Source organism: Blautia sp. AM42-2, assembly GCF_003480245.1.
Classification (GTDB): domain Bacteria; phylum Bacillota; class Clostridia; order Lachnospirales; family Lachnospiraceae; genus Fusicatenibacter; species Fusicatenibacter saccharivorans.
Genome location: NZ_QUIM01000001.1, coordinates 1 through 230,686 on the forward strand (window position 1 = coordinate 1; position 230,686 = coordinate 230,686).

Below are 230,686 nucleotides of genomic sequence, written 5' to 3' on the forward strand. Positions count from 1 at the left end.
TCCTGCAGAAACAGTCAACGATGCTGGTGTGTGAAAACCAAACCATCTGCATCGAAGACTTGCATGTAAAGGGAATGATCAGGAACCATAAACTGGCAAAGTCGATAGCCAGTGTTTCGTGGGCAAAGTTTTTCGAGATGCTGGAATATAAAGCTGTGTGGTATGGAAATGAAATCCGCAAAGTACCAACGATGTATCCGAGCAGCCAGACCTGCAGTTCCTGTGGCTATCGGAATCCGCTGGTGAAAAATCTGCGCATTCGTATCTGGGAGTGCCCCGGCTGTCATGCAGTTCATGACCGGGATACGAATGCAGGCATCAATATCTTGAAAAAAGGACTGCAGCTGCAGTCGGCATAAAGATAAGAAAACTGTACCGCAGGGCATGCGGGAACAGTATAAATATAGCCTGTGGACACCGTGTAAGACATTGCAGTACCGTAAGGTATTTGCCAATGCAATGGTGGAAGAAACAGGAATCCCTCTGCTTTAGCTGTGGGGAGTGTCAAGTCAGTAAAAGAAGCGTCTGAGCGGTGGAATATATCAGAACGCTGGATTCAGAAGCTCTGTGAAGAAGGGCAGATCGAAGGCGTGCAGAGATTTAGCCGGTCCTGGATGATTCCAAAGGAGGCGCAAAAGCCTGCTGATTTAAGAAAAAAACAGAAAAGGAAGGAGTGATATTTCCCATGTATAACCCTCAATTGGAAACCTTCCTGTGTGTAGCGGAATGCGGTAGCTTCAACAAAGCTGCGGAGAAATTGTTTATTTCCCCCCCGGCAGTCATCAAACAGATCAATCTGCTGGAGGAAAATCTGGATCTGCAGCTTTTTGTGCGCACCCATCGTGGCCTTCAGCTGACGGAGGCTGGTAAATCTTTGGCACAGGACGCAAAATACATCATCCAATATTGCAAAGATTCGGTGACCAGGGCAAAAAATGTCATGAAAAAGAGCGAAGACATCATCCGTATCGGTACATCATCCATGACACCAGCTCAGGTTTTGGTGGATCTGTGGCCAAAACTGCAGGAGGAGTGTCCAGGAGTTAAATTCCAACTGGTGCCATTCGACAATACACCCGAGAACGCCCGGGAGATTCTGGCCAATTTGGGACAGAACATTGATGTAATAGCGGGTATCTTTGATGAAACAATGTTGAACCTGCGCCGCTGTGCCGGGTTGGAAATTTCAAAGGAACCTATCTGCGCGGCGGTGTCCATTCATCACCGGCTGGCGGGAAAAGACAGGCTCACCGTTCAGGATCTGTATGGCGAAAAATTCATGATGATGCGTCGGGAATGGAGCCACTATGTAGATTTGCTACGAGATGATCTTTGGAAAAACCATCCGAAGATCCAAATTGTGGACTTTGATTTTTACGATGTGAATGCCTTTAACCAGTGCGAAAACAACGATTGTGTGCTGATGGCGGTGCCCAAGTGGCAGTACGTCCATCCGCTTTTGAAAATCCTACCCGTGGATTGGAGTTACACAATTCCCTATGGCCTGCTCCATTCACCAGATCCTTCCCCTGTAGTCAAGCAGTTTCTAAGGGCGGTGCAAAAAGAAACTGGACGGGATAAGTGATAACCAAAAGGTAAATACTACATAACGAAACGAGACTTCTGTGGAAGTCTCGTTTTTTTTATAATGAAATCAGAAAAGGAAGAGAGGCAGGTGACAAAATGAAGGTGCAAGGAATTCTGGTAGCTACGGTTTGTCTGTTGCTGTGCTTCGCAGGATGTGCGGTTCCTGGACAAACAGAGACAACTTCTTCCGGTGAATCTCACTCGGCAGAGAGCACCGCATCTTTGGATGATGCAGATTTTCAGCAGGAATCAGCCGGCTTTGCGCCTAAGGATCAAATGACAGAGCCATTTACTGTATCTACCCCCATTCAAGAAGTGATTGATGATCCCATTTTTGGAAGATACGGACGATTGCTTTTTCCAGTGGATGATTGGTATATGAGCGGCGATACATTGGGTGAACTGCAACTCACTTGGCACAACAACATCGACCCAAATGAAACCGTAGAGATTGCCAATACCCTGTGGCAGCGAGCCAACGCTGGTGAAACTGTTTTCTACGATATTTATACAGAAGAAGAAAAAGCGGAAGATCCGGATAAAGAGGATACGGGATTGTTTTTCTTCAAAGGCGATCCCGGAGCCAATTTCGCTGTATGTAATGCGGGAGGCGGTTTTGCCTATGTGGGCGCTATGCAGGACAGTTGCCCTCATGCGCTGGAAATTTCCAAACGAGGATATAATGCTTTTGCTCTCATCTATCGCCCTGGAGCCCAAACCGCCTGTGAGGATTTGGCAAGGGCAATCAGTTTTATCTTTGAACACGCAGAAGAACTGGAAGTTGATACGGAAGGATACTCTCTCTGGGGCGGTTCAGCCGGAGCCCGTATGGCAGCGTGGCTTGGGTCCTATGGCCCGGCGGCATTTGGAGGGGATGATCTTCCACAGCCGAGTGCAGTAATTATGCAGTACACGGGCCACAGTGATTATACGGAAAACGATCCACCAACTTTCGCCTGTGTGGGAGAAGGCGATGGCATTGCAAACTGGCGAACCATGGAACGTCGCCTAACCGCCATGAGTACCCTTGGTATTCCAACGGAGTTTCATCATTATCCAGGACTGCCCCACGGATTCGGATTGGGAACCGGTACTGTGGCGGAAGGATGGCTTGATGAGGCTGTTGCTTTTTGGAAAGCTCAAATGTAACCGATGATTCATGAAATTTTAAGAAAGGAAGTATGGATATGAACAACTTTATTTTTCAAAACAGCACGAAGGTCTATTTCGGCAAGGGCTGTGTGAAGGAATATCTGACCTGTCTGACAAAAAATGCGCAGACCATCCTGCTGGCCTATGGCGGCGGCAGCATCAAGCGCAATGGTGTCTACGATGAAATCACAGGCATTTTGAAAGGCGCTGGAAAGACCATCGTGGAGTTCTCCGGCATTATGTCCAACCCCACCTACGACAAAGTGCAGGAGGGTGCGAGGCTGGCACGGGACAATCAAGCGGATATGATTCTGGCCGTAGGCGGAGGCAGCACCATGGACTGCTGCAAAGCTGTCTCTCTGGCTGCCCGGTATGACGGGGACATCTGGGAGGATTTCTGGGCTCACCCCGGCGTCATCGACTTTGATCCGCTGCCTCTGGGTGTAGTAGTTACTGTGGCTGGTACTGGCAGCGAGTGCAACGGCGGCGCGGTAATCACCAATGAAGAGAGAAAGATAAAAACAGGGCGGGATTATCCGGCTCTCAATCCCCGATTTGCTCTGATGGACCCCACCTATACCTTTTCTGTACCAAAAAAACAGATGGCATCTGGTAGCTTTGACATCCTCAGCCACATCATGGAGACCTATTTCAGCCAGCCCAATGAGGACAATGTTTCCGATGACATCATGGAGGCACTGATGTGTAGTGTGATCCGAAATCTGCGTGTTGCCATGGACAACCCGGAGGATTACACGGCTCGGTCCAATCTGATGTGGGATTCCACCATGGCGGAAAACCGACTCATCAAGATGGGAAAAAAGTGCGACTTTGAATGTCACAACATGGAGCACCAGCTGGGCGCTTATACCAACTGCAACCACGGCTGTGGTCTGGCGGTGATCCATCCGGTGTATTACCGTCATGTGTATAAGGAAGGCTTAAGCAAGTTTGTCCGTTTTGCCGAAAATGTATGGGGAATTGAGCGGGATGGAAAATCCGATGAAGCGTTGGCTCTGGCCGGTATCGATGCCCTTTCCAGCTTCATTCAAGAGATTGGCTTGCCAACTACCCTCAAGGATCTGGGCGCACAAAAGGAGCAACTAAAAGAAATCGCTGATTCCTGTGGTATTTCCCAGGGCAGTTATAAGCCTATGACCCATGAAGAGATTCTGGAAATTTTCCATGAATGCTATGAATAAGAGCCCCGATTAATACAGGAAAGGAAGGATCATTATGAAAAAACTGACTGCAATTTTCTTGTGCTTTGCAATGGCGTTGAGCCTCGCTGCCTGTGGAAACACCACATCTTCCACAAATGAATCCAGTACGCCGGAATCTTCCGTTCCCCCTGCATCCAGTGAAGCAAGCGACACATCGTCCACCGCCGCCAGTCAGGAACCGACTTCCCAGGAGGAAACCGAAGTGGAGGCTGGTAACACACTGGTAGTCTACTTCTCTGCTACTGGCAATACCGAACAGGCAGCTACTTACATTGCAGATATTACCGGCGGCGACCTGTTTGAACTGGAACCTGCTGATCCTTATACGGACGAAGATTTGAACTACAACAATGAGGACAGCCGGGTTTCTCGGGAATATGCGGATGAGTCTTTGCGGGATGTGGAACTGGTGAGCGACACGGTGGAGAACTGGGACAGCTATGATACTGTGTTTATCGGTTATCCCATCTGGTGGGGAATTGCTGCATGGCCGGTGGATACGTTTGTGGAAGCGAATGACTTTACCGGCAAAACAGTGATTCCATTTGCCACTTCGGCAAGCTCCGGTTTGGGTGAAAGCGGACAACTGCTGGCAGAACTGGCCGGAACCGGAGACTGGCAGGAAGGAATGCGTTTCCGTTCCAGCGTTAGTGAGGGCGATGTGCAGGAATGGCTGGATAGCCTGAGCCTGTCATAACAATCAGAAAGGAGGACCCCCATGAAGCGTATTTTTTCCTTTTTTCTTGCAGGAATACTTCTTTTAAGCTTTTCCGCTTGCAGCAGCGAGACTTCGGGGTCCGACCAGGTTTCAAGTACAGAATCTTCCACAGTCCAGCCCCCGGAAACAGATTCGGATGCAACACAGTCCTCTTCCAATACCATGGAGCAGGAAACGGTCAGTCCCAACTCAGATAGCAATATTCTGATCGCCTATTTTACTATGCCGGAAGATGTAGATGATAACTAACAACACGGGTTGCCTCATGACTATCCGTATAGCAGGAGGTTCTTCCGCTTTCGGGGAGAGCCTGCTCTTTTCTGAAAATCTCAAGGAAATATACCGGAATCCGAAGAAGTTAAAACCTTTGACTTATCACTCCATAACCAATGGAGACTTCTGTTTTTTTCGCAATGGATTACAATAGAATCACAAAGGAGAGAAAGATGATGCAGATGAGAACACTTGGCACTGATTTGAACGTATCTGCTGTAGGCCTGGGGTGCATGGGCTTTTCTCATGCCTACGGTGCGCCTACGGAGGAAGCAGAGGCTGTCCGTCTAATCCGTCGCGCCTTTGACTTGGGCTATACTTTTTTTGATACCGCTGAGATGTACGGTACCGCCGCCGACCCCCATGTAAATGAAACGCTGGTGGGCAAGGCACTGGCAGATGTAAAGAATCATACGGTAATCGCCACGAAATTTGGCCTGCGGTTTGACCAGGAGAGCGGAAAGGTTCCATTGCCTCTGGTGGCGGATTCCCGCCCGGAGACCATCCGCAAATCTGTGGAAGGATCTTTGAAACGGCTCGGAACCGATCACATTGACCTGTATTTCCAGCACAGAATCGACCCCAACGTAGAGCCGGAAACTGTGGCGGAGGTGATGGCTGATCTGATCCAGGAAGGCAAAATTACTCACTGGGGCATCTCGGAGGCAAATGAAGACTACCTGCGGAGGGCTCATGCCGTGTGCCCGGTGACGGCGGTACAGAACCGATACTCTATGATGGCACGGCATTATGAACCGTTATTCCCCATTTTGGAAGAATTGGACGTGGGTCTGGTGGCTTTTTCCCCTATGGCCAATGGTTTCCTCACCGGGCAATATGGCAAGGGGCAGCGCTTTGATGCCGCCACCGACTACCGTGCTGCTATGCCCCAGTTCACTGACAAAGCTGTGGACCAAAATGCCGCACTTTTGAAACTGCTCGCAGATATGGCTGCGGAAAAAGGAGCAACCTCGGCCCAAATCTCCATGGCCTGGATGTTGTGTAAGCACCCGTGGATTGTACCCATCCCTGGCACTCGCAAGGAAGATCGCATGAAAGAAAATGCTGGGGCCGCATCTGTTTTTCTGACGCCCAATGAGGTGCGCGTTCTGGACGACGCCCTGGATCATATGGATATGTCTGCGGTATTCGGTGGAACGCCTTTAAAATAAACGGAAGGAGTATGCTCATGAACGAAACGCTACTTGATATATCTCGGCAGTTTTGGGAAGCTATGGAACACGCCGACGAAGTGGGGATGCGAGCCTGTGCTCATCCTGACTGCAACTTTGTCCATATTGGCATCACCTGCAAACTGGACAAGGAAATCGAATTTTACACCAGTGGGGCCTTTCAACCTACGAATATTACCTTCCACAGTCAGAAGGCTGAGTTGTTTGGAGATACCGGAGTGGTGCTTACTGACTGCGATTACAGTCTACTGCTGGACGGGAAGGAAACCACTCACCACTTTATGGTGACGGAAGTGTACACCCAGGATGAAAAACGGTGGAAGTTGGTCACTTTTTCCTTTACGGCATTGGTGTATTGAAACGCCAGCCACAAATTTTGGTAAACACTGTTTGTATCGGTACAAACAAGCAATCACTTTTTAGGAGGATTTATTTATGGAATACGCAACTTTGAACAACGGAATCAAAATGCCCATGGCAGGCATTGGCACCTTTTTGCTTACTCCGGATGAAGCGGAGGCATCCGTCCTCTCCGCTCTTCAGTGCGGATACCGCCTGATTGACACGGCCAATGCCTATGTGAACGAAAAAGCCGTTGGCCGGGCTATGAGGAAATCTGGGATTTCGAGAGATGAGATTTTTCTGGAAACCAAGCTGTGGCCCAGTTTTTATGAGCAGGAAGATGCGGTAGAAAAGACGCTCCAGCGCCTGGGAACAGACTACATTGACCTGCTGCTGATCCACCAGCCCGCAGGCAACTATGTCGCAGGTTACCGGCTTATGGAGAAAGCCTACAAAGAGGGCAAGGTGCGCGCCATTGGCCTTTCCAACTTTACCCCGGAGCAGGTGCAGGAGATTCTGGACATCTGCGAGGTAAAGCCTGCCGTGCTCCAAACAGAGGTGCACCCCTACTCGCAGGAGAAGGAACTGAAGGCATTTCTGGATAAAGAAGGCATCGTCATCCAGGCATGGTATCCTCTGGGTCATGGAGACAAGGCGCTGATCCAGGAACCGTTGTTCACGGAATTTGGCAAAAAGTATGGCAAGAGCAATGCCCAGATCATCCTGCGCTGGCACATTCAGGCCGGCAATATCGTGATCCCTGGTTCCAAGAACCCGGCCCATATCAAAGACAATTTCAACCTGTTTGACTTTGCGTTGACAGATGATGAAATGGCTAAAATCACTGCTTTGGACAAGCAGAAGCGATATTACACCAGTACACCGGAAATGCTGAAGAAGTATGCGGAAATGGTTCCGCCTGTAGACGAGCAGAAATAAGGAGGGATTCGCAATGCGTAAGAATTTTGGAACAAAATCCTGGTTTTATCCGCTGCCGGTGCTTGTGATCGGCACCTATGATGAAAACGGCAATCCTGATGCCATGAATGCCGCATGGGGCGGCCTGTACGATGCAGACAAGGTAGTACTGTGTCTGAGCGCTGGTCATAAGACCACCAGGAATATCCAGGCAAAGGGAGCGTTTACCGTCAGTTTTGCTGACGCTGCCCATGCGGTTTCTGCGGACTATGTTGGCATGGTGTCCGCAAATAATGAGCCGAAAAAGATGGAGAAGTCTGGCTTCCACTGCACCAAGAGCGAATCGGTGGATGCGCCCCTCATCGATGAGCTGCCGGTAGCTCTGGAGTGCAAACTCCTGAAAGTGAGCGAGGACGGCAACATCATCGGTCAGATTGTGAATGTGAGCATTGACGAAAGCGTACTGGACAGCGATGGGAAGCTGGATATGAGCAAATTCCAGCCCATCTCTTTTGAGCCAGCCAACAATGGGTACCATGTGCTGGGTGAGCGTGTGGGCAATGCGTTCAGCGATGGCGGCAAGTTGAAATAAGGGGGCGAATGATATGAATAAGGAATTTCACAATCTGTTCCCGCAGGGCAGTCCCAACACGGTGGCCGGGCAGTATTTCAGCGGGGCCAGTTATCTGTGCCCCCTGAGTGATATGGGCGTGCCTGTTTCCAACGTGACCTTTGAGCCCAGTTGCCGGAACAACTGGCACATCCACCATAACGGCGGTCAGATCCTTCTTTGTACGGCGGGTCGGGGTTATTATCAGGAGTGGGGCAAATCCGCTCAGGAATTGAACCCTGGAGATGTGGTTAACATTCCGCCCGAGGTAAAGCACTGGCATGGGGCGGCTCCTGACAGTTGGTTTGCCCATATAGCGATTTCCGTTCCAGGTTCCAAAGCCGAGTGGCTGGAGCCGGTAGATGAAGCAGAATATACTAAATTAAAATAAATCCGATAGAAAGGATGGGATTATCATGGATAAAGTAACAGCAGGCAGAGATGCCATGAGCAAATTTGCCCCTAAATTTGCGGAATTAAACGATGATGTCCTCTTTGGAGAGGTTTGGTCGCGAGAGGATAAGCTCTCGCCCCGTGACCGTAGCCTGATTACCGTCTCCGCCTTGATGGCCAGCGGAATTCTGGATACATCCCTTCTTCATCATATTGAGCGGGCCAAGGCCAACGGTGTAACCGCCACCGAGATGAGCGAGGCATTGACCCAGCTTGCTTTCTATGCTGGCTGGCCCAAGGCGTGGGCGGCTCTGCGGATGGCAAAAGATGTCTATGGAGAGGAATAAGATGGAACACCCTTTTGTTGTGTGCCATATGCTCACTTCTCTGGACGGAAAGATTGACGGTACGTTTTTCGGTGTGCCTGAAACAGTTCCGGCGATAAAAGCCTATGGGGAACTGCGAAGTTTTTACGGATGTCAGGCCACCTTATACGGCACAACTACCATGCTGGGGGGATATGCCGAGGGAAAGGTGGGGCAGCTACCCACTGTGATGTCCACTCCGCCCCGAGCGGATTGGGTAAACCCGACAGGCAAGGCCATGGGCAATTTCATTGTTGCAGTGGACCCACAGGGTCAGCTGGCCTATTCCGGATTGTCCATCGAAAAAAAAGGCCGCCCCGCCGCCCATGTGATCGAGGCGCTGACGGAGCAGGTGTCTCCAGAATACCTGTCTTATTTACAGAATCAAGGGGTTTCCTATCTGTTTGCCGGCGAGAAACGACTGAACTGCACTCTGCTTTTGGAGAAACTGCATCGACTGTTTGGCATCAACAAACTGATGCTGGCGGGCGGCGGGATCGTCAATGGATCGTTTTTGGCTGAAAATTTGGTGGACGAGTTGAGTCTAGTCATTGCCCCGGTAGCCGACGGCGGCAACGGTGTCAGTTCCTTTACCCAAGTTGATTTTCTGCCATCCTGGCCACCGACTGCATTTCATCTTAAAGAGGTGCAGACAGTTGTACCGAATGTGTTATGGGTGCGCTACACCCGGCCATAAACGGGCATATTCGTCTAATCAATAGAATGATTTTACAAGGCAAGGTATCTGTTTCAACAGGTACCTTGTTTTCGTATTAGTGGAAAGCTAAAGGTTAATACTTTATAACGAATCGAGACTTCTGTAATCTTACAGAAACCTTTACAATAAAATCAGAAACAAAAGATTATCCAGGCAATGCCTGGAGAGGTGTTGTGAAACCACAGAAAGGAAGTTATCCATGATGGAATATGTATTATTGAATAACAACGTTAAAATGCCAAAACTGGGATACGGCGTTTTCCAAGTCTCGAACGAAGAATGCGAGCGCTGTGTACTGGATGCAATCTCAGTGGGGTATCGCGCGATTGATACCGCTCAGTCCTACGGAAACGAGGAAGCGGTAGGCAATGCTATCCAGAAATGTGGCGTACCCAGAGAGGAATTGTTCCTCACCAGCAAGATCTGGATGTCCAATGCCAGTTATGAAAAGGCAAAGGCATCCATCGACAAATCCCTGCACAAGCTGAAAACCGACTACCTTGACCTGATGCTGATCCATCAGCCCTTTGGAGATTATTACGGCGAATACCGAGCCATGGAGGAAGCATACAAAGAGGGAAAGCTGCGGGCTATTGGCGTGTCCAACTTCTACCCGGACCGACTGATCGATCTGTGTCAGTTCGCAGAAATTGCACCCATGGTCAATCAGGTGGAAACCCATGTGTTTCAGCAACAGCGAACTGCGCACGAATACATGAAAAAGTACGGTGTGCAGCACGAGGCATGGGGCCCCTTTGCCGAAGGGAAGAAAAACTGTTTTACCAACCCTGTACTAGTTGAAATTGGCGAAAAGTACGGAAAAACGGCTGCACAGACTGCCCTGCGGTTTCTGATCCAGTCCGATGTAGTCGTGATCCCAAAATCCACTCACAAAGAGCGGATGGAACAGAACCTGGATGTATTTGACTTCTCCCTGAGTGAAGCAGATATGGAGGCCATCCGCACTCTGGATGAAGGAAAGAGTCTGTTCTTTGACCATTACGATCCTTCCACAGTGGAAATGCTCACCAATATGGGCAAAACGCGAATCGTATAAAGGGGGAAAGCCCAATGAGCAGGATACTGGTTGTTTACTACTCTGTCTCCAATGGGAATACCAGAGAAATCGCACACCAGATGGCGGAGTACATAAAGGCAGATTTGGCTGAAATTCAGACAGTACCGGATGTACGGCTTTCCCTTCAGCTGAAGTGCATCTGGAAGAAACAGTATCCTCTGAGCAATCGGAAACAATAAAACCGGAGACCGATGCAGCCAGTGCCATCTCCTCTGGCGAGGAAAAATCGTCCATGAAAACAGGGATTATTGCAGAACAGATTCTGGAGGGCGAAACGGGGACGATCCATTACAGCTATTATCTTCCGGAGGATTACGATACGCAAAAGAAATACCCGCTGATGATGGTCATGCCGGGCTATGACATGATGTGGTTTGGAGAAGAATCTTCCGGTTCGAACCTGGACTGGGATGGGTTCCTATGCTGGACGCAGCTTCAGGAGGATATGATCGTTGTGTCTGCTCAGCTGACGGATTGGCATGATACGTCGGCTCGGCAGGCCATTGAGCTGACGGAATATTTCCTTGCTAACTTTTCTGTGGATGTGTCTCGGGTGTATGCTGCGGGCTATTCCGCTGGCGGGGAAACCATGTCTCAGGCAGTATCTATGCGCCCGGACCTCTATGCAGCCTATCTCCACGGAGCATCTCAGTGGGATGGGGACTATGCGCCCATTGCGGAAAATGGCACGGCTGTCTATATTTTTATGGCAGAACATGATGAGTATTATGGTTCCCAGCGTGCATGGAGTGTTTACAACAGTCTCCATGATGCCTATGAGGAAGCTGGATGGAGCGAGGAGCAGATCAGCAATGTTCTTCAGATCCAGACACCAAATGACGAATGGTTCGCTCAGCGGGGCGTTACCAGCAATTATCATGGCGGCGGCAATGTGGTTTTTGGGGAATATGATGTTTTAAACTGGGTCTTGTCTCACACCAAGGAGGAGAATGAATCATGAAGGTATTGCTTGTAAATGGCAGCCCTCACCGGGAAGGCTGCACCTATACAGCACTGTGTGCGGTGTCGGAGGCACTCAATCAGAACGGGATTGATACCGATACGTTCTGGATTGGCAATAAGCCGATTTCCGGCTGTATCGCCTGTCACAAGTGCAATGACCGCAATCGCTGCGTGTTTGAGGATACGGTAAACGATTTTTTGGCATTGGCAGAGGATTATGATGGCTTTGTGTTCGGAACGCCGGTCCACTGGGCAGGAGCTGCCGGTGCAATCACTTCTTTTCTGGACCGTGCTTTTTATGCTGATTTGAACGGAGGCGGCAGACGATTCTATTTGAAACCTGCAGCGGCGATTATGTCGGCTAGACGAGCCGGAACGACGGCTACATGGGATCAGCTGAACAAGTATTTTGGTCTGATGCAGATGCCTATTATTACGTCTCGTTATTGGAACATGGTGCATGGAACAACACCGCAGGAAGTAATGCAGGACCGTGAGGGCCTTGCGACTCTTCGAACACTGGGCCATAATATGGCTTATTTTCTCAAGTGCAAAGAGGTAGGCAGCAAGCTGGTGCCTCTGCCCCCGGAAGAACCGTGGGAAATGACAAATTTCATTCGATAAGGAACCAATAAAGGATAGGAGGTCAACCCCAATGCAAAGCAAAATGATTGGAAAAATCATCGTGGATCTTGGCATGACCGTCCTTGCAAAAAAGAAGTGAGCATGATATAATATGGATAAGAAAGCAAAAGTCACCGCAATGGTGTGAAAATAGATTTTGGCTGTTTCCATAAGGAGTAGATCGAGAGGCGTTATCCTCAGTGGCTGAAAATACAGATGTGAGATGCTTGCAGCAAGCTATTTGTATAAGCCGAAAGGCCGCAGAAATGCGGCTTTTCCTAAATACATGAGTTAGCCGAACCTAACTTGTCGATGTGCACGTGCTGCTTAGACAAATCTAACTATAAAAGGAGAGACAGCAATGCGAGAACACAAGAATTTCTGGGACAGAAATGCAGGTCTGTATGACTGCTTTATGCGAAAAGACAGGGCAGTATACGAGAAAATGTATGAGCTGATCCGTCCGGTCGTGAAAGACAAAACAGTGCTGGAGGTGGCTACCGGAACGGGACTGATCGCCAAGCACATCGTAAAATCAGCGGCACACATCGAGGCGACGGATGCCTCTCCGGAAATGATTACAGAGGCCAAACGGGGGAATTACTCTGCGAAGCTGCGTTTTTCCGTGCAGGATATGTTTTCTCTGCCATACGCGAGCAAATCATTCGATGTGGTAATCGTATCAAACGCACTGCACATTGTGCCTCAGCCAGAAAAATCATTGCGAGAGATCAAACGGGTGCTGAAGGATGACGGTGTGCTGATCGCGCCTACCTTTACGCACGCAGAAAATTCATTTCCCGGCAAGGTCAAAGCCTTTTTCATGAATCTGGCAGGCTTTCCTCTCCACAGCAAGTGGACGAGTGAAGAATACCTAAAATTTCTGCAACAGAATGATTGGACAGTGCGAAAAAGTGTTGTTCTAAAGGCCTCTTTTCCACTGACCTATACGGAATGTGTGAAATCGGAGGTGTGATATGTCCTTCTTTGAAAACACCCGCAAGCCCGTAGGCTTTAGCGGGAAGATCATGGTTGCTATGATGAACTTTGGGCACAGCGCAATGGCAGCGTGGGGATTGCATTTTTTGCAGCCTGCCCCGGATGCCATGGTGCTGGACTGCGGCTGCGGCGGTGGAGCGAACATCAAAACGCTGCTGAAGCTGTGTCCCAAGGGCAAGGTGCAGGGCATCGACTATTCAGCAGTCAGTGTAGAAAAAGCGCGAAAGGTCAATGCAGGTGCCATTGCAGCAGGGCAGTGTACTGTGCAGCAGGCAAGTGTAGCAGAGTTGCCGTTTGAAGCGGAGCAGTTTGATGTAGTGACCGCATTTGAAACGGTCTATTTCTGGCCGGAACTTGCGCAGAATTTCAGAGAGGTCTATCGGGTGCTGAAGCCCGGCGGGACTTTTTTCATCTGTAACGAAGCAAACGGTGAAACAGCAAAAGACGACAAATGGACGCAAATCATTAACGGTATGACCATCTATACGGATGCTGATCTGAAAGTGTATCTGGAGCAAGCAGGCTTTGGCAGGGTTCAGAGTCACAAAAATAAAAAGGGCTGGCTGTGTGTCACAGCACAGAAATGAGGTGCGATCATGTCGAAAAAGGCAACGGAATTTCAAAGAAAAGCAATGAGCTGGATGTACCGGGGCAAGGAAATCTTCAAGCCTTTGAACACCGGCTGGATCGACGAGAATGTTGCCTGCGTGCGCGAATGGGTGGCGAACATCTTCTTCTACCACAAAGGCGATACGACCATTATGGTCGATGCGGGATATAACTACGACCGCCTTGCCGAAAAAATGAGCTGGCTTGGGATTGATCCGAAGTCGATACACCATATCCTTATCACCCATCAGGACACCGACCATGTGGGTGCGGTGGAAGCAGACAGTCCGGGGCTGTTCCGGAATGCGAATCTGTACATCGGCGAGATCGAGAACCGGTATCTGATCGGAGAAACACGCCGCAAGGTTATTTATCATCTCTATAAGCTGCCGCAAGTGACCATCTACAACGAAAAGCAGCTGCTTCACGATGGAGAGGTCTTTGATATTGACGGCGTCAGGATCGAGTGTTTTCTGGTTCCTGGTCATACATGGGGACATATGGTCTACCTCATTGACGATAAGTACCTTTTTACCGGCGACACGCTGTGGTTTGGCGCGGACGGCGGCTACAGCTTCATTTCCTCGCTGGCGGAGGACAATAAGCTGGCTGTGCAGTCACTGGCGGAGCTGGAGCGGAAACTGCGCGCACGTGGGCTGCATCCATATTTCATCACCGGTCACACGGGATGGACGGACAATTTTGCCTTTGTGTTTGCCCACAAAGACAAGCACTGTTCACCATTCAAAAAACGAGTACATGACCCATCGGCACCCTATGATGCCTACGACGAATCGGACGACACCGAAGAAAATGCAAAGAGCGGTTTTCTGAAAGGCGTGGGAAGATGAGGGACAGCGAATTACAAATTGACCGTAGCTGCCATGTGCTATATTCCAAACCCTGCAAAAAGGAAATTCTGGCGAAAATCACTCTGCACTATCCGGAGGTGGAGCGCGAGGCGGTCTGGGAGCAGGTGCAGCTGAGATACGCAGAGCTTCTTTCCAAGTGGCGCACCGACCTCGGCGGTAAAAAGAATTTTCACAACGGCGTAGGCGGCACCTACGACTGCATCGCCATCATGAGCTATTATGTGGTCTGCAAAGCAATTACTTCGTTCCGTGAAATTGAAGAGATGGAGGAAAATCTGATCCTGCCGACCTTCCGCAAGCTGAAATTCGTGGACTGCAACAAGCCGTTCTGGAGGAAGCTGATGTACAGGGCGTTTGTTCGTGCGAAAAGCGGCTGCGACAAATGGCACGATTACGAGATGTCGGTTGCGCCTTACGAAAACGGCAAGCCTATTTATTATGAGTTTACGTCGTGTCCGGCGGCGGAGTTCGCCATCCGGCACGGTCTTACGGACATCATGCCCGCCCTGTGCAATGTGGACTATGCGTCCATGGAACTGCTCCATGCCAAGCTGGTGCGAACGACCACCTGCGTGGACGGCTGCCGATGCGACTACACCATCTGCGGCGATAAAGACCCGTACTTGAAGGGACATCCCGAATACCGGGATGAGGCGGGCTTCAGGAGGAATCGGTAATGCTTTTACAGGTGATTTTGGAAGGCATCGGGCTGGGCGTTCTGCTCATTTTGGTTTGCGCCATCGGTATCTGCAAGGGCGCGGTGGGCATGGTGCATCTTTACAGCCAGGAGGTGCAGGAGCGGTGCGTAACGCTGGGACTTACAACACACGCGAAAATCAAGCGAAATGCTTTGGTTTTCAAAGCTGTCTGCGTCCCCGGATACATCGCCTATGTGCTGGTCTGCGTCTATGCGCTCAACGGCGCAAAGGGCTTCGTTCAGGGCTTCTGGCAGCTGCTGGTCATACTGTCCGTTATGAATCTCATAGACCGATTTTGGGTTGACGGCTATTGGGTAGGACATACGAACGCATGGGAAATTCCGGGAACGGAAGACCTGAAACCCTACATTACAGCCAAGGATAAGGGCAAAAAGTGGCTGTTCGGCACAATTGGTATGGCGGTCATTTCGGCAGTACTGGCGGCGATTATGATGCTTTTTATGAAAATATGAGGTGATAGAAATGCTGTTTCAAACATATGGCGACAGGAGGAATCCTGCCGTGCTGTTCTTTCATGCAATGGGTGTGACAGGAGCGAGCAGCGAACCGATTGCGAGGTATTTGCAGGATCGATATTTCTGCATCTTGCCCACCTCCACCGTTTACTGCGAGGGGCAGAAATATGTCAGCAAGCAGGACGAAATACGGCAGGTGGAGGACTTTCTGCATCGACAGGGCGTGGAGCGGCTGGCGATGGTGGTCGCTTCTTCCATCGGTGCAGACCTTGCCATGGCGTTTCTGACGCAGACGAAGCTGCCCGTGGAGCACGCTTTCTTTGACGGCGGGCAGTTCGCCCAAATCGGAAAGGGCACGCGCCGTATCATGACGCCGTTTCTGTATTTTGCCATCAAGAGCCTATATTGGTCGAAGGGCGGTACGCTGAAAAAGATACTGTGGTGTGACGACGATTCCATAAAGTCGTATTTTATAGACGCTGGGAAAAATCTGACCTACACAAATTTGCGGCGACAGATTCTGGACAGCCTGGAGGATAAACCCTTTCCAGCACTTTCCGAAGAACTGCAAAAGAATCTCTATTTCGAGTTTGGCAGCATAGAAGATCATTTCAAATACCGTCAAGCGGTGATAGAAGCCTATCCCTGCGGCAATTACCCCGTATTTGAGGGATACGATCACATGCAATATCAGATTCGTGATCCGAAGGGCTTTGCTGAAATGCTGGCATTTATCGCTGAACAGGACGGTATGCCGAAGCTGCCGTTTATCAGAAAGTGAGAGGACCCGATATGAAATACAAAATCGAGAAAAACACCGTGCAGGAGACGTTGATCCTCCCGCTGTATTCACGGAAGCTGTGTACGGAGTTGTATCCGAACCTTTACCGGGACGAAACGGCGGTGCGTCTGATCGACCAGATCGACTACGACTTTTCAGAGGCAGAGAAAAATTCCCGCAGCCTGATGCAGCGTTTCGGTGCGCTGGAGGTCGCCATGCGGCAGAATGACCTTGCCTTTGAAGTGCAGGCGTACCTGAAAAATCACCCCTGCGCGGCAGTGGTCAATCTGGGCTGCGGGCTGGATAACACCGGTAGAGCCTGCGACAATGGCAGATGCAAGATCTACAATCTGGATTTCCCGGATGTGATTGCCCTGCGGCAGCAGCTGCTGCCCGCCGGGGAGCGGGAGCAAAACATCCCCTGCAACCTGAAAGACCCCGCATGGTTTGACAAGATCGATGCCTCCGGCGGGGCGGTGTTCTTTGCCTCCGGGGTGTTCTATTACTTCCTGACGGAGCAGGTTCGGGAACTGGTGCAGGGGATGGCGGACGCTTTCCCCGGCGGAGTGCTGGTCTTTGATGCTGCCAACCGTACGGCGGTGAAGATGATCGCCAAAACGTGGCTCAGGACGGCGAAAATCAAGGATGTGGGAGCATATTTCGCGGTTTCGGATGCGAAAAGCGAGCTTTCCCCATGGGACAGCCGTTTGCAAGTATCCAGCAGGGGCTATATGATGGGCTACAACGACCTGAAAGACGCTTCCGTCAGCGGCTTTTTCCGATTTCTCGCCAAGGTCGGGGACAACGGGATGAAAATGCAGATCGTGAAGATCGGATTTGGAGGCAAGCTATGAAAATTCTGGTATATGGTGCAGGCGTTCTGGGGTGCAATCTGGCAAGAAATCTGCTGCGCGCCGGAAAGGATGTCACTCTGCTTGCGCGGGGAAACTGGGCTGCGGAGATCAAGCAGAATGGTCTGCGGATCAAGGACAAATTTTCGCTCCGCACCTCGGTCAGCCGCATTCCGGTGGTGACTGAACTTGCACCGGATGCAATGTACGATGTGATCTTTGTGGTCCTGCGCTATACACAGCTGGATTCCGCTCTGGACACGCTGCGGGCGAATCGGACGAAGAACATCGTTTTTGTGGGGAACAATGTGCAGGCGAGGGCGCTGGCGGCGGCACTGCCGGAAAAGAACGTCCTGTTTGCCTTTGCGCTTTCTGCCGGGCATCGGGAGGCTGACCGGGTGGTCTCCATCGACCTGAAAAAGATTACCATCGGGCAGCTGACGGGTGCAACCTCCAATAAACAGTTGATCGGGCGCATCTTCCACGGCACAAAATATAAGGTTGTTTACGAGCCGAACATGGAGGACTATCTGCTCTGCCATGCCGCGTTTGTGATGCCTGCGGCCTTCGCCTGCTATAAGACAGACGGCGACCTGAAAAAGCTCAGGGGAGATACCGCGTACCTGAACCGTGTGCTGGATGCCAACATCGAGGGATACCGCGCCATCCGAGATGCCGGGCACACCATTCTGCCCAAGGAGGATGCAGACTTTGAAGGGGAGAAATACCGCAAGACCTGCCTGCGCTTTTTCAAGCTGATGTGTATCACCTCGCTGGGCAAGCTCTGCGCCTCCGACCACGCAATGAACGCTATCGATGAAATGAGTGCGCTGAACCGGGATCTTAAGAAATTTTTCGATGCGAACGGCGCAGCCTACCCGGTATGGCAGACACTGGAAGCGGAAGCCGGGAGGTATCTGCGATGAAGTATGCCGGAATGCCCTTTGGAATGTGGGTGCTGTTTGCTGGCTCCTTTCAAAAGCAGCTGACCGCTGTGCTGAGCTATGATGCAGCCACCGCAAGAGCTATCACGAAAAAGGCAAAGCCGCAATACCGGCAGATCATCCGCAGGCTGCCGGAGTTCGAAAAGGCCGACCGCTTCAAAATGAATCTTGTCAACTGCGCTATGATCGGGGCGTTCATTCTCTCCATGCCGCAGCGCCCGGAGGTGGACAGGCTGACGGATTACTACGCAAAATCTATGATGACTGCGCCCATGCAGTGGTTCTGCCGCAAGAGCGGAAAAAGCAAGTTTACCCCAAAGGATATCGCCGCAATGAAAGCCACCGCCGCTCTGAAAGCTGCCGACCGCAACCCTTACTCGTGGAACATGGAATTTTACGAATACCCGGATGGCAGCGGCTACGAGGGACGCTTTACAAGGTGCGGCATCTGTGTGCTGATGAAGGAACTGGGGCTGTATGACCTGACCCCTGCCCTGTGCCGTCTGGACTACACCATGAGCGAAGCGGGCGGTGTGACCAAATTTGTGCGGCAGTACACCCTTGCCTCCGGCGGACCCTACTGCGACTGCGGGTACAAAAAGAAGAAAAACAAATAGGAGGAGCGCACGATGCTTGTCAAGTCGATAACAGAGAAAGAAATCTACGATATCGGCCACGCTTTTGGCTATTATGACTACGGACAGGAAACGGGAATGTCTGCTGCCTTTTCCGGGAAAGATGCCACGGCAAACTATATCTGCGCTTATGTGCGCGGAGTGCTGCGGAGCGGCTTTCTGCACACCACCAGCGAGCGGGGCGAGGGCTATATCGCCTACAAGCTGCCAAAGGAGAAGATGGGACTCAAGACGATGTGGCCCATCGCCTGCGGAATGCTGTACAACTCCACCATGAAGCGCCTTTTGCAATTTGGTATTGCCATCAAGCGGGGCGGGGCTTCCCTGCAAGACCGCATGGACAAGGAAAAGAAGCCAGACACACAGCTGATGCAAACCTTTAGAAAAGGAAGAAAAGCGAGCCTGCTTATACTCTGTACGATTATTGGAATCCGTGATACCGATACAGGCATAAATCCATGTTTTGTGGACATCAAGTCCACAGCAGTTAAATTTAAAAATTTTAAAAGACAAGTAACTACCTCCTGATAGCATAATGATAAAACGGACAGTGACTGGTCATCCGGCGAGATCGAGTCGACTTCGGAAGAGATAAGTTTCCGGGCTACAGTTATGCGCCACTCATTGATGTCTTAACGGATGACCGACAACATATAAATATGCGGGGTTGCCGCTATACAGCCCCGCCACTCACCTCCACGTGTTCTGTAGTGTGTCAGTCTTATGGAACCATCATATCAGAAGGGAACAAAAATAGAAAGTGAAGGTAACCAACACGTTTCATGGCGCATTGGTGGCTTTCGCAGAAAGACGGGAAATAAATATGAAACTCCAGACCTTGATGAAGTGGTTTATGCAATCGGACAGCAGGTGCGTACCCGCCGCTGGACTTGGAGGCAAAGCGAAAACGGAAAAATCACTTCCACTTCCACAGATATATTCTTTCCCATTGATGGTTTTACAGATTTCAATTGCGAGCGTGTACTTGCTGCGCAGGATGAACTCCAGATGCGAATAGCGCGGATTTGGGGTTGCAAAACAATTGTCGGACTTGTAGATTTTGAAAATCCGTATATGGAATTATAACAGAAATGAATTACCTATGAAAAATACCTGACGATTGATTGCTGTTATATTCTGTTGCAGCAATAAAACAAGAGTAAAAATTAGTAGTAATGCTATCCGAATAATTTCCGCTATTTTCCCCTAAATGTAAAAGTTCTAATCAATGTTGTCAAATTACATACAACTGTTGTCAAAGAGGCAGAGCCGGTAACCAGCCAGCTATGAGCTGCGATTACCCGACTAAGGGAATGCCGCAGGGCGGCATCCTATCCAATATCGTACTGAATGAATTGGACTGGTGGGTGGCCTCCCAATGGGAGAACATGCCCATTCACTACGAGTACAAAACCAGACAGAATTTCTCATGTGCCATAAAGTAACACAAAAACAACAGACAGCCGCCACAATTCCGTAATGATTGATGCTTGACAGACTCCTTCAAGTTCGCTATAATAATAAACGCAAAACTTTAGTGGACTTTTCCGGATTCGGTCATCTTTTTGCCACACAGCTATCTTGTGATAGTTGTGTGGCTTTTTTGTTGCCTGTATCTCGGAAGTATTAGCAGAATGGAGGACTATATCTGTATGGGAAAAAATTTTTTGTCTCTTATCAAGACGTGCCGTAGTGTACGGGCTTATAAATCGGAATCTGTCCCTTCAAAGGCTTTGGACGCTGTACTGGAAGCAGGGACTTATCCGGCCCAGGAAGCCGGTCAGACCGCAGCACGCAAACAAAACTATATTGTTCGGACAATTTGTGGAGAAGAGGGAAAGTATGCAGACCAATAACAAAATGGCGGTTGCGCCCGTTGGAAAACTCATCTGGCAAATGTCGATACCGCCGCTGATTTCCATGTTTCTGCAATATTCCTATAATCTGATAGACAGCGCGTTTGTAGCGCGGCTGAGTGAAAATGCTTTGACGGCGGTTTCCCTGTCGTTTCCCATTACAACTTTGATGAATGCGACATCTATCTGGATCGGCGTTGGCGTGAATGTACTGATTGCAGGGTATCTTGGACAGAGAAAGCAGAATGAGGCAAATACTACCGTCACACATGGATTGTTACTGGCCTTTGGAATTGGTGCTTTGCTCAATCTTCTGTCATTACTGATTATGAAACCCTACTTTGGGGCATTCACCAATAACGAAGAAATTTATCAGTTGAGTCTTGCCTATATGAGCGTATGTTCGTTCATGCAAATTCCAAACATGGTGCATATCGCAATCCAGAAGATGATACAGGCTACTGGGAACATGATTGCTCCTATGTGGTTCCAGATTGCAGGAGTGGTCGTTAATTTTGTATTTGACCCACTCCTGATTTTTGGTATTGGTGTTTTTCCAGCTATGGGAATCCGTGGCGCTGCGGTGGCTACTGTTGCGGGCTATTTGTTATCCATGATTTTGGCATTTGCCTTGCTGCTGGGCAAAAAGCAAAAAGTGCGGATAAAGATCAAAGAATTTCATATACAAAAGTGGATGATTGCCCGTATATTCGCCCTTGGCTTACCATCTTTCATTATGAATGCCCTCAGTTCGTTTATGGTGACATTCGTCAATCTGTTCCTGGTGGCGTATTCCGATACGGCGATTGCATTCTTCGGTGCGTATTTTAAGGTGCAGCAGCTGATCGTTATGACAGTAAACGGCTTGATTCAGGGCTGTTTGCCTATTATGCGGTTTAACTACGGTGCGCGAAACAGAGATAGGCTGCACTCCGCTTTTCGATACGGAACCGCTTTGGTCTCCGGTATGATGATACTGGGAACATTGACCGTCAACTTCTTTCCGGCGCAGCTTTTGGAATTATTTACAGCGTCGGAAGCCATGCGCTCCTTTGGAATATCCGCTATGCGAATTATGGCGGCAAGCTATCTGTTTTGCGGTCTCTCTACCATGATTTCCACCTATTTTCAGGCGACAGAAAAAGTAGGTTCCAGCATAGCGATTCAATTATGCAGACAACTGCTTTTCCTTGTTCCTGCCTTATGGTGTCTGAACAAATTATTCCAACTGAACGGAATCTGGCTTGCATTTCCTGTTGCGGAAACCGCCACTATGCTCATTGCTCTCATAATAATGGCATGGCATCGCCACAAAAATATCTTATAACATGTTCCAATGAGGAGAAATGATGAACGATACTTTTAACGGTGCAGATGTCCATGATGTCGGATATTTCCTCCGCCATGGCCGCCTCGTCCGTCTGCTTGTAGGTATTTGCCAATTTGTCCTTGATGATGTCCAGAGTAAAGAAAAGCTGGTTTTGCCGGATAAGTTCCTCGTATCGCTGGACATAGCCGGATTTGCGGACAACAACAGGCTGAGAGAATAGTTCTCCACCACGGGAGATGACCTTGCCCTCAGCGGCTTCCTCGTCCTTGCGGCGCAGGGTGTCTTTGGACGAAGTGAGAATATACTTGGTTTTCTTTAGAGCGGCAGCGGCCCTTGTGTTCCCTTCGGCAGCAAGCCTTCGCTGCTCGTCCTTGCGGATGGCACCAACAACCTTTTCGTTGAAGTTCTTGACGAGGTGGAAGTAGTCAAAAACAGGCTGGATATGAGGGCAGCGTTCCTCAAAGGCTTCCTGAAAGTCCGAGTTCATGTCACAGGCAACAGCCTTCACGCCGTCCATCCAAGCCTCGCCTACATGATCTATGAAGTCATAGACGGTACGCTTGCGCTTGCCGTGTGCGAGCCACAGAATATGTCCGCTCTCCATGTCGATGATGAGGGAGGCGTATTTGTAGCCGTTACTTCTGAAATATTTCTGGTTCAGGACCAGCGTCATGGGTGTAATCCAAGATACGGACACCATCACCTATCTCTTTCTGCACCAGCTCCCGCATACGTTTGGCAAAAGGACAGGGGTAACCAATGGGAGTCCCTTTGCTGATACAGGAAGCAAAAGCAATGGTGTCTGCGCCCTGTTCTACCAGAGAACGGGCCCGCAGCACCGCTTTTTTTCCGGGGCAGCCACCGCAGTTGATGAAGCCCACTAACTGAATATCATCCTCTCCCATAAAAGCGCCTTTTCTCTCTCGGATTGTCCGAAAATCCCGGCTTCCGGGGCAGTAATCCTCTGTCTGCATACAACGAATAATGCCAAGGTTCATATTGTTTTCCTCCTTGATTTATTTAGGGCCGATCATTCAAATTTGGCCGGTCCATTGTTTATTATTATGTAACCAGCTTTTCCAACAATTGGAGAGCTTCCTCCAGTTTTTGGTTGGGCTCGTCCGTATGCAGTCCCTCTCGGACACAGCCATGGATATGGGCCCGCAAAGTCTCTTGATTCACTCGCTTCAAAAAAGCCTGAGTTGCCAACAGCTGATTGGAAATGTCCACGCAGTAGCGATCCTCTTCAATCATTCGCAAAATGCTGTCCAGTTGTCCTCTGGCGATCTTAATGGAATGGGTTATGTGAACCTTATCAGCATTCATGGGGGATAATCTCCGTGACTTCGTAGCCCGCCTCGGTAACTGCCGCTTTCAGGGTTTCGTCAGTAACGGACTCCGGGACCTCAACAGTGGCCTTTTTGTCCTCCAGACTTACCTGGACATGGGACGCACCAGAGATACCCTCCAGGGAATTGGTGACATGCTTGACGCAGTTCTGGCACATCATTCCTTCGATCATCAGTTCTTTTTTCATAGCGCCTCCATTCAATTGCTTTATTGTTGTTTTCTTGACGGAAATCTTCTATACGGGGTATAGGTCTTTCTGATTCCCATTATAGTCCCGCAAGGAGGTTCTGTATTTCCCGTTCAGAAGAATTTTTGTCCCAAATGGAAGAGTTTCTGAAAATCAATCTGTCATAAACGCTGCAAGAGCATTCCTTCTAACTTCATGTGATATTGTTCCAGCACATCTTTCAACGTGATTCCTTGCATTCTTTGTTCCGCTGTTTTTTGAATGTCCAAGTAAAAATCCCGCAGCACCAGTTGAATATTTACACCCACGCCACAGGCAGGATTGGTGTGGATGTCCTGATGGAGCAGGGGCTTGTTGCCCTCTACTGCCCGATAGGCATCCAGCAGAGTGATTTTCTCCGGCTCACGAGCCAGAGCAGGTCGGGGATGTCCTTTCACGCTGACCAGCAGTCCTCCCTTCCGCAGGGCGGACATGAGCTGGCGCACATAGGCAGGATTCGTCTGAATGCTCTCTGCCAGCTTGTTACTGGTCAGGTCGCAGTCTGGGTACAGAGCGATAAAAGCCAGAATATGAACAGCATCGCTAAGTCGGGTAGAATATTTCATAGCCTGATCTCCTTTTTTGGTTTGATGTTATTTTTATTATAACAACATATTGACAGTGACGCAAGAGGATGCTAAAATAATTTGAAGTAAGAATAAAAATAACACCCACTTGAAAGGAATGGTGACAATGAACTTCTATGATGATCTGGTCATGCAGACCCAGATGAATTATTCCAGGCACTATCATATCTATGCTTCCGGCGGTACGCCTTATCAGCTGACTGACAAAAAGCCGCTGCCGTATAGCGAACAGATCCATCGTTTGGTACAGGAGGTAAAGGAAGCTGACTGTGTGGTAGTGGGCGGGGCCTCCGGCCTGTCCGCTGCCGGTGGTGGAGATTTTTACTACGAGGACAACGACTCCTACCGCAAATACTTCCGCCCTTTTGCCGAGAAGTACCACTTCAAAGGTGCTTTTGCAGGGATGATGCACCCCTGGAAGACAAGGGAAGAGTATTGGGGGTATCTCGCCACATTCCTTCACACTACCCAGACCGCACCTGTGCGTCATTCCTATTTGGATTTAGACGCTTTGCTGAAAGGCAAGGACTTCTTCATCCTCACCACGAACCAGGATACCCAGTTTGTCAAACTTTACCCGGAGGAGAAGGTGGCAGAGATTCAGGGGGATCACCGCTTCTTCCAGTGTGCCGCCTGTTGTACCGATGACACTTGGGATGCGGTAAAGCCGGTGGCTGATATGGTAGCCGCTATGGGGAGTGACACGAAGATTCCCACGGATCTCATTCCCCGATGCCCCCACTGCGGCGGCGAGGCATTCCCTTGGGTGCGAGGATATGGGAATTTTCTGCAAGGAAAGAAATACGAAGAACAGTACGAAAAAATTTCTCGCTATGTGCTGGAACACAAAGACAGCAAAATTCTGTTCCTGGAGCTGGGCGTGGGCCGAATGACTCCCATGTTTATCCAAGAACCTTTCTGGAACATGACCCTCAGCTTTCCCCATGCTCGATATATTGCTGTCAACAACAAGTATGACTTCCTGCCCAAGCAGTTGGAGGACAAGGGCATGACCATTGTGGCCGACATTGCTCAAGTGCTACGGGATGCACGGGATACCATGGACAGCGGAGATAACGATCGATGAGGGTTGCAAACCAAGCGACGCTTCAGGAACTTGCCGAGCGTATTGATCAAGCAGATGCTGTTGTGAGCGGAGGCGGCTCCGGCCTGTCAAGCGCGGCTGGATACGACCACTACCATTGGTCCCCGGCACTTTCGGAGGCATTGGCTCCCTTTCGCGAACAGTATGGCTGTTCCTCGTTGCCCGGATTGCGGGCGGGTGCTGGTGCCCTGGGTACGAGATGATACCTTTCTGGAGGGAACCTTCTGGCAGGATAGTCTGCATCGCTACCATAGATTCCTGCGACACTGGATAATGGATCAGTCCGACAAAAAAGTCCTGCTGTTGGAACTTGGCGTGGGTGAGATGACACCCAGTATCATCAAATTGCCCTTCTGGGAACTTACTGCCAAAAACGAAAACGTCTTTTATGCATGTCTTAATCGAGAGGCAGCTCATAGGCCAGAGCATCTGCGAGGACGCAGCCTGTATCTGCAAGGAGATTTGGCGGAAACTCTGGCTGCCCTCCGGCAGGAGCGATCCATCGCAGCAACCATAAAATAGAAAGGAGCGAACGAATATGATTGATTGGAACCCTATTGCGAAAAAATTCAGAGAAGCGGACGCTATCCTGATCGGAGCCAGTAACGGCCTGTCCATCACCGAAGGACTGCATTTGTTTGCGGACAATGCGACTTTTGAAAGACTGTTTGGGGATTTCAAACAAAAATACGGCTTACGTTGTATTTTGCAGGGCATGATGGCCGGATGGCCCAGCGAGGAGGAAAAATGGGCCTTCTGGGCCCGGCTCATCCATCGTTACTGTGGGCAGTACCAGCCTACGCCGGTGATGAACGATTTGAAGGCCATTGTAGGAGAAAAAGATTACTTTGTCGTCACATCAAACGGAGAAGGTCACTTTGAACTGTTTGGCTTCGATCCGACGAAAATCTATGAGATTGAGGGCAACTGGATTACTATGCAGTGTGCCCGCCCCTGCCACGATACCCTCTATTCAAGTTTAGAGGTGGCCGAAAAATTATCGGCTGCCGAACAGGGCGGCCATGTGCCTACAGAGTTGGTGCCGCGTTGTCCCAATTGCGGAGGTCCCATGGACATCCACATGGGCGCGGGTCAGAGAATGATCCCGGATGCCGCTGCCCAGGCACGGTTCCAAAACTTTCTGAAAACCTACCACGGAAAGAAACTGGTGGTTCTGGAGCTGGGCATTGGCTGGCGCAATCAGCTGATCAAGGCCCCGATGATGCGCCTGGTGGCCGGCGAGCCAAACGCCACTTATGTGACCATCAATCTGGGGGAGATCTACATTGCGGACAATATCAAAGAGAAGTCCTTCGGACTGGACGGGCGGCTGGATGAGCTGCTGCCTGCTCTCCGGGAGGCGTGTGAGGTATGACGATTTCGGAGCAGGTTCAAAATGACTATACAAATGCATAAACTCTCATGAATCAGGTTGCTTCCTGAATCCTTTGCAGCAGTAGAGAATGCATAAAAAGCCGGGAAGTTGACTCAAATTGTCAATGCCTCCCGGCTATTATCAGGCAGATATTAATATAGTTAGAATCATGGTATATATTTCATTCCCCATTGGGAAATGGCGTAAAAGACCGGCAGCAGGTCCCGCCCTTTTTCGGTGAGGGAGTACTCCACTCGCAGAGGCATTTCATTATATTGGATACGCTGAACCAATTCGTCCGCTTCCAGCTCTTTCAGCGCGTTGGTCAGAGCTGTGTTGGTAATGGGTTTGAGAACTTTTTTCAGTTCCCCAAACCGCATAGGACACTTGATGCACAGTTCATAGAGAATTTGGAGTTTCCATTTGCCCTGCAGCATTTGAACCACCGGCGTGACCGGGCAGTTTCCCTCGCCGGTTAGAATGACACTGCCAACCTTTTCTTTGAATTCTTCATAAGTCATAATTGGATCGTTCCTCGTCTTTTGCAGTATATTTTTTGATACCAGGTATAAATAATTTGCGTACTTGAACAAAAATTACTATCAGATATAATAAATATATCACTGGTTGGCCATACAGTCAACGACTCAAATCTCTTAGAAAGGTCTGAATTTTATGAAAGAACTGAACATTATGGAGGCTACTGTTCTGACCTCCCCCAATCCGCTGACACTGATCTGCTCTAAAAAGGAGGATGGTTCTACGAACCTGGCTCCCATTTGCTTTGTGTCTTACCTCTCCTTCAATCCGCCTATGGTGGGCTTCGCCACTGGCAAACAGTCCCACACCGGCAAGCGTGTGCGTGAGACCGGCAAAGTCGTCGTCACTGTTCCCGGCGAGAGTCTGGCTGGCGCAGTAATGGCCTGCGGAGCATCTACCGGAGCCGAGACCGACAAGGCGGCCGCCAACAACATCGAGATGATGGCTGTGGAGGGTAGCGACATCCAGATTCCGGCGGACACCCGGCTGGCGATGGTGGCTACCTTGCAGCAGTCGGTGGAGGTGGGCGACCATATCCTGCACATCTGTCAGGTGGACAAGTTCCTGGGCGATGAGGACAAGAAGGGCCTGTATGCCTGGAACGGCTTCGGGAAAGTTGCACCTGCGGCAGAAGGCTAAATCTTAAAACGGTAAGGAGGCATCAGCGGTGGCTGTTTGTATTAAATTGAGTGGATCGTCATTGGGACTGAGACCGGACATAGGAAGGGCAAAGCCGTATCGAAACCGGAATGGGTGTGGAACCTGACACATCAGGCCCATGCGCTTGGCATCCCTGTATTTATGAAAGAAGATCTGCTACCTATCATGGGAGAGGCACAGATGGTACAAGAATTTCCCACGGCTTTTTACCGGGTATTGGAGGAACAAAAGACATGGCAGAAGTAAAAGAGAGCGGCATTCTGATTCAGGATGTAGAAACCAAAAATATTATGACAAAATCCACCCTGCCGGTGGGAGGCTATTCCGTCAATCCTTATGTAGGCTGTACCCATGGCTGCAAATACTGCTACGCCTCGTTTATGAAGCGATTTACCGGGCACACCGAACCGTGGGGTACATTCCTGGATGTGAAACATTGGCCAGCAATCAAAAATCCGCAAAAATACAAAGGGCAGCGCGTAGTCATCGGTTCAGTGACCGATGGATATCTGCCCCAGGAGGCTCAGTTTCAGAACACCCGAAAGCTTCTTGAACAGCTCCGGGGCAGTGAGGCAGAAATTCTCATCTGTACCAAGTCAGACTTGGTAATCCGTGACATCGACCTCCTGAAAGAACTGGGAAAGGTCACGGTTTCCTGGTCGATCAATACGTTGGACGAGGATTTCAAAAACGATATGGACAATGCCGTCAGCATTAAGCGACGGCTGGATGCCATGAAGCAGGTTTATGACGCAGGTATCCGCACCGTATGCTTTATCGCTCCGGTTTTTCCCGGTATCACGGATTTTGAGGCTATCTTCCATCAGGTCAGAAATCAGTGCGACCTGGTGTGGCTGGAAAATCTAAACCTGCGAGGCGGATTCAAAAAAGACATCCTTGACTATATACGTAAAAAACATCCTGACTTGGTTCCGCTGTACAACGCTATCTACAACAAGAGAGACAGAAGCTACTTCCGTGGTTTGGAGGATCAAGCGGAACGGCTGGCGAAAGAAAACAGCTGTCCCTTCGTGGACAACGAGCTGCCCTACGGCCGGGCAGAGCCTGGGCACCCGGTCATTGTGGATTACTTTTACCATGAGGAAGTGCGTGGCTCGGAAAACACCGGGCGACGCAACCCCAAAAAATGATTTGTGAAATAAAAAGGTTCTGACATGGAGCTGTGCTTCAATGTCAGAACCTTTTTTCACACTGTTTACCCATTCAGAAGTTTTCTTATCCCTCTTGGAAGGATTTGTACTCCGTCCATTGCTTTTCGATTTTCCCCGCTCTACAATGTAGACAGAACGATTAAATGATAGGGGTTTATCAAGTTTTACATAAAATTATATTACCGGTAAGCATACGATGAGCAGATGTTTTTTATTGCCTTTCGAGTATAGATACGTTAAAATATACTTATTAAGCATGATGAATTTGGGAGGTATTTTTCGTGGAAATTAGAGTTCTTCGATATTTTCTGACTGTAGTAAGGGAAGAAAGTATCACAAAAGCCTCAGAAGTTTTACATATCACGCAGCCGACACTTTCACGTCAGCTTGCACAGATGGAGGAAGATATTGGTGTAAAGCTGTTTGATAGAGGGACACGGAAAATCAAATTGACAAATGAAGGAATACTTCTTCGCCGTCGTGCGGAAGAAATTTTGCAGCTTGTAGATAAGACAGAAAAAGAATTAGTGGAGCAAGAGGAACAGGTGGAAGGTAAAATTTCCATTGGGTGTGGAGAAATTGCTGCTGTACAACTTCTTCCTAAAATAATTGAGTCCTTTCGTCGGAAATATCCCCGTGTTACTTTTGACATTTTTACAGCCACAGCAGATTTGGTAAAGGAACAAATGGAGAAGGGACTACTGGATATTGGTTTGCTTCTTGAGCCGGTTGATATGGAAAAATATGAATTTATTCGCTTGAATATAAGGGAAAAATGGGTGGTTCTGATGAAATCGGATGATCCACTCTCCAAGAAAGAAACGGTAAGCGCAAAAGATTTGTCTGTACTGCCTTTGATTCTTCCTAGGCGTATGAATGTGCAGAGTGAGTTGGCAAGTTGGTTTGGCAACTACTATGAGAAACTGGATATTGTTTTTACCAGCAATTTAAGTACGAACAGCGCAATTATGGTGAATGGAGGCTTGGCATATTCATTGGTGATTGAAGGGGCTGTACCGTTCTGGAATCAATCAAAGGTTACATTCAGACCGCTTGATCCGCCACTTACAGCAACAAGTGTATTAGCATGGAAACGTGGTCAGCCGTTTAGCTTAGCAACCACAAAATTCATCAAACATATTCAATGCTTTTTAGGCATGGACAAACCATAAAAACTAAGTATTTGATATAATTCAATTAGAAAATTATAATATAGGTGTAGAGATAAAGCAAACAGCTTTAATTTCTGCACCTATATTTTTTATTGAGGAGGGAGTGCCATTTCATGAAACCGGATTATGATTCCCGTATAAACGCCGGATTAAGCAAAGAAGAAATCGCAAAAATTTCAGGATGCGAAGATCAAGAAATGCAGATAAGGATGTTGCGAAAATATCGGTACAAATTGCTTGATGAGGTACATGAAAAGCAGCAGTCACTTGATGCAATCGATTATATGATCTGTAAAACAAAAAAATAACAATAAGAGGAGGAAAAGGCGTGAATCAGCAAACAACTCTGTTTTCAAACGAGAAGTTGATGGCTATGATTATTCCCCTGTTTTTAGAGCAGCTGCTGATAATGCTTGTAGGGATGGCGGACACACTGGTGGTCAGCTACGCAGGAGAAGCGGCAGTATCCGGTGTTTCACTGGTAAATCAGTTCAATACTATTTTTATTTATCTGTTTACAGCATTGGCATCCGGAGGGGCGGTTGTGATCAGCCAGTATATTGGTAGAAAGAAAAATGATGACGCTGGAGAATCCGCCAGCCAGCTTCTATCATTCTCTACGATTTTTTCCATACTGATCGCAGTGATAGTTCTGATTGGAAATGAAGGGATGCTTCGTCTGATGTTCGGTAAAGTGGAAGATTCTGTGATGCGCTCCTGTATTACATACCTTAGGATTTCTGCATATTCCTATCCGGCATTGGCGGTTTACAATGCCGGGGCCGCCCTTTTTCGCAGTATTGGAAAAACCAGTGTGACCATGTATTTGTCAGTAATTTCCAATATCATCAATGTTATTGGAAATCTCATTGGTGTATTTGTTTTGCGTGCAGGTGTTGCAGGTGTTGCATACCCTTCACTGATCGCTCGGACATTTTCAGCCGTGATGATTACAGTACTTTGTTTTCAGAGAAAAAATGAAGTGTTCTATCGCTGCAAGTGGATTTTTCGGTGGAATGTGGATTTTATGAAACAAATTCTAAAAATCGCTATTCCAAATGGGATGGAAAACGGTGTATTCCAGTTAGTCAAAGTAGCATTAAGCGGTATCGTTGCACTTTTTGGAACATATCAGATTGCTGCAAATGGTGTTGCACAAAGTATCTGGTCGTTGGCTGCGCTGGCGGGAGTTGCTATGGGCCCCGTATTTATAACGGTCATTGGACAGTGTATGGGAAATGGGGATGCAGATGCTGCGGATCATTATTTTAAGAGATTGACAAGAATCACATTGCTGATTTCATCGGCATGGAATCTTTTGATTTTTCTTCTGACTCCATTCTTTATGAAATTTTATGCTTTGCAGCCGGAGACCAAACGGCTTGTAATCTGGCTGGTTTTAATCCATAACGTGTTTAATGCAGCAGCATATCCCTTTTCCGGTGCGCTTAGTAATGGGCTGCGTGCAGCGGGTGATGTGAAATTTACCATGTATGTTTCGGTTATCTCCACGATAGCGGTGCGTCTGCTTTTATCATGGCTCTTGGGAATTGTTTTGAAAATGGGCGTGATCGGGATTGCTATTGCAATGGTTTGTGACTGGAGCATTCGGGCGGTCATTTTCTTCTGGAGGCAGAAGTCCGGAAAATGGAAAACATTTCAGGTGATATAGATTCATTTATAATAAGTTCAATATCGGTATATTATGCCTTATGGTCTTAGCAAGTTTTGCCGTTTTGCTGTGAATGTGTGGGAGGTCAATCCTGCTGGAAAAGCTGATGAACAGGTTGCCAGAGAAGGGCTTTCCTGTATGGAAGTTTGGATGAAAGAACTGGGACTTACAATGAATCTCCATGAGTTGGGGGCAACAGAAGAAATGTTGCATGGTATTGCAAATGGAACCATCATCATGGAAGGTGGATATAAGGTGTTGAATCATGATGAGGTATTGGAGATTTTGAAGAACAGTTTGTAAGCATTCAAGTAGGAGCTTTTATAACGATAATATAATAGAAAAAGGCAAGTGCTGTGAAAGAAATTTTTCTTTGATGTTGCTTGTCTTTTTTTAATTCATCACTTGACATTGTGGCAAAGAAATCCTGAAAGGGGACGAGTAGAAAAAAGAGCAGCTGCATGAGCAGGAAGAAGAAAATAGACAGAGCAGTTGATGATGTGGAATGTCCGGTGCAGTGTGGGTGTAATGCTCATGCTACATCGGACTTTTTTCGAAAATGATTTTTAATAATGTTGATTTTCAACTACTTTTAACTCAAATATTGCATCTTAACTTAAAAAGAGTTAAGATTGCAAGTAATGACATGGAATATCTCGATAAAGTTCCTGGAGTCAAGAATCAAAGTGTTTTTAAAGAAGATTATGTTATGGGATATTCTATTTACTAATGTTGATTTTCAACTGCTGGACGAATGGGAGGGGTGCTTCATGCCGTTGCAAATGATCAGAAACGATATTACAAAAATGAACGTTGACGCAATCGTCAATGCTGCCAACACGTCCCTTTTGGGCGGCGGTGGTGTGGACGGTTGCATTCATCGTGCGGCCGGACCGGAACTGCTTGCAGAATGCAGTACGCTGCATGGCTGCGAAACCGGCAGTGCAAAAATTACAAAGGGATACCGCCTGCCCTGCAAATATGTGATCCATGCAGTCGGTCCGCGCTGGCGGGATGGCAGGCATCGGGAGCAGGAGCTTCTGGAATCCTGTTATCGGACATCTTTGAATCTGGCGAAAGAAAATGGCTGTCAGTCTGTAGCCTTTCCGCTGATTTCCTCCGGTGTTTACGGCTATCCAAAAGACCAGGCTCTGAAGGTTGCAGTCGATACCATCAGCGAATTTTTGCTGGAAAACGAGATGATGGTCTATATCGTTATTTTTGACCGAAAGACATATCAGATTAGCGGAAAGCTGTTTGATGACATCGCAGTGTACATAGATGACAGGTATGTGGAAGAACATACCGACAGGAGGGCAGAACAGAGTCGGTGGTCCGAAGCATGGCAAGAGGAATCCTGCTTTGAAGCTGCATCTGTCCCGCTGCCGCCCGAAGCAATCTGTAAATCCTGCAGCAGTCAGTCTCTGGAAGAGGCGCTGGGGCAGATGGATGAGAGCTTTTCAGAAATGCTGCTTCGAAAGATTGAGGAAAGCGGTATGACGGATGCACAGTGCTACAAGAAAGCAAATATTGACAGGAAGCTCTTCTCAAAAATTCGCTCGGATAGATTCTATAAGCCATCCAAACCTACGGTGCTGGCATTTGCCCTCGCTTTGGAGCTGCCGCTTGCCCAGATGCAGGAGATGCTCGGCAAGGCAGGATTCACATTGTCCCATTCGAGTAAATTCGACATCATTGTAGAATATTTTGTTGAACGGGGAAACTATAATGTGTATGAAATCAATGAAGCACTGTTTGCCTTTGACCAGAGTCTGATCGGTACATAAGGAAAAAGAAATGTCGCTTTCCATGCGACCACTCCGCAAAAGAAAATCGCTATACTATGGCTGTAAGGTACGAAATCGAGCAGTCATTTGCGTGAGGAATGAGCCAAAGCTCGAGCTTGCTCGAAACCTTGGCGAATACTGCGACAGCGAGCCCGTAAGGGCGAGATCTTTTAGGAGGATAAGCATATGAGAAAGAATTTAACAGAGATCGTTTTTATCTTAGACCGCAGCGGATCCATGAACGGACTGGAACGGGACACCATCGGCGGATTCAATTCCATGATTGAGCAGCAGAAAAAAACAGAGGGCGAAGCACTGATTTCAACGGTACTGTTTGACAATGTGAGTGAAGTCCTGCACGACCGTGTAGATGTAAAGGACATCCGACCAATGACTGACCGGGATTATACGGTTCGCGGATGTACGGCACTCTTAGATGCCATCGGCGGTGCGATTCATCACATTGGAAATATTCATAAGTACGCACGACCGGAAGATGTCCCGGAGCATACCATGTTTGTAATCACTACGGACGGAATGGAAAATGCCAGCCGCCGGTATGACAGCGAAAAAGTGAAGCAGATGATCGAGCGGCAGAAAGCGAAATACGGTTGGGAGTTTTTGTTCCTCGGTGCAAATATTGACGCGGTAGAGACCGCAAGCCAGTTCGGAATCGGTGCAGACCGTGCAGTCAACTATCAGTGCGACAGCGAAGGAACTGCGTTGAATTATGAAGTGGTCAGCGAAGCAATCAGCTCTGTCCGGTGCAGTGCCCCGTTGAACGCAGACTGGAAAAAACGTATAGACGAGGATTATAAAAAACGTGGAGGAAAATAGAAATATGCAGGCATATACCTACGTTTCAAAAGGAAAATTCGAATTAAGAGAGAAGCCAAAACCGACCCTGATGCAGGAGCGGGATGCTATTGTCAAAGTGACACTCGCCAGCATTTGCTCCAGCGATCTGCATATCAAGCATGGCAGCGTTCCGCGGGCAGTACCCGGGATCACGGTTGGCCATGAGATGGTGGGGATTGTGGAAGAGGTTGGAAAGGCAGTTACCAGGGTAAAACCGGGAGATCGGGTGACAGTAAACGTGGAGACCTTCTGCGGTGAATGCTTTTTCTGCAAGAAAGGGTATGTGAATAACTGCACAGATGAAAATGGCGGTTGGGCGCTGGGCTGCCGGATCGATGGCGGCCAGGCGGAATATGTGCGTGTACCCTTTGCAGATCAGGGACTGAATAAGATTCCGGATGGCGTTACGGATCGACAGGCATTGCTGGTGGGCGATGTTCTGGCTACCGGTTACTGGGCAGCGCGTATTTCAGAGATCTCAGAGCAGGACACGGTGCTGATCATCGGAGCCGGCCCCACCGGTATCTGTACCCTGCTTTCGGTAATGCTGAAAAAACCAAGACGGATTATTGTGTGTGAAAAGGATAAAAATCGTCTGCAGTTTATCCGACAGCATTATCCGGAGATTTTGTTGGTTTCTCCGGAGAAGTGTGACGCGTTTGTACGGGCAAACAGTGATCATGGGGGAGCTGACGTTGTGCTGGAGGTTGCGGGGGCGGAAGCTACCTTCCGTCTGGCCTGGGAATGCGCGAGACCCAATGGTCTGGTGACGGTGGTTGCTCTTTATGATCAGGCACAGATCCTGCCGCTTCCGGATATGTATGGAAAAAATCTTACCTTTAAAACCGGAGGAGTGGATGGCTGTGACTGTGAAGAAACATTACGGTTGATTGCAGAGGGAAAACTGAACACGGAGCCGCTTATCACCCACACCTATCCATTAGAAAGGATAGAGGAAGCCTATGAACTCTTTGAAGGTAAGAGAGATGGTGTAATTAAGGTAGCAGTAGAATGCTAAAAGAAGATATAGATAATTCCAATCATTAATGTACTATATATGGTATGATAATGATTGGAATTTTGTTATAACAGGGGGGATTTCCAACCATTAGTATATACGATTCATGAAAAATCAGGTAAAATTATGTATAGGTAATTAAGGGAGCGGTTTTATGAATCTGCTGGGTCCGGATGTGGCGACAATCCGTACTTCTGGCTGTATCGTCTTTTCGTATGGAGGCAATGGCTGCCGAAGGATTTGCCTCATGAGTCTCTGTCGCCGCTGATACTGCCGATCTGTCTTATAATTGGTCTGGTGGCAGCGCTGATCCTTTTTACGATATTCAGTAAGGGAAGAGAGGCCAGAGTCCGGAAAAAGATTTATAAAAGTATCAGAATCTTCCGGGGGAAAGCAGATGTGGGAGCTTATTATCTGTCCGAGGAGTTTATCGAACAGCTTATGCTGGGAAAAGAATACGAATTTGATGAGGAGACGCTATCGGAGGCAGGACTTACCATTCCCCCAGACCGGAAATACCGCGGAGAGAAATTCATCGGAATCTAGAGAATGGGCAGAGAAGATAGAAGCGTTCGGTGAAAATCAGTTCCCGAAAAATTGCCGCGATGTTTTCTCTGAACTAAATGATCTGACGGCCGAAGCGAGGAATAAATTTACGGAAGAGGAAAACGGTTAATGCAGTGCTTTTGAGGGACAAACTTTCGTGCATTCATAGCAGAGAATACACTCTGTTCCGTTTTTCCGCTTGCGGGTTTCCTTATTAACCTCCACGTTCATGGGGCAGACCTGTAGACACTTCCCGCAATGGACACACTTATCCTCATCACAGTGGACGCGCAGAAGAGAAAAATAGCTCATGGGTTTGAGAAAAACCGTAATGGGGCACAGATATTTGCAGAACGCCCGATTATCTTGAAACAGGAAGGCAAACACAATACCGACAAGGTAATAAAGCGCATTCCCGGCAAGAAAAAGCCAGAACATCATTTGTTCCAAATGTGCCACCTGCATCAGAAAGAGCCCGGACACCAACGCCAGAGACAGAAAAAACATCACATAGCGAAGGATGCCCAGCTTTTCTTTTCGTGGCTTCTGCGGCTGATTGTAGGGCAGAAAGTCCAGCACCATAGCTGTCCAGCAGGCGTAGCCGCACCAGCCACGCCCAAAAAGCAGCGGTCCGAAAATCTTTGCAACCGCGTAGTGGATAGTTGCTGCTTCGAAAACGCCGAGAAACAGGTAGTACCAGAACCCTTCGATCTGCATATTTTCACGGGAAATCACGCCAAGGTACAGCAACATATAGCTGCCCACCGCCAACTGGACGAAATGCCGGGCATACCGTTTCCCGGCGGTAAACAGTGCCGTTCCAAGCCCAAGGCAGGCTCCGATGTAGCTGAAATTCAGCAGATAGAAAAAATTGTCCTTTGTGAGCCACAGCGTAACTGCCACTGCTTCAAACAGCAGAAACAGCAGCATAGATGGCACGTATTTGTGAAGTCTGTTTGGGATTTTCGTCATCTCTTTGATCCTCTGCTTTCTTATTTTTTCTCAATGCACGGACTGCCAGGCCGGTGCAAGAGCGTGTCTGGTATCTTAGCATAAGTATAGCAGAGAAATAAAAAAATAGTAATCAGATTCTTGTAAAACATCTGCAAAAAAAGTGAAACGATTACAGGCGCAGACGGTTATGACCGCCTGCGCCTGTAGTCGTTTGGAGTCATGCCAAACTGTTTTTTAACCGAATCAAGCAAGTCCCCTGCTTCTATTGCGTGAAGCAATAAGCAGTGGGTTGGGACTTGCTTGTATCAGGAGTGGTACAAGCCACTCCTGATAAGCTGCGAAGCAGCTATTCGGTTATGAGCAAGTAGCGAAGCGGATTGCGAATATCCGCTTTGACAAGCTGTCTGGAAGTGGCCTGGACTGGAAAAGTTTGATGTATTCCTATGCATAGGGTATAATGTCTTTAGGGAAAAAGATATGATTACGAAAACAAAATATTCCGGAAACATGATAGAGAAAGCAGGTATGCTGTGAAAAGAAAAATTATGATTGCGGCAGTGGCAGCTGCTGTGATTTTTGCTGTGATTGCGATTCTTTCCGTTTTGGCGCAGACACCGGCATTAATCTGAGAAATCGAAATGATCTGCTGTGAAATTTCCGGCGGATCATGGAAGGATGGGAAAACTGGCGTTTTGCAAATGATTTTGCCTGTTTTCATACAAAAAATACTTTGACTATCAAGAAATCTATGCTACACTGATACTGCATGACAAAATAAAAGAAAGTGGGGATTGTAGTATGAGTGGTCTGTTTCGGGCTCTTCATCGGACAAAAGTGTTTCGAAATCTGACGGAGCAGGAGTTTGCATGGGTTTTATATGATGTGGGAAATTCGGCATTTATTATGCTTGCCTGTTCGCTGATTCCGATCTGGTTTAAGAGTCTGGCAATCGGTACAGGGCCGGGAAAAATCAGTTCGGATCAGGCGACGGCGTATTATTCGATTGCCATTTCCATTGTTACGGTGGTGGTGGCACTGATCGGTCCTGTCTGCGGTGTGCTGGCGGATCGTAAGGATAAGAAAAAGATCTTTTTTACCACAACGGCAGGTCTTGGCATCACAGGATGTGTGCTGAATGGCGTTGCAACGAGCTGGGTGCTGTTTCTGGTCATTTACATTGTGACAAGAGTCTGCTATAATGCATCGCTGACGATTTACGATTCCATGCTGAATGATGTGACAACGGAGGAACGTATGGATGAGGTATCCTCCTATGGCTATGCGTGGGGATATTTGGGATCCTGCATTCCGTTTCTTGTAGCACTGATTGCTTACGTGTTGGGGCCGGATATGGTCCGGGTGCTGCCGGATTTTGTCTCTAAGATGATTGGCTTTGGCGTGACGGCTCTTTGGTGGCTGGTGGTGACGCTGCCGTTGCTGAAGGAGTATCGGCAGAAGAATTACGTGGAAATGAGAACGGTTACCGTTGGTCAGACGTTTGGAAAAATTTTCGGGACACTGAAAAAAATCGCAGTTTCGGACCGGAAAGTATTTTTCTTTCTGATTGGATTCTTTCTCTATATTGATGGGGTCGGAACTATCATTGACAACTGCATCAACATCGGAACCGATCTGAACCTGAATACGGTCGGACAGGTTGTTTTCCTGCTTGCCACGCAGGTTGTCGCTTTTGGAGGATCTCTGTTTTTTGCAAAACTGTCGCGGAAAAAAGATACGGTATCCCTGATTCTGATCTGCATCGCAGGCTATTTTGTCATCTGCCTCTATGCGCTGACACTGCGGACGCTGGTGCACTTTGCGATTCTGGCATTTGGAGTGGGATGCTTTCAGGGATCAATTCAGTCGTTGTCGCGGTCGTATTATTCCAAAATTATTCCGGCGGAGAATTCGGGAGAATATTTTGGAATCTACGATATTTTTGCCAAGGGCGCTTCCTTCCTTGGATCTGTAGTCATTGCAGTTGTAAAGCTGGCGGGAGGAACGATCAACGTAGCGGTTGCATGTCTGGCGGTTTTCTTTGCACTTGGATTTGTTTTTCTGAAAATTGCAGACCATCAGCCGATGGCGGGTGAAAAATAAAAGATACACAGCATAAAAAAATCTCAAAACCAGGAGAACAAGAGCAACTGGTTTTGAGATTTTTTGCTTTTGACTCCGGGGTTTCATAAAGAGAGGTTACGTGTTACGATAATCAGTGAGTCGGGCTGCCGGGAATGTGGCTGCCTGAAAAAAGCACAGACAGGCCAGATCCGGAAAGCCGGAAGAGTCGATCACAAGGATGCGTTTCTGGACAACGAGGAGCTGCACATTGGTACCAGACCCCATTACACTTCTATCTGCAGACCCCGATTGCACAGATTCATGATTACAGCATGGCGCAGTTTGAGCATTGGACGAAAGAAACATTCTCTGCCAATTTTCGCAAAATGCTGACGCTGGAACAATACCGCGATCCAAAACTTGCGCAGCTTCATCATGATTATCTGGCGTGCGGACCATTGAAATATATGGCGGTGATTTTTCGTAAGCTGGCGGATTCTGATGAAACGGCCATGCAGCTGGCGTTGGAGTTTTATCTGTGAGAAGAACCCGGAAGCTTTTGAAAAATTTGAAGCCGCATTCCCCAAAAAGGAAAAGCTGAAATTGCCGGGGCAGCTGTTCTGATTCGAGCGATAAAGTTTGGCAGCAGAACGATGCTGAGGGGTAAGCAGGTGTGTGATAAAAGGAGAACAGGACAATGGGGGAATCCCGTGTCCTGTTTTTTTGCCCCTGAAAAGTGGAAATTTCCTATCCCCTCTGCATACAATACAGGTAGAGTATCTTTTCAAACCCGTTCAGAAAGGATGATCATTATGACGAAAGGCATTGTAAAAATAAAGAAAAACCGTGCATTTGTAGAGCAGCAGAACGGCGAGGTGGAAGTGGCTTCCGGGCAGTGTGTGTATCTGAAAGTGGAAAATTGCTGGATTCCGGTGGTGGTGCGGTATTCGGCGCGGAGGAAGAAGTGGTATTTTAAGTATCTCGAGGAAATCCCAGTCTGCGGGCAGAAGGTGCTGCTGAAGGCGTAGCCGGTAAAGGGCGTTTCATGTATGTTTAACATGTGTTTAATCTTTCTGAGTCAGAAATTCATTATGCAGCTCCTGGATTCTGCGCTGTTCGGCAGCTTCCTGTTTTTCACGCTCCGATCGATACGAAGATCCCGCAGGCAGAGCGCAGATCAGCGTCAGACCGAAAACAAGAAGAAAAGAATAAAGATATGGATGACCGGGATGATTTTCATGATTCATAGGAAGCCTGGCTTTCTGAATGTAAAATTCGTAGATAAGGATTTTCTGTGTCTAAAATTCAGTATAGCAAACGGAATTTTTCGCGTCAATGGAAAGGATTGGTTTCTCGATTTTCAAATTCATCATTTACGCCGTCCCCAAAGTCTGCTAAGATAAAGAAAACTTGTTATCAAACGAGAAAACAGGAGTGATTTACATTGAAAAAGATTTTATTTATCGCAACTGGTGGCACAATCGCTTCGAAGAAGACGGAAAATGGTTTGACTCCGCAGATTACGCCGGAGGAGTTATTGTCTTATATTCCGGAGGTGGAAGGCCTCTGTGAGATTACGGCGGTGAATCCGTTTAATCTGGACAGCTCGAATGTGGTTCCGGAGAACTGGAGCACGCTGGTGAAAGTGGTGAAGGAGCATTACGAGGATTACGACGGTTTCGTCATCGCGCACGGAACTGATACGATGGCGTACACTGCGGCGGCGCTTTCCTATATGATTCAGAATTCGGAAAAGCCGATCGTCATCACCGGAGCACAGCGGCCGATCAATTTGGATATCACGGATGCAAAGACAAACCTGTCCGACAGCTTTTATTACGCCTGTGATGATGCATCCCAGGGTGTACAGATTGTGTTCGACGGAAAAGTCATCGCGGGAACGCGCGCGAAGAAGGTGCGGACGAAGAGCTACAATGCCTTTTCCAGCATCGATTTCCCGTACCTTGCGGTAATACAGGACCGCCGGATTCTGCGGTATCTGCCGATGCTGCCGTATGAAAAGCCGGTTCGTTTTTATGAAAACTTAAGCGATAACGTTTTTCTCTTGAAACTGATCCCGGGAATCAGCCCGGTATTGCTTCCGGCGATTTTTGAGCACTACGATGCGATCATTGTGGAGAGCTTCGGTGTCGGCGGTATTCCGGCGAGCATCAAGGAGCCGTTTTACGAGCTCTGCCAGAAGTACCCGGAAAAACTCATCATCATGTGTACCCAGGTTTCTCACGAGGGAAGCGATATGACCGTCTATGAAGTCGGCCATGAGATGAAAACCCTGTGCAACATTCTCGAGTCATACGATATGACCCCGGAGGCAGTCGCAACTAAAACCATGTGGCTTCTCGGCAACCGTCCGGATGATCATGAGAGCCGGGAAAAAGCATTCTATAAACCGATCAACTACGATACGGTCTGGAAATAAGAAAAAGAAAGACGGCAAAGAGGCTGTCACGGTCCGCAGGAAAGAAATGTTTCTGCTGGCTGTGAACGCCTCTTTTTCTTTTTGAGGAAAAAGAAATTTTCCACAAAATTTTCAGACAGTACGGACGCAAAATTGGTTTTTATTGGAAGAATTGTGCAAATTTCATAGAAAAATCAGAAGCGGGTTGACATCTTTTGAACATTTTAGTAGAATTGAGTTCATGATGCAGTGCGGAAAACGGCGGATTTTGGATGACGAATCCAACCGCTGGTTACAGTTACAATATATGTGTGAACGATAACGATTTCGGAGGTGCATGCATGAAACGGTTAAGGTTTACAGCAGATATGACAAAAGAACAGAAGCGAAACACCGTTGAGGCGGCGCTGCTTCTTGGTTTCCAGGCAGAGACGGCAGTGTTTCCTGTTGCAGCCGCGGATGGAGAAATCCCGGTACCGGAAACAAAAGAAGAATTCCGGAAGCTGTGGAAGAAAACAGCAGATGCAGCCCCGGAGGGGTATGAGGCGGCTTCGGACCACATCGGGCCGGTTTACGACCTGGATTTCCGGGAAAAAACAGGATTGGAAAAAATGTTCCAAAAAGGTCCGTTTTTAAAAGATCAGAATCACGATTTCCTCCCGGATGCACTCGATGTAAAACTGGTGCTTCCAGAGGACGCAAGCGATGCTATGTTTCTTGCAGCGTGTGATCTGGCATACCGTTTCGGGATGGAGACGACAGGATACGAAGGAACCATTCTTGCCGGGGCGGGTTACAAGGGAAATCAGATTATTTTTGAAAAAGCAGATCAGACAGAACTGGTCCTTGGAGAGACAGACTGTGACGGCGTAAAAGTGTATCTGCACGGAGACGGCGAAGCACTGACCGCATTCACCGCCCGCCTCTGCAATACATTTCCAAAGATCTGCGGTGAGAGAAGCTGGAAAGATCTCCTGATGGACATGGTGGATGATTTTATCCTACGCGGAGAGGACGGCCAGCTTGCCGAACTGAAAGCTTTACAGGAAAAAGAAAGCGGCGCCTATGCGGTTTACGGATCGCCGCGCTGGAGCGAAGAGCAGAAAAAAGAGGCCGGAGATGCAGAAGTTTACAATTACAAATCCGGTCAGAAAATGTACGAGAAAGTATATGAATTCCCGTGGGAGGTCGAAGTATTTGAAGAACTTCTGGAAACGGAAGTCTATCCGAAACTCAAAGAGGGAAGCACCGTAAAAATCACCGGAGCAGTTAGCGAGACCGAGAGCGTGCGCCGGAAGATGTGCGAAGCGATCGATGCAAAAATCCGCGAAGCAGGCGCTGTGCCGGAACAGACAACGATTTACTGTGCCTACAAACAGGGCTATTCCTGGCTGGCAGAAGAGATGCTTCCGCGTCTGAAAGAGGCCGGAGCCGATACGGTTACCGTTTATTTCAAACCGTTTCTCCCAGAAGGCCAGACGGAATGGAATGATGAAAACGGAGCCATTCCGTCTTACCACAACCTGAGTGCCGAGACGCCGGACAAATGGTACGACTTACCGATCCGTTATCTGCAGGAGCTGTACCCGATCGAGGATCTTCTGGTAAAAGAGCTCGGTATCGAGAGAAAAAATGTCGTATTCAAAGCCTATGAGGGAGAAGATGACATCACATATCTCTGCCAGGGAAGCAAAGAAAACAGCGTCTGCTGTGAGGATGCGTACAAGGCCGCGTGGTCGGAGCGTCCGTATATGAATGAATACCCGCAGATGGGAAAAGTTCACCCGTCGACCGGTTATATAAAAGCAGAAGTAAATGGCAAGACCATTCTTGACAAAAAAGTCCGCACCGATCTGGAAGAAATCTGGGATGTCTACCAGAGCGAAGTCCTTCCGGACTGCCGCCGCTATATCGAGGAAAAAACGGGCGGAACCGTTGCGGAGGAGATGCAGCCGTTCTTCCACGAACTGAGAATGGACATTACGGTAAGCGAGCCGGACGAGCCGACCGGTTCCCGTGAGGATCTGATCTCATCGCTTGATGCACTCCATGAGGACATGTATTTTGTGGGCGGTGATTATTTTAAAAATTACGGCATTCAGAAAGCCGGCGTGATGCTGGATGCACCGGGCCTGATTCTGCCGGTGATCCATCAGAAAGAGGGCCGGCCGGTTTTTCGCGTTACGCTGACAGAGCCGTTAAAAGATGCGGCATGCATCACAAAAGACGGAGAGACCGCTGCCGCAGAGAGAAAACGAAGTGAAGTCGAAACCTGGATTTCCGCAGTTTCGTGGGAAAACGGAGAGCTGAATTTCCATATCACAGTGAAAGGCGCAGCAGAGGCTACCGTAAAAGCATACGCAGCGCTGTGGTCGAAAGGTGTTCTTGAAAAATGCAGCTGTGTTCCTGCGGAAACAGCGCTTGTCTTTGAAACAGAAAGCGGCGCATCGTATGCGGCACAGACTCCGGAGCGGGAAGAAAAGCCAAAGACGAAACGGATCGAGAACATCAACCTGCATGAGCACGAACTGATCGGATACGATACGTATCGGGAGATCATTGAGGAGCTGAAAGAAGTTCCGGGTATCGAGGTCTTCCGGATTGCTGTTTCCTATACAGGCCGCGAGCTCTATGCAGTCTGGCTGAAACCGGAGTACGAGGGATATCTGTCGCTGACAAAGCGTCTGGCGAGAGTGCCGAGCGAGGTGATCAATGCAAGACACCATGCAAACGAGGTTGCCTCAACGAATGCATCGTTTATGCTGCTGAAGAAACTTTTAACAGAAGATGTTTACAAAGAGCTGCCGGATAAGCTGAATCTGATCCTGATCCCGATGGAAAACGTGGACGGTGCAGCGATTCACTACGAACTGCAGAAGGAGCATCCGACGTGGAAATTCCATGTGGCGCGATTCAATTCTCTTGGAAAAGAGTTTTACCGTCATTATTTCCAGCAGGATACGATTCACAGCGAAGCGATGGGCATCAGCCGGATTTACGAGAAATATGCACCGGATATGATGGTGGATAACCACGGTGTGCCAAGCCACGAATGGGAGCAGCAGTTTTCTGGTTATACCTCCCCGTCCTACAAAGGTTTCTGGCTTCCGAGATCGCTCTTATATGGTTATTTCTGGTATGTAATGAATCCGGAATACAAAGGAAACTATGATGTGAATAAGGTCATGGAGGATGTGATCGCAGACAAGATTGCAGCGTATCCGGAGATGAAAGCACTGAACCAGGAGTGGAGTGCACAGTTTGAAAAATATGCCCATGCGTGGATGCCGAAACTGTTTCCGGCCAATTATTATAAAGAAATGATCAATTACTGGATTCCGTATGAATCGAATCCGGCGCATGGATATTCGTCGATCCGCTATCCGTGGATTACAACCGTCGCTTATACGAGCGAGGTTGCGGATGAAACGGCACAGGGAGAATACCTGAACCTGTGTGCGCGGGCTCATGTGGCGCACGACGAAGTGACAATACAGATGCTCATGGAGGCGCGGAACGTTATGGACTGCCGCTTTACCGAGCAGGATGGAACGATTTTGACCAGTTACATACGAAAGAGACCGATGATTGTCTCTAGGTAACTGGAAGAAATACAGGATACAGGGTTGTGAAAGCACGAGCGTGCGGAGCAGTCTGTATCCAAAAAAAACTACATTTTATTTAAGGAGGAGTTTAGGTATGGAACTCATCAAATTACTTGGCGTGTTAATCGTTATCGTCGGATTCGCGCTGAAACTGGATTCAATCCTCATCATTTTCCTGGCGCTGATTACGACAGGGATCGTTGGTGGCCTTGGCGTCGGCGGTCTTCTTGAGACCATCGGAACCAACTTCGTAGCGAACCGAAGCATGGCGATCTTCATGATGATCCTGCTCGTTACTGGTACGCTTGAAAGAAACGGTCTTCGTGAAGCAGCAGCAAACCTGATTAAGAAAGTTAAGAGTGCAACAGCCGGCAAGCTGATCGCTGTATACGGCGTATTAAATGGCCTGTTCGGTGCATTCAACGTAGGATTCGGCGGTGTTGCCGGATTCATCCGTCCGGTTCTTCTTCCGATGGCAGAAGGTGCGATCGAGAACAAAGAAGGTACCGTAAACGAAGAGCACTTAGAAGAAGTCAAAGGACTTGCAGCAGCAATGCAGAACTTCACCTGGTTCTTCTTCCAGGTTCTGTTTGTCGGCGGTGCCGGTGGAATTCTGGTACAGACGACACTTGCCGGTCTTGGCTATGAAGTAAGCCTGATTGACCTTGCGGCAGTTGAAATTCCGGTTGCATTATTCTCACTGGTTGTTTCCTGTGTCTATATCATTGTAAAAGACAATCGGATTTCGAAAAAATACTATGAAAAATCAGCCGGCAAAAAGGCACAGAAATAGGAGGAACACTAGATGAGCGCATTAAAAGTTATACAGGTTCCAGCCGCATTTAATACGGCCGGATTAAATATTGTATGGATTCTCGTTGGCCTGATTGCAATCTACGCGGGCATTAAAAACCTTCTGGATGAAGAAAATCCGTCCAGAATCGGAACAGCCATTTTCTGGTGTTCGTTCGGTATTGTTACAGCACTTGGCACCTGGCTTCCGGCCAAGGTTTCCGGTGTCCTTGTTATTATTATGTGTCTGCCGCCGATCTTCAAGAAAGTAAAGGTTGGAAAAACAAACGCACCGGAAAAAGCACACACCGAAGCACAGTTTAAGAAGATTGGAATGAAGATTTTCGTTCCGGCATTCTGTGTTGCTGTATTTTCCCTTGCTTTTTCACTGTTCTCCAATATGAGCTCCATGATCGCGATTACACTTGGTGTTCTCGTAGCCATTATTTTCCTGGTTGCATACGACTCGAAAGAGAACAAACCGCAGGTTTTCCTGAAAGATTCCGAGCGTTTCCTTTCCCTTACAGGACCGCTCAGTATGCTGCCGCAGCTGCTTGGCTGCCTGGGCGGTGTCTTTACTGCAGCCGGTGTTGGTGAGGTTATTGCACAGATCGTAGAGAAAGTTGTTCCGAAAGGAAATGTTAATATTGGTATCATCGTTTATGCCGTTGGTATGGTATTGTTCACCATGATCATGGGTAATGCATTTGCAGCCATCACCGTTATGACGGTTGGTATCGGTGCTCCGTTCGTACTGGCATACGGTGCAAATCCGGTAGTCATCGGTATGACCGCACTGACCTGCGGTTACTGCGGAACCTTAATGACTCCGATGGCAGCAAACTTCAATATCGTACCGGTTGCAATCCTGAATATGAAGGACCGCTGGGGCGTAATCAAAAATCAGGTGCTGGTTGGATTAATTATGCTTGTATTCCAGATCTGTTATATGATAGTATTAAAGTAAATCGTCAGGACAGACTAACTAAGGTCATCGTATTTTCCGAAAGGGAAGGGCGGTGGCCTTAACGTCCGTAAAATGGTCGACTAGATATGACAGGAGAAGGAAGAGAAACAAATGACACCGAACATGGAACGGGGGGCCCGGATCATCATCCACGAATGGGTAAGAGTAAAAGCGTGGGATAAAGTACTGATTGTGACATCAAAGGAGCATCAGGCGGAGGCGAAAGCGCTGGAAATGCAGGCGCGGAAAAAAGCGCGGTCCGTCAACACACTGATTGTTGAAAATAAAGGACGCCATGTGGGCATCTTTTTCGACGATAACGAGGCGGTCTTTGATCCCTACACTGCGATCATTGCAGCGACCGAGTATTCGCTTGTGACAACAAAAGCAGCGAAGCGTGCGATTCAGAAGCACAAAAAGTTTCTGTCGCTTCCGCTTTCGACGAACGACGGAAGAAGTCTTCTGGAGTTCGATTTCCTTTTGATGGACACGAAAAAGAGCCGCATGATGGCAAAGCTGTTTATGAAGTATCTCCGTTCATCCGGCAAAGTGCATGTGACGACACCGGCAGGAACGGATATGATGTTCTACAAAGAGAACCGCAATCCGGGATTTTTCAACGGCGTATTAAGAGACGGAAAAGGCTATTCGTCCTCAAGTATTGAGGTCTATGTGCCGATCGAGGAGACAAAGACAGAGGGCATTATGGTGCTCGACGGATCGCTGGGATACATCGGACGAGCCGATGAGCCGACGAGAATCATCTTCAAGGGCGGCAGAATCGTCGATATCGAGGAGACACAGACCGGCATCCGCTTAAAGAAGTACATGGAGGAATATTTCGATCCACGGATTTATATCGCAGGAGAGCTTGGCATCGGACTGAATTCGTGCTCGAACTGCCTCGGCAACTGCTACATTGAGGATGAATCCGCGTATGGAACTTTCCACGTAGGGCTTGGACGCAATATCGCGCTCGGCGGCGTGCAGAATGCGAAAGGCCACTTCGACCTGGTCTGCCGGGAACCCGATATTTTTACCGATAACCGTCAGATTATGGACCGGGGAAAGATTATTGCACCCGAGCCTGTGTTATACTAAAGGACAGAACCAGGAGACAAAAATTAAGAGACAAAAGGAGAAAAGACGATGAAAGTTTTATTAACAGGATTTGACCCATTTGGAGGAGAGAGCGTGAACCCGGCATTCGAGGCTATCAAACTTCTGCCGGATACCATCGCCGGAGCAGAGATCGTAAAAGTTGAGATCCCGACCGAGTTTACCAGAAGTATTTCCTGTGTGGAAGCAGCCATCAAAGAGCACAATCCGGACGTTGTCATCGATGTCGGACAGGCAGGCGGACGCGCATGCGTAACCGTAGAGAAAGTCGGCATCAACCTTGCAGACGCAAGAATCCCGGACAACGCCGGAGAGCAGCCGTCCGATGAACCGCTGCAGGCAGACGGCCCGACCGCATACTTTGCAACGATTCCGGTCAAAGCAATGGTTCAGAACGTCCGCGAACACGGCCTTCCGTGCCACGTATCCTTCACCGCAGGCACCTACGTATGCAACTGCGTCATGTACAATGTGCTTCACCTGTGCGCGACGAAATATCCGAACATCCGCGCAGGCTTCATCCACGTACCGTTCGCATGCGAGCAGGTAGTCGGAAAAGCAAGCACCATGGCAAGCATGCCGCTGGAAACGATTGCAAAATCTCTGGAATACTGCATCGAGGCAGTCGTAACCAACAAAGAAGAAGTAAAAGAAGCAATGGGAACTACCCACTAAAACAGACTTTCAGACCGTCGTACCGGAATTTTGGTGCGGCGGTCTGCTTTTTTTGCTATTTTCTCTTTTGCAAACCATATCTTTTGTGATACAATAAGATTCGTCAGAATTTTTATGCGAAAGGAACGAAAGAAAGAAAATGGAACAGGGTAAAATTTTTAAATTTCATAATGACCTTGATACAGACCAGATCATCGCATCCCAGTATCTGCTTCTGCCGAATCTGGATGAGATGAAAGGTCATGCGTTTGAATCGTTAGATCCGGACTTTGCAAAAAAAGTAAAACCGGGAGATTTTGTCGTAGGAGGAGAAAACTTCGGCTGCGGTTCTTCAAGAGAGCAGGCACCAGGCGTCTTAAAAGCACTCGGCGTGCAGGCCGTCATCGCAAAATCCTTCGCCAGAATATTTTTCCGCAATGCCATCAACATCGGTCTGCCGGCGATTGTCTGTAAAGACCTGCCGGATGCCGTAGAAGACGGGGACACCATGGTCCTCCATATGTCCGAGGGAACCGCAGAGGTGAACGGCAAAACGTACACCTGCACCAAACTGCCGGAATATATGCAGAACATACTGAATCAGGGAGGCTTGATTGCCTCTTTGAACCGCGAGGAGGAGTAAGAACCATGGGAATGACAATTGCAGAGAAAATTATCGCCGCTGCAGCCGGCGTTCCGGAAGTAAAGCCGGGAGATATCCACACCGTAACACTGGATCGTCTGATGAGCAACGACGGAACCACCCATCTGACGGTTGATATGTACCGCAACAAATTAAACCACCCGCACATTGCGGATCCGAAAAAGCTCGTTTTCATCGTCGACCACAACGTGCCGTCCGACAGCCCGAAAACAGCAGCATCCCAGAAAAAGATGCGTGATTTTGCAAGAGAGAACAACATTGACTTCTGGGAAGGAAAAGGTGTATGCCATCAGGTGATGATCGAGAACTATGTCCGCCCGGGCGAGCTGATCTTTGGGGCTGACAGCCATACCTGTTCCTACGGAGCACTCGGCGCATTCGGAACCGGTGTCGGCTGTACCGATTTCCTGTACGGCATGGTAACGGGAACTTCCTGGGTACTCGTACCGGAAAGCGTAAAATTCAATCTTGTAGGAAAACTGCCGGAGGGCGTTTATGCGAGAGACCTGATCCTCACCATCATCGGCGAGGTCGGCGCAAACGGATGCAACTACCAGGTGATGGAGTTTACCGGTGAGGGTGCAAAGACTTTAAGCATCAGCGACCGTATGGCACTTTGCAACATGGCAGTTGAGGCCGGCGCCAAGACCGGTATCTTTGAGGCAGATGAGAAAGCTATCGAGTACCTGAAAGAGCACGGAAGAGAGCCAAAAGAAATCTTCCACAGCGATCCGGACGCAAAATACGTCAGAGAGTACACCTTTGACCTTTCCAAAGTCCGTCCGGTTGTTGCAAAACCGGATTTCGTAGACCGCGTTGTTCCGGCAGAAGAGACCTGCGGAACGCCGATCAATGAAGCATTCCTTGGATCCTGCAACAACGGAAGAATCGAAGATCTCCGCGTCGGCGCAGAGATCATCCGCGGAAAGAAAGTCGCAGAGGGCGTCCGTTTCCTCGTTGTTCCGGCAAGCCAGACGATCTACCGCCAGGCATTAAAAGAAGGCATCATCGACACCTTCATGGAGGCCGGAGCCATCGTCATGAACCCGAACTGCAGCGTCTGCTGGGGAAGCTGCCAGGGTGTCATCGGCGAGAACGAAGTGCTGATCAGCACCGGAACCCGTAACTTCAAGGGCCGTGCCGGTCATCCAAGCTCCAAAGTATACTTGGGCTCTGCTGCAACCGTAACCGCATCTGCAATTGCCGGAAAGATTGCGACGGCAGATCAGATCTGACCATTTTCTTTGAGGGATATATAATATTTTTGGGAGAATAAACATATGGAAGCATTTACAGGAAAAGTATGGGTGCTTGGAGACGATATTGATACCGATATCATTATCCCGACCGAGTATCTTGCTTTAAAGACAATTGACGATATGAAACAGTACGGCTTTTCCCCGCTCCGCCCGGAACTGGCCGGACAGATTGAAAAGGGCGACATCATCGTGGCAGGAAAGAACTTCGGCTGCGGCTCCTCGAGAGAGCAGGCACCGGAGATCATCAAGGCGCTCGGCATTTCCTGCGTTATCGCGAAATCCTTTGCCCGGATCTTTTTCCGCAACTCCATCAATAACGGCCTTCTTCTGATCGAGCAGCCGGATCTGCACGACGATATCAAAGAGGGCGACACCATCACCGTCAAGATGAATGAGCATGTTGATTACAACGGAAAAACATACCCGATCGCAGCTCTGCCGGAGAACCTGATGGATATCATTCAGGCAGGCGGCCTGGTAAAGGCAATGCGCAAGCGCAACGGATTGGATTAAGAGCGGGAGGAAGAAACGATGGGCAATACAGTGATTGAAAAAATCATCCGCCACAACACCGGAAAAGACGTAAAACCGGGCGACATTGTGACGGTCAACGTGGACAGAGTCATGATTCATGATATCTTCATCCCGTTTGTCGGCGATAAATTCGAGGAGATGGGCTTTACCAAACTGTGGGACCCGGATAAAGTCGTTCTGATCTACGACCACCTCGTTCCGGCAAGCCAGGTGGACGATACGAGACATTTCCACAAAGGCGATGAATTTGCAAAGAAATACGGCATGAAAAACGTACACAGAAGCGACGGAATCTGCCATCAGTTAATGACAGAGGCAGGTTACGTAAAACCGGGCGACGTTGTTTTCGGAACCGACAGCCACACGACGACATACGGCTGTGTCGGTGCATTCTCTTCCGGAATCGGCTACACAGAGATGGCGAGCATCCTTGGAACGGGTACGATGTGGATCAAAGTGCCGGAGACGATCAAAGTTGTCATCGAAGGCGAGCTGCCGAAAAATGTGATGTCAAAAGACATTATCCTGCGTCTGATCGGTGACCTCGGTGCAGACGGCGCAACGTACCGCGCACTGGAGTTCTCAGGAAGCACCGTAGAAAATATGACCGTGGCAAGCCGTATGACGATTGCCAACATGGCGATCGAGGCAGGTGCCAAATGTGCACTTTTTACCCCGGATGAGAAGACCGCAGAATACTGCGAGATCGAACTCAATGACTATCAGAAGAGCTTAAAAGGCGATGAGGATGCAAAATATCTGTGCACCATCACCTACCGCGCCGAGGATTTTGTGCCGGTTATGGCATGCCCGTCCCAGGTAGACAAGATCCGTGATACCAGCGTTCTCGAGGGAACCCCGATCGATCAGGTCTTCATCGGTTCCTGTACGAACGGCCGTCTCGAGGATCTGCAGGCGGCAGCCGAGGTTTTAAAAGGCAAAAAAGTAGCCGACTACGTAAAATTGATCGTAACACCGGCAAGCCGCAAGATTTATCTGCAGGCAAGCAAAATGGGCATTCTCGATACACTGGCAGAGGCAGGCGCCATGATTACACATCCAGGCTGCGGTCTGTGCTGCGGAAGAGCGGGCGGAATCCTCTCTGACGGCGAGCGTGTTGTAGCAACGAACAACCGAAACTTTCTTGGAAGAATGGGTACTTCTAAAGTTGAAATTTATCTGGCATCTCCAAAGACAGCGGCAGCATGTGCAGTAGCTGGAAAAATTGTGACGCCGGAAGTGTAAACGAACTTAACAGCAGAAAGGGAAAACAGACGACATGAATGGTTCAATGTTTATCGGAACCTGGTGGGCACTCGTCCCGCCGCTGCTTGCAATTCTGCTTGCATTTGTAACAAAAGAAGTTTACAGTTCCCTGTTCATCGGATCGGCAGTCGGTGTCCTTTTGTACACCGGCTTCCATCCGTGGGATGCGTTCACAAGCTTCTTTGAAATTTTACGGAACAGCATGAACATCAACATTCTGATCTTCGATATCCTGCTTGGCATGGTTGTCGTGCTGATGGCGAAATCCGGCGGCTCGGCGGCGTATGGAAAATGGGCGGGGACGAAGATCAAAACGAAGCGGAGTGCGCTTCTGGCAACGATGGGGCTTGGTGTTCTGATTTTTGTGGATGACTATTTCAACTGTCTGACAGTCGGCTCTGTCATGCGCCCGGTCACAGACAGCCACAAGGTTTCCCGCGCGAAACTCGCATACATCATCGACTCCACCGCAGCGCCGGTCTGCATTATCGCGCCGATCTCAAGCTGGGCGGCAGCCGTCAACTCGTATGTGCCGGCGGATGCGGGAATCAGCGGATTCCAGCTGTTTCTGCGGACAATTCCGTATAACCTATATGCGATCCTTACAATTGCGATGGTCTTTTACATCTGCTACACCGGCTTTGATTTTGGTCAGATGAAGCTCCACGAGGATAATGCCGCCAAAGGTGATCTTTTCACGACCGGAGGCGAGGAGTTTGAGCAGGTTTCCGAGCAGGAGGTCAATCCGAACGGAAAAGTCATCGACCTCGTGCTCCCGGTTGCCGTACTGATTGTATCAGCGATCGGAGCAATGGTTTACACTGGCTTCCTCGGCGGCGCGGACAATGTGATTTCCGCGTTCGCAGGATGTGATGCAGAGACGAGTCTGATTTTTGCCTCCATCGTGACGATCCTGTTTATGATGGCACTGTATCTGCCGCGGAAGGTCATCACCTTCAAGAGCTTTATGGACAGCCTGTCCGAGGGCTTCAAGCTGATGGTTCCGGCGGTTACGATTCTCGTCTTTGCGTGGACCTTAAAAGGCGTCGGTGATGCGATGGGCCTGGCCCAGTTTGTCGGAAGCGTCGTGGGAGACCATGCATCCGCAAGTATTTTTATCCCGGTGGTGCTGTTCGCCGTGGCGGTGTTCCTTTCCTTTTCGACGGGAACCTCCTGGGGAACGTTCGCGATTCTTGTGCCGATTGCAACGGGCATGTTCGCAGCCGGAACAAATCTGGAGATGATGATTATCTCGGTATCCGCCGTCCTGGCAGGGGCGGTCTGCGGTGACCATATTTCGCCGATCTCGGATACGACGGTTATGTCAAGTGCGGGTGCGCAGAGCAACCATCTGAACCACGTATCGACGCAGATGCAGTATGCGGCCGTTACGGCGTGTGTCTGCCTGGTGGGATATCTGGTTGCAGCCGTGACCAGAACGTGGTGGATCACACTTGGCGTCAGCCTTCTTCTTCTTTTGGCTGTTTTAACCGGAATGCGCAGATTTTGCGCAAAAAAAGCGTAAAACGGCAAAAAATAAAAAAGAAAACAGAAAAACGCGTGAAATGCTTGACGGGAGAGAAAAAGAACCGTATACTAAAAAATAGAACAAACATTCACAGGACAACGGTGTCCTGCAAAGAAGAAGCGGAACGCTTTTGGAGCAGGAATGTGAATTGGAACAGAAGGAATTGGATTTTTTAAAGTCCAGTTCCTTCTGTTTATCTCTGTTAAAATTGCATCGGAGCTGTGAAATGCAGGAGAAGAAAGGAGGCATTCCGGGGCGAAAACGCTTTGGAAAAGGGAAGGACTGTTATGGTCAGAAAGATCATAGCAGACAATGGCAAAAACAAAAAGAGGGAGAAAATATATGATATTTGGAAAGTACATTAACAAATACTACCTGAAGAATGCGCCCATTCTGATTCTCGGTCTTGCAGCGCTGATTCTCGTAGATTATTTCCAGCTTTTCATACCGGAGCTGTACCGCATGGTCATCAACGGCATGAACGGCGACCCTGTTCTGGTCAACGGCCAGGCGGCGGTGTTTGATATGGAATTTCTGCTGGATCAGGTCTGCCGGCCCATGATTATTACCATTATCGTCATGGTAGTCGGCCGTTTCCTGTGGCGAGTCTGCTTTTTCGGCTCCGCGATCCGCGTGGTGACCGATCTTCGTACCTGCATGTTCGCGCACAGCAAGGAGCTGTCCCAGGAGTATTATCAGGTCAACAAAGTCGGAAACCTGATGAGTCTTTACACGAACGATCTCGATACCGTGCAGGAGTGCTTTGGCGACGGTATTCTGATGTTCTGCGATGCGCTGTTTTTAGGCCTGCTTGCCGTGATCAAAATGTGGCGCATGAACCACTTCCTGACCGGCCTTTCCATGATCCCGATGGCATTTCTGATGGCCGCCGGCACAACGCTCGGCAAATACTTGATGAAAAAGTGGGAAGAGCGCCAGGCGGCCTTTTCCGAGCTGTCCGATTTCGCGCAGGAAAACTATTCCGGTCTTGCTGTCATCAAAGCATTCGTCAAAGAGACGAAAGAGCTGATGATGTTCCGGAGACTGAACCGCGAGAACGAGGACATCAACGTAGAATATACCAAAATTTCCACACTGCTGAACATTATGGTAACGCTGTTCGTCGAGTCCGTCATCTGCGTAATCTTAGGCTACGGCGGCTATCTCGTTTACTGCGGAAGCTTCGACGCCGGCCAGCTTGTCGAGTATATCGGCTATTTCTCGGCCGTTGTATGGCCGATCATGGCGGTCTCCATGCTGATCGAGAAGACATCCCGTGGAAAAGCGTCCTTAAACCGTATTACGGAACTGCTTGACGCAAAAGTCGATGTGAAGGACCGCGGCGGTGTGCAGGATCTGCCGTCCATCCATGGAAAAATCGAGTTCCGCAATCTGACCTTCCGCTATCCGGACGGGGAGTACGATGTGCTGAAAAACGTATCGTTTACCATTGAGCCGGGCGAGAGTGTCGGCATCGTCGGAAAGACCGGTTCCGGAAAAACGACCATCGTCGATCTGCTGCTCCGCACCTACAACGTGCCGGACGGAACGCTGTTCATTGATGACCACGATGTCAACACCGTTTCCATCCACTCCGTGCGTGAGGGCTGTGCCTACGTGCCGCAGGACAACTTCCTGTTCTCCGACACGATTTCCGGCAATATTTCCTTCGCCTTTGATGACGAAAACCAGGAGGCCATTGAGGATGCGGCGATGATGTCCGATGTCCATGACAATATCGCAGAGTTCAAAGAGGGCTACCGCACCGTTCTTGGCGAGCGCGGTGTGACGGTTTCCGGCGGACAGAAGCAGCGAATCTCGATTGCGCGTGCGCTGATGAAACACGCACCGATTCTGATTCTCGACGATTCCGTCTCTGCGGTCGATACCAAAACAGAGCGCACGATTCTCGACAATCTCAAAAAACGTGAGGGACTGACGACAATTCTGATCGCACACCGGATTTCAACGGTGGAGCAGATGGACAAGATCGTGTTCGTCGAGGACGGAGAAGTCCATGCAGTCGGAAAACACGAGGATCTGTACCGGACCTGCACGGCGTACCGCAAGATGGTCGATCTGCAGAAACTTGAAGAGGAAGCGGGGGAGGAGTAGAAATGCACAATTATTATCCGATTCTCTGGGTCGGCGCGATCATCGGCGTGATTTCCACCCTGCTGATTGTGGCCGCGTTTGTAGTGAAAGATGGAGAAAAAGAAACCGGCTTTGAGCGGAACATGAAAGACAGTGAAATCATGCAGCGTCTGATGGATTACGCAAAGCCGTTTTACCGCCAGTTTATCGTTGTTGGTTTTCTGATGCTGTTTTCGATCGCGTACGATATCATTTCGCCGCTGATCGTCGGCAAAATTGAGGAGCTCGTCGTTGGAAAATTCGCGCTGAATACCCTGTTTCTGTGGGTAGCGGGCTATGCGGCAATCCTTCTTGTCTCGATGGCGTGCACGTATTTCCAGGCCGTGATTCTGCAGAAGACGGGTCAGAAAATCATTTCCAATATGAGGGAGGATCTGTTCGTCCACATCGAGCGCCTTTCCCACGAGCAGTTAAATGAGATTCCGGTCGGAAAGCTTGTCACGAGAACGACAAACGATACGAACGCGATTTCGCTGATGTTCACCAACCTTCTGGTCAATCTTCTGAAGAACTTTTTCGTGATCATCGGTATTCTGATTGCGATGCTGTTTCTGAACTATGAGCTGACGCTGATGGTGCTCTGCTTCGTGCCGTTTATCGTGTTGTTCTCGATTATTTTCCGCAAATTCTCGCGAAGAGCACACCGGAAAGTAAAAGACTGTACTACGGACATCAACACGTATCTGTCGGAGAACCTTTCCGGTATGAAAATCACACAGATCTTCAACCGCGAGGATGCCAAGATGCGCGAGTTTACCGACAAGAGCAACGCACTCGGCCGCGCACAGCAGGAGCAGATTTTCGTGTTTGGTATTTTTCGTCCGCTCGTCTACATGCTGTATATCAGCTCCGTGCTCTGCCTTTTGTATTTAGGCGGCAAGGGCTATCTGGAGGGAACGTCGTTCCTCGGCCAGACGCTTACCAGCGGTATGATCGTCAGCTTTTACATGTATATTTCAAAATTCTTCAACCCGATCCAGAACCTGGCGGAGCAGTTCAACTGGCTGCAGTCCGCATTTGCATCCGCCGAGAAAGTATTCTCGATTCTGGATCTCGAGCCAAAAATGCAGGATGCGCCGGATGCGATCGAGCTTACCGACATCAGGGGCGAAATTGAGTTCCGCAACGTATGGTTTTCCTATATCCCGGGCGAGTGGGTGTTAAAAGGCGTTTCGTTCCACGTCAACCCGAAAGAGACAATCGCATTTGTGGGTTCCACCGGTTCCGGAAAATCGACGATTCTTTCCCTGATCTGCCGGAACTACGAGTTCCAGAAGGGTGAGATTCTGATCGACGGCATCGACATCCGAAAGATCAAGATCGATTCCCTGCGGAAAAAATTCGGCCAGATGCTGCAGGATGTCTTCCTGTTCTCGGGAACGATCCGTAGCAACATTATTCTCCGCGAGGAGGGGATTTCCGATGAGGAGATCATGGACGTCTGCCATTACGTGAATGCTGACCAGTTTATCAACAAGCTGGATCACGGCCTCGACGAGCCGGTGCGGGAGAGAGGAAACAACTTCTCCGCCGGACAGCGCCAGCTTCTCTCGTTTGCGCGTACCATCATCCATAAGCCTTCGGTCATGATCCTTGACGAGGCGACGGCGAACATCGACACCGAAACCGAGCTTCTGATCCAGGATTCCATGGAAAAGATGAAGAACATCGGAACGATGCTGATCGTAGCGCACCGTCTTTCGACGATCCAGCATGCGGATGAGATTATCGTACTGTCCCACGGAAAAATCGTGGAGCATGGAACGCATCAGGAGCTTTTAGCAGCGCAGGGAAGATATTACCAGCTCTACACGCTGCAGTATCACCGCGAGCAGAGTGAGAAACAGAGAGGAAGAAAGTAAGAAAATTTTAGAACAATAAAGACAATTTACAAAAAGGGAGAAATTTTGTTTGTGCAAAGTGACAAAATTTCTCCCTTTTTTACGGTGTATCATATTAAAATAATTTTGTATCAATATAGTCATATGAAAAATATATGAGCATAATACGATATCCGTTTTTCCATCTCAAAAAGCGGGCGGTTATAATAAGGGAAGCAAAACGGCAGGCACCAAAAAGCCGGGCCGTCTGTTGAAAGAAAGGGAAAATGTATGGAAAAGAAAGCAAGCTTTGTAGGACGCCTGCTCTCGGAAAATCAGATGTCGGAAGCATTTATTAACAGTATGTTTCTGGCGCTGTCCGGCGGTTTTCAGGATGCCTACACGTACAATTGCAGAGATGAAGTATTCTCAAATGCCCAGACGGGAAACGTTGTGCTGATGAGCCAGAACTTTCTGGAAGGAAACTTTACGGCAGGCCTTCGGTATCTCTTCCCGATCCTCTTTTTTGCGATGGGTGTATTTCTGGCAGAAAATTTCCAGGAGCATTACCGGTATGCAAAGAGGCTGCACTGGCGGCAGGTACTTCTCGCGGCGGAAATTGTGATCCTTGCGATCGTCGGATTTATTCCGTCCTCTTATAATATGCTCGCGGCGATGCTCGTATCGTTTGCGTGCGCGATTCAGGTACAGACCTTCCGCAAGGTCGGCGGTTATTCGTATGCAAGCACCATGTGCATCGGAAACCTGCGAAGCGGAACCGCAGCGCTGTCTATGTATATGCGGGATAAGAAAAAAGAACAGCTCCGTCAGGCCGGATACTATTTCGGCGTGATTCTGGCTTTCGCCATCGGCGCCGGAATCGGAGGCGTGTTCTCCATGCTGTATGGAATCCATGTAATCTGGATTTCCTGCGGACTTCTTCTGGTGAGCTTCCTTCTGATGTCACTGGAAAAGTACCGCTGAGAAATAGGAGAGAGTGAAGAAAGAAGGCTGAAAAAATGGAAGTATTTCTGGAGTGCTGTATGACACTATTCTTTTCAGCGGCCATGCTGCTGCTGATCGTCCGCCTGGCAAAGGGTGAGGAGAAAAACATGATGTTTGCGCGTGTGTTCTCCCTGGCGTCCAACGTCGGTTTCTGGATTGGAATCGTCCGCATTGCTGTGCTGAACCGGAGCGGATTTCTGATGTTCTTCTACATCACAGGCGCAATGCTTTCCTACACGGCGATGGTCTTTGCCATGCCGCATAAAAAAGAGCAGATTGCCGGACAGCAGGCATAAATAAAAAAGAGACCCTGTATACGGGAAGGATGGAGCAGCGATGTTCCGTCCGCCGGTACGCAGGGTCTTTTTCTGTTTCAAACAAAAGTTCATAAAATCTTATACGCGTTCCAGAAGCTCCCCGATCAGCTCTTTTGCCGCCGCGTTCTGGTGCTGCCGCGGGTTGATGATAAGACAGATTTCACGTTTGGGGGCCTCCTCGATGAGCGGAATCCGACAGACGGTACGGCTCTTTAAGGCATCGCGTGCCAGCTCCTCCGGATAAAATCCGATGCCGAGGTTATACTCGACCATAGGAAGAATCTGATCCGTCGTCGCCGCCTCCATATCGGGGTGGAAGGCGAGGCTGTGATTCAGAAAGTACTCGGCGTACAGCTCCCGCGTGCCAGTGTCTTTGGCAAGCGAGATAAAAGGATATTCTGACAATTCGCCGAGATGATGCGGCTCTGCGGAAAGGGATGCATATTTCGATCCGCCGATCAGAAATTCCTGGAATGGGAAAATCGGGATCTTGTGTAGCGGTTTGCGGATTTCCACCGGGCTTGTGACGACTGCGAAGTCGACCAGACCGTTTTCGAGCGCCTGGATGGCCTGCGGCGTCGAGTGGTTGGAGATGCGCAGGCGGACGTGCGGATAGCGGGTGTGGAAGTGCTCCAGGCGGGAGAGCAGCATCAGACGAAGTGCCGTCTCGCTCGCACCGATTGTGATAAGGCCGCTCTCAAGAGACCGCTCAAGAGCCAGCTCCTCCTCAACCGTGCGGAGCTGTTCGTAGGCAACGGCCACACGCTCATACACCTTTTCGCCCTCCGCTGTCAGTGTGACACCCTGGTGGGAACGGATAAAAAGTTTGCAGCCAAGCTCACTTTCCAGATTGTTCATGCACCGTGTGATGTTGGGCTGGTTGTTTTTCAGAATTTCCGCGGCTTTTGTAAAGCTGTGATATTGTGCTACGAAGTAAAAAATGCGATAATAATCATATGTAATCATAAAAACCTCCGAAGGATGAAAAAAGAAAAATCCGTTACTGTTCACTCAGCAGTGAAACACTTGCTGTTTTGCTGCGTAAGAACATGATTCAGGTGTGAGCAGCCCTCCTTTTGCGAAGCAAAACTTTAAATGAGGGCTGCGAATGTTACAGTTCGCAGGGTACCTGTGAACTGTAACAAAAAATCATCCATGATTGCTTCAATATAAAATACATGCGCCGGGTTGTCAAGGGATTTCTGAGGATGGTCCGGCCGGATTGTGCGGGGGATGGCAGAAGAGAAGTGGAAATTTTTTGAAAAAACACTTGCAAAATACCCGGACAGGGTATATAGTGTAGAAGAAAATAAGATACCCCATTAGGGTATGCGAAAAAGAAAAGCCAGAACTACAGAAAGGAAGACATACGATGGAACAGTACAATGTAACCGGTATGAGCTGCGCCGCCTGCCAGACCCGTGTCGAAAAAGCCGTGTCAAAGGTACCCGGTGTCACATCCTGCGCAGTCAGCCTTCTGACAAATTCCATGGGCGTGGAGGGAACGGCCTCCCCGGCAGAGATTATTGCCGCCGTGGAAAATGCAGGCTACGGTGCATCGAAAAAAGGCGAGAAGGGAAGCACATCACAGTCGGCTTCCACAGCAGAATACGAAGAGATGCTGAAAGACAAGGAAACACCGGTCATGAAACGCCGTCTGGTGAGTTCCGTTTTTCTTTTGATTCCGCTCATGTATTTCTCCATGGGCCATATGATGTGGGGATGGCCGCTGCCGAAATTCTTTGAAGGAAACCACATCGCAATGGGACTGGTACAGCTCCTGCTTACCATTGCGGTCATGGTCATCAACCAGAAATTCTTTATCAGCGGTTTCAAGAGCCTCTGGCATAAAGCACCGAACATGGACACGCTGGTAGCGCTTGGTTCTACCGCATCGTTTGTATACAGCGTCTACGCCCTGTTTGCCATGACGGGAGCGCAGGTACAGGGGGACATGGATGCAGTCATGAGCTATATGCATGAATTTTACTTCGAGTCCGCAGCCATGATTCTGACCCTGATTACCGTCGGAAAAATGCTGGAGTCGATTTCCAAAGGAAAAACGACCGATGCGTTAAAGAGTCTGATGAAGCTGGCTCCGAAGACCGCCGTTCTCTTAAGAGACGGAAAAGAAGTGGAAGTCGGCATTGATCAGGTGAAAAAGGGCGATCATTTCATCGTCCGCCCGGGTGAAAATATTCCGGTGGACGGCGTTGTCCTGGAGGGAACGAGTGCCGTCAACGAATCCGCGCTGACTGGCGAGAGTATTCCGGTGGATAAAGAGACCGGCGACCGCGTATCGGCGGCGACCTTAAACCAGTCCGGTTTCCTGACCTGTGAGGCGACGAGAGTCGGAGAAGACACAACACTCTCCCAGATCATTCAGATGGTCAGCGATGCGGCAGCGACAAAAGCGCCGATCGCCAAAGTGGCTGATAAAGTTTCCGGTATTTTTGTGCCGGCCGTTATCTGTATTGCACTTGCTACGATTGTGATCTGGCTGTTTGCAGGAGAGAGCGTCGGCTTTGCTCTTGCAAGAGGTATTTCCGTTCTCGTTATCAGCTGCCCGTGTGCGCTCGGTCTTGCAACACCGGTTGCGATCATGGTCGGAAACGGAATGGGAGCAAAACACGGAACGATGTTCAAAACCGCAGTTTCTCTCGAGAAGACAGGAAAAACACAGATTGTTGCACTCGATAAGACTGGAACCATCACAAGCGGAGAGCCGCAGGTAACCGATCTTATCCCGGCGGACGGTGTAAGTGAGGAGGAGCTTTTAAAAGGTGCCTTTGCACTGGAGCAGAAAAGTGAGCATCCGCTGGCCCGTGCGATTCTTGCACTTGCAGAGGAAAAAGGCCTGACCCGCGAAGAAGTCAGTGATTTCTCTGCGCTTCCTGGAAACGGCCTTGTGGCAAAACGGAACGGAAAAGAGCTCTGCGGAGGCAACCGTGCACTGATTACGAAAAAAGCGGTTCTCTCGAAACAGATGGAAGAGCAGGCAGCAAAACTTTCCGAAGAAGGAAAGACACCGCTGTTCTTCAGTGAAGGCGGAAAGATGCTCGGTATGATCGCGGTTGCGGATGTCATCAAAGAGGACAGCCCGCGTGCGGTGAAAGAGCTGCAGAATATGGGAATCCGTGTCGTGATGCTGACCGGAGACAATGAGCGCACCGCGCGTGCCATCGGCGCACAGGCAGGTGTGGACGAAGTCATCGCAGGCGTTCTGCCGGATGGAAAAGAAGCGGTCATCAGCCGCCTGAAAGAAAAAGGAAAAGTAGCGATGGTAGGAGACGGCATCAACGATGCGCCGGCTCTGACCAGTGCGGATATCGGTATTGCCATCGGAGCAGGAACCGATATCGCGATCGATGCGGCAGACGTTGTCCTGATGAAGAGCCGCCTCTCCGATGTACCGGCAGCGATCCGCTTAAGCCGTGCGACCCTCAGGAACATTCACGAGAATTTGTTCTGGGCCTTCATTTACAATATCATCGGTATTCCGCTGGCTGCGGGCGTATGGATCCCGCTGTTCGGCTGGAAGCTGAACCCGATGTTCGGTGCGGCGGCGATGAGCCTTTCGAGCTTCTGCGTTGTGACAAACGCCCTGCGTCTGAATCTGTTTCGGATGCACGACGCGTCAAAAGATAAAAGAATCAAAAACGAAATTCCAAAGGAGGATCTGAACATGACAACAGAACAGGGAATGGTAAAAACCATGACAATCGAGGGCATGATGTGCGGCCACTGCGAGGCAAGAGTGAAGAAAACACTTGAGGCAATCGAGGGTGTTGCATCCGCAGAAGTAAGCCATGAAAAAGGAACAGCCGTTGTAACACTGACAGCTCCGGTATCAGACGATGTGCTGAAAACAGCCGTAGAGGCACAGGATTACACCGTAAAAGGAATCCAGTAAAACAGGAAACATTGAGAAAAGGGAAACGCGCTTGGAATGAAAATTTCCGGGCGCGTTTCCTTTTTTTTACCAGATATAGCAAAAATATTGCAATTTGTTCGGAATTTTCGTGACAAAAGGACAAAAATCCGTTAGGATAGAGAAAAAGAAGAGCAAAAACAAAAGGGTTTTTAGGATCAGGAGGTTTTTACATTATGACAGAGTACAGACTTGCAAAGCCGGAAGAGTGGGAGGACTGCATCGAACTTGCAAACTACGTGTTCAGCACGGCACACCGTCCGCACGACTTTGAGCAGTTAATTCCAAGGGTTTATCAGGCAGGACCGGAAATGGCACGGATCCACCGCGTCGCTGTTGCGGAAAACGGCAGACTCCGGGCCGAGATTGCGGTGCTTCCGCAGCAAATGGCAGCAGGGGGTAAGCTGCTCCGCGCAGGATATGTAGGAAGCGTTTCCGTGCATCCAAAGGCAAGGGGCGAAGGCCACATGAAGCGTCTTCTTGGCGACTGGATTACGGATCTGGAAGGAACGTGTGATCTTCTGGTACTGGACGGCCAGAGACAGCGGTATGCCTACTTTGGCTTTACGCCGGGAAGTGAAAAATACACGTTTTACCTGGATGTGGCAAATGTGCGCCATACCTGGAAAAACGGGGAACTTTCCGCTTACACCTTTGCGCCGCTGTTTCCGGAAAACGGCGAAGCGGACGAAGAGGCGGCAGCCTTTGCAAAGAAGCTGAATGAGGAAAAACCGCTTTACGTGGTAAGAGAGGATGTGAAAGCCTGCCTGAAAACGTTCGGCGAGCAGGCAATTGCAATCTGGAAAAACGGTGAGCGGATCGGATATCTGGCACTTTGCGGCGGAAACCAGGTTGTGGAAGCAGAAGTGCTGGAGGAACAGGATTTCGTTCCTGCACTTGCCGCTTATTTAAAAGGAAATGCGCTTGACTCTCTTTTCATTTCCATTCCGGTGTATGAGACCGGAAAAGCAGCAGCGTTATCGGAAGTCTGCGAGAGTTTCACAAAAGAGCGCTGCGGTTCCGCGATGTACCGCATTTTTGAGTTTGCGGACGTTATCGAGGCAATGCTGACCATGAAAGCAGAGACGATGGGCATCAGCGATGGAACGTGGTCTGCTGTACTGGAGGGGCAGCCGGTGACCGTGACGGTAAAAGATGGAACTGTGACCGTGACAGGGGAAGCCCATCCGGGGGCAGATGTACTCAACCGGGAGCAGGCGCAGGAACTGCTTCTTTCACCGCTGGCAAGTAAGGGAAGCAAGGTTCCATCTGAAATCTGGAAGAACATTCCATCCGACTGGTTCCCGCTTCCGCTGTACTGTGCGACGGCAGACGAATTTTAGGCAATGACTGTTGGGAGGCAGAGAAATATGAACGAGACAGAGAAACGAGACAGAAGAGACGAAAAAGAAGAAATCCGGTACCATGTGATTTTCTACGGCCAGGTGCAGGGCGTGGGGTTCCGTTACCGGGCGTATTATGCTGCCTACCAGCTCGGACTGACCGGCTGGGTGAGAAACTGCTGGGATGAGACGGTGGAGATGGAGGTGCAGGGTGATGAGGAGACGATCACGGAGATGATCAAAAGGATCCGCACCTCCAGCTACATCGAAATCACGGATGCAAAATGGACGAAGATTCCGCTGGAATCGGAATTCGGTTTTCATATCCGTTGATCAGGGCTGCCTTTTCTCTTTTTCCGGAATTTCGACGAGAATGATATCGTTGCCGATCTGGCAGATGCGGTCCCATGGGATCACAAAATCCTCGCCGTGGCAGAAAAAGCCGCAGAATTTCACAGGACCCGGAAGAACGAGTCCGGTAAGATGTCCCGTTTTTGGATTGAATTCCACATCAATCGGACAGCCGAGCGTTTTGCAGGTGCAGATATTGATAACTTCTTTCTGGCGGAGATCTACAACGCGCATGCGGTGCTCCTTTTTACAGATTCCTATGGAAAAACATATGCGAAAATGTTGCTGCAGTTGACTTGAATTTCACGGAAAAATGCGTATACTGTAAAAGTAGAAAACTTTCCGAAATACTTATTTAGAAACGAGGACGAAAGATATGAGATGTCCATTTTGTAATCAGGATAATACCCGGGTTGTGGATTCACGCCCGATTGAAGACAGCAATGCGATCCGCCGCCGCCGGATGTGCGATGTCTGCGGCAGACGCTTTACGACATACGAAAAAGTGGAGACGATCCCTTTGATCGTCATCAAAAAAGATATGAACCGCGAGCAGTATGACCGCTCGAAAATCGAGACCGGTATCCTGCGCGCCTGCCACAAACGGCCGGTGTCCGCCGAGAAGATCAACGAGATGGTCAACAAGGTGGAGACGGAGCTTTTCAACGGCGAGGAACGCGAGATTCCAAGCTCTGTGATCGGAGAGAAGGTCATGCATTACTTAAAAGACCTGGATCAGGTGGCGTACGTCCGCTTTGCGTCGATTTACCGTGAGTTCAAGGACGTCAACACGTTCATGGACGAGCTGAAAAAGATGCTCGACAAATAGCGGGAGGCAAAAAAATGGAAGTGTCGAACTATATTAAAATGCGTGATCAGATGCAGGAACGTTTTCTGACATACGATCAGAAGGAGATCGAAGGAAAGTATGGCTTTGCGTTTGATGACGATTATTTCTATGTGCCGTATCTTTTTGAAGAATGGAGAGTGAACCGCCATACCGGCGTTGTGGAGGGATCAAAAGACCATTTTCTTCATGTACATCAGGGCAGTTTCAATGAGACGCTGACGATTTTCGACCTGCTCTGCTGCGGAAAGAAGGAGATTGTGCTCGCCGGCACGTATGCGCGTACCAATTCCTTAAAGGGAACGATCAAAGGCCGCACGATTGCGTCCGGCGTTCACGACAGCCGCGCCGCACGGTATGACGGGCATGTGGAACAGCTGAAAAAAGCATGCGTTTCCCTTGGCGGAAAACCATATTTCCCGGGAGACGCTGCTTTTGTTTTTCATGTCTTTCCGTTTCTGCCGCTCGTCTTCCAGTTCTGGGAGTCCGATGAGGAATTCCCGCCGGTGCTGAAGTTTATGTGGGATGAAAACGTCCTCGATTATCTGCGGTTTGAGACGCTGTATTACGTGATGGGAGATTTCCTGGACGCACTGGATCAAGCCTTCGATGCATGTAAAACAGAAGCCTGATACCTTTTGTGAGACAAAATCTTACGAAAATTTTTCGAATGTTTATAAAAATTTCAGTATACGAATCCCCTGGTTTAATGCTATAATGAGCGAAAGTGAGTAAAAAAAGAGAAGAGAAAGGGGAATGCATATGGCTTTTAGCATGAAAGTAACACCGGAAATAGAGGAACTGACAAACATCTGTCTAGATAACTCCAAAATGGATGTTTCGCTGTATGGGCAATACGATGTAAAACGCGGACTGCGCGATATCAACGGCGTTGGCGTCCTTGCGGGACTGACACAGATTTCAAACGTTGTGTCTTCGGATATCATTGACGGCGTCAAAACGCCGTGTGACGGACGTCTGTACTACCGCGGCATCAACGTGGAAAAACTGACCCAGGGCTTTTTAAGTGAAAACCGTATGGGATTCGAAGAAGTTGCGTATCTGCTCTTATTTGGAAATCTGCCGAATGAAGAGCAGCTCAATCATTTTAAGACAATCTTAAAACAGCAGCAGTCCCTGCCGAAGAACTTTGTGCGTGACGTTGTTATGAAAGCGCCGACCAAGGACATGATGAACACTCTGTCCCGAAGCGTTCTGACCCTGTACGCGTACGACAACCACGCAGATGATACCTCCCTTCCGAATGTGCTTCGCCAGTGCATTAACCTGATTTCTGTTTTCCCGATGCTGTCCGTCTATGGCTATCAGGCGTACAACCATTATATCAAGGGAAAAAGTTTATATATCCACAATCCGTCGAAGAAGCTTTCCACCGCAGAAAACATTCTGCTGATGCTCCGTCCGGATCAGAAATACACCCCGCTGGAGGCGAAGATCCTCGATCTTGCCCTCGTCCTCCACATGGAGCACGGCGGCGGTAACAACTCGACCTTTACAACACATGTTGTTTCTTCTTCCGGAACCGATACGTACTCCGCAATTGCAGCGGCGCTCGGCTCCTTAAAGGGACCGAAGCACGGCGGTGCAAACATCAAGGTTGTGCGGATGTTCGACGATATGAAGTCACACGTCAAAGACTGGACGGATGAGGAAGAAGTATCGAATTACTTAAGAAAGCTGCTGCACAAAGAGGCGTTCGACCAGAAAGGTCTGATTTACGGTATGGGCCATGCGGTTTACTCCATTTCCGACCCGCGTGCGCGCATCTTCAAAACCTTCGTTGAGCAGCTGGCAAAAGAAAAACACAGAGAGAAAGATTACCGGCTGTACGCTATGGTCGAGGAACTGGCTCCGAAGATCATCGGCGAGGAGCGCCATATTTACAAAGGTGTATCCGCAAACGTCGACTTCTACAGCGGCTTCGTTTACAGCATGCTGGATCTTCCGCTGGAGCTCTACACCCCGATGTTCGCCTGCGCGCGTATCGTCGGCTGGAGTGCACACCGGATGGAGGAACTGATCAACACCGACAAGATCATCCGCCCGGCGTACAAGAGTGTCAAAGATGAAGTGGACTATGTTCCGCTGGAAAACAGATAAAACAGGCAGAAGGGCCGGAGCGTGTCGGGATTTTCCGATCTGCTCCGGCATTGCTCTGTGCAGGAAGTAATGTGTCATTGTGAAAAATAGGAGAGTGCAGGAGAATGAATGAGACAAAAAATTACAGCATAACAAAATCCGGAGCAGTCATACTGGAAGGAGGGGCCAATCGCGGCGTCTTTACAGCAGGAGCGCTGGACTTTCTGATGGAGCAGGAGTATTATATCCCTCATGTGATCGGCGTTTCCGCCGGAGCCTGCAATGCGCTGGACTATGTATCGCGCCAGATTGGCAGAACGAGGGACTGTATGATTGTCACGGATGAGAAAAACCGCTACGTCAATAAGAATGTCAAGACAATCGTTGAGAAAAAAGCACTGCTCGACATGGATATGGTGTTCGAACGGTATCCGTATGAGATTTTTCCATTTGATTTTGATACGTATTTTGCATCGCCGCAGACGTGTGAGCTGGTTGTGACAAACTGTGAGACGGGACGCGCGGAATATCTGGATGACCGCGAAAATAAAGAACGTCTGCTTGCAATTGGCCGTGCATCATCGAGCATGCCGATCGCCTGCCCGATGGTGGAGATCGACGGAAACGAGTACGTCGATGGCGGTGTTGCCGATTCGATCCCGATTATCCGTTCCTTAAAGACGGGACACCGAAAAAATGTCATTATTCTGACACGGAATTTCGGTTACCGCAAAAAAGAGGGAACGAGAGGCTGGGAGCTGTATGTGGCGGCATTCCGCAAATACCCGAATCTCGTGCGTGCGCTTGTAAACCGCGCGAAACATTATAACCAGGTGCTCGAATGCATCGAAAAATGGGAAGAAGAAGGATCCGTCTTTGTGATCCGCCCGGAGATACCGGCGGTATCGCGTCTCGAAAAGGACGAGGAGAAGCTGCGGGAATTTTACCAGCACGGCTATGACCAGATGAAAGCAAATTTTGAGGCTCTGCAGGAGTTTCTGAAAGAAGAATAAAGTTACTGTATAAACGAAAAGAGGATTGGAGAAAGAAGATGAGTGGAAAAAACCAGAAGAACCGGGGAACTATACTGATGCGGATGTTTTACCCGGACCGGAGAGAAAAAAGTGCCTATACGATCGATTACGCGGATCTGTACCGGAAAGGATACCGGGGCGTGATTTTTGATATCGATAATACGCTTGTTCCGCACGGTGCGCCGGCAACGAAGGAGGCGGCTGCGTTCTTTGCGTCTCTTCGGGAGACTGGTTTTTCCACCTGTCTGCTTTCCAACAATCAGAAACCGCGTGTGGCTCCGTTTGCCGATGCGGTCGGTTCTATCTATATCGAAAATGCGCACAAGCCTTCGGTGAAAAACTACCAGGAGGCATGCCGGAGAATGGGGATCAAAGAGGAGCAGGCGGTCTTTGTCGGGGATCAGCTTTTCACCGATGTGTACGGTGCAAAACGGACCGGACTTTACAATATTCTGACCGAGCCGATCAATCCGAAAGAGGAAATTCAGATCGTTCTGAAACGGTATCTGGAGCACATTGTACTGTTCTTTTATGAGCGTGATCTGGCCCGCGGCAGGATTACGAAAAAAAACAGTTGAAAAATCGGGAAAAATATTATATTATAAGATAAGCCTATGGTGCGCATTTGGCGCATCGTACTATGTTAAGGAGGAAAAATCAGAATGATTTCAGCAGGAGATTTTAGAAACGGCGTTACCCTCGAGATCGATGGTCAGGTCGTTCAGATTCTTGAATTTCAGCATGTAAAACCTGGTAAAGGAGCTGCATTCGTAAGAACAAAATTAAAAAATGTCATCAACGGTGGTGTGGTAGAGCGTACCTTCCGTCCGACTGAGAAATTCCCGCAGGCTCGTATCGAGCGTGTAGACATGCAGTATCTGTACAGCGATGGTGATTTATTCTACTTCATGAACGTAGAAAACTATGAGCAGATCGCTCTGAACGAAGAGACCATCGGAGATGCTCTGAAATTTGTAAAAGAAAACGAAATGGTTAAGGTATGTTCCTACAACGGAAATGTATTCGCAATCGAACCGCCTCTGTTTGTAGAGCTTGAGATCACCGAGACTGAGCCAGGCTTCAAGGGAGATACCGCACAGGGTGCTTCCAAACCAGCTACCGTTGAGACTGGTGCTACCGTAAGCGTTCCGCTGTTCGTAAACCAGGGAGACAAAATCAAAATTGATACCAGAACAGGTGAATATCTGTCCCGTGTATAAGTAAGACTGTTCCCGCCGTTGTCCGTCACAACTTTCTTTGTGGCGGACACGGTTTTCTAAATAAATAGAATATTCGTCTGAAAAATGGCTGATAAAGGCTGTCGGAAGCAGCCCGGGCCCGTTTTTCTCATCGTTCGAAGTTCCGCGAACCAACGAATCTCTGGCATATACAGATCTGTACAGAGGTTTTTAAGTTGTGTTTTCCGGAGCTTTTTTGTTCCGTAAAGCAAAAATACAAAAGGCAATCAAACAGGAAAGGTGGGAAAAAATGGACTATCAGATGTTCAAAGAGCAGCTTGCCGCGCTGCTGAAAAGAAAAGCCGGCGATGATTTTGAGGTGAAGGTAGAATCGGTGCAGAAGCTGAACGGTATCGAAAAAGAGGCGTTTGTCATCAGCAGAAAGAAGGACTGGATTGCACCGACGATCTACGTGGAGCTTCTGTATGAATGCTGTCTGCAGGGCGTGCCGCTTTCTCAGATTGCAGAAAAGGTACTGGAGCAGTACCGGAAGGTGGAAGCGGAGGCGAGAAGACCGGAGAAAGCTGCCTTTTTTACCAACTGGAAAAATGCTGCGCCGCAGATCTACTGCGAGCTCATTCATGCGGAGAAAAATCGTACGCTGCTCTCCGAAGTTCCGCACAGAAAATTTCTCGATCTCGCGGTCGTGTACTATTACCAGATGCGGGGAAACCGCGTGCCGGATGCGACAATTCTGATCCACGAGACGCACCGGGAGCTGTGGGGAATTTCGGCGGAGGAGCTGGATGCCCGTGCCTGGGAGAACACCCTGCGGGATCTGCCGGTGCGCACAGACAGCCTTATGGTGTATTTGAAAGAAGAGTACGGAGTAACGTTTCCCCGGTTCGAGCTTGGTCCGCTGGCGGAACAGTTTTACCTGGTCAGCAACCGCAGAGGAAAGCTGGGTGCAATCTGCATGTGCTATCCCGGCGTGCTGGAGAGTCTTTCGCAGCGCTTTGAGGCAAGTCTTTATGTGATTCCGAGCAGTATCCACGAGTGCATGGTGATTCCGGATTATGATGTGTTCCCGGAGGAGTGTCTTTCCGACATGGTACGGGACGTGAATGAAAAGACGGTCAAGCCGCAGGAGATTCTGTCGGATCACGTTTATTATTACCACCGGGAAAGCGGGGAACTGACGCTGTGTGAGGAAGAAACGTAAGCTGTGTGGCAGAATAGTCTGCGAATAATTTAAGAAAAAAATGGGCGGCTGGGTGGGAAAAATACTTTACAATTGCAGGAGTCTGTGGTAAACTGTCATAGTGTGGTTGAGAAAACAGATCACATCAGCGTCTGTAGCTCAGGGGATAGAGCAACGGTTTCCGGTACCGTGTGTCGGGGGTTCGAATCCCTCCAGACGCGTTTTTGCTACATGGCATGCTGCGGCGGGCAGGACCGGCGCAGGATAAGGAAAGCCCCTGCTTCGGTGTGAAGTAGAGGTTTTTTTGCTTACTGAGCATATCAATAACTGATCCGGCGGATCAGTTTTGATGAAGGAGGAAAAATATGGCAAAACCAATGACAACAAAAGATAAAATCCGGGAATGGATTTCCGATAATCTGCGCTACATGCTTCTGATCGGAGCAATTCTCCTGATTGTGGCAGCGGTTCTTCTCATCGTTCATCTGGTGTCACCAAAAAACGATGGAAAATCGAGCGGCGGAACCGTAACAAGCAGCAGCACCGGAAACAATGTGCCGGATAAAAAGACACAGGTAAAAGCAGACAGCAAAGCAGATTCTGAGGACAGCACAGGCATTTCATCGGACGTTTCGGATTCCGCGAATGATTCCAGTGTAGATGCTTCCAGTACCGATACTGCCAGCGCGCCGGATGCAGAGGCTGAGCCGACAAGTGAGCCGGAAGCGGCCGACGATACCAGTAATACAGAGAATACCGATAATACGGCTGTCTCCTTTGCCGCGGACAATGTCCCGGAAGTAAGCACCGTGCTGGAGCAGTATTACACCGCGCTCGGTGCAAGGGATATCAACGGTCTTTTTGCAGTAACAGATAATCTGACCGCGGAGGAGCAGGCGCAGATTGAGGCAGAAAGCGATGTGGAGTCATACGGAGATGTAAAGGCCTACACGATCAGCGGTCCAAATGACGGAACGTACATCGCGTTTGTCAGCAGCAGATGCAAATATCTGGGAATCAACCAGACCCTGCCGATGCTTTCGGAGTATTATCTCTACACGACAGAAGACGGCAGCCTGAAAATCATGGATGATACCGACAGCGATGCGGCCGTAACCGAGGCTATGAAAGCGGCGCTCGAAAACGAAGAAGTCAAAAATCTGATCGAACAGGTTCAGAACGATTATCAGAATGCACTCGATGCAGATGCTTCCCTGAGAGCATATGTAGAGAGCATTCAGTAGGAACAATAGAATAATACAAAACAAAAAAAGCAGTTTCTGGTTTTTATGAAACTGCTTTTTTGGAAGGATAAAACCATGCGCTTAAACAAATACTTAAGTGATGCGGGCGTCTGCTCGCGGCGGGAGGCGGACCGTCTGACAGAAGCGGGCGAGATTACTATAAACGGAAAACGCGCGGAAACCGGCATGCAGGTGGAGCCTGGCGACGTTGTTGTTGTGAAAGGCAAAACCGTTGTCCCGGAGGAGAAAAAAGTCTATCTCGCCTTCAACAAACCGCGCGGCATCGTCTGTACTGCGGAAAAACGGGAGAAAAACAACATCATCGATTATCTGTCCTACCCGGTGCGGATTTACCCGGTGGGAAGACTCGATAAAGATTCTGAAGGCCTCCTTCTGATGACGAACGACGGTGCGATTGTAAATGGTATCATGCGTGCCAGAAACCGCCACGAAAAAGAATACCAGGTCGAGGTAAACAAAGAGACTACACCGGAATTTCTGAAAAAAATGGCATCCGGCGTGCCGATTCTCGATACCGTGACGCGCCCGTGCCGGATCCAGAAAACGGGAGAGCGCAGCTTTACGATTATTCTGACGCAAGGGCTGAACCGTCAGATCCGGCGGATGTGCGAAGCATTAGGATATCGTGTCACAAAGCTGAAACGTGTGCGGATCATGAATATTCACTTGAAAGACCTGAAAACAGGGGAGTACCGCCCTTTAACGGAAAAAGAATTAGCAGAACTGAAAAAGCAGATCGGGGAGGAAAAGCGATGAACGAGACAGAACGGATGAAGGAACTGGTCAAAAAGCTGAACGAAGCGGCAAAAGCCTATTACCAGGAAGACCGGGAGATCATGAGCAACCTGGAGTACGACACGCTGTATGACGAACTGCAGGTATTAGAGGAAAAAACAGGCGTAACACTCGCCGGAAGCCCGACCACAAAAGTCGGCTACGAGGCGATGGACGAACTGCCGAAAGAAGCGCACGAGTCACCGATGCTTTCCCTTGATAAAACGAAAGATGTGGAAGTGCTCCGCAGCTTCATCGGGGATCACAAAACGCTGCTATCCTGGAAGATGGACGGTCTGACCGTCGTTCTGACGTACCGCGGCGGTACCCTCGCAAAGGCCGTCACCCGTGGAAACGGCGTGATCGGAGAGGTTGTCACGAACAATGCAAAAGTGTTTGAAAATATTCCCTTAAAAATCCCGTACCAGGGAGAGCTGGTTCTGCGCGGCGAGGCGATCATCCGCTATTCCGATTTTGAGAAGATCAACGAGGAGATCGAGGATGTCGATGCGAAATACAAGAATCCGAGGAACCTCTGCAGCGGTTCTGTGCGCCAGCTGAACAATGAGATTACGGCAAAACGCCACGTTCATTTTATGGCATTTGCGCTTGTGAGCGCTCCGGAACAGGATTTCGAAAATTCCAGAATCCGTCAGATGGAGTGGCTGAAAGAGCAGGGCTTCGAGGTGGTGGAATACAAGGCTGTCACCAAAGATAACCTCGACGAGGCGATGCAATATTTCTCCACGAAAATCGAGACAAACGATTTTCCGTCCGATGGCCTTGTCGCGTTGTATGACGATATCGCCTACGGAGAATCACTTGGCACAACCGCGAAATTCCCGCGGAACGCTTTCGCCTTCAAATGGGCGGATGAACAGAAGGAGACCACTCTGCTTGAAATTGAGTGGAGCCCGTCGAGAACCGGTCTCATCAATCCGGTTGCGGTTTTTGAGCCGGTCGAGCTGGAAGGAACTTCGGTTTCCCGCGCAAGCGTCCACAACATCAGTATCATGCGTTCGCTGGATCTCGGTGTGGGTGATAAAATCCTTGTCTACAAAGCAAACATGATCATTCCACAGATCGCAGAGAATCTGACGAGAAGCGGCGTGCGCGATATTCCGGAAACGTGTCCTGCCTGCGGCGGTGCCACCCGGATTCAGATGATGAACAATGTCGAGACCCTCTACTGTACGAATCCGGAGTGCCCGGCAAAATTCATGAAGGCATTCACCCTGTTTGTAAGCCGCGACGCGATGAACATCGACGGCATGTCGGAGGCAACGCTCGAAAAATTCGTGGGCCACGGCTTCATCCGTGAGTTTGCCGATATTTTCCGTCTCGACCGCTACCGCGACGAGATTGTGGAGATGGACGGTTTCGGTGAAAAATCATACCAGAATCTGATCGACAGCATCGAGCGCGCGAAAAACACAACGCTGCCCCGTCTGATTTTCGGACTTGGCATCTTAAATATCGGTCTTGCAAACGCGAGAATGATCTGCAAAGCCTTCGATTTCGATCTCGACCGGATCCGGAATGCATCGGCGGAGGATTTCGCGCAGATCGACGGTGTCGGAGAAGTGATTGCAAAAAGCATCGTGGATTACTTTGCGGATGAGGAAAATAAAGAACGCCTTGAGCGCCTTCTGTCGTATCTGACGATTGAGAAGCCGCAGGCAAGCCAGGAAGAACAGAAATTAGCCGGTCTTACCTTCGTCATCACCGGAAGTGTGGAACATTTCCCGAACCGGAATGCATTAAAGGCAAGAATCGAGGAGCTCGGCGGAAAAGCCACCGGAAGTGTAACGGGAAAGACGAGCTATCTGATCAACAACGACACGACATCCAGTTCCTCCAAAAACCGGAAAGCGCGCGAACTCGGCGTGCCGGTGATCTCAGAAGAGGAATTTCTGAAGATGACAGAAGAATAACGAAATATCTGCAAAGGCGGTTTGCATCCCGCGCGGGAATCTGCTATAATCGGAAGCAGACGGCAGAAATTCCTGCCGGAAAAAGCAAACCGCCTGTCTGCGCAGAGAAAAGCGCGGCAGATCAAGAAGAATAGAAACGAGGAAAAAGAATATGCCGGTTAAAGTTCAGGCAGATTTACCTGTAAAAGAAATACTCGAAAGCGAAAATATATTCGTCATGGACGAGACAAGAGCGGTTCATCAGGACATCCGTCCGCTGAAGATTATGATCCTGAATCTGATGCCGCTCAAAGAAGATACCGAGCTGCAGCTTCTGCGCTCCCTTTCCAACACCTCCCTGCAGGTTGATGTCACCTTTCTGATGGTGGCAAGCCACGAGGCGAAAAATACATCGACCAGCCATCTGAACACGTTCTATGTGAAATTTGAGGATGTGCGGAAAAATTATTACGACGGTATGATCATCACCGGTGCACCGGTCGAGCAGATGGAATTTGAAGAAGTTGACTACTGGGATGAACTGACAAAGATCATGGACTGGACGAACACACACGTTACCTCCACGATGTTCCTCTGCTGGGGAGCCCAGGCGAGTCTGTATCATTTCTACGGACTGAAGAAACGGATGCTTCCGGAGAAGAAATTCGGGCTGTTCTGGCACAAAGTCAACAACCGCAAGATCCCGCTTGTGCGAGGCTTCGATGACGAGTTTTTGGCACCGCATTCCCGCCACACAGAAGTACCGATCGACGATATCCGTGCCTGCAAAGATGTCACGATTCTCGCAGAGTCCGACGAAGCCGGATTCTATCTTGGCATGGCGGAAGAGGGAAGAAAGATTTTTGTGATGGGTCATCCGGAGTACGACCGTATGACGCTCGACGGCGAGTACCACCGCGATAAAGACAAAGGACTCCCGATTGAGATTCCGAAGAACTATTATAAAAACGACGATCCAAATACAAAACCAGTGCTTTTATGGCGGTCACATGCGAACAATCTGTACACGAACTGGCTGAACTACTATGTATACCAGGTGACCCCGTATAATCTTGACGGAACTCCGGATTTTTCGGGAAAATAAGAGAGAAAAAGCCCCCCGCACCGGGCGCACACCGGCTGCGGGGGGTTGCTGTAAAAATCTGCTATAAAAAACGGAAAGCTTTCCGGGCTTACCGTTTGAAATCAAATAATGTTTTCAGCGGAATTTCGAGTGCTTCCGCAATATCCATCAGCTTGTTTAGAGACAGAGAGGTATGACTGTTTGGCGCTTCGATGTTGCTCATATGTGTACGGCTGATCTTGACAGCTTCGGCAAGCTCACTTTGCGTTAATCCGCGTGCTCTGCGATAAAAAGCGATGGTAAGACCGAGGAGGCGCATCTCCTCCGTATGACGTTCTCCCATTGCTATGGCTCCTTTCTGAACAGAGTGATACAAAGACTTATATAATATTTATCTTAAACGATTAAATACCAAAAAGAAACAACTTTAAATTTTTATAATGCACATGTAAATTGTGCAAAATATAGAAATTATCCATCAGAATAATAGGAAAACAGGAAAAAGAGTTCTTTTGACAAATGAGAGGTTTTTGTGTATGCTGTAGAAAGCACCAACAAATAAAATCGGAGGTTTTTGCATATGAAAGAGTCGATCCATACCATTCCGCTGACGGATGCATTCAAGGCGGAAGATGAGTGCCCGTTCTGCTATCTGGAGCGGGAAGCAGAGCAGCATGCGATTTCGTTTGCGCTCGGTTCCGGCGCATCCTATATGGAGGATGATGTGCGTGCGGAAACAGACGCGATGGGATTCTGCCGCCACCACTATAAAATGATGTACGATTACGGAAACCGTCTCGGAAGCGGTCTGATTTTGTCCACCCATCTGAAAAAACTGAACCAGGAGCTTGCCGCACAGATGGATCTGTTTGCACCGGGAAAATCCTCGGTGTTCAAGCGGATGCAGAAGACATCCCTCGACAAACAGGGCCGTGAGACTGCGATCGGCCAGTGGATTGATGAGAAGACGCATTCGTGCTACGTCTGCGATCACTTCAAGGCAAACTATAACCGCTATCTTGATACGTTCTTTGATCTCTACAAAAAAGACGAGGAGTTTGCAAGACTGTTCCGCGAGGGAAAAGGCTTCTGTCTGCCGCATTTTGCGGATCTGGTAGAAACGGCGGAGAAAAAGCTGAATGATAAACAGAAAGCGGAATTTTACCCGACTCTGTTCAAAATCATGAAAGAAAATTACCAGCGGCTGCAGGAAGAGGTAACATGGTTTACTGAAAAATTCGATTACCGCAACAAGGATAAGGACTGGGGAAATTCAAAAGATTCCATCCAGCGCTGTATGCAAAAATTAGGCGGCGGCTATCCGGCGGACGAGCCGTTTACGGAAGGATTATAATTCTTGTTTATAAAAGGAGCATAAAGTTTCGATGCAGAAGTTTTATCAAAGATTAAAAGAGAATCAAAAGGAGCGCGCCCGGTGCGCGTTTCTTGTTTTGCATTTCGGCGTGCTGGCAGTGCTGCTGTTTCTGGCGCGCCCGCTGCTGGATACGACGGCGGCAGACCGGGAGTGGAGTATTCACTTTCTGTTCCCGTGCCTGCTGGCGTGTATCATACTGACGACAGTCGTCAGTTTCTGCCGGTTTGCTGCAGAGCCGGACCAGAAACCAAAACCGCGCTATGTGGGATGGAAACAGCCGATTCTGATGCTGGCAAACGCAGCCTATTTGTTTGCCACACTGGAATTTGTCACAAACAGCCAGTTCCGGGAGATGAAATGGTATTATGCGTTGTTGAATATCGGTGTCATTTTCGTACTTTCCATTTTCGTTTCCCTCTTTCTGAACTCCATCCGCCGCGCGATGATTTTCATGAACATCTTTTATTTCTGCATGAGTCTGGTATTCTACTATGTTTATCTGTTCCGCGGAGAAGCGTTCCAGCTCATCGACCTGTACAGCATTGCGACGGCGGCGGACGTAGTCGGCGGCTACAAATTCGAGATCACAGGTGAAATCGTGACTTCGTTTATCACGATGATGCTCGTTGTGCGCCTCTGGCTGCAGAGCCGGGAATACCGTTTTGCACGGAAAACGAGGAATAAAATTCTGCTCCGCGTGGCTGCTGCTGCGCTGATGCTCGGAACATACCTGGCGTACATGAATCTGAACTGGAACGCCGAGTTCGGTGTCATCAGTGACCTCTGGAATCCGGCGAAGACATACCGCCAGTACGGAACGACGGTCGGTTTTACCGCGGTCGCAAAATACATGCGCCTGACACCGCCGGACGGCTATTCGAAAGACGAAGTGACAGCGATTGCCGATACGAGCGAGAAAGAGACGAAAACAGAAGATCTTCGAAAAGATAATGCGGATAGCGTGACACCCGTCAACATCATCGCGATCATGAACGAGTCGTGGTTTGACTACCGTTCCGTCGGCGATCCGCAGACGAGCGAGAGCTACATGCCGTTCCTCGATTCGCTGACCGAAAATATCATCAAAGGGCACACGCTGACGTGTACCAAGGGCGGCGGAACAGCAAAAACGGAGTATGAGTTCCTGACCGGAAACTCCTGCAAGCGGTTCCCGGGCATGGTGCCGTACGTCAGCTACTTTACGCACAGCCAGTATTCCCTTGTCACGACGTTAAAAGACCAGGGTTATCAGGCAATTGCGATGCATCCGAACAAGGCGACAAACTGGAAGCGGAGCACGGCATACCGTTTCCTTGATTTTGATGATTTCATCTCGATTGATCAGTTCTCCGATACGGCCAAGCGGTACCGCGGCATGATCAGCGATCAGGCGAACTATGAGAAGATCGTGGAAACCTACGAGAACAAGGAGCCGGGCAGCCCGTTCTTCCTCTTTGATGTGACGATGCAGAACCACAGCGGCTACACGAACCGTTATTTCCAGGCGGATATCAACTGCAACGGCTACGACAGTGATGAGGCCGATCAGTATTTCTCCCTGTTAAAGCTTTCCGATGAGGCAATTTCCTATCTGATCCGGTATTTCCAGCAGGTGGACGAGCCGACGATGATCATTATGTTCGGCGATCATTCCCCGAAGCTGCCGGATGCGTTTGAAACATGGATTGCCGGAGACGCCTATCAGAATCTTTCGGTCGAGGATCAGGAGAAGTTCTATGGAACCCCGTTCTTCATCTGGACCAACTACAGCATGAAATCCGAGAGCAATGTCTGGATCAGCACAAACTATCTCTCAAGCTATGCGTTAAGCCTTACCGGCCTGGAACTGACGCCGTACAACGAGTATCTGCTTGACCTGCGCGAGAAGATGCCGGCGCTCAATCACCTCGGCTTTTTAGCAAGTGACGGAACCTGGTACCGCTGGAACGACAGCGATGCGCCGGAGGAGGATCTCGAGTACGAACGGCAGTATGAATGCCTGCAGTACAATGAACTGATCGACAAAAAAGACCGGGATGACAGCTTTTTTACAATTTCCGGTGAAAAAGACGAGGAATAAGGGCTTTCCCTACTTGCCAGAAAACGGAAACCTATGGTAGACTATACTCCGTATGACCGGGAAACCCCGGCGGTAACTTCACGTTTACAATTAAGAATAAGAAAATGAGGTTTTAAAAAGTATGATTGCAGCAAATAATGTGACACTTCGTGTCGGAAAAAAAGCGTTGTTTGAAGATGTCAATATCAAATTCACCGAGGGAAACTGCTACGGCATGATCGGTGCCAACGGAGCGGGAAAATCAACCTTTCTGAAAATCCTGTCCGGCCAGCTTGAACCGACAAACGGAGACGTAACCATCACACCGGGCCAGCGTCTTTCCTTCCTCGAGCAGGACCACTTCAAATACGACAGCTATCCGGTACTCGACACCGTTATCATGGGAAATGCCCGTCTCTATGAGATCATGAAAGAGAAAGAGGCGCTGTACGCAAAAGAAGACTTCACCGATGAGGACGGTATCAAAGCGAGCGAGCTCGAGGGTGAGTTTGCAGAGATGAACGGCTGGGAGGCAGAGACCGATGCAGAGCAGCTCTTAAACGGCCTTGGCATTGAGCCGGAACTGCACTACGCACAGATGGCGGACCTGACCGGCAGCCAGAAGGTCAAAGTTCTTCTTGCAAGAGCCCTGTTCGGAAACCCGGACATCCTTCTTCTCGACGAGCCGACCAACCACTTGGACCTCGATGCGATCGAGTGGCTTGAGGAGTTCCTGATCAACTTCGAGAATACCGTTATCGTCGTATCCCACGACCGTTACTTCCTGAATAAAGTCTGCACCCAGATCGCAGATATAGATTACGGAAAAATCCAGCTCTATGCCGGAAACTACGACTTCTGGTTTGAGTCCAGCCAGCTGCTGGTAAAACAGATGAAAGAGGCGAACAAGAAGAAAGAGGAGAAGATCAAAGAGTTACAGGATTTCATCTCTAGATTCAGCGCCAACGCATCGAAGAGTAAACAGGCTACTTCCCGTAAGAAAGCCCTGGAGAAAATCCAGCTCGACGATATCAAACCATCCAGCCGGAAATATCCTTACATCGATTTCCGTCCGAACCGTGAGATCGGAAACGACGTTCTGCAGGTAGAGGGACTGACCAAAACCGTAGACGGCGTGAAAATCCTGGATAACTTAAGCTTTACCCTCGGAAGAGAAGATAAAGTTGCTTTCGTCGGAAGCAACGAGCAGGCGATCACCATGCTGTTCAAGATTCTGACCGGAGAAGAAGAGCCGGATTCCGGTTACTACAAATGGGGCGTAACCACCACACAGGCTTACTTCCCGAAGGACAACACCGCAGAATTCGACTGCGACCTGACTATCGCAGACTGGCTGACCCAGTATTCCGAGATCAAGGACGTAACGTATGTCCGCGGATTCCTCGGAAGAATGCTTTTTGCCGGTGAGGACGGCGTGAAACGTGTCAGAGTCCTTTCCGGAGGAGAGAAAGTGCGCTGCCTGCTCTCCAAGATGATGATTTCCGGTGCAAACGTTCTCGTTCTTGACGAGCCGACCAACCATCTGGATATGGAGTCCATCACTGCACTGAACAACGGTCTGATCAAATTCCCGGGCGTGCTGCTGTTCACCTGCCACGACCATCAGTTTGTACAGACCACAGCAAACCGTATCATGGAGATCCTTCCGAACGGCGCGCTGATCGATAAGATGACCACCTACGACGAGTATCTTGCAAGCGATGAGATGGCAAGAAAACGTCATGTCTACACAATGACAGAGGAAGATAATTAAAGATGAGCAAAAAGACGACAGTTTCCGGCATTCTGCTGGTGTTGCTTGTGCTGGCCACAACGCCGCTTCTTGGAACGGACAACGTTTCGTTCCTGAAGTGGTGGCTTATGACCCTGGTGCTCGGTATTGGATTTTATCCGGCTGCCGCAGCGCTGTTTCCGCGGTTTCATGACCGGGGATGGATGTTTTCTAAAGTGCTTGGCATCGTTGTTTCCGGTTTTGCTGTATTTGCTCTTGGAAGCTTCGGACTGGTTCCGTTTACCGCACCGGTCTGCCTGATCACAGTCGGCGTACTGATCCTGGCTTCTTGGATTTTCGGATGTTTTAAGGTACGCGTCCATGCGCCGGAAATCGACTTCCTGATGATGGAAGAAGTGTTGTTTTTCGCCTTTTTCCTTCTCTGGACCTACCTTGCGGGCTTTCACCCGGAGGCACACGGAACCGAAAAATTCATGGATTATGGTTTTATGAAGGCCATGATGCGCAGCACCGCCGTTCCGGCAGAGGATCTCTGGTACAGCGGAAGCGGTATTAACTACTATTACGGCGGCCAGTTCTATGCCGTATTTCTGACGAAGATTACCTTCACGGATGTAAAGCAGACGTACCATCTGATGCGTACGATGGTGGCATCGTTCGCGTTTGTTCTGCCGTTTTCGATCACCTACCATCTGGCAGAGTCGCGTGCGTGCCACCGCATCCGGAAAGAGGGCGGCAATAAAAGCCAGATTGCACCGGTGCTTGGCGGTCTTCTTTCGGGAGGCGCCGTTTCCCTTGCCGGAAATATGCACTATGTGATTTACGGCTGCATCCGCCAGTGGCTGGGACTGAACGAATCGGCTTACTGGTTCCCGAGTTCGACCCGCTATATCGGGTATGACCCGCTTGTGGAAAATGACCGCACGATTCATGAGTTTCCATCGTATTCCTTTGTGCTCGGCGACCTGCATGCCCATGTGGTGAATGTCATGTTCGTCCTGCTGGTGCTGGGCCTTTTATATTCCTACGTGAAAAATACCTGCCGTGATCCGGAAAAAGAGTGGAAATGGTCGTTAAAAGACGTTCTGCTTCAGCCGCAGATCATCGCGGCGGGCTTTCTGATCGGTGTGTTCCACTGGTCCAACTACTGGGATTTTGCTATCTATTTCGTCGTGATTGCAGGTTTTGCGCTGTACGGTGCGCTGTACCGGTATCATGCGCGGGCGAAAGAGACGATCGGAACGGTTCTCCTGCAGGCTGCAGAAGTTTTTGCAATTGGAACGATTGTCGCCCTTCCGTTTACAATGAAGTTTGAGACGATGGTTTCCGGTGTCGGCATTGCCAGGCACCATTCGATGCTGTATCAGCTGGCGATTCTCTGGGGCCTTCCGACGGTGCTCGTTGTGCTGTTTATCGCAGCCGTTCTGCTAGCATGGCGGAAAAACTGTCATCTTCCGGGCATGGAGAGGCAGGGACAGATTGTACTTGCCGATGGAAAGACGCAGGAAGAGGTGGAAGAGCAAGCCGTTGCCCTGATTCTGGGAGAGAAAAAACCGGAGCCGGGCGAAAAAGAAACGGCGGAAAAGCCAAAAAAAGTTTCTGCCTTCTGTAATTTCTGGAGAGAGATTGCGGTGAGCGATATGGTGATCGGTATTTTAGGCCTCTGTGCCATCGGCCTTATCATCATTCCGGAGCTCGTCTATGTGCGCGATATCTACGAAGAATCGTATGCGCGCTCCAACACGATGTTCAAGCTGACGTATCAGGCATTTATCCTGTTCGGTATCTGCATGAGCTACATCATCACGCGGTTCCTGCTCTGGAAAAAAGAGCGGATTCTGCAGGTGTTCGGCGGAATCGGGCTGGTACTGCTTTTATGGACCTTCGGCTATTTTGGAACGAGCGTGTACTCCTGGTTCGGAAATGTTTTCGATCTGTCCGAGTACCGCGGACTCGATGCGACAGCGTATCTGGAAAATGTCTTTTCCGAGGACGCAGGTGCCATCCGCTGGCTGGATGAAACAATAGAAGGACAGCCGGTTGTGCTTGAGGCGAACGGCGACAGCTACAGCGATTACGAGCGCGTTTCCGCAATGACCGGTCTTCCGACCGTGCTTGGATGGTATGTCCATGAATGGCTCTGGAGAGGGGATCCCGCAGACTTAAATGTCCGCGCCGAGGATGTGAAACAGATGTACACCTCGACCGATACGAATGAAGTGCTGCGCCTGCTGGAGCAGTATCATGTGACCTGCATTTTTGTGGGAAGCAAAGAAAAGGAGAAATACGGCGATGCGCTGAACGAATCGCTGCTGCAGTCCATCGGAGATATCGTTTACCAGGATACTGCGTCCGGTACGTATATTCTTCAGGTGCAGGATACATAAAGAACAAAAACAGGAGAAAAGAACCGCCGGGTGCGGCATCTTTTCTCCTGTTTTTCATATAATACAGAGAATGCAGAAGAAAGTGCGAAGGGCAGACCATGCGGAGATTCCGAAAAGTGCGGCACGTTCCTCTGCCGCTTCTGGCTGTGATAATGGCGGCTATTCTGTTTGCAGAGCTGGCACGGTGTGAAAGAGAAGGCGCGAAAGAGACAGCGGCGGAAGCAGAAAAAAGTGTGCCCCGCCGTGCGGCGCTGACATTTGATGACGGGCCGAATGCGTGCTATACGCCGGAGGTGCTTGAAATTTTAAAAGAAAATGAAATTCCGGCAACGTTTTTTCTGCAGGGGCAGTGTCTTGCCGGAAACGAAGAAATCGTCCGCCGGATGCATGCGGAAGGCCATCTGATCGGAAATCATACATTTCATCATGTTCAGCTTACGAAAGTATCAGAAGAGGAAGCGAGGGAGGAGGTCGTGAAAACAAGCAATGCAATCTACGAGATCACAGGGGAATATCCCGTCTATATCCGTCCGCCGTTCGGGGAATGGAGAGAGGGGCTGGACCTTGCAGTGACGATGATCCCGGTACTCTGGGATGTGGATTCCCGCGACTGGGAGAGCCAGAACACCGCGTCGATTTGCAGCGAGGTGCTTCCGAATGTGAAGGATGGCAGCATTATTCTCATGCATGACGGCTACCGCGCGACGGTGGAAGCGCTGCGGCGGATCGTAAAAGAATTAAAAGAAGAGGGATACACGTTTGTGACGGTGCGTGAGCTGATTGAAGAATAGCTTCCGCGGATTCCATCGAACATAGTTGCGGAGAATCCGAGATTAAGGGGTTGAGGATACCCGCCAAAATGTGATAAGATAAATGGCAGAAAGAAAAATGGGGTGAAAAATACATGGATTTGTTTGATTATATGAAAGAAACCACAATGGAAAAAGAGTCCCCCCTCGCATCGCGCATGCGCCCGACAACGCTGGACGAGGTGGTTGGACAGGAGCACATCATCGGCCCTGGAAAGCTGTTGTACCGTGCGATCAAGGCGGATAAACTCGGCTCCGTCATTTTCTACGGCCCTCCGGGAACGGGAAAAACGACGCTTGCCCGCGTCATCGCCAACACGACAAGCGCAGAGTTTACCCAGCTGAATGCCACGACAGCCGGCAAAAAGGATATGGAAGAAGTCGTAAAAGAAGCGCAGCAGCGGATCGGCATGTACGGCAAAAAGACGATTCTTTTTGTCGACGAGATCCACCGCTTCAACAAGGGGCAACAGGATTATCTGCTTCCGTTTGTGGAGGACGGCACACTCGTTCTGATTGGCGCGACGACGGAAAACCCGTATTTCGAGGTCAACGGGGCGCTGATTTCGCGTTCCATTATCTTTGAATTAAAGCCGCTCGAAAAAGAGGACATCGAAAAACTGCTGGAGCGCGCGGTGACGGACCCGGTAAAGGGGCTCGGGACGTACAACGTTGTGCTCGATGCGGATGCAAAAGAGTTCCTCGCCGACATCGCAGGCGGTGACGCGAGAGCGGCCTTAAATGCAATCGAGCTGGGCGTCCTCTCGACGGAACGTCAGGCGGACGGAAAAATCCATATCGATCTCGAAACGGCATCGGAGTGCATCCAGAAGCGCGTCGTGCGGTACGACAAGACGGGCGATCAGCATTACGATACGATCTCTGCATTTATCAAGAGCATGCGCGGTTCTGACCCGGATGCGGCGGTCTTTTATCTGGCCAAAATGCTGTATGCCGGGGAGGATATCAAGTTTATCGCCCGCCGCATCATGATCTGCGCGGCGGAGGATGTCGGCCTTGCCGATCCGAATGCCTTAAATGTAGCAGTTTCCGCGTCCCTTGCCGTGGAACGCGTCGGCATGCCGGAGGCGCAGATTATTCTGGCGGAGGCAGCCACGTATGTTGCCTGTGCACCAAAGAGTAATTCTTCGTACGAGGCAGTCTTTGCGGCGATGAAGACGGTCGGAAGTGTGCGGACGTCGGTTCCGCCGCATCTACAGGACGCCCATTACAAAGGTTCTGCCAAACTCGGCCACGGTGAAGGCTATCAGTATGCACATGATTACCCGAATCACTACGTCGAGCAGCAGTATCTGCCGGACGAGATCTTAGGAAGCCGTTTCCTTCATCTTGGAACGAACGGCTATGAACAGAAGATCCGGGAAAACTTCAAAAAAATTGGAAAAGACATCGAATAAAAGGGGAAGAAACCATGACAGACTGGCTTGGAAAGCCGTATTATTCGCTGGATGCCTATCTGAAAAAGACGTTCGGGGAAAAAGTGTACAAGCTCTCGCTCGACGGCGGGATGACGTGTCCGAACCGGGACGGCACCTGCGGTGACCGGGGCTGCATTTTCTGCAGTGCGGGCGGCTCCGGTGATTTTGCCGGGGACAGAAACAAATCCATCCCGGAACAGATCCGGGAGCAGAAATCCCTCCTGCAGCAAAAGCGGCCGGTGCATAAGTTCATCGCTTATTTCCAGGCGTATACGAACACGTACGCGCCGGTGGAATATCTGGAAAAAATTTTCCGGGAGGCAATTTCGGACGAGGAGGTCGTGGTCCTTTCGATCGGAACGAGACCGGACTGCTTAGGGGAAGAGGTTCTTTCTCTGTTAGAAGAGCTGAACCGGATCAAACCGGTCTGGGTGGAGCTGGGACTGCAGACGATGCATGAAAAAACGGCACAGTATATCCGAAGGGGCTATCCGCTTTCCTGTTTTGAACAGGCAGTAAACAAGCTGCAAAGGCGGGGGATTCCCGTGATTGTCCACACGATCCTCGGTCTGCCGGGGGAGGGACAGGAAGAAGTCTTTGCAACAATGGATTACCTGAATGGACTTTCCATTTCCGGCATCAAGCTTCAGCTGCTTCATGTGCTGAAAAACACGGATCTTGCGGCGGACTACGCGGCCGGAAAATTTGAGGTGCTGGAGCAGGATGCGTATCTTACCCTTGTCATCGACTGCCTGCGGCGCCTCCGTCCCGATCTTGTGATCCACCGTGTGACGGGAGACGGCCCCGGGGATCTTCTGATTGCACCAACATGGAGCCAGGCAAAACGCACCGTCTTAAATGAGCTGCATCATCGCATGAAAGAAGAACATGCGTATCAGGGACAGCTTCTGGACGAAGAAAAAGGAGGAAACACACCGTGATTGAATCATCCTTTACGTTATACAAACTGATTATTCTCTACATGCTGCAGAATGTGAATTTTCCGCTGTCAAATACACAGATTTCGGATTTTATCCTGGAAAAAGAGTACACGAACTATTTTCATCTCCAGGAGGCGTTAAGCGAGCTGCAGGATACAAAGCTGATCGAGATCGAGAAGGTGCGCAACACCTCGTACTACCACATGACTGAGGAGGGCAGCAAGACGCTTTCCTTCTTCGAAAACGAGATCTCTCCGGAAATCCGGGAGGAAATCGACCGCTATATGAAGGAACACTCCTATGAACTGCGGAAAAAAGCGTCCGTTGTGGCCGATTACTACAAGACCGCGGGAGATGACTACGAGGTCCGCTGTCAGGCAAGAGAGCGGAAGACGACTATTTTTGAGATTGTCGTGACGGTTCCGTCCGAGGAGGCGGCCAAAAAGATCTGCAGCAACTGGGAAAACCGGAGTCAGAAGATTTATGCTTCGATTATGAATGAACTGTCAAGATAACGATTGACAGGAATGGTGGCATATAATAGAATAAATTAGTATGTCTAAAAAGCATAAACATGGAAAACATAGTAAATAAGATTTTATATTCCAAAGGAGATAAAACTGTGCCTGATTATACAAAAGAAATTGAAAGACGGCGTACCTTTGCCATCATTTCCCACCCGGATGCCGGTAAAACCACACTGACTGAGAAATTCCTGCTGTACGGAGGAGCGATCAATCTCGCCGGTTCCGTAAAAGGAAAAGCGACTGCGCGCCATGCCGTATCCGACTGGATGGAGATCGAGAAAGAGCGTGGTATTTCCGTTACCTCTTCCGTTCTGCAGTTCAATTACGACGGCTACTGCATCAACATTCTGGATACCCCGGGACACCAGGACTTCTCGGAGGATACGTACCGTACCCTGATGGCAGCCGATTCCGCCGTCATGGTTATCGATGCATCGAAGGGTGTCGAGGCACAGACCAGAAAGCTGTTTAAAGTCTGTGTCATGCGCCACATCCCGATCTTTACCTTCATCAACAAGATGGACCGCGATGCGAACGATACCTTCGAGCTGCTCGACGAGATCGAAAAAGAGCTCGGCATTGCAACCTGCCCGATCAACTGGCCGATCGGTTCCGGAAAGAAATTCCGCGGTGTTTACGACCGTGACAAAAAGAAAGTCCTTACCTTCTCCGATACAATGAAGGGAACAAAGGAAGGTATCGAGGAAGAAATCGATATCAACGATCCGCATCTTCTCGATGTGGTCGATGAGGACCAGAAAGAACAGCTCATGGATGAGATCGAGTTGCTCGACGGCGCAAGTGCAGAGTTTGACCAGGAGCTTGTCAGCAAGGGAGAGCTTTCCCCGGTATTCTTCGGATCTGCGCTCACCAACTTTGGTGTGGAGACTTTCCTGCAGCACTTCCTCACGATGACGATGCCGCCGCTTCCGCGTACGGCAGACTGCGGCGTGATCGATCCGGTCAAAGAGGATTTCTCTGCGTTTGTCTTTAAAATCCAGGCAAACATGAACAAAGCACACCGTGACCGTATCGCATTCATGCGCATCTGCTCCGGCAAATTCGACGCCGGAATGGAAGTCTTCCATGTGCAGGGAGGAAAGAAAATGCGTCTTTCCCAGCCGCAGCAGATGATGGCGAGTGACCGTCATATTGTTGATGAAGCATACGCCGGCGATATCATCGGTGTATTTGACCCGGGCATCTTCTCCATCGGAGATACGATCTGTATGCCGGGCAAAAAATTCGCATACGAGGGAATTCCGACCTTCGCGCCGGAGCATTTTGCAAGAGTGCGCCAGCTCGATACGATGAAGAGAAAACAGTTCGTCAAGGGAATTTCCCAGATTGCACAGGAAGGTGCGATCCAGATTTTCCAGGAGTACAAAGGCGGCATGGAGGAGATCATCGTCGGCGTTGTCGGCGTCCTGCAGTTTGACGTTTTAAAATACCGTCTGGAGAATGAGTACAACGTGGATATCCGTCTGGAGAACCTGCCGTATGAGCACATCCGCTGGATCGCAAACAAAGAGGAGATCAACCTGGACCGTATTCAGGGTACATCCGATATGAAGAAGGTCATGGACCTCAAGGGAAATCCGCTGCTTCTCTTTGTCAATCCGTGGAGTGTCGGCATGGTACAGGATCGAAACAAAGACCTTGTGCTGACCGAATTCAGCAAAAACTAAGAACAAAAGAGCGGGATGCCGCTTAAAAAGGAGAAGGAATGAACTTATTCGATATTCTGGGCCCTGTGATGGTCGGTCCGTCGAGTTCGCACACAGCGGGGGCAGTGCGGATTGGATGGATGACGCAGAAACTTCTCGGGGAACAGCCGGTGGAAGCAAAAATACTGATGTACGGTTCCTTTGCCGCAACGGGAAAGGGCCATGGAACGGACCGCGGTCTCGTCGCGGGTCTTCTCGGCATGCGGCCGGATGACGAGCGGATTCCGGACAGCTTTGAAATTGCCCGGAAGATGGGTCTTTCCTATTCATTCGGCATCGCCAATCTGACGAGTGCCCATCCGAACAGCGTCGTTCTGGAAGTAAAGGGAAAGAGCGGCCGGACGCTCGAGGTGCAGGCGTGCTCTCTTGGCGGCGGCCGTATCATGATCAACCGCCTCGACGGGCTGGATGTCAACTGCAGCTGCGAGATTCCGACCCTGATCGTCCACAATCTGGACCAGCCGGGCCACGTAGCCGAGGTTACGTCGATGCTGGCACATAAGTCAGTCAACATTGCGAATATGTCCCTCTACCGCGACAAGAGAGGCGGATCGGCCGTCATGGTCGTGGAGATGGATCAGCCGCTTCCCAAAGAGTCGCTGGAATGGCTGGAGCATCTTGAGGGCATTGTAAAGGTAACATACATCAACGTAACGGAAGGAGAAGAGGACGATGTCTTATAATTCACTGGAAGAAATTGTCCGAGAGTGCCAGGAAAAAGACCTGCCGTTTGATGAAGTCATCCTTCTGGACGATATGAATGAGAGAAATGTAAGCCGCGAAGAGTCCATTGAGACGATGCGCGGCATGTGGGAAGCCATGAAAGGCGCTGAACGGAATTACGACGGTTCGCTGCAGTCGAGAAGCGGTCTTGTGGGCGGCGCCGGAAAGACGATGCGCGCGTATGTCGAGAGCGGGAACACGCTCTGCGGACCGTTTGTCGGAAAAGTTATGGCATCTGCACTTGCGATGGGTGAGTCAAACGCCTGCATGAAGCGGATCGTTGCAGCACCGACCGCAGGAGCGTGCGGTGTGCTTCCGGCTGTGCTCGTGAATTACCAGAAAGAGAAGGGGACAGCGGATGAGCAGATCGTGCGTGCGCTCTACACGGCAGCCGGTATCGGCCAGGTCGTTGCGGCGCGGGCCTACATTGCGGGCGCTTCCGGCGGCTGCCAGGCCGAAATCGGAACAGCAAGCGCGATGGCGGCAGGCGCACTGACCGCACTTGGCGGCGGCACTCCGTCCCAGATCACGCATGCGGCAGCGATGGCATTAAAGAACCTGCTCGGTCTCGTGTGTGACCCGGTCGGCGGTCTTGTCGAGGTCCCGTGCGTCAAGCGGAATGTGATCGGTTCCGTGAATGCACTTTCTGCGGCGGACATGGCACTTGCGGGAATCATAAGCCGCATTCCGCCGGATCAGGTGATCGATGCGATGCGGGAAGTCGGCGACCAGATGCATCCGAGTCTGCGCGAAACCGGCCAGGGCGGCCTTGCCAACACGCCGGCAGCACGCGAGTGGTGCGCGGCACAGGAAGAAGAATAAAAAAAACTTTTATTTTCGGAAAACTTTTGGTATAATAAAGGAAAGTCAGCCAAGGAGGAGGTTCTTTAAGATGGCAGAGGCAAAAATTCAGAAAAGAAACACTTATACGATATATGATGACGAAGGAATCGGAACCGTGCAGATTGCAGACGAGGTGGTAGCTATTATCGCAGGACTTGCGGCAACGGAAGTGGACGGGGTAGCCTCCATGGCCGGAAATATTACCAACGAATTAGTCAGCAAGCTTGGCATGAAAAATCTTTCCAAGGGTGTCAAAGTTGATGTACTCGACGGCGTTGTCTGCGTGGATCTTGCCCTCAATCTCAAATATGGATACGAGATTCCGGCAACCTGCAAAAACGTACAGGAAAAAGTAAAAACAGCGATCGAGAATATGACAGGCCTGGAAGTTTCCGATGTCAATGTAGCCATTGCAGGCGTGAATATGGAACAGACGAAATAAAAAACAACGAACCGCGAGGGAATAAGGCGACCCCTTACAACCCCGCGGTTCTTGTTAACTATTCAGAGCCAGATGAAATGGAAGAAAAATAGTTAATTAACTATACAGGAAGGAATTAAAACAGACAATGAACAGAAGCAAACTTCGCGAAAATATTTTTAAACTTCTCTATACCGCAGAGTTCCAGGAGAAAGAGGAGATGCCGCAGCAGATGTCTCTTTACTTTACGTACTCTGACGACAACGACGAGGATGAAGAAGTAACCGTAAGCGAAAAAGATCAGACCTATATGGAAGAGAAATACCATCATGTGACCGAGCACATCCCGGAAATCGACGAGATGCTGAACCGTACTTCCGAGGGATGGAAAACGACCCGTATGGGAAAAGTAGACCTGGCGATCCTGCGTCTTGCCGTTTACGAGATGAAATTCGACGAGGACGTTCCGGTCGGTGTAGCCATCAACGAGGCCGTTGAGCTGGCAAAACGCTTCGGCAGAGATCAGTCTCCGTCCTTTATCAACGGTATTCTTGGAAAACTGGCAAGAGAAGAAGATGAGAAATAAAAATCAGAATGTTTACACCGTAGGCCAGGTCAATTCATACATCAAAAACATCTTTGACCAGGACTATATGCTCCGCCGGATTTACGTCAGCGGAGAAGTAAGCAACTGTAAATACCATCCGTCCGGCCACATCTATTTTTCCTTAAAAGATGCGGAAGGAACCATTTCCTGTGTCATGTTCGCCGGTTCGCGGCGCGGCCTTGCCTTCCCGATGCGGGATGGCGATAACGTGATTGTCGGCGGCAGCATCAGCGTCTATGAGCGGGACGGAAAGTATCAGATCTATGCAAAAGAGATCACAAAAGAGGGCGCCGGCCTTTTATACGAAAAGTATCTGGCCCTAAAAGCAGAACTGGAAGAGATGGGCATGTTTGCCCCGGAGTACAAGCAGCCGATTCCTGCGTATGTAAAGAAAATCGGCGTTGTCACAGCACCGACGGGAGCTGCTGTGCAGGATATCAAAAACATTGCACTCCGCCGGAATCCCTTTGTCCAGATCATCCTCTACCCGGCCCTGGTGCAGGGAGAGGGAGCGGCGGACAGCATCGTGGAGGGCATCCGCCGTCTGGACGCACTGAATCTGGATGTGCTGATCGTGGGCCGCGGAGGCGGTTCGATCGAGGATCTTTGGGCGTTCAATGAGGAAAAAGTAGCGCGTGCCGTTTTTTCCTGCCATACCCCGGTGATCTCCGCCGTCGGCCATGAGACCGACACAACGATCATCGATTTCGTGGCAGATCTGCGCGCCCCGACTCCGTCCGCAGCGGCGGAGCTGGCGGTCGCTGATGTCCGCGCGGTACTCAACACACTGGAAAATTATAAAAGCCGCATGAACCATGCGATGGCAAACCAGACGCAGAGAGCGAGAAGCCGCCTTCTGCAGTACGAGACAAAGTGGAAGTATCTCGGACCGGAAAATAAGATCCGTGACCAGAGAGCACGCCACGCCGAGCTGGAGCGTCGGTATACAGATGCGATGGAAGAAAAGCTCAAAGAAGCGCGCCACCGCCTTGCCCTTTACATTCAGGCGATGAAGGGTCTGTCCCCGCTGGACAAGCTGAACCAGGGCTATTCCTACGTGGAAAAAGAAGGAAAAGCCATCACTTCGGTGCAGGATGTCAAAGAAGGTGATCTGCTCGAAATCTGTGTATCAGACGGAAAGATCACAGCGCGCGCAGAGAAGACATCGGCCGTATCCTGGATGGAACAATCGTGAAAAAGCAGAGAATCGAGAAAACATGGGAAATATGGAAGCAGAAGAGAGAAAAGAAGAAGGAACCCCTTCCGGTGAGACACTGGAAGCAGCATTTGGAAAACTGGATCAGATGCTCGAAACGCTGGAGAGCAGCGATGTCAGCCTGGAAGACTCCTTTCGTTTATACAAGGAGGGAATGGAGCTTTTGAACGAATGCAGTCAGAAAATTGACCGCGTCGAGAAAAAAATGCTCCAGATGAATGAGGATGGAACATTCAGAGAATTTTAAAGCGGTACTCGAAGAAAAAACGCGGGAAGCGGAAAGTATCATTGCCGCTTACCTGCCGAAAGAGGAAGGCTTTGCAAAGGAACTGGCAAAAGCCATGAATTACAGTATGACAGCGGGCGGAAAGAGGCTTCGTCCGCTGCTTTTGCAGGAGAGTTTCCGTCTGTTCGGCGGAACCGGGGAGGCTGTAAAACCATTTATGGCAGCCATGGAGATGATTCACACCCATTCTCTGATCCACGATGATCTCCCTGCGATCGACAACGACGATTACCGCCGCGGCAGAAAAACGACTCATGTCGTCTTCGGGGAGGCCGTCGGCGTGCTGGCAGGAGACGCCCTTTTAAACTATGCATACGAGACAGCCTGGAAAGCCTTTCCACTGGAGGAGCACACCGACCGCGTAGTGCGTGCTTTTGGCATTCTCTGTCAGAAAACCGGAATTTCCGGCATGTTGGGCGGTCAGAGTGTTGACGTGATGAATGAAAAAGCCGGCCATTTCGCCATCGATCGTGAGATGCTGGACTACATTTACGAGAACAAGACTTCGGCGCTTTTAGAGGCTGCCATGATGGCAGGTGCGGCACTTGCAGGAGCAAACGACGATGATCTTGACGCGCTCTGCCGGATTGCCTCCAAAGTCGGAATCGCGTTCCAGATCCGGGACGACATCCTGGATGTCACATCCACGATGGAGGAGCTTGGAAAGCCGGTTTTCAGCGATGAAAAGAATGAAAAAACAACGTATGTGACGCTGTTTGGCACAGATGGGGCGGAGCAGGAGGTAAAACGGCTCACGAAAGAGGCCGTGGATGAACTGAAAAATCTGTCCTGTCCGAGAGATAAAATATTTCTGGAAGAGCTGTTTGAATCTCTGACTTCCAGAAAAAAGTAAGGGATGATTTCATGTTAGAAAAAATACAGAAACCAAACGATATCAAGAAGATTCCGGCGGACCAGCTTCCGGCGCTTGCAGAGGAAATCCGGGAATTTATTATCGAGTCTTTGAGTAAAACCGGCGGCCATCTGGCGTCCAATCTTGGTGTCGTGGAACTGACGATTGCAATGCACCGCGTCTTCGATCTTCCAAAAGACAAGCTGATCTGGGATGTGGGACACCAGTCCTACACGCACAAGATTCTGACCGGGCGGAAAGACGGGTTTGAAACGCTGCGCCGGGAAGGCGGCATCAGCGGATTCCCGAAGCGGAGCGAGAGTGACTGCGATGTATTCGACACCGGCCACAGCTCGACCTCGATTTCCGCAGGCGTCGGCTATGTGCGTGCACGGGAACTGAAAAAAGAAAATTATTCCGTTGTTTCGATCATCGGAGATGGTGCGCTGACCGGCGGCATGGCGTACGAGGCGCTGAACAATGCGGCCAGCCTGAAATCGAATTTTATTATCGTTTTAAATGACAACGAAATGTCGATCACCGAGAATGTCGGCGGTATGTCATCGTACCTGTCCGGCCTTCGGACGGCATCGGCGTACACGGGTTTCAAGATGGACGTCACAAAGGCATTGAACCGCATTCCGGGCATCGGACCTGGCATGGTGGATGCGATGCGGAAGACGAAAAGCAGCATCAAACAGATCATCATTCCGGGCATGCTGTTTGAGGATATGGGACTTACGTATTTAGGTCCGGTGGACGGCCACAACATTCCGCAGCTGATCAAGACCTTCCAGGAAGCAAAACGGTTTGAAGGACCGATTCTGGTGCATGTCCTGACACAGAAGGGCCGCGGCTATGAGCCGGCGATGCGCCACCCGGCAAGATTCCACGGTGCGGGTCCGTTCGATGTGAAAACAGGATTGCCGGTTGGAAAATCCAATCCGACGTACACGGATGTCTTTTCCACGGTCATGCGGAAAATGGGAGATCGAAGAAAGGATGTTGCGGCAGTCACGGCGGCGATGATGACCGGTGTCGGACTGAAACGCTTCTCCAATATGTTCCCGGACCGCTGTTTCGATGTGGGAATCGCAGAAGAGCACGCGGTGACATTTGCAGCGGCACTGTCACTCGGCGGCATTACGCCTGTCGTTGCGATTTATTCTTCATTCCTGCAGCGGGCGTACGATCAGATCATGCATGACGTCTGTATGCAGAATCTCCATGTCGTCTTTGCGATTGACCGCGCCGGTCTTGTGGGCTACGACGGGGAGACACACCACGGCATTTTCGACCTTTCCTATCTGGGTTCGATGCCGAATATGACAATTCTTGCACCGAAGAACCTCTGGGAGCTTTCGGATATGATCAAATTTGCGGTCGATTACGACGGCCCGATCGCGGTGCGCTACCCGAGAGGGGAAGCGTATGCGGGATTAAAAGAGTTCCGTGCGCCCATCTGCCTCGGAAAATCAGAAGTGATCCATGAGGGAAGCCGTGTTGCACTTCTTGCCGTCGGCAGTATGGTAAAAATGGCAGAAGAAGTGCAGAAACAGTTAAAAGAGCGGATGGATATGGATGCGGCGCTTGTGAATGCGCGGTTCGTCAAACCAATCGATGAAGAACTTCTTCGAAGCTTTGCCGATACGTATGAGCTTGTCGTAACACTCGAGGAAAATGTAAAAGACGGCGGCTTTGGAGAGCGCGTCCTTGCTTTTGCCGAGGAAGAAGACCTTCCGTTCGGCGTGGAGATCATTGCACTGCCGGACCGCTTTATTCCGCACGGAAGTGTATCATACCAGATGAAACAGGTCGGCTTTACGCCGGAAGATATCTGCGGCAGAATTGAGGAATACTACAGAAAACAGGGGCAGGAAGAAAGATGAAAAAACGATTAGATGTATTACTGGTAGAACGGGGCCTTGCCACATCGCGGGAAAAAGCGAAAGCCATGATTATGGCAGGAGAAGTTCTGGTGGACAATGAGCGGGAGGACAAAGCCGGTTCCATGTTCCCGGAAGAAGTGGAGATTGTCTTAAAAGGAAAACCACTGCCGTATGTGAGCCGCGGCGGTTTGAAATTAGAGAAAGCGATGAAAAACTTTGACCTTACCCTGGATGGAAAGGTCTGCATGGATGTCGGAGCATCCACCGGCGGCTTTACCGACTGTATGCTGCAGAACGGCGCCGTCAAGGTATATTCCGTGGATGTCGGCCACGGCCAGCTCGACTGGAAGCTGCGGAACGATCCGCGCGTTGTCTGCATGGAGCGCACGAACATCCGTTACGTCGTGCCGGAGGATATCGAGGAGAGACCGTCCTTCGTATCGATCGACGTATCGTTTATCTCCCTGACCAAGGTGCTGCTTCCGGTCCGGAATCTGATGGAAGAGAACGGCGAAATTGCAGCTCTGATCAAGCCGCAGTTTGAGGCGGGACGCGAAAAAGTCGGCAAAAAAGGTGTTGTCCGTGATCCGGCTGTACACAAAGAAGTCATTGAGATGGTCATTTCCTATGCGAAAAGCATTTCCTTCGGCGTGCGCCATCTGGAATTTTCTCCGATCAAAGGACCGGAGGGAAATATCGAGTATCTCGTTCACCTTGTCCGGCTGCCGGACGGCGTGACAGAGGAAGAGACCAATGTCGATGTAGACGCCATTGTAAAGAGCGCACACAATACACTGGATAAATAAAAGGGTTAAGGAGCATGATATGGAGCGATTTTACCTGATCACAAACAGAGCAAAAGACCCGGACCTTACCGTGACAGACCAGATCAGGCAATATCTGGAGGAGCGCGGAAAAACGTGTCTTCTCTGCGATAACAGCGAAAAAGGGGAAAAATACCATTATACGGATCCGGCGAAGGTTCCGTCAGATATCGACGGCATTCTGGTGCTCGGTGGTGACGGCACGCTTCTGCAGGCAGCAGGCGACGTGGTGGATTTACAGATTCCACTGCTCGGCATCAATCTGGGAACGCTCGGCTATCTTGCGGAAATCGACCGTGACACGCTTTATCCGGCGCTGGATCATCTGATGGCGGATGAGTATACGATTGAGCACCGCATGATGCTCTGCGGATCGATTTACCGGGACGGAAAGCTGATTGCGGAGGACGCGGCACTCAACGACATTACGATCACCCGTGAGGGAAACCTGCGTGTCGTCCGGTTCGACAATTACGTCAACGGGGAGTTTTTAAATTCCTACAGCGCCGATGGCATCATCATCGCAACGCCGACCGGTTCGACCGGCTACAGCCTCTCCGCGGGCGGCCCGATCATCTCACCGTCGGCAAGCCTGATGCTGATGACGCCGCTTGCTCCGCACACCCTGAATACGAGAAGCATTGTCTTCCCGGCAGAGGATGTGATCGAGGTGGAGCTCGGGCCTTCGAGAGACGGCGGCATTGAACAGGGCATGGCATATTTTGACGGCGACACCCGCGTTCCGATGAAAACCGGCGACCGGATCGTGATCAAAAAGGCCAGACGGGATACTCTGATTGTGAAGATCAGCAACATCAGTTTTCTGGAGACATTAAGAAAGAAAATGGCAAACATTTAAGATATAGTTACTGGGGAAGGATGCTTGAAATGAAAATCGCGAGACATGCACAGATTATCAAATTAATTAACCAATATGACATTGAAACACAGGAGGAGCTGGCAAAGAAGCTGGAGGAGAGCGGCTTTGCCGTAACGCAGGCGACGATTTCGAGGGATATCCGCCAGCTGAAGCTCACAAAAGTACCAAAAGAGAACGGCGGAAGCCGTTATGCTGTTTTGCAGAATGCACCGTCTGAGGTGGGAAGCCGCTATGCGCGCGTTCTGAAAGATGCGTTTATTTCTGTTGATCTTGCCAAAAATATTCTGGTCATCAAAACCGTATCCGGCATGGCAATGGCGGCAGCAGCGGCTTTCGATGAGATGAACTGGAGCGAGATCGTCGGCTGCATCGGCGGAGACGATACGATTTTCTGCGTGGCAAGAGATGACGACGCGGCGCTTGTGGCAGCAGAACGCCTGAAACGGATGGTGGACGGCATGGAGGAGACGGGCGAGGAGTTCTAAAAAACGCCCGTCTCTGCAAAAAGAGACAAAAAGATGACAGCAGGTGTGACACCGGAGGAAAAGAATGCTCACAAACTTACACGTAAAAAATCTGGCCCTGATCGACGAAGCGGAAGTGGAGTTCGGTCCGGGCCTGAATATACTGACCGGAGAAACCGGAGCCGGAAAATCCATCCTGATCGGTTCGATCAACGCGGCGCTTGGAAAGAAGATATCCCGCGAGATGATCCGGACGGGAGAGACAAGCGCGCTGGTGGAACTGGTCTTTGAAACCGAAAATCCGCATGTGCTGGAGCTGTTAAAAGAGATGGATCTCGAGGCAGAGGAGGGTCAGGTGATTATTTCCAGAAAGATCACCGGATCCCGCAGCGTCTGCCGCATCAACGGCGAGGCATGCAATATCTCGCAGGTAAAAGCTCTTGCGTCCCTGCTGCTCGACATCCACGGCCAGCATGAGCACCAGTCGCTGCTCTATCCGGACCGGCAGATCGCGATTCTTGACGCGTTTGCGGGAACCGAGGCGGCCACGGCAAAAGGAGAGGTCCGGGCGCTGTACCAGGAGTGGAAGAATGTCCGAAAGGAGCTCTCGGCGTACGAACTCGACGAGGAGGCAAGAAAGCGGGAGGCAGCATTTCTTACGTTTGAAATCAACGAGATTGATCAGGCAGAGCTAAAAGAGGGCGAGGACGAAGCGTTGGAAACTGCGTACCGGAAAATGGGCCATGCGAAAAAGATCGCGGAATCTCTGCAGACGGTATATGCGATCACCGGCTACGGTGCAGAGAACAGCGCCGGGGAGCAGGTCGGCCGCGCAATCCGGGAGCTGCAGCAGGCCGCGGTGTACGACGATGCACTTTCCGGTCCGTCGCAGACCCTTTCCGATATTGACGGACTGCTGAATGATTTCAACCGCGAAATTTCCGCATATCTTTCCGAACTGACCTTTTCCGAAGAAGAGTATTACGAGACGGAAAAGCGGCTCGATGAGATCAACCGCCTGAAAGCAAAGTATGGAAAGACGATGGAAGAGATCGCCGCATACCGCGAAGAACAGCAGAAAAAACTGGAAAAACTGGAAAACTTTGAGAGCTGCCGCGCCGCACTGCAGGAGCAGTTACAGAAAACGGAGCAGAAACTGGATGCGGCCGCACATAATCTGTCCAAGATCCGCAGAAACTATGCAAAACGGCTCGAAACACAGATTATCGAAGGTCTGCGCGACCTGAATTTCCTGCATGTCGCATTTGAAATTTCATTTGAAAAGACAAAAAGCTACACCGAAAACGGAACCGATGCTGTGGAGTTCTTAATCTCCACAAACCCGGGCGAAGCGATCCGTCCGCTGGCGAAAGTTGTTTCCGGCGGTGAACTGTCGCGAATCATGCTTGCAATCAAGACGATTCTTGCCGACCGCGACGAGACAGAAACCCTGATTTTCGATGAAATCGACACCGGAATCAGCGGAAGGACGGCGCAGAAGGTTTCCGAAAAAATGGCACAGATCGGGCAGCGCCATCAGGTCATCTGCATCACCCATCTGCCGCAGATCGCGGCGATGGCAGATTCTCATTTTGAAATCGAAAAAAACGTCGAAGAAAACGAGACCGTCACATCGATCCATCCATTATCCGAGGAAGATTCTGTCAGAGAACTGGCAAGAATGCTCGGCGGCGCGAAAATTACGGATTCTGTTCTGGCAAATGCCAGCGAGATGAAGGAATTGGCACAGGTACAAAAATCTGCAAGACTCAAATAAAGAGAAGTCCGCATACTAAGAGGGAAATCACGAAACAAAGCGTGGTTTCCCTCTTTTTCGCGGGCGGCGAGTCAAAGTCCGTGCCTGCACGAGAACTTGACGACCGCCGCGAAAACAAAAGAAATGCCGCAGTTCTGCCCTGCGGCGGAAAGGATGGGAATGCAAATGACGAGAAAACAAAAATACCGAAGAGTCCTGCTTGCGCTGGCGGCGCTGTTTCTGATCCTCGCTGTTCTTCTTGGCTACGATGCCATGCGCGAATCCCTGCCGGATACGATGTATGTGGATGAGAACAGCGAAAGCCCGTTTCAGCCGCTCACGAAACATCCGCTTCTGACGATTTCGGAAGATACGAAGGAAGCAGAAAAAACCGAATTCGGAGAAACGGGAGAAACGGTTGTAGAATGTTCCGCCGCCGGGATCCCGCTGAAAAAGATCCGTGTGATCCAGGAAGAACGGCCGAAAGTTGCCGTCTGCGGAGCGCCGGTCGGTATCTATATGGAGACCGACGGTGTGATGGTGATCCGTACAGCCGAAATCCGTTCGTCCGACGGAACCGTCAGCCGTCCGTCAGAAAATATTCTTCGGGAAGGCGACTATATCACAAAAGTAAACGGACAGAGCATCCGCAGCAAGCAGGATCTGATTGATGCAGTAAAAGTATCAAACGGTTCCCCGGTGTATCTTTCCCTGCTTCGGGACGGGGAAACGATCGAAGTGCAGGTGACACCGCAGAAAAGCCAGGACGGCACCTGCCGCCTCGGGGCCTGGGTCCGCGACAATATGCAGGGAATCGGAACACTGACTTTCGTGGAACCGGACGGAACCTTTGCAGCGCTCGGCCATGGAATCAGTGATATCGATACCGGAAAAATGCTCCAATTGAACGGCGGAGAACTGTATCTGACACAGATTCTGTCTGTGATCCCGGGAAAAGCGGGTGTACCGGGTGAACTGCAGGGCGTGATCCATTACGAAGAAAAGAACCGTATCGGGTCAGTGGCGGAGAATACCATCTACGGTATCCACGGCGTTCTGGACAGGGAAAAAAGCAGTGCACTGCCGCTTACCGTGACGGAAATTGCCTATCGGCAGGAGATCGAGACGGGCCCGGCCACCGTGCGGATGTGCGTGGACAATACGGTAGAAGAGTATGAGGCGGAGATTACAGAAATCGATCTTGGAAGCGAGAATACGAACAAAAATTTTGTGCTCGAAATTACCGATCAACGGCTGCTACAGAAAACCGGCGGCATCGTACAGGGAAATTCCGGCTCGCCGGTGCTCCAGAACGGAAGGCTGATCGGCGCCATTACCCATGTTTTCGTAAACCATCCAGAAAAAGGCTACGGTGTCTTTGCGGAAAACATGCTTGCACGGAACTGAAAAAATATGCGTTAATTTGGTTGAAATTGTTACAAACTTCCGAATTTTTACGGAAAATGTCGATCGAATTTTCAAAAATTTACGGGAAATATATTGAAAATGCGAAAAAATAAAATTATAATGTCTGTGTGATTGGAAAAAGTTCAGAAGAAAACGGATGCAGTGAAATTCCGGAAAGACTATGAGTTTTTGCAAAGGAGAGCTTTATGGAAAAGATCAACATTGCCATCGCGGATGATAACGAACGCATGCAGGAAATGCTTGGGAACGTCATAAAACAGGATGACACGCTTGAACTGATCGGGCAGACCGGAAACGGAAATGATATCTACAGTATCATCCGCGACAAAGAACCGGACGTCGTACTGCTTGACATTTTCATGCCGAAGATGGATGGTCTGACTGTAATGGAGAAAGTCAATGAGGATAAAAATCTGAAAAAAAGACCTGCCTTTATCGTTGTCTCCGCCGTAGGAGAGGAGAGGATCACCGAAGATGCGTTCCGGCTCGGCGCTTACTATTACGTCTTAAAACCGTTCGACAACGAAACTCTTCTGAACCGGATCAAAGCAACAAAAGGAATGACATCAGTAAGAAGATACCATCCAAGAAATTTTACAAACCCCGGAAAAGAGCCGATCTGTCCGCCGGAAAACAGTCTGGAAATTGATGTGACAAATATGATCCACGAGATCGGCGTTCCTGCCCATATCAAAGGATACCAGTACCTGCGCGATGCGATTCTGCTTTCCGTAGAGGACACGGAAATGCTCAATTCCATTACCAAGATTCTCTATCCGACCATCGCGAAACGCCACCAGACAACGTCAAGTCGTGTCGAGCGTGCCATCCGCCATGCGATTGAAGTGGCCTGGAGCCGCGGCAAAATGGACACAATCGACGAGCTGTTCGGCTATACCGTGAACAACCGCAAGGGTAAACCGACAAATTCTGAATTTATTGCATTAATTGCAGATAAAATACGTCTTGAACTGAAAAATCAGTAAAAAGTAACAAAAAAATCCGAACAAACGGAGAAATTACAGAAGTTTAGACTTTTTTTTCTGGACAAAGTACGGTATAATACAGACAGGACGTTGATTATCCTTTCGCGTTTCATAGGATCGTGACAAAAAGGAAGGAATTACAGAAAAACAAAGATGCGATAATCAGCATGAAATTACAGGAGGATTCTTTTCATGAAAAATATTTTGTTCGTGGCTTCAGAGTGTGTACCGTTCATCAAAACAGGCGGTCTGGCGGATGTAGTAGGTTCTCTGCCGAAGTACTTCCCGAAAGAGTATTTTGATGTGCGCGTGGTGATTCCAAAATACGCAGGAATCAAAGAACAGTTTAAAAATCAGATGCGGTATGTGACAAACTTCTACATGGATCTGAACTGGAGACAGCAGTATGTCGGCATTTTCGAGATGGAATATGAAGGCATCAAATTCTACTTTATCGACAACGAGGAGCATTTCGGAGGAAGCACTCCATATGCGGGCATGCCGTGGGATCTGGAAAAATTTGCTTACTTCAGCAAAGCAGCGCTTTCCATTTTACCGACCATCGGCTTCCGCCCGGATCTCATCCACTGCCACGACTGGCAGACCGGTCTCGTTCCGGTTTACCTGCACGAGCGTTTCCAGGCAGATGAATTCTATCGGGGAATCAAAACCGTCATGACGATCCACAACCTGAAATTCCAGGGCATCTGGGACCGCAAGACGATTCAGAGCATTACCGGCCTTTCCGACTACTACTTCACACCGGATAAGCTGGAGTTCAAACACGATGCCAGCTACTTGAAGGGCGGTCTGGTTTACGCAGATGCGATCACCACCGTCAGCAATACATACGCGCAGGAGATTCAGACCCCGTTCTATGGCGAAGGACTCGACGGTCTGATGTGTGCAAGAGCAAACGATCTGCGCGGTATTGTAAACGGACTCGACTACAATGAGTGGAACCCGGAGACAGACGCTCAGATTGCAAAGAATTTCAATGTAAAGAACTTCCGTAAAGAGAAAGTGAAAAATAAACTGGCACTGCAGGAGGAGTTAGGACTCGAGGTCAATCCGAAGACGATGATGATCGGTATCGTATCCCGGCTGACCGATCAGAAGGGCTTCGACCTCATCAGCTATATGATGGATGAGATGTGCCAGGATGCCGTACAGTTTGTGATCCTTGGAACCGGCGAGGAGCGCTACGAGAACATGTTCCGCCACTTCGCATGGAAATACGACAAGAAGGTTTCGGCAAACATCTACTATTCTGATGCAATGTCACACAAGATCTATGCATCCTGCGATGCCTTCCTGATGCCGTCCCTGTTTGAGCCATGCGGACTCTCCCAGCTCATGAGCCTCCGCTACGGAACCCTTCCGATCGTCCGCGAGACCGGCGGCCTCAAAGACACCGTAGAGCCGTACAATGAGTACGAGGGAACAGGAACTGGATTCAGCTTCACAAACTACAATGCGCATGAGATGATGGGTACCGTGCGGTACGCAGAGCGCATCTATTACGACAAAAAACGCGAGTGGAACAAGATGATCGACCGCGCAATGGCACAGGATTTCTCCTGGGCGAATTCCGCAAAACAGTACGAGGAAATGTACAACTGGCTGATCGGATAAGTTGGTCTGCATTCTGAAAAATAAGAAAAAAATCCCGAAATGGCAGAAGAGGAAAGAAAAGCCGTTTCGGGATTTTTTTTGCAGTATTTTTGGGTTGCGGCAGGAGAGTGGAATATGCTACACTTGTGTATAAGGATATATTCGAAGCAGCTCCGGTGCAGAGGATTTGGGGGCTGAAAAAAGACACAAGAAAAACAGTTGACAACAAAGCAGATTTGTAATAGTATGTATACAGAAGCGAACGGACGTTCGCATAGTAAGGAGAATATTCAGTATGGGAAATAATAACGAAGATAAACTGCGTGCACTCGATGCCGCACTTGGACAGATTGAAAAACAGTACGGAAAAGGAGCTGTCATGAAGCTCGGAGATTCCGCAGCAAACATGAACGTGGAAACCATCCCGACCGGCTCTTTAAGCCTGGATATCGCACTCGGTCTTGGCGGTGTGCCGAAGGGAAGAATCATCGAGGTATATGGACCGGAGTCTTCCGGTAAAACAACCGTAGCGCTCCACATGGTAGCCGAAGTACAGAAACGCGGCGGAATCGCCGGCTTCATCGATGCAGAGCATGCGCTCGATCCGGCCTATGCCAAAAATATCGGTGTTGATATTGAAAACCTCTACATCTCACAGCCGGACAACGGCGAGCAGGCACTTGAGATCACCGAGACGATGGTTCGTTCCGGTGCGGTAGACATCATCATCGTGGACTCTGTTGCAGCCCTCGTTCCAAAAGCCGAGATCGACGGCGACATGGGAGATTCCCACGTCGGACTGCAGGCGCGTCTGATGTCTCAGGCACTCCGGAAACTGACTGCAGCGATCAGCAAATCCAATTGTATTGTTATCTTTATCAACCAGCTGCGTGAAAAAGTCGGTGTCATGTTCGGAAATCCGGAGACCACAACCGGCGGCCGTGCACTGAAATTCTATTCTTCCATCCGTCTCGATGTCAGAAGAATCGAAGCCTTAAAGCAGGGCGGAGAGATGGTCGGAAACCGTACCAGAATCAAAGTCGTGAAAAACAAAGTAGCTCCGCCGTTCCGCGAGGCAGAATTTGATATCATGTTCGGAAAAGGAATCTCCAAAGAAGGAGACGTTCTGGATCTGGCAGCTTCCGTCGGCATCGTACAGAAGAGCGGCGCATGGTTCGCATACGGCGGCGACAAGATCGGCCAGGGACGCGAAAATGCGAAAGCATACCTGCGCGAGCATCCGGAAATCATGGATGAGATCGAGCACAAAGTGCGCGTGGCTTACGGCCTGATCAAGGAAGAAGCGCCGGAAGGCACAGAAGAAACAGCAGCAGTTCCGGAAACCGAAGGAGACGACGAATAAATGTTTGTGACAGAGATTCGTCCTCTGAATAAAAAGAAATCACGGATCCTCTTCGATGACGGAGAGGATCTGGTTCTTTATAACGGGGAAATCCGCGCTTCCCGCATCAAAGAGCAGGAGGAGCTTCCCGATGAGGTTTACGAAAAGCTGGCAGGGGAAGTGCTGACGAAAAGGGCCAAACACCGCGCGATGTATCTGCTGCTCGGACAGATGCGGACGAAAAAAGAGCTGGAAGATAAGTTACGAAAAGACGGCTATCCCGAGAGAGCCATTGAAGAGGCTGTCTTGTACGTGGAGAGCTTTCACTATATCGACGACCGTGCATACGTGGAGCAGTATCTTGCGGGCAGCGGTGCGAAAAAAGGGAAAAAGGCAGTCCTCTATGCGCTGGCACAGAAAGGCGTGGACCGGGAACTGGTGGAATCCGTCCTGGAAGAGCAGGAGGATGCCCGCGATGAGTATGAACTTGCAAAAAGTGCCGCCTTCGCAAAGCTCGGCACGCCGCACCGGCTGGATGAAAAAGAGTACCGCCGTGCCGCCGGTTTTCTGATGCGGAAGGGATTCGGCAGTTCCGAAATCCGTCGGGCACTGGAAGAATACCAAGATTCCGCTGACGAAGAATTCTAAATATTCCCGGCGATTCCGCCACATGCCGCGAAATTATGTGCAATAAATTACATGAATATTTTTAAAACATTGACAAATTTGTGAAAACAGTATAAAATTGTAGTGTTGTAAATGTGCAATGAAAACTAAATAAGGAGGTGCTCCGGTAATGGGTACAGGTATTACAATTCTGCTGGTATTCATTGCTGTAGTAGTCACGCTGCTTATTGCGGTTCCTGTTACCAGGAAAATTGCTGTGGACAATAAAATCAAGCAGGATGCTGAGAAAATTGGCACAGCGGAAGAAAAGGCGAGAAACATCATAGATGAAGCACTGAAAACTGCCGAAACTAAGAAACGGGAAGCCCTGCTGGAGGCGAAGGAGGAGTCTCTTCGTACGAAGAATGAAGTAGAAAAAGAGACCCGAGAGCGCAGAGCGGAACTGCAGAAATATGAGAAGCGCGTTTTATCGAAAGAAGAATCTGTAGATAAAAAAGCGGACGTATTGGAGCGTCGTGAAAACGAAATTGCAGCAAAAGAGGCAAGCGTCAGAAAGAAAGAAAAGGAAGTAGACGGTCTACACGAAAAAGGAGTACAGGAACTGGAAAGAATTTCCGGTTTTACCTCCGAGGAAGCAAAAGAGTATCTGTTAAAATCTGTGGAAGACGAAGTAAAAATCGACACAGCAAAGCTTTACAAAGAGCTGGAGAGCAGAGCAAAAGAGGAAGCAGGCCGTAAGGCAAAAGAGTATGTGGTAACAGCTATTCAGAAATGTGCTGTCGATCACGTATCCGAGAGTACCATCTCCGTGGTACAGCTTCCGAGCGATGAAATGAAAGGCCGCATCATCGGCCGTGAAGGACGAAACATCCGTACACTCGAAACCATGACAGGCGTTGACCTGATCATCGACGATACACCGGAAGCAGTCGTTCTTTCCTCATTCGATCCGATCCGCCGTGAGGTGGCAAGAATTGCTCTGGAAAAACTGATCGTAGACGGAAGAATCCATCCGGCCCGCATCGAAGAGATGGTAGAAAAGGCCCGCAAAGAAGTAGAACAGAATATTCGCGAGGAAGGCGAGGCAGCCGCACTGGAAGTCGGTGTACACGGACTTCATCCGGAGCTGATCCGTCTCCTTGGAAGAATGAAATTCCGTTCCAGCTACGGACAGAATGCATTAAAGCATTCGATCGAGGTAGCACAGCTTTCCGGTCTCCTCGCAGGAGAGGTAGGATGCGATGTCCGCATGGCAAAACGTGCCGGACTGCTTCATGATATCGGTAAATCCATCGACCATGAGGTAGAAGGATCTCACATTCAGATCGGTGCAGATCTCTGCAAAAAGTACAAAGAATCTCAGATTGTGATCAACACAGTAGAATCACATCACGGGGATGTAGAGCCCCAGTCTCTGATTGCATGTATCGTTCAGGCAGCGGATGCAATTTCCGCAGCAAGACCGGGTGCAAGAAGAGAAACACTCGAAACATATACCAACAGATTAAAACAGTTGGAAGACATCACGAATTCGTTCAAGGGTGTCGAAAAATCTTTTGCTATTCAGGCTGGTAGAGAAGTCCGCATCATGGTTGTTCCTGAGCAGGTATCTGATTCTGAAATGGTACTGCTCGCAAGGGATATCTCGAAACAGATCGAAGCTGAACTGGAATACCCGGGACAGATCAAGGTCAATGTTATCCGCGAGAGCCGTGTAACGGATTACGCGAAATAAAAGACTTTCTACGAAACAATTTAATAACGAAATCAAAAAGAGGCTGTGGACATGAGCAATCATGTTCCACAGCCTTTTCAGTGTGTATAAGAACAGTGAGTTTTAAAAGAATTTATACGTGCCGTATCCGGTTCGAGCGCATTTTCTGAGGTGTAGAGCCATACAGCTTTTTGAAGGTCCGCATAAAAATTTTGTAATTCGACAGCCCGTTTTTCTCCATCAGTACCGTGATCGTTTCGTCGGAATTCTGTAAATCTTCGTACAGGTGCATCGTGCGCACATCGTTCAGATATTCGAGAAAGGTCTGTCCGGTATACTTTTTAAAGAGCCGGCAGAAATACTCCTTCGAGAGCGCCAGGGAATCCGCGGCTGTTTCGAGGCTTAACGGTTCCGGGTAATGCACTTTCACCCAGTTCATAACGTGTGTCACGCGCTGCAGATCGCGCTGTGAACCCGTGAGGGATGCCGAAGGGATCTGGTGGGAATACGACCGGCAGAGATGGTACAGAAATTCGTACAGTCGTGAGGTAAAGAGAAGCTGGTATGAATCGGAAGGATTCTGCCGGATCTCGTTCATCTCCGAGAGCAGTGCGCGGAGCGGAGCCGGCTGTTCCGAGCAGGGAATGATCGTGTCGAAACGCATCGTATCAAAGTCCGGCAGATATTGGCGCATCTGGCTTGCGGAAATCTGCAGCAGAAGATATGTACAGGTATTGGAGCGCGTCATATGGAGGTCGCCGGAGTTGATGATAATCAGATCGCCCTCGTTTAACTGATACTCCGTTGCCTGGACAATCGCGGAAAACTGTCCCCTGATCAGATAGAGAATTTCCACATATTCGTGCCAGTGCGCCGGAAAAACAAAAGCGGGCGCATCCTGCAGCTCAAAACGGACGTGCAGCAGATCGGTTTCGTGTATTGTTTCGTAAAAGCAGGATTCCATAAGTACCTCCAGGATGTGATAGAAATATACGTCAATTATAATCAAAAAAGATAAGAATATTGTACCAGAAATTGTGCGAAATATCAATATCAACCAGAGAAAGGACAAGAAAGGAACTAGAAGTTACACGAAAAAGGGAAGATAATGGAGACATTAGCACGAAACAAAGTTTGGGAGGAACAAAGACATGAAAGCAAAGGTAAGAACCTTTAACGGAACTACATCTCCGGAAGTAACCCAGCGTGAAACAGATCACCGCAAACTTGCCCGCGAGGCAGCAGCAGAGGGATTCGTTCTTCTGGAAAACAAAGATCATTTCCTGCCGCTGGCAAAGGGCAGCAAGGTAGGTCTTTACGGAGCAGGTGCGATCCGCACCATCAAAGGAGGCACCGGTTCCGGCGATGTCAATGAGCGTGACAGCGTCAATATTTTCCAGGGCATGAAAAATGCAGGCTACGACGTAACAAGCAGTGAATGGCTGGAGGATTACGATAAACTCTACGTACAGGCAAGACTGGACTGGAAAAATGAGATTTTCACAAAATTGAACGGAGACGACACAAAATTCTTTGATGCTTACTCTGCAACCCCGTTCTTTATGCCATCCGGAAACCCGATCGATGAAGAGAAAGCAGCAGCCGACGGTGCAGACACCGCATTCTTTGTTCTGGCACGTATCGCAGGAGAGAACAAAGACCGTTTTGATACGGAGGGTGACTACTTCATCTCCAAAGAAGAGAAAGCTATTCTGGCACAGGTTTCCAGATGCTATAAAAACGTTGTTCTTGTTGTCAACACCGGCGGCCTGATGGATCTGGCATTCGTAGAAGAATTTGACAATATCCGCTCTATTTTACAGTACGTACAGGCAGGCCAGGAAGGCGGAAATGCATTTGCTGATGTTGTAAGCGGCGATGTAACCCCATCCGGAAAAATGACAGATACCTGGGCAAAAGATTACTATGATTATCCGGGTGCAGAGGTTTACAGCTACAAGAGCGGCGACCTCATGAAAGAAAAATATGAAGAGGGTATCTTCGTTGGATACCGTTACTTCGATACCTTTGAAGTACCAGTCCGTTACTCCTTCGGTTACGGTATGTCCTACACCGATTTCGAGATCAGAACCAATGACATCAAAGTAAGCGGCCGCGGCATGATGAATCCGAAAGTAAGCGTGACTGTTACCGTCACCAACACCGGCGATACTTATGCAGGAAAAGAAGTTGTACAGATCTACGCTTCCTGCCCGCAGGGAAAACTGGTGAAAGAGTTCCGCCGTCTGGCAGGCTTTGGAAAGACAAAGCTGCTGGCTCCGAAGGAATCCCAGACGATGACCATCACCTTCCCGCTGTATCAGCTGACTTCCTATGAGGAGGAAAGTGCATCCTGGATTCTGGAACCGGGCATGTATGGTATCTGGGTTGGAAATGATCTGAATACATCTGTTCTCTCCGGCGCTCTGGAGCTGGACGAGAAAGCAGTCATGACAGCGTGTGAAAATATCTGCCCGCTGAAAGAGGAATTAAACGAGATTTCCCCTGATGCAGAAAAAGTACAGGCAAGAGAAGCTGCATGGCAGAACGAAGTAAGAGAAAAGAGAATGAGCGTCATCGAGCTCAAAGCATCTGAGATCCCAACTGAGAAAGTAGATTACCAGCCGGTACCGGAAGAGCTTCCTGGAAAAGCAGGAAAGATTGTGGAATCCCTTTCTGTGGATCAGCTGGCACTCCTTGCAACCGGTGATCCGGGAAGAGCACAGGGCAACGCACTTGGCTCCGCAGGAATTTCTGTTCCGGGAGCAGCAGCAGAGACATCCCCGTGTGCTTCGGAGGAGCCGTGGAATGTAACCACGATTGCTCTGGTCGACGGACCTGCAGGTCTTCGTCTGAAGAGAGAATATCAGGTAGACAACGGAGAGATCGTAGCGAGCGATTTCCTGGCTGCCTTGGAAGGCGGTTTCTTCAGTAAGCCGCAGGAAAAACGCGGAACAACCTATTATCAGTTCTGTACCGCAATCCCGGTCGGAACACTTCTGGCACAGAGCTGGGATGTAGAACTGATCAAGAGAGTCGGCGAAATGATCGGCCATGAGATGGAGCTGTTCAACGTAACACTGTGGCTGGCACCTGGTATGAACATTCACAGAAATCCGCTCTGCGGAAGAAACTTTGAATACTATTCCGAGGATCCGCTGATTGCCGGTATGATGGCGGCTGCCATGACACTCGGTGTACAGAAGGTACCGGGCTGCGGAACTACGATCAAACACTTTGCATGCAACAACCAGGAGGACAATCGTATGGGCTCCGATTCTATCCTGTCCGAGCGTGCCCTGCGTGAGATCTATCTGAAAGGCTTTGAAATCGCAGTCAAAGATGCACAGCCGATGTCCATTATGACATCTTACAACCTGATCAATGGTGTACACGCTGCAAACTGCTACGATACCTGCACGAAAGCAGCGAGAGATGAGTGGGGATTTGCAGGAGCTATCATGACCGACTGGACAACCACCAACGTACAGATCCAGGGCGAGTGTACCGCAGCGGGCTGCATGAGAGCCGGAAATGACATGGTAATGCCGGGTCTGCCGGAGGATCACGAGAACATCAAAAAAGAACTTGCAGATGGAACTCTGACGATGGCAGAACTGAAACGCTGCATCTATAACACGGTAAATATCGTACTGCAGTCCAATATGTACGAGGGCGCAGTCAGCTACCTTGATCAGTTCGATGATCTGGATACCTATCTTGTCGTGAAATAAAAGAAGTGAAAAATATCTTATGGGGATATACAAAAAGCAGGGTTTGAAATGAACGGACATTTCGGTGCGTGAGACATTGGGGGACCCTGAAAAGAGGAAAGAAGTGCCATTCGCAGATGGGGGTTTGCGGAGCAGGCACTTCTTTTACGTATATCGTCTATGAACCGTGAATACATTGACAGTAAGGCAGAAAATAAGGAGGCGCAAAAAGCAAATGAGAGAACGGGATGAGAATGCATATATTCGTTTTTTTGCCCTCTGGTTTGCGGCCGGTATGACCCTCGGTGTACTGCTGCTGCTTACGGCATCCCACACGGGAATGAAGGAGGGAAATAGCGTCCGCCTCTTTCAGGCGGAGGCGTTTTTTGGAAGAAAAATTTCCGCAAAGGCCTGCTTTTCCTATCTTCTAAAGGTACGGTTAGCACCGGCATTTGCGGGACTTCTCTTTGGATTGACGGCAATCGGTGCGTATTTTGCCACTGCTGCCGTTTGGGCATATGGTTTTCTGTGTGGCGTCTTTCTCTCGGCTGCCTATCTGCAGAACGGAATGGCAGGTCTTTTATTCTTTTTTCTGGCTCTTTTTCCGCAGATTTTCCTCTACCTTGCCGCGTTATTTCTGATGGCTGCTGCGTGCAGCCGGATGGCAGAGACGAATCACCTTGCCGGCGGCATACAGAAAAAGGAATATTTTTGCTTTGGCGTGCGCTACTTCTTCGCACTGATCCTGCTTCTGTGGGGTATTCTGCTTGAGAGTTATGTCAATCCGTGGTTTCTTGCGAAAATCCTGTAAAAACAGTCGGAAAAGGGAATTGCATTTTTGAAAAAACGTGTATATAATTAAAAGCATTGTTACCCTTTATCGGGCAGTGAGAGGGAGAAAAAAGCAAAAAGGAAAAAAGCTATGCAGGAAACGATACAGTCATTTACGGACTATCTACAGACGGAAAAGAAAGCGTCAAAAAATACAGAAGTCTCCTATCGGCGCGATCTTCGAAAGCTGGCAGTTTTTTTGAAGGAGCACGGAATAGAAAAACCGGAGCAGATGAATGCAACGGTTTTAAATTCTTATTTATTATATCTGGAGCGGGAACACTTCTCCCCGGCAACGATCTCGCGCAGCATTGCGGCGATTCATATGTTTTGCCAATATGCATGTCAGGAGGGAAAAATGGTATCTGACCCGTCGAAAGCACTGCAGCCACCGAGGGTTGAGCGGAAAATGCCGGAGATCCTTTCCATCGCAGAGGTCGATCTGCTGCTTCGCCAGCCCAAAACCGACACGCCAAAGGGTATCCGCGACAAAGCAATGCTGGAAATGCTGTATGCGACCGGTATCCGTGTCAGTGAACTGATCCATTTAAAAATGCAGGATGTTAACCTTATGATGGGCTACATCACCTGCCGCGATGAAAAGGAGCGGATCGTTCCGTTTGGCGGACCGGCGAAAAAGGCGTTGGAGCAGTATCTGGGGAGTGCGCGCGCAGCCCTGATGCATGGACGGGAGGATGATGTATTGTTTGTCAACTGCTCCGGAGGTCCGATGAGCCGTCAGGGATTCTGGAAAATTCTGAAATCCTATGCGAAATCCGCAGGCATTACTGCGGATATTACGCCGCATACCCTGCGCCATTCGTTTGCAACTCATCTGCTGCAAAATGGTGCGGACTTAAAGAGTGTCCAGGAGATGATGGGACATGCCGATATCTCGACAACGCAGATGTATCTCCACCTTGGTGTGAATAAAATCAGGGACGTGTACCGGAAGACACATCCGAGAAAGTAAAGGTGGAACAGAAAAGTAAAACGATAGAAAAACCTCCGCCGCAGACTGGTGAAAAACTGCAGCGAAGGTTTTTGATGTTTTTAGGGTGTTGAGAAAATTTAGCACTCCTCAGCAATATCGTAAATCAGTCGTTCAGTCTGATCCCATCCAAGGCACGGGTCAGTGATGGATTTACCATAGACGTGATTTCCGCATCCGATCTTCTGGTTGCCAGGCTCCAGATAGCTCTCGATCATAACACCTTTTACGAGACCTTCGATATCCTTGTTGCATCGTCTTGTGTGCAGAACGTCTTTGACGATACGGATCTGCTGCTCGTATTTCTTTCCGGAGTTGGAATGGTTGGCATCGATGATGGTAGCCGGGTTTACGAGATGTGTTTCGTTGTATTTCTCCAGCAGAAGCTGAATGTCCTCGTAGTGATAGTTCGGCACGGAGTTGCCGTGCTTGTTGGTCGCACCGCGGAGAATGGTGTGCGCCAGCGGATTTCCGCTTGTCTTTACCTCCCAGGTACGGTAAATAAAGGAGTGGGAGCCCTGTGCGGCAATGACGGAGTTGATCATAACAGAAAGATCACCGCTGGTCGGGTTTTTCATGCCGGCCGGAATGTCGATGCCGGAAACAGTCAGACGGTGCTCCTGGTTTTCTACGGAACGTGCGCCGACCGCAACATAGGAGAGAATATCGGACAGATAGCTCCAGTTGGACGGATACAGCATTTCGTCTGCGGAAGTCAGATCAGTCTCTTCTACTACACGCATATGCATTTTACGCATGGCGATCAGGCCGTGCAGCAGGTCCGGCTTTCCTTCCGGGTCCGGCTGATGAACGATACCTTTGTAGCCTTCACCTGTGGTACGCGGTTTGTTGGTATAGACACGTGGGATGATGATCAGTTTGTCGGATACTTTGTCGGCAACCTTTGCCAGACGGTGATTGTACTCCAGAACAGCGTCTTCGTTGTCTGCGGAGCAAGGTCCTACGATAACAAGAAATTTATCGGAATCCCCGGTAAAGACTTTTGCGATTTCAGCGTCACGCTGTTTTTTGATTTCGGTTGCGCGGGCGCTTAAGGGATATTGTTCCCGGATCTCTGTTGGGGTGGGAAGTTTTCTTACAAATTCAAGGCTCATTTTCGTTCTCCTTTATCTTAGATGCACTTCTTTTCTAGCTGCGGACAGAGGAGCGTTCTTGTGTGCTCCGTCGCAAACTATCTATAAATTATAATACATAACGCGAAGATTGTCGATATTTTTTCGGCGAAAATTCTGTTTCTCTTAAAAAAGATAGAAAAAAGGTATCAATGAACAGCAAATCCGTTTGCAGATTCCCGATGCAGGAACAAAAGTGCCATTGTCATAATGGTAAGTTCACTTGCAAGAATACCATAGAGATAGCCACGGATGCCGAAAACCGGGACGAGAAAAAGAATTGCAAGAATACGAATTACATCTCCGGCAAGGTTCTGGAAAAAAACGAGAGAAGTTTTTCCAAGGCCGTTTAAAATGCTTCCAAGTGTCGTTTCCAGATAGAGAAAAGGACTTAAAAATGAAAGGATACGCAGAAAAACGCCGACTTCTTCGTTTTGAAAAAGGAAACGTCCAAGCCACGGACCGAAAAAGAAAAAGGCAAAAACAGCGGAAGTGCCAAGCAGCACACAGAAAGAAATTGTATAACGGATCGTGTCTGATATTTGCTCTGGCGTACCGTCGGCCTGCTGTTTTGCTACGCCGGGCAGAAGCATGACGGACACCGCGTGGGTGATGGCAGATGGAAAAAAGATCATCGGAAGTGCCATACCGGTGAGAATGCCATACTGCGAGAGCGCTGCTTTCCGGGAAAGACCGGAGGTGACCAGACAGCCGGGGAGCAGAGCACTTTCAATGCTGTGGAGGACATTCAGAAGAATACGGTTCAGCGTAAGCGGAAGATTCAAAACAGCAAGCTCTCGGAAGGTATCGTACCAGAGGGTCTTTTCTTTGAAAAAAACAGAAATCGTGCGGTGTTTCTGAGGGGACCTGCTGTGCGAGACGGACAGGCAGGCCATCAGAAAGAGACACGAAAAGAGTTCGCCGGCGGCAGTACCGAATGCAGCGACAGCGGCAGAGGGGAGGCTTGTGGAAAGACAGAAAAGCCAGGCAAGGTAGGAAGCGCCCATGCGCACGAACTGTTCCAAAAGCTGGCAAAAAGAAGGCAGTGCCGTCTGATTCTGGCCAAGATACCATGCCGAGAGACAGTTGTGGATCCCGGAGGGGAGAATGCCGAGTGATAAAATCCGGAGGAGCAGAATCGTCCGCGGCTCAAAAAGAAGCCGTGTTCCGATGAAATCCGCGCTGAAAAAGAGAAAGATGGAGGCGGAGAAGGAAAGTATCACTACAATGCCGCATCCGGCCGCCAGACAGATCTTTGCCCGTCTGGAATCCTTTTTGGCAAGGTACGATGCGACAAAGCGTGAGAGCACCGTCTGCATGCCGCCTGCGCCAAGGGAGAGCATCAGTGCGTAGAGTGGTGTGGCGAGCTGGTAGATACCAAAGGCTTCCGCACCGATCCGGCGCGACAGGAATATTCTATAGAGAAATCCAAGAATTCTGCAGATGATCCCGGACGCGGTCAGGATCAGTGTGCCAAGAAGAAGCGTGTTCTTTCTTGTGATTTTCAGCATGGGATAGACTCCTTTCACGGCATTGCGCAGATAGTCTAAAATATGCGAAAAAACTCCTTGACAGAACCCCGTGATCGGTGCTATTCTGAGTGAGAAATAAATCCGATTAAAACTGTCGGAATTGGAAAACGACAGCACAGGAAAAAGGAGAACCAGGAATGAAATTATCGACCAAAGGAAGATATGGTCTGCGTGCCATGATCGATCTGGCGAGTCACGAAGAAGAGGGTGCAGTGTCCATTGCCAGCATTTCAGAACGCCAGAATATCTCAGAGAGCTATCTGGAGCAGCTGGTGCGTCCGCTTCGAAAAGCCGGATTCATTGAGAGTGTGCGGGGAGCAGGCGGTGGATATGTACTTGCAAAACCGGCAGATTCCATTTCGGTAGGAGATGTTCTCCGTGTGCTGGAGGGCGGACTCGAGGCAGTCACGTGCTCGGTCAATGAAGGCCTGGGCGGCTGCGATGCGGCCGATTTCTGCGTCACGCGTTTTGTGTGGCAGAGGATCAATGAGGGAATTACGAACGCTGTGGATTCCATCAGCCTCGGAGAGCTGGTTCAGCAGAGCCGGCAATTAGAGAAAAACAGAAACAGCGATAGAAATGACAAGGAGTGAACAACAATGATTTATCTGGACAATGCGGCAACAACAAAAACAGCCCCGGAAGTTGTCGAGGCTATGCTTCCTTATTTCAGCGAATACTACGGAAATCCATCCAGTATTTATGCCATTGCGGGAAAAAGCAAAGAAGCTATTACGAAGGGAAGAGAACAGATCGCAAACGTGCTCGGCGCAAAACCGGAGGAAATTTATTTTACAGCCGGCGGCAGCGAGTCCGATAACTGGGCGTTAAAAGCTACCTTTGAAGCATATAAAAATAAAGGAAACCACATCATCACCACAAAAATCGAGCATCATGCGATTCTTCACACCTGCGAGTATCTGGAAAAAGAGCGCGGTGCGAAAGTGACTTATGTCGGCGTCGATGAGAACGGCGTTGTCAATCTGGATGAACTCGAAGCAGCCATCACACCGGAGACCATTCTGATTTCCGTTATGGCGGCAAACAACGAAATCGGAACGATTCAGCCGATCAAGGAAATCGGAAGAATTGCAAAAGAACACAATATTTTATTCCACACAGATGCCGTACAGGCATTTGGCCAGATCCCGATCAATGTGGATGAGTGCAATATTGATATGCTCAGTTCCAGCGGTCATAAGATTAACGGACCGAAAGGAATCGGCTTCCTTTACATCCGAAAGGGTGTGAAAATCCGCTCCTTCGTACACGGCGGTGCGCAGGAAAGAAAACGCCGTGCCGGAACAGAAAATGTACCGGGCATCGTAGGATATGGAGTTGCGGCAGAGCGTGCGGCAAGAACTATGGCGGAGCGTACCGCAAAAGAAATCGAAGTACGTGATTATCTGATCAACCGTATTTTAACCGAGATTCCGAACTGCCGTCTGAACGGCGATCCGGTAAAACGTCTGCCGAACAACTGCAACATCAGCTTTGAATTCATCGAGGGAGAGTCCCTTCTGATCATGCTGGATATGAAAGGCATCTGTGCGTCCAGCGGTTCCGCATGTACTTCCGGATCCCTGGATCCGTCCCACGTACTGCTGGCCATCGGATTGCCGCATGAGAAAGCACACGGATCCTTACGTCTGACCTTAAGTGAAGAAATCACAAAAGAGGACGTTGATTTCGTTGTAGAGCAGATCAAAGCAATCGTAGACCGTCTGCGCAGCATGTCCCCGCTGTATGAGGATTACATCAAAAAACAGCAGGGTAAATAAGTTAAAAAAAATAAGACAGTCCATCCAGAAAGCCGGTACAGAAAAATTCAGGTAAAAGCTGTGCCGGAGGAGGACTGCTTTGAAATAGTTCAGGAGGAAGAATAACAATGTACAGTGAAAAAGTAATGGATCATTTCCAGCATCCGAGAAATGTAGGAGAAATTGAGAACGCAAGCGGTGTAGGTACCGTTGGAAATGCAAAATGCGGCGATATCATGAGAATGTATCTTGACATCGACGATAACGGCATCATTCAGGACTGCAAATTCAAAACCTTCGGCTGCGGCGCCGCAGTTGCAACCAGCAGTATGGCAACCGAGCTGGTAAAAGGAAAAACCATCCAGGAAGCTCTGGAAGTAACCAACAAAGCCGTTATGGAAGCACTCGACGGACTTCCGCCGGTCAAAGTTCACTGTTCTCTGCTTGCAGAAGAAGCAATTCACGCTGCACTCTGGGATTACGCAGAGAAACACCACATCAAGATCGAAGGTCTTGCAAAACCGAAGTCTGATATCAGCGAGGGCGAGGAAGAGGAAGAATACTAAGTATGGGAAAAAAGAAAGTAGTCGTTGGAATGTCCGGCGGCGTAGATTCCTCGGTGGCAGCGTATCTCCTGAAAAAAGCAGGATACGATGTCATCGGGGTGACCATGCAGATCTGGCAGGATGAGGCCGAGACAGTCCAGGAGGAAAACGGGGGCTGTTGCGGCCTTTCTGCTGTTGATGATGCAAGACGCGTGGCACAGGTGCTGGACATTCCGTATTATGTCATGAATTTCAAAAAAGAGTTCCGTGAGAACGTCATGGACTATTTCACGAACGAATATCTCTGCGGCAGAACACCGAACCCGTGTATCGCCTGCAACCGCTATGTGAAATGGGAAGCGTTGCTTCAGCGCAGTCTTTCCATTGGAGCGGACTACATTGCGACCGGACATTATGCAAGAATCGAACAGCTTGCCAATGGACGGTATGCGATTGCAAATTCGGTAACAGCGGCAAAAGACCAGACGTATGCACTGTATAATCTGACCCAGGAGCAGCTTTCGCATACGCTGATGCCGGTCGGAGACTACACAAAAGATCAGATTCGTGAGATTGCAGCAAAAATCGGTCTTCCGGTAGCAAAAAAGAAGGATTCCCAGGAAATCTGCTTCGTGCCGGATCAGGATTACGCTTCCTTTATTCAGAACGAGACAGGAATCGTGGCACCGAAAGGCAATTTCGTGAATACAAAGGGTGAAATCCTCGGTACCCATGAGGGGATTACCCATTATACAGTAGGACAGCGCCGCGGACTCGGCCTTCCGATGGGACACCGCGTGTTCGTACTGGAAATCCGTCCGGAGACGAACGAGGTTGTGGTCGGCGAAAATGAAGAGGTTTTCGCAAAAGTAGTAAAAGCAAACAAAGTAAACTATATGGCAATTCCGCCGCTGGAACTTGGAGAAGAGCTCTCCTGCACCGCAAAAATCCGGTACGGGCACAAAGGCTCCCCGTGCGTGATCAAACGGACCGGGGAAGATGAGATTACCTGTACCTTCCCGGACGGCGTGCGTGCTCCGACACCGGGACAGGCTGTTGTCTTCTACGTGGACGGCTGTGTCGGCGGAGGCGGAACGATTACGGAGGCCGAAAGATGAAAATAGCGGACTGTCATATGCACAGTTTCTTTTCAAGTGACAGCGAAGCACCAACAGAAGAGATGGTAAAACGGGCAGTCGAGCTGGGACTTCCGGCAATCTGCCTGACGGATCACTACGATATGGATTACAGTACCGGCGAGTTCCAGCTTGATACACCGGCATATGCGGCAAAAATCCGGGAACTGCAGGAAAAATACCGCGACAGAATCGATATCCGATTCGGCGTGGAACTGGGACTGCAGCTCCACTTAAAAGAACGGATGGAAGAGTATGTAAATGCGTGGCCGTTCGACTATGTGATCGGCTCCATGCATGTCATTGACGGAAAAGACCCCTATTATGAGGATGCTTTCCCGGACTGGACAGCAGAAGAGCTGTACCGGGCGTATTTTCGGGCTACCGCAGAAAATATCCGGTTCTTCCACAATTTCCAGACGCTTGGTCATCTGGATTATGTGGTACGCTACTGCAGAGAAAAAGGAAAAGATTACAGCTACCGCGCATTTGCAGACGAGATCGATACCATTTTAAAAGAGCTGATTCAGTACGATATCGCGCTGGAAATCAACACCGGCGGCTACAAGGCAGGCCTTGGCGTGCCGAATCCGACGCCGGATGTCATCAAAAGATACCGGGAACTGGGCGGCGAAAAGATCACCTTCGGTGCCGATGCCCACAAACCGGAACATATAGCGTTTCATTTCGCGGACGCGGCAGCCATCGCGCAGGAAGCCGGATTCCGGTACTACGTGCGGTTTAAAGAGAAGAAGCCGGAATATCTGCCGATCCAATAGAAAACGCGCAGGAAAAGCCGGAAAAAAGCCCCAGAAAGGCTGGATTCCGGCTTTTTCTGCAATAGACGGATCTTTCGAAATTTTGCAGAAATACGGATTGGCATCCGGCTTCTTCACAAATTTTAGAAATAATTTCGTATTTTCTTGAAAATAGAACTTGAATTTTCCGACGAAATTAGGTATTATACAGATAAGGTTGATGTTTCTTTAACAAAGTACAGAGACTCAAAATTAAAATTCACTTTTTAGGAGGAATTGAAAATCATGGCAGTAAAAGTAGCAATCAATGGTTTTGGCCGTATCGGACGTCTTGCATTCAGACAGATGTTTGGAGCAGAAGGTTATGAAGTAGTAGCAATCAACGATTTAACATCCCCGAAGATGTTAGCTCATCTGTTAAAATATGACTCTTCTCAGGGAAAATATGCTCTGGCTGATACCGTAACATCCGATGAAGATTCCATCACAGTAGATGGCAAAAACATCAAAATCTATGCTTTCCCGGATGCTAACAACTGCCCATGGGGAGAGCTTGGCGTAGACGTAGTTCTGGAGTGCTCCGGATTCTACACCTCCAAAGCAAAAGCTCAGGCACACATCAATGCAGGCGCTCGTAAAGTAGTTATCTCCGCTCCGGCTGGTAACGACCTTCCGACCATCGTTTACAATGTAAACCATGAGACCCTGACAGCAGACGATAACATCATCTCCGCTGCATCCTGCACCACAAACTGCCTTGCACCTATGGCAAAAGCTCTGAACGAACTGGCTCCGATCAAATCCGGTATCATGGTTACTATCCATGCTTACACTGGAGATCAGATGACTCTGGACGGACCGCAGAGAAAAGGCGATCTGAGAAGATCCCGTGCAGCTGCAGTTAACATCGTTCCAAACAGCACCGGTGCTGCAAAAGCAATCGGCCTTGTTATTCCGGAACTGAACGGCAAACTGATCGGTTCTGCACAGCGTGTTCCAACCCCAACCGGTTCTACCACAATCCTTACAGCAGTTGTAGAAGGAACTGTAACTGTTGACGAGATCAACGCAAAAATGAAAGCATCTGCAACCGAGTCCTTCGGATACAACACAGATGAAATCGTATCCAGCGACATCGTTGGTATGAGATATGGTTCTCTGTTCGATGCAACTCAGACCATGGTTCTTCCGCTGGACAACGGAACAACAGAGGTACAGGTTGTTTCTTGGTATGATAACGAGAACTCCTACACAAGCCAGATGGTTCGTACCATCAAATACTTCAGCGAGTTAGCATAATTTAACAAACTGAACGGCAAAATTTCAGAGCCCAAAGGGTCCGGTCTGTTAAGGACCGGACCCTTTTTGCGAATGCGGCGGAAAAATACGGCACAAAAACAGCCCTTTTCCGTGTGCAAAAATTATAAACTGCATTTTTAAATAAGGACCGCGATGCCGCAAAAACAAAGAAACGGCGCGGCAGATGCAGTTGGATATATGGAGGGAAACGCCCATGTTAAACAAAAAAACCGTAGATGATATCAACGTAAAAGGAAAAAGAGTCCTTGTAAGATGCGACTTCAACGTTCCGCTGATCGATGGAAAAATCACAGATGAGAACCGTCTGGTAGCTGCTCTTCCGACGATCAAAAAACTGATCGCTGACGGCGGAAAAGTAATTCTCTGCTCTCATCTTGGAAAACCGAAAGGAGAACCAAAACCAGAGCTTTCTCTTGCACCGGTTGCAGTCCGCCTTTCCGAGCTTCTCGGACAGGAAGTTAAATTTGCAGCAGATCCTGAGGTTGTAGGACCGAACGCAAAAGCAGCTGTTGAGGCTATGAAAGACGGAGATGTAATCCTTCTGGAGAACACCCGTTATCGTGCGGAAGAGACCAAAAACGGTGAGGAGTTCAGCAAAGAACTGGCTTCCCTGTGCGACGTATTCGTAAACGATGCATTCGGAACCGCACATCGTGCTCATTGCTCTAATGTTGGTGTTACTAAATATGTTGACACTGCAGTTGTTGGTTATCTGATGGAGAAAGAGATCGCATTCCTTGGAAATGCTGTCAACAATCCGGAGCGTCCGTTTGTTGCCATCCTTGGCGGATCCAAAGTATCCAGTAAGATTTCTGTTATCGACAACCTGATCGATAAAGTTGATGTCCTGATCATCGGCGGTGGTATGGCTTATACCTTCGCAAAAGCAGCAGGCGGCACCGTTGGTGATTCTCTGCTTGAGATGGATTATCTGGATTATGCAAACAAAATGAAAGAAAAAGCAGCAGCAAAAGGCGTGAAACTGCTTCTTCCGGTAGACAACGTTGTTGCAGATGCATTCTCAAACGACGCAAATACACAGGTTGTTCCGGCCGGACAGATTCCGGATGGCTGGGAAGGTCTGGATATCGGACCGGAAACTGCAAAACTGTTCGCTGACGCTGTTAAAACTGCTAAAACCGTTGTATGGAACGGACCGATGGGATGCTTCGAGATGCCGAATTTCGCAGCAGGAACCAAAGCAGTTGCAGCAGCACTGGCTGAAACAGATGCAGTTACGATCATCGGCGGCGGAGATTCCGCAGCAGCTGTAAATCAGCTTGGATATGGCGATAAGATGACTCATATCTCCACTGGCGGCGGCGCTTCCCTGGAATTCCTGGAAGGAAAAGAACTGCCGGGCGTTGCAGCAGCAAACGACAAATAAAACAACGATTCAGAGCGCAAGCGGAATCGAGAGGTGGCTCTGAACCGTTTCAATAAGTAAAACTAAGGAGATCAAACGATCATGGCAAGAAAGAAAATTATCGCCGGAAACTGGAAAATGAACATGACTCCGAGCGAGGCAGTAGAGTTAGTTAATACATTAAAACCACTGGTGGCAAATGACGACGTTGACGTTGTTTTCTGCGTACCGGCCATCGATATCATCCTGGTTGTAGAGGCTGCAAAAGGCTCCAACATCCAGATTGGTGCTGAAAATATGTATTTTGAGGAGAAAGGTGCTTTCACAGGCGAAATCTCCCCGGCTATGCTGACAGACGCTGGCGTGAAATACGTTGTACTTGGCCACTCTGAGAGAAGAGAATACTTCGCAGAGACCAGCGAGACCGTAAACAAAAAAATGCTGAAAGCTTTCGAGCACGGCATCACCCCGATCATGTGCTGCGGAGAAACTCTGGAGCAGAGAGAGCAGGGTGTAACGATGGATTTCATCCGTCAGCAGGTAAAGGTTGGATTCCTGAATGTAACAGCAGATCAGGCCAAAACAGCCGTTATCGCTTACGAGCCAATCTGGGCAATCGGAACCGGCAAAACTGCTACAACAGAGCAGGCTGAGGAAGTTTGCAAAGGCATCCGCGAGTGCATCGCTGAAATCTATGATGATGCAACAGCAGCAGCTATCCGTATCCAGTACGGCGGCTCTGTAAACGCAAAAACTGCACCGGAACTGTTCGCACAGGAGAACATCGACGGCGGCCTGGTAGGCGGAGCATCCCTGAAACCGGATTTCGGAGCTATCGTAAACTACAATAAATAATTGATTCTTGTACGAAATCAATAAATAAAACAGGCTAAGACGCCACCAAACACGGTGAAATTTGGCAGAAATGTCAAAGGAAAAGTGCTTGGTGGCGTTTTGCTGTTTTACGACGTGATGGCAATACCGCTCTTTAGGATCTGGCGTAATAGACTTCTGCAATGCTTTTTCGCACTTGCGGACATCTCCCACATGTGATATGATGGGAACGACAAAAAGTGTCGGAAAAACCGCATGATAGAGGGAAAAAACGCGGCAAATCAGACGGCGCGAAAGAAAGCATAAAGGAGAATATGATTATGGCAAGAGAAATCATTAATACAGAAAAAGCACCGGCAGCAATCGGACCTTATGTACAGGCAGTCGCAGACAACGGCCTTTTATTTATTTCCGGACAGCTTGGCTTTGATGTAGAGCATGGCAGCGTGATCCCGGAAACCGTAGAAGAGCAGGCAACCCTCTCTTTAAAGAATCTGGACGCAATCATGACAGCAGCAGGAACTGACCGCACGAAAGTGATGAAAACAACCATTTTCCTGACCGATATGAACGATTTTGCCAAGGTAAATGAAGTATACGGTGCTTTCTTTGGCGAGTCCAAACCGGCTCGTTCCTGTGTAGCAGTTGCTGCTCTTCCAAAAGCAGCAAAAGTAGAAATTGAATGCATCGTATCCCTGAAATAAGAGGGAGAGATGAGTATGGCAGAGGAAAGAGTAATTAAAATCGGAATGCTGGGTCTTGGCACCGTCGGTACCGGTGTGTACAAAGTGCTGAAAAGCCAGCAGGAGGAAATGCTTCCGAAGCTGGGAGCGCGTGTGGAGCTGAAAAAAATTCTCGTGCGCAATGTGGAAAAAGCAGTTGCAAAGGTTGATGATCCGTCGATCATTACCATGAACTTTGAGGACATTGCCAATGACCCGGAGATTGAGATTGTTGTTGAGGTTATGGGTGGAAAACAGCCGGCTATGAATTACATTCTTGCCTGCCTGGATGCAGGAAAGAATGTTGTAACGGCAAACAAAGACCTGGTGGCATCTGAGGGTAAAAAAATCCTTGCGGCAGCAAAGAGAAACGGAAAGGATTTTCTCTACGAGGCATCCGTGGCGGGAGGAATTCCGATTATCCGTCCGGTGAAACAGTGCCTTGCAGCCAATCATATCACAGAGCTGATGGGTATTTTCAACGGTACCACAAATTTTATTCTGACAAAAATGTCGCAGGAAAGCATGGAGTTTGGCGATGCACTCCGTCTGGCGCAGGATATGGGTTATGCGGAAGCAGATCCGACCGCAGATGTGGAAGGTCTTGATGCCGGTCGTAAGGTGGCAATTCTTGCTTCAGCAGCGTTCAATTCCAGAGTGACATTTGAAGATGTTTACACCGAAGGCATTACCAAAATCGCGGCGACCGATATCCAGTACGCAAAAGAGATGGGATGCACGATCAAGCTGCTCGGCGTGGCAAAAGATACCCCGGAAGGAATCGAAGCCCGCGTTCATCCGATGCTGATCGACAGCAATCATCCGCTTGCGACTGTCAATGATTCCTACAATGCCGTATTCCTGACAGGCGATGCCGTACAGGATACGATGTTTTACGGACGAGGTGCCGGAGAGCTTCCGACTGCGAGTGCTGTTGTGGGCGATATTTTCGATGTTGTGCGCAATATTTTATGGAACTGCTGCGGCAGAATCGGCTGCACATGCTACCGGGAATGCCCGATCAAGCGTGTCGGCGAAATTAAGTCGAAATATTTTGTACGCATGCAGATTGAAAATCGGTATGGAACGCTGGCATCGGTAGCTTCTGTCTTTGGAAACAACAAGGTTTCGATTGCACAGATGCTTCAGAAACGTGTCAATGGAAAATACGCCGAGATCGTCGTCATTACGGACGAGGTCAAAGAGCGCCATTTTGAGGATGCCATGCAGATTTTAGGCGGAATGTCGATGATCCAGGAGATTTCCTCGACAATCCGGGTATACTAAAAAAATGTAACAATTCAGAGCCATGCGAAATGGAAGAAAAATCGCGAATCATGCTTGCGTGAAGGAGCGCTTTTTCTGGAATTTCATATGGCGAAAAGCAACATCGAGATGCAGCGTAAGCGGAATCGAGACGGGGCTCTGGATTGTTACCCAAAATTTAAGTAAAGAAGGGAATTCACAATGAGTAAAAAACCAACCGTATTAATGATACTTGACGGATATGGACTGAATGACAAATGCGAGCATAACGCTGTCTGCGAAGCGAAAACTCCGATTATGGACCAGCTGATGAGCCAGTGCCCGTACGTAAAAGGACAGGCCAGCGGACTTGCTGTAGGTCTTCCGGACGGACAGATGGGTAACTCTGAGGTAGGCCATCTGAACATGGGCGCAGGCCGCGTTGTATATCAGGAGCTGACCAGAATCACAAAAGCAATCCAGGACGGTGATTTCTTCGAGAATGAAGAGCTGGTAAAGGCTGTTGAAAATGCAAAAGCAAACAATTCCGCACTGCACCTGTTCGGACTTCTCTCTGACGGCGGTGTTCACAGCCACATCACCCACGTATTCGGACTTTTGGAGCTGGCAAAACGCAAAGGTCTCGAGAAAGTTTATGTACACTGCTTCCTGGATGGCCGTGACACTCCTCCGGCATCAGGAAAATCTTATGTAGAGCAGCTGCAGGCAAAAATGGATGAGATCGGTGTCGGCGAAATCGGCGTAATCTCCGGCCGTTACTATGCAATGGACCGTGATAACCGCTGGGATCGTGTCGAGCTGGCTTACAAAGCATTGACAAAAGGGGAAGGCGTAGAAGGAACTGATGCGGCAGAGGCTGTTCAGGCTTCCTATGATGCTGAAAAAACTGATGAGTTCGTTCTGCCGACCGTTCTGAAAAAAGACGGAAAACCGGTTGCAACGATTCAGGATAAAGATTCTGTGATTTTCTTCAACTTCCGCCCGGACCGTGCAAGAGAGCTGACAAGAGCATTCTGCGCAGATGAGTTCACCGGATTCGAGAGAGAAAAACGTCTGGATCTGACCTACGTATGCTTCACGGAATACGATGAGACAATCCCGAACAAATCCGTTGCATTCAAAAAAGAAGAGATCACCAACACCTTCGGTGAGTATCTGGCAGCACATAACATGACTCAGGCACGTATTGCTGAGACCGAGAAATATGCACATGTAACCTTCTTCTTCAACGGCGGCGTTGAGGAACCAAATAAAGGTGAGGACAGAATCCTTGTAAAATCCCCGAAGGTTGCTACTTATGACCTGAAACCGGAGATGAGTGCTTACGAAGTATGCGACAAGCTGACGGATGCTATTCGTTCCCAGAAATATGATGTTATCATCATCAACTTTGCAAATCCGGATATGGTTGGCCATACCGGTGTTGAGAGCGCAGCAATCCAGGCAGTTGAGGCTGTTGATGAGTGCGTAGGCAAGGCAGTTGATGCATTAAAAGAGGTTGACGGACAGATGTTCATCTGTGCGGACCACGGAAATGCAGAGCAGCTTGTAGATTACGAGACCGGCGAGCCATACACCGCTCATACCACTAATCCGGTTCCGTTCATTCTGGTTAATGCAGACCCATCCTACACGTTAAGAGAGGGCGGATGCCTGGCAGACATCGCACCGACCCTGATCGAGCTGATGGGAATGGAGCAGCCAAAAGAAATGACAGGAAAATCCCTGCTGATTAAGAAATAAAGAGAAATCGTGAAAATGTCCCTGCCGGATTCGTTTTGAAACGGGTTCGGCAGGGATATTTTATTATAATAATCTGAAAATAAAAATAATTGCGCAATAAGAGACAGAATAAAAATGAAAAACAGATAAAAAATCAAAATAAAGTGTTGACAAACGGTGAGAAAACTGATATAGTAAAGTCAACAAAAGAAAACGGAAGAAAAAAACAAAAAGAGAGGACGGACCACCGAGAACATAACGAATTACCCCATAAACTAAGAAAGCGAAGGTATGGACCCAAGAAAACGTAACGAAGTACCCCAAAGCGAAACAAAAGAACAAAAAAAAGAAAGGATTCAGTCCAATGCACAGTTCTAACTTATGAAAGCCATCCGAAAATGGAAAAATCGGATGGCTTTCATATTGCGTTTTTTTATGCTTGAAAAGAATAAGGACTGGAAAAAAGAGGTTTCGACAGAGAGAGTAACATATTTTTCCCATAGCACGGTCATACTGTGAACGCAGAGAAGAAACTTGGTTACTGTTCACTTTGCAGCAAAACAGGAGGGAAAACTATGTTTCGATATTTACCAATTCGAAGCGTGACAGGAAGAGAAATTCTGGATTCGCGCGGAAATCCGACCGTAGAGGTGGAAGTGGCCGTCGGGGAGGGGATTCTCGGACTGGAAGGCCATATGGGGCGTGCCCAGGTGCCGTCCGGGGCATCGACAGGAAAATTTGAGGCACTGGAAAAAAGAGATCAGGAAGTGCGCTATCTGGGGCAGGGCGTGAGAAAGGCTGTAGAAGCGGTCAATACCGTGCTGGCCGATGCCGTTGTCGGCGAGAATGCGCTCGAGCAGGAGCGGATCGACCATATCCTGTGCCAGGCAGACGGAACCGAAACGAAAGAAAACCTCGGGGCAAACGCCATTCTCGGTGTCTCACTTGCTGTGGCGCGCGCGGCGGCAAATGCGCTTCATCTGCCGCTGTACCAGTACCTGGGCGGCTGCCACACAAGCCGTATGCCCGTGCCGATGATGAATATTTTAAACGGCGGCCGTCATGCCGACAACACCGTCGATCTGCAGGAATTTATGATTATGCCGTGCGGCGCTCCCTCATTCCGGGAGGGTCTTTCCATGTGCGCGGAGATTTACCATACGCTGAAGCAGCTCCTGAAGGAGCAGGGATACTCGACTTCTGTCGGCGATGAGGGCGGCTTTGCGCCGGATTTAAAGGATTCTGATGAAGCACTGCAGCTCATTGTCAATGCGGTGCAGAAAGCCGGCTATGCGCCCGGAAACGACGTGATGATCGCGATCGATGCGGCGGCAAGCGAGCTCTACGAGGAGAGCAGGAACGTCTACTACTTTCCCGGGGAATCCCGCCAGTGCGGAAAGACAGTATTTCGGGATACCGCAGAAATGGTTGCCTACTATGAGGAACTGATCGAAAAATACCCGATCGTATCCATCGAAGACGGGCTGTGCGAGGACGATTTCGAAGGCTGGAAACAGATGACGGAAACGCTCGGGAACAGAGTACAGCTGGTCGGGGATGATCTGTTTGTGACGAATGTAAGAAGGCTTTCCTGCGGCATTGCACTTGGCACGGCAAATGCGGTTCTGATCAAGGTAAACCAGATCGGAACGCTCTCTGAGGCGCTGGATGCGGTGGAGATGGCGCAGAGAGCAGGGTACCGCGCCGTCATTTCCCACCGGTCCGGAGAGACAGAGGATGATTTTCTGGCAGACCTTGCCGTCGCGACAGGCGCCGGCCAGATCAAAACCGGAGCACCGTGCCGGTCGGAGCGGAATGCGAAATACAATGAGCTTCTCCGCATCGAGGAACGACTCGGTGAGGAAGCGAAATACCGGAATCCGTTCCCGCAAAAGGGAACCGGCGTAAGAGAATGGTGAAAAACGGCGTAAAATAGGCAAATAACAGTTGAAATCGTTCTTCCGCTATGGTAAAATAATATAAGTTGGCCGTAGGAGGTGTAATTGTGGAAATTTTAAGAACGATTTTGACAGTCATTTATGTCATTGATTGTATTGCTTTAACCGTTGTTGTATTGATGCAGGAAGGAAAACAGCAGGGTCTCGGTGCTATCGCAGGTATCTCAGATACTTACTGGGGAAGAAACAAAAGCCGTTCTGCAGAAGGAACTCTGATCCGTGCAACAAAAATCATGGCAGTTCTGTTTATTGTACTGTCGGTTGTATTAAACATGAATTTTTAGCAAAGTAAAGACATCCTTATTCCCACGAGAAGGCGTAAGGGTGTCTTTTTCTACAAAGAGGAGATAATAGATGAAAGATAATAAGAAGAAAAAAGATCGGAGGAAATATCCGCAGGGCAGCGCGGCGTCCCATGCAGGACAGAACAGCGGGAACCATGGCGGTCATGCGGGCCATCCGCGTTCCAGAAGTTCGAAACTGCTGAAAAACCGCAAGACGCTGCTCATGGATCTCGTAAGCTCGAAAAACTATGAGCCGATGCGTCTGAAAGACATTGCCATGCTGCTGCAGGTGCCGAAAGCAAAACGGTCGGAGCTTGCGGAGGTTATGGAAATCCTGGTAAAAGAAGGAAAAATCGATGTGATCTCCGACGGCCGTTACCAGAAGAGCCGCGGTGCATCCACAACGACGGAAAAACGGGAAAAAAGAGACCGCCGCGCCGGAGAGCAGGGCAGAAGAGGACGCGATGACCGATTCCGCAGAAAGAATGGAAAGGACGGCGACACAGAGAAGAAGCCGCGTATCCAGACTGTCGATATCCAGGCAGTCGTGGACGCTTACCAGATCCCGGAGGAGTTCCCGGCACGCGTGATCACACAGGCAGAAAAATGCCCGGAGGAAGTAATTCCAAACGATTACAACGGCCGCCTCGATCTAAAAAGCTGGCAGATGGTGACAATCGACGGCGAGGATGCCAAAGACCTCGATGACGCCGTATCCGTCACAAAAGCGGGCGATACGTGGACGCTTGGCGTTCATATCGCTGATGTGAGCAACTATGTGCAGGAAAATTCCGCCCTCGACCGTGAGGCGTTAAAGCGCGGCACCAGTGTCTATCTGCCGGACCGCGTCATTCCGATGCTGCCGAAGCGTCTGTCAAACGGCATCTGTTCCCTGAATGAAGGACAGGAGCGCCTGGCACTCTCCTGTATTATGACGATCAACGAGAAAGGCCGTGTGATCGGCCATCAGATCGCTGAAACGGTGATCCGCGTGGACCGCCGCATGACCTACACCGCCGTCAATGCAATCCTGACCGAGCCGGAAGCACATCCGGAGCTGCTGGAGGAATATCATGAGCTGGTTCCGATGTTCCGCCAGATGCAGGAACTGTCTGCACTGATCCGGAGCTGTCGGAAAAAACGCGGAGCAATTGATTTTGAATTCCCGGAGAGCAAAGTAATTCTTGATGCAGAAGGGACGCCGGTGGAGATCCGCCCGTATCCGTCGAACGTGGCAACACGGATGATCGAGGACTTCATGCTGATGGCGAACGAGACCGTGGCAGAGGAATACTGCACACGCGAAATCCCGTTCTTATACCGGACGCATGACAAGCCGGACGGAGACCGCATGGAGGCAACGCTGACGCTGATCCGTGAACAGGGCATCAAAGTCGAAAAGCGTTCCCATGAGATTACGCCGGGTGAGGTGCAGAAGATTCTCACCAGCATCGAGGGAACCCCGGAAGAGCCGCTGATCAGCCGCCTGCTGCTCCGGTCGATGGCAAGAGCCATTTATACCCCGGAATGCAGCGGCCACTTCGGACTGGCAGCGTCATATTACTGCCATTTTACCTCACCAATCCGCCGTTACCCGGATCTGCAGATCCACCGCATTATCAAGGATGATCTGCGGGGACGTCTCGACAAGGGCGGCAGAATCGGCAAATATTCGTCCATTTTGCAGCATGTGGCGGAGCAGTCGAGTGCGATGGAGCAGCGTGCTGCAGAGGCAGAAAGAGAGGCTGTGAAGCTGAAGAAAGCCGAATATATGCTGGAGCATGTCGGCGAAGAGTACGACGGCGTCATTTCCGGCGTGACCGGATGGGGCTTCTATGTGGAGCTGCAAAATACCGTTGAGGGACTCGTTCACATCATGACACTGAAAGACGATTATTATAATTTTGATGAAGAAAATTACCGTCTGGTCGGAGAGCAGCACGGAAGAGTATTCCGCCTTGGTGAGCCGGTGCGTGTCCGTGTACGAAACGCCGAGCCTGCCAACCGGACAATCGATTTTACGTATGTAGAAAAAGAAACCGAGACAGAATAAATCCCTGGAGGAAAAAGCTATGGCAAAACAAAAAGGAAATCGAATGATTGCCAATAATAAAAAGGCATATCATGACTATTTTATCGAGGATAAATACGAGGCCGGCATCTCCCTTGCCGGTACCGAGGTAAAATCCCTCCGCATGGGAAAATGCAGCATTAAGGAGTCCTTCATCCGCATTGAGCGTGATGAGGTATTCATCTACGGCATGCACATCAGTCCGTACGAGAAGGGCAACATATTCAATAAAGACCCGCTGCGCATCCGGAAACTGCTGCTGCACGACTATGAGATCCGCAAACTTGAGGCGCAGATCAAGGAAAAAGGCTACACGCTCGTTCCGCTGCAGGTGTATTTTAAAGGCAGCCTTGTAAAAGTCGAGATCGGTCTGGCACGCGGTAAAAAACTGTATGATAAACGGCAGGATATCGCAAAGAAGGATCAGAGACGTGAGGCGGAGAGAGATTTCAAAGTTAAAAATCTGTATTAAAAATCCTTGACAAAAAGTATGGAGAAAGACTATAATACAATATACGGCAGTTGAAAGAGAGTTTTCACTGCACCGGGACGATCTGTTTGCGTCCCCGTATCAAAGAAAAGCGTCTGTAGAGCCAGCACGGGCTTGTACTGGTTTCGACGGGGGTTTTGAAGTTTGGGAAGCCATTCGTGGACTCCGGGACCGCGTCATCAACCTGGAACCTAAATTTAAACGCAGACGATAATTACGTAGCGTACGCTGCCTAAGTGCGGCGTTGTCAGCTGAATAGTTTTCCGCGGCTATTCTCCTGGCATCAAACAGATGCGGAGCACTTCGTTTCCAAAGCTTTGCGGAGATGGAAGATTTTATGAAGCTACCGAAGCGGCAAGCCTGTCATCCGGCGTGCCGACGGGGGAATCCTCAATAGAATGACTGTAATGGGAGATGCCTGAATGAATAGGCTTTCGGACAGGGGTTCGATTCCCCTCAGGTCCATACCTGAAAAACCGCTAAAATCCAGTGTTTTAGCGGTTTTTTTGTACATTTTTGATGGAAAAAACAGGGCAAAAATGCCGCTTTAGACCGTTTAAAACCGCATGAATTTTGGTCAAAAAAGAAAGGAAAAATTCAAAATTTTGTCAAACTTTATCTTTATTCGCACTGTTAAGAACGTAAAAGAGACCGTTTCAAAGTGCTGCAGGCACATGAAGTAGAGATACTTGATGTGCCTGCTTTTTTGTACAATAGGAAAGTTCGACTTCCGTCGAACTCTTGATAAAAAGAGCCCGCACAAAGGCGGGCATGGCAAACAGACGATAGATTAAAAGAAGTCAATGTAAAAGCCTTCTTCAAATTCATCCTCGTCAAGATCGTCATCTTCGGTAAGAAAATAGTGCATATGCACTATTTAAAAACGGTGGCTCCTTATAACAAAGATTTCTGTTCACAATATAAAAAAATATCCAGCAGGTTAACTTTTGAAGCGGTAAAACAAATGCTTAAGGATGTTTTGAGTTGGTAAGGGACTAATAGATTCTGTACTTTTCGCCCTATGATTGAATCTGATCATGCGCGAGAAAAGGAAAATAATAGAATTGACAGACTTGAAAAAATGAATTACGATTTTTAAAAGTACTGCATTGCTTGAATGAGAATTATATGTTAAGGCAACAGATATAAAGAGAACTTTAAGCATTGATTTATTAAAATAAACACGGATAGCGAGGTGTATTTATGACCATAGAAGAAATTCTTGCAGGAGAATCCAAAAACGTAGAATTCAAAGAGAACCTGCCGGAAAAGAGCATCAAATATATGAAGTCTGTGGTTGCCTTTGCAAATGGAACCGGAGTTTATTGGTGGAGAAGTTGACTTGCGTATCAATATCTATCGAGGACAAAACGATACAAATAACGCCAGAATCAACGCCAAGAAAACAAAAAATGGCGTTAATGATATAAAAAATGGCATTGATGGCGTTAAAATATCACGAACGAAGGAACAGGTTCAGATAGAAAAACTGTTACAGGCTATAGAAAAGAACCCATTTGCAACCCAGGCGTATTATGCGGAACAGATCGGTGTGTCCAAAAGAACTGTTTCACGAATATTTGTTTCTTTACAGCAAAATGGTGTGTTGGTACAAAATGGAACAAACAGAAAATCGAATTGGGTAATCATAAAGTAGGAGAAACAGAAGAATGCAAATATTGGTCGATGCAGATGCCTGTCCGGTAATTGAGACGGTTGAGAAAATTGCAAAAGAGCATTGTGTTCCGGTAACACTGTTGTGCGATACCAATCATGATTTGATATTTGATATCGGATTATAGCGAAATAGTCGTGGTTGGTGATGGAGCAGATGCTGTGGATTATGAACTGATCCGTGTCTGTCATAAAGGCGATATTGTCGTATCGCAGGATTATGGTGTGACGGCGATAGCGTTGGGAAGAGGTTCTTATGCGATTCATCATTCTGGTAAATGGTACACGAATAAGAATATCGATTAGATGCTCATGGAGCGTTATTTAAACAACGAAGTGAAAAAATACCCGCATTATCGTGTCAGAAGGACAAAGAAGCGAAAAAAAGGCGGATACTGAGGGATTTGAACAGTCTTTTGAAAAAATGTTAGGGATGATACAGGAGAAAGAAGGAAAAGAGTTTAGAAGATAAAATTATCAGAGAGTGAAATAAAGTGATTTGATAATATTAGGAGATATGCCCGGATGCTATTTTTCAAAAAGGAAAAAGTGTCAGGGCATTTTTGTGTGCAAAACTAATAAAAATAATTCTGAAAATATAGTAAAAATAAGCATATTGTCAAATGAAACGGAGGGTATATAATAAAATATAGAAATATAAGCGGTGAGAAAAATTGAAAGGAAAAGTGCCTATGAAAAAACTCGGAAAATATGGTAAAAAGGTATCCTGCGTGGTAATTGGAATGCTATGTGCAGCAGCGATTGGCGCCTGTGGAAGCACACAAAGTGGGTCCCAAGATGAAAAAGATGTGAGAAATGATATTTCTGTCTATGAAGAGGGAGCTGATTTGGAAGGAACGCTTACATATGGAACCTTATTTATTGAGCCGCAGACCCAGCATATGATTGATTTATTTATGAAGGAGCATCCAGGCGTAAAAATTGAAACAAAGGTTGTTTTTGACAATGATGTTACGGATGAACAGTATAATGAAGGCTTAAATACCTTGCTTACAGAACTTGCATCGGATCAACGGGCGGATATTTATGATGCAACGTATTTACCATCGGAAATTAAGACGAAAGGCAGCGGCTATTTCGAGGACTTAAATCAGTATATTGATGCAGATCCTAATTTTAACAGAGATGATTATTACGATAATATCCTGCGAGCAGCAGAAGTCGATGGAAAACTGTATCAAATTCCGGAAGGTTTTTATTATGTTATGCTTCGGTTGAATAGAAACATAACGGATGAACTGAATTATGAAGTCCCGGACGAAATGGATATCAATGATTTATATGAGTTATATCAGCAGGCCAAGCCAATTGCAGATGATGATTTTACGATTGATGTACAAAACAATATTTACGTGTTTCTGCCGATGACAGAGGACAGAGCTTATTTGAAGAAGGAAGAAGTAAATTTTGATTCAGAAAATTATGTGGATTTTCTGAGAAAAATGCAGGAACTGTATCAATATCAACCATCCTATGCGACCCATGCATTCACGGATATTAAAAGCTTTTCCGGAAAGAGTGTCCTGCTGAATACATTTACAAATTTACTCGAAGGTTCTCCGAGCGGAATGTTTGAAGAAACCGATACGGCAACAAAACCGATCCTGTTGAAATCAACGGATGGAAAAATTCCTTTCTGTAGAATTGGTGAGGACTTTTCCATGAGTTCAGGCTGCAAAGATAAAGCGCTTGCATGGGAATTTATCAAATTCTGCATTGGTCAGAAACAATTTGAGTTCGAAGATGCAAACAGTGATTCTTACTACAGAAATTTCTTTACCTATGGCAGTATGCTGAACAAAGAAAACACACGGCAGCTTGTTGCGTATCAATTGGAAAATGATGACGACACAGCAGAAAAATGGGAAGCATACAATGAAAAAGTTTCTGCAAAAGCTTTTCGGGATTTACAGTTAGACAGTATTTTGACTGAAATTCGAAACGAATGTATGGAGCAGAAAATCACCCCAGAGGAATGTGCGAAGCTTTTTCAGCAAAGAGCAGAGCTTTATGTTAATGAGTAGAAGCTGTCCTTAATCCATGGAATCAGGTATATGAAATGAAAAAACGAAATTTTATTTATATGTGTTTTATCCTTCCAAGTTTTATCGGGATCATGGCTTTTTACATCGTGCCGTTTCTTCTGTCCTTGTATTTTGCAGTGATTGACAACATGATGAACAAGGAATGGGTGGGTCTTAAAAACTTTAAACTGTTATTCGAAAATGAGTTATTCCTTTCAGCACTCCGTAATACCGGAATTTTTTGCGGGATTGCAATACCGCTGGGAATGGCGATTGCTTTGCTTCTGGTACTGGTTTTGAAAAAGCAGAGGAGAGGTCGAATTCTTCTTATCCTGCTCCTGATCCCATTAATCGTTCCATCTGGAACGGTGATTGCTTTCTGGAAATATTTGTTTGAGAGAAATGGTTTTCTGGATGGGTTTTTACAGCTTTTTGGAAAAAACATGTTCGATATTGAGAATTCCAGATGGGCCATTTTGATTATTATCCTGATGTATCTGTGGAAAAATATCAGTTTTTCGATTGTCCTTTTCTGGTCCGGGATAAACTGGATTCCGCAGATCTATCATGAGCAGTGCCAGCTGGATGGAGCTACAGGGCGGCAGGAATTCCAATATATTACATGGATCTTATTAAAACCAACGACGTTAGTTGTGCTGTTGATGTCGATCGTGAATTCTTTTAAGGTTTTTAAAGAGATCTATATGCTGTATGGGGCCTATCCATCACCGTATGTTTATATGCTGCAGCACTATATGAATAACCAGTTTTTGTCACTTAATATGCAGAAATTGTCTGCTGCAGCATGGTGTATGTTTCTCATACTGGGAATCTTTCTGGGCATCATTTATCGGGTCCAGAGGAAGAATCTGGATTATTTGTAAAGATCTTTTGTGGGTGATTTTATGAAAAAGAGATATTCGAATTTTTTCGAAAAGCTGATCTGCATGGGAGCTGTCATTTTGGCAGTCATTCCGTTGTTGTTTGTGGCTGGAAAGTCGGTACAAGTTCCAGAAGAGTATCTTATATTGCTCTTTAAGAGACCTTTGTATTTGCGGATGATGTGGAATTCCCTGATTATTACTATTCCGGTTTTGATTGGACAGCTTTTGCTTGCACCGCTTGCCGCATACGGCTTTTGGCAATGCAGGTGGAAATACAAGGAGATTTTGTTCTATCTTTACATGATTGTCATGCTTATGCCGCTGCAGCTGACTTTAGTGCCAAATTATTTAGTGGCGAATTGGCTGGGCATTCAAAATTCGTCCTTGGCAATTATTCTTCCGGCAATGTTTCAGCCATTGGGGGTATTTCTGATTCGTCAGCAGATACAGGATTTTCCGCAGGAAACGTTAGAAGCAGCCAGACTGGACGGAGCCAGCGAATACAGAATTTATCGTTCCATTGTAAAGCCTAATTTGAGTTCAGCCATTGCTGCTGCATTAATCCTGATTTTTATTGACAATTGGAATATTGTAGACCAGGCGGTCATTTTTTTGAGAGAGCCATATCAGCAGCCGTTATCCGTGTATCTTTGCCAGATTTTAGAGGAACAGCCGGATATCTTTTATGCAGCGTCCGTTTTTTACGCAGTACCAGTTTTATTGATATTCTTAATGGGACAGGACTATTTGATACAGGGAATCAGTATGTCCGGTGTGAAAGCGTAGAGGGGAAGAAAGTACGATGAAGTTCAAAAAAATAAGTATAGGGTTAATCGCTCTGTGGTTTCTGTTTTTAACTGCCGCAACGTTTTGGTCGGTCAAAGAAGAGAACAAAACGCTTCCTTCCGTCTGGACAGAGGAGGCACAGGAAGGCAGCATTGAGTATGAATTTCCAGTTGATTTGGAAGTAAGCGCAGCTGATCAGGCAATTGGCTATATCAGCATGTATGATAACGTTCCGGAATCTTTGCTGCAGGAGGGCAGAGATCTTCTGGTTGGAAAAGTGTGTTCTGTCATTCGAAAGGATGATTTGTATGAGCTTACGGTAGATCTGTATGAAAAACATTCGATTGGTGAAAACGTTGAGGGAAAAATCGAAATCACTTCTGAAGATGTTTTTCCAAAAGTGATCACACGGCAGGCGATTCATGAAGGAGACTTTGGAAAAACGTGTGTCTATTATATTAAGCGTCAGAAGGGAGCCTGGGGGTATGAAAATATTCTGGAAGAAAAAGCTGTGACATGTTTTCCAAATAGAAATTCAGATTTCGTGGTACTTTTATCAGAAGTAGACGAACCGATGGTCGTAAGCACATCAGAACTGACAAATGGAGAACGGGTGAAATTAACAGAAAAAGATTAAGGAAAAGAATACAGCCTCACTACCGGGACTTTCAGGGGTGAGGCTGTTTCATTATGTTCTATGCATGTGCCGATTTATACAGGCTTTAAAACACATTGTCATCCGAATAATGCGTCATGATACCTTTCGCATTGTAGCCCAATATATTCCGTAACTTATCAATTGCATTTGCTTCTATATATTGATTATGCCATAACCGCTTCATAAGAACTACGGTCCTAATCGTAAGAACTGGAAACATTGTGAATGACAATGAAAAATGTACGACTATCACCAAAGCCGGAAGCCTAGAAACAGGAGATGCGACCTTGACCGGCATTTTAATGGCGCTGGTGGCAGGATTTTTCGGTGTGCTGGAAGAAACCGTCCGCAGAAAAAACGCCAGTAATGCGGTGGTAATTTAAAAAATATGGAAACAAGGAACGATATAGCTTAACGGCTATGCCGTTCTTTGTTTTTTACTTAAGTACATGTTAGAAATTCCCTGGTATCTGACAATCACACATTATTTTTGCGTAATTTAATGTGTGTTCGTCGCTTTACAGTTGACAATCACACATTATTTCAATATAATATAATGTGTGATTGTCAAAGAGGGGTGAGAAACATGAATGTTAAGGAGAAAATCGAAGAACTGCGAGAAGCGTCAGAGGACGGTACGATTACCGCAGCGCAAGTAACAGAAGCCGGACTGCACCGCAGCGTTTTACAGAAGTTTGTCAAGAGCGGCGAGATATACCGCTTCGGGCGTGGCCTGTATGTGTGGAGCGACGTATGGGAGGATGATTTCTACCTTTTACAGCGAAAGTATGGGCGCGGAATTTATTCGCACGATACTGCTTTGTATCTGCGGGGCTATTCGGATCGTACCCCGGCAAAATATACGATGACCTTTCCCAAAGGCTACAATGCTTCATCCTTGAAACGGGAAAATCTAATTGTCAAGCGCGTTGTGCCGGAGAACTATGAACTTGGCAGAATTGAAATGAAATCCCCATCCGGCAATCCAATTCGTGTTTACAATTTGGAACGGACGCTGTGTGACATCCTGCGCGGCAGCGGCAGTGATATACAGATTGTCGGAGAAGCTATGAAACGCTATGCAGCATCCAAGGATAAGAACATTCACAGACTGATGCAGTACGCAGATCAGCTTCGTGTGAAGCCAAAGGTGCTGCGATATATGGAGGTTTTGCTATAGACTGTTTCAGACCGAAAAAAATGGGGTCAAAATCGCGGTCGAAAATTAAGGGGAAAAGGAAAAATTTTCCATAAAAAAGTTGATTATCTGATAGAAAAATGAAAAGGGGAGCAGATATGCAGTTACTAATCAAACAACGTGTATTTTCCTGGTCAGACACGTATGATATCTATGACGAGCAGGGGAACCAAAAGTATTTTGTGAAAAATGAATTTATCTCGCTGGGACACCGTCTGCATGTGTACGATGCGGCGCATAATGAAATTGGGTTTATCAAACAGAAATTATTTTGCTTTCTTCCGACTTTCGAAATTGAATGGAACGGGCAGTTAATGGGACATATCGAAAAACGTTTTGCACTGTTCCGCCCCAAATACGATGTAGATTTCATGGGATGGCGTGCAGAAGGTGACTTCATGGGATGGGATTACGATGTATATGAAGCCTGCAGTGCAGTCGTCCACGTACATAAAAAACTTCTGAGCTGGGGTGACATGTATGTCATCGAATATGATAATCCGAGCAATGAAATTCCGGCATTATTACTGGTGCTGGCGATCGATGCGGCAAACTGTTCACAAAATAATGGATAGCTGGCAGTGTCTGGAATGGCGTCAGGGGAGATGCGGATATGAGAACTTTGGGAAATATTCTGTGGTTTATATTTGGAGGCATGTTCGGCGGACTTGCATGGATTTTTGCAGGATGCATCTGGTGTATTACGATTGTTGGAATTCCGTTTGGACGGCAGTTTTTCAAGATGGCAAGGCTTTCGTTTATGCCATTTGGCACGAGTGTAATTGGATAAAAGGTGTATGGAAAAAGATCGGGTTACCGGTCTTTTTCTATGCATATCATGAGGCGGCCATTCCTTTGATGCAAATAGAAACATGATAAAAGTATTGCGCAGCAGAATAAAGTATGATACCATAAATTTACAGAAAAAATAAAGAAACGATAGAATATTCAGTATTAATTAAAAAATCAGGAAACAGAAGGGGGGAAGTTTATGAAGATAAGACAGACAATCTTTTTATTACCTTTGTTTTTGCTGGCGGGCTGCGCATCTGCAGGAGGATCACAGAGCAGAGATCTGGATTTAAAGGAACTCTGTACAGAGGAGCAGGTTTTCCAGTATGCGGATTTTGAATGGGGAACGGATTCGGAACAGCTTTTCAAACAGAGCTTCCTGAAGTTTGATGAAAAAGATCTGGGACAGGGTGATGAGAGCAGCACAAAGACATACGAGAGCAAAGAAAAATTTTCCCTGGAAAATGCAGAATCTAACATGGATCTGGAATTTTCGGACGGTCAGCTGAGTCAGGTTTCCTTTACTTTTGACATCGAACAGGATGCCAATACATGGATTCAGAAAGAAGTAGACGAACTGAATTCTTTATACGGCGGAGGAATTGCAACTGGACTCGGAAATCAGATTTATCAGTGGCAGGGGGAGCAGGATACGGTTCTGCAGCTGACGGCTTTTACGGAAGGGGATGAAAGCGCAACCGTTATCTTAAGCGTGGCATCGATGGAATACTCGATTGGATCATAAAATTGACAGATACGGGCGCATCAGACGGCAATGTCTGGTGCGCCTGCTTTTTTGTGAAAAAACTTTCCAAAGCTTTTAAAAGCCAGAAAGATAGAATGACAAAAGTGTCACAGATGTGATATAGTAGTAGAATAATGTGAAAAAGAGAAGGATTTGACAAAAGAGATGGAGTTAGGAAATTTTCAGAAATCAGTAGATTCAGATGAAATCAAAACAATGGCATTTGAAATCATCGGAGAACCGGTAAAAGCAGTTTCCCGCATCTGCGAGCAGTGGGGCGAGGCGGAAGATGAAGTGCGGGAGTACGATGTGTATGTGATCGAGACAGATGCAGGAAAATATACACTGAAGAAAACCGGCAGCAAAGAAGCGCAGATTTATGTGCAGTATCTGTCAAAAGGAGAGTTTCACGTACCGCAGTATGTCGGCATGCGGCAGGCAGAGGATGCGGACTGGATCTGCATGAAGTATGTAGAAGGAAACGACATGCGGGATATGACGGACGAGACAACAGAAAAAGCGGCAGAAACCTTAAGTAAAATTCAGTCGTATTTCTGGACACCGTCGATGGACAAAGCGCCGGAAAATGAAGTGGAGCAGAGATTTGTCGAATACTGGAAACGCGTTCTGCGCCGAGCATCGTCCGTAGTGGATGATCCAATTCTGCGGAAAGCGTATCAGATGTTCCTGGACCGCCAGCTGATCTGTCCATGTACGATGTCAAACGGTGATTTCCTGCAGTGGAATGTGATCTATGACGGCGAAAATGTTGTCATGATTGACTGGGGATTTGGTGGAATGATGCCGTATTCTCTGGACATTGCAAGATTCCTGGCACATGCGACCGAGACACGGAGTACTTTCCCGTTCTACATGAACGATGCACAGAAAGAGCTGTTTCTGGATCGGATGTATGAAGCGTTAAAGACAAAGATTTCACGCGAACAGTTCAATCTGGATGTGAAGCTGGCCACGCTGAATGAGTATATCGAGTTTGTGGAAGCAGAAGAGGACGAAGACGGCTGGTATCTGGAACATGCACAGGCGCTGGCAGAGGAACTTCTCAATTTGTAAAAAAACGGATTGCATTTATCTGTAAGTTGTCCTATAATAGGGAACAGAAAATAAAAAGAAAGAGCACCATTGGTGTAAAGGTGAGGGAATGTTTCTGCGATAATCGACTTTAAGAAAAACACAAAGAACGGGCAGCCTGGAAAACAGGCCTGTTTTTCGTGTACGCTTAAAGACGAGAATCGCTGAATCATCTCCCTTTTTTATGAGAATAGAACAGGGATATTTTTTTGCGGGTCTGTTTTGCGTACGCAGGGCAGGCTCGTTTTGCGTAAAAAAGCAGAAAAGAGGCTGCCGGAGCAAAGGGGACTTCTGTATGATGCAGATAAAAAAATTAACACTGACACATAAAAAAGATCTGCGGGTGATTCTCGAAGATTTTCAGCTTGTACTGAATGACGGTGATAAGGCCGTTATCATTGGAGAGGAGGGAAACGGAAAATCGACGCTGCTGAAGTGGATGTACGATCCCGCACTGACGGAAGATTACATCGAATCCACAGGCGAGCGCATCATCGGAAAGGAGCGGCTTGGATATCTGCCGCAGGAACTTCCGGAGGCGGAGAAAACGAAGACGGTGTATGAGTATTTCTATGAAAAAGAAAAGTTCTGGGATCAGACACCGAAGGATCTGGCGGTGCTGGCAAGAAAATTTGGTCTGACGGAAGAGTTTTTCTATCGGGATCAGCAGATGAGTGAGCTTTCCGGCGGCGAGAAGGTGAAAGCGCAGATGATGCGTCTTCTCATGGAGGATGTCACGGTCCTTCTGCTGGATGAGCCGTCAAATGATATTGATCTTGCGACACTGGAACTTCTGGAGAAACTGATCCGCGAATGGGAGCATATTGTTGTTTTTATTTCGCACGATGAAACGCTGATTGAAAACACGGCAAATATGGTCATTCATATTGAACAGATTGTGCGGAAGACAAAATCGAGATACACGGTTGCGAAACTTCCCTATCGGACGTATGTAGAGGAGCGCCTGCAGAATTTCGAGCGCCAGGAACAGAAGGCGCAGAGTGACAGGAGAGAGAAAGCGCTGCGCGATGAGAAATACCGAAAGGTATACCAGAGCGTGCAGAACGCCTTGAGCAACTGTTCCCGTCAGGCACCGTCCGTGGCGAAAAATCTGAAGGACAAAATGCATACCGTAAAGGCGATGAACCGCAGATTTGAAAAAGAAGATGCCCGCATGACAGAAATGCCGGAGCAGGAGGAAGCGATTTACTTCCAGCTTGGAGGAGCAGAGGCAGCCATGCCCGCCGGGAAAACGGTCATCGAATATCAGCTTCCGAAACTGGAAACGCCGGATGGAGAGCGGGTTTTGGCGGAAAATATCACCTTAAAGATAAGAGGACCGGAAAAAATATGCATTGTCGGCCCGAACGGGGCAGGCAAGACAACACTGCTGAAAAAGATTGCGGCAGAGCTGAAAGAACGGGAGGATCTCCGCGTAGATTACATGCCGCAGAACTACGAGGATCAGCTGGATTTTTCCATGACGCCGGTCGATTTTCTGGATTCCACCGGGGAGAAGAGTGAGAGGACGAAGATACGAACGTATCTTGGGTCGCTGAAGTACACGGCAGACGAGATGGATCACCCCATCCGCGAACTGTCCGGCGGCCAGAAGGCAAAAGTATTGCTTCTGAAAATGAGCCTTGGCAATGCCAATGTGCTGATTCTGGATGAACCAACCCGAAACTTTTCACCCTTATCGGGACCGGTCATAAGAAAAATGCTCCGCGAATTTCCAGGCGCCATCATCAGCATTTCGCATGACAGGAAGTATATCGGAGAGGTGTGCGGGAAGGAGTATCTGCTGGAAAAAGACGGACTCAGACTGATCAGAGAAGAAAAATAAAAATATTCGATAACGAAAAATACGACGGTGGCTGGCCGTCGTATTTTTCCGTGGAGAGATTATGTTTGTCTTAAGAGAAGGTTTCACAGCAGATTCTGTTCCGGTGAAGTCGGGAAAAATGTTAATTTTATATTGAATTAGGTCGGGAAAAATGTTAAATTAGAGTAAGAATAACCAGGGAAAAATGTGAAATAATAAAAAAGAGAAATGGAGGAAGGTCAGCATGCGTCGATTTGCAATGGATAAACTATTAGACTGGAAGAAAAAAAGTAACAGAAAACCACTGATTTTAATGGGAGCCCGGCAGGTTGGTAAAACGTGGTTAATGAAAGAATTTGGTAAGACATATTATGAAAAAACAGCCTACATTTCTTTTTACAATAATCAGAGAATGCAGGCGGTTTTCGATACGGATTTCGATATAAAACGTATTATTATGAACCTCAATATTGAATCAGGCGTAACGATCACCCCAGAGAATACATTGATTGTTCTGGATGAAATTCAAAATGCACCGAAAGCGTTGGAATCTTTGAAATATTTTTGCGAAGAAGCACCGGAATATCATGTAATAGCAGCAGGTTCACTTCTTGGCGTGGCGCTTCATGAGGGAATATCCTATCCGGTGGGAAAAGTAGATTTACTGGACTTATATCCATTCAATTTCAGAGAATTCCTGTGCGCTATGGACGAAGAAGGACTGGAAAACGCGTTGGAAACAAAAGATTATAACTTGATTGACAATTTTGCGGATAAATATTTGTTCTGGCTGAAAAATTATTATTATACAGGCGGCATGCCAGCAGTTGTAGATGCATTTCGCTTGAATAAAGATTATGCAGAGGTACGACAGATACAGAGTGATATTGTACGGCAGTATGAGGGTGATTTTGGAAAACATATCAAAGCAAAAGTTCTCCCAAGAATACGAATGGTATGGGATTCTATTCCGATGCAGCTGGCGAAGGAGAATAAAAAATTTTTCTTTGGACAGATAAAGAAAGGAGCCAGAAGCAGCGAATTTGAAATAGCAATTCAGTGGCTTCTGGATTGTGGATTAGTATATAAAGTCAACCGGGTAAATGAGCCTCATATGCCGCTGAAGGCGTATAAAAATATGAATGCATATAAATTATTCGTACTGGATGTAGGACTGCTCGGAGCAATGAGTGAACTGCCAGCAGAATCCATATTGGAGGGTAACGATATTTTTGTTGAATTTAAAGGCGCGCTTACAGAACAGTACGTTCTGCAGCAGTTGATTTCAGATACCCCTTATACGCCATATTATTATGGAAATGAAAAAGCAACTTTCGAGCAGGATTTTCTGATTCAGAAGGCAAAGAGTATTGTGCCGATTGAAGTAAAGGCGGAACAGAACATTCGATCCCATAGTCTTAAAACATATTGCGAAAAGTTCCAGCCGGAAGAAGCAGTTCGATTTTCAACATTGAAGTATAAAGAGCAGGAGTGGATGGTAAATATACCATTATACGCTGTTTGCAACTTATAAATTAAAACAGCTATAAATCCCACGAAAGAAGGTGATCCCCATGCCATTTAAAATCATCCGAAACGACATCACAAAAGTTCATGCCGATGCGATCGTCAACACAGCCAACCCTTAGCCAATTTACGTGAAAACGTATCAGAGGGGCGGTTACTTTAATCAAAGCCAGACGTTCCACCCGTTTTACCAGCCGGAGCAGATCAAAAAGGAAGAACTGGACAAAATTCTCGAAGCCGACAGCATCGCTGATGACAGCACAATCCAGAATGCTTTTTACGATGCCCCGACAGTTGTCTATCTGTTTGCACCGTATACCTACCCAAACGACGCACAGGACTGCTGCGTTGCAAAATCATTTACGATCAGGCAGAATAAACCGAAAAATCCCGGGGAAATATGTGAACTTCCGGGGTTCATTTTGGATGGAAATATTCTTGCAATTTTACAGCGCAGTTATTATAATAAAGACAAGTTCTGCGGTAAACTCATTTTTCGCAGAAAACGCCAGAAGCGGAGGCTGACGTTCAAAAAACAAAAAAGGAGCGTAAGAGAAATGGCAAAAATTTTAATTAGCCCTTCTAAATATTTACAGGGCGCAGGGGAAATGAAAAACATCGGAACATATGCGGCAAAATGCGGAAAGAAAGCACTGGTTCTGATCAGCCAGGGAGGCTACAGACGGATCGGAGCAATGATCGAAGAAAGCTTTGCGGGAAGCGACTGCGACGTTGTTTTTGATTATTTCAACGGCGAGTGCTGTGAGAGTGAGATCAACCGTCTGGTTGCTATCGTGAAAGAAAAAGGCTGTGATCTGGTTATCGGTGTCGGCGGAGGCAAAATTTTTGATACCGCAAAAGCAGTTGCCTACTACGCAGAAATACCAGTATTTATCTGCCCGACCATCGCATCGACCGATGCACCATGCAGCGCACTGTCTGTTGTATACACAGAAGAGGGTGTATTCGAGAAATACCTCTTCCTTCCGGCAAACCCGAACCTGGTTCTGATGGATACCGACATCATCGTAAAATCTCCAGTCCGCCTGACCGTAGCCGGAATGGGTGATGCACTTGCCACCTATTTTGAAGCAAGAGCCTGCCAGAGAAGCGGAGCTACTTCCTGCGCCGGCGGAAAAACAACCGAGGCAGCGATGGCACTCGCGAAACTCTGCTTTGACACTCTGATGGAAGAAGGCGTAAAAGCCAAAATCGCTCTTGAAGCCGGCGTATGCACCCCGGCAGTCGAGAAAGTCATCGAGGCCAACACCCTCCTTTCCGGAATCGGTTTTGAAAGCGCAGGCCTCGCAGGAGCCCACGCCATCCACAACGGCTTCACCGTACTCGAAGAGTGCCATCATATGTACCACGGTGAAAAAGTAGCCTTCGGAACCCTGACTCAGCTTGTCCTGGAAAACGTACCGCTCGATGAACTCGAAGACATCATCTTATGGTGCATCGAAGTCGGTCTCCCAGTCACCCTAGCTGAACTCGGTGCCGGAAACGTAACCGACGACCAGCTCATGGAAGTAGCCAAAACCGCATGCGCAGAGACCGACACCCTCCACAACATGCCATTCGAAGTAACCCCGGAGACCGTCTTCGCCGCCATTAAAGCAGCCGACGCCTACGGTAGATACTATCTCGACGAAGAAGAATAACCCGTATGAAAAAAGATCTCCTGCCAACCCCAGGAGATCTTTTTTCATACCCAAATTTAATCAATACAAAAAATAGAAGTTTCCAACTCCCTTCCTATATGTTAAAATAAACTCACCCCATTTCACAGAAAAAACATAAACCCATGTTAAAGTAAAATGGTAAAAATATCAAACATAAAAACACAACGAGATCAGGAAAAAGCACGAGCGGGCGGGCAGCCGGGCGTTTTCCGTCCGTTATATAAAGGAGACAAAACTCATGGAAAAATTAAAAATCCTAGTAGTAGACGACGAAAGCCGCATGCGCAAACTCGTCAAAGATTTCTTAGTAAAAGCCGGATACGACGTCATAGAAGCCGGTGACGGCGAACAGGCCGTAGACACCTTCTACGCCCAGAAAGACATCGCCCTCATCATCCTCGACGTTATGATGCCCAAAATGGACGGCTGGCAGGTCTGCCGCGAAATCCGCCAGCACTCTAAAGTCCCGATCATCATGCTCACTGCCAAAAGCGAAGAACGCGATGAACTCCTCGGCTTTGACCTCGGCGTAGACGAATACATCTCAAAACCATTCTCCCCGAAAATCCTCGTCGCCCGCGTCGAAGCCATTCTGCGCCGCAGCGGCAAAACCGGCGAAGACGACGTATTAGAAGCCGGCGGCATCCGCATCGACAAAGCCGCCCACATGGCATCCATCGACGGAAAACCAATGGAGTTAAGCTATAAAGAATTCGAACTCCTCACCTACTTCCTCGAAAACCAGGGAATCGCCCTCTCCAGAGAAAAAATCCTGAACAACGTCTGGAACTACGACTACTACGGCGACGCCCGCACCATCGACACCCACGTCAAAAAACTTCGCAGTAAAATGGGCGACAAAGGCGATTTAATCAAGACCATCTGGGGCATGGGCTATAAATTCGAGGCGGACGAATCATGAACGGAACAGAAAAACAAAATGGGACTTCCATGGAGATGCCTGCAGAAGATTCCCGTGTGACAATGGGAAACCAGACGGAGAAAAAGCACCGGTTTCACTTGAAAATGCCACAAAAGGGAAGAAAACACTCCGTCAAAAAACGAATTGCCTACACTTTTATTGCGACCATGGCAGCTACCCTGCTTATCATCGGCCTGATCAATTACTTCTTTCTCGGGTCCTTTTATATCCGGGATAAAGAACACATTCTGGCAGAGAGCTTTCAGAAACTGAATGCGACAGGCGGAGACAGCGACGATATCCCTGATACCTTCGAGCAGTTCTGCGTTACCAACAACCTGAAAGTCATTATCACCGGACCGGAGCTCAGCAGCTTCGTCTATTCCAACGCAACCGACCGCCAGAGCCTCCAGACCCTGATCTTCGGCCTGATCAGCGGAAACGAGCAGGCAAATACCAAAGTCGTTGACAGCAAAGACAACTATCAGATCCAGAAATTCTACGACAGCCACGCCGATGCCGAGTATCTGCAGATCATCGGCTGGTTTGACAATGGAAACTGCTACTTTGCAAGATGCCCGCTGGAGAGCATCACGGATGCGGTCGGCCTTTCCAACCAGTTTTACCTCTTTATCGGCATTCCGATCATCATCATCGGTGCCATTGTGATCTGGATCATCACCCGCCAGATCGTCCGTCCGGTGCAGGAGCTGACCGAAATTTCGAAAAAAATGGCAGCCCTTGACTTCGATGCCCGCTACGTGAGCGGCGGAAAAGACGAGATCGGCGAGCTTGGAAACAACTTCAATGTCATGTCCGAACAGCTTGAGCAGGCGATTTCCGAGCTGAAAAGTGCGAACGTTGAGCTGCAGAAAGATATTGACAAAAAAACGCAGATTGATGAAATGCGCCGCGAGTTTCTCTCAAATGTCACACATGAGCTGAAAACCCCGATCGCTCTGATTCAGGGTTATGCGGAAGGCCTGAAAGACAACATCAATGACGATGAGGAAAGCCGCGAGTTCTACTGCGATGTCATCATCGACGAGGCGGCAAAGATGAACGAGATGGTCAAAAAACTCCTGAACCTGAACCAACTCGAGTTCGGTGAGGATCAGGTCAATATGGAACGGTTCGATCTGAACGCCGTGATTAAAGGTGTGCTGCAGTCCTCCGACATCCTGATCCGCCAGAAAGAGGCAAAAGTGCTCTTTACCGGCGGCGACCCGCTCTATGTCTGGGGCGATGAATTCAAAGTCGAGGAGGTTATCACCAACTATCTGACGAATGCCCTCAACCATCTGGACTACGACCACACGATTGAGATCAGCTGCAAAAAAGAAGGGAATGTCGTAAAGACAACCGTTTTCAATACCGGGGACCCGATCCCGGAGGAGGATCTCGACAAGGTATGGGTGAAATTCTTCAAGGTGGACAAAGCGAGAACAAGGGAATACGGCGGAAGCGGCATCGGCCTTTCCATCGTAAAAGCCATTATGGATTCCTTCCAGCAGCAGTGCGGCTGCCAGAATTACGACAACGGTGTGGCATTCTGGTTCACACTGGAGGCAGATGGAAAAACGGAAGAAGCATGATTGCAAAAAGCGTGCCAGAAAAAGGAAATACAGCCTTTTCCTGGTGCGCTTTTCTTGCATAAAGGAAAAAGATGGTGTAGAATAATAGCACAAACGGTCGAAAAGAGAGGGAGAGAAGAGATGGCGGATTCCAACAGTACAAAGAGTGCGCTTGCAGATGCAATGAAAAAATTGATGGTATGCAAGTCTTTTGCGAAAATCAGTATTTCAGATCTCTGCGAGGAATGCGGTCTGAACCGGAAAAGCTTTTATTATCATTTTAAAGATAAATACGATCTGGTAAACTGGATCTTTTATGTGGACTTTCTGACAAACATGGGCGGAAAGAACTTTGAGAATGAATGGGATGTGCTGGTGGCGGTCTGCAATATTTTCTATCAGAATAAAGCATTTTACCAGAGTGCCCTGAGGATCGAAGGGCAGAACAGTTTTAAGGATTACTTTTACGAGATGCTCGAGCCGGTCATGGCGTTTTTTGTACAGGATCTCTTTCAGGTACAGAATCAGAAACTGTTTGTAACGTTCTTCTGTGATGCCTTCCTGACCGCGGTTCTGCGCTGGTTTTCCATGGAAAGCGAGCTGGAACCGGAAACGTTTGTCGAAGAACTGAAAGAAGTGATATGCAGATCATCAGAAAAAATAGCAGCCAAAGCGGAACCAAAGAAATAAAATTCCGCTTTGGCTGTACTTTTATGCATCTGCGAGCAGTTCACGGTAAAATATATTCCGAAGAGACAACTCTTCAAAGGAAACGGTGGGCGTATCGAGTGTGCGGGCCATGTGATCCGGCAGAAGCAGCAGATACGCCGGATTGGCGGTGATAATCTGCTCAATTTTGCGGGAGTCTTCCTGCACTTCGATCGGGAAGAATGGCTGTATGGGGGTGAAGCGGTACTGTTGAACAACATCGGAAACAGCCCGGATACTTTCTTTTGAGCACGAATCATCTGCGACCAGAAAGAAAAAGACACTCTGTTCCATCTGGGAATACAGGTGGTCAAAAGAGAGCAGATAAGCGGCAGCATCTGCATCCTGATAGACTTTGTGCATACCGAACAGCGTTTTCTGACGGCGCAGGGCTTTTGCCATGGAAGCCGTTGAGGAGGCATCAATTGGAAGAGAAACCATCAGGTTCGGGCAGGATAAAAGCAGTTTCTGCTGTTTTTCGGTAAGCGGCGTATCGGAAAGAAACCAGAGAAACGCGCATTCCGGATGCGACTGGATAACGGCAAGGTAGGATTCCATATCCTCATGATGATCCATGGAGCGGAGCTGATAAGAGTAGATGCCGTATGTCAGACCGGTTCTGACCACGGATGCAAAAAACGAGGAATCGTAAGTGTCCGGGATGCGGCTGTCGAGACGGAGCTTGACAACCCAGGGAACAGCAAAGGAAAGTTCTTTCTGCTTCTGGCGCAGAATCTGCGCACCGTAGGTAAAACTGTTGTAGCCGATGTTGATGCCGAACTGACGAAGCGCTTCCGGATCGTTGCTGCGCAGCAGAAAGTCGATCGCCTGATAATACGGGCTTTCATCGTTGCGCAGAAGATCCTGAAAAATGGCAAAAATCTGATTCTGAAAGCGGCCGCGGGAAAATTGGCGGCCAAGATCGCAGAGCTTGCGGACGCTGCGTTTCGGATCTGCGTCCATCTCCACCATCGCGCGTGCAACTGTTGTGTCGATCAGTGCGCGGGTGATGTCCTGTGAATTCATAATGTGTTCCTCCGATCAAGTAAAATAAGCTGTTTTTATCATAGCAAAAAGAACACGGTAAAAACAGGGACAAAGAACAGGAATTGTCTAAAAACTCCATTCTTTAAGGAAAATTTACCAGATCTTCAGAAGAAATTTCTTTTTCTTTTGTGGAAAAAGTGGTAAAATAAAGTTATATGGTACAAACTATCGATTCTGCTGCGCCAAAAACGCGGCGGAACCATCCGAAACGATTCCAGAAAAATAGGAAAAACGAAATGGTTTTCGAACATGGAAGATAAAAGGAGGCGTTTTGCATGAAATTTGATATGCACTGCCACACAAAAGAGGGTTCGATGGATGGAAAAGTCATGATTGAGGAGTACATCCGAACACTGAAACGAAAAGGATTTGGAGGAATGTTGGTATCCGACCACGATTCCTATGACGGATACCGCGAGTGGAAGAATGCCATCAAGGGAAGAGCACACCAGGATTTTGTGGTATTAAAAGGTGTTGAGTACGATACGTGCGACTGCGGCCACATTCTTGTGATTATGCCGTTCGGCGTAAAATTAAAAATTCTGGAGCTGCGCGGCCTGCCGGGATCGATCCTTGTCAAGATCGTCCATGCGTACGGCGGAATTTTAGGACCGGCGCATCCGTACGGCGAAAAATTTATGAGCATGATCAGCACGAATGAACGGAAGAAAAAGTATCAGCAGCGGATTGCCCAGCTTCTCCCGCAGTTCGATTTTGTTGAAATTTTCAATGCGTGTGAGAGCGCGGAGACGAACGCAAAAGCGAAACGGCTGGCGGAGAAATTCAATAAGCCCGGCTTTGGCGGAAGCGATGCGCACCGGCTGAACTGCATCGGAAAAGCGTACACCGAGCTGCCGGATACCATCAGAAGTGAGGATGATCTGATCGCCTACGTAAAAACGTGCCCGCAGATCGAATGCGGCGGAGAACATTATAACGGAACGACGAAAGACCGGATCGGCCGCCTGAACATGGTGCTTGTGGATTCGTTCTATTTCTACAACAAACTTGCAAATGGCTGGCGCTGGCGGAAGCGGAGGCGTGAGCTGTTTGATATCATAGAAAAAAAACTCTGATGAATGCCTGGCAAAAAAGCGTGCCGGAAACGTTTCGTTCGGCACGCTTTTTCCTGCCCTGCATTTGAATCGAAAAAGAGAGGAAACATACGTATGCTTGCAATATTTCTTGCGCCGGTCTACATACTGGCAAATGTATTTACCGCCTACTGGCTGCTGCGGTGGATGAAGGAGGTGCATCCTCTGTTCCGCCATCCGGCCGTGCTGGGTGTCATTTTGGTGCTGTATGCATTTTTTGCACTTTCCCTGCTGACGAGCTTTCTGATCAAAAGAGATCCCGTTCACCGGATTTTAAAGGTCATCAGCAACTGCTGGCTCGGCATGTATCTGTATTTTCTTGGCTTCACCGCGATTCTGGTGCTGCTGCGCTTCATTTTTGCGCATACGGCACTGACGAAAACTTGGCTGTATTCTCTGATGGGATTGAAAGCGGTCGGCCTTGGCGCGATCCTTTTTGTGACGGGAATGTGCATCTACGGAATGGTGCATGCAGTCCATATTTACACGACACGATATGAGGTTCCATCGAAAAAGGATGCACATCTGAAAATTGCGCTCGTCGCAGATCTTCATCTGGGGTACAGCATCGGCAGTCATCAGATGGAAGAGATGGTGGAAAAAATCAATGCTGAGGAGCCGGATGTCGTTGTGATTGCCGGGGATATTTTTGATAATGAGTACGATGCCATTTATGAGCCGGACCGCGTGGCGGATCTTCTGGCGGGCTTAAAGAGCCGGTACGGCACGTACGCCTGCTACGGCAACCACGATCTCGATGAGAAGATTCTCGCGGGCTTTACGTTTGAGACGAAGGAGGAGCGCATCGCCGACCGCCGGTTCGGTGAGTTTCTGGACCGCGCGAAGATTCATCTGCTGGAGGATGATGTGGTCTGTATCGATGATGCCTTTTATCTGGCGGGCCGAAAAGATCCCGACCGGATCCGCAAAACGCAGGAGACACGCGACACGCCGTCCGAACTGCTTACCGGACTGGACCAGTCGCTTCCAGTTTTTGTGATTGACCACCAGCCGTCGGAGCTGACCGAGCTGGCAGAGGCAGGCGCAGACCTTGATCTTGGCGGCCATACGCACGACGGACAGCTCTTCCCTGGCAATATCTTTACCGGCCTGATGTGGGAGAATGCCTGCGGGATGAAGAAAGTCGGAGACATGTACAGCATCGTCACCTCCGGCGTGGGCCTCTGGGGACCGCCGATGCGGATTGGAACGAAAGCGGAAGTGGTGATCATCGATTACGGAAAATAAGGGTTGACAAAACCGGAACGCAGAATTATAATACAACAAAACTACGAAACAGAGGTTATCAACGATGAACAAGATGCACAGCGTACAGATGCACAGGGACGACGATTGATAGCGCTTGTATCAAAGTGAAGACTACTATACTTCACAGGTACAGGCGCTGATTGTGTTGTACCTGTGTGGAAGATAAGGCAAAGGGAAACCACACTGGGAGAAAAAGAAATACCCCGTGTGGTTTTTCTTTGCCATTTTTTATCCATGCGGGAATGACTTGAAATTTACATCAGAGAAGGGTTGTGATCGTATGGGACATACAGATTATGTCCATATGGATTTTCTGCTGATTTTGCGGCGATAAAGAAAAATCAGAACAGAAAGGCAGAAAAGACTATGAAGACAGAAATGAATACCGTAAAAGTAAGAAAAACAGACGAACTCGAAGCAGAGCAGTTAGGAGCACACATCGGCGAAATCGTGCGGCTGCATGGAAGCATTTACAAAATCCGAAAAATGAGCTCATTTGCATTTGTGCTGCTTCGGACGAAACGGCAGATGGTACAGTGTGTGTACGAGCCGGCGTATGCCCGGTTTGCATTGGAGGAATTAAAAGAAGAGGCGTGTGTCCGGTTTAACGCGGAGGTGATCCGTGAAGAGCGTTCCAGAAGCGGGTATGACCTGCATCTGTTAGAAGTGGAAATCCTCTCCGAGCCGGAAGAAGTACCGCCGGTTGTCATCAACCAGAAGCGGGTCAACACTTCGATTGAGAACCTGCTGGACTATCGCCCAATTACGCTGCGCAACGAAAAAGAGCGCGCGATTTTCCAGATCCAGGCAAAGATCTGCCAGGCGTTCCGCGAATTTCTGGACAGCCATCACTTCACCGAAATCCATACGCCAAAAATCGCAGCGGCAGGAGCCGAGGGCGGAGCTAATATCTTCTCCCTGTCGTATTTCGGCGAACAGGCATATCTGGCGCAGAGCCCGCAGTTTTACAAGCAGATGATGGTCGGCGTCTTCGAGCGTGTCTACGAGATCGCACCGGTCTTCCGGGCGGAGAAACACGACACGGCGCGTCATCTGAACGAATATACAAGCGTGGACTTTGAGATAGGCTATATCGAGAACTTCGAGGACATCATGGCGATGGAGCAGGAGATGCTGCGGTACACGTTTGCACGGCTGCAGGAGACATGCGGAGCGGAGCTTTCGCTTTTAAAAGCAGAGGTGCCGGTGATCACGGAGATTCCGAGAATCCGTTTTTCGGAGGCGAAAGAGCTGGTGAGCCGTGTATACAAAAGAGCCTTTTCGGAGAAACTGGACTTTGAACCGGAGGAGGAAAAACTGCTGTGCGAATACGTGAAGAAAACGACAGGCAGTGACTTCGTATTTGTGACACATTATCCAAGCGCCAAGCGCCCGTTCTACGCGATGGACAGCAGAGAAAACCCGGCAGTGACGGAAAGTTTTGACCTTCTCTTCCGCGGCCTTGAAGTGACGACCGGCGGCCAGCGCATCCACAATTACCGGGAGCAGGTGGAAAAGATCGAAAGCCGCGGCATGCATGTGGAAGCGTTTGAGAGCTATCTAATGATGCACCGCTGCGGCATGCCTCCGCACGGCGGCCTCGGTCTTGGGCTGGAGCGGTTTACGGCACGGCTTCTCGGATTTGAAAATGTGCGGAACGCATCCCTGTTTCCAAGAGACATTCACCGTCTTATTCCGTAAACCAGAAGAGTGTAAAAAACTCCGGCGAAGCCGTGGCGCAGATCCACGGGCTTAGCCGGAGTTTCATAAGATTTCCCTCCCTTTTGAAAGAGAGCGTAACCGTTTGGATATTTCTATTATACACCAGGGGAGTGAAAATGACAAATTGTTTATTGCAGACAGGATTGCTGTATAAAAGTCAGAATTTTTGCAGAAATGAGCCTTGTAAAGCGTCCGAAAATAGGCTATACTAAACAAGGTTTGGCTGCCGGCAGAATCTGGCAGTATCGGCAAATATTGGAAAAAAGAAAGACGGGAGTTTCCCGGTTTGAGGATAGGAAAATATGAAATTATATGACATTTCCGGAGAGCAGTTTTCCGCAATGGACGCGCCGCGTCATCTGATGACGGAGGAAGGAACGGCGCAGACGACGCTCGACCGGTCACTTGGCATCTGTCAGGTGGCGGAGCTTGAGGGAAAAGTGACAAGAGAAGTGCTCGAGGAGGTCATGGAAGAAGACTGTGAACGTCTCCTGATCCGCGGCGATGCGCAGATTACACGCGATGGGGCAGATTACCTGGCAGAGAAAAAACTGGTGCTGCTCGGTGTGGAGCAGGAAACCGTCGGAAATGAGACATCAGGGAATGATGTTCATCAGCAGTTACTGAAAAAAGGCACGGTGATTGTTGAAAATCTGAATCTGGAGAAAGTGACCTCTGGTCATTATTTTCTCGTGGCTGCGCCGATCCAAAAGAAACACCAATACGGCGGCCCGATCCGTGCGGTTCTGATCGAAAATTAGGAAATGCCCTGTGTGAATCCGAAAATGCAATGTGAAACATAACAGAAAGAGAAAAACAGGAAAAAGTGTTCCCTCGTGGGACACTTTTTTTGATATGTCCAAAACGAGGAAATTTTGGGTTGTATTTTCCAAATATGGAGAATATAATGGGAAAAAGCCAGGATGTGGTATTCAAAACCAGATCAATTCCGGGTGAAAATATTAAACTATTACAAAGGAGATCGTGAACAATGGATGCAAAAATGAAAGTAGAAAGAGCCGCTGCAGGCGCTGCGATCGATGGTGTTTTAAAATATGTGAATCACGGAGACGACAGAACAAAAGCGCTGTTGAATCTGACGGATTTTGTACAGAAATTTACCGGAAATATGTTTGCGGAGAAAACCTTCGACAACATCCGCACCATGCTGCAGAATCCGGACAACAAATGGGTACAGTATGTCAACCGCGGACTGGACGAGCTGGATCCGCAGGTGATCAAAATGACTGCTTTGAACCTGGGATTCCAGGCAGCTTTCGTCGGAACGAAACAGATCCGTATGAACCGTGAAAAATACAACTGCAACATCCCATGGACGATGCTGATGGACCCGACAAGTGCCTGTAACCTGCACTGCACCGGATGCTGGGCAGCAGAATACGGCCACAAGCTGAATCTTTCCTATGAGAAACTTTCTGATATTATAAGCCAGGGAAAAGAGCTGGGAACCTACTTCTACATGTTCACCGGCGGCGAACCGCTTGTGCGCAAAAAAGACATCCTGCGTCTGGCAGAAGAGCATCATGACTGTGAATTCCACTGCTTCACGAATGGAACCCTGATCGATGAGGAGTTCTGTGAAGCAGTTCAGAAGCTCGGCAATATCTCCTTCTCCCTGTCACTGGAAGGCTTTGAGGAAGTAAATGACGGCCGCCGTGGTGCAGGTATTTTCGACAAAGTTCTTGCAGCCATGGATCTGATGAAAAAACATGGTCTCTTGTTTGGAACCTCCATCTGTTATACAAGAGCCAATCTCGAGACCGTGACAAGTGATGAATTCCTGGATCTGCTGATCGAACATGGCTGCCGCTACAGCTGGTATTTCCACTTTATGCCGGTTGGTATGGATGCAGCACCGGAGCTGATGCCGACGGTTGAGCAGAGAAAATATATCTATCACAGACTGCGTGAGATCCGTTCCGATAAGAGCGACAAACAGATCTTTGTTATGGACTTCCAGAACGACGGTGAGTTCGTCGGAGGCTGTATCGCAGGAGGAAGAAACTACTGCCATATCAATGCAAACGGCGATGTGGAGCCGTGTGTTTTCATCCATTACTCCGGCGCCAACATCAACGAAGTTTCCCTGATCGAAGCACTGCAGCAGCCGCTGTTCCAGGCATACCGCGATGGACAGCCGTTCAACCGCAACCACCTGCGCCCATGTCCGATGCTCGAAAATCCGGAACTGCTGCGTGAGATGGTAGAGAAGACCGGCGCGAAGTCAACCGACCTGCAGTCTCCGGAGAGCGCAGAGCATCTGTGCGGAAAATGTGATCTGTATGCTGCTGAGTGGAAAAAAGCCGCAGACGAGCTGTGGGCAGAGAATCCGCATCACAAACAGAGATATGAGAACTATAAGAAAGAGAACCTGGACGAGGAGGCAAAAGCTTCCACAGAGGAAATTCTTTCCGGAATCCGCGGATAATGCGATGCATGAACTGAATCAATGACAGAAATAAGACGCCGGGAAACGGGATAGAGCCTGTTTTCCGGTGTCTTTATGTTTCAATTCAATTCAATCTATAGCAAGACCCGAAAATAATGCAAAAAAGGCAGTGCTGCAGAGCGCGAATTTTTTGCATTATTTTCGGGGATTACTATAAGTCCGACAGGTCTTGCAGAAAAAAGGCAGATCCCGTATACTGGTAGAAGCAAAAAGATATTTTAACGACAGAGAGGATTAAAAAATAGAAGATGAACGATTCATTTTTACAGGAACAGGGCGTGAGCGGGGCGTTAATTGAGAGCGTGCGGAGATTCCGCGAGAGCTATCCGGTGGCGGAGGGCTTAGAGAACCGCATGAGTACGCCGGAAATCCCGTTTTTTGGAAAAGAGATTCTGGAGATGGCAATTGCCGCGCTGCTGCAGGGCGAAAATCTGCTGCTGACCGGCGAGAAGGCAACGGGAAAAAACGTGCTGGCAGAGACACTGGCGTATGTTTTCGGAAGACCGACGTACAACGTTTCCTTCCATGTAAACACAGGAAGTGCCGAGCTGATCGGAACCGATACGTTCCAGAACCAGGAGGTCACACTCCGGAAGGGCAGCATTTACCGCTGTGCAGAGGAAGGCGGCTTTGGTATTCTCGATGAGATCAACATGGCGAAAAACGATGCGGTCAGTGTTCTTCACGCGGCGCTCGACTACCGCCGTATCATCGATGTGCCAGGCTACGATAAAATTCCGCTTCACCCGGCGGCGCGGATGATCGGAACGATGAATTACGGCTATGCGGGAACGAGGGAGCTGAATGAAGCGCTGGTGTCCCGCTTTCTGGTGATTGACATGCCGCCGCTTACAGAAGAGACACTGTTTTATCTGATGCAGTCAAAATTCCCGGATCTGAAACCGGCGGCACGCGAAGCGCTGGCCGGCCTTTACCTCGATCTGCAGAAAAAGGCAAAACAGGCGGAAATCACCACGCGCGCGCTCGACCTCCGCGGTCTGTTCGGAGCGATTGGCACGATGCGTCAGGGGCTGTCCCCGTATCTTGCGGTGCAGATCGGCATTGTCAATAAATGCTTTGACCTGTTTGAAAAAGAGATCGTGCGGGATGTCGTGCGCACGCGGATTCCGGAAGAGTGGACGCCGCAGGATGTTTTTTAGAGGAAATACGTATGGTGACAGAGGAAACATTAAAAACGCATGAGATGGAGCTGGAAAGCCGGATCCGCAATCTCGTCTGGACTGTCAGCGGCGACTACACGCTGAAGCTGAACCCGGATGTGGAGCGGTATGCGAAAGAGCCGGATACGGTGCTGTACGACACAATCCGCCAGGGCGCCTTTTCGTGTTACTTTGATCGGGAAGCCTACAGCCTGTATCTGGTGAAGAAGGTTTACAGCGGCGCAGCGGAGGGAGAACTGATGATGCTCGCCCAGCTGGTGACGGAGGAGGCCGTATCGAAGCGGCTCGAAAGCGAGCGCCCCGGTGTCAAGGGCTTTCGAAGGAGAGCAGCGGAGGAAATACTGGACCACTCTTTTGAAACTCTATCCAGAAATGAGACAGGCCGCCTGAAACTGGAGTATCTGCGCGGAAGAAGAGAAGAGGACGAGGGGAAAAGCCCTTCATACTCGGGAAAAACGCGGGAGTGGATGGAGCTGCTGAAGCACGCATCCGAAACAGCGGATACAATGGAACTAATTCGGGTGACGGACGAGCTGTACAATAAGGTCGTCGATCCCGCATTTGTGAAAAAGCACGGTGATCTTGCCTCGGTTCTTGCGGTAACGATCGAGGAGCTCACCGAGTATTCCTGGAAGGATTTCCTTTCGGAGGAACTGTACGAGGACGGGCTCGAGACATATCTGGAGCGAGTTTCGCTTGATATGACAAATTTCACATCAAAAGAGGCGGAAGAGAAGAAAGAAAAAACAGCGGGAAGCGATACCAAAAAGGTCGTTGTCGTCGATGAGAAAGCGCTGGCACGGATGTATCAGTACATTCAGCGCAATTACGGAAAAACGTGGCTCTCGGAGAGTGAGGAGAAAAGCCGGAATTACCAGCTCTGCCGCGGCATCCACAGCGACTGCAGCCTCTATTACACGGAGGGTGTGCTGAAAAATCCGGTCGGAAAGTATTATCAGCTCTCCTATGCGCAGAAACAGAAGGATAAAAATCTTCATGCCTATTACGACCAGCACCGCGCGGTGCGGCAGAACATTTCGCTGCTGTACCAGGAACTGAAAAAAGCGATGCTGCTGCAGGAGGACCAGTCGTTTGCAGATGCAGACCACGGAATTTTACAGCCCGCGCGGATGTGGAAGGTGGGACGGAGTCAGAATGCGGATCTGTTCCAGCTGGAGCAGCGGCGGAATTCCCTTGATTTTGTTGTGGATATTCTCGTGGATGCGAGCGGTTCCCAGCGGCCGCGCCAAGAGAATGTGACACTGCAGACGTACATTCTGGCGGAGACCTTAAGCCGCCTGCACATCCCGTTCCGCGTGATGAGCTTCTGTACGTTCTGGGATTACACGATCCTGCACCGGATGCGCGATTACGACGATCCGCGGGAGAAGAACAGCAATATTTTTGAGTATATTACATCATCAAACAACCGCGACGGGCTTGCTGTCAAGGCTGCGGGGATAGATCTTTTAAAACGCCAGGAGGACCGGAAGCTGCTGATCCTCTTAAGCGACGGAAAGCCGTACGATGTGCTGGTGAACCGGCCGAATGCGAGAAATCCAAAGCCGTACCGGGATGACTATGCGCTGCATGACACGGCAACTGAGGTGCGGCGCCTCAGGCAGCAGGGTGTCTCGGTGCTTGGGGTCTTTGTAGGCGAGGAGACGGAGCTTATGGCGGAGCAGAAGATTTTCGGCAAGGATTTCGCATATGCGCGCGACATCCGCAACTTTTCCCATATGGTGGGAAGCTATTTAAGAAGAAAAATCGAAGAATAAACGAGCGGAATGCTCCGGGCGGAAAGTGGAAAACTTTTATCCGGAGCATTTTTTTGAATTTTTTACGCAAACAGGTTGACATTTCCCACAAAACCTCCTAGAATGTTCTATAGCGAACTGTTTAATATAAAACAGTCATCTATAGAACAGTTGCTTATAGAACAGTCCTTGCTCAAACAGTTTTATAACGAACAGATGGGGACGACAGCAAAGGGGAAAGGAGGAAAAAAGCAGCGTGTGTTGTAAAAAAAGAAAAATCGGCCACGAACTGCGGACGCTGGACAATATGATGTCACGGAACCTGATGGCAGCCGCCAGAGAGCGGGGGGTCGATGAACTGACCGCCATGCACGGATGGATTTTAGGGTATCTGTGCCGGAACGAAGACAAAGATATTTTCCAGAAGGATATCGAGGCGGAGTTTAAGATCTGCCGGTCCACCGTGACGAATATTTTAAAGCTCATGGAGAAAAAGGGCTACATCCGACGGGAGTCCGTTCCCTATGACGCGCGTCTGAAGAAACTGGTGCTGACCGATACCGGAAGAGAGCTTCACGAGAAGACGAAAGATATGATCGATATTCTGGAAGAACAGACGGTTGCGGGAATTTCAAAAGAAGATCTTGAGACTTTCTATCGTGTCATCGACCAGCTCAAAAGCAATGTAAAAAATATGTTAGGAGAGACATCATGTTAAAAACACTTGGAGCACAGGTAAAAGAGTTTAAAAAAGCCTCCATTGCCACTCCGCTTTTCATGATTCTGGAAGTTATCATGGAGATGATCATTCCTCTTATGATGGCATCCATTATCGATGATGGTGTAGAAAAAGGCGATCTCCATCACATCTACGTGGTGGGAGCGTTCATGGTGGCAGCAGCAGCCATCGGTCTGTTTGCCGGTATCATGGGCGGAAAATATGGAGCAAAAGCGTCTGCCGGATTTGCAAGAAATCTGCGTCAGGCCATGTTTGAAAACATTCAGGAATATTCATTTTCGAATATCGACAAATTCAGCACCGCAGGTCTTGTCACCCGCCTGACGACAGACGTTACCAACCTGCAGAATGCCTATCAGATGATTCTTCGTATGTGCATGCGTGCACCGTCGAGCATGATCATCGCGATGATTATGTCGTTTTACATCAATGCACGTCTTGCAAGCGTTTATCTGGTAGCCGTTCTTATCCTCGGAACGTGTCTGTTTTTGATCATGCGTTCCGCGACGAAATATTTCGATCAGGCATTTCCGAAGTACGATGAGCTGAATGCGAGCGTACAGGAAAACGTATCCGCCATCCGCGTAGTAAAAGCGTATGTGCGTGAGGATCATGAAACAAGTAAGTTCCACAAAGCAGCAGAGAACATCTACAAAATTTTCTGTAAAGCAGAGGAAAACCTTTCCTTCAACGCGCCGCTGATGCAGCTTACCGTTTACAGCTGTATTCTTCTGATCAGCTGGCTCGGTGCGAAGATGATCGTCGGAAGCAGCCTGACAACAGGAGAGCTGATGAGCCTTCTGACCTACTGCATGAACATTTTGATGAGCCTCATGATGCTTTCGATGGTATTCGTTATGATCACGATGAGCCTTGCGAGTGCGCGCCGTATTACCGAGGTTCTGAATGAGAAGAGCGATCTCGACAATCCGGAGAATCCGGACTTTGATATTCCGGACGGAAGCATTACCTTCGATCACGTCTACTTCAACTACAAAAAGGGAGCAGGCGAGCCGGTTCTTTCGGATATCAACCTTTCGATCAAATCCGGTGAGACCATTGGTATCATCGGCGGAACCGGAAGTGCGAAGACGAGTCTTGTCAACCTGATCAGCCGTCTGTACGATGTCACGGAAGGCTCCATCAAAGTCGGCGGAAAGGATGTCCGTTCCTACGATATGGAAACTCTGCGAAATGAAGTAGCCGTTGTTTTACAGAAAAATGTGCTGTTTTCCGGTACCATTCTCGACAATCTTCGCTGGGGTGATAAAAATGCTTCGGAAGAAGAGTGCAAGCGTGTCTGCCGTCTTGCCTGCGCTGATGAATTTATCGACCGGATGCCGGAGGGCTACAACACCTACATCGAGCAGGGCGGATCCAACGTATCCGGCGGCCAGAAACAGCGCCTCTGTATCGCACGAGCGCTGCTGAAAAAACCAAAGGTGCTGATTCTGGATGACAGTACAAGTGCTGTCGATACCGCAACCGATGCAAAAATCCGGAAGGCATTCCTGACCGAGATTCCTGAAACGACAAAGCTGATCATTGCACAGCGTATTTCCAGTGTGCAGGACGCAGACCGTATCATTGTCATGGAGAACGGAAAAGTAAATGGTTTTGGAAGCCATGAGGAATTACTGAAAACCAATGAAATTTACCGGGAAGTATATGAGTCTCAGACCGGTGGCGGCGGAGACTTTGACGAAAAGAGAGGTGAGTAAGGAATGGCAGAGAGAGTACAGCAGGTAAAGGGGCCGGGCGCAAGACCTCCAAGAGGGGTGAAACCGCAGGTCAAGAATCCGATGAAGATCTTTACCAGAATTATGAAATATGTATTAAAGGATTATACCGTACATTGCATCGCTGTTGTCATTGCGATTTTTGTCAACGTCCTGGCAAACGTACAGGGAACGATGTTTATGAAAACGCTGATTGACGGCTATATCACGCCGATGCTGACCCAGCCGGATCCGGATTTTGGCCCGCTGCTCCACGCAATTTTGCGGGTGGCCGGATTTTACGGGATCGGTATTGTGGCTGCGTTCATTCAGAACCGTACCATGATTTATGTGTCCCAGGGAACCCTGCGGAATCTGAGAAATGATCTGTTCGGCAATATGGAAAAGCTGCCAATCAAATATTTTGATACGCATGCGCACGGCGATATTATGTCGATTTATACAAATGATATTGATACTCTGCGCCAGATGATCAGTCAGAGTATCCCGCAGATCATCAACAGTGCAATCACGATTGTCAGTGTCTTTGTCAGTATGCTGATTCTGAACATCCCGCTGACGATTACAACGCTGGTTATGGTATCTATCATGCTGGGAGTGACAAAAAAGGTGGCCGGATTTTCCGGAAATTTCTTTGTAAAACAGCAGAGGGATCTTGGTAAAGTCAACGGCTTTATCGAAGAGATGATGGATGGCCAGAAGGTTGTCAAGGTATTCTGTCATGAAGAGGAGAATATCGAAAAATTCAAAGAAATTAATAATAATCTGTATGAGAGTGCTTACAATGCCAATGCGTTTGCGAATGTCATCGGACCGATCAATGCACAGCTTGGAAATATGAGCTATGTTGTCTGTGCGATTGTCGGCGGTGCACTTGCCCTTGGCAATGTCGGTGGCTTTACGCTCGGTGGTCTGGCAAGCTTTCTGACCTTCAACAAGAGTTTTAACATGCCGATCAACCAGGTCAGCCAGCAGTTGAACGCAATCGTTATGGCACTTGCAGGAGCCGAACGTATTTTCCGCCTGATGGATGAAGAGCCGGAGCTGGACGAGGGGTATGTAACGCTTGTCAATGCGAAGGAAGAAAACGGAAAACTCACCGAGACGAAAGAGCGTACCGGAAAATGGGCATGGAAGCATACGCACCAGGCAGATGGATCTGTGGATTACCGCGAGCTGCAGGGCCGTGTGGTATTCGAACATGTTGATTTCGGCTATAACCCGGATAAAATCGTTCTGCACGATGTATCACTGTTTGCGGAGCCGGGTCAGAAGATCGCGTTTGTCGGTTCCACCGGAGCCGGAAAAACAACCATTACCAATCTGATCAACCGTTTTTATGATATTCAGAAAGGTAAGATCCGTTACGATGAGATCAATATTGGAAAGATCAAAAAAGACGATCTGAGAAGATCGCTTGGCATTGTTTTGCAGGATACACATCTGTTTACGGGAACGGTAAGAGAAAATATTGCCTTCGGAAAGCTCGATGCGACGGAGGATGAGGTTGTAGCAGCAGCAAAACTGGCGAATGCGCACGGATTCATTATGCGTCTGCCGCAGGGCTATGACACAATGCTGACCGGAGACGGTGCGAATCTGTCCCAGGGTCAGCGGCAGCTTCTTGCGATCGCGCGTGCAGCCATTGCGGATCCGCCGGTACTGATTCTCGATGAGGCGACAAGCTCCATTGATACCCGTACCGAGCGCATTGTTCAGGATGGTATGGATAAGCTGATGAGCGGAAGAACAACCTTTGTTATCGCACATCGTCTGTCTACCGTACGAAACGCCGATTGTATCATGGTTCTTGAGCAGGGACAAATTATTGAGCGCGGTACCCATGATCAGCTGATGGAACAGAAAGGAAAATATTATCAGTTGTATACCGGAAATCAGGTTTCTGCATAGCAGAAAAAACGGAAAAAGTAAGTCCCGCACGACAGAAAATAAAAATCTGTCTGTGCGGGATTTTTTTGTGAAGCAGCGGCTGGTTTTATGTGCGAGTAGCGAAGCGGATTGCGAATATCCGATTCGAAACGATGATTGCGAGTGATACAGTAAGTTCCCACAGGTTTTTGGGTCTTGAAAAAGACAGCGGGATTTTATAAAATAGAAGAAGCGTTTGAATATATGCAAAGGAGAAAAACTATGGAATACCTGAATACAGCGCAGGAGCTGCTCGATTTTATCATGCGGTGCAAAAGCCCGTTTCATGTGGTAAAAGAAGCCGGCGATCTGCTGAACGAAAATGGATATACAAAACTGGAGGAGACAAAAGAATGGAGTCTCGTTCCGGGCGGAAAATATTATGTGACGAGAAATGAATCCTCGGTGATTGCGTTCCAGATCCCGGAGAGCGCATTTTCCAGCTACCAGATCATCGCAAGCCACAGCGACTGTCCGACGTTTAAAGTAAAGGGAGAGGACCCATTCGTGACGGATGGTCATTATACCCGCCTGAACGTGGAGGGCTACGGCGGAATGATCCGTTCCCCATGGTTTGACCGTCCGCTTTCCCTGGCGGGCCGCATGGTGGTACGTGACGGAAACAGCGTGAAATCCGTGCTGGTTGATGCCGGACGAGATCTGGTGACGATCCCGAATTTGCCGATTCATCTGAATCGTGACATCAACAACGGAATCAAATACAGTGTGCAGACCGACATGCTCCCGATTCTCGGTGATGAGACAGCGAAAGATCATTTCTATGAGCTGTTTCTGCCGGATACGGCAAAAGAGGATATCCTCTCGATGGAACTTTATCTGTACAACCGCGTGGAGGGCTCTATCTGGGGCGCCAGCAAAGAATTTCTGTCCAGCGGCCGCCTCGACGATCTGCAGAGCGCATTCGGTTCCTTAAAAGGATTCCTTGCCGCAAAAGCGACAGGTCAGGTTAATGTCTGCGCAATCTTTGACAACGAGGAAGTCGGAAGCCTTACCAAACAGGGCGCAGATTCGTCGTTCCTGACTGAGACCCTGCAGCACATCAACGCAGCGTGCGGAAAAGACACGATCGCTTACCACAGAGATCTTGCGGGAAGCTTTATGGTTTCTGCCGATAATGCACATGCGTTCCATCCGGCGCATGCGGAGAAATACGATCCGAAGAGCCGCGTCTACATGAACGGCGGCGTTGTCATCAAACAGAGTGCAAACCAGAAATACACGACCGATGCTGTTTCGGAAGCCGTAACAAAGATGATTTGCGAGAAGGCCGGCGTACCGTGCCAGGTATTCGCAAACCACGCCGACATTCCGGGCGGAAGCACGCTCGGCGCAATTCTGAACTCTCTTGTCTCGGTGACAAGCGTGGATATCGGAATGGCTCAGCTTGCGATGCATTCCCCGTATGAGACGGCAGGCGCCAAAGATACTGCTTATCTGGTGCAGTTCGCAAAGACCTTCTATGAGACGACACTGGTGCGGACAGAGCATGGATTTTCTCTGGAAGAAAAATAAAAGTTTAAGATAGAAAAAAGCGGCCGGCGGGACTTTTGAAAAGCCTCTGCCGGCCGCTTTTTGCGTACTTGCAAAGTGTGTTTTAAGGATCAGATTATTCTGTCCGGAGTGCCGTAACCGGATCGCTTTTTGCCGCTTTCTTCGACGGAATCAGACCGCCGATCAGGGTCAGAACGACGCTGAGTGCAATCAGAACAAGCGCCGGGACGAGCGGAAGAGAAGCACTGACCTTCGTCGTATCCGCCAGATGGTGGATCAGAAGGTTGCCCGGAATCATCAGAAGCAGCGAGAGCCCGATGCCGATCAGTCCTGCACAGAGTCCGATGATGAAGGTTTCGGCATTGAAGACCTGCGAAATATTGCGTTTCGAAGCACCGATCGCGCGCAGGATACCGATCTCTTTCTTACGTTCCAGAACACTGATATAGGTGATGACGCCGATCATAATCGAGGAAACCACAAGGGAAATGCCGACAAAAGCGATCAGCACGTAGCTGATGATGTTGACGATATCCGTGACGGAGGACATCAGAGTGCCGACCACATCGGTGTACGAGATTACCTGCTCGTTTTTGCCTTCTTTTTCCATCGTGTCATTGTAGCCGTCGAGGATGGAGACAACGTGTTCCTTGCTCTCAAAGTTTTTCGGGTAAATGCTGATCGAAGAAGGTTCGTCAAAATCAGCGTAGCCCAGTTTCTGCAGATTGCCCTCATAGGTGGAAGAGCCGGAAGAACTAAGAGAAGCGAAGAGCTCCTTCATATCATCCTCAGTCATATTCATCTGGAAGGCACTTGCAAAGGCATCGGTGTCAATCTTCATGGCATCGCCCATCGAATCCTGCAGAGAATTACCGACCTGCGTCATGGCGCGTTCCATCTCGGACTGAATTGCAGAGGCCATCTGCGTCATCATCTGTTCCATCGCGGAAGTGATCTGTGTCTGCAGAGCCGAGGCGACAGAAGCGGAGTAGCTTCCCATAACGCCTGCCATGTAGTTTGTGAGCGCAGAAGAAACCTGGGACTGTAGTCCGTCGAGATCGACGATTTTTGTGATACCGCTGTTCAGCCGCTGCTGGCCGTCCGCCGTGTTCAGATAGGCGATAAAGTGCTGGCCCATCTCCGTCGGATCCGGCAGGCCGTTCTCCTTCACGTAAGCGAGATAACCGTTGGAAAGCTCCGTCGCAAGCGCAGTGAGCTGGTCGGATGTAATTTCGATATTGCCGTTGTTCTGCATCACCTCGGAAATCCAGTCGTTGATGATCTGAACAGCTTCTTCGGTCTGCAGATACTCCGCAAGATAAGCATCAAACTGTTCCGGATCGGTGTAGCCCATCTTGATCAGGTATGCCTGATACCCTTTGAAGATCCGCTGAATGAGTTCCTGGATCTGTTCCTGTGTAATGGAAACACCGCCGCCTGCAATGATGGTCTGGATGTGGCGCCGCAGGATTTCCTGTGCTTCCGTGGAATTGATGTAGGAGACGAAATCCTCCTGTAAATGGGAATAATCCGCCTCCGGGTGCTCCGAGGCGTAGCCCTGATAGCCCTCCATGAGGCTGGAAGCCAGTTCCTGCATGCCGTCTTCACTGACATTGAGAGTAAGTCCGGATAAAATCTGGCCAAGATCAAGCTGCGGCAGTCCGTTGAAATTAAGAGAGATCTGACTGAGGTCAATCGCACCCGCGAGATCCATGCTGCTTCCGGCGTCCGCAAAGGCACTGGAAAAATCAAGGTTCATGGAATCACCGGAAAAAGCACCGGAGAGTGCGGAATCGTCGAACTGGAAAGCGTTCTGCAGCTTGTCCTCATCGACAGTGATAAAGGAATCCATATCAAGACCGCTGTTCTGATCCACGGTGCCGAATTCCTGATTCGTAAAGACATCGATGGAGGAGTCCGCCATCTGCTGTTTCACAATCTCGGATTTCTTTGCTTCCTCCACAACGTGGCGGGTCAGCGATGCCGGGTAATTGATGCCGGCGGTCAGGGCAGAGGCGGCAGAGTCAGGGGACGGCTGGACAATACCGGTGATTGTGAGCTTTTCGCCGTTGGCAACGAGCTTTTTCATATAGTCTTCGTTGTCGCTTTTATCTTTCCAGACCTGATACTGACTGTCGTATTCGTAGCAGTCGGCGCTGTTCACAAGACGGAACGTGGTGCCGAGGATATCATCGTAGGAATACGTGCCGATGGAGGAAGGGGTCTCGACGGTTTCTTCATTTAAAAACTGGCGGACCATCTCATCTAGCTCGAGTGCATCGCGGAGCCCCAGGGTGTAGAGCAGAAAATCACTCATTCCGCCGTCGGAAGTGAGGACAAGCACACATTCGTTATAGTTTTCCGGCCAGTGTCCGGCTTTTAAGTCGTACTGGTTCTCGTACAGGGAAGCGGTGTCCGGCATCTCGTAAAAGACGTTGGTGCTCATCATGGATGACATGATGCTGTTGGAGCTTGCGCCAAGGCCGAGCGAGCGGAACGACTGGTCCGGGTGCACCTGGCGGATGGAATCGCCGTTTTCGCGGTAGATCTGCGGCGTGACGGAGTAGGAATATTCGATGGCATTTGTGTAGTCGGAAATGCCGTCCGCACCGCCGTCAAGGTACTTTTTCAGGGAAGCGAGATCGTTGGAGTTCATGGTGGAGAACATGTTGGTCACGACTTCCTGGACTTTGATTTCATTCTTTTTGCCGGAATCTTTTGAGTCTTTGCCGGCATTCTGTGAGCCGACCATCATCGAAGTGAGGTCAAAGCCGGTGCTCTGGATCTGAAGCGGATATTCGGAGAGAGTTTCCTCTTCCATATTCTGAATATACTCGTTGACACCAGAGGAGAGGGCCAGAATCAGTGCAATGCCGATGATGCCGATTGAGCCGGCAAACGAGGTGAGCAAGGTCCGCGCTTTCTTGGTGCGCAGGTTATTAAAACTTAAGGAGAGCGCCGTCAGAAAGGACATCGACGATTTGCCCATGTTTTTGTGTTTGGGAGGAAGCAGGGTTTCGGAATCCGGCTCAAACGGGTTCGTGTCGGAGCAGATCACACCGTCGCGCAGGGTGACGATCCGGTTGGCGTAAAGCTCGGCGAGCTCCGGATTGTGTGTGACCATGACGACAAGGCGTTCTTTGGCAACTTCCTGCAGCAGGTCCATGACCTGAATACTGGTGTCGGAATCGAGCGCGCCGGTCGGCTCATCGGCAAGCAGAATTTCCGGGTCATTGACAAGAGCGCGGGCGATGGCAACACGCTGCATCTGACCGCCGGACATCTGGCTCGGCCGCTTGTGGAGCTGTTTTCCAAGACCGACCTTATCAAGTGCCGCGATTGCTTTTTTGCGCCGCACCTCTTTGGAAACACCGGAAATGGTAAGCGCCAGCTCTACGTTTGCAAGAACGGTCTGGTGCGGGATCAGGTTGTAGCTCTGGAAGACAAAGCCGATCGTGTGGTTCCGGTAGGAATCCCAGTCGCGGTCCTTATACTTTTTCGTGGAAATGCCGTTGATGATCAGATCGCCGCTGTCGTAGCGGTCGAGACCGCCGATGATATTCAGAAGCGTCGTCTTTCCAGAACCGCTCGGCCCTAAAATAGCGACAAACTCGTTGTCGCGCAAATTTAAGGACACATCGTCGAGCGCTTTCTGTACCAGCGTCCCGGTCCGGTATTCTTTTTTGATATGCTGAATCTGTAGCATGAAAGGGTAACTCCTTCTGTGATTAATATGTGAACAGTTGTCCTTTATTCTACAACGAAATACGGGAAAAGTCCCGGGCTTTAGAAAAATTTAAGAAAAGTTTATCGACAGAAAAAAAGTTCCGCCTCTGTTTCAGAAAAACAAAAAACGGAACTTTCTTTATCTGTGATACTTATGATGCCGGAAAAGTCAGACTTCCATCAGAAGACCTTTCATATAAGCCTTTAAGATTTTCTTTTTCTCCAGCGAAAGATTATTGTAAAGCGTAATGATTTCCTGCTGTCCTTCGGTAAGCTGCAGGGCATCCGGCTCGTCGAGAAAGAAATCGGCAAGTGTGATGCCGAAAGCGTCGCAGAGCTTCTGCAGGGTAGGGATGGTTGGAATATTGGTGCGGTTTACCATATTATTTAAGGTAGAATAGGGAATGTCCGCCTCTTTTGCAAGACGGTAATAAGTCCAGGAACGCTCTTTGCATAAATCCTGAATGTGCTGTATCACATCTTTATCTCTCATAAAAAGATACCTCGTATTCCTATGTAATGTAGCGGCATGAAAATTGCTACTCACATATATTATACGTCTGTAAAAGAATAGAAACAGATCTTAAAGAGAGATGCAGAAAAGCTGTACAAATAAGAAATAATGGAAATTTGAGAGAAAAAGAGAGAAAAACCCGGCAGGAAAATAAGGTCTCCCGCCGGGTTCTGCAATCGTTTCAAAGTCTGTGCTTCTTACTCTTCGGTGGAATTTTCTTCCATCTCGTTGAACTGCTCGGTATCCATCAGCTCGTCGAATGCGTCTGCTGCAATTTCGTACTCTTCATCGGAATCGATGTTGTCGAGGTTCGGCTGGCCGTTCTCTTCGTAGTAACGATACAGATAAACTTCGCCGTCTTCGTTCTCGCCGTTTTCATCGAGCGGCAGAAGGGCGATGTACTCTTTCTGGTTCGGAGCTGGGAAAATGGTCAGTACGGCACATTTTACTTCGGTATCGTCGTCCAGTGTCAGGGTAACAGTCGGCTGATCCAGATCCTGGCAGTCGCTGCCGCAGCTTGTGCAGTCTCCGCTGCAGGATGCGCTGTTGAATAATTCTTCACTCATTTGTATTACCTTCCTTTTTCGTGTTCAGGTCTTATCAGGTTCTTGTCTGCCATTCTAACAGATAATAGAAAAAAACACAATGGCTGTGCCGGGAAAGAAGAAAAAATGCGGCGGATACAGGAAAATACGGAAAAGATACAATAAATAAGAAAGAAAAAATGAAAATTTAGTCGTATTTTCTCTTGACTGTTTTCAGGTACAGCCTTATACTATCACTATTGAATCTAAATATACAGGCAGCTGAACAAACTTATCCTCAACTGCCGGGGAGGCAAAAAATGGATATCAGATTTGAAAAAAGAGAGCATTTACAGGAAAAACCGGATCAGAAAAACCTTGGATTCGGAAAACACTTTACAGACTATATGTTTGTCATGGACTGGGATAAAGAGCAGGGATGGCATGACGCAGCAATCGTACCGTACGGCGGAATCCCGATGGATCCGGCAACCATGGTACTTCACTATGCACAGGAAACTTTCGAGGGTATGAAAGCATACAGAACAGCAGAAGGAAAAATCCAGCTGTTCCGTCCGGAAATGAACGCACGCCGTATGATCAAATCCAACGAAAGACTCTGCATGCCGGGTGTACCGGAGGAGATGTTTGTAGAAGCTGTCAAAGCACTGGTTAAAGCACAGGAAGACTGGGTACCGTCTGAGCCAGGTACATCTCTTTACATCCGTCCGTTCATGTTCGCTACTGAGGCAAGCCTTGGCGTACATATGGCAAAATCCTACAAATTCGTTATCATCACCACTCCGGTTGGAGCATACTATGCAGAGGGCATCAACCCGGTTAAGATCCTGGTTGAGGATGAATATGTCCGTGCAGTCAAAGGCGGCACAGGCTTCACAAAATGCGGCGGTAACTATGCAAGCTCCATCGCAGGCCAGGTAAAAGCAGAGAAGATGGGATGCACCCAGGTTCTGTGGCTGGACGGCGTACATCGTAAATATGTAGAGGAAGTTGGAACCATGAACATCATGTTCAAGATCGCCGGCGAAATCTACACCGCACCGCTGGAAGGAACCGTACTTCCGGGCGTAACCCGTGATTCCCTGATCCACATCCTGCGTGACTGGGGCTACAAAGTAAACGAGACCCACCTGTCCATCGACGACCTGATGAAAGCAGGCCATGACGGCACACTGGAAGAGGCATTCGGTACCGGTACAGCAGCTGTTGTATCTCCAGTCGGCGAGTTCGTATACAAAGACGATTCCGTTATCGTCAACGATTTCAAGATCGGTGAGCTGACCCAGAAACTGTACGATACCCTGACCGGTATCCAGTGGGGCAAGCTGGAAGACAAATATGGCTGGACTACTCCGGTAGAATAAACCATAATAAACAGAAAAATGCGAATAAGGGGTCCTTCCCGCACGGCGGTGCGGGGAGGATTCTTTCGTTTCAGAAAAAGATGGAGAAACCATTGGAAAGGAAACAAAACAGAATGGATCAGAATCGAATGCCTCTTGTGGAGGCGTTACAACAGTTCAGGGAGGAAGCGCCGGCGTATTTCCGCATCCCGGGACACCGGTTTGAGCGGGGGCTGGATGAGGCGCTAAACGGAGCATCGCTTGCAGCGTATGACCTCTCGGAGGCAGAAGGCCTCGACGATCTTCACCATGCGGAGGGCGTGATCGCGGAGGCGCAGCGTCTGGCGGCAGAAACGTGGAAGGCAAAAAAAACGTTCTTTCTCGTCAACGGTACGACATGCGGCAACGAGGCGATGGTGCTTTCCTCTGTGAAAGAGGGCGAAAAAATCATTGTCCCGCGGAACGTGCACAAATCGGTGCTGATGGGACTGATTTTATGCGGAGCCACACCGGTTTATGTGATGCCGGAGTACAGCACAAAATGGCAGATGTGGGGCGGCGTGACGCCGGAAACCATCGAAAAAGCGTTTGCCGAAACGCCGGATGCGAAAGCCGTACTGCTGGTCAGCCCGACGTACTACGGTCTTTGCAGTGATCTGCAGGCGATCGCAGAAATCTGTCACTGCCACAACGCAGCGCTTCTTGTCGATGAAGCACATGGATCGCACCTCTATTTTTCCGAACAGCTTCCTCTCGGCGCACTGGAAAGTGGTGCGGATGCCTGCGCGCAGAGTATCCACAAAACGGCGGGTTCCTTTACACAGAGCTCCTTCTTATCACTCGGTTCTGGTCGTCTCGATGAGGCAAGAGTGGCCGCCAATCTGCAGATGGTACAGAGTACATCACCGTCCTACCTTCTGATGGCATCCCTCGATGCGGCGCGGCGCGGGATGGCGCTGCACGGAAAAGAGCGAATGGAACGCGCGCTGGAACTCGGCCAGAGGGCGCGGCAGGAGCTTGCAAAGATCAAAGGAATCGAAGTTCTTGGGACCGAGATGGAAGGAACGTGCGGCGTATGGAAGATCGATCCGACGCGTCTTGTATTCTCGGCAAGAGAACTTGGTATTTCCGGCTACGATCTGCAGGTGCGTCTGTACGAGGAATACCGCGTCAGTACAGAGCTTGCCGACGAGGAGAACGTGGTCTGCGTTATTACCTGGGCAAACAGCGAGGAAGATATCACACGGCTGATCGATGCGCTGGCAGGAATTTCGGCAGCAGAGAGCGGGAAAACGACGGGGCGGACGAAGTTTACAGAAAAGCAGTGGCTGTTCCGCAGCCTGCCGGAGATGGTAAAGACACCGCGCGAGGCATATTTTGCGGAGAAGGAAGCCGTTCCGTTTGCAGAAGCGGAAGGACGAATTGCAGCCGAGATGGCAGCCCCATATCCGCCGGGAATCCCGCTCATCTGCCCGGGCGAGCGGTACAGCAGAGAAATGTTGGAACTGATGCGCCAGTATAAAGCAGACGGCTGCGAATTTCACGGACCGTCGGATGCGTCGCTGGAAGTGCTGTATGTTCTGAAAGAGGAATAAAAGAAAACGGAAGTCGGTTCCCGGCGTTTTGCAACAGAAACCGCAGAGAACAGACTGTCAGGAAAAGGAGATGAATTGCGTATGAAAAAAATGATATCCTGGAACGTAAATGGACTGAGAGCCTGCATGAAGAAAGGCTTTCAGGAATACTTTGAGGCGGCAGATGCCGATATTTTCTGCCTGCAGGAGACAAAGCTGCAGGAAGGACAGATCGACCTTGAGCTGCCCGGCTATCATCAGTATTGGAATTATGCGGAAAAGAAAGGATATTCCGGTACGGCCCTGTTTACCAAAGAGGAGCCGATTTCTGTTCGCTATGGTATCGGAATCGAAGAACATGATACGGAAGGCCGTGTGATTACGGCAGAGTTTCCGGAATACTTTGTTGTAACCGTTTACACACCGAATTCGCAGGATGAATTAAAACGCCTTGCCTACCGGATGGAGTGGGAGGATGCGTTTCTTTCTTACTTAAAAGGACTGGAGCAGGAAAAACCGGTGATTTTCTGCGGAGATCTGAACGTCGCAGCGACCGAGATGGATATCAAAAATGCAAAGGCAAATGAGAAAAACGCCGGCTTTACGAAAGAGGAGCGCGAAAAATTTGCTGTGATCAAAGAAAAAGGCTTTGTTGATTCCTTCCGTATGCTGTATCCGGACACCGTGACGTATTCCTGGTGGTCATACCGCTTCCAGGCACGCCAGCGGAATGCAGGATGGCGGCTTGATTACTTTATGGTATCAGAGTCCTTAAAAGATGCAGTTGCAGATGCCAAAATCCATACCGAAATCTTCGGTTCCGACCATTGCCCGGTGGAACTGGATTTAGAGGTATAACAATTGGTAACATTGGTCAATTGACAATTTTATTCAAATGATTTACATTAATAGTATGACAATTGCAACAAATTATAAAAAATAAGGGCGGGAATTATGATACAGACAAAAAACAGAGGAAAATATCGAATTTTACCGGGAAATCCGGAGAAAATGGGCGCATCGGCGACGAAAGACGGATACAATTTTGCCGTAGAAGTATCGGATGGAAAAAAAGCAGAGCTTCTGCTGTACCGGAAAGGTCACCAGAAACCGTTTCTTACCGTGCCGCTTCCGGAAGAGGAGCGCACTGGCGTGATCAGTTCCGTGGAAATCACAGGCCTGACGGTAGGAAAGTTTTCGTATGCCTACCGGATGGACGAAGCTTTCTGCTTGGATCCGTATGCGGGAGCAGTAGAAGGAAGAGAAACCTTCGGTGCACCGATGGAAAAAGAAGAGGGCGCCTGCTGCTGCCTTCTCCCGGAGTACCCGGTAATGCGCACCACCTCACTGCACCGGCCGTATGAGGAGACGATTTTGTATAAGCTCCATGTGCGCGGCTTCACCAAAGACGGAAGCTCCCGTGTAAAGAACAAGGGAACGTTCCGCGGCGTGATCGAAAAAATTCCATACTTAAAAGAACTCGGTATCAATGCAGTAGAGCTGATGCCGTCCTACGAGTTTTTTGAGTGGACCTCCCTTACGGAGCCGGCCTATGTATATCCGGCGCCGGCGGAAGAGAAGCGCGTGAATTATTGGGGATACGGCACAAAGGCCCTGTATTTTGCTCCGAAAGCTTCGTATGCTGCATCCGCAGATGCCGTCGCAGAGTTCGCAGAGATGGTCGATGCCCTGCATGAGAATGGTATCGAATGCTTGATGGAATTCTGTTTTGCCCCGGGAACGCCTTCTGGTTTTGTCCTGCAGGTTCTGCACCACTGGCAGCTCCGCTATCAGATCGACGGTTTCCATCTGGTCGGCGATGCATCGCTGGCAGAAGAAGCGTCCAAAGATGCACTCCTTCGGAAGACGAAACTGATTTTCCTCGGTTTTGACGGCGCACGGATCTATCAGGGAAAACGCCCGTGGTTCCGGAATTTAGGGGAACACAATCAGGGCTACCAGTACCATATCCGCCGCTTCTTAAAAGGCGATGAGGGCAGCCTTTCCGACTTCACCTATTATCTGAGAAGAAGCCCGGAGACACACGGTGTGATCAATTATCTTGCGGATCACGACGGTTTTACCCTGTATGACAGCGTTTCCTACGAACAGAAACACAATCTGGACAACGGCGAAGACAATATGGATGGTTCCAACGAAAACCTGACCTGGAATTGCGGCGCAGAAGGCGTGACCCGGAAACCGGCTGTGCGCGCGCTACGTCTCCGCCAGCTGAAAAATGCCGTTCTCATGCTGATGACAAGCCAGGGAACACCGCTGATTTACGGCGGCGATGAATTCGGCAACAGCCAGAAGGGCAACAACAACGCCTGGTGCCAGGACAACAAAACCGGCTGGATCGACTGGAAAGCAGCCGCCCGGAATCCGGAGTTTGCCGCCTTTGTAAAAGCAGCAATCGCCTTCCGGAAAGCGCATCCGGCGCTGCACGGCGAACGCGAGCCGCGCCTCATCGACTACAAATCCTACGGCTGCCCGGATATGTCCTTCCACAGCCAGAGAGCCTGGTTCTCCCAGATGGAAAACACATGCCGTTTTATCGGCGTCATGTACTGCGGAAGCTATTTCCAGGATAAAGACGGAAACAAGGACGACGACCTCTATATTGCCTACAACATGCACTGGAATCCGCATGAGCTGGCACTGCCGTCCCTCCCGGAACAGAAGGTCTGGTATCTGACGGCCGACACCAACACACCGGAAGTATTCCTGACAGAAGAAAATCAGAAAAAAGTCAGCGCAAAAACGGTCATCGTGCCGCCGCGCAGTATCATAATTTTAACAGGAAAGCAGGAGAAGAGACAGAATGATGAAAGCATGGCAGCACTTTAAAACCATTACCACACACAAAATGTGGGTCATGCGGTACTGCTTCAAAATAGGACTGTACTGGCAGGGACTGACCCACGACCTCTCGAAATATTCGCCGACGGAATTTCTGGTCGGCATGAAATACTATCAGGGCGACCGGAGTCCCAATAACGCCGAGCGCGAAGACACCGGCATGTCAAAATCCTGGATGCACCATAAAGGGCGCAACAAACATCATTTTGAATACTGGATTGATTACGGTATCAATTGTGACACCATCATCAAAGGCGTCCCAATGCCGCGCCGCTACGTCGCCGAGATGATTATGGACCGCATCAGCGCGTCCCGCGTCTACCTCGGAGACGCTTATACCGATCAGGCGCCGTACCAGTATCTCAAAAAAGGAATCGGCCACCTCTGGTTCGTCCATCCCGAGACACTCTCGCAGCTCGAATTTCTGCTGCGCATGCTCTCGGAACGCGGCGAAGACGATACCCTCTATTACATCCGCTACCACTTTCTAAAAGGTGACCCCGTCCCGCGAATGCACTGTCCTCAAGAATACACCGTCTACGAAGAGGCCATCCGCAAGAAAGTGTCCCCGTCCACTCATTAAGGTATTGGACCCACCCGCCCGCCCATTTACTCTATTGGTGAACCAAGGGAAGCCACCGCAGGACCGCTTTCCTCCATTTACGGGGCCAAAGTCAGCTCAGGAGCATCGGGTGTCCGGGGCGTGGCATTTGCAGGAGGCGTAGGAACCCTTAGGGCGTGGAAATTTGCGTTATTCCCCCAAATCAAACTGTCTGAGCGTATGCGAGTTTTTGATTTGGGGGAATGCTTTTAGCAAATTTTCACACCCTTAGAGTTCCTAGCCTCCGAAACAGCCACGCCCCGGACACCCGATACTCCTGAGCGTCCCTTCCCCACAACAAAAATACAACTTGTCACAACAACCGTACAAGTTGTATTATAAATTCCAGAAAGGGGAATCACCAATCACATGGAACCAACCACCGGCAAAGCCAAATACTACACCCTGATGGAAGCCCTAAAAGAGCAGATTCTCTCCGGAACCATAAAACCCGGCCAGAAGCTTCCCTCCGAAAACGAACTGACCCGGGAATACGCCCTCTCACGCCACACTGTCCGAAAGGCCCTCGCTCTTCTCGAAAATGAAGGCTACATCACCGCCCGGCACGGCAAAGGAACCTTCTGCTCCGAGCGCGTAATCCAGCGTCATAATTCAAAAAACATCGCCGTCACCACCACCTACCTGTCCGACTACATCTTCCCCCGCCTCATCCAGGGAATGGATCGAGTGCTGAGCGAAAACGGCTACAGCATTATCTTAAAGAACACCTGCAACAGCCGCTCCAAAGAAGAAAAAGTCTTAAAAGAACTCCTCGACAAGCCCATCGACGGCCTCATCATCGAGCCGAGCAAAAGCCAGATCCTCTGCCGCCACATCAACTTGTACGAAATGCTGGACAAGTACCAGATCCCGTATGTCTTCATCCAGGGCTGCTACCCCCAGATGGCAGACAAGCCCTGCATTCTGATGGATGACTGCAAAGGCGGCTATCTGCTGACCCGGCACCTTTTAGAGACCGGCCGACGAAACATCATCGGCATCTTCAAGGCCGACGACAGCCAGGGCGCCCAGCGCCATAAAGGCTACGTGCAGGCGCTGCAGGAAAGCGGAATCCTGTATGATCCCGAAAACGTCATCTGGTTTCACACCGAAGACCGGAAAACCAAACCGTCCCTGATGCTTTCCATGCTGCTCGACAGCAAAAAGTCCGTCGATGCCGCCGTCTGCTACAACGACCAGATCGCGCTCGCCGTCATCTCCATGCTGGAAGAAAAGGGAATCTCCGTGCCGGAAGACATCGCCGTCACCGGATACGACAACTCGCTGATCGGCCAGAGCAGTCCGATCGGGATCACGACCATTGCCCATCCGCAGGAAAAACTCGGTGAGATGGCAGCAGAGCTCATTCTCGAAAAAATCAGAAAAGTCCCGGAAGAAGAAAGCAGCGTCAAACGCCTGATTTCCCCGGAACTCATCGTAAGAGAATCCACTGCAGGAAAAAATCTGTCAACAGAGACGAAAAAATAGAAAAGAACCCAAGGGAGGAAAAAACAATGGGAATGGATGCAAAAACAGCAATCCTCGAACAGAAAACAGCACTTGGCATTGAGTTCGGCTCAACCAGAATCAAAGCCGTCCTGATCGGCGCAGACAACGCCCCGATTGCATCTGGAGATCACGAGTGGGAAAACCGCTACGACAACGGCGTGTGGACCTACACCCTCGAGGACATCTGGACGGGCCTGCAGGATGCCTATACCAAAATGGCAGCTGATGTCAAAGAAAAATACGACATCACCCTGACCCGCGTCGGAGCCATCGGCTTCAGTGCCATGATGCACGGCTATATGGCATTTGACAAAGCAGGAAACCTCCTCGTGCCGTTCCGCACCTGGAGAAACAATATCACAGAAGAAGCAAGCGAGAAGCTGACCGATCTTTTCGGATTCCACATCCCGCAGAGATGGACTATCGCCCATCTGTATCAGGCAATCTTAAACGGTGAGCCGCATGTGGCAGATATCGACTACGTGACAACCCTTGCCGGATACATTCAGTGGAAAATGACCGGCGAGCGTGTCGTTGGTGTCGGCGAGGCATCTGGAATCTTTCCAATCGATTCTGAAACCAACACTTACTTTGCCGACATGATCGCCAAATTTGACGAGGCAGTCGCAGACAAAGCATATTTATGGAAAGCACTCGATGTCCTGCCGCACGTTCTGACCGCAGGTGACAATGCCGGTGTTCTGACAAAAGAAGGTGCCGCACTTCTCGATATGTCCGGAAATCTGGAAGCAGGCATTCCGCTCTGCCCGCCGGAGGGAGATGCCGGAACAGGTATGGCGGCAACAAACAGCGTCCGCGTTAGAACCGGAAATGTGTCTGCCGGAACTTCCGTTTTTGCTATGATCGTTCTGGAGAAGAACCTCTCCAAAGTATACCCGGAGATCGATATGGTAACAACCCCGTCCGGTCATCCGGTTGCCATGGTGCACTGCCAGAACTGTACTTCTGATCTGAATGCATGGGTCAATCTCTTCCGTGAATTTGCGCAGACCTTCGGCATGGAAATCAGCACGAATGATCTGTTCGGCAAGCTGTACAACAAAGCCCTGGAGGGCGACGCAGACTGCGGCGGACTCCTTGCCTACAACTACTTCTCCGGCGAACACGTAACCGGCTTCAACGAGGGCCGTCCTGTCTTCGCACGTACTCCGGATGCGAAATTCAATCTGGCAAACTTTATGAGAGTCAACCTGTTTACTTCCCTTGGCGCCCTGAAAGTCGGCCTTGATATCCTGATGAAAGAGGAGCATGTGCAGGTCGACCAGATTCTCGGCCACGGCGGTCTCTTCAAGACAAAAGGTGTCGGCCAGAAGATCCTCGCAGGTGCCATCGATGCACCGGTTTCCGTCATGGAGACAGCAGGAGAGGGCGGAGCCTGGGGCATCGCACTGCTGGCTTCTTATATGATCAACAAAGAAGAGAATGAAACACTCGAGGATTACCTCGATGCAAAAGTCTTCGCAGGAAATGCCGGAACCAAGATGGATCCGGACCCGGCAGACGTCGCTGGATTTGAAGTATTCACCGAGCGCTACAAAAAAGGCCTGCCGATTGAGCGTGCAGCAGTAGAGAGCTTAAAATGAACCATCGTTTGGGAAAGATAGAAAGGACAACACAATGTTAGAAGAACTGAAAAAAAGAGTATACGAAGCCAACATGCTTCTTCCAAAATACGGACTGGTTACCTTTACATGGGGAAATGTCAGCGAGATTGACCGGGAAAGCGGTCTGTTCGTCATCAAACCAAGCGGCGTGGATTACGACCTGCTGACACCGGACGATATGGTTGTCATGGATCTGAACGGAAACAAAGTAGAAGGACGCTACCGTCCGTCTTCTGACACCCCGACCCATCTGGAGCTGTACAAAGCATTTCCGGAGATCGGCGGCATTGTTCACACCCATTCTTCCTATGCGACAAGCTGGGCACAGGCGGGAAGAAGCATTCCGTGCTACGGAACAACCCATGCAGACTACATCTACGGTGAAGTACCGTGCCTGCGCTGCCTGACAAAAGAAGAGATTGACGAGGCATACGAGGAAAACACCGGCCATCTGATCGTCAATGAGTTCAAACGGATGGGAAAAGATGTAAAAGCCGTTCCGGCCGTTCTTTGCAAGAACCACGGACCGTTCACCTGGGGCAAAGATGCGCATGAGGCTGTTCACAATGCTGTTGTCCTCGAAGAGGTTGCCAAAATGGCATACCGTGCCGAGACCATCAACCCGAGAATCCAGCCGGCACCGCAGGAGCTGCAGGATAAACACTATTACCGTAAGCATGGTGCAAATGCTTATTACGGACAGAACTAAAAAAGAGTAAGAAGATAAGAAAAGTGTCATCCACAAACTGCAGGGCACACAGCCCGCAGGTGGATGACACTTTTTTGATAAAAACATTTTTATGATAGAAATCCGCTTTTAAAATCAAGTGGTCGTCTGACGCCGGATCAGAAGCGGCGGAACGGTCTTGTGAACCGGCTCGGCAAGCGGCACCGGGTGGCGTTTTTTCCGTTCCTGCATCTGGGAGACCAGAAGGGAAACAGCCTCGTCTGCAATCTGGTCAATCTGCTGGCCGACAGTGCTGATCGGATAGATAGCCTGCTCGGAAATCGGCGCACCGTCGAAGCCGATGAGTTCGTAATCGTCCGGCAGGGTATGGTACTTGCGGATCAGAAGATTTAAAAGAATATTGGCATGATCATCGTTGGAGAGGAAGATGCCCTTTTTCTGACCGGCATATTTTTGTTCGATGTTGTCAAAGATTTCCTGCAGCGGTGCTGCGGCTTCCTGATAGGAGAGTCCAAAATCCCGAATGATAACCTTGTGCGGTACACCGGCCTTTACACAGGCATCCTGGAAACCGGCGAGACGGCGGTAGGCAGGAACATTTTCTTTGGTCGGTGAGTTCAGATGAATCAGGACATCACAGTGGTTATGAATCAGAAGCGAAGTCGCTTCGTACGCGCCGAGGTAGTTGTCTGTATTGACACTGCTGACGAACTGGTCTTCGCGCTCAATTGCAACGACCGGGATCTGCAGATCGGAGAGTTCGCGGGAGGAGAGTGTATGGGAGAGGACGATGAGGCCCTCGATTTTGTACGACATCAGCTCCTGAATGTAGCGGCGCTCCGTCTCGTCGTGGCCGTTTCCGGCGAAGACGAGGAATTTATAGCCATATTTCTCATAAGAAGCAAGAATCTGATTCAGCATCTCGGAATAGTAGTTCATGGAGAGACTCGGGATCAGGATGCCGACAAATTCGGTCTGTCCGTTCGCGAGAATTTTTGCCACTTTGTTTTCTTTATAGTTCAGTTTATCCAGTGCATCGGAAATGATCTGCTGATTTTCCGGTGTCAGGGAATCCGGGTTGTTGAAATACCGGGAAATGGTTGTTTTGGAAAAATGCGTGTACTGTGCAATATCATTAAAGGTTACATTTTTTTTTCGTGCCATAAGTTCAAGTGTCCTTCCCTTCAAAAGTGTTGCGTGAATCATGTAAGCTTTCAGAAAAAAACAAATAATATATGAAGATAGTATAACATTTCTCGCCCGCCGGAACAAGCGGGAATCGGTTAAGTAACCGGTTTTGTAAAAGTTCCACAAAAGCCAAAAACAAAATTATGGAAAATCACGAAAAGTAAAGAAAATATTGACGAAACCCACTGTCAATGCTATGATAAAGACAACGAAAGTAACCGGTTACTTGACCGGTTACACAAAACGAAGGACAGGACTCGCTGTCCAGAGATAACAGGAGGAATTGTGATGAGAAAGAAATTTAGTGCCAGGGCGGCAGCTCTTGGAATGTCCGGCGTGCTTCTTACTTCTGCACTGACCGGATGCACCTTCGGCTTCGCAAGCGATCCGGATGACCCGAACGCAGTAAAAGAAGAAGTGCCGATCGACATGACCACCGATACCTTCCAGTACGATACGTCGCTTTCCGGAACGAGTATCGTCATCATGAACACAAAAGCAGAAATCCAGACAGCACTGGAAAAGATTGCAAAAGTGTTCGAGGAGAAAGCAGGCGTACATATTGAGATCATGCCGGTAACGGACGGCGATTCTCCTTATACCAAAGTAGTCAGCCTCTACAACTCCGGAAACCCGCCGACACTTTCCATTCTGGATACGACCGATGTCATTGCACTGGCAGAAGAAAAAGCAGCCGACTTAAGCAATGAAGCATGGACCGGCGAGGCAGAAGAGTACCTGACCAAAATCAACGGAAAGGTTTACAGCTTCCCGCTCTGTATCGAGGGCCGCGGTATTATCTACAACAAGAGCGTGATTGAAGATACCTTAGGTACCGAGTTCGATCCATCCGATATCAAAACCCAGGACGATTTCGCAGCACTTCTCCAGAGCCTGCGGGACAACGGAATGAAGAATCCGATCTCCATGGCAAAAGAAGACTGGTCCCTTGGAGCACACCAGCTGCAGTACATCTACGAGACATACAACGGAACCTCCGACGGTGCAGCAGAAGTCATCAACGAGCTGAAGGACGGAACCTTATATCTGCCGGACTACACCCGCATGAACGAGTTCCTGAATACCTTTGACCTGTTAAAAGAGTACAACGTAGCAAAGGGCGATCCACTCGGCGCAGATTACGATGAGATGGCAATTGACCTGGCAGACGGAAAAACCGCTTTCTGGTTCAACGGAAACTGGGCATGGCCGAACCTTGAGGAGGCAGGAGCCGAGACGACCGATGAGTATGGTTTCCTTCCATACTTCCTGAACAATGATCCGGACGACTTCGTCAACAGCAAAATCCAGGCATCCCCGTCCAAACAGATCATGCTGGATGATATCGTGGCTACCGATGAGCAGAAAGCAGCAGCAAAAGAGTTCCTGAACTGGCTGGTTTACAGTGAGATCGGACAGCAGATGGTTGTAAAGACCTGCAGCCTGATCCCTCCGTTTAAAAACAACCCGAACGAGCCAAGCGATCCGTTAAGCCGCGACATTTACGAAAAAGTACAGAACGGCGGAGCATTCAACGCATCTGCGATCGTGCCGAACGATCACTGGTCTGTCCTTGGTGCGGCAATGCAGAAATATCTGGCCGGAAGAAGTGACCGCGAGGAACTGATAGATTCCATCCAGGCATACTGGGATGAGCAGTAAGCCGGAGGATATGAAGGAGGAACGAAAATGAAATCAAGCAACAAGGGAAAAGATTTCTGTGTATTTGCGCTGCCGGGCCTGTTCTGCTTCCTGGCAGTCGTCATGGTACCGTTTATCTACGGTATTTACCTGACCTTAACCGACTGGAACGGTGTTTCCAGCGTGAAAAACTTTGTAGGACTTTCCAACTTCGCAGCCGTTATGCGCGACGCGCAGTTCTGGAAATCCCTGCTGTTAACCTTTAAATATGTCATTGCGGTTGTTGTTCTCGTCAATGTGATCGCCTTTTTACTGGCTTACATCCTGACCCGCGGCATCAAAGGTCAGAACTTCTTCCGCGCCGGATTTTTCACCCCGAACCTGATCGGCGGTATCGTACTTGGATACATCTGGCAGTTCGTATTCTCCCGTGTTTTCGTCAGCATCGGCGAGACCACAGGATGGAGCCTGTTTGAAATTTCCTGGCTTTCTACCCCGAACAAAGCATTTGCAGCGCTGGTGCTCGTTTCAGTATGGCAGCTGGCAGGCTATATGATCCTGATCTACGTCGCCGGCTTTATGGGACTTTCCGAGGACGTGCTCGAGGCGGCAAGCATCGACGGTGCATCCGGCTGGGTAAAAATGAAAAACATTATCCTTCCGCTGATGATGTCCTCCGTTACTATCTGCCTCTTCCTGACCCTGTCCCGTGCGTTCATGGTATACGATGTCAACCTGTCCTTAACCGGCGGTGCTCCGTACGGAACCACCGAGATGGCAGCCATGCACGTATATGAGAAAGCATTCACATCGAGACAGTTCGGTGTCGGCCAGGCAGAAGCCTTTATCCTGTTTATCATTGTAGCCTGCATCAGCGGTATTCAGGTATACACCACCAAGAAGAGGGAGGTTGAAGCATAATGAATCAGAAGAAAATTGGCGGAACAAAGAAAAAAGTAACTGACGCGCTGGCTATGCTCCTTATGATCATCGTTTTCTGTGCGTTCATGTTCCCGTTTGTCATGGTTATCATCAACTCCTTAAAACAGAAACGTGATATCATCAAGAGCCCGTTCTCCTGGCTGTTTACGATCAAAGGTCTTTCGTTTGACAACTTTGTAAAAGCATTCAATCAGATGAACTTCCTGAATGCCTTCAAGAACTCTCTGGTTGTAACCGTAACAGCAACCGTACTGGTTACGGTACTCGCAGCCATGCTGGCTTACTACATCGTGCGTAATGTCAACGTATTTTCCAATATCATCTTTGCACTGATGGTTGCATCCATGATCATTCCGTTCCAGGCAATCATGATCCCGCTTGTCAGTGTATACGGCGGAACCTTAAACATTCTGAACCACAGACTGACCCTGATCTTCATGCACACCGGATTTTCCATGGCGATGTCCGTGTTCATGTTCCACGGATTCATCCGCGGAAGTATCCCGCTGGCGCTGGAGGAGGCCGCTTACATCGACGGCTGTACCCACACCCAGACCTTCTTCCGCATCGTGTTCCCGCTGTTAAAGCCGATCATTTCCACCATGGTAATCATGAATGCGATGGCATTCTGGAATGACTTCCTGCTGCCGTCCCTGGTGCTGACCGACAAAAAGCTGCTGACTCTGCCGCTTTCCACCTACAGCTTCTACGGAACTTACTCCGCAGATTACGGAACCATCATGGCAGGTCTTCTGCTCTGCGTCATCCCGATCCTGATTCTGTACGTGGCACTGCAGAAACAGATCATCAACGGTGTCGTAGCCGGAGCAGTTAAATAAGTAAATCATAGAAATCAAGAACAAGCCGGGCAAAGGAGGGCGGAATTAAAAATGCTTTCTTTTTCCGGCTTTTCTTATCAGAGACAACAAGAAAGAGACAGAAAGGAAATCAAACACATGAAAAACAGATTACACGTAAAAGCGCCGGGCAACTGGGTGAATGACCCGAACGGCATGATTTATTATAAGGGACAGTATCATCTTTTTTATCAGCATTTTCCGTACGCGCCGCGCTGGGGCACCATGCACTGGGGCCATGCGGTGAGTCCGGATCTGATTCACTGGGAGCATGTCGGCGTTGCCCTGTTCCCGAGTCTTTCCGAGGACCAGAACGGCTGCTTTTCCGGAAGCGCAGTAGAAGAGAACGGCGTGATGCATCTCTTTTACACGGGTGTTCACTATAATCAGGTAAATCCGAAGGATATTCATCAGTGCCTTGATCAGGATTTTACCTCGGCGCAGCTTCACCTTACTTCGAAGGACGGTATGCATTTTGATGTCTTCGGGGATAAGGAGGTTGTTATCCCGGCACTCACCGATCCGGAAATCGGCGACAATACGCACACGCGTGACCCGAAAGTCTGGAAGGGAAGCGACGCATGGTATATGGTGCTTGGAAGCACGACGAAGGATCACAAGGGCGAGGCATTATTCTATAAGAGTGAGGATCTTTCCCACTGGCATCTGGCCGGACAGGCGACGACGAAACAGAAGCTCGGCTGGATGTGGGAGTGCCCGGATCTCTTTAACGTAAACGGACGCAGCGTCTTTGTATTCTCCCCGATGGAACTGATCGAGGACCCCGACGGCTATGCGGATCGGGCGATCTGTATGCTGCCTGAGTTTGATGAAAAAACCTGCACAATGAAATTTCCGGAGAACTGGCAGCTTCTGGACTGCGGCGGTGACCTCTATGCACCGCAGACCATGACGGATGCGGACGGAAACCGGATTTCCATCGCATGGCTTCGGATGCCGGAACCGGTAGATGGTATATGGCAAGGCATGTTCTGCCTGCCGCGTGTGGTGGATGTACAGAACGATCATATTTACTTCCGTGTTCTGCCTGCGATCCGCGACGGATTCTGCAAAAAGACGGATTCCCTCGTTTCGGCATGCGGAGAGTGTGCCATGATCCGCGCCGAATTAAAAGAGGGTGAGAGCCTGGAAATCGGCGGCTATAAGATCTGGCGGCAGAGCGGAAAAGTCTGCGCAGACCGCACGGATGTCTATCCATCCGGTGCAAAAGGATGGCTTCATGCCGAGACGCCGCAGTTAAAAGAGGGCGATCTTCTTGAGATTTTCGTGGATCCGAATATGATCGAAATTTATGCAAACAACGGCGAGTACGTATTAAGCCAGGCGGTTTACGGGCTTGGAGAGACATTCTCCTATAAAATGGAGAAAAAACCGGAAATTTATCTGTGGAATGAATGAATCAGCCCAAAAAGTTCTTGACGCATACGGGATTTTGTTCTAATCTAGTACGTAACAGCTTTCTAACGTTAAAGTGACGGGCTGAAAAACGAGATTTCGAAAGATATCCGAAAAGAACGCAAGGAGAGATTATTATGAAGAAAGTAGTAAAATTCGGCGGCAGCTCCCTCGCGAGCGCAGAGCAGTTTAAGAAGGTCGGAGACATCATCCGCGCAGATGAGGGAAGAAGATACGTGGTACCTTCCGCTCCTGGAAAACGAAATTCTGCTGATACGAAAGTAACCGATATGCTGTATGACTGCTATCGCACTGCAGTTGCTGGAAGAGATTTCAAGAAGAAACTGCAGAACATCAAAGCGAGATATCAGGAGATCATCGACGGTCTGAACCTCAGCCTGGATCTTTCCCCGGAATTTGAAAAAATCGCAGAAAACTTTGCCGCAGCAGCCGGAGAGGACTACGCCGCATCCCGCGGAGAGTACCTGAACGGTATCGTGATGGCAAATTATCTGGGATATACGTATATTGATTCTGCAGAAGTGATCTGCTTCGACGAGAACGGAAACTTCCTTGCAGACAAGACTGACGAAGTGCTCTCCGAGCGTTTAAAAGATCTGGATAACGCAGTCGTTCCTGGATTCTACGGCGCAAAACCGGACGGAAGCGTAAAAACCTTCTCCCGCGGCGGATCCGATATCACTGGTTCCATCGTGGCAAAGGCCGTACACGCTGACATCTACGAGAACTGGACCGATGTTTCCGGTTTCCTGGTAACCGATCCGCGTATCGTCAAGGATCCGGAAGTCATTTCCACCATTACCTACCGTGAGCTGCGTGAGCTTTCCTACATGGGAGCTACCGTCCTTCATGAGGACTCCATCTTCCCACTCCGTCAGGAGGGAATCCCGATCCACGTGCTGAACACCAACGCACCGCAGGATCCGGGAACCATGATTGTGGAGAACACCTGCAGCAAACCGAAATTCACCATCACCGGTATCGCCGGAAAGAAAGGCTTTGCATCCATTACGGTTGAGAAGAGCATGATGAATACCGAGATCGGCTTTGGCAGAAAAGTGCTCGGTGTTTTTGAGGACAACAATCTTTCCTTCGAACATATGCCGTCCGGCATCGATACCATGACGGTATTTGTTCATCAGAGTGAGTTTGCAGCAAAAGAACAGCAGGTTATCGCAGGACTGCATCGTGCCGTACAGCCGGATTCTATTGATCTTGAATCCGATCTGGCGCTGATTGCTGTTGTAGGACGCGGCATGAGAAGAACGAGAGGCACAGCCGGAAGGATTTTCTCCGCACTGGCGCATGCACACGTTAATGTCAAGATGATCGATCAGGGTTCCAGCGAGCTCAACATCATCATTGGCGTTGAAAACCGCGACTTTGAAACAGCAATCAAAGCAATTTATGATATCTTTGTCGTAGCGCAGATCTAAAATGAATCTATAAAAAATCTCTGTCAGGAGTCTGAACTTCCGACAGAGATTTTTTTATGGTTTTTATGCCGCCGTATCGCGGGATTCTTTTCGAATGGTGAATGTAAAAATACAGATTACCACACAGCAGATGATCCAGGTCGTCGGTTCGCAGAAGCCGCCGCAAGCGTTCACCTCTCTCCACGGGAATGTCAGCGGATTTTCAAAGCGTATCTGCACCGGACGCCGATGGAATATCTGCAGTGGAGACGGATTCTCGCAGCGGCAGACGATCTGCGGAACACAAACGAATTTTGCCCTTGTCGTTTTTGGGAACAGATGGTATAATCATTTCATAAATGCAAGACATTTGTGAAAAAATATCATAAAGGAACGAGGATGCAAGATGAAACGACGAGTATTACTGAAATTGAGCGGAGAAGCTCTTGCAGGAGAGAAACACACCGGTTTTGACGAGCCGACCGTCACAAAAGTGGCAAAACAGGTAAAAACTCTGGTAGACCAGGGGATTGAAGTCGGCATCGTAATCGGAGGAGGAAACTTCTGGAGAGGACGCAGTTCCGAAAATATCGACCGTACCAAAGCAGACCAGATCGGTATGCTGGCAACCGTTATGAACTGTATCTATGTATCAGAAATCTTCCGTTCCCAGGGAATGATGACCGCAGTTCTGACTCCATTTCCATGCGGAGAGTTCACAAAAGGATTTTCCAAAGACCGTGCAAACAAATATTTCCAGCACAACATGGTTGTATTCTTTGCCGGCGGTACAGGCCATCCATATTTCTCAACCGATACGGCAACCGTACTTCGCGCGATCGAGATCGAGGCAGACGAGATTCTGCTTGCAAAAGCAGTAGACGGTGTCTACGACAGCGATCCGAAAACAAACCCGGATGCAAAGAAATTTGACGAGATTTCCATTCAGGAAGTCATTGAAAAGGATCTGAAAGTGGTAGATATGACCGCATCCATCCTTTGCAAGGAAAACAAAATGCCGATGCTGGTATTTGGTTTAAATGAAGAGAACAGCATTGTAAATGCTGCAAACGGAAAAATCAACGGCACAAGAGTGACCGTATAAGAGATAGCAGGAGGACAAATTTAATATGGCAAATCAGATCGACGAGAGAGTAAAACCGTTTGAGGTAAAAATGGGCAAATCCATTGCAAGCCTCGATTCCGAATTCGGAACCATCCGCGCAGGCCGTGCAAACCCGCACGTACTGGACCGCATTACTGTAGATTACTATGGAACACCGACTCCGCTGCAGCAGGTGGCAAACATCTCTGTTCCGGAAGCACGTATGATCCAGATCCAGCCGTGGGAAGCATCCCTGGTAAAAGAGATCGAGAAAGCGATCATGATGTCTGACCTTGGCATCAACCCGTCCGATGACGGAAGAGTCATCCGTCTGGTATTCCCGGAGCTTACCGAGGACCGTCGTAAAGAGCTGGTAAAAGAGGTAAAGAAAAAAGCAGAGGGCGCAAAGGTAGCCATCCGCAACATCCGCCGCGATGCCAATGATGCGTTCAAGAAACTTGCCAAAGAGGACGTTTCCGAGGACGAAATCAAAGAGCTCGAGGAGCAGACCCAGAAATTAACAGACAAATATATCAAAGAAGTAGATCAGATGGTGGACGTAAAATCCAAAGAAATTATGACCGTGTAATACAAAGAAAACGAGGGGCTGCCTGTCATTTGCAGGCAGCCTGTTATCGTTTACGGAGGAAAAAAGTATGGATAATGAATTAAAAGTGCCGAATCACATCGCCATCATCCTGGACGGAAACGGCAGATGGGCGAAAAAACGCAATATGCCGCGCGGCTACGGCCATATCGTCGGATGCGACAATCTGGAAAAAATGTGTGACGTGATCAAAGACATGGGTGTCAAATATCTGACCGTCTATGCGTTCTCAACCGAGAACTGGAAACGCTCCCGCGCCGAGGTGGAGGGCCTCTTAAAGCTGTTCCGCCAGTATCTGAAACGATGCATCAAAAAAGCACATAAAAATCAGATGCGCGTCAAAATCATCGGAGATCCGAGCGCATTCCCGCAGGATATTCAGGACAGCATTCATGAACTGGAGGAGTGCTCCAAAGATTACGATCACATGTACTTCCAGATCGCAATGAACTACGGTTCCCGTGATGAGATCCTGCGCGGCATGACCCGTATGATCGAGGATGTGAAAAACGGAACTCTCGCAGAGAATGCGTTTGATGAGAACGGAAAACTGACGGAGCAGTGTTTTGAGAGCTACCTCGACACCGCCGGAATCCCGGATCCAGATCTTCTGATCCGTACAAGCGGCGAGCAGCGCCTTTCCAACTACCTGATGTGGCAGCTGGCCTACACGGAATTTTACTTTACCGAGGTTCCGTGGCCGGATTTCCACGAAGAGGAATTGAGAAAAGCTATCGAACAATATAATAACAGAGACCGGCGTTACGGCGGCGTGAAGGAGGAATAAAAAAGATGTTTAAGACAAGACTGTTAAGCGGCATCGTGCTCGTCCTTGTGGCGCTGCTTACGATCTGCAGCGGCGGAACCGTGCTCTATATGACGGTTCTGTGCCTGTCGCTGATCGGCGCAGGAGAGCTGTTCCGCGTGATGAAGGTAAGAGAAGATAAATGGAATCTGTTGGAAATTACGGGCTATGCGGGCGTTGTGATTTTCTATCTGTCCCTGCTGCTTCATGACCCGATGTACCAGATGCTCGCGCTGATCCTGGATCTCGTGCTTCTGATGGCAGTATACGTATTTACTTATCCGAAATACAACGCCAATCAGGTGATGCCGGCGTTCTTTGCGATTGTCTATGTCGGCGTAATGCTTTCCTATGTATATCAGACCCGTATGCTGGACGGCGGAAAATTCCATGTATGGCTGATTTTCCTGTGCTCCTGGGGCTGCGATACGTGTGCATACTGTGTCGGCGTACTCTTTGGAAAACATAAAATGGCACCGGTTTTAAGCCCGAAAAAATCCGTAGAAGGGGCTGTCGGCGGTGTCGTCGGAGCGATTCTGCTCGGCATCATCTATGCGGCTGCGACAAAGGGCGGCATGGTGGAATACGCCATCATCTGCGGTGTCGGCGCGCTGATCTCTATGGTCGGAGACCTTGCGGCATCCGCAATCAAACGAAATCAGGGCATCAAGGATTACGGAAAGCTGATTCCGGGCCACGGCGGTATTCTCGACCGCTTCGACAGCGTGATCTTTACCGCACCGATCATCTATTTCCTGTCGGTGCTTCTGATTCATTAAAAAAGCTTCCCCTACAGCATAAACGGGAAGCAGATGGGAGAAACTGGGATATGAAGAAAATAGCAATTCTTGGTTCAACCGGTTCGATCGGAACCCAGACCCTCGATGTCGTGCGTGCCAACGGCGATCTTGAGGTGGTCGGCATCAGCGCCGGAAGTAATATTACACTGCTCGAGCAGCAGATCCGGGAATTTCATCCGAAGTTTGCGGCAGTCGGCGATGAGGCGAAAGCGGCAGAACTCCGTGACAGAGTGAAGGATCTTCCTGTAAAAATCGGCAGCGGCATGGACGGCATGATCGAGCTTGCCACGATGCCGGAGAGCGAAATCCTTGTGACAGCGATCGTCGGCATGATCGGCATCCGCCCGACGGTTGCGGCGATGAAGGCAGGAAAAGACATTGCATTGGCAAACAAAGAGACACTGGTAACGGCGGGACACATTATTATGCCGCTGGCAGAGGAATGCGGTGTACAGATCCTTCCGGTGGACAGCGAGCACTCGGCGATTTTCCAGTGCCTGCACGGGGAAAACAGAAAAGAAATTGAAAAACTTCTGATTACTGCATCCGGCGGTCCGTTCCGCGGAAAAACAAGAGCGGAGCTCGAAAACGTAACGGTAGAGCAGGCGCTCCGTCATCCGAACTGGTCGATGGGGCACAAGATCACGATTGATTCCGCGACACTCGTTAACAAAGGACTGGAAGTCATGGAAGCAAAATGGCTGTTCGGTGTTGATCTCGACCACATTCAGGTTGTGGTACAGCCAAAGAGCATTATCCATTCCATGGTAGAATTTAAAGACGGCGCTGTCATGGCACAGCTTGGCACACCGGATATGAAACTGCCGATCCAGTACGCACTGTATTACCCGGAGCGCCGCTTCCTTGCAGGCGACCGCCTCGACTTTGCGGCGCTGACACAGATCACGTTTGAAAAACCGGATATGGATACCTTCCTCGGCCTTCCGATGGCAATGCAGGCGTCCCGGAGGGGCGGCTCCATGCCGACGGTCTTCAATGCGGCAAATGAACGCGCCGTTGCACTGTTCCTCGCGAAGAAGATCCGTTTCCTCGAGATTTACGACGTGATCGCCGGTGCAATGGAAGCACACAAAACGATTGCCGATCCGACGCTGGAGCAGATTCTCGCGGCGGAGCAGGAGACGTATGAATGGATTGCGAACAGATATAAGATGGGAGAATAAGACAGCATGATTGTAAAAATCCTGATAGCCGTACTCATTTTCGGAATCACCGTTATTATCCATGAGCTGGGGCACTTTCTTCTGGCGAAAGCGAATGGTATTACCGTGACGGAATTTTCGATCGGCTTTGGCCCGACGGTGGTAAAGACAGAAAAAGGAGGAACGATCTATTCCTTAAAACTTCTGCCTTTCGGCGGTGCGTGCCAGATGCTCGGCGAGGACGGTGAAGAGGAGGGGGAAGGAACCTTTAACAGCAAATCCGTGTGGGCAAGAATTTCCGTCGTTGCGGCGGGACCGGTGTTCAACATGATTCTGGCATTTTTCTGCGCAATCTTTGTGATCAGCTACGCGGGAAGTTCCCCGGCGCGCGTCACAGAAGTGGCAGACGGTTCGCCGGAGGCAGAGGCAGGCCTGGAAGCGGGAGATATCATCACTTCCTATGAAGGAAGACATATTTCCATCGGAAAAGAGCTGAACTCTGTGATGACGGTACGGGGTGTGCCGACGGATGAGATTACGCTGGAGGTTAAAAAGGCCGACGGGGAAAAGAAAACGATCACATATGAACCGACGGTGACAACGCGGTATATGATGGGCTTTAACTACGATGACTGTGACCGCGGCATGGAATTCACGTATGTGCAGCAGAATATGCCGCTTGCCGCTGCGGGTGTTGTCGCGGGCGACCTGCTCGTATCGATCAACGGAGCGCCGATCACCTGTGTGGCAGATTTTACTGCTTACCAGACAGAGCATCCTTTCGATGGAAGCGCTGTGACGCTGGAGTATGAGCACAGCGGAAAGACGAAAGAGATTACGGTGACACCGGTTGAAAATACGTATGCGAATGTACAGTTTTCGTATCAGCTCCGGGAGAAACAGTCCCCGATCGGCGTGCTGAAATACAGCGTGCTGGAGATCAAATACTGGGTGCGCACCGTCATTGACAGCGTCAGTATGCTGATCACCGGACAGTATTCTGTGAACGATCTTTCCGGCCCGGTCGGCGTGGTGGATGCGATCGGAACCGCCTATGATGATGTAAAATCGCAGGGCGTTTTGGTTACGGTGATGACGATGCTGAACATGGTGATTCTGCTGTCATCGAACCTTGGCGTCATGAACCTGCTGCCGCTCCCGGCACTCGACGGCGGACGGCTTGTTTTTCTGATCATAGAAGCCATCCGCAGAAAACCAATCCGGCGAGACCTGGAGGGTATGGTTCACTTCGCGGGCCTGGTGCTTCTGATGGCGTTGATGGTCTACGTCATGATCCACGACGTCCAGCGGATCCTGTAAATCGAAAAATGAAAAGCAACAAAGCCTCATATTCTGCATACCATAAAAGGAGTGCAGGATATGGGGCTTTTTTATGAAAAATTTGCGTATGCAGCAGGAAATGACTGACCGCGGGCGGCTGGAAATCCGGGTAAATACAAGAATCCAGGCGCGGCCTGTTTCCGGGGCGCGGGTGACGGTTTCGTATACGGGAGATCCGCAGAATGTGATCGAGGAGCTGATTACCGACGGGGACGGCAGAACGGAGACGCTGGATCTGGCGACGCCGCCGCTCGAGTACAGTCTGGAACCGAATGTGAATCAGCCGTATTCCGAATATACGGTGAAAGTGGAGGCGGAAGGGTATGAACCGGTTGAAGTGACGGGCTCCGAGCTTCTTTCAGGAGAACAGTCCGTCCAGCAGGTGGACCTCAAACTGGCAGAGGGCGCAGCGTTTGCGGATGTGACGATCCCGGACCATACGTTGTTCGGCGAATATCCGGCGAAAATTCCGGAAAGTGAGATCAAGCCGACGAGGGAGAGCGGTGAGATTGTGCTGTCCCGTGTCGTGATCCCGGAGTATATCATCGTCCACGACGGAGCGCCGACCGACAGCACGGCACGCGACTATTATGTGCGGTACCGCGACTACATCAAAAACGTGGCGTGCTCGGAAATCTATGCAACATGGCCGGATGCGGCGATCCGGGCGAATATCCTCGCAATCATGTCATTTACGCTGAACCGTGTCTATACAGAATGGTACCGCAACAAGGGATACGATTTTACGATCACTTCGTCGACGGCCTACGATCACAAATGGATTTACGGCAGGAATATTTTCGACAGCATTTCCCTTGTGGTCGATGAGATTTTTGCTGATTACCTGTCGCGCCCGAATGTGAAACAGCCGATTCTGACGCAGTACTGTGACGGAAACCGTGTGAGCTGCCCGAACTGGATGAGCCAGTGGGGGTCCAAAAACCTGGCGGACCAAGGGTATTCAACGATTCAGATTCTCCGCAATTATTATGGAGACAATATGTATATCAACACGGCGGAGGAGATTTCCGGCATCCCGTCCTCCTGGCCGGGGTATGACCTCACCATCGGCTCGTCCGGGAACAAGGTACTGCAGATGCAGGAGCAGCTGAACGTGATTGCGGAGGTGTATTCATCGATTCCGACGGTCTATGAAAATGGCTATTTCGATGAAGAGACGCAGGACGCCGTCGAAGCGTTCCAGCGGCTGTTCGGCCTGCCGGTTTCCGGCATTGTGGATTATCCGACGTGGTACAAAATCCAGTCGATTTATGTGGCTGTGACGAGGATTGCGGAGCTGCAGTAGGTATACAAAAGTCTTTATAAGGGGCGTGTTTTCTGCGAAAAAACGCGGAAAATGCGCCTTTTCTGCGGCTTTTGAAACGGATCAGAAAAATTTTAAAACTGTCAAGAAAAAATACTTGACACCCAGCATCATTTCGTGTATGATAACCAAGGTGATCGCAATGGAAAAAATATTGGAACAGACATTACTGTATGATTTTTACGGCGAACTTCTGACTGAACATCAGCGTCAGGTATATGAGGACGTGGTGCTCAACGATTTTTCCCTGAGCGAGGTTGCGGCAGCGCGGGGCATTTCCCGCCAGGGAGTTCACGATCTGGTCAGACGCTGCAACAAGACACTGGAAGAGTATGAAGAAAAGCTTCATCTGGTACAACGCTTTGTGCAGATCCGGGAGAATGTAAACGAGATCCGAAAGCTGACAGACCCTTCTGGTGATACCCCGAAAGAAGATGTGATGCAGCGGATTGCAGCAATTGCATCGGATATATTAGAGGAGCTTTGAGCATGGCATTTGAAAGTTTAACCGAGAAACTCCAGAATGTTTTCAAAAATCTCAGAAGCAAGGGCCGCCTGACCGAGGCGGATGTAAAGACTGCGCTGAAGGAAGTAAAAATGGCACTTCTCGAGGCGGATGTCAGCTTCAAAGTAGTAAAACAGTTTATCAAATCCGTACAGGAGCAGGCAGTCGGACAGGACGTCATGAACGGACTGAATCCGGGTCAGATGGTCATTAAAATCGTAAATGACGAGCTGGTCAAGCTGATGGGTTCCGAGACAACGGAAATCGCACTGCGCCCGGCGAGTGAAGTTACCATTATTATGATGGCAGGTCTTCAGGGAGCCGGTAAAACAACCACAACCGCAAAGATTGCAGGAAAGTTAAAAGCCAAGGGAAGAAAACCTCTCCTTGCAGCCTGCGACGTATACCGCCCGGCAGCGATCAAACAGCTGCAGGTCAACGGAGAAAAGCAGGGCGTGGAAGTGTTCGCCATGGGAGATAAAAACCGTCCGGTGGATATCGCAAAGGCAGCGCTGGTGCATGCAAAGACAAACGGCTTTAACGTATTGATTCTGGATACCGCAGGCCGTCTGCACATCGATGAAGAGATGATGCAGGAGTTACAGGATATCAAAGCGGCTGTTCCTGTGGATCAGACCCTTTTGGTAGTAGACGCTATGACCGGACAGGACGCAGTCAATGTGGCCGAGATGTTCAGCAATAAAGTCGGCATCGACGGTGTAGTACTTACAAAATTAGATGGTGACACCAGAGGCGGTGCGGCACTTTCAATCCGTGCAGTTTCCGGCAAACCAATTCTCTATGTCGGCATGGGCGAAAAGCTTTCGGATCTGGAGCAGTTTTATCCGGACCGTATGGCGTCCCGTATCCTCGGCATGGGCGATGTGATGAGCCTGATTGAAAAAGCGCAGGCAAACATCGACGAAGAAAAAGCAAAAGCCATGGAACAGAAGATGAAGAAGGCGCAGTTCGACTTCAACGATTATCTGGATTCCATGGAGCAGATGCGCAATATGGGCGGCATCTCCAGCATCCTGAATATGCTTCCGGGCGTCGGCGCGAAAATGAAGGGCCAGGATCTTGAGAGCATGGTGGATGAAAAAGACATGGCAAGAAAGGAAGCTATTGTACTTTCTATGACGCCAAAGGAAAGAGAAAACCCGGATCTCATCAATCCGTCGAGAAAGCAGAGAATTGCAAAAGGCGCCGGTGTTGACATCGCGGAGGTAAACCGTTTCATCAAACAGTTTGAACAGTCAAGAAAAATGATGAAACAGATGACCGGAATGGTCGGTAAGGGTGGTAAAAGAGGAGGATTCAAACTTCCCTTTTAGCATAAAAGAAAAAATATAAATAAATACATGAATTTACAATGGAGGTAAAGAAAAATGGCAGTAAAAATGAGATTAAGAAGAATGGGACAGAAGAAAGCTCCTTTTTATAGAATCGTTGTAGCAGATTCCAGATCCCCAAGAGACGGACGTTTCATCGAGGAGATCGGAACTTACGATCCGAACCGCGAGCCGAGCGCAATCAGCTTCAACGAGGAGGCTGCTAAAAAATGGCTGGCTAACGGCGCACAGCCGACCGAAATCGTTGCCAAACTCTTAAAACAGGCTGGTATCGAGAAATAATTCATACGGGGGTATCTTGTAATGAAAGAACTTATCGAAGTAATTGCAAAATCTCTGGTTGATCATCCATCTGAGGTAGTTGTGACAGAAACCGTCAGCGGTGATGACCTTCTGCTGGAACTCAAAGTAGATCCGTCAGATATGGGAAAAGTCATCGGACGTCAGGGACGCATTGCAAAAGCAATCCGTACGGTTGTAAAAGCAGCTTCCTCAAAGAGCGACAGAAAAGTTGTCGTAGAAATTTTACAGTAAGTAAAAGATAGGAAAAGGAACCGACAGTTGTTGCCGGTTCCTTTCTTTACGCGGGCAACGAGACAAAGTCCGTGCTTGCACGGGACCTTGGCGACTGCCGCGATAACTTGAGAAACTCGCAAAGCGTGTTTCTCAAGTCGCAATACACAGTAGAACTGGTTGGAAAGGGTTTTTGAATGGAAGAATATTTGCAGATTGGCGTAATTACCACAACCCACGGCGTACGCGGTGAGGTAAAGGTATACCCGACGACAGATCCGGAGCGTTTTCTTTCTCTGGACCGCGTTTTTCTCGATACAGGAAAAGAAAAAAAAGAACTCCATGTAACTGGCGTGCGTTTTTTCAAACAGCTTGCCATTGTAAAATTCAAAGGAATTGACAACATCAACGATATCGAACGGTATAAAGGCTGCAGCCTCTATGTGACGAGAGAGGATGCCATTCCGCTGGAAGAGGACGAATACTATATCGCAGACCTGCAGGGAATGCAGATGTACACCGAGGACGGCGAACTGTTCGGCACGCTCCGCGATGTGATGGAGACCGGTGCGAACGACGTCTATATTGTAGATTCGAAAGAGCACGGAGAGGTTCTGATTCCGGCGATCCATGACTGCATTCTGGATGTGGACCTGGATGAGCAGAAGATGACGATTCACCTTCTTCCGGGCCTGATTGACTGATAAAGAGAGTAAAGAACGATGAAATATCATATTCTGACGCTGTTTCCCGAGATGATCGAGCAGGGGCTGCACACCAGCATCCTCGGAAGAGCCATCAACAACGGCTATATTTCCCTCGAGACGACGAATATCCGGGATTTTTCAGCAAATAAATTCAACCGCGTGGACGATTACCCGTACGGCGGCGGTGCGGGCATGGTCATGGAGGCGGAGCCGGTGTTCCGCGCCTACCAGTCGGTAGCCGAAAAGATCGGGAAAAAGCCGCGCACGGTCTATCTGACACCGCAGGGAAAAGTACTGAACCAGACGATGGTGGAAGAGCTGGCGCTTGAGGACGATCTTGTGCTGCTCTGCGGCCACTATGAGGGCATCGATGACCGCGTACTGCAGGAAGTGGTAACGGACTATATCTCGATCGGGGATTATGTTTTAACAGGCGGAGAACTCGGTGCAATGGTGCTGGTGGATGCGGTATCGCGGTTTGTGCCGGGTGTCTTAAGCAACGAGGAATCTTCGCAGTTTGAGTCACTGCAGGACAACCTGCTTGAGTATCCGCATTACACAAGACCGGAGACATGGCACGAGAAAAAAGTTCCGGAGGTGCTTCTTTCCGGTGACCACAAAAAGATCGAAGCATGGCGCCATGAGGCCTCTCTGGTGCGGACAGCCGAGCGGCGGCCGGACCTTCTGGAAAATGCATTCCAGATTTCCTGCGCATGCAATGAAAAAGAGGAATCGTCTGCCTGGGCGCACGATCTTTTGGCAGGCATGACACGCTATGGTGTAAGCCTTGATCTCGGACGAAAGAAGATCCGGAAACAGAAAAATCTGTTTGATGACCATGATCTGCTGATTCTGCAGCTTCCGGGAACGCTTGAGGAGGGTATGAAAGCAAAGAGCGAGTATATCCGCAGCTTTGCCGGAAAAGAAACACCGCTGGTGTTTTTGTGCCCGGACGGATTCTCGGAAGAGGAAGAAAAACTCGAAGAGCAGCTGGAAAAAAACGGTTTCCGTCTGGTCGCACGGCTTACCGGCATACCGTCCGCGGACGGCCTGCAGCGGTTTTCTTTCGCGCTTCGCAGTCTGCTGTACAGCGGCGAATGGAAAGTGAAAAAAATACTTGCATCTGCGGATGCATTATAGTATAATGTATTTTGTTGTGAGTAAAGAGATGGTCCGCTGTTGCAAAAAGGCATTAAGAACATCCAGGGTAAAAAAAGGAGATAAAGAAATGAACGACATTATTAAGAAAATCGAAGATGCACAGTTAAAAGCAGAAGCACCGGAGTTCCGCGTTGGTGATACCGTTAAAGTTTACGGTAAAATCAAAGAGGGTAACCGCGAGCGTATCCAGGTATTCGAAGGCGTTGTCCTGAAAAGACAGGGCGGCGGAAGCAAAGAGACCTTCACTGTTCGTAAGAGCTCTAACGGCGTAGGCGTTGAGAAAACATGGCCGGTACACTCTCCGAACGTTGAGAAAGTAGAAGTTATCAGACGTGGTAAAGTAAGACGTGCGAAACTGAACTACTTAAGAGACCGTGTTGGTAAAGCAGCGAAAGTGAAAGAGCTGGTAAAATAATAAGTCGTTAAAAGGATGGCCGGAGGAACATGAGCAATTGTGTTTCTCCGGTTTTGTCTTACGGAGAATTACACTATGGGTATGAATACCAGATATGTAAAGGAATATTTCTACAAGAAAAAGATCCGTTCCACGTTTGTATGGATTCTGGAAATTATTGCGGCGATTCTTCTTGCCGCGGCATTTTCCTGGTTTTTCTGCAGAAGTGTCGTGGTGCAGGAGGGCTCGATGGAGCCGACTCTCGTGCCGGGGGAGCGTGTGCTGATGGACTCCGCCTGGTACCGCTTAAGTTCTCCGAAACGCGGGGATATCATCGCGTTCCGGACGAGTGAGGACAAGAAGGCGAGCATCCACATCAAGCGTGTGATTGCGCTGCCGGGCGAGACGGTACAGATCAAAGACGGACAGATCCTCATCAACGGGGAAGTCTATAATGAAAAAGATGAATTTCCGGCCATCACAAACGCGGGACTTGCCTCCGAGCCGATCACGGTCGGGAAGGGACAGTACTTTGTGCTCGGCGACAACCGGAACAACAGCGAGGACAGCCGCCACAACGGCATGGGACTCGTGGATTCGGACCGCATTGTCGGAAAGCTCTGGTTTACGATTTCGCCGTGGAAGAAAATCGGTTTCGTGTAAACGCAGCATAGAAGGAGAAGAAACATGAATTATCAGTGGTACCCGGGTCATATGACGAAGGCCCGCAGACAGATGCAGGAAGACTTAAAGCTCATCGACCTGATGATTGAGCTGGTCGATGCGAGAGTTCCTGCAGCGAGCCGCAACCCGGATATAGATGAACTTGGAAAGAACAAAGCACGGCTGATCCTGCTGAACAAATCGGACCTTGCCGATGAGCGCGGAAACGATGCCTGGATGGAATATTTCAAGGGAAAGGGATATTCTGTTGTGAAGGTCAATTCCCGTTCCGGAGCCGGCATGAAAGCGATCAACAGCGCCGTACAGGAGGCCTGCAAAGAGAAAATCGAGCGCGACCGCAAACGCGGCATCCTGAACCGTCCGGTCCGCGCGATGGTTGTCGGGATTCCGAACGTCGGAAAATCGACATTTATCAATGCGTATGCGGGCAGAGCCTGTGCGAAGACCGGAAACAAACCGGGCGTCACGAAGGGAAAACAATGGATCCGTCTGAGCAAACAGCTGGAGCTTCTGGACACACCTGGTATCCTGTGGCCGAAGTTTGAGGACCAGCAGGTGGGACTGCATCTTGCGATGATCGGTTCCATCAACGATGAGATCCTGAACGTGGAGGAGCTGGCGCTGTCCGTCATCGATTATCTGACGGCAGAATACCCGGGAACGCTGGAGAAACGCTTTGGCTTTGAAGGCATGACGGATCGTGTGGAAATCCTGGGTGAGATTGCGCGTGTGCGCGGCTGCCTGAAAAAGGGAAATGAGCTCGATTACGAAAAAGCAGCACGGCTTCTGATGGATGATTTCCGGAGCGGAAAGCTCGGCAGAATCACGCTGGAAAAACCGGAATAAATGGATTTATCAAAATAAAAAATGCGGAGAACAACGATGACAGAGAAAAAACAATCGATATCCGCCATACGGGAAATTTTTGCGGCAGCTTCGGAGACGGAGCTGCCCGCCCTTTATCTGGAATATGAAGAGGATTCCCGTGCCGGCGTACAAAATCTGATTCAAAAATACCAGAAACAGGAAGAGGCCTTAAAAAAAGAGCGCGAGCGCACGGAACAGATGAAGATCTACGAGCACAAATATGAGGATCTTGGCTGGATCTGCGGCATCGACGAGGTCGGAAGAGGCCCTCTGGCGGGCCCTGTGGTCGCAGGTGCGGTCATTCTGCCACGCAACAGTAAAATCCTGTATCTGAACGATTCCAAGCAGCTGACGGCCAAAAAACGCGACGAGCTGTACGATGTGATCATGCGCGAGGCAGTGGCCGTCGGCATCGGCTATGCCTCCCCGGCGCGGATCGACGAGATCAATATTTTACAGGCAACGTACGAGGCGATGCGGGAGGCGATCAGCAAGCTTTCCGTGAAGCCGGATGTGCTCTTAAACGATGCGGTGAAAATCCCGCAGGTGGACATCCGCCAGGTGCCGATCATCAAGGGAGATGCCAAGAGTGTTTCGATTGCGGCGGCAAGTATTGTTGCGAAGGTGACAAGGGACCGCCTGATGGAAGAGTACGACAAGGTGCTTCCGGGCTACGGTTTTGCATCGAACAAGGGCTACGGTTCGGCAGAGCATATCGCTGCTTTAAAAGAAATCGGCCCGTCACCGATCCACCGGCAGTCGTTTATCGGCCATTTCGTGTAAAGGCACCGCATCAAAAAAAGGAGAGGGTATCGCATTTGAATCAGCGGGAAGTAGGAACGAGACAGGAGAGCCGTGCGGCAGAATATCTGGAAAGCCTGGGATATCACATCCTGGTGCGGAATTTCCGGTGCCGCTTCGGTGAGATCGACCTGATCGCAAAACAGGACGACACATACATTTTTATCGAAGTAAAATACCGCACCGGCCGGACAGCCGGAGACCCGACAAGCGCCGTGGATGGAAAGAAACAGAAGAAAATTTCAAAAACAGCAGATTACTACCGCATGCTCCACCAGATCCCGATGGATGTGCCCTGCCGCTTCGACGTCGTGGCAGAGACACCGGAGGAGATCCGCGTCTATGCGAACGCGTTTTATTATCAGGGGAGCGGCTGGTAGGAAGGGAGTTTTTATGATACCAATTCAATGGAAACAAAACGATAAAAAAACGATGCATGTCAACGAGGCGGAAAACGGCGTGGTCTATCTGACCTGGCCGGCGATTGAGAAAATTGAGGGCATCCGCCATGCATTTTCCACACGGATCGGCGGGGTGAGTAAGGAACATCTTTCCAGCATGAATCTCAGCTTTTCGCGCGGCGACGATCCGGCGAATGTGCGGGAGAATTACAGAAGATTCTGTGAGGCGGCGGGGTTTGAAGTGGAAAACATTGTTACCTCCGATCAGGCACACACGACGAAGGTCCGTTATGTGACGAAAGCAGACTGCGGCAGCGGCGTGACAAGAGACCGCGATTTTCATGATATTGACGGTATGATCACTGACGAGCCGGGCGTCGTACTTGCGACATTCTATGCGGACTGCGTGCCGCTCTACTTTGTCGACCCGGTGCACCGTGCAATTGGACTTTCACATTCCGGCTGGCGTGGAACGGTCCACAAGATGGGACAGGCAACGCTCGATGCGATGCACGAACGGTTTGGAACAGAAGCAAAAGATGTGATCGCAGCCGTCGGCCCGTCGATCTGCCAGGACTGCTACGAGGTGAGCGGTGACGTGATCGAAGAGTTCCGGGCAGCATTCCCGGAAACACTGCATGAGAAACTGTTCTACGGAAAACCAGATGGAAAATACCAGTTAAATCTCTGGGAGGCGAATCATCAGATCCTTCTTGCGGCAGGAGTGCCGGAGAAGCAGATTCATCTGCCGAACCTCTGCACCTGCTGCAACCCGGATTTCCTGTATTCCCACCGTGCATCGAAGGGAAAAAGAGGAAACCTCGCGGCATTCCTTTCCCTGGTCTGAAAACAGGATCGAAAACAGAATAGAAAGCATCAAAAAACGGACCTGGAAAAAACAGATCCGTTTTTTTGCTGTATGCATCCGGCGGACACAAAATCGATTATCTGTGTTTTGCCAGCAGCTTATTGATTTTCTCTGTCGTAGACTGTACTTTTGCAACGGATACGTCGTGGTTAAGCGTATCGATAATGCTTGCCATATATTTGCTCATCTCAGCCGGCTCATACCAAGGACGGGAAACGAGTTCCGGTGTACGGTAGGTCAGGTCGGTGGTGATGACTTTGCTGATATAGCCTTTCTCATAGTAAGCATCGAATTTCTCCAGACCATCGGTGAAGAGGCCGAAGGTGGTGCAGACAAAGACGTGGTCAGCGCCGCGCTCTTTGACCTGTTTTGCAACGTCAAGCATACTCTCACCGGAGGAGATCATATCGTCGATGATGACAACATCTTTTCCTGCTACGGAATCGCCGAGGAACTCATGTGCCACGATCGGGTTTTTTCCGTTTACGATGGTGGAGTAATCTCTTCTCTTATAGAACATACCCATATCGACGCCGAGCACGTTGGAGAAGTATACGGCACGCGCCATCGCTCCCTCGTCCGGGCTGATGATCATCAGATGATCGTTGTCGATCGTCAGATCCGGAACGGAACGAAGAAGGGCTTTTAAAAACTGGTAGGTTGGCATGAAGTTGTCAAAGCCGCCGAGCGGAATTGCGTTCATGACACGAGGATCGTGTGCGTCGAAGGTGATAAAGTTGGAAACACCCATGTTCATCAGCTCCTGCAGAGCAAGTGCGCAGTCGAGAGACTCACGTTTGGTGCGCTTATGCTGTCTTCCTTCATAAATGAAAGGCATGATTACGTTGATCCGGTGTGCTTTTCCCGTTGCAGCAGCGATGATACGTTTCAGATCCTGATAATGGTCATCCGGTGACATGTGGTTCTCGTAGCCGCAGACCTTGTAGGTGATGCTGTAGTTGCAGACATCAACCAGGATGTAAAGATCGGCACCGCGGACGGATTCGTTGATCTTTCCTTTTGCTTCGCCGGAACCGAAACGCGGGCACTCGCAGTCAATCAGAAAAGAATCCTCGGAATATCCGGAAAAGGAAACCCCGTTGCGGCGCTCGGCGAGCTCTTTACGGAACTGAACCAGATACGAATCGACTTTTTTTGCCATTTCCATACTGCCCGGCAGAGCTGCGAGCTTTAACGGGGCGACCGGAATGGAATTTTCAAGTAAATCTAAATTAGCCATACAAACCTCCAGTAATCGACATATTTTACAAAGCTTTTTCTTCCTATTTATATCATCGAAACAAAGGGCGCGTCAAGCAAAAAACGAAAGAATCCTTGCTTTTTGTGCAGGTTGTTGTTATTATAATGAATGAATGTCCGCTGGCTATGCAGAGTTCTGCTGCCTTTCGGACAGAAAATGAAGGAAAAGGAAAGGCCATAACGTAATATCTGTGAAAAACAAAACGAAACACATCATAAAGAAAATAGAACCGGGCAGTATTGCCGAAGAGCTTGAACTGGAACCGGGAGACGAACTGCTTCGTGTCAACGGGGAAGAAATCGAGGACGTTTTTGATTACCATTTCCAGACCAACGACTCCTATCTGGAACTCACGATCCGGAAGAAAAACGGGGAAGAATGGGATCTGGAGATTGAAAAAGAGTACGACGAGGAAATCGGCATCACATTCGAGAACGAGTTCATGGATCAGTACCGTTCCTGCAGCAACAACTGCATTTTCTGCTTCATCGATCAGATGCCGCCGGGAATGCGTCCCACCTTGTATTTTAAGGATGACGATTCGCGTCTGTCCTTCCTGCAGGGAAACTATATTACACTGACCAACATGAGCGACCACGATATCGACCGGATTATCCGCTACCATCTGGCACCGATCAATATTTCGTTCCAGACAACGAACCCGGAGCTCCGCTGCAAAATGCTGCACAACCGTTTTGCGGGCAATATCTTTCCGAAGGTCCAGCGCCTTTACGAGGCGGGAATCGAGATGAATGGACAGATTGTGCTCTGCAAGGGATACAACGACGGCGCAGAGCTGGAGCGCAGTATTTCGGATCTGTCAAAATATCTGCCGCATCTGAAAAGTGTTTCGGTTGTCCCGGTCGGACTTTCGAAGTACCGCGACGGACTGGCGCCTCTGGAACCGTTTACCAGGGAGGATGCAAAAGAAGTTCTTGCCACGATTCACAAATGGCAGAAAAAGCTGTATGAACAGTGGGGACTTCACTTTATCCATGCTGGTGATGAATGGTATCTGCTGGCGGGAGAGCCGATCCCGGAGGAGGAAAATTACGATGGCTATATCCAGCTGGAAAACGGAGTGGGAATGCTCCGGCTTCTGGAAGACGAGGTTGCGGAAGAACTTTCGAAACGAGAAGGGGACGACCGTCACCGCCATGTAACGATTGCGACCGGAAAAGCTGCGGCGCCGTCGTTGGAAAAACACATGCAGAAAATTCGTGAAAAATATCCGAATGTACAGGCGGAGGTTGTCACGATTATCAACTATTTCTTTGGAGAATCCATTACCGTATCCGGTCTGATTACCGGAAAGGATCTGATGGAGCAGTTAGAGGGAAGAGATCTTGGCGACTGCCTGCTGCTTCCGTGCAACATGCTCCGTTCGGGAAAAAACGTCTTTCTCGACGATGTGACGGTGGAAGAGGTGGAAGAGCGCCTGAAAACACCGGTACAGATTATCGATGAGCCGGGCAGCGACCTGGTGAAAGCCGTTGTGGAGGAAAACCAGGAGACGATACACAGAAGGAGAACAATGTATGAGCAAGCCGATTGTAGCAATTGTGGGCCGGCCGAACGTGGGTAAATCCACCCTGTTTAATGTATTAGCCGGAGACAATATTTCGATTGTAAAAGACACACCGGGTGTAACCCGTGACCGTATTTATGCCGACGTGGAGTGGCTGAACCACAAATTTACGCTGGTAGACACCGGCGGTATTGAGCCGGAATCCAAAGATATCATTCTCTCCCAGATGAGAGACCAGGCGCAGATCGCCATTGATACCGCAAATGTCATCATCTTCATCACTGACGTCCGTCAGGGCCTTGTAGATGCCGATGCAAAAGTAGCTGATATGCTCAGAAGAAGCCGCAAGCCGGTTGTGCTGGTGGTCAACAAAGTCGACAACTTCGACCGTCAGATGATGGATGTTTATGAATTCTATAACCTCGGCATCGGAGAGCCGCACGCCATTTCCGCATCCGGAAAGCTCGGCATCGGCGATATGCTCGATGAGGTGACAGGATACTTTGAACCGGAGATGGAAAACGAGGAGGAGAGCGAGATTCCGCGCATCGCCATTGTTGGAAAACCGAACGTCGGAAAATCCTCCCTGGTCAACAAACTGCTGGGCTCGAACCGTGTCATCGTATCCGACATCGCCGGAACGACGCGCGATGCGATCGATACCACGATCATGCACAATGGAAATGAATATATTTTCATCGATACCGCAGGTCTTCGAAAGAAAAACAAGATCAAAGAGGAGCTGGAGCGGTACAGCATCATCCGTACCGTATCTGCCGTAGAGCGCGCAGATGTCGTTGTTCTTCTGATCGATGCAACCGAGGGCGTCACCGAGCAGGATGCCAAAATTGCCGGTATCGCCCATGAGCGTGGAAAAGGTATGATCATTGCGGTAAATAAATGGGATGCCTTGGAAAAAGATGACAAGACGATCTACCGCTTTACCGAAAAAGTAAGAAATACATTGGCTTACATGCCGTACGCAGAGCTTTTGTTCATCTCTGCGAAGACAGGACAGCGTCTTCCGAAGCTGTTCGAGACGATCGACATGGTTCTGCAGTACCAGAACCTGCGCGTACAGACCGGTGTCCTGAACGAGATTCTGACCGAGGCAATGGCAATGCAGCAGCCGCCGTCAGACCGTGGAAAACGACTGAAAATCTACTACATGACACAGGTTTCGGTCAAACCGCCGACATTTGTTATTTTCGTCAACGACAAAGAACTGATGCATTTCTCCTATGTTCGATATCTGGAGAATAAAATCAGAGAGTCGTTCGGCTTCCGCGGCACACCGCTGAAATTCATCATCAGAGAACGAAAAGAGAAGGAGCAGTAAAGAGTTATGGTACGGATCATATGCCTTTTGATCGGATACGCATTTGGCCTTTTTCAGACCTCATATCTTTATGGAAAAACGAAGGGAATCGATATCCGGGAACACGGCAGCGGAAACGCAGGAACGACCAACGCGCTCCGGACTTTAGGGAAAAAAGCAGGCGCCATCACGCTTGCCGGCGACTGCATCAAATGCATTCTGGCGGTCCTGACGGTACGCCTGATCTTCGGTGCATCGCACCCGGAAATGCTGAAATTGCTGACGGTGTATGCTGCGGCCGGAACGATTCTCGGCCACAACTTCCCGTTTTACTTAGGCTTCCGCGGCGGAAAAGGAATCGCTGCGACCGCGGGTCTGATTATCTCGTTTGACTGGAGAATCACGCTGGTCTGTGCAGCGCTGTTTTTCCTGAATCTTGCAGTAACACACTATGTTTCCCTCGGTTCCATGATGGTTTACGTTGTCTTTTTTGCAATGGCCGTTATCATGGGACAGGCGGGCTGCTTTGCGCTGGAACCGCCGTATCTTTATGAGATGTACGTGGTGATCGCACTTCTTGCCGTGCTTGCCTTCTGGGAGCACCGTGCAAACATCAAGCGTCTCATCGCGGGAACAGAGCGGAAAACGTATTTATCCAAAAAGTCGGAGAAATAAAATATGGCAAAGATTAGCATCATCGGAGCAGGAAGCTGGGGAACCGCCCTCGGCCTCCTGCTCTGCAACAACGGGCATGACGTGACGATCTGCTCGGAAAATGAAAAGGAAATTAAGAGCTTAAAGGAACACAGAGAGCATCTGACGAAGCTTCCGGGCGTCAGACTGCCGGATGAAATGAAATTCACCTGCGATGTGCGCGGCTCCCTTTCAGGACAGGACATCCTTGTAATGGCAAAAGCATCCCCGTACGTGCGAACCACATGTAAAAAGTATGCGGCGGATATTCCGGACGGCCAGCTCATCGTCAATGTGGCAAAAGGCGTGGAAGCCGATACCCTGATGACGATGTCTCAGATCATCGAGGAGGAAGTGCCGGGAGCGAATGTCGTTGTTCTCTCCGGACCGAGCCACGCAGAGGAAGTCGGCCGCGGCCTGCCGACCACGATCGTTGTCGGCGCGCATGACCGCGAGAGCGCACTGTATGTGCAGAATGTGTTCATGAGTCCGGTCTTCCGCGTTTACACAAGCCCGGACATCACGGGAATTGAACTTGGCGGAGCTCTGAAAAATGTCATCGCACTGGCAGCCGGAACGGCGGATGGTCTTGGCTACGGCGACAATACGAAAGCGGCTCTGATTACCCGCGGGATCGCGGAAATTGCACGGCTCGGCACGGCGATGGGTGCCCATGCGGAAACCTTCTACGGTCTTTCCGGTATCGGCGACCTGATTGTAACGTGTGCTTCCGTTCACAGCCGGAACCGGAAAGCCGGATACCTGATCGGCCAGGGCAGAACGATGCAGCAGGCGATGGATGAGGTTCAGATGATCGTCGAGGGCGTCTATTCCGCAAAAGCGGGTCTTACCCTGTCGAAAAAATTCGGAATCGAAACTCCGATCATTCAGGCCGTCAATCAGGTTCTGTTTGAAAACAAAAACCCGAAACAGGCTGTGGATGAACTGATGCAGCGTATGAAAAAAGACGAACTCGCCCCGGATCTCTGGGAGCGGTAAAAATAAGAAACCTGTCACTTCTGTGAAATGATACAGAGACGGCAGGTTCTTTTTTGTGCAGACCGAAATTTTTCAGCAAAAATACGGGAAAAAGATGACAATACTTTCGAAATCAAGTATAGTAATAGAAAGCGGAATAATTTTAACTGAAAAGATGCGGAGGAAAATACAGCAGGAGGAAGAAAGAATGAGAGGAGTAGAAACAAGAATTCAGGAAATCCGCCATGCCATTTTTACGGAAGTTGCAAAAATGGCGTATGACGTGGACTCTCCGGTGGAAAAGACGATCGAGGAAATTCCTTACCGTGTAATTCCCGGTGAGGTCGGAAATTTTAGAAATGATGTGTTTCTGGAGCGGGCGATTGTAGGAGAGCGGCTTCGCCTTGCAATGGGACTTCCGTGCAGAAGCGCGGCAGAGCACGCCCCGATCTCGGACAATATCAAACTGGCGGATCAGGCGGAGACATATTATACACCGCCGCTCATTAATGTCATCAAATTTGCATGCAACGCCTGTCATGAAAAACGGGTTCTGATCACGGAGGGATGTCAGGGATGTCTTGCACATCCGTGCGTGGAAGTCTGTCCGAAAAAGGCCATTACGCTGGACCGCACCAATGGACGATCCTATATTGATCAGGATAAATGCGTCAAATGTGGTCAGTGTGCCAAGGTATGCGGATACCAGGCTATTATCATTCAGGAGCGTCCGTGTGCGAGAGCCTGCGGAATGGATGCCATCGGTTCAGATGAGAACGGAAAAGCGGATATCGATTACGAGAAATGTGTATCCTGCGGCCAGTGTCTCGTCAACTGCCCGTTCGGCGCTATTTCGGACAAATCCCAGATCTTCCAGGTAATCCGTGCGATCCAGTCGGGAGAGCGCGTCTATGCAGCGCTGGCACCGGCGTTTGTCGGCCAGTTCGGACCGAAAGTAACGCCTGGAAAACTGCGTGCGGCGATGAAAAAGCTCGGCTTTGCGGATGTCTTTGAAGTTGCGATCGGAGCGGATCTCTGTGCGGCACAGGAGGCAGAGGATTTTGTGAACGAAGTTCCGGAGAAACTGCCGTTTATGGCGACATCCTGCTGTCCGGCCTGGTCTGTAATGGCGAAGAAACTGTTCCCGGATTACGCTAACTGTATCTCGATGGCACTGACCCCGATGACGCTGACGGCGCGTCTGATCAAGAAACACAATCCGAATGCGAAGGTTGTCTTTGTCGGACCGTGTGCGGCGAAAAAACTGGAGGCCATGCGCCGGTCTGTCCGCAGTGAGGTGGACTTCGTTCTGACGTTTGAAGAGATGTCGGGCATTTTCGATGCGCGCCAGGTAGATGTGAGTGCACTTGAGGAAGATCCGGACGGCGTCAGCGATGCATCGGTGGACGGAAGAAACTTTGCTGTCTCCGGCGGCGTTGCAAAATCTGTGGAAAATGTAATCCGTGAAAAATACCCGGACCGCGAAATCAAGATGGCAAATGCAGAAGGTCTGAAGGAATGCCGGAAACTGCTGACAATGGCAAAGGCCGGAAAGTACAACGGTTATCTTCTCGAAGGCATGGCCTGTCCGGGCGGATGCGTGGCAGGAGCCGGCACGATGCAGTCAATCAAAAAGTCGCAGGCGGCAGTCAACAAATATGCGGCGCAGGCAAAACACAAGATTTCCAGCCAGACAGAATATGTAAAAGAACTGGACAAGCTGGTAGACTAAAAAGAACAGCAAGGTGGAGACAAAAGTGAAAAAGAAAAGAAAGATGGGCTTTGCGGCAGCGATTCTTGCAATGGTACTTCTGTTTGCAGGATGCGGCCAGACAGAGACAAAGACGGAGAGCAGTACAGCGGCATCGGAAACAGAAGATGAGACACTGGTCCATGTGCTTGCATTAAAAGGACCGACCAGCATGGGAATGGTAAAAATGATGAGCGATAACGACAGCAAAGAGTCACCTGCGGACACGTTTGAACTTGCCGCTGCCCCGGATGAGGTCAGCGCAAAACTGGTACAGGGAGAGGTGGATATCGCCGCGGTTCCGGCGAACCTTGCAAGCGTACTCTACAACAAGACAAACGGCGGCGTGCAGGTGCTCGCAGTCAATACGCTCGGTGTCCTTTATATCGTCGAGGACGGCGATACCGTACATTCTATTGTGGATCTGAAAGGCAGAACCATTTATGCGGGCGGCAAAGGTGCAACTCCGGAGTATGCTTTGAATTATATCCTCGAAAAGAACGGCCTCGTACCGGGTGAGGACGTAACGATCGAGTGGAAGAGCGAACACGCCGAGTGCGTGGCAGCACTTGCAGAAGATGCCGATGGAATCGCCATGCTGCCGCAGCCGTTTGTAACGACGGCACAGACGAAAAAAGAAACGCTGCGCACCGCACTTGACCTGACCGAAGAATGGAACAAAATCCAGGAGTCCGAAGGAACAGCGAGCACACTGGTGACAGGTGTTACCGTTGTGCGCACTGCCTTTGCCAAGGAGCATCCGGAAGCAGTTGCAGACTTCATGGAAGCTTACCAGGCATCCGTATCCTACGTAACCGAAAACACTGATGAGGCGGCAAAACTGATCGGGGATTATGACATTGTTCCGGAGGCAGTCGCAAAGAAAGCGCTTCCGGCATGCAACATTGTCTGCATCACCGGTGATGAGATGAAAGAGAAGCTTTCCGGTTATCTCGGTGTACTCAAAGACCAGAACCCGGAGGCAGTCGGAGGAGAACTTCCAGGAGATGACTTCTATTATTCCGAATAAAAACAAAAAAGAGAAACAGAGAAAAAAGAAGCTCTGGCCGATCGTGTTCTGGCTTATGATCTGGCAGGCGGCAAGTGTTTTTGTCGGGCAGGAGATCCTTCTGGCATCTCCTGCCGCTGTTTTGAAACGCCTTTTTACGCTTGTAACAGAACCGGTCTTCTGGCAGTCCCTGCTGTTTTCCGGAGCACGCATCGGAGCCGGATTCCTTCTTGGTGCGGCGGCGGGAATTGCAGGAGCTGCACTTGCCGGTCGGTTTTCCATTGCAGAAGAACTCTTGACGCCGCTGGTTGCAGCAGTGAAAGCAGTGCCGGTCGCTTCTTTTGTGATTCTGATCCTGATCTGGATTTCGTCGAAGAATCTTTCGGTTGTGATTTCGTTTCTGATGGTATTTCCGATCCTGTATACAAACACGCGGAACGGCCTGCGGGAACTGGACACAGCGCTTTTGGAGATGACAGACGTTTTTCAGGTTCCGCGGCCGGTGCGGCTGCGCTGGGTGATCCTGCCGCAGCTGTACCCATATATCCGGACGGGATGTTCACTTTCCCTCGGCCTTTGCTGGAAGGCCGGAACGGCAGCAGAAGTAATCGGCATTCCGAACCGATCCATCGGAGAGCATCTGTATCAGGCAAAAATATATCTCGACACACCGGGACTCTTTGCCTGGACGGCAGCGATCGTGTACGTCAGCTTCTGTCTCGAAAAAGCTGTTTTAAAAGGAATGGATCTTGCAGAAAAAAGGATGCTGGTGATGAAATGAGAGAAGATACGATTGAAATCTGCCATCTGAAAAAAGCGTATGGAGAACACGTTATTTTTTCGAATCTTACGATGGAACTGAAAAAAGGAGCAGTGACCTGTCTGATGGCTCCTTCCGGGGCGGGAAAGACAACCCTGCTGCGGATTCTGGCAGGCCTGGAGCAGGCGGACGGCGGAAAAATCGGGGGACTGGAAGCCTTAAGAAAAAGTATGGTTTTTCAGGAACCGCGGCTGGCAGAAGAACTGACAGCTGCAGCCAATATCCAGCTCGCGGTAAGGCATCGCATGTTTGGAAAAGAAAAAAGAAGCTCCCGTCATCTTGTGGAGGAGATGGAGGAACTCGGCCTTTCGGGCTGTGAAAACCAGGCTGTATCGGAACTGTCGGGCGGCATGCGCCAGCGGGTGGCGGTTCTGCGGGCCATGCGCATGGACGCAGATTTCCTCCTTTTGGATGAGCCGTTCCGGGGACTGGATGCGGGGACGAAAAAGAAAACGATGAACTATATCCGCAGAAAAGGAAAAGAAAAAACGATGCTTCTGGTCACGCATGATTTAGAAGAAGCCGAAGCAATGGGGGACTGGATCTGCACCTGCAGCAGACTGGATGGTATCCTCGAAATAAAGAGAAACAGAAAAAGCAGCACAGAAATCTGAAACGGAAAGAAACAGATTTTCTGTGCTGCTTTTTCTGTGAATCCGCAGTTACAGCAGGTCATCCGGTATGGAAGCGGAGCGGAGCTGTTCGTCCATCGTGTCGATGAGCGCCATGTCGGCTTCAGAAAGTTCGAAGTCGAAGACATCCGCGTTGGCAAAAATGCGGTCCGGATGTGTCGATTTCGGGATGACACTGATGCCCTGCTGGATGAGGTAGCGGAGGCCGATCTGAGCTTCAGTGCGTACATACTTTTCTGCCAGCTGCTGCATAATCTCACGATTCAGATAAAGACCTCTTGCGAGCGGCGCATACGCTTGAACGGCGATTCCATGTGAACGGCAGAAAGCGATGAGCGGTTTCCGGTTCCAGAGCGGATGGCATTCGATCTGGTTGACGGCCGGGATGACGCCGGAAAATTCAAAGAGGGCGGTAAGGTGCAGCTCCTCGAAGTTGCTGACGCCGATCGATTTTGCACGCCCGGATTCGCGGATTTTTTCGAGTGCGCGCCACGTCTCCGGGTAGCAGCCCGGCACCGGCCAGTGAATCAGGTAAAGATCAACGTAGTCGAGACGGAGACGGTCGAGGCTGCGGTTGAAGGCACCTTCGATATCACCGACCCGCTGCGCGGTATTCCATACCTTTGTGGTAATAAAAAAATTTTCCCGCGGAATCCCGCTTGCGCGGATCCCGCGGCCGATGCTGTCCTCGTTTTTATAGGAGGAGGCGGTATCGATCAGACGGTAGCCGTATTTTGCCGCGGTGACAATTGCTTTTTCTACCTCTTTTTCTGTCGATTTGTAAGTGCCAAGCCCCAGAAGCGGCATCGCTCTGCCGTCGTTCAATGTGATGGTTGGAATAGAAAGTGCCATAAAAACCCTCCGTATCTTGAATCAAAAAAAGATTCTGCCGTATTTCTCTCATAATTATGTTTAGTATAACATGAAAATTTAAAGAAATCAGACCAAATATATTAAAAAAGTTTAACACAATCGGGAAATGAAAAAAAATAACAAGCCACGCAAGAAAAAAGAAGGATGCCAGGACGGCCTGTACGGCGAATTGTACAGAAATTTTGTGGAGGCTGTATTGATTTTGTGCATGAAATAGAGTATAATAAACTTGAATTGATATTTATTTATCATTCCCTGTACAATCTGCAGGATGTTTCAGGAAAACAAAAGCGGACGAAACGGACGGCAGAGCAGAAAAACGGGGACAGAGGAGGCCATATTATGCATTTATTATATGACGAGAATGGAAATCCCATTCCGCACGGAGCTCACGACGAGCACCATCATCACCATGACCATCATCACGAGGGAGAAGACTGCGGACATGCCTGCAATGCATGCGGTTCCGAAGAAAAATGCAAGGACGAGAATCTTGCCCTTTTAACCTATATGCTGCAGCACAATGAACATCACGCAGCAGAACTCGACGAGATGGCCGACAAACTGGAAAAAGCCGGAATGGCGGACGCCGCAAAACAGATCAGGGAGGGAGTATCCGATTTCCAGAAAGGCAATATGCGCCTGTCCCTTGCACTGACGCTTGTAAAAGAGCATTTGAAAGAAGTTAAGTAGAGGAGGCGTAAGCTATGTGCCTTGCAACGGTATACAAAAATCCGGAAAACACAGTTGTCTGTAAAAACGTAAGCCGCATCGATGTCGATGGAGAATACGTTCTCATCCGTGACATCCTGGGCGAAGAGATCAGACTGCAGGGTAAGATCAAAATGGTAGATCTTGCAAACAGCATCGTAGAGCTGGACTGTGAATGATAATTGGTTGACGGAACCAGTTATTCTATAAAAGCGGTTTTAAGACCCCGGGGTCTGCGAATCGGAACAAACAGAACAGGCGAACCGGGACTTAGAATAGGAATATATCATATTAAAGCGGAGGTAAATTGAATTATGAAACTTTCAGAAGAGATGAAAAACAAGACCCTTCTGTCTTTTGAGCTGTTCCCGCCAAAGACAGAGAAGGGACTGCAGAATCTGCCGGGTACCATCGACCACCTGATGAAATATAACCCGTCTTACATTTCCTGTACATACGGAGCAGGCGGCGGCAACGTCGGAGCAAACCGTGAAGTATGTCAGATGATCAAAAATGCCGGGACTACACCGGTTACTCATTTCACCGTTATCAAAAACACAAAAGAAGGAATTAAAGAACAGCTGGATCAGTATCTGGCTGACGGCGTAGACCACATGCTGGCACTGCGCGGTGATATTCCGCTTGGCGAGACCACAACCTGCGGTGACTTTGACTACGCTACGGATCTTGTAAAATTCGTACGTGATACCTACGGCGACAAATTTGAAATCGCTGTTGCAGGTTCACCGGAAGGCCACATCTCCTGCAGAAGTCTGGAGTCTGATATCGCAGTTCTGAAACAGAAACAGGACAACGGAGCTGACTACATCATGACACAGCTCTGCTGGGATATGGAGCAGTTCAAATACTGGCTCGATGCAATCCGTAAAGCAGGAATCACCATGCCGGTAGACGTTGGAGTTATGCCGATCCTGGATCAGGCAGCTACCATCAACATGGCACTTTCCAGAAACGGCTGTGTTATGGACAGAGAGCTTTCCAGAATGATCTCCAGACACTGGCTGTTCCCGAACCCATTTGCAGCAAAAGATGCAGAGGGCAAACCGTTCGACGTATTCTACGACAAGAAAGTTGCAGAGTTCAAAGAAGAGGGTATCGAATATACCGTAAAACAGATTGATGCATACCGTGCACTTGGTGTCAATGGAATTCATCTGTATGCACTGAATAAATGGAAAGACGTATCTGAAATCATCGACAGATCCGGCCTTTGCACACTGGTTTAATGAATTAATTACTTGAATTTGGGAGGCATCCGATTTTTATGGCACACGTAATAGCTGTCGCCGGAAAAGGCGGCGTTGGAAAAACAACATTATGCGGCTTGCTGATCCAGTATCTCTGCGAGTCAGGAAAAGGTCCTGTTCTTGCAGTTGATGCGGACGCAAACTCAAACCTGAATGAGGTACTCGGTGTAGAAGTAGAAGCTACCCTTGGAGATATCCGGGAGGAGATTGCCCGTGCAGAGATGGCATCCAAAAACCCGATTCCGGCAGGTATGAGCAAGGCAGATTATGCGGAATTTAAATTTGCAGGCGCTCTGACTGAAGAAGATGATTTTGACCTGCTTGTGATGGGAAGAACACAGGGAAAAGGCTGCTACTGCTTCGTCAATGGACTTCTGCAGAATCAGCTTGCAAAGCTGTATCCGAATTACCCCTTCATGGTTGTGGATAACGAGGCAGGCATGGAGCATATCAGCCGTGGTATACTTCCGGGAATGGATACAGCTATTTTGGTCAGTGACTGCTCAAGAAGAGGAGTACAGGCCGCTGCGAGAATCGCGGAGCTGATCAAAGAATGCGATATGAAGCCGAAGCAGGTAGGACTGATCGTAAACCGTGCGCCGAATGGCGTGTTAAATGAGGGAACCCGTGAGGAGATTGAAAAACAGGGATTAACTCTCCTTGGCGTTGTTCCGCACGATGATCAGGTTTATGAATATGACTGTGACGGAAAACCAACCGTACGTCTGCCGGAAGACTCTCCGGTACGCGCGGCATTAAAGAAAATCGTAGAAAACCTTGATTTATAAAAACAGAGAATCTGCCCTCCGCTTTGTACACGCTGCAGACGGAGGGATATTTCAAAAGTAAAATATCCCCCATGGGAGGATGTTTTTACCATAAAAATATTAAAATACAATCTTGAGGAGGACAAGATGAGCGAATTCAAATTAACAAGCGTAGAAGAATTCGAACAGGCCACGAATGAGCTCCTGGAAAATGGTGCAAAGGTTGGCGCTGACGCATGGCAGTTTCGTGTAAAAAACCAGACCCCACACTGTAAATTCGGTGAGCAGGGAACCTGCTGCCGTATCTGTACGATGGGACCTTGCCGTATTACACCAAAGGCACCGAGAGGAATCTGCGGATGCGATGTACACGGTATTGTAGGACGTAACTTCCTGCGCTTTACAGCAGGCGGTTCCGCAACACATTCCGATCATGGCCGTGAGATCTGCCACACACTGCATGAGGCTGATCCAAACGGAAACTACAAAGTAAAAGATCCGGAGAAACTGATCCGTATCGCAAAAGAGTGGGGCGTAGAGACAGAAGGAAAAGATATTTACGATCTGGCACATGAGATGTCCGAGCTGGCTCTTTTAGAGTATGGTAAACCGTTTGGAACACAGAGATTCCTGAAACGTGCTCCGCAGCACACACAGGAAATCTGGGAGAGAGAAGAAATCGCACCGCGTGCGATTGACCGTGAGGTTGCATGTTCTCTTCATATGACTCATATGGGATGTTCTTCCCTTCCGGAAGCACTCGTTCGCCAGTCCCTTCGTTCCGGACTTTCCGATGGATGGGGCGGCTCCATGATGGGTACCGAGTTCTCTGACGTACTGTTCGGAACTCCAAAGCCGATCGAAACCGAGGCAAACCTTGGTGTTATGAAAGAAGATGAAGTAAATATCATCGTTCATGGCCATGATCCGTCACTTTCCGAGATGATCTGCGAATACGCAGACGATCCGGAGATGATCGCATATGCAAAAGAAATGGGAGCAAAGGGAATCAACGTGGCAGGTGTCTGCTGTACTTCCAATGAAGTAGCAATGCGCCGCGGCGTGCCGATGGCAGGTAACTTCCTGCAGCAGGAAAACGTGGTACTGACCGGTGCCTGCGAGGCCATCGTTGTTGACGTACAGTGTATTTTCCCGGCCCTTGGACCTTTAAGCAAATGTTTCCATACTAAATTCGTTACCACCAGCCCGATTGCGCAGATGCCGGATGCAGAATACATTCGTTTCAACGCAAAAACAGCAGGTGAGAATGCAAAAGCCATCGTAAAAATGGCAATTGAAAACTTTAAAAACCGGAAACCGGAGCTGGTACATATCCCGCATATGAAGCAGAAAGCAACCGTTGGATACTCTTTTGAGTCCATCATCAAGACTCTGGATAAAGTAACCAATTCCCAGGTTGACCAGACCGGAACTCTGATGCCGCTGTGGCAGTGTGTGGCATCCGGCGTTATCCGCGGTGCAGTTGCCATGGTAGGATGCAACAACCCGAAAGTCCGTCCGGACACCGCTCACATCGAGCTGATGAAGAAGCTGATCGCGCACGACGTTATCATCGTTGCTTCCGGATGCTCTGCACAGGCAGCAGCAAGAGCAGGTCTGATGGACAAACGTGCTAAAGATCTCTGCGGTGCAGGTCTGAAACGTGTCTGCGAGCTGGCTGATATCCCGCCGGTACTCCACATGGGATCCTGCGTTGATATCTCCCGTATGATGGTTCTTGTAGCAGAACTTGCCAAAATCGGTAATGTCAATATTTCCCAGCTTCCGGTTGTCGGATGTGCTCCGGAGTGGATGTCTGAGAAAGCAGTTTCCATCGGAAACTATGTTGTAGCAACCGGTATCGATACTTACCTTGGCGTAGAGCCGTACGTATCCGGATCCACTGAGGTAACAGGACTCCTGACCAACGGTGTCCGCGACTGGGTTGAGGCAGCTTACACAGTAGAAAAAGACATCGACAAGCTGGGCGATGCAATGCTCGCACGAATCGAAGAGAAACGTGCCGCACTCGGCGTATAAAAAGGACAGGGCGGTCCCTGACGTAAAAAGAGACCGCCCTTTTTGAAGTGAAAAGGTGTAAAATGAAAATAGCAGTAACTGGAAAGGGTGGCGTAGGAAAAACAACCATCGCAGCGACCCTTGCAAGACTTTATGCAGAAGAAGGCCATCCGGTTCTGGCTGCAGATGTCGATCCGGATGCCAATCTGGGCCTTGCGCTTGGATTTCCGGAAGAAATCCTCGATTCGATCGTTCCGATTACCAAAATGAGAAAACTGATCGAAGAGCGCACCGAGGCAAGTGCAGACAACCGGTTTTACAAGATAAATCCGAGAGTAAGTGATATCCCCGATAAATACAGCAAAGAGTACAATGGAGTCAAACTCCTAACGCTTGGCACCGTGGAGACGGCCGGAAGCGGCTGTGTCTGCCCGGAGCATGTGATGCTGCGGAGAATCATCAACAGCCTGGTTCTTCACAGAGGGGATGTTGTCATCCTCGACATGGAAGCAGGCCTTGAGCATCTGGGAAGAGGAACGACGGAGGGCATGGATATGTTCATCGTAGTCATCGAGCCGGGTGCAAGAAGTATTCAGACCTATAAGAATGTCAAACGTCTGGCCGAAGAGCTTGGCGTTCATCAGGTTCATGTCGTGGCAAACAAAGTACGCGACGAAAAAGATGAGGCATTCATACAGGACCGTATCCCCCCGGAGGATCTTCTGGGCATGGTCCACTACAACCCGGAAATTATGGAAGCGGACAGGGAAGGTTCGTCTCCATATGATTACAGCGCGGTTGCAGTAGAAGAGATACGGAAAATAAAAACAAAAATCGATAAGTCAAACATGCCTGGCATGGAAAAAGTGTGATAGGAGGAAAAACACATGACATTATTCGAGAGAGTATTTGGCGGAAATGATGCAGTATACGGTCTTACCGAAGCTGCCGTTGACGCCGCAATCGCAGCAAACGGAGAGGAAAAAGCAGTCAGCTTCCCGGACACTGCTTACGCACTTCCGTGTTACTATGCTGTAACAGGAGTAAAGGTTACCAACTTAAAAGAGATGAAAGAGGCTCTTGGAGTGGTAAAATCTCTGATGACAAGAGAAAATCAGCTGAATGATGTATTTATGTCTGGTGTTGCAACTGCACTCTGCGCAGAGTTCATCGAGGCAATTAAATACATCGACGGTGCAAAACCATATGATGAGCCGTGCTACGGCCATTTAAGCGATGCCATCATCCGTGAGCTTGGTGTGCCGCTTGTAACAGGCGATATCCCGGGCGTAGCTGTTATCCTTGGAAGCGCTCCGACTGCACAGGAAGGCGTGGATCTGGTTAAGAGCTATCAGGCACAGGGTATTCTTGTAACACTGGTTGGCGGAATCATCGATCAGTGTCAGGAATTAGGATACAAGACCGGTGCAAACGTACGTGTTATTCCGCTTGGAAAAGACGTAACATCTGTTATTCATGTTGTATCCGTAGCAATCCGTGCGGCCCTGATCTTCGGTAACGTAACTGCAGGCGATGCAGGCGCACTGATGACCTACACCAAAGAACGTGTACCGGCATTCGTAAATGCTTTTGCTCCTCTGGATGATGTGATCGTTGCATGCGGCGCTGGTGCAATTGCACTTGGCTTTCCGGTTATCACAAACGATGACAAAGACGTTCCGGCTATTCCGAAGAGCCTTATTATCCAGAAGGACGTTTCCAAATTCAACGCAACTTCTCTGGAAGCACGCGATATCAAGATCAAAATCACCAACATTGATATCCCGGTTGCATTCGCATCTGCATTCGAGGGTGAAATCATCCGCCGTGGTGATATGCAGGTTGAGTTTGACGGTTCCCGCGTAGACTGCTGCGAGCTGGTTCAGACAAAAGATGCTTCCGAAGTAGAAGATCACAAGATCGAGCTGATCGGACCGGACATCGACGAGTTCGAAGTAGGTTCCAAGCACAGCATTGCATACGTTGTTGAGGTTGCCGGAAAGAGCATGCAGCCGGATTTCGAGCCTGTATTTGAGCGTAAATTCCACAGCTACCTGAACTGCATCGAAGGTGTGATGCATACCGGACAGCGTGATATGATCCGTATCCGTGTCAGCAAAGAAGCTTTCAACGCAGGCTTCCGTGCAAAACACTTCGGAGAAGTTCTGTACGCACAGGTGAAGAACGAGTTCGAGGCTGTTGTTGACAAATGTCAGGTTAAGATCTACACCAATCCGGAAGACTGTACCAAGATCCGTCACGAAATTGCAATCCCGGTATTCGACAAACGTGACGAGCGTCTGTCTACCATGACAGATGAATCCGTACCGGTATACTACAGCTGTATCATGTGCCAGGCATTCTCCCCGAGCCATGTATGTGTTGTTACACCAGAGCGTCTCGGACTTTGCGGTGCTGTTTCATGGCTGGATGCAAAAGCTACCAACGAGCTGGATCCGAACGGACCTTGCCAGGTTATCACAAAAGAAAAAGTGATCGATGAGAGAATCGGTGAGTACGAGGATGTTAACGAGGCTGTTCGTAAACTTTCCCAGGGTGCTCTTGATGATGTATCTCTGTACTCCATCATGGAAAAACCAATGACATCCTGCGGATGCTTCGAGTGTATCTGTGGTATCGAGCCGTTCTCCAACGGTGTCTGCATCGCAAACCGTGAGTACGCAGGCATGACTCCTCTGGGAATGACTTTCTCCGAGCTGGCTTCCATGACAGGCGGCGGTGTTCAGACTCCTGGATTCATGGGACACGGCAAACACTTTATCGCTTCCAAGAAATTTATGAAAGCAGAAGGCGGCGTTGCTCGTATCGTATGGATGCCGAAAGAGCTGAAAGAGCAGGTTGCAGAGAAACTGAATGAAACAGCAAAAGAGCTGTACGGTATCGACAACTTTACCGATATGATCGGTGACGAGACCATCGCAGAAGATCCGGAGACACTGGTTGCATTCCTGACCGAGAAAGGTCATCCGGCACTTGGCATGGATCCAATGATGTAATTCGTATTTTACAGGCTTATCCTGTGAAAGAATAAGCAGACCGGCATGGCTTGGGAGGGGATTCCAAAGCGGAGGAGGAAGCCCTTTCCGGCACATGCCGGCAGCTGTAAAGTGATTTTCTGGGAAAAAACGGCTGACGAAAAGAAAACGGATACTTTTTGTCAGAAAATCTTGGAAAATATCCTGGTAAATCTTGCATTCTCCGGGAAAAAACGTTAAAATAATAACAGGTGTGTCCATGAAGCGGAATCATGGAGATATGCCTGTATGGAATTTTATTTTTAAGGAGGCTTTTTTTATGCCGTTTAATCGCAAACCACAAAAGTTTAATGCAGCAATTAAATCCGTTGTAATCGGCAGCGGAGACAAAACCGTAACTCTTGGCGGAGAAAATGTATTACCATTTTATGCTTTCGACGGTGAAATCAAAAACGGACCGAAGGTCGGCGTTGAAATCACAGACCTTGGTATGGAAGGAGAACCGGAAAGCGTAAAAGCATACTATGAAGGTGCAGCTACCATGGGCGAGATTGCAAAAAAAGCAGCAGCTATGGAAGGTGCAGATTTCCTATGCCTTCGTCTGGCAGGCGGAGACCCGAACGGTCTAAACAAATCGGTAGAAGAGCTCATTGAGACAGTCAAAGAGGTTGCTGATGCCGTTGACGTGCCGCTTGTTGTAGAAGGATGTAAAAACGTTGAGAAGGATTCTGAACTGCTGACCAAGGTAGCAGAGGTACTGCAGGGAAGAAACGTTCTTGTTATGTCCGCAAGAGAAGAAGATTACAAGGCAGTTGGTGCAGCCGCAGGTCTGGCATACAACCAGAAAGTCGGCGCTGAGTCCGCTGTAGATATCAACCTTGCAAAACAGCTGAATGTTGTTATGACCCAGCTTGGTGTCAGCGCAGACAGCATTGTTATGAACGTAGGTTCTGCAGCAGTCGGATACGGATATGAGTACGTAGTATCTACACTGGACCGTATCAAAGCAGCAGCATTATCCCAGGACGATAAAATGCTGCAGATGCCAATTATTACTCCAATCGCTTCTGAGACATGGAATGTAAAAGAGGCAATGGCAACAGAAGAGGAATCTCCGGAATGGGGAAGTCAGGAAGTACGAGGAGTCTCTATGGAGATTCAGACAGCAGCCGCATCTCTGGCTTCTGGTTCTGATGCAGTTATCCTCAAACATCCACAGTCTGTTGCAACCATTTCCAAAATGATTCAGGAACTGATGTAATCAGTACGTAAGGAAGAGATTAGGAGGATAAAGAATTATGGCATTATCAGGTATTCAGATTTTTAAAATGACCCCAAAGAAAAACTGTAAGGAGTGCGGATGTCCGACCTGTATGGCATTCTCCATGAAGGTTGCACAGGGCGCTATGGATATTTCAGCGTGCCCATATATGTCTGACGACGCTATGGCACAGCTTTCCGAAGCTACCGCACCGCCAATGAAGACGATCAAAGTCGGAACCGGCGACAGTGAGTACACTCTTGGCGGAGAGACGGTCCTCTATCGTCATGAGAAAACATTTGTAAGCAAAACCCGTTATGCGGTATCTCTCTGCAGCTGCATGTCTGACGAAGAGATCGATGCAAAACTGGAAGAAGACAAAAAAGTTGATTACGACCGTATCGGTGAGCGTATGTGCGCAGAGATGCTGTATGTAAACTATGCCGGAAATGGCGTAGACAAATACGTATCTCTTGTAACGAAAGCAGCAGCAACCGGAAAAGTTCTGGTACTTGGCTGTGAGGACGCAGACGCTGCAAAAGCTGCTCTGGAAGTATGCAAAGCAGGCAAACCGATCCTGAATGGTGCGAATGCATCCAACTATGAAGAGATGAGCAAACTTGCCACAGAGGCAGGCGTTGTTCTCGGCGTAAGTGGCGCAAACATTGATGAGCTTCACGACACCGTAGAAGCAATCGAGAAACTCGGCAACAAGAACCTTGTTCTTGATACCACAGAAGCGACCATCAAAGAGACCTTCGCTACTACCGTACAGGTAAGACGTGCATCCTTAAAGGATACAGACCGTACCTTCGGTTATCCGTCTATTGTAAATCTGGCAAAAATCGCACAGGGCGACAGATATATGCAGCAGGCACTGCTTTCCCTGTTCACCATGAAATATGGTTCCATCATCGTTCTTGAGGAGATGGGATACGCAGAGGCACTTCCGGTATTCGGACTTCGCCAGAACGTATTTACCGATCCGCAGAAACCGATGAAAGTAGAGCCGGGCATCTACCCGCTGAACGGCGCAGATGAAAATTCGATCTGCCTGACCACAGTAGACTTTGCTCTGACCTATTTCCTGGTATCCGGAGAGCTCGAGAGATCCGGAGTTCCGGTTAACCTTGTAATCAACGATGCCGGCGGACTTTCCGTACTGACTTCCTGGGCAGCAGGTAAATTCTCCGGTAACTCTATCTCCAAATTCTTCAAAGAGAATGTAGAAGATAAAGTAAAATCCAGAAAAGTTATCATTCCTGGTAAAGTAGCCGTATTAAAGGGCGACATTGAGTCCAAACTTCCTGGATGGGAAGTAATCGTTGCTCCGCTTGAGGCAGTTCAGCTTGTGAAATTCATGAAAGATCTGCAGGCAAACGGAGAACTGTAATACATAAAAAATCCGGGAGGAACTCCGGTATCCGGAAGTTTCTCCCGTGAAAAAATAATTATGGGGGATTCCCAAAAGAAAAGGAGAAGAGATATGGCAAAATTTGTAACCATCGGCGAAAGACTTTCTGTTACAGCTCCTACTGTAAACAAAGCATTCGCAGCAAGAGATGAAGAGCCAATTTTAAAGAGAGCAAAACAGCAGCTGGATGCTGGTGCCGTTTACCTTGATGTAAACATCGGACCGGCTGAGAATGATGGAGAAGACATCATGAAATGGGCTGTTGAGCTGCTGCAGAGCAATTTTGACAATGTTCCGCTGGCTCTGGATACATCCAACAAAAAAGCAATTGAGGCTGGTATCTCTGTATACAACCGTTCCAAAGGAAAACCGATCGTAAACTCTGCAGATGCTGCAGGAAGAATCGAGTACGTTGACCTTGCGGCTGCAAACGATGCAATCGTTATTGCACTTTGCAACGGCGAAGGAATTGCAAAAGACAACGACGAGCGTATGATGTACTGCCAGACCCTTCTGGAAAGAGGTATGGAGCATGGTATGGAGCCGACCGATCTGTGGTTTGACCCGTTGTTTCTGGTTGTAAAAGGAATGCAGGACAAACAGATGGAAGTTCTTGAGTGCATCAAGATGTTCAGCGATATGGGACTGAATTCTACCGGCGGACTTTCCAACAACTCCAACGGTATGCCGAAAAACATCCGTCCGATCATGGATTCCGCACTTGTAGCTATGGCTATGATGCAGGGTCTGACCAGCGCCATCGTTAACCCGAATGACCTGAGACTGATGGAGACCATTAAATCCTGTGACGTATTCAAAGGCAACACTCTGTATGCAGATTCTTATCTGGAGCTTTAATCTTTAAATCTCGCAGGTTTTCCCTTGATGGTGCCGCAGCGTTTGCGAAAACCTGAGGCACCATCAGGGGTTTTTCTATCTAAAAGCGGAAAAATAAAAAAAGCGGAGAATATATACGACTGGGGGATTTACAGATTATGGCAAAAGTAACCTTTCGATTTGAAGAAGGAGAACCGGTAGTCACCTACGCAACCGAGGGTGAGCGCCTTCTTGAAGTAGCGCAGAAGAGCAATGTGCCGATCGATGCACCGTGTTCCGGAAACGCATCGTGCGGTAAATGCCGCGTTCGTCTTGTGAGCGGTGAGCTGGATTCCAAAATAACCCGCCATATTTCTGAGGAAGAATATCAGAATGGCTGGAGACTGGCGTGCGTCAGCACCGTCAAAGGCGATGTTGAAGTGGAAGTGCCGGACATTGCATCCGCTTACCGGAGTCGCATGAAAGTGGCAGACCTTAGTTCACCGAGTGAAATTGCAATTTTTGAAGATACGAAAAAGAAAATTACAGACGCCGGCCTGGAATTGAAAAACAGCATGCAGGTGATTACAATCTCAATGGAAGAGCCTACTCTGGATGATACGATGCCGGATAACGAGAGAGTAACCTGGGCTGTACAGGCAGCGACGGGGCTTGACCGGGTACGGATTCCGTACTCTGTACTGAAAAAAATGCCGGATGTCCTTCGGGAATCCCATTTTCAGGCACAGTGTGTCGTCCGGGTTACGGCAAATGACGTCTTTTTATACGATATGCTTCCAATGGAAGCAAAAGCAGTTGTCGGTGGTCTCGTTGTCGACATTGGAACAACGACAGTTTCTGCACTGATCGTGGATATGCTAAGCGGAGAAATCCTGGCAAAAGCCTCTTCCGGAAACGGACAGATCCGGTATGGTGCGGATGTTATCAACCGTATCATTGAATCCCAGAAACCGGGAGGCCATGAAAGACTGCAGAATGCAATCATCAAAGAAACCTTAAACCCGATGATTTCCAACATGTGCCGCGCAGCGAAAATCAGCAGTCAGCAGATTTACCGTGCGGCGATTGCCGGAAACACTACCATGGAGCATCTGATGATGGGCATCAATGCAGATCCGCTTCGGATGGAGCCGTATATTCCGGCCTTCTTTAAGACAAACTCACTGTTTGCATCGGATGTCAATCTTGCGATTCATCCGGACGCCCATATCATTCTGGCACCGAACATCGGAAGCTATGTGGGCGGAGATATTACTGCCGGCGCGTTGGTCAGCATGATCTGGAACCGGCCGGAGATGAGTCTTTTTATTGACCTTGGTACCAATGGCGAGCTTGCATTTGGAAACTCTGATTTTATGGTAAGCTGTGCCTGCTCGGCCGGACCGGCCTTTGAGGGCGGCGATATCAGCTGTGGCATGCGTGCGACCGACGGTGCGATTGAAAAATGTACGATCGATCCGGAGACGATGGAACCTTCGTACCATGTTATCGGAGATGAGGGAACGAAGCCGATTGGTCTTTGCGGTTCCGGAATCATCGATGTAATTGCAGCGCTGTTCCGTGCGAAAATGGTTAATCCGAAGGGAAAATTTATCCGGGAAGGCAGACGGATCCGCCACGACAAATATGGCATGGGAAGCTATGTCATCGCATTTGAAGAGGAAGCCGGAAGCGTCCGCGACGTTGAGATTACAGAAGTAGATATCGACAACTTTATCCGTGCCAAGGGCGCGATTTTCTCAGCGATCCGTACGATGCTGAACTATCTGGACATGGATGTATCCATGATCGAGGAAGTATATGTAGCGGGAGGTATCGGAAGCGGTATTAACATGAAAAATGCCGTCACGATTGGTATGTTCCCGGATATTCCGCTGGAAAAATTCCATTACATTGGTAACTCTTCCCTGACCGGTGCGTACTCAATGCTTTTATCGACAGCAGCAGAGAAGAAAACGTATGAGGTTGCCCGGAACATGACATATCTGGAACTCTCTACGGTACCAACCTATATGGATGAATTTGTAGCGGCGTGCTTCCTGCCGCACACAGACACGACGATGTTCCCGTCTGTGGAAGCATAAAACGGAAGCAGAACTTTCTGTTACGATTCAAGGTGAAACACATGTGGTTTTGCTTTGAATTGTGGCGAACCTTTTTGAGAGGAATTGGATTTACATGGCAGTAGACTTAAATTACGAAAAAGACAGCAAAGAGCGTATTCCGTATGAGCATTATCTGGAAGTGTATCAGAATGCAGATCCAAAAGAGATTTCCAGCCGGTGCGACGTTCCGTATGATGCGGAAAAACAGGAGTTTACCGTTTCCCTGATGGGTGTTTCCTACCGGATTTCGTGGCCGGAGTACAACGTATTTCATATTGGAGATGATGGAAGCGTTTCGCCGATAATTGGCTGGTATCCACTCGAGAAAAAACCGAATGCAAAAATTTTGGTATTGCGTTATCTGACAGAGGGCGGAGCTGCTCCGTCTACCGGAAAATTTTTGACGTACCGGGAGATTCCGTGGGGAGAAGTTTATTTTAAACAGTTCCAGGGAAGATGCCTGTTCCGTCTTGCGTTTGGCTTTGGCGGAAAGCTGGATGCATTCCGTGAGATCATGGAACGTGTCGGCGCTCAGGCGATTTCATCCGGTGATGTCGGATATGAGCTGGAGTTTATGAAAGGGCTTTTTGTACGACTGATTTTATGGGCAGGAGATGATGAGTTTCCGCCGTCCGCGCAGATCCTCTTTTCGGACAATTTCCCGGCTGCATTTACGCAGGGAGAGGATATGGCGGTTGTGGGAGATGTCACAATTGATATGCTGAAGGCTCTGGCTGCAAAATAGTTATGGTTTGAGGCCATCAGGATGGCTTCTGGATCGAAAAAAATAAGCGGAGGAAAATAACATGGGATTTTCAACAGTACCTTGCAATGAGTTTGTAGACGTGCTCGGTTCCAAAGCACCGGTTCCGGGCGGCGGCGGAGCTTCTGCACTGGTTGGCGCTGTCGGCACAGCGCTTGGCAACATGGTTGGTGCGCTGACAGTAGGTAAAAAGAAATATGCGGATGTCGAAGAGGAAATGAAAGAGCTGATGGCGAAAGCAACCACGCTTCAGGACGAACTGCTTCACCTGATCGAGCGCGATGCAGAAGTGTTCGAACCGCTCTCCAAAGCATACGGCATGCCGCGCGAGACAGAGGAGGAGAAGGCAGAAAAAGCAAGAGTCATGGAGATTGTGCTGAAGGATGCCTGCTCTGTTCCAATGGAAATTATGGAAAAATGCTGCGAAGCAATCGACCTGATCGTAGAATTTGCAGCAAAAGGTTCTGCACTTGCGATCAGTGACGCAGGTGTTGGCGCAGCATTCTGCAAAGCAGCCTTAGAGGGTGCTTCCCTGAATGTATATATCAACACGAAATCTATGAAAAACCGGGAATATGCAGAAGAACTAAATCGAAAATGTGATGAAATGCTTGCGGTCTATACCGTAAAAGCAGACGAGATTTTCCGGAACGTACTGGGAAGACTGAAAGCCTGAAAACAAACGGCCAGAGAAACTTCCCGGCAGCAAGCGGGTTGCAAAAGGAGTTCTCTTTGACCGAAAAGAAAAGCGGAGGATAAAAAAATGGCAAAACAGTTATTAGGAAAAGAAGTAACAGCAGCATTAAATGAGAAGATCAAAGCAAATGTAGCAGAGCTGGAAGCAAAAGGAGTAAAACCGACTCTCGGAATCATCCGTGTCGGAGAGAGAGAGGATGACCTTTCCTACGAA

General features: G+C 49.1%; 222 protein-coding genes, 1 tRNA gene, 1 other RNA gene and 3 pseudogenes (1 of these 227 cut by a window edge). 205 read left to right on the plus strand and 22 right to left on the minus strand.

Annotation, left to right across the window (positions count from 1 at the left end):
• The 27 genes from DW915_RS00005 to DW915_RS00135 all read left to right on the plus strand — a co-directional run.
• A partial coding sequence (locus tag DW915_RS00005; RefSeq protein ID WP_147398409.1) for an RNA-guided endonuclease TnpB family protein occupies positions 1–359 on the plus strand: 359 nt, incomplete at its 5' end.
• Between the two features lie 135 nt (positions 360–494).
• Positions 495–677 carry a helix-turn-helix domain-containing protein gene (locus tag DW915_RS00010; RefSeq protein WP_227094455.1) on the plus strand — a complete coding sequence of 61 codons (183 nt, stop codon included), beginning with the start codon at positions 495–497 and terminating at the stop codon, positions 675–677.
• Positions 678–685: 8 nt separating this feature from the next.
• Positions 686–1,585, plus strand: a complete 900-nt coding sequence (locus DW915_RS00015; protein ID WP_022462153.1) for a LysR family transcriptional regulator — start codon at positions 686–688, stop codon at positions 1,583–1,585.
• Between the two features lie 98 nt (positions 1,586–1,683).
• Complete coding sequence (locus tag DW915_RS00020; protein WP_118741344.1) at positions 1,684–2,736, plus strand: alpha/beta hydrolase; 1,053 nt, start codon at positions 1,684–1,686, stop codon at positions 2,734–2,736.
• Positions 2,737–2,774: 38 nt separating this feature from the next.
• The gene (locus DW915_RS00025; RefSeq protein ID WP_118741345.1) at positions 2,775–3,941 is read left to right on the plus strand and encodes an iron-containing alcohol dehydrogenase; all 1,167 of its coding nucleotides are present in this window, start codon (positions 2,775–2,777) and stop codon (positions 3,939–3,941) included.
• Positions 3,942–3,975: 34 nt separating this feature from the next.
• Positions 3,976–4,659 (plus strand): flavodoxin, encoded by a 684-nt coding sequence (locus tag DW915_RS00030; RefSeq protein ID WP_199676763.1) that lies wholly within the window; start codon positions 3,976–3,978, stop codon positions 4,657–4,659.
• A 21-nt stretch (positions 4,660–4,680) separates the two neighbouring features.
• Positions 4,681–4,929 carry a hypothetical protein gene (locus tag DW915_RS00035; RefSeq protein ID WP_022462157.1) on the plus strand — a complete coding sequence of 83 codons (249 nt, stop codon included), beginning with the start codon at positions 4,681–4,683 and terminating at the stop codon, positions 4,927–4,929.
• Positions 4,930–5,126: 197 nt separating this feature from the next.
• Positions 5,127–6,125, plus strand: a complete 999-nt coding sequence (locus DW915_RS00040) for an aldo/keto reductase (RefSeq protein WP_330422653.1) — start codon at positions 5,127–5,129, stop codon at positions 6,123–6,125.
• A 17-nt stretch (positions 6,126–6,142) separates the two neighbouring features.
• Entirely contained in the window at positions 6,143–6,505 is a 363-nt protein-coding gene (locus DW915_RS00045; RefSeq protein WP_055267979.1) for a nuclear transport factor 2 family protein, read from the plus strand.
• Positions 6,506–6,581: 76 nt separating this feature from the next.
• Positions 6,582–7,427 carry an aldo/keto reductase gene (locus DW915_RS00050; protein WP_118741348.1) on the plus strand — a complete coding sequence of 282 codons (846 nt, stop codon included), beginning with the start codon at positions 6,582–6,584 and terminating at the stop codon, positions 7,425–7,427.
• Between the two features lie 13 nt (positions 7,428–7,440).
• Positions 7,441–7,998 (plus strand): flavin reductase family protein, encoded by a 558-nt coding sequence (locus tag DW915_RS00055; RefSeq protein ID WP_055267981.1) that lies wholly within the window; start codon positions 7,441–7,443, stop codon positions 7,996–7,998.
• A gap of 13 nt (positions 7,999–8,011) precedes the next feature.
• Positions 8,012–8,407: a cupin domain-containing protein gene (locus DW915_RS00060; protein WP_118741349.1), complete on the plus strand. Its 396-nt coding sequence runs from the start codon at positions 8,012–8,014 to the stop codon at positions 8,405–8,407.
• A gap of 25 nt (positions 8,408–8,432) precedes the next feature.
• Complete coding sequence (locus DW915_RS00065; protein ID WP_008397039.1) at positions 8,433–8,756, plus strand: carboxymuconolactone decarboxylase family protein; 324 nt, start codon at positions 8,433–8,435, stop codon at positions 8,754–8,756.
• 1 nt (position 8,757) lies between these two features.
• Positions 8,758–9,471, plus strand: coding sequence for a RibD family protein (locus DW915_RS00070; RefSeq protein WP_243033761.1), 714 nt, complete (start codon positions 8,758–8,760; stop codon positions 9,469–9,471).
• A gap of 223 nt (positions 9,472–9,694) precedes the next feature.
• A complete protein-coding gene (locus DW915_RS00075; protein WP_118741532.1) occupies positions 9,695–10,549 on the plus strand; it encodes an aldo/keto reductase in 855 nt (284 codons plus the stop codon).
• Positions 10,550–10,563: 14 nt separating this feature from the next.
• A complete protein-coding gene (locus tag DW915_RS00080) occupies positions 10,564–10,749 on the plus strand; it encodes a flavodoxin family protein (RefSeq protein WP_022462166.1) in 186 nt (61 codons plus the stop codon).
• A 53-nt stretch (positions 10,750–10,802) separates the two neighbouring features.
• Positions 10,803–11,531: a prolyl oligopeptidase family serine peptidase gene (locus DW915_RS00085; protein ID WP_118741351.1), complete on the plus strand. Its 729-nt coding sequence runs from the start codon at positions 10,803–10,805 to the stop codon at positions 11,529–11,531.
• Positions 11,528–12,157 (plus strand): flavodoxin family protein, encoded by a 630-nt coding sequence (locus tag DW915_RS00090; RefSeq protein WP_118741352.1) that lies wholly within the window; start codon positions 11,528–11,530, stop codon positions 12,155–12,157. The genes DW915_RS00085 and DW915_RS00090 overlap by 4 nt, the downstream gene beginning before the upstream one ends.
• Positions 12,158–12,518: 361 nt before the next feature.
• Positions 12,519–13,133, plus strand: coding sequence for a class I SAM-dependent methyltransferase (locus DW915_RS00095; protein ID WP_055267110.1), 615 nt, complete (start codon positions 12,519–12,521; stop codon positions 13,131–13,133).
• A 1-nt stretch (position 13,134) separates the two neighbouring features.
• Positions 13,135–13,743: a class I SAM-dependent methyltransferase gene (locus DW915_RS00100; RefSeq protein WP_117760434.1), complete on the plus strand. Its 609-nt coding sequence runs from the start codon at positions 13,135–13,137 to the stop codon at positions 13,741–13,743.
• 9 nt (positions 13,744–13,752) lie between these two features.
• Positions 13,753–14,616: an MBL fold metallo-hydrolase gene (locus tag DW915_RS00105; RefSeq protein WP_118741353.1), complete on the plus strand. Its 864-nt coding sequence runs from the start codon at positions 13,753–13,755 to the stop codon at positions 14,614–14,616.
• The gene (locus tag DW915_RS00110; protein ID WP_055267104.1) at positions 14,613–15,314 is read left to right on the plus strand and encodes an L-2-amino-thiazoline-4-carboxylic acid hydrolase; all 702 of its coding nucleotides are present in this window, start codon (positions 14,613–14,615) and stop codon (positions 15,312–15,314) included. Before DW915_RS00105 ends, DW915_RS00110 begins: the two co-directional genes overlap by 4 nt.
• Positions 15,314–15,808 (plus strand): hypothetical protein, encoded by a 495-nt coding sequence (locus DW915_RS00115; RefSeq protein WP_118741354.1) that lies wholly within the window; start codon positions 15,314–15,316, stop codon positions 15,806–15,808. Before DW915_RS00110 ends, DW915_RS00115 begins: the two co-directional genes overlap by 1 nt.
• A gap of 10 nt (positions 15,809–15,818) precedes the next feature.
• Positions 15,819–16,592, plus strand: coding sequence for an alpha/beta fold hydrolase (locus DW915_RS00120; RefSeq protein WP_118741355.1), 774 nt, complete (start codon positions 15,819–15,821; stop codon positions 16,590–16,592).
• An 11-nt stretch (positions 16,593–16,603) separates the two neighbouring features.
• Positions 16,604–17,446 (plus strand): class I SAM-dependent methyltransferase, encoded by an 843-nt coding sequence (locus tag DW915_RS00125; protein WP_118741356.1) that lies wholly within the window; start codon positions 16,604–16,606, stop codon positions 17,444–17,446.
• Positions 17,443–18,369, plus strand: a complete 927-nt coding sequence (locus tag DW915_RS00130) for a ketopantoate reductase family protein (protein ID WP_118741357.1) — start codon at positions 17,443–17,445, stop codon at positions 18,367–18,369. Before DW915_RS00125 ends, DW915_RS00130 begins: the two co-directional genes overlap by 4 nt.
• Entirely contained in the window at positions 18,366–19,004 is a 639-nt protein-coding gene (locus tag DW915_RS00135) for an L-2-amino-thiazoline-4-carboxylic acid hydrolase (RefSeq protein WP_118741358.1), read from the plus strand. Before DW915_RS00130 ends, DW915_RS00135 begins: the two co-directional genes overlap by 4 nt.
• Positions 19,005–19,373: 369 nt before the next feature.
• On the opposite strand, the pseudogene DW915_RS16505 reads toward DW915_RS00135, so the two are convergent.
• Positions 19,374–19,535 (minus strand): annotated as a pseudogene (locus DW915_RS16505) (IS110 family transposase); the annotation flags it as partial.
• Between the two features lie 210 nt (positions 19,536–19,745).
• Between DW915_RS16505 and DW915_RS00150 the strand changes: the two are divergent.
• A complete protein-coding gene (locus tag DW915_RS00150; RefSeq protein ID WP_118741359.1) occupies positions 19,746–20,108 on the plus strand; it encodes a hypothetical protein in 363 nt (120 codons plus the stop codon).
• Between the two features lie 756 nt (positions 20,109–20,864).
• On the plus strand, positions 20,865–22,205 hold the full coding sequence (locus DW915_RS00160; protein ID WP_118741360.1) for an MATE family efflux transporter: 1,341 nt from the start codon (positions 20,865–20,867) through the stop codon (positions 22,203–22,205).
• Here the strand turns inward: DW915_RS00160 and DW915_RS00165 are convergent.
• The 5 genes from DW915_RS00165 to DW915_RS00185 form a co-directional block, all read right to left on the minus strand.
• Positions 22,165–22,881 (minus strand): transposase, encoded by a 717-nt coding sequence (locus DW915_RS00165; RefSeq protein ID WP_158580995.1) that lies wholly within the window; start codon positions 22,879–22,881, stop codon positions 22,165–22,167. The genes DW915_RS00160 and DW915_RS00165 overlap by 41 nt on opposite strands.
• On the minus strand, positions 22,844–23,206 hold the full coding sequence (locus DW915_RS00170; RefSeq protein WP_118741362.1) for a CGGC domain-containing protein: 363 nt from the start codon (positions 23,204–23,206) through the stop codon (positions 22,844–22,846). The genes DW915_RS00165 and DW915_RS00170 overlap by 38 nt, the downstream gene beginning before the upstream one ends.
• Before the next feature lie 64 nt (positions 23,207–23,270).
• Positions 23,271–23,534 (minus strand): metal-sensing transcriptional repressor, encoded by a 264-nt coding sequence (locus DW915_RS00175; protein WP_118741363.1) that lies wholly within the window; start codon positions 23,532–23,534, stop codon positions 23,271–23,273.
• Positions 23,524–23,745 (minus strand): heavy-metal-associated domain-containing protein, encoded by a 222-nt coding sequence (locus DW915_RS00180; protein WP_118741364.1) that lies wholly within the window; start codon positions 23,743–23,745, stop codon positions 23,524–23,526. The genes DW915_RS00175 and DW915_RS00180 overlap by 11 nt, the downstream gene beginning before the upstream one ends.
• 161 nt (positions 23,746–23,906) lie before the next feature.
• Positions 23,907–24,350 (minus strand): Rrf2 family transcriptional regulator, encoded by a 444-nt coding sequence (locus tag DW915_RS00185; protein ID WP_118741365.1) that lies wholly within the window; start codon positions 24,348–24,350, stop codon positions 23,907–23,909.
• Positions 24,351–24,477: 127 nt separating this feature from the next.
• On the opposite strand from DW915_RS00185, the gene DW915_RS00190 reads away from it, so the two are divergent.
• Together DW915_RS00190 and DW915_RS00200 are read left to right on the plus strand one after the other, a co-directional pair.
• The gene (locus tag DW915_RS00190) at positions 24,478–25,458 is read left to right on the plus strand and encodes an NAD-dependent protein deacetylase (RefSeq protein WP_173841546.1); all 981 of its coding nucleotides are present in this window, start codon (positions 24,478–24,480) and stop codon (positions 25,456–25,458) included.
• A gap of 556 nt (positions 25,459–26,014) precedes the next feature.
• The gene (locus DW915_RS00200) at positions 26,015–26,851 is read left to right on the plus strand and encodes an NAD-dependent protein deacetylase, SIR2 family (protein WP_118741366.1); all 837 of its coding nucleotides are present in this window, start codon (positions 26,015–26,017) and stop codon (positions 26,849–26,851) included.
• A 167-nt stretch (positions 26,852–27,018) separates the two neighbouring features.
• On the opposite strand, the gene DW915_RS00205 is transcribed toward DW915_RS00200, so the two are convergent.
• The gene (locus tag DW915_RS00205) at positions 27,019–27,372 is read right to left on the minus strand and encodes a winged helix-turn-helix transcriptional regulator (RefSeq protein WP_055187091.1); all 354 of its coding nucleotides are present in this window, start codon (positions 27,370–27,372) and stop codon (positions 27,019–27,021) included.
• Positions 27,373–27,526: 154 nt separating this feature from the next.
• Between DW915_RS00205 and DW915_RS00210 the strand changes: the two genes are divergently transcribed.
• From DW915_RS00210 to DW915_RS15655, 10 genes are all read left to right on the plus strand, one after another.
• Positions 27,527–28,030 (plus strand): flavin reductase family protein, encoded by a 504-nt coding sequence (locus DW915_RS00210; protein WP_118601190.1) that lies wholly within the window; start codon positions 27,527–27,529, stop codon positions 28,028–28,030.
• A 254-nt stretch (positions 28,031–28,284) separates the two neighbouring features.
• Positions 28,285–29,202, plus strand: a complete 918-nt coding sequence (locus DW915_RS00220) for a radical SAM mobile pair protein B (protein WP_118601191.1) — start codon at positions 28,285–28,287, stop codon at positions 29,200–29,202.
• A gap of 302 nt (positions 29,203–29,504) precedes the next feature.
• On the plus strand, positions 29,505–30,395 hold the full coding sequence (locus tag DW915_RS00225; protein ID WP_022462480.1) for a LysR family transcriptional regulator: 891 nt from the start codon (positions 29,505–29,507) through the stop codon (positions 30,393–30,395).
• A gap of 113 nt (positions 30,396–30,508) precedes the next feature.
• A complete protein-coding gene (locus DW915_RS00230) occupies positions 30,509–30,703 on the plus strand; it encodes a DUF4224 domain-containing protein (RefSeq protein WP_022462481.1) in 195 nt (64 codons plus the stop codon).
• Positions 30,704–30,723: 20 nt separating this feature from the next.
• Positions 30,724–32,067 carry an MATE family efflux transporter gene (locus DW915_RS00235; RefSeq protein WP_118741367.1) on the plus strand — a complete coding sequence of 448 codons (1,344 nt, stop codon included), beginning with the start codon at positions 30,724–30,726 and terminating at the stop codon, positions 32,065–32,067.
• 138 nt (positions 32,068–32,205) lie between these two features.
• The gene (locus tag DW915_RS16270; protein ID WP_022462483.1) at positions 32,206–32,370 is read left to right on the plus strand and encodes an oxidoreductase Fe-dependent alcohol dehydrogenase family; all 165 of its coding nucleotides are present in this window, start codon (positions 32,206–32,208) and stop codon (positions 32,368–32,370) included.
• Positions 32,371–32,837: 467 nt separating this feature from the next.
• Positions 32,838–33,854, plus strand: a complete 1,017-nt coding sequence (locus tag DW915_RS00245) for an O-acetyl-ADP-ribose deacetylase (protein ID WP_118741368.1) — start codon at positions 32,838–32,840, stop codon at positions 33,852–33,854.
• A 186-nt stretch (positions 33,855–34,040) separates the two neighbouring features.
• The gene (locus DW915_RS00250) at positions 34,041–34,691 is read left to right on the plus strand and encodes a vWA domain-containing protein (protein WP_022462485.1); all 651 of its coding nucleotides are present in this window, start codon (positions 34,041–34,043) and stop codon (positions 34,689–34,691) included.
• Positions 34,692–34,695: 4 nt separating this feature from the next.
• Positions 34,696–35,730, plus strand: a complete 1,035-nt coding sequence (locus DW915_RS00255) for an alcohol dehydrogenase (protein WP_118741369.1) — start codon at positions 34,696–34,698, stop codon at positions 35,728–35,730.
• A 399-nt stretch (positions 35,731–36,129) separates the two neighbouring features.
• Positions 36,130–36,276 carry a hypothetical protein gene (locus DW915_RS15655; RefSeq protein ID WP_156338071.1) on the plus strand — a complete coding sequence of 49 codons (147 nt, stop codon included), beginning with the start codon at positions 36,130–36,132 and terminating at the stop codon, positions 36,274–36,276.
• A gap of 126 nt (positions 36,277–36,402) precedes the next feature.
• Here DW915_RS15655 and DW915_RS00265 read toward each other — a convergent pair whose 3' ends face one another.
• A complete protein-coding gene (locus DW915_RS00265) occupies positions 36,403–37,239 on the minus strand; it encodes a 4Fe-4S binding protein (protein ID WP_416388152.1) in 837 nt (278 codons plus the stop codon).
• A 789-nt stretch (positions 37,240–38,028) separates the two neighbouring features.
• Here DW915_RS00265 and DW915_RS00270 point away from each other — a divergent pair.
• The 3 genes from DW915_RS00270 to DW915_RS00285 all read left to right on the plus strand — a co-directional run bounded on the left by DW915_RS00270 (position 38,029) and on the right by DW915_RS00285 (position 40,319).
• Entirely contained in the window at positions 38,029–39,330 is a 1,302-nt protein-coding gene (locus tag DW915_RS00270) for an MFS transporter (RefSeq protein WP_022462489.1), read from the plus strand.
• A gap of 293 nt (positions 39,331–39,623) precedes the next feature.
• Positions 39,624–39,833: a hypothetical protein gene (locus DW915_RS00275; protein WP_243033762.1), complete on the plus strand. Its 210-nt coding sequence runs from the start codon at positions 39,624–39,626 to the stop codon at positions 39,831–39,833.
• Between the two features lie 270 nt (positions 39,834–40,103).
• Positions 40,104–40,319 (plus strand): hypothetical protein, encoded by a 216-nt coding sequence (locus DW915_RS00285; RefSeq protein ID WP_055267086.1) that lies wholly within the window; start codon positions 40,104–40,106, stop codon positions 40,317–40,319.
• Positions 40,320–40,355: 36 nt separating this feature from the next.
• Here DW915_RS00285 and DW915_RS00290 read toward each other — a convergent pair whose 3' ends face one another.
• A complete protein-coding gene (locus tag DW915_RS00290) occupies positions 40,356–40,538 on the minus strand; it encodes a hypothetical protein (protein ID WP_055267083.1) in 183 nt (60 codons plus the stop codon).
• Between the two features lie 197 nt (positions 40,539–40,735).
• Here DW915_RS00290 and DW915_RS00295 point away from each other — a divergent pair, with 197 nt between their 5' ends.
• The 15 genes from DW915_RS00295 (at position 40,736) to DW915_RS00365 (ending at position 59,373) form a co-directional block, all read left to right on the plus strand.
• Positions 40,736–41,731 (plus strand): asparaginase, encoded by a 996-nt coding sequence (locus tag DW915_RS00295; RefSeq protein WP_022462492.1) that lies wholly within the window; start codon positions 40,736–40,738, stop codon positions 41,729–41,731.
• A 320-nt stretch (positions 41,732–42,051) separates the two neighbouring features.
• The gene (locus DW915_RS00300) at positions 42,052–45,312 is read left to right on the plus strand and encodes a M14 family metallopeptidase (RefSeq protein ID WP_242857216.1); all 3,261 of its coding nucleotides are present in this window, start codon (positions 42,052–42,054) and stop codon (positions 45,310–45,312) included.
• 97 nt (positions 45,313–45,409) lie between these two features.
• Positions 45,410–46,108, plus strand: a complete 699-nt coding sequence (locus DW915_RS00305) for a 5-oxoproline transporter, DUF969 family subunit (RefSeq protein WP_022462494.1) — start codon at positions 45,410–45,412, stop codon at positions 46,106–46,108.
• A 12-nt stretch (positions 46,109–46,120) separates the two neighbouring features.
• Positions 46,121–47,074 (plus strand): DUF979 domain-containing protein, encoded by a 954-nt coding sequence (locus DW915_RS00310; RefSeq protein ID WP_055267081.1) that lies wholly within the window; start codon positions 46,121–46,123, stop codon positions 47,072–47,074.
• A 111-nt stretch (positions 47,075–47,185) separates the two neighbouring features.
• Positions 47,186–48,175, plus strand: a complete 990-nt coding sequence (locus tag DW915_RS00315; RefSeq protein ID WP_243033763.1) for a peptidase — start codon at positions 47,186–47,188, stop codon at positions 48,173–48,175.
• 48 nt (positions 48,176–48,223) lie between these two features.
• Complete coding sequence (pcp, locus tag DW915_RS00320; RefSeq protein ID WP_022462497.1) at positions 48,224–48,868, plus strand: pyroglutamyl-peptidase I; 645 nt, start codon at positions 48,224–48,226, stop codon at positions 48,866–48,868.
• 139 nt (positions 48,869–49,007) lie between these two features.
• Positions 49,008–49,490: a LeuD/DmdB family oxidoreductase small subunit gene (locus tag DW915_RS00325; RefSeq protein WP_055218301.1), complete on the plus strand. Its 483-nt coding sequence runs from the start codon at positions 49,008–49,010 to the stop codon at positions 49,488–49,490.
• Between the two features lie 5 nt (positions 49,491–49,495).
• A complete protein-coding gene (locus tag DW915_RS00330) occupies positions 49,496–50,746 on the plus strand; it encodes a 3-isopropylmalate dehydratase large subunit (RefSeq protein WP_055218299.1) in 1,251 nt (416 codons plus the stop codon).
• A 45-nt stretch (positions 50,747–50,791) separates the two neighbouring features.
• Complete coding sequence (locus DW915_RS00335; RefSeq protein WP_022462500.1) at positions 50,792–51,283, plus strand: LeuD/DmdB family oxidoreductase small subunit; 492 nt, start codon at positions 50,792–50,794, stop codon at positions 51,281–51,283.
• Between the two features lie 18 nt (positions 51,284–51,301).
• Positions 51,302–52,549 carry a 3-isopropylmalate dehydratase large subunit gene (locus tag DW915_RS00340; RefSeq protein ID WP_055218295.1) on the plus strand — a complete coding sequence of 416 codons (1,248 nt, stop codon included), beginning with the start codon at positions 51,302–51,304 and terminating at the stop codon, positions 52,547–52,549.
• Positions 52,550–52,583: 34 nt separating this feature from the next.
• Positions 52,584–54,095, plus strand: a complete 1,512-nt coding sequence (locus DW915_RS00345; RefSeq protein WP_118741371.1) for a Na+/H+ antiporter NhaC family protein — start codon at positions 52,584–52,586, stop codon at positions 54,093–54,095.
• A 345-nt stretch (positions 54,096–54,440) separates the two neighbouring features.
• Positions 54,441–56,213, plus strand: coding sequence for an ABC transporter ATP-binding protein (locus tag DW915_RS00350; RefSeq protein ID WP_055218289.1), 1,773 nt, complete (start codon positions 54,441–54,443; stop codon positions 56,211–56,213).
• Between the two features lie 2 nt (positions 56,214–56,215).
• Positions 56,216–58,114 (plus strand): ABC transporter ATP-binding protein, encoded by a 1,899-nt coding sequence (locus DW915_RS00355; RefSeq protein WP_118741372.1) that lies wholly within the window; start codon positions 56,216–56,218, stop codon positions 58,112–58,114.
• Between the two features lie 249 nt (positions 58,115–58,363).
• Positions 58,364–59,056, plus strand: coding sequence for a YoaK family protein (locus tag DW915_RS00360; protein ID WP_243033764.1), 693 nt, complete (start codon positions 58,364–58,366; stop codon positions 59,054–59,056).
• A gap of 35 nt (positions 59,057–59,091) precedes the next feature.
• A complete protein-coding gene (locus tag DW915_RS00365; protein ID WP_022462506.1) occupies positions 59,092–59,373 on the plus strand; it encodes a hypothetical protein in 282 nt (93 codons plus the stop codon).
• A 99-nt stretch (positions 59,374–59,472) separates the two neighbouring features.
• Here DW915_RS00365 and DW915_RS00370 read toward each other — a convergent pair whose 3' ends face one another.
• Positions 59,473–60,360, minus strand: a complete 888-nt coding sequence (locus DW915_RS00370; protein WP_118741373.1) for a LysR family transcriptional regulator — start codon at positions 60,358–60,360, stop codon at positions 59,473–59,475.
• Positions 60,361–60,766: 406 nt separating this feature from the next.
• Here DW915_RS00370 and DW915_RS00375 point away from each other — a divergent pair, with 406 nt between their 5' ends.
• From DW915_RS00375 to DW915_RS00385, 3 genes are all read left to right on the plus strand, one after another.
• Positions 60,767–63,307 carry a heavy metal translocating P-type ATPase gene (locus tag DW915_RS00375; RefSeq protein WP_118741374.1) on the plus strand — a complete coding sequence of 847 codons (2,541 nt, stop codon included), beginning with the start codon at positions 60,767–60,769 and terminating at the stop codon, positions 63,305–63,307.
• 194 nt (positions 63,308–63,501) lie between these two features.
• The gene (locus DW915_RS00380) at positions 63,502–64,668 is read left to right on the plus strand and encodes a GNAT family N-acetyltransferase (protein ID WP_118741375.1); all 1,167 of its coding nucleotides are present in this window, start codon (positions 63,502–63,504) and stop codon (positions 64,666–64,668) included.
• A gap of 27 nt (positions 64,669–64,695) precedes the next feature.
• Positions 64,696–65,001: an acylphosphatase gene (locus DW915_RS00385; protein WP_055218278.1), complete on the plus strand. Its 306-nt coding sequence runs from the start codon at positions 64,696–64,698 to the stop codon at positions 64,999–65,001.
• Here the strand turns inward: DW915_RS00385 and DW915_RS00390 are convergent, their stop codons facing one another.
• Positions 65,002–65,253 carry a YlmC/YmxH family sporulation protein gene (locus DW915_RS00390; RefSeq protein ID WP_117760417.1) on the minus strand — a complete coding sequence of 84 codons (252 nt, stop codon included), beginning with the start codon at positions 65,251–65,253 and terminating at the stop codon, positions 65,002–65,004.
• A 142-nt stretch (positions 65,254–65,395) separates the two neighbouring features.
• Between DW915_RS00390 and nrdR the strand changes: the two genes are divergently transcribed.
• From nrdR to metA, 12 genes are all read left to right on the plus strand, one after another.
• Positions 65,396–65,848, plus strand: a complete 453-nt coding sequence (gene nrdR, locus DW915_RS00395; protein ID WP_022462512.1) for a transcriptional regulator NrdR — start codon at positions 65,396–65,398, stop codon at positions 65,846–65,848.
• A gap of 14 nt (positions 65,849–65,862) precedes the next feature.
• The gene (locus DW915_RS00400; RefSeq protein WP_117760416.1) at positions 65,863–66,498 is read left to right on the plus strand and encodes a DUF3786 domain-containing protein; all 636 of its coding nucleotides are present in this window, start codon (positions 65,863–65,865) and stop codon (positions 66,496–66,498) included.
• A 130-nt stretch (positions 66,499–66,628) separates the two neighbouring features.
• A complete protein-coding gene (locus tag DW915_RS00405; RefSeq protein ID WP_118741533.1) occupies positions 66,629–67,987 on the plus strand; it encodes a citrate/2-methylcitrate synthase in 1,359 nt (452 codons plus the stop codon).
• A 104-nt stretch (positions 67,988–68,091) separates the two neighbouring features.
• Positions 68,092–68,979, plus strand: a complete 888-nt coding sequence (locus DW915_RS00410; RefSeq protein WP_118741376.1) for a patatin-like phospholipase family protein — start codon at positions 68,092–68,094, stop codon at positions 68,977–68,979.
• A 74-nt stretch (positions 68,980–69,053) separates the two neighbouring features.
• The gene (locus tag DW915_RS00415; protein ID WP_117509173.1) at positions 69,054–69,578 is read left to right on the plus strand and encodes a YqeG family HAD IIIA-type phosphatase; all 525 of its coding nucleotides are present in this window, start codon (positions 69,054–69,056) and stop codon (positions 69,576–69,578) included.
• Positions 69,579–69,662: 84 nt separating this feature from the next.
• Positions 69,663–70,220, plus strand: a complete 558-nt coding sequence (gene efp, locus DW915_RS00420) for an elongation factor P (RefSeq protein WP_022462517.1) — start codon at positions 69,663–69,665, stop codon at positions 70,218–70,220.
• Between the two features lie 268 nt (positions 70,221–70,488).
• Positions 70,489–71,400 carry a DUF5688 family protein gene (locus DW915_RS00425; protein ID WP_147342012.1) on the plus strand — a complete coding sequence of 304 codons (912 nt, stop codon included), beginning with the start codon at positions 70,489–70,491 and terminating at the stop codon, positions 71,398–71,400.
• 127 nt (positions 71,401–71,527) lie between these two features.
• Positions 71,528–71,600, plus strand: a tRNA-Arg gene (locus DW915_RS00430).
• A gap of 144 nt (positions 71,601–71,744) precedes the next feature.
• Positions 71,745–72,623 (plus strand): hypothetical protein, encoded by an 879-nt coding sequence (locus DW915_RS00435; RefSeq protein ID WP_118741377.1) that lies wholly within the window; start codon positions 71,745–71,747, stop codon positions 72,621–72,623.
• Between the two features lie 75 nt (positions 72,624–72,698).
• A complete protein-coding gene (locus DW915_RS00440) occupies positions 72,699–73,400 on the plus strand; it encodes a pseudouridine synthase (protein WP_118741534.1) in 702 nt (233 codons plus the stop codon).
• Positions 73,397–75,352: an NAD-dependent DNA ligase LigA gene (ligA, locus tag DW915_RS00445; protein ID WP_022462521.1), complete on the plus strand. Its 1,956-nt coding sequence runs from the start codon at positions 73,397–73,399 to the stop codon at positions 75,350–75,352. Before DW915_RS00440 ends, ligA begins: the two co-directional genes overlap by 4 nt.
• A gap of 151 nt (positions 75,353–75,503) precedes the next feature.
• Positions 75,504–76,436: a homoserine O-acetyltransferase MetA gene (gene metA / locus DW915_RS00450; RefSeq protein WP_055228462.1), complete on the plus strand. Its 933-nt coding sequence runs from the start codon at positions 75,504–75,506 to the stop codon at positions 76,434–76,436.
• Between the two features lie 88 nt (positions 76,437–76,524).
• On the opposite strand, the gene DW915_RS00455 is transcribed toward metA, so the two are convergent.
• Positions 76,525–76,758, minus strand: coding sequence for a helix-turn-helix domain-containing protein (locus DW915_RS00455; RefSeq protein ID WP_118741378.1), 234 nt, complete (start codon positions 76,756–76,758; stop codon positions 76,525–76,527).
• Positions 76,759–76,995: 237 nt separating this feature from the next.
• On the opposite strand from DW915_RS00455, the gene DW915_RS00460 reads away from it, so the two are divergent.
• From DW915_RS00460 to rny, 27 genes are all read left to right on the plus strand, one after another.
• On the plus strand, positions 76,996–77,769 hold the full coding sequence (locus DW915_RS00460; protein ID WP_118741379.1) for a DUF6062 family protein: 774 nt from the start codon (positions 76,996–76,998) through the stop codon (positions 77,767–77,769).
• Between the two features lie 31 nt (positions 77,770–77,800).
• On the plus strand, positions 77,801–79,870 hold the full coding sequence (locus tag DW915_RS00465) for an LTA synthase family protein (protein ID WP_118741380.1): 2,070 nt from the start codon (positions 77,801–77,803) through the stop codon (positions 79,868–79,870).
• Between the two features lie 121 nt (positions 79,871–79,991).
• Positions 79,992–81,623: an ABC-F family ATP-binding cassette domain-containing protein gene (locus DW915_RS00470; RefSeq protein WP_022462526.1), complete on the plus strand. Its 1,632-nt coding sequence runs from the start codon at positions 79,992–79,994 to the stop codon at positions 81,621–81,623.
• A gap of 2 nt (positions 81,624–81,625) precedes the next feature.
• The gene (locus DW915_RS00475) at positions 81,626–83,989 is read left to right on the plus strand and encodes a DUF2298 domain-containing protein (RefSeq protein WP_118741381.1); all 2,364 of its coding nucleotides are present in this window, start codon (positions 81,626–81,628) and stop codon (positions 83,987–83,989) included.
• Between the two features lie 116 nt (positions 83,990–84,105).
• Positions 84,106–84,780: a polysaccharide deacetylase family protein gene (locus DW915_RS00480; protein WP_158580996.1), complete on the plus strand. Its 675-nt coding sequence runs from the start codon at positions 84,106–84,108 to the stop codon at positions 84,778–84,780.
• 113 nt (positions 84,781–84,893) lie between these two features.
• On the plus strand, positions 84,894–86,216 hold the full coding sequence (locus tag DW915_RS00485; protein WP_055218257.1) for a replication-associated recombination protein A: 1,323 nt from the start codon (positions 84,894–84,896) through the stop codon (positions 86,214–86,216).
• A gap of 14 nt (positions 86,217–86,230) precedes the next feature.
• Positions 86,231–87,178: a TIGR01212 family radical SAM protein gene (locus DW915_RS00490; RefSeq protein WP_118741383.1), complete on the plus strand. Its 948-nt coding sequence runs from the start codon at positions 86,231–86,233 to the stop codon at positions 87,176–87,178.
• Complete coding sequence (locus DW915_RS00495) at positions 87,175–87,693, plus strand: DUF4364 family protein (protein WP_022462531.1); 519 nt, start codon at positions 87,175–87,177, stop codon at positions 87,691–87,693. Before DW915_RS00490 ends, DW915_RS00495 begins: the two co-directional genes overlap by 4 nt.
• Positions 87,694–87,800: 107 nt before the next feature.
• The gene (locus tag DW915_RS00500) at positions 87,801–89,393 is read left to right on the plus strand and encodes a peptide chain release factor 3 (protein ID WP_055228455.1); all 1,593 of its coding nucleotides are present in this window, start codon (positions 87,801–87,803) and stop codon (positions 89,391–89,393) included.
• Between the two features lie 38 nt (positions 89,394–89,431).
• Positions 89,432–90,115, plus strand: coding sequence for an L-serine ammonia-lyase, iron-sulfur-dependent subunit beta (sdaAB, locus tag DW915_RS00505; protein WP_055218253.1), 684 nt, complete (start codon positions 89,432–89,434; stop codon positions 90,113–90,115).
• Positions 90,105–90,977: an L-serine ammonia-lyase, iron-sulfur-dependent, subunit alpha gene (sdaAA, locus tag DW915_RS00510; protein ID WP_055228454.1), complete on the plus strand. Its 873-nt coding sequence runs from the start codon at positions 90,105–90,107 to the stop codon at positions 90,975–90,977. The genes sdaAB and sdaAA overlap by 11 nt, the downstream gene beginning before the upstream one ends.
• 70 nt (positions 90,978–91,047) lie before the next feature.
• Complete coding sequence (locus DW915_RS00515; RefSeq protein WP_022463352.1) at positions 91,048–91,440, plus strand: Asp23/Gls24 family envelope stress response protein; 393 nt, start codon at positions 91,048–91,050, stop codon at positions 91,438–91,440.
• Between the two features lie 127 nt (positions 91,441–91,567).
• On the plus strand, positions 91,568–92,005 hold the full coding sequence (gene nusB, locus DW915_RS00520; RefSeq protein ID WP_022463351.1) for a transcription antitermination factor NusB: 438 nt from the start codon (positions 91,568–91,570) through the stop codon (positions 92,003–92,005).
• Positions 91,995–93,221, plus strand: a complete 1,227-nt coding sequence (xseA, locus tag DW915_RS00525) for an exodeoxyribonuclease VII large subunit (RefSeq protein WP_022463350.1) — start codon at positions 91,995–91,997, stop codon at positions 93,219–93,221. Before nusB ends, xseA begins: the two co-directional genes overlap by 11 nt.
• 22 nt (positions 93,222–93,243) lie before the next feature.
• The gene (xseB, locus tag DW915_RS00530; RefSeq protein ID WP_226906307.1) at positions 93,244–93,489 is read left to right on the plus strand and encodes an exodeoxyribonuclease VII small subunit; all 246 of its coding nucleotides are present in this window, start codon (positions 93,244–93,246) and stop codon (positions 93,487–93,489) included.
• A complete protein-coding gene (locus DW915_RS00535; RefSeq protein WP_070103242.1) occupies positions 93,467–94,381 on the plus strand; it encodes a polyprenyl synthetase family protein in 915 nt (304 codons plus the stop codon). Before xseB ends, DW915_RS00535 begins: the two co-directional genes overlap by 23 nt.
• 11 nt (positions 94,382–94,392) lie before the next feature.
• Positions 94,393–96,270, plus strand: coding sequence for a 1-deoxy-D-xylulose-5-phosphate synthase (dxs, locus tag DW915_RS00540; RefSeq protein ID WP_118741384.1), 1,878 nt, complete (start codon positions 94,393–94,395; stop codon positions 96,268–96,270).
• The gene (locus DW915_RS00545; RefSeq protein WP_118741385.1) at positions 96,267–97,076 is read left to right on the plus strand and encodes a TlyA family RNA methyltransferase; all 810 of its coding nucleotides are present in this window, start codon (positions 96,267–96,269) and stop codon (positions 97,074–97,076) included. Before dxs ends, DW915_RS00545 begins: the two co-directional genes overlap by 4 nt.
• 19 nt (positions 97,077–97,095) lie before the next feature.
• Positions 97,096–97,953 carry an NAD(+)/NADH kinase gene (locus tag DW915_RS00550; RefSeq protein WP_022463345.1) on the plus strand — a complete coding sequence of 286 codons (858 nt, stop codon included), beginning with the start codon at positions 97,096–97,098 and terminating at the stop codon, positions 97,951–97,953.
• Positions 97,954–97,982: 29 nt separating this feature from the next.
• A complete protein-coding gene (argR, locus tag DW915_RS00555; protein WP_055267041.1) occupies positions 97,983–98,459 on the plus strand; it encodes an arginine repressor in 477 nt (158 codons plus the stop codon).
• A 64-nt stretch (positions 98,460–98,523) separates the two neighbouring features.
• Positions 98,524–100,215 (plus strand): DNA repair protein RecN, encoded by a 1,692-nt coding sequence (gene recN, locus DW915_RS00560; RefSeq protein ID WP_117509106.1) that lies wholly within the window; start codon positions 98,524–98,526, stop codon positions 100,213–100,215.
• A 165-nt stretch (positions 100,216–100,380) separates the two neighbouring features.
• A complete protein-coding gene (gene spoIVB, locus DW915_RS00565) occupies positions 100,381–101,601 on the plus strand; it encodes a SpoIVB peptidase (RefSeq protein ID WP_158568530.1) in 1,221 nt (406 codons plus the stop codon).
• 206 nt (positions 101,602–101,807) lie between these two features.
• Positions 101,808–102,608 carry a sporulation transcription factor Spo0A gene (gene spo0A / locus DW915_RS00570; protein WP_022463341.1) on the plus strand — a complete coding sequence of 267 codons (801 nt, stop codon included), beginning with the start codon at positions 101,808–101,810 and terminating at the stop codon, positions 102,606–102,608.
• Between the two features lie 192 nt (positions 102,609–102,800).
• Positions 102,801–104,243 carry a glycogen synthase GlgA gene (gene glgA / locus DW915_RS00575; RefSeq protein ID WP_117760400.1) on the plus strand — a complete coding sequence of 481 codons (1,443 nt, stop codon included), beginning with the start codon at positions 102,801–102,803 and terminating at the stop codon, positions 104,241–104,243.
• Between the two features lie 274 nt (positions 104,244–104,517).
• Positions 104,518–105,585, plus strand: coding sequence for a recombinase RecA (gene recA, locus DW915_RS00580; RefSeq protein ID WP_022463338.1), 1,068 nt, complete (start codon positions 104,518–104,520; stop codon positions 105,583–105,585).
• Complete coding sequence (locus DW915_RS00585; RefSeq protein ID WP_118741386.1) at positions 105,586–106,212, plus strand: regulatory protein RecX; 627 nt, start codon at positions 105,586–105,588, stop codon at positions 106,210–106,212. It abuts the gene before it with no gap.
• 148 nt (positions 106,213–106,360) lie between these two features.
• A complete protein-coding gene (rny, locus tag DW915_RS00590; RefSeq protein WP_022463336.1) occupies positions 106,361–107,926 on the plus strand; it encodes a ribonuclease Y in 1,566 nt (521 codons plus the stop codon).
• 112 nt (positions 107,927–108,038) lie between these two features.
• On the opposite strand, the gene DW915_RS00595 is transcribed toward rny, so the two are convergent.
• On the minus strand, positions 108,039–108,869 hold the full coding sequence (locus DW915_RS00595) for an AraC family transcriptional regulator (RefSeq protein WP_022463335.1): 831 nt from the start codon (positions 108,867–108,869) through the stop codon (positions 108,039–108,041).
• Positions 108,870–109,056: 187 nt separating this feature from the next.
• Here DW915_RS00595 and DW915_RS00600 point away from each other — a divergent pair, with 187 nt between their 5' ends.
• The 3 genes from DW915_RS00600 to xerD all read left to right on the plus strand — a co-directional run bounded on the left by DW915_RS00600 (position 109,057) and on the right by xerD (position 113,422).
• A complete protein-coding gene (locus tag DW915_RS00600; protein WP_118741387.1) occupies positions 109,057–111,639 on the plus strand; it encodes a glycoside hydrolase family 3 protein in 2,583 nt (860 codons plus the stop codon).
• A gap of 214 nt (positions 111,640–111,853) precedes the next feature.
• Positions 111,854–112,429, plus strand: a complete 576-nt coding sequence (locus DW915_RS00605) for a stage II sporulation protein M (protein WP_118741388.1) — start codon at positions 111,854–111,856, stop codon at positions 112,427–112,429.
• Between the two features lie 111 nt (positions 112,430–112,540).
• Complete coding sequence (gene xerD, locus DW915_RS00610; RefSeq protein WP_118741389.1) at positions 112,541–113,422, plus strand: site-specific tyrosine recombinase XerD; 882 nt, start codon at positions 112,541–112,543, stop codon at positions 113,420–113,422.
• A gap of 98 nt (positions 113,423–113,520) precedes the next feature.
• On the opposite strand, the gene DW915_RS00615 is transcribed toward xerD, so the two are convergent.
• Both DW915_RS00615 and DW915_RS00620 read right to left on the minus strand, forming a co-directional pair.
• Positions 113,521–114,555 carry a 3-deoxy-7-phosphoheptulonate synthase gene (locus tag DW915_RS00615; RefSeq protein WP_118741390.1) on the minus strand — a complete coding sequence of 345 codons (1,035 nt, stop codon included), beginning with the start codon at positions 114,553–114,555 and terminating at the stop codon, positions 113,521–113,523.
• A gap of 167 nt (positions 114,556–114,722) precedes the next feature.
• The gene (locus DW915_RS00620; RefSeq protein WP_118741391.1) at positions 114,723–116,084 is read right to left on the minus strand and encodes a polysaccharide biosynthesis protein; all 1,362 of its coding nucleotides are present in this window, start codon (positions 116,082–116,084) and stop codon (positions 114,723–114,725) included.
• Between the two features lie 158 nt (positions 116,085–116,242).
• On the opposite strand from DW915_RS00620, the gene DW915_RS00625 reads away from it, so the two are divergent.
• From DW915_RS00625 to DW915_RS00790, 35 genes and pseudogenes are all read left to right on the plus strand, one after another.
• Positions 116,243–116,698 (plus strand): RrF2 family transcriptional regulator, encoded by a 456-nt coding sequence (locus tag DW915_RS00625; RefSeq protein ID WP_022463329.1) that lies wholly within the window; start codon positions 116,243–116,245, stop codon positions 116,696–116,698.
• Between the two features lie 6 nt (positions 116,699–116,704).
• The gene (gene nifS / locus DW915_RS00630; protein ID WP_055267020.1) at positions 116,705–117,886 is read left to right on the plus strand and encodes a cysteine desulfurase NifS; all 1,182 of its coding nucleotides are present in this window, start codon (positions 116,705–116,707) and stop codon (positions 117,884–117,886) included.
• Between the two features lie 107 nt (positions 117,887–117,993).
• On the plus strand, positions 117,994–118,431 hold the full coding sequence (nifU, locus tag DW915_RS00635) for a Fe-S cluster assembly scaffold protein NifU (protein ID WP_022463327.1): 438 nt from the start codon (positions 117,994–117,996) through the stop codon (positions 118,429–118,431).
• Between the two features lie 2 nt (positions 118,432–118,433).
• On the plus strand, positions 118,434–119,528 hold the full coding sequence (mnmA, locus tag DW915_RS00640; protein WP_055218213.1) for a tRNA 2-thiouridine(34) synthase MnmA: 1,095 nt from the start codon (positions 118,434–118,436) through the stop codon (positions 119,526–119,528).
• The gene (locus DW915_RS00645) at positions 119,525–120,325 is read left to right on the plus strand and encodes a histidinol-phosphatase HisJ family protein (protein ID WP_118741392.1); all 801 of its coding nucleotides are present in this window, start codon (positions 119,525–119,527) and stop codon (positions 120,323–120,325) included. The genes mnmA and DW915_RS00645 overlap by 4 nt, the downstream gene beginning before the upstream one ends.
• Before the next feature lie 264 nt (positions 120,326–120,589).
• Positions 120,590–121,603 carry a type I glyceraldehyde-3-phosphate dehydrogenase gene (gene gap, locus DW915_RS00650; protein WP_022463324.1) on the plus strand — a complete coding sequence of 338 codons (1,014 nt, stop codon included), beginning with the start codon at positions 120,590–120,592 and terminating at the stop codon, positions 121,601–121,603.
• 214 nt (positions 121,604–121,817) lie between these two features.
• Entirely contained in the window at positions 121,818–123,011 is a 1,194-nt protein-coding gene (locus DW915_RS00655; protein WP_022463323.1) for a phosphoglycerate kinase, read from the plus strand.
• Between the two features lie 81 nt (positions 123,012–123,092).
• Positions 123,093–123,845 carry a triose-phosphate isomerase gene (gene tpiA / locus DW915_RS00660; protein WP_118741393.1) on the plus strand — a complete coding sequence of 251 codons (753 nt, stop codon included), beginning with the start codon at positions 123,093–123,095 and terminating at the stop codon, positions 123,843–123,845.
• 299 nt (positions 123,846–124,144) lie between these two features.
• Positions 124,145–124,528: a RidA family protein gene (locus DW915_RS00665; RefSeq protein WP_055218381.1), complete on the plus strand. Its 384-nt coding sequence runs from the start codon at positions 124,145–124,147 to the stop codon at positions 124,526–124,528.
• A 15-nt stretch (positions 124,529–124,543) separates the two neighbouring features.
• Positions 124,544–125,833: a homoserine dehydrogenase gene (locus DW915_RS00670; RefSeq protein WP_118741394.1), complete on the plus strand. Its 1,290-nt coding sequence runs from the start codon at positions 124,544–124,546 to the stop codon at positions 125,831–125,833.
• Between the two features lie 180 nt (positions 125,834–126,013).
• Positions 126,014–127,555: a 2,3-bisphosphoglycerate-independent phosphoglycerate mutase gene (gene gpmI, locus DW915_RS00675; protein ID WP_022463319.1), complete on the plus strand. Its 1,542-nt coding sequence runs from the start codon at positions 126,014–126,016 to the stop codon at positions 127,553–127,555.
• A gap of 554 nt (positions 127,556–128,109) precedes the next feature.
• Positions 128,110–129,453: a phosphopyruvate hydratase gene (eno, locus tag DW915_RS00680; RefSeq protein WP_118741395.1), complete on the plus strand. Its 1,344-nt coding sequence runs from the start codon at positions 128,110–128,112 to the stop codon at positions 129,451–129,453.
• Positions 129,454–129,539: 86 nt separating this feature from the next.
• Positions 129,540–129,776 carry a preprotein translocase subunit SecG gene (secG, locus tag DW915_RS00685; protein WP_055226503.1) on the plus strand — a complete coding sequence of 79 codons (237 nt, stop codon included), beginning with the start codon at positions 129,540–129,542 and terminating at the stop codon, positions 129,774–129,776.
• A 223-nt stretch (positions 129,777–129,999) separates the two neighbouring features.
• Positions 130,000–131,829 (plus strand): ribonuclease R, encoded by a 1,830-nt coding sequence (rnr, locus tag DW915_RS00690; protein WP_442857841.1) that lies wholly within the window; start codon positions 130,000–130,002, stop codon positions 131,827–131,829.
• Positions 131,830–131,848: 19 nt separating this feature from the next.
• Positions 131,849–132,319, plus strand: coding sequence for an SsrA-binding protein SmpB (gene smpB / locus DW915_RS00695; RefSeq protein WP_022463315.1), 471 nt, complete (start codon positions 131,849–131,851; stop codon positions 132,317–132,319).
• Between the two features lie 128 nt (positions 132,320–132,447).
• Positions 132,448–132,805: a transfer-messenger RNA gene (gene ssrA / locus DW915_RS00700) on the plus strand.
• A 735-nt stretch (positions 132,806–133,540) separates the two neighbouring features.
• Positions 133,541–133,657, plus strand: a pseudogene (locus DW915_RS15660) (RNA-binding domain-containing protein); the annotation flags it as partial.
• Entirely contained in the window at positions 133,647–133,994 is a 348-nt protein-coding gene (locus DW915_RS00705) for a winged helix-turn-helix transcriptional regulator (protein ID WP_118741396.1), read from the plus strand. The pseudogene DW915_RS15660 and the gene DW915_RS00705, both read left to right, overlap by 11 nt.
• 13 nt (positions 133,995–134,007) lie before the next feature.
• A pseudogene (locus DW915_RS16510) lies at positions 134,008–134,314 on the plus strand (DUF188 domain-containing protein); the annotation flags it as partial.
• A 389-nt stretch (positions 134,315–134,703) separates the two neighbouring features.
• Positions 134,704–136,056 (plus strand): ABC transporter substrate-binding protein, encoded by a 1,353-nt coding sequence (locus DW915_RS00715; RefSeq protein WP_118741397.1) that lies wholly within the window; start codon positions 134,704–134,706, stop codon positions 136,054–136,056.
• 35 nt (positions 136,057–136,091) lie between these two features.
• Positions 136,092–136,940, plus strand: a complete 849-nt coding sequence (locus DW915_RS00720) for a carbohydrate ABC transporter permease (protein WP_055266562.1) — start codon at positions 136,092–136,094, stop codon at positions 136,938–136,940.
• A gap of 21 nt (positions 136,941–136,961) precedes the next feature.
• Entirely contained in the window at positions 136,962–137,726 is a 765-nt protein-coding gene (locus DW915_RS00725) for a carbohydrate ABC transporter permease (protein WP_147326093.1), read from the plus strand.
• Positions 137,727–137,742: 16 nt separating this feature from the next.
• Positions 137,743–138,363: a hypothetical protein gene (locus DW915_RS00730; RefSeq protein ID WP_117509085.1), complete on the plus strand. Its 621-nt coding sequence runs from the start codon at positions 137,743–137,745 to the stop codon at positions 138,361–138,363.
• A gap of 242 nt (positions 138,364–138,605) precedes the next feature.
• The gene (locus tag DW915_RS15665) at positions 138,606–138,767 is read left to right on the plus strand and encodes a hypothetical protein (RefSeq protein ID WP_156338048.1); all 162 of its coding nucleotides are present in this window, start codon (positions 138,606–138,608) and stop codon (positions 138,765–138,767) included.
• A 203-nt stretch (positions 138,768–138,970) separates the two neighbouring features.
• Positions 138,971–139,564, plus strand: a complete 594-nt coding sequence (locus DW915_RS00735) for a type IV toxin-antitoxin system AbiEi family antitoxin domain-containing protein (RefSeq protein WP_022463308.1) — start codon at positions 138,971–138,973, stop codon at positions 139,562–139,564.
• A 116-nt stretch (positions 139,565–139,680) separates the two neighbouring features.
• Complete coding sequence (locus tag DW915_RS00740; protein WP_117509084.1) at positions 139,681–140,157, plus strand: LURP-one-related/scramblase family protein; 477 nt, start codon at positions 139,681–139,683, stop codon at positions 140,155–140,157.
• A gap of 38 nt (positions 140,158–140,195) precedes the next feature.
• Entirely contained in the window at positions 140,196–140,372 is a 177-nt protein-coding gene (locus DW915_RS00745) for a YccF domain-containing protein (protein ID WP_082424435.1), read from the plus strand.
• A 201-nt stretch (positions 140,373–140,573) separates the two neighbouring features.
• Positions 140,574–141,119: a hypothetical protein gene (locus DW915_RS00750; protein WP_117509083.1), complete on the plus strand. Its 546-nt coding sequence runs from the start codon at positions 140,574–140,576 to the stop codon at positions 141,117–141,119.
• A gap of 153 nt (positions 141,120–141,272) precedes the next feature.
• A complete protein-coding gene (locus DW915_RS00755; RefSeq protein WP_117814629.1) occupies positions 141,273–142,193 on the plus strand; it encodes an aminoglycoside phosphotransferase family protein in 921 nt (306 codons plus the stop codon).
• A 313-nt stretch (positions 142,194–142,506) separates the two neighbouring features.
• On the plus strand, positions 142,507–144,057 hold the full coding sequence (locus tag DW915_RS00760; RefSeq protein WP_117814630.1) for an ATP-binding cassette domain-containing protein: 1,551 nt from the start codon (positions 142,507–142,509) through the stop codon (positions 144,055–144,057).
• Between the two features lie 223 nt (positions 144,058–144,280).
• The gene (locus DW915_RS00765) at positions 144,281–145,570 is read left to right on the plus strand and encodes an ATP-binding protein (protein ID WP_118741398.1); all 1,290 of its coding nucleotides are present in this window, start codon (positions 144,281–144,283) and stop codon (positions 145,568–145,570) included.
• A 550-nt stretch (positions 145,571–146,120) separates the two neighbouring features.
• The gene (locus tag DW915_RS00775) at positions 146,121–147,224 is read left to right on the plus strand and encodes a glycerol dehydrogenase (RefSeq protein WP_118741536.1); all 1,104 of its coding nucleotides are present in this window, start codon (positions 146,121–146,123) and stop codon (positions 147,222–147,224) included.
• Between the two features lie 259 nt (positions 147,225–147,483).
• Positions 147,484–148,167, plus strand: a complete 684-nt coding sequence (locus tag DW915_RS00780) for a response regulator transcription factor (protein WP_118741399.1) — start codon at positions 147,484–147,486, stop codon at positions 148,165–148,167.
• Entirely contained in the window at positions 148,164–149,762 is a 1,599-nt protein-coding gene (locus DW915_RS00785; protein ID WP_243033766.1) for a sensor histidine kinase, read from the plus strand. Before DW915_RS00780 ends, DW915_RS00785 begins: the two co-directional genes overlap by 4 nt.
• Positions 149,763–149,882: 120 nt before the next feature.
• The gene (locus tag DW915_RS00790; protein WP_055218182.1) at positions 149,883–150,431 is read left to right on the plus strand and encodes a TetR/AcrR family transcriptional regulator C-terminal domain-containing protein; all 549 of its coding nucleotides are present in this window, start codon (positions 149,883–149,885) and stop codon (positions 150,429–150,431) included.
• A 21-nt stretch (positions 150,432–150,452) separates the two neighbouring features.
• Here DW915_RS00790 and DW915_RS00795 read toward each other — a convergent pair whose 3' ends face one another.
• The gene (locus DW915_RS00795; protein ID WP_117812859.1) at positions 150,453–151,475 is read right to left on the minus strand and encodes a hypothetical protein; all 1,023 of its coding nucleotides are present in this window, start codon (positions 151,473–151,475) and stop codon (positions 150,453–150,455) included.
• 296 nt (positions 151,476–151,771) lie between these two features.
• Here DW915_RS00795 and DW915_RS00800 point away from each other — a divergent pair, with 296 nt between their 5' ends.
• The 11 genes from DW915_RS00800 to DW915_RS00850 all read left to right on the plus strand — a co-directional run bounded on the left by DW915_RS00800 (position 151,772) and on the right by DW915_RS00850 (position 166,929).
• Positions 151,772–152,572 carry a PHP domain-containing protein gene (locus DW915_RS00800; RefSeq protein WP_117812860.1) on the plus strand — a complete coding sequence of 267 codons (801 nt, stop codon included), beginning with the start codon at positions 151,772–151,774 and terminating at the stop codon, positions 152,570–152,572.
• A 93-nt stretch (positions 152,573–152,665) separates the two neighbouring features.
• Positions 152,666–153,838, plus strand: a complete 1,173-nt coding sequence (locus DW915_RS00805; RefSeq protein ID WP_118741400.1) for a metallophosphoesterase — start codon at positions 152,666–152,668, stop codon at positions 153,836–153,838.
• Between the two features lie 387 nt (positions 153,839–154,225).
• A complete protein-coding gene (gene aspS, locus DW915_RS00810; protein ID WP_330422656.1) occupies positions 154,226–155,560 on the plus strand; it encodes an aspartate--tRNA(Asn) ligase in 1,335 nt (444 codons plus the stop codon).
• A gap of 323 nt (positions 155,561–155,883) precedes the next feature.
• Complete coding sequence (locus DW915_RS00815) at positions 155,884–156,342, plus strand: hypothetical protein (protein ID WP_117800885.1); 459 nt, start codon at positions 155,884–155,886, stop codon at positions 156,340–156,342.
• A gap of 230 nt (positions 156,343–156,572) precedes the next feature.
• On the plus strand, positions 156,573–158,030 hold the full coding sequence (locus DW915_RS00820; RefSeq protein ID WP_022463292.1) for a radical SAM protein: 1,458 nt from the start codon (positions 156,573–156,575) through the stop codon (positions 158,028–158,030).
• A 269-nt stretch (positions 158,031–158,299) separates the two neighbouring features.
• Positions 158,300–159,211 carry an AAA family ATPase gene (locus DW915_RS00825; protein ID WP_055218173.1) on the plus strand — a complete coding sequence of 304 codons (912 nt, stop codon included), beginning with the start codon at positions 158,300–158,302 and terminating at the stop codon, positions 159,209–159,211.
• An 11-nt stretch (positions 159,212–159,222) separates the two neighbouring features.
• Entirely contained in the window at positions 159,223–161,010 is a 1,788-nt protein-coding gene (locus DW915_RS00830; protein ID WP_118741401.1) for a cobaltochelatase CobT-related protein, read from the plus strand.
• 235 nt (positions 161,011–161,245) lie between these two features.
• Positions 161,246–161,707 carry a MarR family winged helix-turn-helix transcriptional regulator gene (locus DW915_RS00835; RefSeq protein ID WP_243002015.1) on the plus strand — a complete coding sequence of 154 codons (462 nt, stop codon included), beginning with the start codon at positions 161,246–161,248 and terminating at the stop codon, positions 161,705–161,707.
• Positions 161,701–163,449, plus strand: coding sequence for an ABC transporter ATP-binding protein (locus DW915_RS00840; protein ID WP_118741402.1), 1,749 nt, complete (start codon positions 161,701–161,703; stop codon positions 163,447–163,449). Before DW915_RS00835 ends, DW915_RS00840 begins: the two co-directional genes overlap by 7 nt.
• Positions 163,450–163,452: 3 nt before the next feature.
• Positions 163,453–165,378 carry an ABC transporter ATP-binding protein gene (locus DW915_RS00845; RefSeq protein WP_118741403.1) on the plus strand — a complete coding sequence of 642 codons (1,926 nt, stop codon included), beginning with the start codon at positions 163,453–163,455 and terminating at the stop codon, positions 165,376–165,378.
• A gap of 240 nt (positions 165,379–165,618) precedes the next feature.
• Positions 165,619–166,929, plus strand: coding sequence for a M18 family aminopeptidase (locus DW915_RS00850; protein ID WP_055226483.1), 1,311 nt, complete (start codon positions 165,619–165,621; stop codon positions 166,927–166,929).
• A gap of 94 nt (positions 166,930–167,023) precedes the next feature.
• Here the strand turns inward: DW915_RS00850 and DW915_RS00855 are convergent, their stop codons facing one another.
• The 3 genes from DW915_RS00855 to DW915_RS00865 all read right to left on the minus strand — a co-directional run bounded on the left by DW915_RS00855 (position 167,024) and on the right by DW915_RS00865 (position 171,714).
• The gene (locus DW915_RS00855) at positions 167,024–170,614 is read right to left on the minus strand and encodes an ABC transporter ATP-binding protein/permease (protein WP_118741404.1); all 3,591 of its coding nucleotides are present in this window, start codon (positions 170,612–170,614) and stop codon (positions 167,024–167,026) included.
• Positions 170,615–170,803: 189 nt separating this feature from the next.
• The gene (locus DW915_RS00860) at positions 170,804–171,127 is read right to left on the minus strand and encodes a helix-turn-helix domain-containing protein (protein ID WP_055218165.1); all 324 of its coding nucleotides are present in this window, start codon (positions 171,125–171,127) and stop codon (positions 170,804–170,806) included.
• 218 nt (positions 171,128–171,345) lie between these two features.
• Positions 171,346–171,714 carry a DUF1292 domain-containing protein gene (locus DW915_RS00865; RefSeq protein ID WP_022461482.1) on the minus strand — a complete coding sequence of 123 codons (369 nt, stop codon included), beginning with the start codon at positions 171,712–171,714 and terminating at the stop codon, positions 171,346–171,348.
• 278 nt (positions 171,715–171,992) lie between these two features.
• Here DW915_RS00865 and DW915_RS00870 point away from each other — a divergent pair, with 278 nt between their 5' ends.
• The 8 genes from DW915_RS00870 to DW915_RS00905 all read left to right on the plus strand — a co-directional run bounded on the left by DW915_RS00870 (position 171,993) and on the right by DW915_RS00905 (position 181,916).
• The gene (locus DW915_RS00870; RefSeq protein ID WP_022461483.1) at positions 171,993–173,057 is read left to right on the plus strand and encodes a branched-chain amino acid aminotransferase; all 1,065 of its coding nucleotides are present in this window, start codon (positions 171,993–171,995) and stop codon (positions 173,055–173,057) included.
• A 113-nt stretch (positions 173,058–173,170) separates the two neighbouring features.
• The gene (locus DW915_RS00875) at positions 173,171–174,631 is read left to right on the plus strand and encodes an aminotransferase class I/II-fold pyridoxal phosphate-dependent enzyme (RefSeq protein ID WP_022461484.1); all 1,461 of its coding nucleotides are present in this window, start codon (positions 173,171–173,173) and stop codon (positions 174,629–174,631) included.
• Between the two features lie 81 nt (positions 174,632–174,712).
• The gene (locus DW915_RS00880; RefSeq protein WP_022461485.1) at positions 174,713–175,468 is read left to right on the plus strand and encodes an exodeoxyribonuclease III; all 756 of its coding nucleotides are present in this window, start codon (positions 174,713–174,715) and stop codon (positions 175,466–175,468) included.
• 96 nt (positions 175,469–175,564) lie between these two features.
• On the plus strand, positions 175,565–177,460 hold the full coding sequence (locus DW915_RS00885; RefSeq protein WP_118594717.1) for an alpha-amylase family glycosyl hydrolase: 1,896 nt from the start codon (positions 175,565–175,567) through the stop codon (positions 177,458–177,460).
• Positions 177,438–178,055: a DUF5662 family protein gene (locus DW915_RS00890; RefSeq protein ID WP_227093554.1), complete on the plus strand. Its 618-nt coding sequence runs from the start codon at positions 177,438–177,440 to the stop codon at positions 178,053–178,055. Before DW915_RS00885 ends, DW915_RS00890 begins: the two co-directional genes overlap by 23 nt.
• 387 nt (positions 178,056–178,442) lie before the next feature.
• The gene (locus tag DW915_RS00895) at positions 178,443–179,561 is read left to right on the plus strand and encodes a GntR family transcriptional regulator (RefSeq protein WP_022461488.1); all 1,119 of its coding nucleotides are present in this window, start codon (positions 178,443–178,445) and stop codon (positions 179,559–179,561) included.
• Between the two features lie 32 nt (positions 179,562–179,593).
• Positions 179,594–181,186, plus strand: coding sequence for a xylulokinase (locus DW915_RS00900; protein WP_334294914.1), 1,593 nt, complete (start codon positions 179,594–179,596; stop codon positions 181,184–181,186).
• Positions 181,187–181,220: 34 nt separating this feature from the next.
• Positions 181,221–181,916: an L-ribulose-5-phosphate 4-epimerase gene (locus DW915_RS00905; RefSeq protein WP_022461490.1), complete on the plus strand. Its 696-nt coding sequence runs from the start codon at positions 181,221–181,223 to the stop codon at positions 181,914–181,916.
• A 114-nt stretch (positions 181,917–182,030) separates the two neighbouring features.
• Here DW915_RS00905 and DW915_RS00910 read toward each other — a convergent pair whose 3' ends face one another.
• Entirely contained in the window at positions 182,031–183,059 is a 1,029-nt protein-coding gene (locus DW915_RS00910; protein WP_022461491.1) for a LacI family DNA-binding transcriptional regulator, read from the minus strand.
• Between the two features lie 312 nt (positions 183,060–183,371).
• Here DW915_RS00910 and DW915_RS00915 point away from each other — a divergent pair, with 312 nt between their 5' ends.
• From DW915_RS00915 to pgeF, 25 genes are all read left to right on the plus strand, one after another.
• Complete coding sequence (locus tag DW915_RS00915; protein WP_022461492.1) at positions 183,372–184,745, plus strand: ABC transporter substrate-binding protein; 1,374 nt, start codon at positions 183,372–183,374, stop codon at positions 184,743–184,745.
• 27 nt (positions 184,746–184,772) lie between these two features.
• Positions 184,773–185,645 (plus strand): carbohydrate ABC transporter permease, encoded by an 873-nt coding sequence (locus DW915_RS00920; RefSeq protein WP_022461493.1) that lies wholly within the window; start codon positions 184,773–184,775, stop codon positions 185,643–185,645.
• Complete coding sequence (locus DW915_RS00925; RefSeq protein WP_022461494.1) at positions 185,645–186,505, plus strand: carbohydrate ABC transporter permease; 861 nt, start codon at positions 185,645–185,647, stop codon at positions 186,503–186,505. Before DW915_RS00920 ends, DW915_RS00925 begins: the two co-directional genes overlap by 1 nt.
• A gap of 117 nt (positions 186,506–186,622) precedes the next feature.
• Positions 186,623–187,942: a glycoside hydrolase family 32 protein gene (locus DW915_RS00930; protein WP_117801219.1), complete on the plus strand. Its 1,320-nt coding sequence runs from the start codon at positions 186,623–186,625 to the stop codon at positions 187,940–187,942.
• A gap of 134 nt (positions 187,943–188,076) precedes the next feature.
• Positions 188,077–189,396, plus strand: coding sequence for an aspartate kinase (locus DW915_RS00935; protein ID WP_117800910.1), 1,320 nt, complete (start codon positions 188,077–188,079; stop codon positions 189,394–189,396).
• Between the two features lie 75 nt (positions 189,397–189,471).
• Positions 189,472–189,723, plus strand: a complete 252-nt coding sequence (locus DW915_RS16515) for a helix-turn-helix domain-containing protein (RefSeq protein WP_226906317.1) — start codon at positions 189,472–189,474, stop codon at positions 189,721–189,723.
• A 58-nt stretch (positions 189,724–189,781) separates the two neighbouring features.
• Complete coding sequence (gene pyrH, locus DW915_RS00945) at positions 189,782–190,480, plus strand: UMP kinase (RefSeq protein ID WP_022461497.1); 699 nt, start codon at positions 189,782–189,784, stop codon at positions 190,478–190,480.
• 70 nt (positions 190,481–190,550) lie between these two features.
• A complete protein-coding gene (gene frr, locus DW915_RS00950; RefSeq protein WP_373141022.1) occupies positions 190,551–191,069 on the plus strand; it encodes a ribosome recycling factor in 519 nt (172 codons plus the stop codon).
• 67 nt (positions 191,070–191,136) lie between these two features.
• Positions 191,137–191,874, plus strand: coding sequence for a polyprenyl diphosphate synthase (uppS, locus tag DW915_RS00955; RefSeq protein WP_022461499.1), 738 nt, complete (start codon positions 191,137–191,139; stop codon positions 191,872–191,874).
• A 5-nt stretch (positions 191,875–191,879) separates the two neighbouring features.
• A complete protein-coding gene (locus DW915_RS00960; RefSeq protein ID WP_022461500.1) occupies positions 191,880–192,671 on the plus strand; it encodes a phosphatidate cytidylyltransferase in 792 nt (263 codons plus the stop codon).
• Between the two features lie 50 nt (positions 192,672–192,721).
• Positions 192,722–193,876 (plus strand): 1-deoxy-D-xylulose-5-phosphate reductoisomerase, encoded by a 1,155-nt coding sequence (locus DW915_RS00965; RefSeq protein WP_117812869.1) that lies wholly within the window; start codon positions 192,722–192,724, stop codon positions 193,874–193,876.
• A gap of 6 nt (positions 193,877–193,882) precedes the next feature.
• A complete protein-coding gene (rseP, locus tag DW915_RS00970; protein WP_118697221.1) occupies positions 193,883–195,175 on the plus strand; it encodes an RIP metalloprotease RseP in 1,293 nt (430 codons plus the stop codon).
• 73 nt (positions 195,176–195,248) lie between these two features.
• Positions 195,249–196,502: a peptidoglycan-binding protein gene (locus DW915_RS00975; protein ID WP_022461503.1), complete on the plus strand. Its 1,254-nt coding sequence runs from the start codon at positions 195,249–195,251 to the stop codon at positions 196,500–196,502.
• Between the two features lie 160 nt (positions 196,503–196,662).
• Entirely contained in the window at positions 196,663–197,007 is a 345-nt protein-coding gene (gene ylxM, locus DW915_RS00980) for a YlxM family DNA-binding protein (protein WP_330377042.1), read from the plus strand.
• A 2-nt stretch (positions 197,008–197,009) separates the two neighbouring features.
• A complete protein-coding gene (gene ffh / locus DW915_RS00985; RefSeq protein WP_117509057.1) occupies positions 197,010–198,359 on the plus strand; it encodes a signal recognition particle protein in 1,350 nt (449 codons plus the stop codon).
• A gap of 54 nt (positions 198,360–198,413) precedes the next feature.
• Positions 198,414–198,659: a 30S ribosomal protein S16 gene (gene rpsP, locus DW915_RS00990; protein ID WP_022461506.1), complete on the plus strand. Its 246-nt coding sequence runs from the start codon at positions 198,414–198,416 to the stop codon at positions 198,657–198,659.
• A gap of 21 nt (positions 198,660–198,680) precedes the next feature.
• Positions 198,681–198,911 (plus strand): KH domain-containing protein, encoded by a 231-nt coding sequence (locus DW915_RS00995; RefSeq protein ID WP_022461507.1) that lies wholly within the window; start codon positions 198,681–198,683, stop codon positions 198,909–198,911.
• Between the two features lie 176 nt (positions 198,912–199,087).
• A complete protein-coding gene (gene rimM, locus DW915_RS01000) occupies positions 199,088–199,594 on the plus strand; it encodes a ribosome maturation factor RimM (RefSeq protein ID WP_022461508.1) in 507 nt (168 codons plus the stop codon).
• Positions 199,595–199,612: 18 nt separating this feature from the next.
• Complete coding sequence (trmD, locus tag DW915_RS01005) at positions 199,613–200,737, plus strand: tRNA (guanosine(37)-N1)-methyltransferase TrmD (protein WP_117760368.1); 1,125 nt, start codon at positions 199,613–199,615, stop codon at positions 200,735–200,737.
• Between the two features lie 88 nt (positions 200,738–200,825).
• Positions 200,826–201,173 (plus strand): 50S ribosomal protein L19, encoded by a 348-nt coding sequence (rplS, locus tag DW915_RS01010; protein WP_022461510.1) that lies wholly within the window; start codon positions 200,826–200,828, stop codon positions 201,171–201,173.
• Between the two features lie 81 nt (positions 201,174–201,254).
• Positions 201,255–201,815: a signal peptidase I gene (lepB, locus tag DW915_RS01015; RefSeq protein ID WP_243033767.1), complete on the plus strand. Its 561-nt coding sequence runs from the start codon at positions 201,255–201,257 to the stop codon at positions 201,813–201,815.
• A gap of 24 nt (positions 201,816–201,839) precedes the next feature.
• Positions 201,840–202,682 carry a ribosome biogenesis GTPase YlqF gene (ylqF, locus tag DW915_RS01020; protein WP_055226467.1) on the plus strand — a complete coding sequence of 281 codons (843 nt, stop codon included), beginning with the start codon at positions 201,840–201,842 and terminating at the stop codon, positions 202,680–202,682.
• Positions 202,683–202,718: 36 nt separating this feature from the next.
• Positions 202,719–203,486, plus strand: a complete 768-nt coding sequence (locus DW915_RS01025; protein ID WP_118741407.1) for a ribonuclease HII — start codon at positions 202,719–202,721, stop codon at positions 203,484–203,486.
• Between the two features lie 35 nt (positions 203,487–203,521).
• Complete coding sequence (locus tag DW915_RS01030) at positions 203,522–203,884, plus strand: YraN family protein (protein ID WP_022461514.1); 363 nt, start codon at positions 203,522–203,524, stop codon at positions 203,882–203,884.
• 13 nt (positions 203,885–203,897) lie between these two features.
• A complete protein-coding gene (gene pgeF / locus DW915_RS01035) occupies positions 203,898–204,752 on the plus strand; it encodes a peptidoglycan editing factor PgeF (protein WP_055226466.1) in 855 nt (284 codons plus the stop codon).
• Positions 204,753–204,849: 97 nt separating this feature from the next.
• Here the strand turns inward: pgeF and DW915_RS01040 are convergent, their stop codons facing one another.
• Positions 204,850–206,013 carry a ribose-phosphate pyrophosphokinase gene (locus DW915_RS01040; protein ID WP_022461516.1) on the minus strand — a complete coding sequence of 388 codons (1,164 nt, stop codon included), beginning with the start codon at positions 206,011–206,013 and terminating at the stop codon, positions 204,850–204,852.
• 211 nt (positions 206,014–206,224) lie between these two features.
• On the opposite strand from DW915_RS01040, the gene DW915_RS01045 reads away from it, so the two are divergent.
• From DW915_RS01045 to DW915_RS01080, 8 genes are all read left to right on the plus strand, one after another.
• Positions 206,225–207,619: a DUF512 domain-containing protein gene (locus tag DW915_RS01045; protein WP_055226462.1), complete on the plus strand. Its 1,395-nt coding sequence runs from the start codon at positions 206,225–206,227 to the stop codon at positions 207,617–207,619.
• On the plus strand, positions 207,573–208,901 hold the full coding sequence (gene der, locus DW915_RS01050) for a ribosome biogenesis GTPase Der (RefSeq protein WP_117812871.1): 1,329 nt from the start codon (positions 207,573–207,575) through the stop codon (positions 208,899–208,901). The genes DW915_RS01045 and der overlap by 47 nt, the downstream gene beginning before the upstream one ends.
• Positions 208,902–208,907: 6 nt before the next feature.
• Positions 208,908–209,555 carry a glycerol-3-phosphate 1-O-acyltransferase PlsY gene (gene plsY / locus DW915_RS01055; protein WP_118741408.1) on the plus strand — a complete coding sequence of 216 codons (648 nt, stop codon included), beginning with the start codon at positions 208,908–208,910 and terminating at the stop codon, positions 209,553–209,555.
• 3 nt (positions 209,556–209,558) lie between these two features.
• A complete protein-coding gene (locus tag DW915_RS01060; RefSeq protein WP_118659137.1) occupies positions 209,559–210,572 on the plus strand; it encodes an NAD(P)H-dependent glycerol-3-phosphate dehydrogenase in 1,014 nt (337 codons plus the stop codon).
• A 187-nt stretch (positions 210,573–210,759) separates the two neighbouring features.
• Positions 210,760–212,283 (plus strand): 4Fe-4S dicluster domain-containing protein, encoded by a 1,524-nt coding sequence (locus tag DW915_RS01065; RefSeq protein ID WP_022461521.1) that lies wholly within the window; start codon positions 210,760–210,762, stop codon positions 212,281–212,283.
• Between the two features lie 25 nt (positions 212,284–212,308).
• A complete protein-coding gene (locus DW915_RS01070; protein WP_243033768.1) occupies positions 212,309–213,331 on the plus strand; it encodes an ABC transporter substrate-binding protein in 1,023 nt (340 codons plus the stop codon).
• Complete coding sequence (locus DW915_RS01075) at positions 213,309–214,091, plus strand: ABC transporter permease (RefSeq protein WP_118741409.1); 783 nt, start codon at positions 213,309–213,311, stop codon at positions 214,089–214,091. The genes DW915_RS01070 and DW915_RS01075 overlap by 23 nt, the downstream gene beginning before the upstream one ends.
• Positions 214,088–214,744 (plus strand): ATP-binding cassette domain-containing protein, encoded by a 657-nt coding sequence (locus DW915_RS01080; protein ID WP_118741410.1) that lies wholly within the window; start codon positions 214,088–214,090, stop codon positions 214,742–214,744. Before DW915_RS01075 ends, DW915_RS01080 begins: the two co-directional genes overlap by 4 nt.
• A gap of 48 nt (positions 214,745–214,792) precedes the next feature.
• Here the strand turns inward: DW915_RS01080 and DW915_RS01085 are convergent, their stop codons facing one another.
• Complete coding sequence (locus tag DW915_RS01085; RefSeq protein ID WP_118741411.1) at positions 214,793–215,614, minus strand: aldo/keto reductase; 822 nt, start codon at positions 215,612–215,614, stop codon at positions 214,793–214,795.
• A 363-nt stretch (positions 215,615–215,977) separates the two neighbouring features.
• Here DW915_RS01085 and DW915_RS01090 point away from each other — a divergent pair, with 363 nt between their 5' ends.
• The 14 genes from DW915_RS01090 to DW915_RS01155 form a co-directional block, all read left to right on the plus strand.
• Complete coding sequence (locus tag DW915_RS01090; protein WP_055218122.1) at positions 215,978–216,328, plus strand: hypothetical protein; 351 nt, start codon at positions 215,978–215,980, stop codon at positions 216,326–216,328.
• A gap of 14 nt (positions 216,329–216,342) precedes the next feature.
• On the plus strand, positions 216,343–216,525 hold the full coding sequence (locus DW915_RS01095; RefSeq protein ID WP_117509049.1) for a CooT family nickel-binding protein: 183 nt from the start codon (positions 216,343–216,345) through the stop codon (positions 216,523–216,525).
• Positions 216,526–216,660: 135 nt separating this feature from the next.
• Complete coding sequence (locus tag DW915_RS01100; protein ID WP_022462431.1) at positions 216,661–217,593, plus strand: methylenetetrahydrofolate reductase; 933 nt, start codon at positions 216,661–216,663, stop codon at positions 217,591–217,593.
• Positions 217,594–217,631: 38 nt separating this feature from the next.
• Positions 217,632–218,402: an ATP-binding protein gene (locus DW915_RS01105; protein WP_022462430.1), complete on the plus strand. Its 771-nt coding sequence runs from the start codon at positions 217,632–217,634 to the stop codon at positions 218,400–218,402.
• Positions 218,403–218,528: 126 nt separating this feature from the next.
• The gene (cooS, locus tag DW915_RS01110; protein ID WP_117760360.1) at positions 218,529–220,421 is read left to right on the plus strand and encodes an anaerobic carbon-monoxide dehydrogenase catalytic subunit; all 1,893 of its coding nucleotides are present in this window, start codon (positions 218,529–218,531) and stop codon (positions 220,419–220,421) included.
• A gap of 62 nt (positions 220,422–220,483) precedes the next feature.
• Positions 220,484–221,272, plus strand: a complete 789-nt coding sequence (locus DW915_RS01115; protein ID WP_118741412.1) for an ATP-binding protein — start codon at positions 220,484–220,486, stop codon at positions 221,270–221,272.
• Positions 221,273–221,287: 15 nt separating this feature from the next.
• Positions 221,288–223,417, plus strand: coding sequence for an acetyl-CoA decarbonylase/synthase complex subunit alpha/beta (gene acsB / locus DW915_RS01120; RefSeq protein WP_055218118.1), 2,130 nt, complete (start codon positions 221,288–221,290; stop codon positions 223,415–223,417).
• Between the two features lie 298 nt (positions 223,418–223,715).
• Complete coding sequence (acsD, locus tag DW915_RS01125) at positions 223,716–224,657, plus strand: acetyl-CoA decarbonylase/synthase complex subunit delta (protein WP_118741413.1); 942 nt, start codon at positions 223,716–223,718, stop codon at positions 224,655–224,657.
• Positions 224,658–224,694: 37 nt separating this feature from the next.
• On the plus strand, positions 224,695–226,050 hold the full coding sequence (gene acsC, locus DW915_RS01130; protein ID WP_022462425.1) for an acetyl-CoA decarbonylase/synthase complex subunit gamma: 1,356 nt from the start codon (positions 224,695–224,697) through the stop codon (positions 226,048–226,050).
• Positions 226,051–226,143: 93 nt separating this feature from the next.
• Positions 226,144–226,929, plus strand: coding sequence for a carbon monoxide dehydrogenase/acetyl-CoA synthase methytransferase subunit (gene acsE / locus DW915_RS01135; RefSeq protein ID WP_022462424.1), 786 nt, complete (start codon positions 226,144–226,146; stop codon positions 226,927–226,929).
• 137 nt (positions 226,930–227,066) lie between these two features.
• The gene (gene acsV / locus DW915_RS01140; protein ID WP_118741414.1) at positions 227,067–228,992 is read left to right on the plus strand and encodes a corrinoid activation/regeneration protein AcsV; all 1,926 of its coding nucleotides are present in this window, start codon (positions 227,067–227,069) and stop codon (positions 228,990–228,992) included.
• Positions 228,993–229,086: 94 nt separating this feature from the next.
• Positions 229,087–229,758 carry a DUF3786 domain-containing protein gene (locus tag DW915_RS01145; protein WP_055226447.1) on the plus strand — a complete coding sequence of 224 codons (672 nt, stop codon included), beginning with the start codon at positions 229,087–229,089 and terminating at the stop codon, positions 229,756–229,758.
• 61 nt (positions 229,759–229,819) lie between these two features.
• Positions 229,820–230,452: a cyclodeaminase/cyclohydrolase family protein gene (locus DW915_RS01150; protein WP_117509042.1), complete on the plus strand. Its 633-nt coding sequence runs from the start codon at positions 229,820–229,822 to the stop codon at positions 230,450–230,452.
• 87 nt (positions 230,453–230,539) lie between these two features.
• On the plus strand, positions 230,540–230,686 hold the 5' portion of the coding sequence (locus DW915_RS01155; RefSeq protein WP_117509041.1) for a bifunctional 5,10-methylenetetrahydrofolate dehydrogenase/5,10-methenyltetrahydrofolate cyclohydrolase. The gene runs 705 nt beyond the window's last position; only the first 147 of its 852 coding nucleotides appear in the window; its start codon is at positions 230,540–230,542; the stop codon falls past the right edge of the window.

Excerpts from the sequence above, each read along its gene's own strand:
- DW915_RS00790 (WP_055218182.1), top strand. The coding sequence starts at position 149,883 with ATGGCGGATTCCAACAGTACAAAGAGTGCGCTTGCAGATGCAATGAAA.
- mnmA (WP_055218213.1), top strand. The coding sequence starts at position 118,434 with ATGGGAAAAAAGAAAGTAGTCGTTGGAATGTCCGGCGGCGTAGATTCC.
- DW915_RS00355 (WP_118741372.1), top strand. The coding sequence starts at position 56,216 with ATGCACAATTATTATCCGATTCTCTGGGTCGGCGCGATCATCGGCGTG.
- DW915_RS00380 (WP_118741375.1), top strand. The coding sequence starts at position 63,502 with ATGACAGAGTACAGACTTGCAAAGCCGGAAGAGTGGGAGGACTGCATC.
- DW915_RS00475 (WP_118741381.1), top strand. The coding sequence starts at position 81,626 with ATGAGCAAAAAGACGACAGTTTCCGGCATTCTGCTGGTGTTGCTTGTG.
- dxs (WP_118741384.1), top strand. The coding sequence starts at position 94,393 with ATGTTAGAAAAAATACAGAAACCAAACGATATCAAGAAGATTCCGGCG.
- DW915_RS00850 (WP_055226483.1), top strand. The coding sequence starts at position 165,619 with ATGGAATACCTGAATACAGCGCAGGAGCTGCTCGATTTTATCATGCGG.
- DW915_RS00040 (WP_330422653.1), top strand. The coding sequence starts at position 5,127 with ATGATGCAGATGAGAACACTTGGCACTGATTTGAACGTATCTGCTGTA.
- DW915_RS00255 (WP_118741369.1), top strand. The coding sequence starts at position 34,696 with ATGCAGGCATATACCTACGTTTCAAAAGGAAAATTCGAATTAAGAGAG.
- DW915_RS00230 (WP_022462481.1), top strand. The coding sequence starts at position 30,509 with ATGAAACCGGATTATGATTCCCGTATAAACGCCGGATTAAGCAAAGAA.
- DW915_RS00800 (WP_117812860.1), top strand. The coding sequence starts at position 151,772 with ATGAAATTTGATATGCACTGCCACACAAAAGAGGGTTCGATGGATGGA.
- DW915_RS00535 (WP_070103242.1), top strand. The coding sequence starts at position 93,467 with ATGGAACATTCAGAGAATTTTAAAGCGGTACTCGAAGAAAAAACGCGG.
- DW915_RS00515 (WP_022463352.1), top strand. The coding sequence starts at position 91,048 with ATGGCAGAGGCAAAAATTCAGAAAAGAAACACTTATACGATATATGAT.
- smpB (WP_022463315.1), top strand. The coding sequence starts at position 131,849 with ATGGCAAAACAAAAAGGAAATCGAATGATTGCCAATAATAAAAAGGCA.
- DW915_RS00055 (WP_055267981.1), top strand. The coding sequence starts at position 7,441 with ATGCGTAAGAATTTTGGAACAAAATCCTGGTTTTATCCGCTGCCGGTG.
- plsY (WP_118741408.1), top strand. The coding sequence starts at position 208,908 with ATGGTACGGATCATATGCCTTTTGATCGGATACGCATTTGGCCTTTTT.
- DW915_RS00550 (WP_022463345.1), top strand. The coding sequence starts at position 97,096 with ATGGAGCGATTTTACCTGATCACAAACAGAGCAAAAGACCCGGACCTT.
- DW915_RS00160 (WP_118741360.1), top strand. The coding sequence starts at position 20,865 with ATGCAGACCAATAACAAAATGGCGGTTGCGCCCGTTGGAAAACTCATC.
- lepB (WP_243033767.1), top strand. The coding sequence starts at position 201,255 with ATGAATACCAGATATGTAAAGGAATATTTCTACAAGAAAAAGATCCGT.
- acsV (WP_118741414.1), top strand. The coding sequence starts at position 227,067 with ATGGCAAAAGTAACCTTTCGATTTGAAGAAGGAGAACCGGTAGTCACC.
- ligA (WP_022462521.1), top strand. The coding sequence starts at position 73,397 with ATGAACGAGACAGAACGGATGAAGGAACTGGTCAAAAAGCTGAACGAA.
- DW915_RS00340 (WP_055218295.1), top strand. The coding sequence starts at position 51,302 with ATGGGCAATACAGTGATTGAAAAAATCATCCGCCACAACACCGGAAAA.
- DW915_RS00050 (WP_118741348.1), top strand. The coding sequence starts at position 6,582 with ATGGAATACGCAACTTTGAACAACGGAATCAAAATGCCCATGGCAGGC.
- metA (WP_055228462.1), top strand. The coding sequence starts at position 75,504 with ATGCCGGTTAAAGTTCAGGCAGATTTACCTGTAAAAGAAATACTCGAA.
- DW915_RS00830 (WP_118741401.1), top strand. The coding sequence starts at position 159,223 with ATGGTGACAGAGGAAACATTAAAAACGCATGAGATGGAGCTGGAAAGC.
- DW915_RS00410 (WP_118741376.1), top strand. The coding sequence starts at position 68,092 with ATGAATGAGACAAAAAATTACAGCATAACAAAATCCGGAGCAGTCATA.
- DW915_RS00670 (WP_118741394.1), top strand. The coding sequence starts at position 124,544 with ATGGCAGAGGAAAGAGTAATTAAAATCGGAATGCTGGGTCTTGGCACC.
- der (WP_117812871.1), top strand. The coding sequence starts at position 207,573 with ATGAGCAAGCCGATTGTAGCAATTGTGGGCCGGCCGAACGTGGGTAAA.
- DW915_RS16270 (WP_022462483.1), top strand. The coding sequence starts at position 32,206 with ATGGAAGTTTGGATGAAAGAACTGGGACTTACAATGAATCTCCATGAG.
- trmD (WP_117760368.1), top strand. The coding sequence starts at position 199,613 with ATGAAATATCATATTCTGACGCTGTTTCCCGAGATGATCGAGCAGGGG.
- DW915_RS01105 (WP_022462430.1), top strand. The coding sequence starts at position 217,632 with ATGGCACACGTAATAGCTGTCGCCGGAAAAGGCGGCGTTGGAAAAACA.
- DW915_RS00925 (WP_022461494.1), top strand. The coding sequence starts at position 185,645 with ATGAATCAGAAGAAAATTGGCGGAACAAAGAAAAAAGTAACTGACGCG.
- DW915_RS00620 (WP_118741391.1), bottom strand. The coding sequence starts at position 116,084 with ATGCTGAAAATCACAAGAAAGAACACGCTTCTTCTTGGCACACTGATC.
- DW915_RS00345 (WP_118741371.1), top strand. The coding sequence starts at position 52,584 with ATGAATGGTTCAATGTTTATCGGAACCTGGTGGGCACTCGTCCCGCCG.
- DW915_RS00605 (WP_118741388.1), top strand. The coding sequence starts at position 111,854 with ATGAGAGAACGGGATGAGAATGCATATATTCGTTTTTTTGCCCTCTGG.
- DW915_RS00025 (WP_118741345.1), top strand. The coding sequence starts at position 2,775 with ATGAACAACTTTATTTTTCAAAACAGCACGAAGGTCTATTTCGGCAAG.
- DW915_RS00090 (WP_118741352.1), top strand. The coding sequence starts at position 11,528 with ATGAAGGTATTGCTTGTAAATGGCAGCCCTCACCGGGAAGGCTGCACC.
- DW915_RS00105 (WP_118741353.1), top strand. The coding sequence starts at position 13,753 with ATGTCGAAAAAGGCAACGGAATTTCAAAGAAAAGCAATGAGCTGGATG.
- DW915_RS00185 (WP_118741365.1), bottom strand. The coding sequence starts at position 24,350 with ATGAAATATTCTACCCGACTTAGCGATGCTGTTCATATTCTGGCTTTT.
- DW915_RS00595 (WP_022463335.1), bottom strand. The coding sequence starts at position 108,869 with ATGGAATCCTGCTTTTACGAAACAATACACGAAACCGATCTGCTGCAC.
- tpiA (WP_118741393.1), top strand. The coding sequence starts at position 123,093 with ATGGCAAGAAAGAAAATTATCGCCGGAAACTGGAAAATGAACATGACT.
- glgA (WP_117760400.1), top strand. The coding sequence starts at position 102,801 with ATGAAAAATATTTTGTTCGTGGCTTCAGAGTGTGTACCGTTCATCAAA.
- DW915_RS00750 (WP_117509083.1), top strand. The coding sequence starts at position 140,574 with ATGAAGATAAGACAGACAATCTTTTTATTACCTTTGTTTTTGCTGGCG.
- DW915_RS00270 (WP_022462489.1), top strand. The coding sequence starts at position 38,029 with ATGAGTGGTCTGTTTCGGGCTCTTCATCGGACAAAAGTGTTTCGAAAT.
- DW915_RS00780 (WP_118741399.1), top strand. The coding sequence starts at position 147,484 with ATGGAAAAATTAAAAATCCTAGTAGTAGACGACGAAAGCCGCATGCGC.
- DW915_RS00460 (WP_118741379.1), top strand. The coding sequence starts at position 76,996 with ATGAAAGAGTCGATCCATACCATTCCGCTGACGGATGCATTCAAGGCG.
- ylqF (WP_055226467.1), top strand. The coding sequence starts at position 201,840 with ATGAATTATCAGTGGTACCCGGGTCATATGACGAAGGCCCGCAGACAG.
- DW915_RS01060 (WP_118659137.1), top strand. The coding sequence starts at position 209,559 with ATGGCAAAGATTAGCATCATCGGAGCAGGAAGCTGGGGAACCGCCCTC.
- DW915_RS00350 (WP_055218289.1), top strand. The coding sequence starts at position 54,441 with ATGATATTTGGAAAGTACATTAACAAATACTACCTGAAGAATGCGCCC.
- DW915_RS00615 (WP_118741390.1), bottom strand. The coding sequence starts at position 114,555 with ATGAGCCTTGAATTTGTAAGAAAACTTCCCACCCCAACAGAGATCCGG.
- DW915_RS01085 (WP_118741411.1), bottom strand. The coding sequence starts at position 215,614 with ATGGCACTTTCTATTCCAACCATCACATTGAACGACGGCAGAGCGATG.
- DW915_RS00330 (WP_055218299.1), top strand. The coding sequence starts at position 49,496 with ATGGGAATGACAATTGCAGAGAAAATTATCGCCGCTGCAGCCGGCGTT.
- spo0A (WP_022463341.1), top strand. The coding sequence starts at position 101,808 with ATGGAAAAGATCAACATTGCCATCGCGGATGATAACGAACGCATGCAG.
- pyrH (WP_022461497.1), top strand. The coding sequence starts at position 189,782 with ATGAAACGACGAGTATTACTGAAATTGAGCGGAGAAGCTCTTGCAGGA.
- DW915_RS00190 (WP_173841546.1), top strand. The coding sequence starts at position 24,478 with ATGAACTTCTATGATGATCTGGTCATGCAGACCCAGATGAATTATTCC.
- DW915_RS00305 (WP_022462494.1), top strand. The coding sequence starts at position 45,410 with ATGGAACTCATCAAATTACTTGGCGTGTTAATCGTTATCGTCGGATTC.
- DW915_RS00100 (WP_117760434.1), top strand. The coding sequence starts at position 13,135 with ATGTCCTTCTTTGAAAACACCCGCAAGCCCGTAGGCTTTAGCGGGAAG.
- DW915_RS00855 (WP_118741404.1), bottom strand. The coding sequence starts at position 170,614 with ATGCTACAGATTCAGCATATCAAAAAAGAATACCGGACCGGGACGCTG.
- DW915_RS00205 (WP_055187091.1), bottom strand. The coding sequence starts at position 27,372 with ATGACTTATGAAGAATTCAAAGAAAAGGTTGGCAGTGTCATTCTAACC.
- DW915_RS00365 (WP_022462506.1), top strand. The coding sequence starts at position 59,092 with ATGGAAGTATTTCTGGAGTGCTGTATGACACTATTCTTTTCAGCGGCC.
- gap (WP_022463324.1), top strand. The coding sequence starts at position 120,590 with ATGGCAGTAAAAGTAGCAATCAATGGTTTTGGCCGTATCGGACGTCTT.
- DW915_RS00815 (WP_117800885.1), top strand. The coding sequence starts at position 155,884 with ATGAAATTATATGACATTTCCGGAGAGCAGTTTTCCGCAATGGACGCG.
- DW915_RS00125 (WP_118741356.1), top strand. The coding sequence starts at position 16,604 with ATGAAATACAAAATCGAGAAAAACACCGTGCAGGAGACGTTGATCCTC.
- DW915_RS00220 (WP_118601191.1), top strand. The coding sequence starts at position 28,285 with ATGGCAGAAGTAAAAGAGAGCGGCATTCTGATTCAGGATGTAGAAACC.
- DW915_RS00170 (WP_118741362.1), bottom strand. The coding sequence starts at position 23,206 with ATGAACCTTGGCATTATTCGTTGTATGCAGACAGAGGATTACTGCCCC.
- DW915_RS01080 (WP_118741410.1), top strand. The coding sequence starts at position 214,088 with ATGAGAGAAGATACGATTGAAATCTGCCATCTGAAAAAAGCGTATGGA.
- ylxM (WP_330377042.1), top strand. The coding sequence starts at position 196,663 with ATGGAAAAAATATTGGAACAGACATTACTGTATGATTTTTACGGCGAA.
- DW915_RS00870 (WP_022461483.1), top strand. The coding sequence starts at position 171,993 with ATGGATATCAGATTTGAAAAAAGAGAGCATTTACAGGAAAAACCGGAT.
- DW915_RS00325 (WP_055218301.1), top strand. The coding sequence starts at position 49,008 with ATGGAACAGGGTAAAATTTTTAAATTTCATAATGACCTTGATACAGAC.
- eno (WP_118741395.1), top strand. The coding sequence starts at position 128,110 with ATGTTTCGATATTTACCAATTCGAAGCGTGACAGGAAGAGAAATTCTG.
- cooS (WP_117760360.1), top strand. The coding sequence starts at position 218,529 with ATGAGCGAATTCAAATTAACAAGCGTAGAAGAATTCGAACAGGCCACG.
- rpsP (WP_022461506.1), top strand. The coding sequence starts at position 198,414 with ATGGCAGTAAAAATGAGATTAAGAAGAATGGGACAGAAGAAAGCTCCT.
- gpmI (WP_022463319.1), top strand. The coding sequence starts at position 126,014 with ATGAGTAAAAAACCAACCGTATTAATGATACTTGACGGATATGGACTG.
- acsC (WP_022462425.1), top strand. The coding sequence starts at position 224,695 with ATGGCATTATCAGGTATTCAGATTTTTAAAATGACCCCAAAGAAAAAC.
- DW915_RS01090 (WP_055218122.1), top strand. The coding sequence starts at position 215,978 with ATGCATTTATTATATGACGAGAATGGAAATCCCATTCCGCACGGAGCT.
- ffh (WP_117509057.1), top strand. The coding sequence starts at position 197,010 with ATGGCATTTGAAAGTTTAACCGAGAAACTCCAGAATGTTTTCAAAAAT.
- rseP (WP_118697221.1), top strand. The coding sequence starts at position 193,883 with ATGATTGTAAAAATCCTGATAGCCGTACTCATTTTCGGAATCACCGTT.
- DW915_RS00035 (WP_022462157.1), top strand. The coding sequence starts at position 4,681 with ATGAAGCGTATTTTTTCCTTTTTTCTTGCAGGAATACTTCTTTTAAGC.
- DW915_RS00900 (WP_334294914.1), top strand. The coding sequence starts at position 179,594 with ATGGATGCAAAAACAGCAATCCTCGAACAGAAAACAGCACTTGGCATT.
- DW915_RS00440 (WP_118741534.1), top strand. The coding sequence starts at position 72,699 with ATGCGCTTAAACAAATACTTAAGTGATGCGGGCGTCTGCTCGCGGCGG.
- DW915_RS00290 (WP_055267083.1), bottom strand. The coding sequence starts at position 40,538 with ATGAATCATGAAAATCATCCCGGTCATCCATATCTTTATTCTTTTCTT.
- spoIVB (WP_158568530.1), top strand. The coding sequence starts at position 100,381 with ATGACGAGAAAACAAAAATACCGAAGAGTCCTGCTTGCGCTGGCGGCG.
- DW915_RS00920 (WP_022461493.1), top strand. The coding sequence starts at position 184,773 with ATGAAATCAAGCAACAAGGGAAAAGATTTCTGTGTATTTGCGCTGCCG.
- DW915_RS00085 (WP_118741351.1), top strand. The coding sequence starts at position 10,803 with ATGAAAACAGGGATTATTGCAGAACAGATTCTGGAGGGCGAAACGGGG.
- DW915_RS00905 (WP_022461490.1), top strand. The coding sequence starts at position 181,221 with ATGTTAGAAGAACTGAAAAAAAGAGTATACGAAGCCAACATGCTTCTT.
- DW915_RS00400 (WP_117760416.1), top strand. The coding sequence starts at position 65,863 with ATGGAAGTGTCGAACTATATTAAAATGCGTGATCAGATGCAGGAACGT.
- DW915_RS00405 (WP_118741533.1), top strand. The coding sequence starts at position 66,629 with ATGGCTTTTAGCATGAAAGTAACACCGGAAATAGAGGAACTGACAAAC.
- DW915_RS00995 (WP_022461507.1), top strand. The coding sequence starts at position 198,681 with ATGAAAGAACTTATCGAAGTAATTGCAAAATCTCTGGTTGATCATCCA.
- DW915_RS00015 (WP_022462153.1), top strand. The coding sequence starts at position 686 with ATGTATAACCCTCAATTGGAAACCTTCCTGTGTGTAGCGGAATGCGGT.
- DW915_RS00315 (WP_243033763.1), top strand. The coding sequence starts at position 47,186 with ATGACACCGAACATGGAACGGGGGGCCCGGATCATCATCCACGAATGG.
- DW915_RS00150 (WP_118741359.1), top strand. The coding sequence starts at position 19,746 with ATGGAACCATCATATCAGAAGGGAACAAAAATAGAAAGTGAAGGTAAC.
- DW915_RS00080 (WP_022462166.1), top strand. The coding sequence starts at position 10,564 with ATGAGCAGGATACTGGTTGTTTACTACTCTGTCTCCAATGGGAATACC.
- DW915_RS00310 (WP_055267081.1), top strand. The coding sequence starts at position 46,121 with ATGAGCGCATTAAAAGTTATACAGGTTCCAGCCGCATTTAATACGGCC.
- DW915_RS00070 (WP_243033761.1), top strand. The coding sequence starts at position 8,758 with ATGGAACACCCTTTTGTTGTGTGCCATATGCTCACTTCTCTGGACGGA.
- DW915_RS00175 (WP_118741363.1), bottom strand. The coding sequence starts at position 23,534 with ATGAATGCTGATAAGGTTCACATAACCCATTCCATTAAGATCGCCAGA.
- DW915_RS00545 (WP_118741385.1), top strand. The coding sequence starts at position 96,267 with ATGAAAAAACGATTAGATGTATTACTGGTAGAACGGGGCCTTGCCACA.
- DW915_RS01025 (WP_118741407.1), top strand. The coding sequence starts at position 202,719 with ATGACAGAGAAAAAACAATCGATATCCGCCATACGGGAAATTTTTGCG.
- DW915_RS00705 (WP_118741396.1), top strand. The coding sequence starts at position 133,647 with ATGGAACCGGAGTTTATTGGTGGAGAAGTTGACTTGCGTATCAATATC.
- DW915_RS00805 (WP_118741400.1), top strand. The coding sequence starts at position 152,666 with ATGCTTGCAATATTTCTTGCGCCGGTCTACATACTGGCAAATGTATTT.
- DW915_RS00300 (WP_242857216.1), top strand. The coding sequence starts at position 42,052 with ATGAAACGGTTAAGGTTTACAGCAGATATGACAAAAGAACAGAAGCGA.
- DW915_RS00130 (WP_118741357.1), top strand. The coding sequence starts at position 17,443 with ATGAAAATTCTGGTATATGGTGCAGGCGTTCTGGGGTGCAATCTGGCA.
- DW915_RS00840 (WP_118741402.1), top strand. The coding sequence starts at position 161,701 with ATGTTAAAAACACTTGGAGCACAGGTAAAAGAGTTTAAAAAAGCCTCC.
- DW915_RS00655 (WP_022463323.1), top strand. The coding sequence starts at position 121,818 with ATGTTAAACAAAAAAACCGTAGATGATATCAACGTAAAAGGAAAAAGA.
- DW915_RS00045 (WP_055267979.1), top strand. The coding sequence starts at position 6,143 with ATGAACGAAACGCTACTTGATATATCTCGGCAGTTTTGGGAAGCTATG.
- DW915_RS00285 (WP_055267086.1), top strand. The coding sequence starts at position 40,104 with ATGACGAAAGGCATTGTAAAAATAAAGAAAAACCGTGCATTTGTAGAG.
- DW915_RS00965 (WP_117812869.1), top strand. The coding sequence starts at position 192,722 with ATGAAGAAAATAGCAATTCTTGGTTCAACCGGTTCGATCGGAACCCAG.
- DW915_RS01145 (WP_055226447.1), top strand. The coding sequence starts at position 229,087 with ATGGCAGTAGACTTAAATTACGAAAAAGACAGCAAAGAGCGTATTCCG.
- nrdR (WP_022462512.1), top strand. The coding sequence starts at position 65,396 with ATGAGATGTCCATTTTGTAATCAGGATAATACCCGGGTTGTGGATTCA.
- DW915_RS01100 (WP_022462431.1), top strand. The coding sequence starts at position 216,661 with ATGAAACTTTCAGAAGAGATGAAAAACAAGACCCTTCTGTCTTTTGAG.
- DW915_RS00795 (WP_117812859.1), bottom strand. The coding sequence starts at position 151,475 with ATGAATTCACAGGACATCACCCGCGCACTGATCGACACAACAGTTGCA.
- nifU (WP_022463327.1), top strand. The coding sequence starts at position 117,994 with ATGTACAGTGAAAAAGTAATGGATCATTTCCAGCATCCGAGAAATGTA.
- DW915_RS00735 (WP_022463308.1), top strand. The coding sequence starts at position 138,971 with ATGAATGTTAAGGAGAAAATCGAAGAACTGCGAGAAGCGTCAGAGGAC.
- sdaAB (WP_055218253.1), top strand. The coding sequence starts at position 89,432 with ATGAACTTATTCGATATTCTGGGCCCTGTGATGGTCGGTCCGTCGAGT.
- DW915_RS00470 (WP_022462526.1), top strand. The coding sequence starts at position 79,992 with ATGATTGCAGCAAATAATGTGACACTTCGTGTCGGAAAAAAAGCGTTG.
- DW915_RS00765 (WP_118741398.1), top strand. The coding sequence starts at position 144,281 with ATGCGTCGATTTGCAATGGATAAACTATTAGACTGGAAGAAAAAAAGT.
- DW915_RS00210 (WP_118601190.1), top strand. The coding sequence starts at position 27,527 with ATGAAAGAACTGAACATTATGGAGGCTACTGTTCTGACCTCCCCCAAT.
- DW915_RS00165 (WP_158580995.1), bottom strand. The coding sequence starts at position 22,881 with ATGACGCTGGTCCTGAACCAGAAATATTTCAGAAGTAACGGCTACAAA.
- DW915_RS00885 (WP_118594717.1), top strand. The coding sequence starts at position 175,565 with ATGATACAGACAAAAAACAGAGGAAAATATCGAATTTTACCGGGAAAT.
- aspS (WP_330422656.1), top strand. The coding sequence starts at position 154,226 with ATGAAGACAGAAATGAATACCGTAAAAGTAAGAAAAACAGACGAACTC.
- DW915_RS00180 (WP_118741364.1), bottom strand. The coding sequence starts at position 23,745 with ATGAAAAAAGAACTGATGATCGAAGGAATGATGTGCCAGAACTGCGTC.
- argR (WP_055267041.1), top strand. The coding sequence starts at position 97,983 with ATGAAAATCGCGAGACATGCACAGATTATCAAATTAATTAACCAATAT.
- DW915_RS00960 (WP_022461500.1), top strand. The coding sequence starts at position 191,880 with ATGTTTAAGACAAGACTGTTAAGCGGCATCGTGCTCGTCCTTGTGGCG.
- DW915_RS00435 (WP_118741377.1), top strand. The coding sequence starts at position 71,745 with ATGGCAAAACCAATGACAACAAAAGATAAAATCCGGGAATGGATTTCC.
- pgeF (WP_055226466.1), top strand. The coding sequence starts at position 203,898 with ATGATACCAATTCAATGGAAACAAAACGATAAAAAAACGATGCATGTC.
- DW915_RS00360 (WP_243033764.1), top strand. The coding sequence starts at position 58,364 with ATGGAAAAGAAAGCAAGCTTTGTAGGACGCCTGCTCTCGGAAAATCAG.
- xerD (WP_118741389.1), top strand. The coding sequence starts at position 112,541 with ATGCAGGAAACGATACAGTCATTTACGGACTATCTACAGACGGAAAAG.
- DW915_RS00880 (WP_022461485.1), top strand. The coding sequence starts at position 174,713 with ATGAAAAAAATGATATCCTGGAACGTAAATGGACTGAGAGCCTGCATG.
- DW915_RS00865 (WP_022461482.1), bottom strand. The coding sequence starts at position 171,714 with ATGAGTGAAGAATTATTCAACAGCGCATCCTGCAGCGGAGACTGCACA.
- recN (WP_117509106.1), top strand. The coding sequence starts at position 98,524 with ATGCTCACAAACTTACACGTAAAAAATCTGGCCCTGATCGACGAAGCG.
- sdaAA (WP_055228454.1), top strand. The coding sequence starts at position 90,105 with ATGTCTTATAATTCACTGGAAGAAATTGTCCGAGAGTGCCAGGAAAAA.
- DW915_RS00775 (WP_118741536.1), top strand. The coding sequence starts at position 146,121 with ATGGCAAAAATTTTAATTAGCCCTTCTAAATATTTACAGGGCGCAGGG.
- DW915_RS01075 (WP_118741409.1), top strand. The coding sequence starts at position 213,309 with ATGACTTCTATTATTCCGAATAAAAACAAAAAAGAGAAACAGAGAAAA.
- frr (WP_373141022.1), top strand. The coding sequence starts at position 190,551 with ATGGGCAAATCCATTGCAAGCCTCGATTCCGAATTCGGAACCATCCGC.
- DW915_RS00200 (WP_118741366.1), top strand. The coding sequence starts at position 26,015 with ATGATTGATTGGAACCCTATTGCGAAAAAATTCAGAGAAGCGGACGCT.
- DW915_RS01115 (WP_118741412.1), top strand. The coding sequence starts at position 220,484 with ATGAAAATAGCAGTAACTGGAAAGGGTGGCGTAGGAAAAACAACCATC.
- DW915_RS00275 (WP_243033762.1), top strand. The coding sequence starts at position 39,624 with ATGGCGCAGTTTGAGCATTGGACGAAAGAAACATTCTCTGCCAATTTT.
- rnr (WP_442857841.1), top strand. The coding sequence starts at position 130,000 with ATGGATCTCGTAAGCTCGAAAAACTATGAGCCGATGCGTCTGAAAGAC.
- DW915_RS01095 (WP_117509049.1), top strand. The coding sequence starts at position 216,343 with ATGTGCCTTGCAACGGTATACAAAAATCCGGAAAACACAGTTGTCTGT.
- DW915_RS00250 (WP_022462485.1), top strand. The coding sequence starts at position 34,041 with ATGAGAAAGAATTTAACAGAGATCGTTTTTATCTTAGACCGCAGCGGA.
- xseA (WP_022463350.1), top strand. The coding sequence starts at position 91,995 with ATGAGAAATAAAAATCAGAATGTTTACACCGTAGGCCAGGTCAATTCA.
- DW915_RS00875 (WP_022461484.1), top strand. The coding sequence starts at position 173,171 with ATGGATCAGAATCGAATGCCTCTTGTGGAGGCGTTACAACAGTTCAGG.
- DW915_RS00385 (WP_055218278.1), top strand. The coding sequence starts at position 64,696 with ATGAACGAGACAGAGAAACGAGACAGAAGAGACGAAAAAGAAGAAATC.
- DW915_RS00785 (WP_243033766.1), top strand. The coding sequence starts at position 148,164 with ATGAACGGAACAGAAAAACAAAATGGGACTTCCATGGAGATGCCTGCA.
- recA (WP_022463338.1), top strand. The coding sequence starts at position 104,518 with ATGGGAAATAATAACGAAGATAAACTGCGTGCACTCGATGCCGCACTT.
- DW915_RS00645 (WP_118741392.1), top strand. The coding sequence starts at position 119,525 with ATGAAAATAGCGGACTGTCATATGCACAGTTTCTTTTCAAGTGACAGC.
- DW915_RS00485 (WP_055218257.1), top strand. The coding sequence starts at position 84,894 with ATGGATTTGTTTGATTATATGAAAGAAACCACAATGGAAAAAGAGTCC.
- DW915_RS00845 (WP_118741403.1), top strand. The coding sequence starts at position 163,453 with ATGGCAGAGAGAGTACAGCAGGTAAAGGGGCCGGGCGCAAGACCTCCA.
- DW915_RS00110 (WP_055267104.1), top strand. The coding sequence starts at position 14,613 with ATGAGGGACAGCGAATTACAAATTGACCGTAGCTGCCATGTGCTATAT.
- DW915_RS00075 (WP_118741532.1), top strand. The coding sequence starts at position 9,695 with ATGGAATATGTATTATTGAATAACAACGTTAAAATGCCAAAACTGGGA.
- DW915_RS00935 (WP_117800910.1), top strand. The coding sequence starts at position 188,077 with ATGAAGAAAGTAGTAAAATTCGGCGGCAGCTCCCTCGCGAGCGCAGAG.
- pcp (WP_022462497.1), top strand. The coding sequence starts at position 48,224 with ATGAAAGTTTTATTAACAGGATTTGACCCATTTGGAGGAGAGAGCGTG.
- xseB (WP_226906307.1), top strand. The coding sequence starts at position 93,244 with ATGGGAAATATGGAAGCAGAAGAGAGAAAAGAAGAAGGAACCCCTTCC.
- rimM (WP_022461508.1), top strand. The coding sequence starts at position 199,088 with ATGGAAGAATATTTGCAGATTGGCGTAATTACCACAACCCACGGCGTA.
- nifS (WP_055267020.1), top strand. The coding sequence starts at position 116,705 with ATGATTTATCTGGACAATGCGGCAACAACAAAAACAGCCCCGGAAGTT.
- DW915_RS00730 (WP_117509085.1), top strand. The coding sequence starts at position 137,743 with ATGAAGTTCAAAAAAATAAGTATAGGGTTAATCGCTCTGTGGTTTCTG.
- DW915_RS00425 (WP_147342012.1), top strand. The coding sequence starts at position 70,489 with ATGGACTATCAGATGTTCAAAGAGCAGCTTGCCGCGCTGCTGAAAAGA.
- DW915_RS01065 (WP_022461521.1), top strand. The coding sequence starts at position 210,760 with ATGAGAGGAGTAGAAACAAGAATTCAGGAAATCCGCCATGCCATTTTT.
- DW915_RS00095 (WP_055267110.1), top strand. The coding sequence starts at position 12,519 with ATGCGAGAACACAAGAATTTCTGGGACAGAAATGCAGGTCTGTATGAC.
- DW915_RS00915 (WP_022461492.1), top strand. The coding sequence starts at position 183,372 with ATGAGAAAGAAATTTAGTGCCAGGGCGGCAGCTCTTGGAATGTCCGGC.
- DW915_RS00390 (WP_117760417.1), bottom strand. The coding sequence starts at position 65,253 with ATGCGCGTTGTAGATCTCCGCCAGAAAGAAGTTATCAATATCTGCACC.
- DW915_RS00455 (WP_118741378.1), bottom strand. The coding sequence starts at position 76,758 with ATGGGAGAACGTCATACGGAGGAGATGCGCCTCCTCGGTCTTACCATC.
- nusB (WP_022463351.1), top strand. The coding sequence starts at position 91,568 with ATGAACAGAAGCAAACTTCGCGAAAATATTTTTAAACTTCTCTATACC.
- DW915_RS00585 (WP_118741386.1), top strand. The coding sequence starts at position 105,586 with ATGTTTGTGACAGAGATTCGTCCTCTGAATAAAAAGAAATCACGGATC.
- DW915_RS00725 (WP_147326093.1), top strand. The coding sequence starts at position 136,962 with ATGAAAAAGAGATATTCGAATTTTTTCGAAAAGCTGATCTGCATGGGA.
- DW915_RS00120 (WP_118741355.1), top strand. The coding sequence starts at position 15,819 with ATGCTGTTTCAAACATATGGCGACAGGAGGAATCCTGCCGTGCTGTTC.
- rplS (WP_022461510.1), top strand. The coding sequence starts at position 200,826 with ATGAACGACATTATTAAGAAAATCGAAGATGCACAGTTAAAAGCAGAA.
- DW915_RS00135 (WP_118741358.1), top strand. The coding sequence starts at position 18,366 with ATGAAGTATGCCGGAATGCCCTTTGGAATGTGGGTGCTGTTTGCTGGC.
- acsE (WP_022462424.1), top strand. The coding sequence starts at position 226,144 with ATGGCAAAATTTGTAACCATCGGCGAAAGACTTTCTGTTACAGCTCCT.
- DW915_RS00465 (WP_118741380.1), top strand. The coding sequence starts at position 77,801 with ATGCAGAAGTTTTATCAAAGATTAAAAGAGAATCAAAAGGAGCGCGCC.
- DW915_RS00895 (WP_022461488.1), top strand. The coding sequence starts at position 178,443 with ATGGAACCAACCACCGGCAAAGCCAAATACTACACCCTGATGGAAGCC.
- DW915_RS00760 (WP_117814630.1), top strand. The coding sequence starts at position 142,507 with ATGATGCAGATAAAAAAATTAACACTGACACATAAAAAAGATCTGCGG.
- DW915_RS00375 (WP_118741374.1), top strand. The coding sequence starts at position 60,767 with ATGGAACAGTACAATGTAACCGGTATGAGCTGCGCCGCCTGCCAGACC.
- DW915_RS00745 (WP_082424435.1), top strand. The coding sequence starts at position 140,196 with ATGAGAACTTTGGGAAATATTCTGTGGTTTATATTTGGAGGCATGTTC.
- DW915_RS00600 (WP_118741387.1), top strand. The coding sequence starts at position 109,057 with ATGAAAGCAAAGGTAAGAACCTTTAACGGAACTACATCTCCGGAAGTA.
- DW915_RS00820 (WP_022463292.1), top strand. The coding sequence starts at position 156,573 with ATGGATGCAAAAATGAAAGTAGAAAGAGCCGCTGCAGGCGCTGCGATC.
- DW915_RS00665 (WP_055218381.1), top strand. The coding sequence starts at position 124,145 with ATGGCAAGAGAAATCATTAATACAGAAAAAGCACCGGCAGCAATCGGA.
- DW915_RS00490 (WP_118741383.1), top strand. The coding sequence starts at position 86,231 with ATGACAGACTGGCTTGGAAAGCCGTATTATTCGCTGGATGCCTATCTG.
- DW915_RS00030 (WP_199676763.1), top strand. The coding sequence starts at position 3,976 with ATGAAAAAACTGACTGCAATTTTCTTGTGCTTTGCAATGGCGTTGAGC.
- DW915_RS00910 (WP_022461491.1), bottom strand. The coding sequence starts at position 183,059 with ATGGCACGAAAAAAAAATGTAACCTTTAATGATATTGCACAGTACACG.
- DW915_RS00860 (WP_055218165.1), bottom strand. The coding sequence starts at position 171,127 with ATGAGAGATAAAGATGTGATACAGCACATTCAGGATTTATGCAAAGAG.
- rny (WP_022463336.1), top strand. The coding sequence starts at position 106,361 with ATGGGTACAGGTATTACAATTCTGCTGGTATTCATTGCTGTAGTAGTC.
- DW915_RS00245 (WP_118741368.1), top strand. The coding sequence starts at position 32,838 with ATGCCGTTGCAAATGATCAGAAACGATATTACAAAAATGAACGTTGAC.
- DW915_RS00825 (WP_055218173.1), top strand. The coding sequence starts at position 158,300 with ATGAACGATTCATTTTTACAGGAACAGGGCGTGAGCGGGGCGTTAATT.
- DW915_RS00065 (WP_008397039.1), top strand. The coding sequence starts at position 8,433 with ATGGATAAAGTAACAGCAGGCAGAGATGCCATGAGCAAATTTGCCCCT.
- DW915_RS00740 (WP_117509084.1), top strand. The coding sequence starts at position 139,681 with ATGCAGTTACTAATCAAACAACGTGTATTTTCCTGGTCAGACACGTAT.
- DW915_RS00975 (WP_022461503.1), top strand. The coding sequence starts at position 195,249 with ATGAAAAATTTGCGTATGCAGCAGGAAATGACTGACCGCGGGCGGCTG.
- DW915_RS00930 (WP_117801219.1), top strand. The coding sequence starts at position 186,623 with ATGAAAAACAGATTACACGTAAAAGCGCCGGGCAACTGGGTGAATGAC.
- efp (WP_022462517.1), top strand. The coding sequence starts at position 69,663 with ATGATTTCAGCAGGAGATTTTAGAAACGGCGTTACCCTCGAGATCGAT.
- uppS (WP_022461499.1), top strand. The coding sequence starts at position 191,137 with ATGGATAATGAATTAAAAGTGCCGAATCACATCGCCATCATCCTGGAC.
- DW915_RS00625 (WP_022463329.1), top strand. The coding sequence starts at position 116,243 with ATGAAATTATCGACCAAAGGAAGATATGGTCTGCGTGCCATGATCGAT.
- DW915_RS00020 (WP_118741344.1), top strand. The coding sequence starts at position 1,684 with ATGAAGGTGCAAGGAATTCTGGTAGCTACGGTTTGTCTGTTGCTGTGC.
- DW915_RS00720 (WP_055266562.1), top strand. The coding sequence starts at position 136,092 with ATGAAAAAACGAAATTTTATTTATATGTGTTTTATCCTTCCAAGTTTT.
- acsD (WP_118741413.1), top strand. The coding sequence starts at position 223,716 with ATGCCGTTTAATCGCAAACCACAAAAGTTTAATGCAGCAATTAAATCC.
- acsB (WP_055218118.1), top strand. The coding sequence starts at position 221,288 with ATGACATTATTCGAGAGAGTATTTGGCGGAAATGATGCAGTATACGGT.
- DW915_RS01150 (WP_117509042.1), top strand. The coding sequence starts at position 229,820 with ATGGGATTTTCAACAGTACCTTGCAATGAGTTTGTAGACGTGCTCGGT.
- DW915_RS00115 (WP_118741354.1), top strand. The coding sequence starts at position 15,314 with ATGCTTTTACAGGTGATTTTGGAAGGCATCGGGCTGGGCGTTCTGCTC.
- DW915_RS00890 (WP_227093554.1), top strand. The coding sequence starts at position 177,438 with ATGAAAGCATGGCAGCACTTTAAAACCATTACCACACACAAAATGTGG.
- DW915_RS01040 (WP_022461516.1), bottom strand. The coding sequence starts at position 206,013 with ATGGCTAATTTAGATTTACTTGAAAATTCCATTCCGGTCGCCCCGTTA.
- DW915_RS00370 (WP_118741373.1), bottom strand. The coding sequence starts at position 60,360 with ATGATTACATATGATTATTATCGCATTTTTTACTTCGTAGCACAATAT.
- DW915_RS00060 (WP_118741349.1), top strand. The coding sequence starts at position 8,012 with ATGAATAAGGAATTTCACAATCTGTTCCCGCAGGGCAGTCCCAACACG.
- DW915_RS00335 (WP_022462500.1), top strand. The coding sequence starts at position 50,792 with ATGGAAGCATTTACAGGAAAAGTATGGGTGCTTGGAGACGATATTGAT.
- DW915_RS00715 (WP_118741397.1), top strand. The coding sequence starts at position 134,704 with ATGAAAAAACTCGGAAAATATGGTAAAAAGGTATCCTGCGTGGTAATT.